The 226,356-nt window shown below is 63.8% G+C and carries 223 protein-coding genes, 3 tRNA genes and 6 pseudogenes (1 of these 232 only partly in view); 132 read left to right on the forward strand and 100 right to left on the reverse strand.

Features of this window, described 5'->3' with window-relative positions; genetic code table 11:
* A partial coding sequence (locus KIT86_RS00005) for an enoyl-CoA hydratase/isomerase family protein (protein ID WP_297393852.1) occupies window positions 1–363 on the reverse strand: 363 nt, incomplete at its 3' end.
* Window positions 360–1,526 (reverse strand): acyl-CoA dehydrogenase family protein, encoded by a 1,167-nt coding sequence (locus KIT86_RS00010; protein WP_056278202.1) that lies wholly within the window; start codon window positions 1,524–1,526, stop codon window positions 360–362. The genes KIT86_RS00010 and KIT86_RS00005, both read right to left, overlap by 4 nt.
* Window positions 1,527–1,682: 156 nt before the next feature.
* On the opposite strand from KIT86_RS00010, the gene KIT86_RS00015 reads away from it, so the two are divergent.
* The 23 genes from KIT86_RS00015 (at window position 1,683) to KIT86_RS00125 (ending at window position 27,604) form a co-directional block, all read left to right on the forward strand.
* The gene (locus KIT86_RS00015; RefSeq protein ID WP_069047284.1) at window positions 1,683–3,737 is read left to right on the forward strand and encodes an NADPH-dependent 2,4-dienoyl-CoA reductase; all 2,055 of its coding nucleotides are present in this window, start codon (window positions 1,683–1,685) and stop codon (window positions 3,735–3,737) included.
* 18 nt (window positions 3,738–3,755) lie between these two features.
* Window positions 3,756–4,922, forward strand: a complete 1,167-nt coding sequence (locus tag KIT86_RS00020; RefSeq protein WP_056278207.1) for an acyl-CoA dehydrogenase family protein — start codon at window positions 3,756–3,758, stop codon at window positions 4,920–4,922.
* Window positions 4,923–5,003: 81 nt separating this feature from the next.
* The gene (locus tag KIT86_RS00025) at window positions 5,004–6,170 is read left to right on the forward strand and encodes an acyl-CoA dehydrogenase family protein (RefSeq protein WP_056278211.1); all 1,167 of its coding nucleotides are present in this window, start codon (window positions 5,004–5,006) and stop codon (window positions 6,168–6,170) included.
* Window positions 6,167–7,342 carry an acyl-CoA dehydrogenase family protein gene (locus KIT86_RS00030; RefSeq protein ID WP_297393862.1) on the forward strand — a complete coding sequence of 392 codons (1,176 nt, stop codon included), beginning with the start codon at window positions 6,167–6,169 and terminating at the stop codon, window positions 7,340–7,342. Before KIT86_RS00025 ends, KIT86_RS00030 begins: the two co-directional genes overlap by 4 nt.
* Window positions 7,339–7,746: a Zn-ribbon domain-containing OB-fold protein gene (locus KIT86_RS00035; protein ID WP_056278216.1), complete on the forward strand. Its 408-nt coding sequence runs from the start codon at window positions 7,339–7,341 to the stop codon at window positions 7,744–7,746. The genes KIT86_RS00030 and KIT86_RS00035 overlap by 4 nt, the downstream gene beginning before the upstream one ends.
* Window positions 7,747–7,807: 61 nt before the next feature.
* Window positions 7,808–8,965, forward strand: coding sequence for a thiolase (locus KIT86_RS00040; RefSeq protein ID WP_297393866.1), 1,158 nt, complete (start codon window positions 7,808–7,810; stop codon window positions 8,963–8,965).
* A gap of 30 nt (window positions 8,966–8,995) precedes the next feature.
* Window positions 8,996–9,916: an SDR family oxidoreductase gene (locus KIT86_RS00045; RefSeq protein ID WP_297393868.1), complete on the forward strand. Its 921-nt coding sequence runs from the start codon at window positions 8,996–8,998 to the stop codon at window positions 9,914–9,916.
* Window positions 9,917–9,927: 11 nt separating this feature from the next.
* A complete protein-coding gene (locus tag KIT86_RS00050) occupies window positions 9,928–10,785 on the forward strand; it encodes a MaoC/PaaZ C-terminal domain-containing protein (protein WP_008905466.1) in 858 nt (285 codons plus the stop codon).
* 51 nt (window positions 10,786–10,836) lie between these two features.
* On the forward strand, window positions 10,837–11,640 hold the full coding sequence (locus KIT86_RS00055) for an enoyl-CoA hydratase/isomerase family protein (RefSeq protein ID WP_056278228.1): 804 nt from the start codon (window positions 10,837–10,839) through the stop codon (window positions 11,638–11,640).
* 66 nt (window positions 11,641–11,706) lie between these two features.
* A complete protein-coding gene (locus KIT86_RS00060) occupies window positions 11,707–12,873 on the forward strand; it encodes an acyl-CoA dehydrogenase family protein (protein ID WP_297393877.1) in 1,167 nt (388 codons plus the stop codon).
* Window positions 12,874–12,882: 9 nt separating this feature from the next.
* Window positions 12,883–14,100: a CaiB/BaiF CoA-transferase family protein gene (locus KIT86_RS00065; protein ID WP_297393880.1), complete on the forward strand. Its 1,218-nt coding sequence runs from the start codon at window positions 12,883–12,885 to the stop codon at window positions 14,098–14,100.
* A 188-nt stretch (window positions 14,101–14,288) separates the two neighbouring features.
* Complete coding sequence (locus KIT86_RS00070; RefSeq protein ID WP_008905462.1) at window positions 14,289–15,086, forward strand: ABC transporter ATP-binding protein; 798 nt, start codon at window positions 14,289–14,291, stop codon at window positions 15,084–15,086.
* A complete protein-coding gene (locus tag KIT86_RS00075; protein WP_086124709.1) occupies window positions 15,073–17,016 on the forward strand; it encodes a long-chain fatty acid--CoA ligase in 1,944 nt (647 codons plus the stop codon). Before KIT86_RS00070 ends, KIT86_RS00075 begins: the two co-directional genes overlap by 14 nt.
* Before the next feature lie 3 nt (window positions 17,017–17,019).
* Window positions 17,020–17,907 carry a branched-chain amino acid ABC transporter permease gene (locus KIT86_RS00080; RefSeq protein WP_056278238.1) on the forward strand — a complete coding sequence of 296 codons (888 nt, stop codon included), beginning with the start codon at window positions 17,020–17,022 and terminating at the stop codon, window positions 17,905–17,907.
* A 5-nt stretch (window positions 17,908–17,912) separates the two neighbouring features.
* Window positions 17,913–18,986 carry a branched-chain amino acid ABC transporter permease gene (locus KIT86_RS00085; protein WP_034694558.1) on the forward strand — a complete coding sequence of 358 codons (1,074 nt, stop codon included), beginning with the start codon at window positions 17,913–17,915 and terminating at the stop codon, window positions 18,984–18,986.
* Window positions 18,987–19,032: 46 nt separating this feature from the next.
* Complete coding sequence (locus tag KIT86_RS00090; protein WP_056278241.1) at window positions 19,033–19,848, forward strand: ABC transporter ATP-binding protein; 816 nt, start codon at window positions 19,033–19,035, stop codon at window positions 19,846–19,848.
* A 126-nt stretch (window positions 19,849–19,974) separates the two neighbouring features.
* The gene (locus KIT86_RS00095; protein WP_297393893.1) at window positions 19,975–21,231 is read left to right on the forward strand and encodes an ABC transporter substrate-binding protein; all 1,257 of its coding nucleotides are present in this window, start codon (window positions 19,975–19,977) and stop codon (window positions 21,229–21,231) included.
* A 93-nt stretch (window positions 21,232–21,324) separates the two neighbouring features.
* Window positions 21,325–22,581, forward strand: coding sequence for an ABC transporter substrate-binding protein (locus tag KIT86_RS00100; RefSeq protein WP_056278244.1), 1,257 nt, complete (start codon window positions 21,325–21,327; stop codon window positions 22,579–22,581).
* A gap of 248 nt (window positions 22,582–22,829) precedes the next feature.
* Window positions 22,830–23,627, forward strand: a complete 798-nt coding sequence (locus KIT86_RS00105; protein ID WP_008905455.1) for an SDR family NAD(P)-dependent oxidoreductase — start codon at window positions 22,830–22,832, stop codon at window positions 23,625–23,627.
* A 59-nt stretch (window positions 23,628–23,686) separates the two neighbouring features.
* On the forward strand, window positions 23,687–24,478 hold the full coding sequence (gene badI, locus KIT86_RS00110) for a 2-ketocyclohexanecarboxyl-CoA hydrolase (protein WP_056278247.1): 792 nt from the start codon (window positions 23,687–23,689) through the stop codon (window positions 24,476–24,478).
* Window positions 24,479–24,499: 21 nt separating this feature from the next.
* Window positions 24,500–25,204: a TetR/AcrR family transcriptional regulator gene (locus KIT86_RS00115; protein ID WP_297393896.1), complete on the forward strand. Its 705-nt coding sequence runs from the start codon at window positions 24,500–24,502 to the stop codon at window positions 25,202–25,204.
* Window positions 25,205–25,348: 144 nt separating this feature from the next.
* Window positions 25,349–25,858, forward strand: a complete 510-nt coding sequence (locus tag KIT86_RS00120; protein WP_056278252.1) for a MaoC family dehydratase — start codon at window positions 25,349–25,351, stop codon at window positions 25,856–25,858.
* A gap of 60 nt (window positions 25,859–25,918) precedes the next feature.
* Window positions 25,919–27,604, forward strand: coding sequence for an electron transfer flavoprotein-ubiquinone oxidoreductase (locus tag KIT86_RS00125; RefSeq protein WP_069047294.1), 1,686 nt, complete (start codon window positions 25,919–25,921; stop codon window positions 27,602–27,604).
* Between the two features lie 135 nt (window positions 27,605–27,739).
* On the opposite strand, the pseudogene KIT86_RS00130 reads toward KIT86_RS00125, so the two are convergent.
* Window positions 27,740–28,251: pseudogene (locus KIT86_RS00130) on the reverse strand (IS30 family transposase); the annotation flags it as partial.
* A gap of 566 nt (window positions 28,252–28,817) precedes the next feature.
* On the opposite strand from KIT86_RS00130, the gene KIT86_RS00135 reads away from it, so the two are divergent.
* From KIT86_RS00135 to KIT86_RS00195, 13 genes are read left to right on the forward strand one after another with little or no spacing between them, the layout of a single operon-like run.
* Complete coding sequence (locus tag KIT86_RS00135; protein WP_056278262.1) at window positions 28,818–29,609, forward strand: ABC transporter ATP-binding protein; 792 nt, start codon at window positions 28,818–28,820, stop codon at window positions 29,607–29,609.
* Between the two features lie 10 nt (window positions 29,610–29,619).
* A complete protein-coding gene (locus KIT86_RS00140) occupies window positions 29,620–30,402 on the forward strand; it encodes an ABC transporter ATP-binding protein (RefSeq protein WP_056278265.1) in 783 nt (260 codons plus the stop codon).
* Window positions 30,399–32,267, forward strand: coding sequence for a long-chain fatty acid--CoA ligase (locus KIT86_RS00145; protein WP_056278268.1), 1,869 nt, complete (start codon window positions 30,399–30,401; stop codon window positions 32,265–32,267). Before KIT86_RS00140 ends, KIT86_RS00145 begins: the two co-directional genes overlap by 4 nt.
* On the forward strand, window positions 32,267–33,139 hold the full coding sequence (locus KIT86_RS00150; protein ID WP_056278272.1) for a branched-chain amino acid ABC transporter permease: 873 nt from the start codon (window positions 32,267–32,269) through the stop codon (window positions 33,137–33,139). Before KIT86_RS00145 ends, KIT86_RS00150 begins: the two co-directional genes overlap by 1 nt.
* On the forward strand, window positions 33,139–34,185 hold the full coding sequence (locus KIT86_RS00155) for a branched-chain amino acid ABC transporter permease (protein WP_297393904.1): 1,047 nt from the start codon (window positions 33,139–33,141) through the stop codon (window positions 34,183–34,185). The genes KIT86_RS00150 and KIT86_RS00155 overlap by 1 nt, the downstream gene beginning before the upstream one ends.
* Window positions 34,186–34,226: 41 nt before the next feature.
* A complete protein-coding gene (locus tag KIT86_RS00160; protein ID WP_056278280.1) occupies window positions 34,227–35,429 on the forward strand; it encodes an ABC transporter substrate-binding protein in 1,203 nt (400 codons plus the stop codon).
* A gap of 55 nt (window positions 35,430–35,484) precedes the next feature.
* A complete protein-coding gene (locus tag KIT86_RS00165) occupies window positions 35,485–36,693 on the forward strand; it encodes an ABC transporter substrate-binding protein (protein ID WP_056278283.1) in 1,209 nt (402 codons plus the stop codon).
* Between the two features lie 43 nt (window positions 36,694–36,736).
* On the forward strand, window positions 36,737–38,206 hold the full coding sequence (locus KIT86_RS00170; protein ID WP_086124712.1) for a biotin carboxylase N-terminal domain-containing protein: 1,470 nt from the start codon (window positions 36,737–36,739) through the stop codon (window positions 38,204–38,206).
* A 2-nt stretch (window positions 38,207–38,208) separates the two neighbouring features.
* Window positions 38,209–38,709 carry a biotin/lipoyl-containing protein gene (locus KIT86_RS00175; protein ID WP_056278288.1) on the forward strand — a complete coding sequence of 167 codons (501 nt, stop codon included), beginning with the start codon at window positions 38,209–38,211 and terminating at the stop codon, window positions 38,707–38,709.
* 10 nt (window positions 38,710–38,719) lie between these two features.
* Complete coding sequence (locus KIT86_RS00180; protein ID WP_297393909.1) at window positions 38,720–40,318, forward strand: acyl-CoA carboxylase subunit beta; 1,599 nt, start codon at window positions 38,720–38,722, stop codon at window positions 40,316–40,318.
* Between the two features lie 9 nt (window positions 40,319–40,327).
* Window positions 40,328–41,191, forward strand: coding sequence for an SDR family oxidoreductase (locus KIT86_RS00185; protein WP_008905438.1), 864 nt, complete (start codon window positions 40,328–40,330; stop codon window positions 41,189–41,191).
* A complete protein-coding gene (locus KIT86_RS00190; protein ID WP_056278294.1) occupies window positions 41,188–42,066 on the forward strand; it encodes an SDR family oxidoreductase in 879 nt (292 codons plus the stop codon). Before KIT86_RS00185 ends, KIT86_RS00190 begins: the two co-directional genes overlap by 4 nt.
* A complete protein-coding gene (locus KIT86_RS00195) occupies window positions 42,063–42,506 on the forward strand; it encodes a PaaI family thioesterase (RefSeq protein WP_056278297.1) in 444 nt (147 codons plus the stop codon). Before KIT86_RS00190 ends, KIT86_RS00195 begins: the two co-directional genes overlap by 4 nt.
* A 164-nt stretch (window positions 42,507–42,670) precedes the next feature.
* Here KIT86_RS00195 and KIT86_RS00200 read toward each other — a convergent pair whose 3' ends face one another.
* The 12 genes from KIT86_RS00200 to KIT86_RS00255 all read right to left on the reverse strand — a co-directional run bounded on the left by KIT86_RS00200 (window position 42,671) and on the right by KIT86_RS00255 (window position 55,958).
* Window positions 42,671–43,771 carry a CaiB/BaiF CoA-transferase family protein gene (locus KIT86_RS00200; RefSeq protein ID WP_056278300.1) on the reverse strand — a complete coding sequence of 367 codons (1,101 nt, stop codon included), beginning with the start codon at window positions 43,769–43,771 and terminating at the stop codon, window positions 42,671–42,673.
* 47 nt (window positions 43,772–43,818) lie between these two features.
* A complete protein-coding gene (locus tag KIT86_RS00205) occupies window positions 43,819–44,679 on the reverse strand; it encodes an ABC transporter ATP-binding protein (protein WP_086124714.1) in 861 nt (286 codons plus the stop codon).
* Entirely contained in the window at window positions 44,673–45,902 is a 1,230-nt protein-coding gene (locus KIT86_RS00210; protein WP_056278303.1) for an ABC transporter substrate-binding protein, read from the reverse strand. Before KIT86_RS00210 ends, KIT86_RS00205 begins: the two co-directional genes overlap by 7 nt.
* Window positions 45,903–45,971: 69 nt before the next feature.
* Window positions 45,972–47,024: a branched-chain amino acid ABC transporter permease gene (locus KIT86_RS00215; protein WP_056278306.1), complete on the reverse strand. Its 1,053-nt coding sequence runs from the start codon at window positions 47,022–47,024 to the stop codon at window positions 45,972–45,974.
* 3 nt (window positions 47,025–47,027) lie between these two features.
* Window positions 47,028–47,915 carry a branched-chain amino acid ABC transporter permease gene (locus KIT86_RS00220; protein ID WP_172823112.1) on the reverse strand — a complete coding sequence of 296 codons (888 nt, stop codon included), beginning with the start codon at window positions 47,913–47,915 and terminating at the stop codon, window positions 47,028–47,030.
* On the reverse strand, window positions 47,912–49,864 hold the full coding sequence (locus tag KIT86_RS00225; protein WP_297393916.1) for a long-chain fatty acid--CoA ligase: 1,953 nt from the start codon (window positions 49,862–49,864) through the stop codon (window positions 47,912–47,914). The genes KIT86_RS00220 and KIT86_RS00225 overlap by 4 nt, the downstream gene beginning before the upstream one ends.
* Window positions 49,861–50,661 (reverse strand): ABC transporter ATP-binding protein, encoded by an 801-nt coding sequence (locus tag KIT86_RS00230; RefSeq protein WP_056278313.1) that lies wholly within the window; start codon window positions 50,659–50,661, stop codon window positions 49,861–49,863. Before KIT86_RS00230 ends, KIT86_RS00225 begins: the two co-directional genes overlap by 4 nt.
* Window positions 50,662–50,664: 3 nt before the next feature.
* Complete coding sequence (locus tag KIT86_RS00235) at window positions 50,665–51,825, reverse strand: acyl-CoA dehydrogenase family protein (RefSeq protein ID WP_056278316.1); 1,161 nt, start codon at window positions 51,823–51,825, stop codon at window positions 50,665–50,667.
* Between the two features lie 31 nt (window positions 51,826–51,856).
* A complete protein-coding gene (locus tag KIT86_RS00240) occupies window positions 51,857–52,630 on the reverse strand; it encodes an SDR family NAD(P)-dependent oxidoreductase (RefSeq protein WP_297393918.1) in 774 nt (257 codons plus the stop codon).
* Window positions 52,631–52,639: 9 nt separating this feature from the next.
* Complete coding sequence (locus KIT86_RS00245) at window positions 52,640–53,887, reverse strand: thiolase family protein (protein WP_056278322.1); 1,248 nt, start codon at window positions 53,885–53,887, stop codon at window positions 52,640–52,642.
* Between the two features lie 33 nt (window positions 53,888–53,920).
* Window positions 53,921–54,721, reverse strand: coding sequence for an enoyl-CoA hydratase/isomerase family protein (locus KIT86_RS00250; RefSeq protein WP_297393920.1), 801 nt, complete (start codon window positions 54,719–54,721; stop codon window positions 53,921–53,923).
* A gap of 58 nt (window positions 54,722–54,779) precedes the next feature.
* Window positions 54,780–55,958, reverse strand: a complete 1,179-nt coding sequence (locus tag KIT86_RS00255) for an acyl-CoA dehydrogenase family protein (RefSeq protein ID WP_056278324.1) — start codon at window positions 55,956–55,958, stop codon at window positions 54,780–54,782.
* 330 nt (window positions 55,959–56,288) lie between these two features.
* Here KIT86_RS00255 and KIT86_RS25185 point away from each other — a divergent pair.
* The 20 genes and pseudogenes from KIT86_RS25185 to KIT86_RS00350 form a co-directional block, all read left to right on the forward strand.
* Window positions 56,289–56,672, forward strand: a pseudogene (locus KIT86_RS25185) (hypothetical protein); the annotation flags it as partial.
* A 196-nt stretch (window positions 56,673–56,868) separates the two neighbouring features.
* Window positions 56,869–57,114 carry a hypothetical protein gene (locus KIT86_RS25190; RefSeq protein ID WP_056278329.1) on the forward strand — a complete coding sequence of 82 codons (246 nt, stop codon included), beginning with the start codon at window positions 56,869–56,871 and terminating at the stop codon, window positions 57,112–57,114.
* A gap of 57 nt (window positions 57,115–57,171) precedes the next feature.
* Window positions 57,172–58,356 carry a lipid-transfer protein gene (locus KIT86_RS00265; RefSeq protein WP_086124716.1) on the forward strand — a complete coding sequence of 395 codons (1,185 nt, stop codon included), beginning with the start codon at window positions 57,172–57,174 and terminating at the stop codon, window positions 58,354–58,356.
* A gap of 33 nt (window positions 58,357–58,389) precedes the next feature.
* Window positions 58,390–58,833 carry a MaoC family dehydratase N-terminal domain-containing protein gene (locus KIT86_RS00270; protein ID WP_056278333.1) on the forward strand — a complete coding sequence of 148 codons (444 nt, stop codon included), beginning with the start codon at window positions 58,390–58,392 and terminating at the stop codon, window positions 58,831–58,833.
* Window positions 58,834–58,864: 31 nt separating this feature from the next.
* Window positions 58,865–59,260: a MaoC family dehydratase gene (locus KIT86_RS00275; protein ID WP_235501457.1), complete on the forward strand. Its 396-nt coding sequence runs from the start codon at window positions 58,865–58,867 to the stop codon at window positions 59,258–59,260.
* 83 nt (window positions 59,261–59,343) lie between these two features.
* Window positions 59,344–60,171, forward strand: coding sequence for an SDR family oxidoreductase (locus KIT86_RS00280; RefSeq protein WP_056278339.1), 828 nt, complete (start codon window positions 59,344–59,346; stop codon window positions 60,169–60,171).
* A 29-nt stretch (window positions 60,172–60,200) separates the two neighbouring features.
* On the forward strand, window positions 60,201–61,382 hold the full coding sequence (locus tag KIT86_RS00285) for an acyl-CoA dehydrogenase family protein (RefSeq protein ID WP_297393927.1): 1,182 nt from the start codon (window positions 60,201–60,203) through the stop codon (window positions 61,380–61,382).
* An 8-nt stretch (window positions 61,383–61,390) separates the two neighbouring features.
* Window positions 61,391–62,533 carry an acyl-CoA dehydrogenase family protein gene (locus tag KIT86_RS00290; protein WP_056278343.1) on the forward strand — a complete coding sequence of 381 codons (1,143 nt, stop codon included), beginning with the start codon at window positions 61,391–61,393 and terminating at the stop codon, window positions 62,531–62,533.
* 46 nt (window positions 62,534–62,579) lie between these two features.
* Window positions 62,580–64,187: an acyl-CoA carboxylase subunit beta gene (locus KIT86_RS00295; RefSeq protein ID WP_056278346.1), complete on the forward strand. Its 1,608-nt coding sequence runs from the start codon at window positions 62,580–62,582 to the stop codon at window positions 64,185–64,187.
* 23 nt (window positions 64,188–64,210) lie between these two features.
* Window positions 64,211–65,404, forward strand: a complete 1,194-nt coding sequence (locus tag KIT86_RS00300) for a CaiB/BaiF CoA-transferase family protein (protein ID WP_056278349.1) — start codon at window positions 64,211–64,213, stop codon at window positions 65,402–65,404.
* A gap of 22 nt (window positions 65,405–65,426) precedes the next feature.
* Window positions 65,427–66,587: an acyl-CoA dehydrogenase family protein gene (locus KIT86_RS00305; RefSeq protein ID WP_056278592.1), complete on the forward strand. Its 1,161-nt coding sequence runs from the start codon at window positions 65,427–65,429 to the stop codon at window positions 66,585–66,587.
* A gap of 6 nt (window positions 66,588–66,593) precedes the next feature.
* Window positions 66,594–67,394, forward strand: a complete 801-nt coding sequence (locus KIT86_RS00310) for an enoyl-CoA hydratase-related protein (protein WP_056278352.1) — start codon at window positions 66,594–66,596, stop codon at window positions 67,392–67,394.
* 1 nt (window position 67,395) lies between these two features.
* Window positions 67,396–69,399 carry a biotin carboxylase N-terminal domain-containing protein gene (locus tag KIT86_RS00315; protein ID WP_056278355.1) on the forward strand — a complete coding sequence of 668 codons (2,004 nt, stop codon included), beginning with the start codon at window positions 67,396–67,398 and terminating at the stop codon, window positions 69,397–69,399.
* Window positions 69,400–69,481: 82 nt separating this feature from the next.
* A complete protein-coding gene (locus tag KIT86_RS00320; RefSeq protein ID WP_056278357.1) occupies window positions 69,482–70,402 on the forward strand; it encodes an MBL fold metallo-hydrolase in 921 nt (306 codons plus the stop codon).
* A gap of 93 nt (window positions 70,403–70,495) precedes the next feature.
* Entirely contained in the window at window positions 70,496–71,284 is a 789-nt protein-coding gene (locus tag KIT86_RS00325; protein WP_086124718.1) for an enoyl-CoA hydratase-related protein, read from the forward strand.
* Window positions 71,284–71,964: a carbonate dehydratase gene (gene can, locus KIT86_RS00330; protein WP_200959413.1), complete on the forward strand. Its 681-nt coding sequence runs from the start codon at window positions 71,284–71,286 to the stop codon at window positions 71,962–71,964. The genes KIT86_RS00325 and can overlap by 1 nt, the downstream gene beginning before the upstream one ends.
* Before the next feature lie 27 nt (window positions 71,965–71,991).
* Entirely contained in the window at window positions 71,992–73,416 is a 1,425-nt protein-coding gene (locus KIT86_RS00335) for an MmgE/PrpD family protein (RefSeq protein WP_056278367.1), read from the forward strand.
* Window positions 73,416–74,585, forward strand: coding sequence for an acyl-CoA dehydrogenase family protein (locus KIT86_RS00340; RefSeq protein WP_056278369.1), 1,170 nt, complete (start codon window positions 73,416–73,418; stop codon window positions 74,583–74,585). Before KIT86_RS00335 ends, KIT86_RS00340 begins: the two co-directional genes overlap by 1 nt.
* Before the next feature lie 60 nt (window positions 74,586–74,645).
* Window positions 74,646–75,803 carry an acyl-CoA dehydrogenase family protein gene (locus KIT86_RS00345; protein ID WP_056278372.1) on the forward strand — a complete coding sequence of 386 codons (1,158 nt, stop codon included), beginning with the start codon at window positions 74,646–74,648 and terminating at the stop codon, window positions 75,801–75,803.
* A 15-nt stretch (window positions 75,804–75,818) separates the two neighbouring features.
* Window positions 75,819–76,796 (forward strand): acyl-CoA dehydrogenase, encoded by a 978-nt coding sequence (locus tag KIT86_RS00350; RefSeq protein WP_056278375.1) that lies wholly within the window; start codon window positions 75,819–75,821, stop codon window positions 76,794–76,796.
* Between the two features lie 28 nt (window positions 76,797–76,824).
* Here the strand turns inward: KIT86_RS00350 and KIT86_RS00355 are convergent, their stop codons facing one another.
* Window positions 76,825–78,792, reverse strand: coding sequence for an AMP-binding protein (locus KIT86_RS00355; protein ID WP_297393932.1), 1,968 nt, complete (start codon window positions 78,790–78,792; stop codon window positions 76,825–76,827).
* Window positions 78,793–78,893: 101 nt separating this feature from the next.
* On the opposite strand from KIT86_RS00355, the gene KIT86_RS00360 reads away from it, so the two are divergent.
* The 5 genes from KIT86_RS00360 to KIT86_RS00380 all read left to right on the forward strand — a co-directional run bounded on the left by KIT86_RS00360 (window position 78,894) and on the right by KIT86_RS00380 (window position 83,748).
* Complete coding sequence (locus KIT86_RS00360; RefSeq protein ID WP_056278382.1) at window positions 78,894–79,577, forward strand: nitroreductase; 684 nt, start codon at window positions 78,894–78,896, stop codon at window positions 79,575–79,577.
* A gap of 63 nt (window positions 79,578–79,640) precedes the next feature.
* On the forward strand, window positions 79,641–81,278 hold the full coding sequence (locus KIT86_RS00365) for a class I adenylate-forming enzyme family protein (RefSeq protein ID WP_297393934.1): 1,638 nt from the start codon (window positions 79,641–79,643) through the stop codon (window positions 81,276–81,278).
* Between the two features lie 26 nt (window positions 81,279–81,304).
* Complete coding sequence (locus tag KIT86_RS00370) at window positions 81,305–82,507, forward strand: thiolase (protein WP_297393936.1); 1,203 nt, start codon at window positions 81,305–81,307, stop codon at window positions 82,505–82,507.
* Window positions 82,504–82,935, forward strand: coding sequence for an OB-fold domain-containing protein (locus KIT86_RS00375; protein ID WP_210830019.1), 432 nt, complete (start codon window positions 82,504–82,506; stop codon window positions 82,933–82,935). The genes KIT86_RS00370 and KIT86_RS00375 overlap by 4 nt, the downstream gene beginning before the upstream one ends.
* 144 nt (window positions 82,936–83,079) lie before the next feature.
* Window positions 83,080–83,748 carry a LysR family substrate-binding domain-containing protein gene (locus KIT86_RS00380; RefSeq protein ID WP_297393939.1) on the forward strand — a complete coding sequence of 223 codons (669 nt, stop codon included), beginning with the start codon at window positions 83,080–83,082 and terminating at the stop codon, window positions 83,746–83,748.
* 4 nt (window positions 83,749–83,752) lie between these two features.
* Here KIT86_RS00380 and KIT86_RS00385 read toward each other — a convergent pair.
* The 16 genes and pseudogenes from KIT86_RS00385 to KIT86_RS00460 all read right to left on the reverse strand — a co-directional run.
* Window positions 83,753–84,057 (reverse strand): annotated as a pseudogene (locus KIT86_RS00385) (aminotransferase class III-fold pyridoxal phosphate-dependent enzyme); the annotation flags it as partial.
* 71 nt (window positions 84,058–84,128) lie between these two features.
* Complete coding sequence (gene panD, locus KIT86_RS00390) at window positions 84,129–84,545, reverse strand: aspartate 1-decarboxylase (RefSeq protein ID WP_297393941.1); 417 nt, start codon at window positions 84,543–84,545, stop codon at window positions 84,129–84,131.
* 11 nt (window positions 84,546–84,556) lie between these two features.
* On the reverse strand, window positions 84,557–85,582 hold the full coding sequence (bioB, locus tag KIT86_RS00395; RefSeq protein ID WP_297393942.1) for a biotin synthase BioB: 1,026 nt from the start codon (window positions 85,580–85,582) through the stop codon (window positions 84,557–84,559).
* Window positions 85,583–85,667: 85 nt separating this feature from the next.
* Entirely contained in the window at window positions 85,668–86,456 is a 789-nt protein-coding gene (locus tag KIT86_RS00400; RefSeq protein ID WP_056278412.1) for a citryl-CoA lyase, read from the reverse strand.
* Between the two features lie 36 nt (window positions 86,457–86,492).
* Window positions 86,493–87,332 carry a CoA ester lyase gene (locus KIT86_RS00405; RefSeq protein WP_297393944.1) on the reverse strand — a complete coding sequence of 280 codons (840 nt, stop codon included), beginning with the start codon at window positions 87,330–87,332 and terminating at the stop codon, window positions 86,493–86,495.
* A 2-nt stretch (window positions 87,333–87,334) separates the two neighbouring features.
* On the reverse strand, window positions 87,335–88,699 hold the full coding sequence (locus KIT86_RS00410; protein ID WP_056278598.1) for an MmgE/PrpD family protein: 1,365 nt from the start codon (window positions 88,697–88,699) through the stop codon (window positions 87,335–87,337).
* 16 nt (window positions 88,700–88,715) lie between these two features.
* The gene (locus KIT86_RS00415) at window positions 88,716–89,894 is read right to left on the reverse strand and encodes a CaiB/BaiF CoA-transferase family protein (protein ID WP_056278417.1); all 1,179 of its coding nucleotides are present in this window, start codon (window positions 89,892–89,894) and stop codon (window positions 88,716–88,718) included.
* A gap of 11 nt (window positions 89,895–89,905) precedes the next feature.
* Complete coding sequence (locus tag KIT86_RS00420) at window positions 89,906–91,063, reverse strand: acyl-CoA dehydrogenase family protein (protein ID WP_056278421.1); 1,158 nt, start codon at window positions 91,061–91,063, stop codon at window positions 89,906–89,908.
* 51 nt (window positions 91,064–91,114) lie between these two features.
* Complete coding sequence (locus KIT86_RS00425) at window positions 91,115–91,897, reverse strand: enoyl-CoA hydratase-related protein (RefSeq protein ID WP_056278424.1); 783 nt, start codon at window positions 91,895–91,897, stop codon at window positions 91,115–91,117.
* A 31-nt stretch (window positions 91,898–91,928) separates the two neighbouring features.
* On the reverse strand, window positions 91,929–93,911 hold the full coding sequence (locus tag KIT86_RS00430) for an acetoacetate--CoA ligase (protein WP_056278426.1): 1,983 nt from the start codon (window positions 93,909–93,911) through the stop codon (window positions 91,929–91,931).
* Complete coding sequence (locus tag KIT86_RS00435; RefSeq protein ID WP_297393947.1) at window positions 93,908–95,131, reverse strand: CoA transferase; 1,224 nt, start codon at window positions 95,129–95,131, stop codon at window positions 93,908–93,910. The genes KIT86_RS00430 and KIT86_RS00435 overlap by 4 nt, the downstream gene beginning before the upstream one ends.
* Window positions 95,132–95,145: 14 nt before the next feature.
* Window positions 95,146–95,934: an enoyl-CoA hydratase-related protein gene (locus KIT86_RS00440; protein ID WP_056278432.1), complete on the reverse strand. Its 789-nt coding sequence runs from the start codon at window positions 95,932–95,934 to the stop codon at window positions 95,146–95,148.
* Between the two features lie 208 nt (window positions 95,935–96,142).
* Window positions 96,143–97,735 carry an AMP-binding protein gene (locus tag KIT86_RS00445; protein ID WP_291086736.1) on the reverse strand — a complete coding sequence of 531 codons (1,593 nt, stop codon included), beginning with the start codon at window positions 97,733–97,735 and terminating at the stop codon, window positions 96,143–96,145.
* Between the two features lie 99 nt (window positions 97,736–97,834).
* A complete protein-coding gene (locus KIT86_RS00450; RefSeq protein WP_297393950.1) occupies window positions 97,835–98,773 on the reverse strand; it encodes an FAD-binding protein in 939 nt (312 codons plus the stop codon).
* A complete protein-coding gene (locus tag KIT86_RS00455) occupies window positions 98,773–99,522 on the reverse strand; it encodes an electron transfer flavoprotein subunit beta/FixA family protein (RefSeq protein WP_291086739.1) in 750 nt (249 codons plus the stop codon). The genes KIT86_RS00450 and KIT86_RS00455 overlap by 1 nt, the downstream gene beginning before the upstream one ends.
* A gap of 64 nt (window positions 99,523–99,586) precedes the next feature.
* The gene (locus tag KIT86_RS00460; protein ID WP_291086741.1) at window positions 99,587–100,192 is read right to left on the reverse strand and encodes a TetR/AcrR family transcriptional regulator; all 606 of its coding nucleotides are present in this window, start codon (window positions 100,190–100,192) and stop codon (window positions 99,587–99,589) included.
* A 151-nt stretch (window positions 100,193–100,343) separates the two neighbouring features.
* Here KIT86_RS00460 and KIT86_RS00465 point away from each other — a divergent pair, with 151 nt between their 5' ends.
* The 14 genes from KIT86_RS00465 to KIT86_RS00530 all read left to right on the forward strand — a co-directional run bounded on the left by KIT86_RS00465 (window position 100,344) and on the right by KIT86_RS00530 (window position 119,564).
* The gene (locus KIT86_RS00465; protein ID WP_297393952.1) at window positions 100,344–101,480 is read left to right on the forward strand and encodes an acyl-CoA dehydrogenase family protein; all 1,137 of its coding nucleotides are present in this window, start codon (window positions 100,344–100,346) and stop codon (window positions 101,478–101,480) included.
* A 78-nt stretch (window positions 101,481–101,558) separates the two neighbouring features.
* Window positions 101,559–102,767, forward strand: coding sequence for an acetyl-CoA C-acetyltransferase (locus tag KIT86_RS00470; protein WP_056278449.1), 1,209 nt, complete (start codon window positions 101,559–101,561; stop codon window positions 102,765–102,767).
* 45 nt (window positions 102,768–102,812) lie between these two features.
* The gene (locus tag KIT86_RS00475) at window positions 102,813–104,945 is read left to right on the forward strand and encodes a 3-hydroxyacyl-CoA dehydrogenase NAD-binding domain-containing protein (protein ID WP_297393954.1); all 2,133 of its coding nucleotides are present in this window, start codon (window positions 102,813–102,815) and stop codon (window positions 104,943–104,945) included.
* A gap of 51 nt (window positions 104,946–104,996) precedes the next feature.
* A complete protein-coding gene (locus tag KIT86_RS00480) occupies window positions 104,997–106,616 on the forward strand; it encodes an acyl-CoA carboxylase subunit beta (protein ID WP_056278454.1) in 1,620 nt (539 codons plus the stop codon).
* An 8-nt stretch (window positions 106,617–106,624) separates the two neighbouring features.
* Window positions 106,625–108,586 (forward strand): acetyl/propionyl/methylcrotonyl-CoA carboxylase subunit alpha, encoded by a 1,962-nt coding sequence (locus KIT86_RS00485; protein WP_297393956.1) that lies wholly within the window; start codon window positions 106,625–106,627, stop codon window positions 108,584–108,586.
* Window positions 108,587–108,641: 55 nt separating this feature from the next.
* Window positions 108,642–109,817: an acyl-CoA dehydrogenase family protein gene (locus tag KIT86_RS00490; protein ID WP_056278460.1), complete on the forward strand. Its 1,176-nt coding sequence runs from the start codon at window positions 108,642–108,644 to the stop codon at window positions 109,815–109,817.
* 26 nt (window positions 109,818–109,843) lie between these two features.
* A complete protein-coding gene (locus tag KIT86_RS00495) occupies window positions 109,844–110,974 on the forward strand; it encodes an acyl-CoA dehydrogenase family protein (RefSeq protein WP_069047334.1) in 1,131 nt (376 codons plus the stop codon).
* Window positions 110,946–111,914: a MoxR family ATPase gene (locus KIT86_RS00500; protein ID WP_069047335.1), complete on the forward strand. Its 969-nt coding sequence runs from the start codon at window positions 110,946–110,948 to the stop codon at window positions 111,912–111,914. Before KIT86_RS00495 ends, KIT86_RS00500 begins: the two co-directional genes overlap by 29 nt.
* The gene (locus KIT86_RS00505) at window positions 111,898–113,352 is read left to right on the forward strand and encodes a VWA domain-containing protein (RefSeq protein ID WP_297393959.1); all 1,455 of its coding nucleotides are present in this window, start codon (window positions 111,898–111,900) and stop codon (window positions 113,350–113,352) included. Before KIT86_RS00500 ends, KIT86_RS00505 begins: the two co-directional genes overlap by 17 nt.
* A 37-nt stretch (window positions 113,353–113,389) precedes the next feature.
* The gene (locus KIT86_RS00510; protein WP_056278472.1) at window positions 113,390–115,030 is read left to right on the forward strand and encodes an MBL fold metallo-hydrolase; all 1,641 of its coding nucleotides are present in this window, start codon (window positions 113,390–113,392) and stop codon (window positions 115,028–115,030) included.
* 38 nt (window positions 115,031–115,068) lie between these two features.
* The gene (locus KIT86_RS00515; protein ID WP_082586013.1) at window positions 115,069–115,560 is read left to right on the forward strand and encodes a PaaI family thioesterase; all 492 of its coding nucleotides are present in this window, start codon (window positions 115,069–115,071) and stop codon (window positions 115,558–115,560) included.
* A gap of 31 nt (window positions 115,561–115,591) precedes the next feature.
* The gene (locus KIT86_RS00520; RefSeq protein ID WP_297393962.1) at window positions 115,592–117,373 is read left to right on the forward strand and encodes an acyclic terpene utilization AtuA family protein; all 1,782 of its coding nucleotides are present in this window, start codon (window positions 115,592–115,594) and stop codon (window positions 117,371–117,373) included.
* A 43-nt stretch (window positions 117,374–117,416) separates the two neighbouring features.
* On the forward strand, window positions 117,417–118,610 hold the full coding sequence (locus tag KIT86_RS00525; RefSeq protein WP_056278480.1) for an acyl-CoA dehydrogenase family protein: 1,194 nt from the start codon (window positions 117,417–117,419) through the stop codon (window positions 118,608–118,610).
* Between the two features lie 153 nt (window positions 118,611–118,763).
* On the forward strand, window positions 118,764–119,564 hold the full coding sequence (locus KIT86_RS00530; protein ID WP_297393965.1) for a copper-binding protein: 801 nt from the start codon (window positions 118,764–118,766) through the stop codon (window positions 119,562–119,564).
* Window positions 119,565–120,089: 525 nt separating this feature from the next.
* Here the strand turns inward: KIT86_RS00530 and KIT86_RS00535 are convergent.
* The 3 genes and pseudogenes from KIT86_RS00535 to KIT86_RS00545 all read right to left on the reverse strand — a co-directional run.
* A pseudogene (locus KIT86_RS00535) lies at window positions 120,090–120,284 on the reverse strand (transposase domain-containing protein); the annotation flags it as partial.
* A 123-nt stretch (window positions 120,285–120,407) separates the two neighbouring features.
* Window positions 120,408–121,410 (reverse strand): annotated as a pseudogene (locus KIT86_RS00540) (tyrosine-type recombinase/integrase).
* Window positions 121,407–122,102, reverse strand: a complete 696-nt coding sequence (locus tag KIT86_RS00545) for a tyrosine-type recombinase/integrase (protein WP_297393967.1) — start codon at window positions 122,100–122,102, stop codon at window positions 121,407–121,409. The pseudogene KIT86_RS00540 and the gene KIT86_RS00545 overlap by 4 nt, the downstream one beginning before the upstream one ends.
* A gap of 87 nt (window positions 122,103–122,189) precedes the next feature.
* On the opposite strand from KIT86_RS00545, the pseudogene KIT86_RS00550 reads away from it, so the two are divergent.
* Both KIT86_RS00550 and KIT86_RS00555 read left to right on the forward strand, forming a co-directional pair.
* Window positions 122,190–124,109 (forward strand): annotated as a pseudogene (locus KIT86_RS00550) (PHP domain-containing protein); the annotation flags it as partial.
* Window positions 124,110–124,243: 134 nt separating this feature from the next.
* The gene (locus KIT86_RS00555) at window positions 124,244–124,540 is read left to right on the forward strand and encodes a tyrosine-type recombinase/integrase (protein WP_297393969.1); all 297 of its coding nucleotides are present in this window, start codon (window positions 124,244–124,246) and stop codon (window positions 124,538–124,540) included.
* 104 nt (window positions 124,541–124,644) lie between these two features.
* Here the strand turns inward: KIT86_RS00555 and KIT86_RS00560 are convergent.
* Window positions 124,645–124,721, reverse strand: a tRNA-Arg gene (locus KIT86_RS00560).
* 286 nt (window positions 124,722–125,007) lie between these two features.
* Between KIT86_RS00560 and KIT86_RS00565 the strand changes: the two genes are divergently transcribed.
* From KIT86_RS00565 to KIT86_RS00590, 6 genes are all read left to right on the forward strand, one after another.
* The gene (locus KIT86_RS00565) at window positions 125,008–125,430 is read left to right on the forward strand and encodes a hypothetical protein (RefSeq protein ID WP_297393971.1); all 423 of its coding nucleotides are present in this window, start codon (window positions 125,008–125,010) and stop codon (window positions 125,428–125,430) included.
* A 172-nt stretch (window positions 125,431–125,602) separates the two neighbouring features.
* Window positions 125,603–126,103: a hypothetical protein gene (locus KIT86_RS00570; protein ID WP_297393973.1), complete on the forward strand. Its 501-nt coding sequence runs from the start codon at window positions 125,603–125,605 to the stop codon at window positions 126,101–126,103.
* An 80-nt stretch (window positions 126,104–126,183) separates the two neighbouring features.
* Complete coding sequence (locus KIT86_RS00575; protein ID WP_297393975.1) at window positions 126,184–126,549, forward strand: hypothetical protein; 366 nt, start codon at window positions 126,184–126,186, stop codon at window positions 126,547–126,549.
* A gap of 92 nt (window positions 126,550–126,641) precedes the next feature.
* Window positions 126,642–126,923 (forward strand): hypothetical protein, encoded by a 282-nt coding sequence (locus tag KIT86_RS00580; protein WP_297393977.1) that lies wholly within the window; start codon window positions 126,642–126,644, stop codon window positions 126,921–126,923.
* Between the two features lie 414 nt (window positions 126,924–127,337).
* Window positions 127,338–127,493: a hypothetical protein gene (locus KIT86_RS00585; RefSeq protein WP_297393979.1), complete on the forward strand. Its 156-nt coding sequence runs from the start codon at window positions 127,338–127,340 to the stop codon at window positions 127,491–127,493.
* A gap of 134 nt (window positions 127,494–127,627) precedes the next feature.
* Window positions 127,628–127,990: a hypothetical protein gene (locus KIT86_RS00590; RefSeq protein ID WP_297393981.1), complete on the forward strand. Its 363-nt coding sequence runs from the start codon at window positions 127,628–127,630 to the stop codon at window positions 127,988–127,990.
* Here KIT86_RS00590 and KIT86_RS00595 read toward each other — a convergent pair whose 3' ends face one another.
* Window positions 127,991–128,665, reverse strand: coding sequence for an SOS response-associated peptidase (locus KIT86_RS00595; RefSeq protein WP_297393983.1), 675 nt, complete (start codon window positions 128,663–128,665; stop codon window positions 127,991–127,993). It abuts the gene before it with no gap.
* A 604-nt stretch (window positions 128,666–129,269) separates the two neighbouring features.
* Between KIT86_RS00595 and KIT86_RS00600 the strand changes: the two genes are divergently transcribed.
* Window positions 129,270–130,349: a PAS domain-containing sensor histidine kinase gene (locus KIT86_RS00600; protein ID WP_297393985.1), complete on the forward strand. Its 1,080-nt coding sequence runs from the start codon at window positions 129,270–129,272 to the stop codon at window positions 130,347–130,349.
* 140 nt (window positions 130,350–130,489) lie between these two features.
* Here KIT86_RS00600 and KIT86_RS00605 read toward each other — a convergent pair whose 3' ends face one another.
* The 23 genes from KIT86_RS00605 to KIT86_RS00715 form a co-directional block, all read right to left on the reverse strand.
* Window positions 130,490–130,855: a hypothetical protein gene (locus tag KIT86_RS00605; RefSeq protein ID WP_297393987.1), complete on the reverse strand. Its 366-nt coding sequence runs from the start codon at window positions 130,853–130,855 to the stop codon at window positions 130,490–130,492.
* Window positions 130,852–131,397 (reverse strand): glycosyl hydrolase 108 family protein, encoded by a 546-nt coding sequence (locus tag KIT86_RS00610; RefSeq protein ID WP_297393989.1) that lies wholly within the window; start codon window positions 131,395–131,397, stop codon window positions 130,852–130,854. The genes KIT86_RS00605 and KIT86_RS00610 overlap by 4 nt, the downstream gene beginning before the upstream one ends.
* 2 nt (window positions 131,398–131,399) lie before the next feature.
* Window positions 131,400–131,657: a hypothetical protein gene (locus KIT86_RS00615; RefSeq protein ID WP_297393991.1), complete on the reverse strand. Its 258-nt coding sequence runs from the start codon at window positions 131,655–131,657 to the stop codon at window positions 131,400–131,402.
* Window positions 131,654–131,896 (reverse strand): hypothetical protein, encoded by a 243-nt coding sequence (locus KIT86_RS00620; RefSeq protein ID WP_297393993.1) that lies wholly within the window; start codon window positions 131,894–131,896, stop codon window positions 131,654–131,656. Before KIT86_RS00620 ends, KIT86_RS00615 begins: the two co-directional genes overlap by 4 nt.
* A complete protein-coding gene (locus tag KIT86_RS00625; protein WP_297393995.1) occupies window positions 131,893–132,096 on the reverse strand; it encodes a hypothetical protein in 204 nt (67 codons plus the stop codon). The genes KIT86_RS00620 and KIT86_RS00625 overlap by 4 nt, the downstream gene beginning before the upstream one ends.
* Window positions 132,096–132,728 carry a hypothetical protein gene (locus KIT86_RS00630; RefSeq protein ID WP_297393997.1) on the reverse strand — a complete coding sequence of 211 codons (633 nt, stop codon included), beginning with the start codon at window positions 132,726–132,728 and terminating at the stop codon, window positions 132,096–132,098. The genes KIT86_RS00625 and KIT86_RS00630 overlap by 1 nt, the downstream gene beginning before the upstream one ends.
* Window positions 132,729–132,964: 236 nt before the next feature.
* Window positions 132,965–134,875: a hypothetical protein gene (locus tag KIT86_RS00635; protein ID WP_297393999.1), complete on the reverse strand. Its 1,911-nt coding sequence runs from the start codon at window positions 134,873–134,875 to the stop codon at window positions 132,965–132,967.
* Between the two features lie 2 nt (window positions 134,876–134,877).
* Entirely contained in the window at window positions 134,878–136,176 is a 1,299-nt protein-coding gene (locus KIT86_RS00640; protein ID WP_297394001.1) for a hypothetical protein, read from the reverse strand.
* Window positions 136,177–136,459: 283 nt separating this feature from the next.
* Window positions 136,460–136,690 carry a hypothetical protein gene (locus KIT86_RS00645; RefSeq protein ID WP_297394003.1) on the reverse strand — a complete coding sequence of 77 codons (231 nt, stop codon included), beginning with the start codon at window positions 136,688–136,690 and terminating at the stop codon, window positions 136,460–136,462.
* A 78-nt stretch (window positions 136,691–136,768) separates the two neighbouring features.
* Window positions 136,769–137,449, reverse strand: a complete 681-nt coding sequence (locus KIT86_RS00650) for a hypothetical protein (RefSeq protein WP_297394005.1) — start codon at window positions 137,447–137,449, stop codon at window positions 136,769–136,771.
* A 1-nt stretch (window position 137,450) separates the two neighbouring features.
* Window positions 137,451–137,858, reverse strand: coding sequence for a hypothetical protein (locus KIT86_RS00655; protein WP_297394006.1), 408 nt, complete (start codon window positions 137,856–137,858; stop codon window positions 137,451–137,453).
* Complete coding sequence (locus KIT86_RS00660; RefSeq protein WP_297394008.1) at window positions 137,858–138,145, reverse strand: hypothetical protein; 288 nt, start codon at window positions 138,143–138,145, stop codon at window positions 137,858–137,860. Before KIT86_RS00660 ends, KIT86_RS00655 begins: the two co-directional genes overlap by 1 nt.
* Entirely contained in the window at window positions 138,142–139,587 is a 1,446-nt protein-coding gene (locus KIT86_RS00665) for a hypothetical protein (protein WP_297394010.1), read from the reverse strand. The genes KIT86_RS00660 and KIT86_RS00665 overlap by 4 nt, the downstream gene beginning before the upstream one ends.
* Entirely contained in the window at window positions 139,584–140,153 is a 570-nt protein-coding gene (locus KIT86_RS00670; RefSeq protein ID WP_297394012.1) for a hypothetical protein, read from the reverse strand. The genes KIT86_RS00665 and KIT86_RS00670 overlap by 4 nt, the downstream gene beginning before the upstream one ends.
* A complete protein-coding gene (locus tag KIT86_RS00675; RefSeq protein ID WP_297394014.1) occupies window positions 140,150–140,452 on the reverse strand; it encodes a hypothetical protein in 303 nt (100 codons plus the stop codon). The genes KIT86_RS00670 and KIT86_RS00675 overlap by 4 nt, the downstream gene beginning before the upstream one ends.
* A gap of 50 nt (window positions 140,453–140,502) precedes the next feature.
* Window positions 140,503–141,474, reverse strand: coding sequence for a DUF5309 family protein (locus KIT86_RS00680; RefSeq protein WP_297394015.1), 972 nt, complete (start codon window positions 141,472–141,474; stop codon window positions 140,503–140,505).
* A gap of 12 nt (window positions 141,475–141,486) precedes the next feature.
* Complete coding sequence (locus KIT86_RS00685) at window positions 141,487–142,383, reverse strand: hypothetical protein (protein ID WP_297394017.1); 897 nt, start codon at window positions 142,381–142,383, stop codon at window positions 141,487–141,489.
* A gap of 84 nt (window positions 142,384–142,467) precedes the next feature.
* Complete coding sequence (locus KIT86_RS00690; RefSeq protein ID WP_297394018.1) at window positions 142,468–142,755, reverse strand: hypothetical protein; 288 nt, start codon at window positions 142,753–142,755, stop codon at window positions 142,468–142,470.
* The gene (locus KIT86_RS00695) at window positions 142,756–145,887 is read right to left on the reverse strand and encodes a hypothetical protein (RefSeq protein ID WP_297394020.1); all 3,132 of its coding nucleotides are present in this window, start codon (window positions 145,885–145,887) and stop codon (window positions 142,756–142,758) included.
* Between the two features lie 19 nt (window positions 145,888–145,906).
* Window positions 145,907–146,287, reverse strand: a complete 381-nt coding sequence (locus KIT86_RS00700) for a hypothetical protein (protein ID WP_297394022.1) — start codon at window positions 146,285–146,287, stop codon at window positions 145,907–145,909.
* Window positions 146,288–146,296: 9 nt separating this feature from the next.
* Window positions 146,297–148,570: a hypothetical protein gene (locus KIT86_RS00705; protein WP_297394023.1), complete on the reverse strand. Its 2,274-nt coding sequence runs from the start codon at window positions 148,568–148,570 to the stop codon at window positions 146,297–146,299.
* Window positions 148,571–148,581: 11 nt separating this feature from the next.
* Window positions 148,582–149,892, reverse strand: a complete 1,311-nt coding sequence (locus KIT86_RS00710; protein ID WP_297394025.1) for a phage terminase large subunit — start codon at window positions 149,890–149,892, stop codon at window positions 148,582–148,584.
* Window positions 149,882–150,325 carry a terminase small subunit protein gene (locus KIT86_RS00715; RefSeq protein WP_297394027.1) on the reverse strand — a complete coding sequence of 148 codons (444 nt, stop codon included), beginning with the start codon at window positions 150,323–150,325 and terminating at the stop codon, window positions 149,882–149,884. Before KIT86_RS00715 ends, KIT86_RS00710 begins: the two co-directional genes overlap by 11 nt.
* A 245-nt stretch (window positions 150,326–150,570) precedes the next feature.
* Here KIT86_RS00715 and KIT86_RS25195 point away from each other — a divergent pair, with 245 nt between their 5' ends.
* On the forward strand, window positions 150,571–150,756 hold the full coding sequence (locus KIT86_RS25195; RefSeq protein ID WP_367185402.1) for a YegP family protein: 186 nt from the start codon (window positions 150,571–150,573) through the stop codon (window positions 150,754–150,756).
* Window positions 150,757–150,870: 114 nt separating this feature from the next.
* Entirely contained in the window at window positions 150,871–151,314 is a 444-nt protein-coding gene (locus KIT86_RS00720; protein WP_297394028.1) for a hypothetical protein, read from the forward strand.
* Between the two features lie 307 nt (window positions 151,315–151,621).
* Here the strand turns inward: KIT86_RS00720 and KIT86_RS00725 are convergent, their stop codons facing one another.
* The 8 genes from KIT86_RS00725 to KIT86_RS00760 all read right to left on the reverse strand — a co-directional run bounded on the left by KIT86_RS00725 (window position 151,622) and on the right by KIT86_RS00760 (window position 155,912).
* On the reverse strand, window positions 151,622–152,278 hold the full coding sequence (locus tag KIT86_RS00725; RefSeq protein ID WP_297394030.1) for a hypothetical protein: 657 nt from the start codon (window positions 152,276–152,278) through the stop codon (window positions 151,622–151,624).
* The gene (locus tag KIT86_RS00730; protein ID WP_297394031.1) at window positions 152,275–152,697 is read right to left on the reverse strand and encodes a hypothetical protein; all 423 of its coding nucleotides are present in this window, start codon (window positions 152,695–152,697) and stop codon (window positions 152,275–152,277) included. Before KIT86_RS00730 ends, KIT86_RS00725 begins: the two co-directional genes overlap by 4 nt.
* A gap of 21 nt (window positions 152,698–152,718) precedes the next feature.
* The gene (locus tag KIT86_RS00735; RefSeq protein WP_297394033.1) at window positions 152,719–152,931 is read right to left on the reverse strand and encodes a hypothetical protein; all 213 of its coding nucleotides are present in this window, start codon (window positions 152,929–152,931) and stop codon (window positions 152,719–152,721) included.
* A 9-nt stretch (window positions 152,932–152,940) separates the two neighbouring features.
* Complete coding sequence (locus KIT86_RS00740) at window positions 152,941–153,801, reverse strand: hypothetical protein (protein WP_297394035.1); 861 nt, start codon at window positions 153,799–153,801, stop codon at window positions 152,941–152,943.
* A complete protein-coding gene (locus tag KIT86_RS00745) occupies window positions 153,785–154,753 on the reverse strand; it encodes a helix-turn-helix domain-containing protein (RefSeq protein WP_297394037.1) in 969 nt (322 codons plus the stop codon). Before KIT86_RS00745 ends, KIT86_RS00740 begins: the two co-directional genes overlap by 17 nt.
* Window positions 154,750–154,944, reverse strand: a complete 195-nt coding sequence (locus tag KIT86_RS00750; protein ID WP_297394038.1) for a hypothetical protein — start codon at window positions 154,942–154,944, stop codon at window positions 154,750–154,752. The genes KIT86_RS00745 and KIT86_RS00750 overlap by 4 nt, the downstream gene beginning before the upstream one ends.
* Entirely contained in the window at window positions 154,941–155,354 is a 414-nt protein-coding gene (locus KIT86_RS00755) for a hypothetical protein (RefSeq protein WP_297394040.1), read from the reverse strand. Before KIT86_RS00755 ends, KIT86_RS00750 begins: the two co-directional genes overlap by 4 nt.
* A gap of 324 nt (window positions 155,355–155,678) precedes the next feature.
* A complete protein-coding gene (locus tag KIT86_RS00760) occupies window positions 155,679–155,912 on the reverse strand; it encodes a helix-turn-helix transcriptional regulator (RefSeq protein WP_297394042.1) in 234 nt (77 codons plus the stop codon).
* An 87-nt stretch (window positions 155,913–155,999) separates the two neighbouring features.
* Here KIT86_RS00760 and KIT86_RS00765 point away from each other — a divergent pair, with 87 nt between their 5' ends.
* The 6 genes from KIT86_RS00765 (at window position 156,000) to KIT86_RS00785 (ending at window position 159,381) form a co-directional block, all read left to right on the forward strand.
* The gene (locus tag KIT86_RS00765) at window positions 156,000–156,437 is read left to right on the forward strand and encodes a hypothetical protein (protein ID WP_297394044.1); all 438 of its coding nucleotides are present in this window, start codon (window positions 156,000–156,002) and stop codon (window positions 156,435–156,437) included.
* 158 nt (window positions 156,438–156,595) lie between these two features.
* Window positions 156,596–157,075, forward strand: coding sequence for a hypothetical protein (locus KIT86_RS00770; RefSeq protein WP_297394045.1), 480 nt, complete (start codon window positions 156,596–156,598; stop codon window positions 157,073–157,075).
* Between the two features lie 20 nt (window positions 157,076–157,095).
* Window positions 157,096–157,494 carry a thermonuclease family protein gene (locus tag KIT86_RS00775; RefSeq protein WP_297394047.1) on the forward strand — a complete coding sequence of 133 codons (399 nt, stop codon included), beginning with the start codon at window positions 157,096–157,098 and terminating at the stop codon, window positions 157,492–157,494.
* Window positions 157,495–157,534: 40 nt separating this feature from the next.
* On the forward strand, window positions 157,535–157,957 hold the full coding sequence (locus KIT86_RS25200) for a type II toxin-antitoxin system PemK/MazF family toxin (protein ID WP_367185400.1): 423 nt from the start codon (window positions 157,535–157,537) through the stop codon (window positions 157,955–157,957).
* A gap of 357 nt (window positions 157,958–158,314) precedes the next feature.
* Entirely contained in the window at window positions 158,315–158,710 is a 396-nt protein-coding gene (locus KIT86_RS00780) for a hypothetical protein (protein ID WP_297394049.1), read from the forward strand.
* On the forward strand, window positions 158,707–159,381 hold the full coding sequence (locus KIT86_RS00785) for a phage antirepressor KilAC domain-containing protein (protein ID WP_297394051.1): 675 nt from the start codon (window positions 158,707–158,709) through the stop codon (window positions 159,379–159,381). The genes KIT86_RS00780 and KIT86_RS00785 overlap by 4 nt, the downstream gene beginning before the upstream one ends.
* Window positions 159,382–159,386: 5 nt before the next feature.
* On the opposite strand, the gene KIT86_RS00790 is transcribed toward KIT86_RS00785, so the two are convergent.
* The gene (locus KIT86_RS00790) at window positions 159,387–159,932 is read right to left on the reverse strand and encodes an Arc family DNA-binding protein (RefSeq protein WP_297394053.1); all 546 of its coding nucleotides are present in this window, start codon (window positions 159,930–159,932) and stop codon (window positions 159,387–159,389) included.
* A 98-nt stretch (window positions 159,933–160,030) separates the two neighbouring features.
* Here KIT86_RS00790 and KIT86_RS00795 point away from each other — a divergent pair, with 98 nt between their 5' ends.
* The 6 genes from KIT86_RS00795 (at window position 160,031) to KIT86_RS00820 (ending at window position 163,381) form a co-directional block, all read left to right on the forward strand.
* Window positions 160,031–160,201: a hypothetical protein gene (locus tag KIT86_RS00795; RefSeq protein ID WP_297394054.1), complete on the forward strand. Its 171-nt coding sequence runs from the start codon at window positions 160,031–160,033 to the stop codon at window positions 160,199–160,201.
* Between the two features lie 81 nt (window positions 160,202–160,282).
* The gene (locus KIT86_RS00800) at window positions 160,283–160,819 is read left to right on the forward strand and encodes a hypothetical protein (protein WP_297394056.1); all 537 of its coding nucleotides are present in this window, start codon (window positions 160,283–160,285) and stop codon (window positions 160,817–160,819) included.
* Between the two features lie 12 nt (window positions 160,820–160,831).
* On the forward strand, window positions 160,832–161,713 hold the full coding sequence (locus KIT86_RS00805) for a hypothetical protein (protein ID WP_297394058.1): 882 nt from the start codon (window positions 160,832–160,834) through the stop codon (window positions 161,711–161,713).
* Complete coding sequence (locus KIT86_RS00810; protein WP_297394059.1) at window positions 161,710–162,132, forward strand: hypothetical protein; 423 nt, start codon at window positions 161,710–161,712, stop codon at window positions 162,130–162,132. The genes KIT86_RS00805 and KIT86_RS00810 overlap by 4 nt, the downstream gene beginning before the upstream one ends.
* The gene (locus KIT86_RS00815; RefSeq protein ID WP_297394061.1) at window positions 162,129–162,347 is read left to right on the forward strand and encodes a DUF4224 domain-containing protein; all 219 of its coding nucleotides are present in this window, start codon (window positions 162,129–162,131) and stop codon (window positions 162,345–162,347) included. The genes KIT86_RS00810 and KIT86_RS00815 overlap by 4 nt, the downstream gene beginning before the upstream one ends.
* Entirely contained in the window at window positions 162,347–163,381 is a 1,035-nt protein-coding gene (locus tag KIT86_RS00820; protein ID WP_297394063.1) for an integrase, read from the forward strand. Before KIT86_RS00815 ends, KIT86_RS00820 begins: the two co-directional genes overlap by 1 nt.
* 79 nt (window positions 163,382–163,460) lie before the next feature.
* Here KIT86_RS00820 and KIT86_RS00825 read toward each other — a convergent pair.
* Together KIT86_RS00825 and hrcA are read right to left on the reverse strand one after the other, a co-directional pair.
* Window positions 163,461–163,537 (reverse strand) — tRNA-Ile (locus tag KIT86_RS00825).
* 23 nt (window positions 163,538–163,560) lie between these two features.
* Window positions 163,561–164,580 carry a heat-inducible transcriptional repressor HrcA gene (hrcA, locus tag KIT86_RS00830; RefSeq protein WP_297394065.1) on the reverse strand — a complete coding sequence of 340 codons (1,020 nt, stop codon included), beginning with the start codon at window positions 164,578–164,580 and terminating at the stop codon, window positions 163,561–163,563.
* A gap of 100 nt (window positions 164,581–164,680) precedes the next feature.
* Between hrcA and KIT86_RS00835 the strand changes: the two genes are divergently transcribed.
* From KIT86_RS00835 to rapZ, 3 genes are read left to right on the forward strand one after another with little or no spacing between them, the layout of a single operon-like run.
* Window positions 164,681–165,592: an NAD kinase gene (locus KIT86_RS00835; RefSeq protein WP_297394066.1), complete on the forward strand. Its 912-nt coding sequence runs from the start codon at window positions 164,681–164,683 to the stop codon at window positions 165,590–165,592.
* A 56-nt stretch (window positions 165,593–165,648) separates the two neighbouring features.
* Window positions 165,649–167,292, forward strand: coding sequence for a DNA repair protein RecN (gene recN, locus KIT86_RS00840; protein WP_297394068.1), 1,644 nt, complete (start codon window positions 165,649–165,651; stop codon window positions 167,290–167,292).
* 17 nt (window positions 167,293–167,309) lie between these two features.
* Window positions 167,310–168,233 carry an RNase adapter RapZ gene (gene rapZ / locus KIT86_RS00845; RefSeq protein WP_297394070.1) on the forward strand — a complete coding sequence of 308 codons (924 nt, stop codon included), beginning with the start codon at window positions 167,310–167,312 and terminating at the stop codon, window positions 168,231–168,233.
* On the opposite strand, the gene mutY is transcribed toward rapZ, so the two are convergent.
* The 3 genes from mutY to mutM all read right to left on the reverse strand — a co-directional run bounded on the left by mutY (window position 168,230) and on the right by mutM (window position 172,196).
* On the reverse strand, window positions 168,230–169,324 hold the full coding sequence (gene mutY / locus KIT86_RS00850) for an A/G-specific adenine glycosylase (RefSeq protein WP_297394072.1): 1,095 nt from the start codon (window positions 169,322–169,324) through the stop codon (window positions 168,230–168,232). The two genes, rapZ and mutY, sit on opposite strands and share 4 nt — an antisense overlap.
* Window positions 169,321–171,267 (reverse strand): dynamin family protein, encoded by a 1,947-nt coding sequence (locus KIT86_RS00855; protein WP_297394073.1) that lies wholly within the window; start codon window positions 171,265–171,267, stop codon window positions 169,321–169,323. The genes mutY and KIT86_RS00855 overlap by 4 nt, the downstream gene beginning before the upstream one ends.
* A gap of 113 nt (window positions 171,268–171,380) precedes the next feature.
* Window positions 171,381–172,196, reverse strand: a complete 816-nt coding sequence (gene mutM / locus KIT86_RS00860; protein WP_297394075.1) for a bifunctional DNA-formamidopyrimidine glycosylase/DNA-(apurinic or apyrimidinic site) lyase — start codon at window positions 172,194–172,196, stop codon at window positions 171,381–171,383.
* A gap of 92 nt (window positions 172,197–172,288) precedes the next feature.
* Between mutM and KIT86_RS00865 the strand changes: the two genes are divergently transcribed.
* The 7 genes from KIT86_RS00865 (at window position 172,289) to pth (ending at window position 178,187) form a co-directional block, all read left to right on the forward strand.
* Entirely contained in the window at window positions 172,289–174,064 is a 1,776-nt protein-coding gene (locus tag KIT86_RS00865; RefSeq protein ID WP_297394077.1) for a tetratricopeptide repeat protein, read from the forward strand.
* Between the two features lie 38 nt (window positions 174,065–174,102).
* Window positions 174,103–174,567 carry a lipoprotein insertase outer membrane protein LolB gene (locus tag KIT86_RS00870; protein ID WP_297394079.1) on the forward strand — a complete coding sequence of 155 codons (465 nt, stop codon included), beginning with the start codon at window positions 174,103–174,105 and terminating at the stop codon, window positions 174,565–174,567.
* 14 nt (window positions 174,568–174,581) lie between these two features.
* Complete coding sequence (ispE, locus tag KIT86_RS00875; RefSeq protein ID WP_297394204.1) at window positions 174,582–175,460, forward strand: 4-(cytidine 5'-diphospho)-2-C-methyl-D-erythritol kinase; 879 nt, start codon at window positions 174,582–174,584, stop codon at window positions 175,458–175,460.
* 91 nt (window positions 175,461–175,551) lie between these two features.
* Window positions 175,552–175,628 (forward strand) — tRNA-Gln (locus tag KIT86_RS00880).
* Window positions 175,629–175,725: 97 nt separating this feature from the next.
* Complete coding sequence (locus tag KIT86_RS00885; protein ID WP_297394081.1) at window positions 175,726–176,700, forward strand: ribose-phosphate pyrophosphokinase; 975 nt, start codon at window positions 175,726–175,728, stop codon at window positions 176,698–176,700.
* A gap of 99 nt (window positions 176,701–176,799) precedes the next feature.
* Window positions 176,800–177,432 (forward strand): 50S ribosomal protein L25/general stress protein Ctc, encoded by a 633-nt coding sequence (locus KIT86_RS00890; protein ID WP_297394083.1) that lies wholly within the window; start codon window positions 176,800–176,802, stop codon window positions 177,430–177,432.
* Between the two features lie 89 nt (window positions 177,433–177,521).
* Window positions 177,522–178,187 (forward strand): aminoacyl-tRNA hydrolase, encoded by a 666-nt coding sequence (gene pth, locus KIT86_RS00895; RefSeq protein ID WP_297394085.1) that lies wholly within the window; start codon window positions 177,522–177,524, stop codon window positions 178,185–178,187.
* Here pth and KIT86_RS00900 read toward each other — a convergent pair.
* From KIT86_RS00900 to KIT86_RS00920, 5 genes are all read right to left on the reverse strand, one after another.
* The gene (locus KIT86_RS00900) at window positions 178,136–178,435 is read right to left on the reverse strand and encodes a YfhL family 4Fe-4S dicluster ferredoxin (RefSeq protein WP_297394087.1); all 300 of its coding nucleotides are present in this window, start codon (window positions 178,433–178,435) and stop codon (window positions 178,136–178,138) included. The two genes, pth and KIT86_RS00900, sit on opposite strands and share 52 nt — an antisense overlap.
* Before the next feature lie 88 nt (window positions 178,436–178,523).
* Entirely contained in the window at window positions 178,524–179,042 is a 519-nt protein-coding gene (gene coaD, locus KIT86_RS00905; RefSeq protein ID WP_297394089.1) for a pantetheine-phosphate adenylyltransferase, read from the reverse strand.
* 36 nt (window positions 179,043–179,078) lie between these two features.
* A complete protein-coding gene (gene rsmD, locus KIT86_RS00910; protein WP_297394091.1) occupies window positions 179,079–179,693 on the reverse strand; it encodes a 16S rRNA (guanine(966)-N(2))-methyltransferase RsmD in 615 nt (204 codons plus the stop codon).
* A 20-nt stretch (window positions 179,694–179,713) separates the two neighbouring features.
* Window positions 179,714–181,051, reverse strand: coding sequence for a pitrilysin family protein (locus tag KIT86_RS00915; protein WP_297394093.1), 1,338 nt, complete (start codon window positions 181,049–181,051; stop codon window positions 179,714–179,716).
* A gap of 16 nt (window positions 181,052–181,067) precedes the next feature.
* Window positions 181,068–182,543, reverse strand: a complete 1,476-nt coding sequence (locus KIT86_RS00920; protein ID WP_297394095.1) for a pitrilysin family protein — start codon at window positions 182,541–182,543, stop codon at window positions 181,068–181,070.
* 29 nt (window positions 182,544–182,572) lie between these two features.
* On the opposite strand from KIT86_RS00920, the gene ftsY reads away from it, so the two are divergent.
* From ftsY to KIT86_RS00945, 5 genes are read left to right on the forward strand one after another with little or no spacing between them, the layout of a single operon-like run.
* Window positions 182,573–183,598, forward strand: coding sequence for a signal recognition particle-docking protein FtsY (ftsY, locus tag KIT86_RS00925; RefSeq protein ID WP_297394097.1), 1,026 nt, complete (start codon window positions 182,573–182,575; stop codon window positions 183,596–183,598).
* Window positions 183,599–183,657: 59 nt separating this feature from the next.
* A complete protein-coding gene (locus KIT86_RS00930) occupies window positions 183,658–184,497 on the forward strand; it encodes an undecaprenyl-diphosphate phosphatase (RefSeq protein WP_297394099.1) in 840 nt (279 codons plus the stop codon).
* A gap of 14 nt (window positions 184,498–184,511) precedes the next feature.
* The gene (locus tag KIT86_RS00935) at window positions 184,512–184,814 is read left to right on the forward strand and encodes a hypothetical protein (protein WP_297394101.1); all 303 of its coding nucleotides are present in this window, start codon (window positions 184,512–184,514) and stop codon (window positions 184,812–184,814) included.
* A gap of 7 nt (window positions 184,815–184,821) precedes the next feature.
* The gene (locus KIT86_RS00940; RefSeq protein WP_297394102.1) at window positions 184,822–185,964 is read left to right on the forward strand and encodes an FAD-dependent oxidoreductase; all 1,143 of its coding nucleotides are present in this window, start codon (window positions 184,822–184,824) and stop codon (window positions 185,962–185,964) included.
* Between the two features lie 13 nt (window positions 185,965–185,977).
* A complete protein-coding gene (locus tag KIT86_RS00945; RefSeq protein ID WP_297394105.1) occupies window positions 185,978–186,778 on the forward strand; it encodes a DUF4399 domain-containing protein in 801 nt (266 codons plus the stop codon).
* Here KIT86_RS00945 and KIT86_RS00950 read toward each other — a convergent pair.
* The 9 genes from KIT86_RS00950 to KIT86_RS00990 all read right to left on the reverse strand — a co-directional run bounded on the left by KIT86_RS00950 (window position 186,775) and on the right by KIT86_RS00990 (window position 195,203).
* Complete coding sequence (locus KIT86_RS00950; RefSeq protein ID WP_297394206.1) at window positions 186,775–187,473, reverse strand: haloacid dehalogenase type II; 699 nt, start codon at window positions 187,471–187,473, stop codon at window positions 186,775–186,777. The two genes, KIT86_RS00945 and KIT86_RS00950, sit on opposite strands and share 4 nt — an antisense overlap.
* A gap of 14 nt (window positions 187,474–187,487) precedes the next feature.
* Window positions 187,488–187,871, reverse strand: a complete 384-nt coding sequence (locus KIT86_RS00955) for a RidA family protein (protein ID WP_297394107.1) — start codon at window positions 187,869–187,871, stop codon at window positions 187,488–187,490.
* A 17-nt stretch (window positions 187,872–187,888) separates the two neighbouring features.
* A complete protein-coding gene (gene selD, locus KIT86_RS00960; protein WP_297394109.1) occupies window positions 187,889–188,965 on the reverse strand; it encodes a selenide, water dikinase SelD in 1,077 nt (358 codons plus the stop codon).
* Between the two features lie 283 nt (window positions 188,966–189,248).
* Window positions 189,249–190,250 (reverse strand): L-histidine N(alpha)-methyltransferase, encoded by a 1,002-nt coding sequence (gene egtD, locus KIT86_RS00965; RefSeq protein ID WP_297394110.1) that lies wholly within the window; start codon window positions 190,248–190,250, stop codon window positions 189,249–189,251.
* Between the two features lie 10 nt (window positions 190,251–190,260).
* A complete protein-coding gene (egtB, locus tag KIT86_RS00970) occupies window positions 190,261–191,586 on the reverse strand; it encodes an ergothioneine biosynthesis protein EgtB (RefSeq protein ID WP_297394112.1) in 1,326 nt (441 codons plus the stop codon).
* A 4-nt stretch (window positions 191,587–191,590) separates the two neighbouring features.
* Window positions 191,591–192,724: a PQQ-dependent sugar dehydrogenase gene (locus KIT86_RS00975; protein ID WP_297394114.1), complete on the reverse strand. Its 1,134-nt coding sequence runs from the start codon at window positions 192,722–192,724 to the stop codon at window positions 191,591–191,593.
* A gap of 73 nt (window positions 192,725–192,797) precedes the next feature.
* Window positions 192,798–193,385, reverse strand: a complete 588-nt coding sequence (locus KIT86_RS00980; RefSeq protein ID WP_297394115.1) for an NnrU family protein — start codon at window positions 193,383–193,385, stop codon at window positions 192,798–192,800.
* 82 nt (window positions 193,386–193,467) lie between these two features.
* A complete protein-coding gene (locus tag KIT86_RS00985; protein WP_297394117.1) occupies window positions 193,468–194,436 on the reverse strand; it encodes a DMT family transporter in 969 nt (322 codons plus the stop codon).
* Window positions 194,433–195,203: a FadR/GntR family transcriptional regulator gene (locus KIT86_RS00990; RefSeq protein WP_297394119.1), complete on the reverse strand. Its 771-nt coding sequence runs from the start codon at window positions 195,201–195,203 to the stop codon at window positions 194,433–194,435. Before KIT86_RS00990 ends, KIT86_RS00985 begins: the two co-directional genes overlap by 4 nt.
* A gap of 141 nt (window positions 195,204–195,344) precedes the next feature.
* On the opposite strand from KIT86_RS00990, the gene KIT86_RS00995 reads away from it, so the two are divergent.
* From KIT86_RS00995 to KIT86_RS01030, 8 genes are all read left to right on the forward strand, one after another.
* Window positions 195,345–196,154, forward strand: coding sequence for an NAD(P)-dependent oxidoreductase (locus KIT86_RS00995; RefSeq protein ID WP_297394121.1), 810 nt, complete (start codon window positions 195,345–195,347; stop codon window positions 196,152–196,154).
* A gap of 14 nt (window positions 196,155–196,168) precedes the next feature.
* The gene (locus tag KIT86_RS01000) at window positions 196,169–197,074 is read left to right on the forward strand and encodes an SMP-30/gluconolactonase/LRE family protein (RefSeq protein WP_297394123.1); all 906 of its coding nucleotides are present in this window, start codon (window positions 196,169–196,171) and stop codon (window positions 197,072–197,074) included.
* A gap of 75 nt (window positions 197,075–197,149) precedes the next feature.
* Window positions 197,150–198,112, forward strand: coding sequence for a TRAP transporter substrate-binding protein (locus KIT86_RS01005; RefSeq protein ID WP_297394125.1), 963 nt, complete (start codon window positions 197,150–197,152; stop codon window positions 198,110–198,112).
* 75 nt (window positions 198,113–198,187) lie between these two features.
* Window positions 198,188–198,676, forward strand: coding sequence for a TRAP transporter small permease (locus tag KIT86_RS01010; protein ID WP_297394127.1), 489 nt, complete (start codon window positions 198,188–198,190; stop codon window positions 198,674–198,676).
* Complete coding sequence (locus tag KIT86_RS01015) at window positions 198,667–199,956, forward strand: TRAP transporter large permease (protein ID WP_297394129.1); 1,290 nt, start codon at window positions 198,667–198,669, stop codon at window positions 199,954–199,956. The genes KIT86_RS01010 and KIT86_RS01015 overlap by 10 nt, the downstream gene beginning before the upstream one ends.
* A 22-nt stretch (window positions 199,957–199,978) precedes the next feature.
* Window positions 199,979–200,947 carry a tripartite tricarboxylate transporter substrate binding protein gene (locus KIT86_RS01020; RefSeq protein WP_297394131.1) on the forward strand — a complete coding sequence of 323 codons (969 nt, stop codon included), beginning with the start codon at window positions 199,979–199,981 and terminating at the stop codon, window positions 200,945–200,947.
* An 8-nt stretch (window positions 200,948–200,955) separates the two neighbouring features.
* Window positions 200,956–201,867 carry a 5-dehydro-4-deoxyglucarate dehydratase gene (gene kdgD / locus KIT86_RS01025; RefSeq protein WP_297394132.1) on the forward strand — a complete coding sequence of 304 codons (912 nt, stop codon included), beginning with the start codon at window positions 200,956–200,958 and terminating at the stop codon, window positions 201,865–201,867.
* A gap of 5 nt (window positions 201,868–201,872) precedes the next feature.
* Window positions 201,873–202,937, forward strand: coding sequence for an aldose epimerase family protein (locus KIT86_RS01030; RefSeq protein ID WP_297394134.1), 1,065 nt, complete (start codon window positions 201,873–201,875; stop codon window positions 202,935–202,937).
* Here the strand turns inward: KIT86_RS01030 and KIT86_RS01035 are convergent.
* The 3 genes from KIT86_RS01035 to KIT86_RS01045 all read right to left on the reverse strand — a co-directional run bounded on the left by KIT86_RS01035 (window position 202,927) and on the right by KIT86_RS01045 (window position 205,119).
* Entirely contained in the window at window positions 202,927–203,415 is a 489-nt protein-coding gene (locus KIT86_RS01035) for a hypothetical protein (protein ID WP_297394136.1), read from the reverse strand. The genes KIT86_RS01030 and KIT86_RS01035 overlap by 11 nt on opposite strands.
* Window positions 203,416–203,479: 64 nt before the next feature.
* Window positions 203,480–204,358 (reverse strand): NUDIX hydrolase, encoded by an 879-nt coding sequence (locus KIT86_RS01040; RefSeq protein ID WP_297394138.1) that lies wholly within the window; start codon window positions 204,356–204,358, stop codon window positions 203,480–203,482.
* Window positions 204,359–204,447: 89 nt separating this feature from the next.
* Complete coding sequence (locus KIT86_RS01045) at window positions 204,448–205,119, reverse strand: GntR family transcriptional regulator (protein ID WP_297394140.1); 672 nt, start codon at window positions 205,117–205,119, stop codon at window positions 204,448–204,450.
* Between the two features lie 113 nt (window positions 205,120–205,232).
* Here KIT86_RS01045 and KIT86_RS01050 point away from each other — a divergent pair, with 113 nt between their 5' ends.
* The 10 genes from KIT86_RS01050 (at window position 205,233) to KIT86_RS01095 (ending at window position 214,981) form a co-directional block, all read left to right on the forward strand.
* On the forward strand, window positions 205,233–205,970 hold the full coding sequence (locus tag KIT86_RS01050) for an HAD family hydrolase (protein ID WP_297394142.1): 738 nt from the start codon (window positions 205,233–205,235) through the stop codon (window positions 205,968–205,970).
* A 51-nt stretch (window positions 205,971–206,021) separates the two neighbouring features.
* The gene (locus tag KIT86_RS01055) at window positions 206,022–206,912 is read left to right on the forward strand and encodes an amino acid ABC transporter substrate-binding protein (RefSeq protein ID WP_297394144.1); all 891 of its coding nucleotides are present in this window, start codon (window positions 206,022–206,024) and stop codon (window positions 206,910–206,912) included.
* A gap of 20 nt (window positions 206,913–206,932) precedes the next feature.
* Window positions 206,933–207,643 (forward strand): amino acid ABC transporter permease, encoded by a 711-nt coding sequence (locus KIT86_RS01060; protein WP_297394146.1) that lies wholly within the window; start codon window positions 206,933–206,935, stop codon window positions 207,641–207,643.
* Between the two features lie 5 nt (window positions 207,644–207,648).
* A complete protein-coding gene (locus tag KIT86_RS01065) occupies window positions 207,649–208,308 on the forward strand; it encodes an amino acid ABC transporter permease (protein ID WP_297394208.1) in 660 nt (219 codons plus the stop codon).
* Window positions 208,309–208,388: 80 nt separating this feature from the next.
* Window positions 208,389–209,117: an amino acid ABC transporter ATP-binding protein gene (locus KIT86_RS01070; protein ID WP_297394209.1), complete on the forward strand. Its 729-nt coding sequence runs from the start codon at window positions 208,389–208,391 to the stop codon at window positions 209,115–209,117.
* 14 nt (window positions 209,118–209,131) lie between these two features.
* On the forward strand, window positions 209,132–210,112 hold the full coding sequence (locus tag KIT86_RS01075) for a threonine/serine dehydratase (protein ID WP_297394147.1): 981 nt from the start codon (window positions 209,132–209,134) through the stop codon (window positions 210,110–210,112).
* The gene (locus KIT86_RS01080; RefSeq protein WP_297394149.1) at window positions 210,069–211,406 is read left to right on the forward strand and encodes a pyridoxal phosphate-dependent aminotransferase; all 1,338 of its coding nucleotides are present in this window, start codon (window positions 210,069–210,071) and stop codon (window positions 211,404–211,406) included. Before KIT86_RS01075 ends, KIT86_RS01080 begins: the two co-directional genes overlap by 44 nt.
* 14 nt (window positions 211,407–211,420) lie before the next feature.
* Window positions 211,421–211,930, forward strand: a complete 510-nt coding sequence (locus tag KIT86_RS01085) for a RidA family protein (RefSeq protein WP_297394150.1) — start codon at window positions 211,421–211,423, stop codon at window positions 211,928–211,930.
* A 206-nt stretch (window positions 211,931–212,136) separates the two neighbouring features.
* Complete coding sequence (rpoH, locus tag KIT86_RS01090) at window positions 212,137–213,084, forward strand: RNA polymerase sigma factor RpoH (protein WP_297394152.1); 948 nt, start codon at window positions 212,137–212,139, stop codon at window positions 213,082–213,084.
* 127 nt (window positions 213,085–213,211) lie between these two features.
* A complete protein-coding gene (locus tag KIT86_RS01095) occupies window positions 213,212–214,981 on the forward strand; it encodes a 7TM diverse intracellular signaling domain-containing protein (RefSeq protein ID WP_297394154.1) in 1,770 nt (589 codons plus the stop codon).
* Window positions 214,982–215,029: 48 nt separating this feature from the next.
* Here the strand turns inward: KIT86_RS01095 and lysS are convergent, their stop codons facing one another.
* The 9 genes from lysS to KIT86_RS01140 all read right to left on the reverse strand — a co-directional run bounded on the left by lysS (window position 215,030) and on the right by KIT86_RS01140 (window position 225,556).
* Window positions 215,030–216,595: a lysine--tRNA ligase gene (gene lysS / locus KIT86_RS01100; protein ID WP_297394156.1), complete on the reverse strand. Its 1,566-nt coding sequence runs from the start codon at window positions 216,593–216,595 to the stop codon at window positions 215,030–215,032.
* Window positions 216,596–216,672: 77 nt separating this feature from the next.
* Window positions 216,673–217,398 carry an ABC transporter ATP-binding protein gene (locus KIT86_RS01105; protein ID WP_291121137.1) on the reverse strand — a complete coding sequence of 242 codons (726 nt, stop codon included), beginning with the start codon at window positions 217,396–217,398 and terminating at the stop codon, window positions 216,673–216,675.
* Window positions 217,399–217,405: 7 nt separating this feature from the next.
* A complete protein-coding gene (locus tag KIT86_RS01110; protein ID WP_291121139.1) occupies window positions 217,406–218,176 on the reverse strand; it encodes an ABC transporter ATP-binding protein in 771 nt (256 codons plus the stop codon).
* A 13-nt stretch (window positions 218,177–218,189) separates the two neighbouring features.
* A complete protein-coding gene (locus KIT86_RS01115; RefSeq protein ID WP_297394158.1) occupies window positions 218,190–219,275 on the reverse strand; it encodes an ABC transporter ATP-binding protein in 1,086 nt (361 codons plus the stop codon).
* Between the two features lie 18 nt (window positions 219,276–219,293).
* Window positions 219,294–220,223 carry a branched-chain amino acid ABC transporter permease gene (locus KIT86_RS01120; protein WP_297394160.1) on the reverse strand — a complete coding sequence of 310 codons (930 nt, stop codon included), beginning with the start codon at window positions 220,221–220,223 and terminating at the stop codon, window positions 219,294–219,296.
* A gap of 233 nt (window positions 220,224–220,456) precedes the next feature.
* Entirely contained in the window at window positions 220,457–221,749 is a 1,293-nt protein-coding gene (locus KIT86_RS01125; RefSeq protein WP_297394162.1) for a replication-associated recombination protein A, read from the reverse strand.
* Between the two features lie 11 nt (window positions 221,750–221,760).
* Window positions 221,761–222,399 (reverse strand): outer membrane lipoprotein chaperone LolA, encoded by a 639-nt coding sequence (gene lolA / locus KIT86_RS01130; RefSeq protein WP_297394164.1) that lies wholly within the window; start codon window positions 222,397–222,399, stop codon window positions 221,761–221,763.
* 47 nt (window positions 222,400–222,446) lie between these two features.
* A complete protein-coding gene (locus tag KIT86_RS01135) occupies window positions 222,447–224,801 on the reverse strand; it encodes a DNA translocase FtsK (RefSeq protein ID WP_297394166.1) in 2,355 nt (784 codons plus the stop codon).
* Between the two features lie 80 nt (window positions 224,802–224,881).
* Window positions 224,882–225,556, reverse strand: coding sequence for a Crp/Fnr family transcriptional regulator (locus KIT86_RS01140; RefSeq protein WP_204734019.1), 675 nt, complete (start codon window positions 225,554–225,556; stop codon window positions 224,882–224,884).
* A gap of 155 nt (window positions 225,557–225,711) precedes the next feature.
* On the opposite strand from KIT86_RS01140, the gene trxB reads away from it, so the two are divergent.
* Window positions 225,712–226,356 carry the 5' portion of a thioredoxin-disulfide reductase gene (gene trxB / locus KIT86_RS01145; RefSeq protein ID WP_297394169.1) on the forward strand. It continues 303 nt past the right edge of the window, so only the first 645 of its 948 coding nucleotides appear in the window; the start codon lies at window positions 225,712–225,714; the stop codon falls past the right edge of the window.

Consider the following 226,356-nt stretch of genomic DNA (forward strand, 5'->3'; position numbering starts at 1 on the left):
GGCCAGCATCAGTTCGCTGCCACCGGCCAGGGTCAGACCCTGGCAGGCCGCCACCACCGGCAAATCGCTGCGTTCCAGGCGCTTGAGCACGCTGTGACCATAGCTGATGAAGTGCTTGAGCCTGGCTGGATCGCCACGCAGCGACTTCACCTCATCCAGATCGGCGCCGGTGCAGAAGTGCTTGCCTTGCGCCCGGATCAGAATGGCGCGCACACCGGAGTCGGATTTCTCGAATCCGTCGATGGCGGCCTCGATGGCCGCATGAACGGACATCGACAGGCAATTGAATTTTTCGGGGCGGGCTAACTCGATAATTCCAACGGCGCCGGCACGGCTGATCTCCACTGGGGATGTCTGAATCATTTCTTGCTCTCCTTGGCGTACTGCACGGCGGCGCGTCCCACGCGCTCGCGGGCAACGATCAGCTTCATGATTTGCGCCGTTCCGTCGCCGATTTCCAGGCCCATCACGTCGCGCAGGCGCTGCTGGTGAGGCAGGTCCATCGACCAGCCATAGTGCCCAAAGGTCAGCAGGCACTGGTGAATCGCGTCAAAAGCGGTCTTGGGGCCCATCCACTTGACCATGGCCGCTTCCGCGGTGTGCGGCTGACCGGCATCGCGCAGGGCCAGGCCGTGGTAGCAGAGCTGGCGGCAAGCGGCGATCAGGGTCTCGAACTCGACAAGGGGAAAGCTCACGCCCTGGTACTGCGCCAGCGGCGCGCCAAAGGTCTGGCGTTCCTTCACGTATTCCCAGGCTTCGTCGATCGAGGCCTGCGCGGCGGCCACGCACTGCAGCGCGATCAGGATGCGGCTGAAGTCAAAGCCCTGCATCACCTGCGTGAAGCCTTTGCCCTCCTCGCCCAGCCGGTTCTCGACCGGCACCCGCACATCGTCGAAAAACACCGAACCACGGCCGATGATCTTGCTACCAACATCGTTGAAGCGCGTGCGTTGCACGCCGGGCTGATTCAGATCGACCAGGAAGGCGCTGATGCCTCGTGCGACATCCTCGGGCTTTCCGGTGCGTGCGAACAACACCATGGCATCGGCCTGGTCGGCAAAAGTGATGGAGGTTTTCTCGCCGGAAAGCACGTACTCGTCGCCCACGCGACGCGCCTTGAGTTGCAGATTGGCGGCATCCGAGCCGCCCCGTGGTTCGGTCAGACCCAGCGCGACGATGGCCTCGCCCGCCACGATCCGGCTGTTCCAGGTGCGCGCCAGCTCGGGGGACGCATTGGCATGGATGATGGCGCCCATCAGCGAACTGAGCAGCTGCATGTAGCTGACGTTGAAGTCACCATAGGCAATTTCCTCGGTGATCATGCCGGCCGTGACGCCACTGAGGCCCAAGCCGCCATATTCCTCGGGCAGATCAACACCGATCAGACCGAGCGAACCCATTTCCTTGAACAAGGCCCGGTCGATGCCAGGTTGCGATTCGCGCTTCTGGTAATCGGGCCTGAGCTTCTCTCGTGCAAAGCGGCGCGCCACGTCACGCAGCGCAATCTGGTCATCGTCGAACATCATGGGTAAATCTCCTGACTGACTGTTGTCGAAATCGCCGCCTGCATCACACCGTCAATCCGGACGAAGAATTTGAGGTGCTCGCCAATTGCATGGCTGGTCGTTGTCGCATGATATCATCGAACAGGTGTTAGTTAGATTTTTAAAGAGGCGTTCCCCATGTCCACCGAAGCCACTGTTTTCTTTCCGACGCTACTCTCCGTCCTGAAGGTAGGCGCGCACACCCTTCGCAACCGAACGCTGATGGGATCGATGCACACACGTCTGGAGTCGCTGGACCGGTCGATCGACCGGCTGTCCCTGTTCTATGCCGAGCGCGCACGCGGCGGCGCGGGCCTGATTGTCACGGGCGGCTATGCCCCCTGCCAGGATGGCCTGCTGGATGAAACGGGTCCCCTGCTTATCACGACGGCACAAGCCGATGTGCTCAGACCGATCCCTCAGGCGGTGCACGCCGAGGGCGGCAAGATCATTCTGCAAATCCTGCACACAGGGCGCTACGCAAAAGTCGCCAGGCCAGTGGGCGCTTCTGACATCCCCTCCCCGATCAACTCCCGCGCGCCCCGCGCCTTGAGCACGGCCGAAGTCTGGCAAACGGTGGAAGACTATGTACGCTGTGCCGAACTGGCGCAACGCGCCGGCTTCGACGGCGTCGAGATCATGGGCTCGGAGGGCTACCTGCTCAACCAGTTCACCGTCACGCGCACGAACAACCGCAGCGACGAATTTGGCGGCAGCATGGAAAATCGTCATCGCCTGCCGGTGGAGATCGTGCGGCGCACGCGCGAACGCCTGGGGTCGCAGTTTCTGCTCATGTATCGGGTTTCGGCGCTCGATCTGGTCGAGGGCGGTGCCCCGGCTGACGACATCATCCAGCTCGCCCAGGCGGTGCAGGCCGCAGGCGCTGACATCCTCAATACAGGCATCGGCTGGCACGAAGCGCGCATCCCGACCATTGCCTACGTGGTGCCGCGCGCGGCGTGGCGCTTTGCAGCGGCCCGCATCAAACAAGCAGTGACGATTCCTGTCATCGTCTCCAACCGGATCAACACGCCCGATCTGGCCGAAGAAATCCTGGCCAGCGGTGACGCCGATATGGTGTCGATGGCGCGCCCCTTCCTGGCCGATGCCGACTTCGTACGCAAGGCGGCGCAGGGCCGCGCCGATGAGATCAACACCTGCATCGCCTGCAACCAAGCCTGTCTCGACTACATCTTCGCCGACCGCCCCGCCACCTGTCTGGTCAATCCACGCGCCGGGCGCGAGCTGGAGTTCTCGCTGATGCCGTCACGGGCCATGCAGCGCAAGGTGGCGGTGATCGGTGCCGGCGCGGCCGGACTGGCCTGCGCGCTGACTGCGGCGGAACGCGGTCATGCGGTCACCCTGTTCGAGGCTGGACCCGAGATTGGCGGCCAGTTAAACCTGGCCCGGGCCGTGCCGGGCAAGCAGGAGTTCAACGAACTGTTGCGCTATTTCAGGCAAGGCGTGGCTCGGCATGGCGTGACGCTCAGGCTCAACAGCCGGGCGGATGCCCCATCTCTAGCTGCCGGTCACTACGACCGCATCGTGATAGCCACCGGCGTGCGCCCGCGCCTGCCGCAGCTCCTGGGCATGGCTCACCCGAAAGTGATGAGCTATGCCGATCTGCTGTCGGGTCGGGTGCAGGCAGGCCGCCGGGTCGCGGTGATCGGCGCCGGTGGCATCGGTTTCGATGTAGCCACCTTCCTGCTGCATGACGAGCATGAGGGTAATGCTGCCAACGCGCCTCAGGCGCTTGAGCAGTTTTACGCTGAATGGGGCGTCGATACCTCGCCCGCAGCTGCGGGTGGCCTCAAACCGGCACAGCCAATCAGCGCGCCACGCGAAGTCACCCTGTTGCAGAGAAAACCTGAAAAGCCTGGACGCAGTCTGGGTATGTCCACTGGCTGGGCACTCAAGGCCGAGCTGGCGCGGCGCGGCCTGCGCACGCTGCCAGGATGCGTCTATGAACACATCGATGACGCCGGGCTGCACCTGCGCGTCAACGGTGTACCGCAGACGCTGAACGTGGACACCATCGTGATTTGCGCCGGCCAGGACAGCGAGAACGCGCTGGTCGCCGAATTGCGCGCGCTCGGCCTGGCGCCCGATGTCATCGGCGGCGCCGAGCTGGCCGCCGAACTCGACGCCTTGCGCGCCATTGACCAAGGCACACGCCTCGGTCTGGCGATTTGAGTCCACTGGAACACCACCATGGATTTCGCCCACAACCAGGAACATGAAGCGATACGCGAAGCAATCGGCAAAATCTGCGCTCGCTTTGACGACAGCTACTGGCTCGAACGGGACCGGCTGGGCGGCTTTCCGCATGAGCTGCACCGCGCTCTAGCCGACGGCGGCTGGCTCGGCGTTTGTCTGCCACAGGAATATGGCGGCGTCGGACTGGGCATCAGTGAAGCGACCGTGATGATGCAGACCATCTCACAGTCGGGTGCGGGGCTGTCTGGCGCATCGGCGGTGCACATGAACATTTTCGGCTTGCAGCCCGTGGCGGTGTTTGGCAACGAGGAGCAGAAACGCCGCATGCTGCCTCCGCTGATCCAGGGCAAGGAGAAGGCCTGCTTCGCCGTCACCGAGCCCAACACCGGCCTGAACACCACCCGTCTGAAAACCCGCGCCGAACGGGCAGGCGACCACTATGTGCTGTCTGGCCAGAAGGTCTGGATATCGACCGCCCAGGTGGCAGAGAAGATGCTCATTCTGGCGCGCACCACTCCGATCGAGGACTGCAAGAAACCGACCTTCGGCCTGAGCCTGTTCTACACCGACCTCGACCGCAGTTTTGTCGAGGTGCGCGAAATCGAAAAGATGGGACGCAAATCGGTCGACTCGAACGAACTCTTCATCGACGGCTTGCGCGTGCCGGTAGGAGACCGCATCGGCGAAGAAGGCCGCGGCTTTGAGTACATCCTGCATGGCATGAACCCGGAGCGGGTGCTGATCGCGGGCGAGGCCGTCGGCCTGGGTCGGGCGGCGCTGCAGGTAGCCGTCAAGTACGCCCGCGAGCGCGTGGTCTTTGACCGGCCCATCGGGCAGAACCAGTCTATCCAGCATCCGCTGGCGCAATCATGGATGGAGCTTGAGGCCGCTGAAATGATGGCGATGCGCGCGGCCTGGAAATACGACAACAGCCTGCCCTGCGGCGCCGACGCAAATGCTGCCAAGTACATGGCGGCCGAGGCTGGTTTCAACGCCTGCCAGCGCGCCATGGCCACGCTGGGCGGCTATGGCTATGCCAAGGAATACCACGTCGAGCGTTATCTGCGCGAAATGATGATTCCGCGCATCGCGCCGATCAGCCCGCAACTCATCCTGTGCTTCATCGCTGAGAAGGTGCTGGGCCTGCCTAAATCCTATTGACATTCACGAGCTCGCGACCGATTTTCTTCCCGCTGAGGCCAGCAATACCCAATTTTTACCCAGGCCAGCACCCACCCCATCATGACTACCACCCACGACAGCGAACGCGCTGAACAACTGACCATGCTGCGCGAAAGCGCGCTAAGTTTCGTCACCAAAGAATCACCACTCAACCGTGCCCGCGCCCTGCGCCAACAGGTGCCGGGCTACGACCGCCGCTTCTGGAGCGCCCTGGCCGAGCAGGGCTGGACCGGGCTGCTGGTGCCCGAACAATTGGGCGGCTACGCCCAGGGTTTCGCTGAGATGGCCGAGGTGGCGGCCGCCCTGGCTTCTCAGGTCGCGCCCGAACCGGTGGTGCCGGTGCTGGTGTTTGCCGGCCGGCTGCTGTCCCATGTGGGTGCCACCGAGCTATCGATGCGTCTCTTGACCGAACTCGCCGAGGGTCGCACGCTACCCGCCGTGGCCTGGCAGGAAGATGTAACCGGCGCGAAAGACCAGCCCGGTCTGGCCGCGACCCGGCTGGAGCGCCAGGGCGACTCCCTGCTGATACATGGCTACAAGCGCCATGTACGCCCCGGTGCCGGGGCCGACGGCTACATCGTCAGCGCCACCAACCCACAAGGTCTGGTCCTGGTGTGGGTGCCGGCAGATGCATCCGGCCTTACCCTGTCGAGCCAGCCGCTGGCCGACGGCAGCTATGCAGCACAGCTCAACTTGAACAGCGTTCGCCTGCCCGCCAGCCACCTGCTGGCCGAAGGGGCCGCCGCCGCGGCCGCGCTGACCCGCGCCTACGACGAAACCCTGGTACTGGCCAGCGTTGAACTGCTGGCCCTTGTGCGCAGCATGCTGACCATGACACAAGACTACCTGCGAACGCGGATCCAGTTCGGCAAGCCGATAGGCAGCTTCCAGTCACTGCAGCACCGCACTGTGGACCTGTTGATTCAGCAGGAACTGACTGCCAGCGTGGTGACGCAGGCTCTGGCCCTGCTAGATGACCCGGCCGCCGACGCCAGCGCGCGCTCTGCCCTGGCAAGCCGCGTCAAGTCGCGCGCGTCGGATGCGGGGCTGCAGGTGGCGCGGGAGGCGGTGCAACTGCACGGCGCCATCGGCGTCACCGACGAATACGACCTGGGCCTGTATCTGCAGCGTGCTCTGGTGTTGGCCGCCTGGCTGGGCAATGGCAACCAGCAGCGCCGCCGCTACGCCAACCTCACCCAAAACGCCACCGCGCAGGAGCACGCATGAACACCACCGCCTCCACTTCCACTTCCACTGACTGGAATGCGTTCGACAACGCCAGCTTTCGCGCCACACTGCGCGAATTCTTTGAAGAACATTTCCCCAGCGAATGGCGCTACCCGCAACGGCGCCTGCGCTGGTCCGAAATCGGCCCTTGGTACCTGAGGCTTTCAGAAAAAGGCTGGGTCGCGCCGAGTTGGCCCACGCAGTACGGCGGCATGGGACTCTCACCCGAGAAACTCATCATCTTCATTGAAGAGCAGGAGCGCTGGGGCGTGGCGCGCGCGCCCGACATGGGCATCACCATGGTCGGCCCGCTGCTGATCAACCATGGCAACGACGCCCAGCGCGCCTACTACCTGCCCAAGATCATTTCCGGTGAGCACATCTGGTGCCAGGGTTACTCGGAACCCAATTCGGGCTCCGACCTGGCCAGTCTGCGCACCGAGGCGGTGGTCGATGGCAACGATTTTATCGTCAACGGGCAAAAGACCTGGACCACGCTGGCACAGGACGCCACCCACTTTTTCCTGCTGGTGCGCACCGACAAATCGGCCAAGAAGCAGGAAGGCATCAGCTTTTTGCTGGTCGACATGAACACGCCGGGCATCACGGTGCGCCCCATCCGCAACATCGCGGGCAGCGAAGACTTCTGCGAGGTCTTCCTGGAAAACGTGCGCGTGCCGCGCACCAGCATCGTCGGCGAGCTTAACAAGGGCTGGACCATCGCCAAGGCGCTGCTCGGATTCGAGCGCATCTTCCTGGGCAGCCCCAAACAAAGCCAGTACGCGCTGGCGCGCGTGCAGGAAGCCGCGCAGCGCCTCGGCCTGTTCGAAGACACCGGCTTCGTGGACCGCTACACCAAGCTGGCGCTGGACGTGTCCGACCTGGGCGCGCTCTATGGCCGTTTCATCGATCAAGTCAAGCGCGGCGAAACCCTGGGACCCGATGTCTCGATGCTCAAGCTGTTCGCCACCGAAACCTATTCGCGGCTGGCCGACCTGCTGGTCGATGTCATGGGATCGAGTGGCGGCACGCCCGGCTCCACAGCCCTGCCCGGTGGCAAAACCGATGCGTTGACCACCTTCTACAATGCGCGCCCGGCCACCATCTACGGCGGCAGCAACGAAGTGCAACGCAACATCCTGGCTTCCAGCGTGCTGAAGTTGCCGTCATGAGCGCATCGGGCTATCCGGCATTTGACGGCTGCGGCCCGGACGCGCTGTTCGCGCAAGGGTTGGCGCAAGGTCGCTTTAAAATCCAATGTTGCAGCGCCTGCGGTCAGCATGTGTTTTATCCGCGCGCGCTGTGCACCCATTGCGGCTCGGCCCAGCTCGACTGGATTGAACCCAGCGGGGTCGGCTGCGTCTATTCCAGCACCACGGTGCGCCGCAAGCCGCAAGCCGGTGGCGACTACAACGTGGCGCTGGTGGACCTAGCCGAAGGGCCGCGGCTGATGTCGCGCATCGATGGCATTGCACCCGACCAGGTGCGCATCGGCATGCGGGTGCAGGCGCGCGTGATCGACGATCCTGCCAAGGGCAAGTTGCTGGTCTTCATCCCCGAGGGCGCCACACCATGAGCGCCGCGTCGGGCCGTTCCCAAGCAAGCTCGCACCGCAGTGCGCAGCACGAAGGTCCTCCATGAGCACCATCTCTCCCCTGCGCGGCGCGGCCGCCATCGTGGGTGCCAGCCTGGGCGGCGTGCCCATGGCCCCCGGTCGCAGCGCGCTCGAAATTCTGGGCGAAGCGGTGCACGGCGCGCTGGCCGATGCAGGCTTGAAGCTGTCCGATGTCGATGGCCTGTTCACCGGCTCGTCCTATCACTTCCTTGCAGGTTTATCGGTGGCCGAATATCTGGGTATCCATCCCAAGTTCTGCGAAGCCACGATGGTCGGCGGCTCGTCTTATGTGGGCCACCTGCTCACTGCGGCCATGGCGCTGCACACCGGCCAGTGCGACGCGGCGCTCATTTGCTACGGCAGCAACCAGGGCTCGGGCTTCGGCAAGCTCAAGTCGATGGCCGAAACGCCCTTGTACGAGGCGCCATACGAGCCACGCTACCCGATCTCCAGCTACGCCCTGGCCGCAGCGCGCCACATGCACCAATACGGCACCACGCGCGAGGACCTGGCGCACATCGCGGTGGCAGCGCGCCAGTGGGCACAACTCAATCCGCTGGCCCACACGCGAGATCCACTCAGCATCGGACAGGTGCTGGCTTCGCGGCTGGTGAGCGATCCGCTGTCGGTGCTCGATTGCTGCCTGGTCACCGACGGCGGCGGCGCCCTGGTGCTGGTGCGCAGCGAGCGGGCACGCGACTTTCCCAAACCGCCGGTCTATGTCCTAGGCACGGCTGCGGCCACCTGGCACCGCCAGATCGGCTCCATGCCCGACCTGACTGTCACCGCAGCCGCCGAGTCCGGGCCGCGCGCCTTTGCCATGGCCGGTCTGGCACCGAAGGACGTGGACGTGCTGGGGTTGTACGACGCCTTCACCATCAACACGCTGCTGTTCCTCGAAGACCTGGGCTTTTGCGCCAAGGGAGAAGGTGGCGCTTTCGTGCGCAACGGGCGCATCGCACCGGGGGGCGATTTGCCGGTCAATACCAATGGCGGCGGTCTGTCGTGCTGTCACCCTGGCATGTACGGCATGTTCCTGCTGATCGAGGCCGTGCAGCAACTGCGCGCCGAGGCCGGCGACCGCCAGGTACCGGGCGCAGAGATCGCCCTGTGTCACGGCAACGGCGGCGTTCTCTCCAGCCAGGTGACGGCCCTGCTGGGCACGGCCGCCACCGTCTGATTTTTCAAATCAACAACCAGGAGTCATTTCATGAGCAAGGGCAACATGCTGCAAGACAAAGTCGCCGTGGTCACCGGCGCGGGCCGGGGCATCGGCCGCGACATCGCACTGATGATGGCGGCGCAAGGCGCCAAGGTGGTGGTCAACGACATCGGCGCCTCGGTCGGCGGCGAAGGCAATGACGCCAGCCACGGCCAGCAGGTGGTCAACGAGATCAAGGCCGCTGGCGGCCAGGCCGTTCTCAGCACCGACAGCGTCTCGACCTGGCCCACGGCCAACCGCATCATCGAATGCGCGGCCGACACCTTCGGGCGCATCGACATCGTCGTCAACAACGCCGGCATCCTGCGCGACCGCCTGTTCTTCAACATGTCGCCCGAGGAGTGGAGCGCCGTCATCGACGTGCACCTCAACGGCAGCTTCTTCACTTCGCGCGCCGCCGCCCCGCACTTCAAGACGCAGAAGTCGGGTGCCTATGTGCACATGACTTCCACGTCCGGCCTGATCGGCAACCTGGGCCAGGCCAACTACGCCGCTGCCAAGCTGGGCATCGTGGCCATGTCGCGCCACATCGCCGGCGACATGCAACGCTACAACGTGCGTTCCAACTGCATCTCGCCGTTCGCCTGGAGCCGCATGATCGGCGCCATCCCCACCGACACACCCGAGCAGCAGGCACGCGTGGAAAAACTAAAAAAACTCGGTACCGAGCAGATTGCGCCCATGGCCACCTTCCTGGCCAGCGATGCCGCAGCCGACGTCACGGCCCAGATCTTCGCCGTGCGCGGCAACGAGATTTTCCTCATGAGCCAGTCGCGCCCGATCCGCGGCATGCACACCGCCGAGGGCTGGACACCCAAGACCATCGCCGAGCGCGTGTTGCCCGCCATGAAGCAGAACTTCTATCCGCTGGAGAGCTCGAACATCGTGTTCTCCTGGGATCCCGTCTGACGTCATCTGCCATGGCGATCAACTACGAGAAACTGATGGCATGGCCGTTCGAGGACGTTCGCCATCGCTACACCCAGCGCGACACCATGCTCTACGCACTGGGCGTGGGCCTGGGCACCGACCCGACCAACGAGACCGAGCTGCGCTTTGTCTATGAAAAGAACCTGCTGGCGCTGCCCACGCTGCCGGTGGTGCTGGGCTATCCCGGCATGTGGCTCAAGGACCCGGCCACCGGCGTTGACTGGGTGCGGCTGGTGCATGGCGAACAGGGCTTGCGCCTGCACCGGCCGGTGCCGCCCGAGGGTGAAGTGATCGGGCGCACGCGGGTGAGCCAGATCATCGACAAGGGGCCGGACAAGGGGGCTCTGATCTACACCGAGCGCACGGTGACGGACGCCACCAGCGGCGAACTGCTGGCCACGCTGACCTCGACCACCTTCTGCCGCGCCGACGGTGGCTTTGGCGGCCCGGCCGGGCCGGTCAAAACCGTGCATGAGCTGCCCACGCGCGCGCCTGATCACAGCGACGATTTCGCCACCCAGCCGCGTGCCGCGCTGATCTACCGCCTCTCGGGCGACTACAACCCGCTGCACGCCGAACCCGCGGTGGCAAGCGCCGCTGGTTTCAAGCAGCCCATCCTGCACGGCCTGGCCACCTACGGCATCGCCGGCTGGGCACTCACCCAGCGCGTCTGCGGCGGCGACCCGAGCGCCCTGCAGTCGCTGGATGTGCGTTTTTCGTCACCCGTTTACCCCGGCGAAACGATACGCACCGAGCTCTGGGTGGATGGCAAGGTCGTTTCCTTTCGCGCCCGCGCCGTCGAACGCGACATCGTCGTGCTGAACAACGGACGCGCCGAGCTGCGCTGACCGTCCTTTGCCTTTCATTTTCGTTTTCAATTTTTTTCAAGGAGCCTCAACATGAACTACGCTGACTTTCAATTCCTCAAGTTCGACCACAAGCCCAACGGCGTGCTGGTCATCACCATCAACCGCCCCGAGGTCATGAATGCCACCAATGGCCGGCTGCACTGGGAGCTGACCAAGATCTGGGGCGTGGTCACTGACGATGCCAAGACCAAGGTGGCGGTCATCACCGGCGCGGGCGACCAGGCCTTCTCGGCCGGCGGCGACCTGGAATGGGTGGCCGGCATGGTCGGCAACCCGAAGGAAATCGCCAACACCATGACCGAGGCTTCGGACGTGGTCTACAACATGATGGCCTGCGACAAGCCCATCATCTCGGCCATCAACGGCGTGGCCGTCGGTGCCGGTCTGGCAGTCGCCTTCCTGGCCGACATCAGCATCATGGCCGAGGAGGCCAAGATTACCGACGGCCATGTCAAGATCGGCGTCGCCGCCGGCGACCACGCAGCCATTCTGTGGCCGCTGCTGTGCGGCATGGCCAAGGCCAAGTACTACCTGATGACGGCCGAGTTCGTGAACGGCAAGGAAGCCGAGCGCATCGGTCTGGTCAGCCTGTGCGTGCCGCGCGCCGAGCTGATGGACAAGGCCATGGCCGTGGCCAACAAACTGGCCAATGGCAGCCAGCAGGCGATCCGCTTCACCAAGCGCTCGCTCAACGGCTGGATGAACGTGGCGCGCCCGATCTTCGAGAGCTCGCTGGCGATGGAAATGCTGTGCTTCCTGGGCGAAGACGCCAAGGAGGGCGTGGCCTCGGTGCGCGAGAAGCGCGCGCCCAAGTTCCCCTCGGCCCAGGTCTGATTGAGTTCGCTCCTTCTCCCGCTGGGGGAAGGAGCCAAAACGCCCCACCACACAGGAGAACACCCCATGGATTTCGCACTGACCCAAGAACAACGGATGATCTACGAGTACGGCGACCGTATCTCGAAGCAGTTCGACCACAATTACTGGCGCGGCTACGCCGACAAGAACGAGCGCCCCACCGAGCTGTACCAGCAGATCACCAACGACGGTTTTCTCGGCATCATGGTGCCCGAGGCCTATGGCGGTGCCGGCCAGGGCATGACCGAGATGCTGCTGTTCATGGAGGGACTGGCCAACAACGGCATTCCGCTGCTGAACCTGGTGGTCGGCCCGACCATGACCATGGGTCTGCTGGCCAAGCACGCCAGCGAGGACATGAAGCGCCGCTTTCTGCCGGGCGGCTGCTCCGGCGACATCAAGTTCTGCTTCGCCATCACCGAACCGAACGCCGGCTCCAACTCGATCGAGATCACCAGCATCGCCAAGCCCGATGGCCAGGGCGGCTTCAAGCTCAACGGCCAGAAGGTCTACATCACCGACGCCAACTGCGCCGACTACGCCATGGTCGTGACCCGCACCACAGCGCGCGCTGACGTGAAGAAAAAGACCGACGGCTTCACCATCTTCATGGTCGACATGAAGAAAAAAGGCATCAGCAAGACACTGATTCCGATTGCCTTCCCGGTGCCAGAAACGCAGTGGCAGCTGTTCTTTGACAACGTGGAGCTCACCGAGGCCGATGTGCTGGGCGAAGTCGGCAAAGGCTTCAACATCCTGTTCGACACGCTCAACCCCGAGCGCATCATCCTGTCGGGCTTGTGTACCGGCGTCGGACGCTTTGCCTTGAAGAAGGCCGTGGCCTATGCCAACGACCGCAAGGTGTTCAACAACACCCCCATCGGCGCCTACCAGGGCGTGCAGCACCCGCTGGCGATTGCCCGCTGCGAGATCGAGATGGCCTCACTGATGGCGCTAAAGGCCGCCTGGGCCTTCGACCAGGGCCTGCCTGCCGGGGAGTTTTCCAACATCGCCAAGTACGCGGGTGCCGAAGCCGGCATCCACGCCGTTGACGCGGCGATCCAGACCCATGGCGGCAACGGTTTCACCAAGGAATACGGCATTTACGACCTGTACGGTCTGGTGCGGTTGCTGCGCACGGCCCCGTTGAACCGCGAGCTGGTGTTGAACTACATCGCGGAGCATGTGATGGGCCTGCCGCGCTCCTATTGACAGGCCACCATGGGTAACAACGCTCCCCTGCCCGCCTTTGGTGCCCTGGCCGGCCTGAAGGTGATTGACCTCTCACGCGTGCTCGGTGGCCCGTACTGCGGACAGATTTTGGCCGACCACGGCGCGCAGGTCATCAAGGTCGAGCCGCCCGCTGGCGACGAGACCCGCGCCTGGGGCCCACCCTTTGCCGACGACGGCACGGCGGCCTACTACAACGGCCTGAACCGCAACAAGCGCGACATCGTGATCGACCTGTCCAAGCCCGAAGGGCGCGAGATTGTGCTCAAGATGCTGGCAGACGCTGACGTGCTGATCGAGAACTTCAAGATCGGCACGCTGGAGCGCTGGGGCATCGGCTATGAACAGACGCTGCGCGAGCGCTTCCCGCGCCTGATCCACTGCCGGGTCAGCGGCTTCGGCGCCGATGGGCCGCTCGGCGGCGCGCCTGGCTACGACGCGGTGGCACAGGCACTGGGCGGCCTGATGAGCGTCAACGGCACGCCGGACACCGGCCCGCTGCGGGTCGGTGTCCCGGTGGTCGACATCACCACCGGCCTGTCGGCCGTGATAGGGGTGCTACTGGCGGTGATCGAGCGGCAGCGCTCCGGGCGCGGGCAGTTCGTCGAGGCCACGCTGTACGACACCGCCGTGTCGCTGCTGCATCCGCAAAGTGCAAACTGGTTGCAGTCGGGCCAGACACCCAGGCTCAGCGGCAATGCGCACTCCAACATCGTGCCCTACGACAAGTTTCCGACCCGGACCTGCGAGGTCTTCCTGGGCATCGGCAACAACGGGCAGTGGAAAAAACTGTGCGAGTTCCTCGGCCATCCCGACATGGCCAGCGAGCCGCGCTTTGCCACCAACGCCGAGCGTTTTCGCCATCGCGACGAACTGCGCGCCTTGCTAGAGGCGCAGTTGCAAGAGGTGGATGGCGAACAGCTGTGCCGTGACCTACTGGCCGCCGGTATTCCGGCCGGCGCCGTCAGGGCCATTCCGCAGGTATTGACGGACCCCCACACCCTGCATCGGGACATGGTGGTGCAGGTCGAGGGTGTGCCTGGCATCGGCATCCCGGTCAAGCTGTCACGCACACCGGGGCGCGCCCACAGCGCGCCGCCGCGCTTCGGCCAACACACACGTGAGCTGCTGACGGAGCACGGCTACGGCGCCGCCACCATTGATGCCCTGATCGCACGGGGAAGCATCGTAGAACACGTTGCGACATGAACTCTGCCTGCCAGAGACAAGGGGAAACCCCATATACCTAACTAATGTTAGGTGAGAAAATGAAAGCCTTTATGCAGAACAGAAAATCGGATCGGCAAGCTGCGCACAGGCAGGTGGTCGACCGTGCTATGTCATAGGCACCCTCAGTGATAAACACCATCAGTACCAAAGAGCAGCGGCCAACTCCGATGAAAGCCAGCAACGCGGCGGCAGTGCCCGCCCTCGAATGCCGAGGGCTGGAGCGGCGATTCGGCGGCCTCGTCGCGTTGAAGGATGCCAATTTGCGCATTGAGCGTGGGGAGATCTTCGGCTTGGTCGGCCCCAACGGCAGCGGCAAGACGACCATGACCAACGCCATCACCGGCTTCTTTCCACCCCAGGTAGGCAGCATATGGCTCAATGGCCGCGACATCACCGGCATGGCGCCGCACAAGGTCGCAGCTCTGGGCGTCGCGCGCACGTTCCAGAACCTGGCGCTCTTCAACGGCATGAGCGTGCTTGACAACATCCTGCTGGGGCGTCACATCCACATGAAGCCCGGCGTGGCAAAAACCGCCCTCTACTGGTGGCTGGGTCGTAAGGATGAGATGGCGAGCCGGCTCAAGGTCGAAGAGATTATCGATTTCCTGCAGCTGCAGAGCGTGCGCGACGAGCTGGTGGACAGCATTCCGATCGGGCTGAAAAAGCGCGTCGAACTGGCACGCGCGTTGGTGGCCGAACCCAGCTTTCTGGTTCTTGACGAACCGATGGCTGGCATGAACCAGGAGGAAAAGGAATACATGGCCCGTTTTATCCTCGATGCGCGTGCCGAGCGCAATGTCACTGTGCTGCTGATCGAGCACCACATGGATGTGATCACCGGTATCTGCGACCGCATGATGGTGCTCAGCTATGGTGAAACCATCGGAACCGGTATTCCTGCCGACGTGATGAAGGATGAACGTGTGATCAAGGCCTACCTGGGGGGTGCGCATGCAAAGCACTGAAACCGATGCTGCCAAGGGCAGCAACACCACATGGGATATGGGCACCGACACCACCCTCATCCACATTCTGGCTCGCAACGCCGAGTTACTGGGCAATCGCGTGGCCATGCGCGAAAAGCACCTGGGAATATGGCAGGAGACCACCTGGTCGCAGATGCTGGACACCACGCTCGCCTACGCGGCCGGCATGGAAAGCCTGGGTTTTAGCGCAGAGGATGCCTTGCTGGTCCTGGGCGACAACCGACCCCGGCTCTACATGGGCATGCTCGCGGCCGGCGTGCTGGGCGGCTACGCGATGCCCGTCTACTCTACTGCAACACCCGACGAAATCCGTCACTTCATGCATGAGACGCATGTCCGCTTTGTCCTGGCCGAAGACCAGGAGCAAGTCGACAAGGTGCTTGATCTGGGCGATCAGGGTGCAACGATCAAGAACATCATTTACGACGAGCCACGCGGCTTGACCAACTATTCGAATCCCGGACTGATTTCGTGGGAAAAGTTGCAGGCCATCGGTGCAGATCGCTTGCGTGCCGAGCCGAAACTGCGAAATGCCTTGATCGAACGGGCGCTGCCCGACGGACCGGCGGTGTTCGTGCACTCGTCGGGGACCACGGGCAAGCCGAAGGGGGTGGTACTGAGCCACCGCAATTTCCTCGCGGGGGTGCGTAACGCCCATCGCGGGGGCGCCTTCACATTTGGCGAGACCATCCTCGCCTATCTGCCCATGGCCTGGGTGGGCGACTTTGCCATCACGGTCGGCGCCGGTGTTGCGCTGCACTTCACCATCAATATCCCCGAACGCCAGGAAACGGTGCTGCACGACCTGCGCGAGGTGGCTCCCACTTTCTATCTGGCCGCACCCCGCAGCTGGGACAACATGCTGACCACCATCCAGGTTCGCATGGAGGATTCGACGCCGCTCAAGAAATGGCTCTACGATGTTTTCATGAACTCGGCGCTGGCGTCCGAACGACGCAAGCTCGAGGGAAAACAGCCCAGCCTGACAGAGCGTCTGATGCGGCAACTGGGAGAGTGGTTGATCTTCGGACCGATCAAGGACCAGTTGGGCCTCACCCGCCTGCGAGGTGCTTTCACCGGCGGCGAGGCCATTGGCGAAGACACTTTTGTTTTTTACCGCGCACTGGGCGTGAAATTGCGACAGTTTTATGGTCAAACTGAAAGCAGCGCCTTCACTGCCTTGCAGGACACCGAAGAAGTACGCCTGCACACGGTCGGCAAACCGCTGCCCGGTGTGGAAGTCAAGATCGGCGACAACGGAGAGGTCTTGATTCGCTCCGGGAGCGTGTTTTCCGGTTACTACAAACTTGAAAATGCCACCCGTGAAGCACTTGAGGACGGCTGGCTGTACACGGGCGATGCAGGTTATATCGAGCCTGATGGACACATGGTGGTGCTCGGACGGTTGTCGGAGGTGGTGTATACCTCCAAAGGCGAACGCTACATTCCGAACTACATTGAGAACCGCCTCAAATTCAGTCCGTACATCAAGGATGTGGCCGTGCTCGGGAGCGGCCGCGACACGCTGGCGGCCATCATCTGCATCGACATGGAGCCGGTGGGCCATTGGGCTGAGGTACGGGGCATTTCCTACATGTCCTATGCCGACCTGTCGCAAAAACCCGAGGTGATCGAACTGGTCACGGCAGCGGTCAAGCGCGTCAACAGCATCCTGCCAGACGGGTTGAAACTGCATCACTTCGTGTCCTTACACAAGGAGTTCGACCCCGACGACGGAGAGGTCACGCGAACCCGCAAGCTGCGCCGCAACGTGGTCGAGGAGCGTTATGCGCCCATCATTGATGCGATCTACGGCGGCCAGCAGACGGTCACGATGAAGGCGCAGATCACGTATGAATCCGGTGAAGTCGGCACCATCGAGCGCCAACTCTCGGTGCAGGAGATTTAAATTATGGATTTTTCACTGTTTGCCGAATTGGCCATCAATGGCGCGCTGTCGGGGCTCATGTATTCACTGGTCGCCATGGGCATCGTGATCATCTACAAGTCATCCTCGGTGCCTAACCTGGCGCAAGGTGCGATGACCATGCTGGGTGCCTATGTCGTGCTGGCCATCGCCAATGGATTGGGCGTGTCGATGTGGGTCGCCATCCCGCTGGCCATGGGAACGATGTTCTTTGTCGGAATGGGCATCGAGCGGGTGGCGTTGCGCCGGCTGGCGGGCCGCCCCATCATCATGATCCTGATGATGACACTGGGGCTGGACATCTTTATACGCGCGACAACAATGGCCATCTGGGGCGGCTCTGGCCTTCCGCTGTCCATTGGCATCAGCGACGACCCGCTGTTTCTGGGGCCGGTGCTGCTCAGTCGGGCTTATGTGGTCGGCGCCGTGGTGGCCATCGCGCTGTTTTTGGTCTTGATGTTCTTCTTTCGCACGCGCAGGGGCATTGTTCTGCGCGCCATCTCCGACGATTACATCGCATCGTGGTCGATCGGTATTTCGGTTGAACGCGGGGTGGCGTTTTCCTGGGCCATGTCCTCTGTTCTGGCCACCACGGCCGGCGTGTTGTGGGGCTCGGTTCAAGGGGTCAGCCAGGCGCTGGCGCTGCTTTTGCTCAAGGGCTTGACCGTCGCCGTTTTGGGCGGTCTTGACAGCATCGGCGGCGCCATTCTGGCCGGCTTGCTGCTGGGCCTTCTTGAAGGCGTTGCATCTGGCTATCTCGACCCCTTGGTTGGCGGTGGTAGCCGCGACCTGGTGGTTGCCACAATACTGATTCTGACCATCCTGATTCGGCCGCATGGCCTGTTCGGGCGCCACGACATTGAAAGGATCTGAAGGTCATGCTATTTCGTCAATCAGGAATTTTCCATACCAATTACGCCAACGCGCGCTCGCTTTTTCCGCTCCCCGCGGATCGCTGGATGATCGGCTTGTTGCTGGCCTTTGCGTTAACTGCGCCATTCACCATGAGCACGCTCGTCCTCAGCACCCAGTTGTTACCGTGGCTGGTGTGGACTGCGGCCGTGCTCGGCTTGAACCTGATCCTGGGCTGGACCGGACAGTTCCACTTCGGCTATGCCGCCATCATGGGCATCGGCGCCTACACGGCGGTGCACGGCGTACGCAACGGCATTCCCTGGGAGATCGCGATGGTGCTCGGCGGCGTGATGGCCGCTGTGATCGGCATCGTTTTCGCTTTCGCGGCGCTGCGCGTGAAAGGCCTGTATCTGGCGCTCAGCACGCTGGCCCTGCAGTTCGTGATGGACTGGGTGATCTCCCACGTGCCGGCCATCAGCGGCGGCACCCAGGCCACACTGCAGGCACCTGACATCAGCCTGCTCGGCCAGGCCATCACCTCGGATACCGGACTCTATTACGTGGCGCTGGGCTGGTGCCTGATCGTCACCGTGTTCATGCTCAACTTGCGCCGCACCGGGCTTGGCCGCGCGCTCATTGCGGTGCGTGAAAAGGACTTCGCTGCGGCGGTCATTGGCGTGCACAGCCTGTATTACAAGCTGGTGGCGTTCGCCACCTCGTCCTTCATTGGCGGCATCAGCGGCGCCATCCTGATCTTCACCTTCTACCGAGCAGCCACACCGGAGCAATTTGCCGTCAATGTCTCCATCGAGTTGCTGGCCATGGTGATCGTCGGCGGACTGGGCAGCATCATCGGCAGCTATTTTGGGGCCGCCTTCATTCTGTTGATGCCCGGCCTGATGAACAGTCTGATCGGCTGGCTGGCGCAGCTCCTGGGCATCTCGCTCGGGATCGAAACGCTGGCCCACATTCCACATGCGGTTTATGGCGCGCTGATCATTATTTTCCTGCTGGTTGAGCCTATGGGGCTGGGCAAGATGTACACCAATCTGCGCAACTACCTGCTGGTCTGGCCCTTCGGCTACGCCCGAAAGTAAAAACGACATCATGGCGACTGACAACTTGACTTCCAACCCAACGCTGATGCAAAACCAGACTGCGGAACCTGCATTGATATTGTCACTGAACAATGTCGAGGTCATCTACGATCATGTATCGCTCGCCATCAAGGGCGTTTCGATCGATGTGCCGCAAGGCGCCATGGTGGCACTGCTGGGCGCCAACGGCGCTGGCAAAAGCACGACGCTGAAGTCGATCAGCGGCCTGCTGCGCCCTGAGCGCGGCCTGGTAACCCGCGGTGAGGTGCAATTCCTGGGTCAGAACATCGATGCACTGGCGCCGCAGGAGCGCGTCAAGCTCGGTATCGTGCATGTGCTGGAAGGGCGGCGTGTGTTCGAACACATGACGCCTGACGAAAACCTGGTGGCGGCCTCGGCGGTTCGTGGCACCCGCCAAGACATGCTGCGTAACAAGGATATGGTTTACAGCTATTTCCCGCGCTTGCATCAGCGGCGCACCGCGCAGTCCGGCTACCTGTCAGGCGGCGAGCAGCAGATGCTGGCCATTGGCCGTGCCTTGATGACGCAACCCAAGCTGCTGATGCTTGACGAGCCGAGTCTTGGTCTCGCGCCTTTTCTGGTGGCCGAGATTTTCGACATTGTTCGGCGCATCAACAAGGAAGAAGGCCTGTCCGTTCTGCTGGTGGAACAAAACGCAATTGCAGCTTTAGAGGTCGTCTCGCATGGCTATCTGATCGAGAACGGACGCGTGGTGATGCATGACAGCGCAGAAGCCATGAAGAAAAACCCGGACATCCAGGAGTTCTATCTAGGAGGCACCGAAGGGCGAAGCTTCCATGACATCAAACACTATAGTCGGCGCAAACGCTGGCTCACCTGAAACTAGTTTCTCGTAGCATGGACACCTCCACATCGCGTCGAGCTCTCGCATTAAGTCTTGGGCACGACCGGCATTCCTACTACAGACTGCATTTCACCCCGTGCTAGCTAAACAGGAGACATCACCATGAAAATCAAACTGCTTTCAATTCTTGCTGGCGTGGGGATGGCGATGTCCAACGTCCAGCCCGCGCTGGCCCAAGCCCAGACCGAACCGATTAAATTTGCGCTATGTTACGACCTGAGCAAGGTTTACGCCTTCGCCGTACCGCAAGTTGCCCAGGCCGCGCGCGACTATGCGCAGATACTCAACCAGAAAGGCGGCATCGAAGGCCATCAGGTCGAGATTCTGGTTCAAGACCATGGCAACGAACCGCAGCGGGGCATCGAGTGCTATGAAAAGATGAAGCGCGAGGGTGCGATCACCTTCGACTTCTTTTCCACGCCGGTCGGGCGCGCGCTGCTGCCGCGCGCAATGCAGGACAACAATGTGATGATTTCATCCTTTACTGGCCGCAGCGATGCAGTCGACGGCGATGTGTTCAAGTGGATATTCCCCATCGGGCCCACCTATTGGAGCCAAGCAGCCAATAACATCCAGTACATCAAGTCCAAGTCGAACAACAACCTCAAGGGGGTGAAGATCGCATTCTTTTACCTGGACACCGCGTTTGGGTTGGAACCCATCGGCGTGTTGAAGACACTCGCGGCCAAGGAAGGCTTCGACCTCCAATTGTTCCCGAACCCGCTGCCTGGTAACAATCAGTCAGGGGCGTGGTCCCAGATCCGCCGCTTCAACCCCGATTGGGTCATCAGCTGGAATCTGGGCAACATGCACGTCGTTGCCTCGCGCGAAATGAAACGCAACGCCATGCCGATGGACAAGTACATCGCCGTCAATTGGTTCAACGAAGTGGACATCGCGAACATTGGCGCCGACGCAGCCAAGGGCATCAAGCGCGGCACTAATGTGGTGGGCGGTCAGGAGCACCCGCTGATCCAGCAGATCCTGAAGGATCTGTATGACAAGGGAAAGGGCAACGGCGACCGCAAGCATACCAATGACATCTTCTACAACACTGGGCTGGCCACCTACGCTCCTGTTTTCGAAGGCGCGCGTCTGGCAATCAAGCAGTATGGCTGGCCTCTGACATCCGACAAGATGAAGCGCGGGCTGGAGAGCCTGCGCAACTTCGACGCTAACGGCCTCATCGCCCCTGTAACTGTGACGGCCAAGGACCATGGCGGCGGCGGCAAGACGCGCATCGACATGTGGGATGGCGCGAAGTGGGTGCCAGAGACTGGCTGGTTCTCCGCATACGACGATGTAGTCCAGGAAAGCGCCAAGAAGGAATCGGCGGAGTTCGCCAAGTCGAAGCAGTAGCGATACGCCTCGGTCAGGCCTCGGGCACGACTGTACGGCGTGCCTTCTACAGACTGCATTTCACCCCGTACTAACTAAACAGGAAACATCATCATGAAAATCAAACAGCTTTCCATTCTTGCTGGCCTGGGATTGGCGCTGGCCGGTCTGCAGTCCGCGCAGGCGCAGGCACCAGCCCAGCCCGTCAAATTCGCGCTTTGTTATGACCTGAGTAAATCCTACGGCTTTGTGACGCCACAAATTGCCCAGGCGGCGAATGACTATGCCAAGATATTGAATCAGAAAGGCGGCATTGAAGGCCACCCAATCGAGATACTGGTTCAAGACCATGGCAACGAGCCGCAGCGTGGCATTGAGTGCTACGAAAAGATGAAACGCGAAGGCGCCGTTGCCTTTGATTTCCTGTCCACGCCGGTTTCCCGCGCCGTTCTGCCGCGCGCCATGGCGGATGGCAATGTGATGGTGCAATCCTTTGTAGGTCGTGGCGATGCGGTCGATGGTGATGTGTTCAAGTGGATTTTCCCCATTGGGCCCACCTACTGGGGTCAAATGGCCAACAATATCCACTACATCAAAACCAAGTCCAACAACAACCTCAAGGGCGTGAAGATTTCGTTCATCTACCCCGACTATCCGTTCGGGCAGGAACCGATCGGCGTGTTGACGACACTTGCGGCCAAAGAGGGCTTTGACCTGCAGTTGGTTCCCAACCCGATGCCGGGCAATGACCAGGCCGCCGCTTGGTCCCAGATCCGCCGCAACAACCCCGACTGGGTGATCAGCTGGAACCTGGCCGGCATGCACGTCGTCGCCTCGCGCGAAATGAAGCGCAACGGCATCCCGATGGACAAGTACATTTCCGTCAATTGGCTCAACGAAGTTGACCTTGCCAACATTGGTCTGGAAAACGCAAAAGGCCTCAAGCGCGGCACCAACGTGACGGGTGGACAGAGCCACCCGCTGATTCAGCAGATCATCAAGGACCTGTATGAGAAAAACAAGGGCAGCGGTGACCGCAAGCATCTCAACGATGTTTACTACAACACCGGTCTGGCCATCTATGCCAGCGTTTTCGAAGGCGCTCGCCTAGCCATCAAACAAAGTGGCTGGCCCCTCAACCCTGACAAAATGAAGCGCGGACTGGAAAGCTTGAAAAACTTTGATGCCGAAGGCCTGATCGCCCCCGTGACGGTGACCGCCAAAGACCATGGCGGCGGCGGCAAAACCCGCATCGACATGTGGGACGGCGCCAAGTGGGTGCCCCAGACTGACTGGTTCTCGGCGTATGACGATGTGGTCCAGGACATCGTGAAGAAAGAATCTGGCGAGTTCGCCAAGAACAAACAGTAATTGCCTTCCCTTGGGATGGATCACGGTCAGACGCGTTGCGCACTGATAGTGAACCATCCCATCTTGTTTCTCGGATTTTCATCCCTCTCTTGAATCGCCAGGTGGCAGCCTATGCCACAGTGGATTGCAGTGGTAGCTGCCAGGCGCACCATCCAACACAGGAAATCTCGCCCGCTATCTAACTATCGTTAGATAGTCATAATTTCATCCTCACCAATGTGGCGCCTAAAGCGCAAGGAGCAATCAGTATGGATCTCGAACTAAAAGGAAAATCGGTCATCGTCACGGGTGGCGGCTCGAACATTGGCCGCGGCATCGTGCTCGGCTTCGCCGCGGAAGGCGCCAACATCACCATCGGCGACATCGACGAAAGTCAGGCGCAAAAGACGGCAGAACTCGCGCTGGCGAGCGGCGCGGCGTCGGCGCAGGTTGTCAAGACCGATGTCACCCAACTTGACCAGGTGCAAGCCATGTTCAAGGCAGCCTCGGACAAGTTCGGCGGCGTCGATGTCCTCGTCAACAACGTCGGCTGGGACCAGTTGATGTTCTTCACGCAGACGACCCCCGATCTGTGGCAAAAGATCATCAACATCAACTACCTCGGCGTTCTCAACTGCACCAAGACCGCGCTTGAAGTCATGGTTCCTCGCAACGCCGGCTCAATCGTCTCCATCAGCTCTGATGCCAGTCGGCAAGGTGAGCCACGTGAAGCGGTGTATGGCGGCGTCAAGGCTGCCATCAACAGCTTCATGAAAACGATCGCCAAGGAAAACGGGCGTTACGGCATCCGCTGCAACGTGGTATGCCCCGGCGTCACTATCCCCAGTACCACCGACGAAGTGGGCGGAAGCAGCATGTGGATTGATGCCGACAGTATGTTCACGCCGGAGCAACTGGAAAAAGTCGCCAAGGCGCTGCCGTTGCGCAAGGTGGGACGGCCGCAGGATATTGCCAATGCCGTCGTCTTCCTGTCTTCAGCGAAGGCTGCGGGCCATGTCACCGGGCAGGTTCTTTCAGTGTCTGGTGGTTACAGCATGATTGGGTAAACGCCCGGGCACGGTCGAAAGACATGCGGCATTGAAATAACAGACAAAAAGGAAAACCCATGGAATTCAAGGACATCCTCTACGAAGAACTCGACTCGGTGGCCTACATCGCGATCAACCGCCCCGAAGTGATGAATGCGTTTCGCGGCCAGACCGTCGAGGAACTGCTGCAGGCATTCATGAAAGCAGGCTGGGACAAGCGAATCGCCGCCATTGTGCTCACCGGGACGGGTGACCGTGCTTTCTGCACCGGCGGCGATCAGTCGGCTCATGCCGGCCAGTACGACGGCCGGGGCACCATCGGTATCCCGGTGGAAGAGTTTCACAGCGCCATTCGTGACGTGCCCAAGCCCGTGATCGCCCGCGTGCAGGGTTACGCCATTGGCGGCGGCAATGTCCTGGCCACCTTGTGCGACATGACCATTGCCTCGGAAAAGGCCGTGTTTGGCCAAGTCGGCCCGAAAGTAGGCTCGGTCGACCCTGGCTGGGGCACAGCTTACCTGAGCCATGTGGTTGGCGAAAAGAAAGCCCGCGAGATCTGGTACATGTGCCGCCGCTACAGTGCACAGGAGGCCTTGGCCATGGGTCTGTGCAACACCGTCGTGCCCCACGACCAGCTCGACGCCGAAGTCGCCCGCTGGTGCAAGGAAATTGTCGAAAAAAGTCCGACGGCTCTGGCGATCGCGAAACGTTCGTTCAATGCATCCACCGAGCACATTCGCGGGATCGGCAGCCTGGGACTTCAAGCGCTGAGCCTGTACTACGACACGGCAGAGTCCAAAGAAGGCGTGAGCGCTTTCCTGGAAAAACGCCGGCCTGATTTCAGGCAGTGGGCGAATGGTCGCAAGTGAGCAACCCCGCGCGACGAGACGTTGCTCAAGGCCGCCCCTTCGACCAAAGCTAGGTTTGATACGATTCGAAATTTGGATCTACCAAACGGTCAAATGATGTCAAATACAGACGCAAAACCCAGCAAAAATGAGGTGGATGGTCCCGCCACACGCGAACGCGTGCTGCTCGAAGCTGCAAGGCTATTCAGGCATCATGGTTATGCAGCAACTACTTTGCGCGAGATTGCGGATGCTGCCGGCGTCAAAGCCGGCAGTATCTACTATCACTTCGAATCGAAAGAGCAGATCCTGGGCGAGGTATTGGACAAAGGCATCACCATCGTCGCAGATGCCGTACGCACCCGTGTTGCGGCTCTTCCCGAAAGTGCACCCTGGCGAGATCGAATCGCCGCTGGCATCGAAGGCCATCTCTGGGGAATGCTGCATTATGGCGACTTCACGTCAGCCAACATCCGCATCTACGGCCAAATCCCGACCAGCGCAAAAAATCGCCACCGGGTCGTGCGGCGGGCTTACGCAGACTATTGGGATCATCTTCTCGAATCAGCGCTCGCCAGTGGCGAATTGCGCGACGACACCAGCACGGCCATGATTCGGCTTTTCGTGATTGGGGCATTGAACTGGACCGTCGAATGGTACAACCCCCAACGCGGCTCTTTTCGTGACTTCTCGCGTCAAATAACGGGGATCGTGTTCGATGGAATTCTCACGCATGACAAAGCATAGTCGCGATGCATTGCCGGCAACTTCAACAAGCCGGGCCGAGAAACTGACAGCAATAGTCCACATGTCGCCTACATTGCGCAGTGGCACGCTGACCGGCTGCGTCTGGGGACTCCCAAATTGGACAACCCGCCGCAGGAGCAGCAAATGACCATCAAAGAAGGCTGGCGCGGCCGATTCTATGAAGACTTCGAGGTCGGCGACGAGTATCGGCATGGCCTCGGTCGCACACTGACCCAGAACGACAACATCTGGTTCACGTTGCTGACGCAAAACACGGCTCCGCTGCACTTCGATGCCCACTACGCCGCGCAGACGGAGTTCGGCCGTCCGCTCATCAATTCCTGCCTCACGCTGGCCCTCGTGACGGGGCAGACGGTGAGCGATGTCTCGCAAAACGTCATGGCCAACCTGGGGTGGGACGAAGTTCGACTTCCGAATCCGGTGTTTGAAGGCGACACGCTCTATTCACGTTCCACGGTGCTGGACAGGCGCGAGTCGCGGTCGCGAACCAATGTCGGCGTCGTCACGGTGCGCACCGAAGGCTATAACCAGAGCGGCGTCATTGTCTGCACCTTCAAACGCACGGTGATGGTCTACAAACGTGACGGCGCACCGCGCACCGCACCGCCGCTGCCGGTCGACAACCGACCCTGACCCCCCCCTTTTTTTCGTCAACTTCGGCCCCAGGGTCGCCACCTTTTTGACCCTCTCCGCATGAAGCCCACCTCCCTGCTCGAACAATACGGTCCCCGCGAAGCGATGGAGTATGACGTGGTGGTGGTGGGCGCCGGCCCCGGAGGTTTGGCCACGGCCATCCACCTCAAGCAGCTCGCGGCTGAAAAGGGCGAGGACGTCTCGGTGGTGCTGCTGGAAAAAGGCTCCGCGCCCGGCGCTCACATTCTTTCCGGCGCGGTCATGGACCCAATCGCACTGAACGAACTATTCCCCAACTGGAAGGATCTGGGCGCACCGCTGAACCAACCCGTTACCGGCGACGACGTGCTTTTCCTGAGCGAAACCGGTGCCAGGCGCACACCCAACTTCCTGGTGCCCGACTGCTTCCACAACGAGGGCAACTACGTCATCAGCCTGGGCGCCCTGACCCAATGGCTGGGCGAGCAGGCTGAAGGCTTGGGCGTGGAAATCTTCCCGGGCTTCACAGCCACCGAGGTTCTGTACGACGACAACGATTCGGTCAAAGGAGTAGCTACCGGCAACCTTGGCATTGGCAAGGACGGCCTGCCGCACGACGGCTTCCAGCTCGGCATGGAGTTGCATGCCAAATACACCATCTTTGCCGAAGGCGCGCGCGGCCACCTGGGCAAGCAACTCATCGCTAAATACAAGCTTGACGAAGGCCGCGATCCGCAAAGCCATGCCATCGGCATCAAGGAACTTTGGGAGATCGACCCGACCCGCGCCCAACCCGGCCGTGTGGTACACACGGCCGGCTGGCCAATGGACACCCAGACCTACGGCGGCGGTTTTCTCTACCACTTGGAAGGAAACAAGGTCACGCTTGGCTTCGTCACCGGGCTCGACTACAAGAACCCATGGCTCAGCCCCTTTGAGGAAATGCAGCGCTGGAAGGCCCACCCCGCCATTCGCGCCCACATCGAAGGCGGCAAGCGCATCGGCTACGGCGCGCGCGCCATCACCGCCGGTGGCCTGCTCAGCCTGCCCAAGACCGTGTTCCCGGGCGGCGCGCTGATCGGCTGTGATGCCGGCTACCTGAACGCCGCACGCATCAAAGGCAGCCACGCCGCCATCAAGAGCGGCATGCTGGCCGCCGAAGCCGCGTTTGAAGCCCTGGCCGCCGGACGCAGCGGCGACGAACTCAGCGCCTACCCCGCTGCGTTCGAAAACAGCTGGCTGCACACCGAACTCGACCAGTCGCGCAACTTCAAACAGTGGTTCAAGAAGGGCAGCCTCGTCGGAGCCCTGATGACCGGCATTGAACAGTGGCTGCTGCCCAGGCTTGGCATCAAGCGTCCGCCCTGGACGATCCACCGCACCCAGGCCGACCACGCCAGCCTGCGCCCGGCCGCCGAGATGCCGCAGATCAGCTACCCCAAGCCCGACGGCAAGCTCACCTTCGACCGGCTCTCCAGCGTGTTCGTCAGCAACACCAACCACGAAGAAAACCAGCCCGCGCACCTGACGCTCAAGGACGCCAGCGTGCCGGTGCAGATCAATCTGGCGAAATACGCCGGCCCCGAGAGCCGTTACTGCCCGGCCGGCGTTTACGAATTCGTAAAGAACGACGACGGCTCGGACCGGCTGCAGATCAACGCGCAGAACTGCGTGCACTGCAAAACCTGCGACATCAAGGATCCGACGCAGAACATCGTCTGGGTGACGCCCGAAGGCGGCGGCGGGCCGAACTACGCGGGAATGTAGCCGAGAGTGATTCAAATCTAAAGTGCAATACCCTGGGTTTCAATGAACGAGGGTGGGTGTTGCGTGCTATTGAGCAGGAGGTCCCGATAGACTGCCAGAGGGGGATCGTGCGCCCTACCCCTTCCAGGGCGGGTTGTTGATCTGATCGGCAATCGCATCGAGCTGCTCCTGGCTGTACCCTGAGAGGTCCGAGCCCTTGGGCTGGTACTGGCGCACCAGCTCGTTGGAGTTCTCGTTAGAGCCTCGCTGCCAAGGGCTGGGGGGGTAACAGAAGTACACCGCAATGTCCGTGCGTCGGCTCAGTTCCCTGCGCATCGCCTTCTCCCGGCACTGGTCGTACGTCATGCTCTGGCACATAGGCTCAGCGAGCCTCAGCAGCTTGTCAGAAAAGGCCTGCAGGACATTGACCGCGCTGGCGGGCTTGAACCCGTGCAGCTTGATGAGCATGAGCAGCCCGACTGGTGCACTCCACCAGGGTGCCCAACGCGCTGGCGTTCGCAGCACCCTTGATCAGGTCACCCTCCCCGTGCCCGGGCAACTGCCGGTCTTCAATCTCGGGCGGACGCACATGGATGCTCACCATGTCCATCTATTGTTCCGGCCCTTTGAAGTCGCGAGTCGTGGACCGACTGCCACAGGCAAACGATCCACGAAAGTTCAAAATTCATGGGGCCGGAGCAATAGTATCTGAGCTCTTCGGCCTTTTCCTTTGTTGCGAGGTAGTCGTTTGCGCTTGGGTGGGCTGCTTTGCATCTGCGGACCGTACTCGGGGGCAGGTGTTGCACTTCAGTCTTGAATCCGCTGACGGTGAATCACCGGCATTCATGCTGAAGCGAACCTGGCCAGAAGTTCCCGCCCGCACTCGCACCCGGACTTGATGGCACCTGCATAGGGATTTCCCGAGTTGAAGCCAGACTAACTACCGTTAGATTAACGCCATGCAAACAAGGCATCGCGCCTACCGAACGGCAAGGCACATGGCAGGCACGCTGCCCAACACGGCCAACACGAGACAACCTTTGAGAAAATTAACTGCCCCCTCGAACGGCACCCTGGCAACCAGAGACCATGGTCGCGCCCATGCACCCGGCCCATCCGAGCCGAAGGTCTGCACGACTGCGGCTGCCATCCTGGCGCACCCCTCCACTACGCTCGACCGGCAAACCCGTTCAATGGTTAAGTCGCCGCAGCACAGCGCAAGTAGCGGCCTGTCATGCTGAATCTCACCAATGTCCAGATCGTTTACGACAACACCATCGAGGCGGTGCGAGAGGTCTCATTGGCCGTCGGCAAAGGTCGCATAGTCGCCCTGCTCGGTTCCAACGGGGCCGGGAAATCAACCACGCTCAAAGGCATTTCGGGCGTTCTGTATCCGGAAGACGGTGAGATCAAGGGTGGCCAGATCACGTTTGAAAACCGCCAGCTGACCGGCCTGGCGCCGGACGAAATCGTGCGCGCCGGCGTGGTCATGGTGCCCGAGGGGCGCCGCCTGTTCGACCAGTTGACGGTCGAGGAAAACCTCGTGATGGGCGGCTACACACGCAGTCTGACCGACGCCAGGCGCCAGATGGAGATGGTGTATGGGCTGTTCCCGCGTCTGGTGCAAAAACGCAGCACGGTGTCGGGCTACCTGTCGGGCGGCGAACAGCAGATGGTGGCCATCGGCCGCGCGCTGATGTCGTCCCCGAAACTGCTGATGCTCGACGAGCCCACGCTCGGTCTGGCGCCACAGATCAGCGAAGAGATTTTCGACATCATCACCCGCCTGTGCCGCCAGGAAGGCATGGGCATTCTCCTGGTGGAGCAGAACGCACAGATGGCGCTGGCCATTGCCGACTATGGCTACATCATGGAAAACGGCCGCGTGGTGCTCGACGGTGAGGCCGACAAGATGCTGCGCAACGACGACGTGCGCGAGTTCTACCTAGGCTTCGGCGAAGGTGGATCGCGCAAGAACATGCGCGAGGTGAAGCATTACAAGCGGCGCAAACGCTGGCTGTCCTGAGAAAAAAAACATGAACGACACATTGTTAAGGGTCGAAACCCTGTCCAAGCGCTTCGGCGGCGTCGAAGCCGTTGCCGGTGTCAGTTTTCACGTTCGGCGCGGTGAAATCTATTCCCTGATCGGCCCCAACGGGGCCGGCAAGACGACCACCTTCAACATGATCAGCGGCGTCGTCAAGCCCAGCAGCGGCACCGTGCATTTCGATGGCAGCGACATCACCGGCATGCCGGCACACCGCCTGGCCGCCATCGGCATCGGTCGGACCTTCCAGAATCTGGCGGTGTTCAAACATGCCAGCGTGGTGGACAACCTGCTGGTCGGCCGCCACTGCCACATGGCCACCAACGTGCTGGATGCCTCGTGGTTCTTCGGACGGGCGCGGCGCGAGGAGCTCGAACACCGTCGCAAGGTGGAAGAGATCATCGATTTTCTCGAAATCGAGGAAATTCGCGACATGCCGGTGGGCACCCTGTCCTATGGCCTGCAAAAGCGGGTCGAGTTGGGACGCGCACTGGCCACCGAGCCCAAGTTGCTGCTGCTGGACGAAATGGTGTCGGGCATGAACAGCGAGGAGACCGAAGACATTGCCCGCTTCGTGCTGGACATCCGCGACGAACTCGGCATTTCGGTCCTCATGGTCGAGCATGACATGGGCATCGTGATGGACATCTCCGACCGCGTCTGCGTGCTCAACTTCGGCCGCAAGATCGGCGAGGGCACGCCGGCCGAGATATCGGCCAACCCGGCCGTGATCGACGCCTACCTGGGCAGCAAAACCAAGGAGGCCGCGTGATCGACAACCTGGACGCGTTACTGCGCGACGGCAACACCACATTCCCCAAGCTGCTCCAGCACTGGGCACAGCGCTTTCCGGATGCGCTCGCGTTTCGCGAGAAAGATTACGGCATCTGGAACCGGATGACCTGGCAGCACTATTTCGAAACGGCGCGCCGCTTCGCCCTCGGTCTCAAGTCTCTGGGCTTCGACAAGGGCGACCGGCTGGCGATTGCCAGCGAGGACAGTCCGCAGTGGATGTTCACCGACCTGGCCACGCAAGCCATCGGCGGTGTCGTGGTGGGCATCTACCCCACCAACCCGTGGCCGGAACTGCAGTACATCGTGCACCACTCGAACAGCAAGTTCGTGGTCTGCGGCGATCAGGAACAGGTCGACAAGGTGCTCGACGCCATGGCCAAGCACGACACCGGCCTGCCCGACCTGGTGAAGATCATCTGCGTCGACATGAAGGGGATGCGCGGCTACAAACACGACAAGCTGATGTCGTTCGAGGACGTGCTTGAGCTAGGAGACCAAAACGCCGCGGCATCGCCCCAGCACGCGAGCGCCTTTGATCGTGCCATCGAGGACACCCAGCCCGATGACACCTGCATGCTGGTCTACACCTCGGGCACCACCGGGCCGCCCAAGGGCGCGATGCTGTCGCACCGCAACCTGATCGTCACCGTTGACAAGCTCAAAACCCATTTCAAGCTCGACCGGCACAACTACGAAGTGGTCTGCTACCTGCCGTTGTGCCACGTGGCCGAGCGTGCCTTCTCGACGGTCATGCACCTGCTCACCGGTGGCGTGGTCAATTACGCCGAATCGATCGACACGGTAGCCGTCAATCTGCGCGAGATCGCACCCACGGTGTTTTTGGGCGTGCCGCGCATCTGGGAGAAGCTGCAGCAAGGCATTTTGATCCGCATGCAGGACGCCTCGCGCTTTCAGCGCTGGGCTTTCCAGCGCTGCTTCGATGCCGGGCGCCGTCTGTTCGAAAAGGTCGAGGCGCAAGGGGGCCAGCGCAGTCTGTCGGATCGCCTGCACTTCTTCGTTCTGTGGTTGCTGATGTTTCGCAATCTGCAGAAATTCGTCGGCCTGGACCGCATGCAGTGCGGCTTCTGTGGCGGCGCCAGCGTCTCGCCCGAGGTACTGAAGTTCTTCCGCATCCTCGGCATTCCGGTGTACCAGGTCTACGGCATGACCGAGTCCGGCGGGGTGATCTTCTTCCAGCATGAAAAAGCGATCAAACTGGGCGCCACCGGCCTGCCCATCGACGGCCTGAACTGGAAGATCGCGGAGGACGGCGAGCTCGTCGTCAAGCACCCCGCCGTGTTCAAGGGCTACATCCACGACGAAGGCGCCACCGCCAAGACCGTGGTGGACGGCTGGCTGCACACGGGCGACATCGTGGCGCTGGCTGACAACGGCGAGCTGATGATCGTTGACCGCAAGAAGGCCATCATCATCACCAGCGGCGGCAAGAACATCGCGCCCTCGGAGATCGAAAACGCGCTCAAGGACAGCCTGTATGTGCGCGAGGCGATCATCCTGGGCGACGGACGCCACTATTTGGCGGCGCTGATCCAGGTCGACTACGAAACGGTCGGCAAGTGGGCACAAGAACGCAAACTGGCCTACACCACCTACAAGAGCCTGGCCGCGCTGCCCGAGGTGCGCGAACTGATCGACGAGGACGTCAAGCGTGTGAACAAGCTGTTTGCCCGGGTCGAGAACATCCGCAAGTTCCTGATCCTGGAAAAAGAACTCGACCACGACGACGGCGAACTCACCGCCACCCAGAAGGTGCGCCGCAACGTCATCGAAAAAACCTTCGCGAAAGAGATCGCGATCATCTACGGCGCAGGAGCGGGCTGATGGACTATTTTCTGCAACTGGTCATTTCCGGCATCGCCGTGGGCCTGCTCTACGGCTTCATCGGCATGGGCTTTGCGATGATTTACCGCGCCACCGGCGTGGTGAACTTCGCCCAGGGCGAGCTGATGATGCTGGTGTCCTACATCGCCTTCACCCTGGCCGGCACCTTCCAATTTGGCTTCTGGCTCATGCTGGCAGCAACTGTCGCGGCCTCGGTGCTGATTGGCCTTCTGATCGAGGTCTTGCTGATCCGTCCGATGCTTGGTCAGCCGGTGTTTTCCACGGTGATGGTGACCATTGGCCTGGCCGTGATCCTGCGCTCGGTGGTGGTGCTGATCTGGGGCGCAGACCCCATGCCGCTCAATGCCGGCCTGCCAACGGAGGTCATCAAGATCGGCCCGGCCGGCCTGTACCCGGCGCAGCTGTATTCCGTTGGGCTGATGGCGGCCGTACTGCTCGGCCTGTGGACCTTCTTTCGCTATTCGCGGGTCGGTATCGCCATGCGTGCCACCGCCAACGTGCAAACTGCAGCCCTGCTGATGGGCATCAATGTCAAGCGCATTTTCGCCTTGTCCTGGGCCCTGTCGGCGGGGCTCGCCGCCATTGCGGGCGTGTTGATCGGCGTGATCTACGACGTGAATCCCGGCATGTGGACGACAGGTCTGCGCAGCTTTCCCGCGGTCATCTTGGGCGGGCTGGACTCGGTGTTCGGCGCCGCACTCGGCGGCATCCTGATCGGGGTGGTCGAGAATCTGTCGGAAGGCTATATCGGCCGCGGCATGAAGGAGATCGCCGGTTTTGTTTTGATCCTCGTCGTCCTTATGGTCAGACCCTATGGCCTGTTCGGCAAACCTGAAATCGAGCGTGTCTGATGCGTAGCGGAAACTTCAAACAAAACTATCGTCAGCTGCTGGCACTGACCGACTCGGTTCCTGTCATCGTCTGGTCGTGTCTGCTGGTGGCGCTGCTGGCGGCCGCGCCACTGCTGCTGGCCAAGTACTATGTCTCCGTCATTCTGCTGCTGCTGATCACAGCGGTGGGGGTGTTGGGCCTGAACCTGCTGACCGGGACCACCGGGCTGATCTCGCTCGGGCACTCGGGGTTTCTGGCGGTCGGCGCCTACACGGCCGGCATCGTGGCCAGCAAACTTGGCTGGCCAATGCTGGCGTCCATCTTTGCCGGTGGCGTGAGCGCGGCCATCGCCGGGATCATCGTGGGCATACCCTCGCTGCGTCTCAAAGGGCTGTACCTGGCCATCACGACGATGGCATTTGCCGTGATCATCAACCACCTGATCCTCAACGGTGGCGACCTGACCGGAGGCTCGGAAGGCTTGACGGTGCCGCAACCCTCGCTGTTCGGTCAGGCGCTGGGGGCAGAACGTGGCTACTACTACGTGGTGCTGTGCTTTGTGGTGGTGTTCACCTTCATCACCCTGAACATCCTGCGCAGCCGCATTGGCCGGGCGTTCCAGGCGATTCGGGAGCACGACATCGCAGCCAAGGCCATGGGCGTCAACCTGGTGCGCTACAAGTTGCTGGCGTTCATGGTCAGCGCCTTCTACACCGGCATCGCCGGGGGCTTGCTGGCCTACTACACACGCTACCTGAATGTCGACAGCTTCAGCCTGCTGATATCGATCGAGGCGCTCTCCATGCTCATCGTCGGCGGCCTGGGTTCTGTAGCCGGCGCCTTGCTCGGAACGGCTTTCATCGTCCTGCTCAACGAAAGCCTGGGCTTCGTGTTCGGCATGATCGGCGCCAGCTTCGGCGGGTCGGGCTCCACTGCCGCCTTTGAGATCAAAGGCGTCATTTATGGACTCGCGATTGTGTTGTTCCTGCGTTTTGAGCCCGATGGCCTGATGGGGCGATGGCGCGACATCAAGCATTACTGGACCCATTGGCCCTTCCGATTCTGACCCCGCAGCACACGCGCTGCTTATTCCATAGGAGACCTGCGATGCGAACACTACCGAAGCTGACCCAGCGCTTTTGCCTCGGCGCCCTCGCCGCACTGACCTTCGGCAGCGCACTGGCGGCAGATCCCGGGGTCACGAACGAGAAACTCGTGCTTGGCGCGGTCATCCCGCTGAGCGGCCCGCCCAGCATCATTGGCAAGGCCATTGCCACGACCCTGAAAGTTTGGGAGCAGGACGTCAATTCGCGCGGCGGCATCGGCGGACGCAAAGTCGACATTCGCATTGAGGACGACGGCTATGTGCCGCAGCGCGCTGTCCAGGGTCTGAAAAAACTGATTGATGTCGAACAGATCTTTGCATTGATCGGCACCTCCGGCTCGTCGCAGTTGCTGGCCATGCTGCCCATCATCGACGAGCAGAAAATTCCCGCCATCAACCATATCGCCGTCAACAGCGCCCACTTCAACCCACCGCACAAGACGCTGTTCAATATCGGGGCAACTTACTGCCAGGAGGTCTCTGCCAGCATGAAGCATCTGGTCACATCCCAGAAGCTGCAGGGATCGAAGTTCGGCCTGATCTTCCAGGAAGACGATTACGGCACCGACGTCAAATGCGGCTACGAACAGGCCCTGAAAGAGCTCGGCTTGAAAAGCAGCATCGAAGTTGCCTACAAACGCGGGGCGAAGGATTTTTCCGCCGAGGTGTTGAGCGTGCAGCGCGCCGGCGCCACCTTCGTGCTGACCGGCGGCATCATCACCGAAACCGCCGCCATGCTCAAAGAGATCGCGAAGAACCAGATGCAAGCCGTGCGCCTGGCCGCTCACCCTTCGCATCTGCCTGCGGTACTGGCCCTGGCCGGCCCGGCAGCAGACGGCGTGTACGTCGCCGAGTATGTGCCTCCAGTGACCGACATACAAACACAGGGCATTGGCAAACTCACCGCACTGACCTACAAATATTTTTCAGCCAATGAGGTCAAGGACATGAACCGGTATTCATTGACCGCCTATGTAGGTGTCCAGTTGCTCGAATCAGCGCTCAACGCATGTGCCAAAAACCTCACACGTGCCTGCGTGGTCGAAAAGCTCGAGCAGACCAAAAATTTCACCAGCGACGGCATCATGGCCCCATTGACCTTCGGGCCCAATATTCGACAGTCGGGGACCCGCCCCATTTTGCTCAAGGCGAATGCCAGCGCCGGGAAATTCGAGCGAGCCTCTGAATTTCTGAGTTCCAAGTAATCAAGACGACGTGCCACCAGCCCCTCCCCCATTACTCAACCAGGAGTGCCTTTTCATGACACGCAAATACTTTCGATATGCCGCCACCAGTCTGCTCAGCATGGTTATCAGCCTGACGGCCACGACCGCCGCTGCTGCCGACCCCGGTGTGACCGACGCCAAAATCGTCCTCGGCTCGGTGACGCCCGTCAGCGGCCCCCCTAGCCTGCTGGGCAAGGCCCACATGCTTGCCTTGCGGGTATGGGAGCAGGATGTCAACGCCCGTGGTGGCATCAACGGCCGCAAGGTGGAAATTCGCCAGGAAGATGACGGCTATGTGCCTCAGCGTGCTGTGCAAGGCGTCAAGCGACTGGTCGACGTGGAAGGCATCTTCGGCCTCATCGGCACCTCGGGCTCAGCGATGCTGCAAGCCATGCTGCCCTACATCAACGAGCAAGGCTTGCCAACTATCAACGCGATGGCCGTGGCAGCAGCGCACTTCACTCCACCGAACAAAACGGTATTTGTGATCGGGCCAACCTATTGTCAGGAGTTGAGCTCCGCCATGAAAAACATGGTCGCTAGCAAGAAGTTGCAAAAGGAGAAGTTTGCGCTGGTCTATCAGGATGACGAGTTTGGCAGCGACGTGCGTTGCGGCTACCAGAAGGCGATCAAGGATCTGGGGCTTAACAGCGTGTCCGAGATCTCCTTCAAGCGTGGCACCAAGGACTTCTCGGCTGAGATGCTGAGTCTGAAGCAGGTGGGAGCGACCTTTCTCGCGTCGGGCGGCGTGGTAGCCGAGCATTCGATGCTGATGAAGGAATCCGCTAAAAACCAGATGTCGCTGACCTTCCTTGCCGTGCATTCGGCCCACCTGACCCCTGTTCAGGCGCTCGCCGGTGCCGCGGGCGACGGCTACTTCGTCGCAGACTATGTCCCGCCTCTGACCGACCTGTCGGTGCCAGGCATGGCCAAGTTCATGGGGTTGGCACAGAAATATCTGTCAGCCGACGAGTTGAAGTCGCTCAACCGCTATTCGATCACAGCCTACGTCGGTGCGCTGCTAATGGAAGACGCGATCCGCCGCTGTGGCAAGGCGCTGACCCGCGCCTGTGTCGTCGAGAAGCTGGAGACAACCAAGAACTTCAGCACCGATGGGCTGGCTTCTCCCATCAGTTTCGGCCCCAATGACCGGCACTCGCCGAGCAGCGTGCTCGTGTTGCGCTCGGACGCCAAAAACTCCCGCTTCGAGCGCGTGTCCGAACCCATCCCCGTGCTCGATTGACACCAGACGCCGTTCGTCACCCGCCGTACAACTGGTTCCGCCCGTGTTTCAAAAAGTTCTGATCGCCAACCGTGGCGAGATCGCGCTGCGGATCCTGCACACACTCAAGGGCATGGGGCTCGCCACCGTGGTGGCCCACCACGCGGTGGACGCCGATAGCCCGGCCGTGCTGGAGGCTGACGAGTCGGTCGAATTGCACGGCTTGACGCCCGTGGCGGCCTACCTCGATATCGCGCAGTTGGTTGAAGCGTGTCGGCGCATTGGGGCACAGGCGCTGCATCCCGGTTACGGCTTCCTGTCTGAAAACGCGGCGTTTGCGCGTGCGCTGGAAGCTGCTGGCATCGTCTTCATTGGCCCGCGTCCGGACAGCATCGAACTGATGGGCGACAAGGTGCGCGCGCGCAGCTTCGTCGCCCAACGCGGCTTTCCGGTGGCACCGAGCGCCATCGAGGACGATGACCCGGCCAGCTTCGTCGAGCGCGCCAGGGCGCTCGGCGCGCCGCTGCTGATCAAGCCTTCAGCCGGCGGTGGCGGCAAGGGCATGCGCATCGTGCGTGACCTCGCCGTGTTGGATCGCGAGATCGAGACCGCACGGCGCGAAGGTGAGCGCTATTTTGGCGACGGTCGGCTGTTTGTCGAGCGCTATGTGGAGCGCCCGCGGCACATCGAGGTGCAGGTGATGGGCGACGCGCATGGCCAGTTGGTGCATTTCTGGGAGCGTGAATGTTCAGTGCAGCGACGCTTCCAGAAAATCATTGAAGAAACCCCCTCCCCGGCCCTTTCACCGGTGCAGCGCCACGATATTTGCGAAGCCGCAGCCGGCATTGCCCGCGCCGCCAACTATCGCGGCGCCGGCACCGTGGAGTTCATCTACGGCGCCGGTGGCGAGTTTTACTTTCTTGAGATGAACACGCGTCTGCAGGTCGAACACCCGGTCACCGAAATGGTGACGGGCTTTGACCTCGTTCGCGAACAGGTACGCGTCGCCCAGGGTGAGCCGCTCGGCTACACCCAGGCGGACATCGTGCAGCTTGGTCACGCCATTGAATGCAGGCTTTACGCCGAAGACGCCGAGCATGATTTTCGCCCCTCCACCGGTGACATCCTGTGCTGGCGACCACCCTCTGGTTCCGGCGTGCGGGTTGATGCCGGCGTGCGCGAAGGACAGGCGGTAACTGCCGCATTTGACCCCATGATCGCCAAAATTATTTGCCATGGAAACACGCGTGCACAGGCTATCGAACGCTCCATCCTGGCGCTTGAGCAATCGGTGCTGTTGGGTCTGACCACCAACGCACGCTACCTCACGCGGGTACTGCGCCATGCCGAGTTCCGTGCTGGGCAGGCCGACACCGGCATGCTGGCACGCTGCGCCGACGAGCTGCGCGAGTCTCTCACCCCCGATGACATCGACCTGGTACTGGCATCGGCGGTGCTCGCCGACCGCGAACTGTTGCGCGCCGTTCACTCCATTCCCGCGATGCACGCCGCCATGGGACCCTGGAGGAATTGACGATGCGCCGCCGCTATGTCATCAATGGCAAGGTCCATGACCTCGTGGTAACACGTGGAGCGAATGGCGTGTTCCACGTCAGCCATGGCGAACGCAAATTCGAGATGCAGGGGAAGACGCTGCCTGATGGCCGTTGGCGGGTCACCGTGGATCAGCGCCCGCAAGCCGTCTGGATCGCCGCGCAAGGCGACAGTCGATTCGTGCACAGTGCGGCCACCGGTGCCCTTGAAGTCGAGGTGATCGATCTCAGCGCAGCCTCCGGCGGCGACCGGGCCGGTGCCGCTTCCGACTTGCTGCAGGCGCCAATGCCCGGCACGGTGATCGCGGTTCATGTGGCAGCCGGCGATGCCGTGCACACGGGCCAACCGCTCATCGTGATCGAAAGCATGAAGCTGGAAACCACGCTGACGGCACCGCGCGACGCCCGGGTCAAGACTGTGTACTTTGCCGTTGGCAACACCTTCGCTCTCAAGTCCACCCTCGTGACGCTGCAAGACCCCTGAGAACCGATTGATGAAACGCATCGACTCCCGCATCGACACCGCATCCGAAGCGTTCCGGCGAAACCATCAAGCCATGAGCGCCATCGTCGCGAATTTTCGCGAGCGCATGGAAATCACGCGCCACCAACGTCCGCCGCATGAGATCAAGCGCGTGCGCGCGCAGGGCAAATTACTGGTACGTGAACGGCTGGACCTGCTACTAGATCCCGGTACGCCCTTTCTTGAGTTCTCGGCGCTGGCTGCCTGCGAGGACTACAACGGCGAGGTCCCGGGTGCCAACGTGGTCACTGGCCTGGGCGTGGTCAGTGGCCGCGAGGTGCTGATCCACGCCGACGATTCCAGCGTCAAGGGCGGTGTCTGGTACACGCTCACGCCACGCAAGCTGGCACGACTGCTGGACATCGCGCTGGAGAACCAGTTGCCGGTCCTGCATTTGTGCGACAGCGGCGGCGCCTTCCTTGAAGAACTGTCAGGCGTGTACATCGAGGGTGGCCGGGTGTTCCGCAACCAATGCCTGCTGTCCAAGGCCGGCGTGCCGCAGGTCGCGATGGTGTTCGGCAACTGCACCGCCGGCGGTGCCTACATCCCGGCGCTGTGCGATTACAGCATCATCGTGCGTGGCACCGGCGGCGTGTTCCTCGGCGGGCCACCGCTCGTGAAGGCCGCCACCGGTGAGGAGCACACCGCCGACGAGATCGGAGGCTGTGATTTACACACCCAGGTATCCGGCACGGTCGACTACCCGGCTGACAATGAGGCCCACGCCATCGCGATTTGCCGCGAGATCGTTGCGCAGTTCAAGCCCGCGACGAAAAGCTACCTGCCAGAACGCGATGCCGAGCCACCCTACTACGACCCCGACGAAATGCTGGGCATCGTCTCGCCCGACCACCGGGTGCAGTTTGACCAGCGCGAACTCATTGCCCGCATCGTCGACGGCAGCCGCTTCCACGAATACCAACCCGCTTATGGCACCACGCTGATCTGCGGCTACGCCTACATCTGGGGGTACCGCGTGGGCATCCTCGCCAACAACGGCGTGTTGTTCAGCGACAGTTCCAAGAAAGCGGCGCACTTCATCTCGCTGTGCAATCAGAACCGTACACCGCTCGTGTTTCTTCAAAACACCACCGGCTACATGATCGGCCGCAACTACGAAATGGAAGGCATCACCAAGGACGGCGCCAAGATGTTGATGGCGCAGGCTGGCAGCGAGGTGCCCAAGTTCACCGTCATCACCAGCGCAGCTTTCGGTGCGGGCTATTACGGCATGTGCGGACGGGCGTGGGATCCACGGATGATCTGGGCCTGGCCGAACGTGCACATGGGGGTGATGGGCCCCGATCAGGCCGCCAACACCCTCGCCGACGTGAAAATCGCCCAGTTGCGCCGCAAGGGCCACACGCCCGATGAGGCCGAGATGGCGCAATTGCGCCAGCGCGTGTACGAAAAGGCCGAACGCGAATCCAACGCCTACTTTGCCACCTCGCGCTTGTGGGACGACGGTCTGCTGGCGCCCACTGACACCCGCAACGCACTGGGCATGGCACTCTCAGCCGCCGCACACGCCCCGATCGCCGACCCGCACTACGGAATTTTCCGATTCTGAAGGGACAACATGACAGAAGACACCACCTTCGGCTTCGACGATGAAGCCCTCGCAACCCGCCCCACCGTCTACCAGAGCGGACTCTTCGAAGGCCAGGTGGTGATGGTCAGCGGCGCCGGCAGCGGCATCGGCAAAGCCATCGCCTTCCTGTACGCGCGCCTGGGCGCCAAGCTGGTCATCTGCGGGCGCGACCCAGCCAAGCTAGAGAGCTGCGCCGAATGGCTGCGCCGGCTCGGCAGCCCTGATGTGCTGGTGCACCCCATGACGATCCGTGATCCCGAGCAGGTGGAACAGTTGATCGACGTGGCCTGGCTGCACTTCGGACGCATCGACGTGCTCGTCAACAACGCCGGCGGGCAATTCCCGCAGCGGGCGCTGGACTACAGCGTCAAGGGCTGGAAGGCGGTGATCGACACCAACCTGAACGGAACCTGGTACATGATGCATGCGATGGCGCGCCGCTGGCAGGGCACCGGCACGCGGGGCAACATCGTCAACATCGTCGCCACCTTCCAGCGGGGCATGCCGGGCGTGGCGCACACCTGCGCTGCGCGCGCCGCGGTGACTCACCTGTCTAAAACTGTTGCAGTGGAGTGGGCGCAGCATGGCATCCGCGTCAATTGCATAGCGCCTGGAGCGATCGCCAGCACCGGCTTTCGTCAGTACTCCCCCGAGGCGGTGAAGGCCTTCGCCGGAGCCAACCCGATGAAACATGTCGGTGACGTGCAGGACGTGGCCGAGGCCGCGGTCTACCTCAGCGCGCCCAGCGGCAAGTTCGTCACCGGCGAACTGCTCACGGTGGATGGCGGCGGCGTGCTCTGGGGCGAAGTCTGGACCATCGCCAAACCCGATTACTTCAAGGTGAACACATGAATTCGGCTGACTCGCAACACCCCAAGTTCGGCCCGGGCGACGAGGCCCTGGCCGCACTCCCGACGGTCTATCGCGACGACCTTTTCGCCGGCAAAGTGGTGCTGGTGTCGGGCGCCGGCAGTGGCATCGGCAAGGCGATTGCCTTCCTGTTCGCGCGGCTGGGTGCCACGCTCGCCATCTGCGGGCGCAAGGCCGACAAACTCGAGGACTGCGCCGAAAAACTGCGCGCGCTGTCGGGCCGTGAGGTAATCACCTACCCGATGACCATCCGCGACCCCGAGCAGGTGGACGCCATGCTCAGTGCCGTGTGGGAACGTTTGGGCGGCGTCGACGTGCTGGTCAACAACGCTGGCGGCCAGTTTGCCGCCCATGCGATGGACTTCAACGTCAAGGGCTGGAACGCGGTGATCGACACCAACCTCAATGGCAGCTGGTACATGATGCAGGGCGCGGCCAGGCGCTGGGTGGAGCAAGGCCGGCCCGGCAACATCGTCAACATCACCGCCGCCATCGACCGCGGCCTCACGGGCATGGCGCACACCACCGCCTCGCGCGCGGGCGTCATTGCGCTGTCCCGCACGCTGGCCATCGAGTGGGCAGAGCACGGCATCCGCCTGAACTGCATTGGCGCCGGCGCCATCGAGAGCAACGGTTTCAACAACTACCGCGAGGAAAACGTTTCCACTTTCTACTCGTGCAATCCGATGAAACGGGCCGGCGACGTGCAGGACATCGCGGAGGCGGTGGTCTACCTCGCCGCACCCTCGGGCAAGTTCATCACCGGCGAGGTGCTCAACGTCGAAGGCGGGATGCTGCTGTGGGGCGAGTTCTGGCCAGCCGGAAAGCCCGACTACTTCAAGGTCGATCAAGAGTGACCTCGCAGCCTCCTCTTCCGTCGGCAACGTACTCCCACGGGCCTTTTCAGCAGCTCGTCGGGTACGACATCCTGCACAACGAGCGCGGCCTGTATTTCCGGCTGCCGATCCGGCGCGACCACCTCAACCCCCACGGCGTGCTCCACGGCGGCGTGCCCCTGACCTTGCTCGATGCGGTCGGGGGCAGAACCCTGATCGACCGGCCGATCCCGGGCAGCGGCCAGCTCATCCAGTCGTCGGTAACGGTCACGCTCACTGTGGATTTCATGCGTGCGGTCGGCACAGGAATCCTGTTTGCATCGGCAACGCCTGACCACATCGGCAAGACGGTGGCCTATGTGTCGGTGAAGGTCACGCTCGACGCACTCGACGGAGACATCGTGTCGCGCGGCATCGGCACCTACCGCATCTACACCAAGTCACTGGTCAAAGCGGTCTGATCGGTGCTCGGCGGAGACCGCCCGGCAAAGCACTGCGGCTCAATGCAAATGATCATCGGGCGGCGGAAGGATTTTCAGCTCGCGGTTGATGCGTTCGATTTGGTCGGGCTGAAACTGCGTCGAATGCCTGTGGTCCATTTTCCCCAGCCCCCACCATTCTTCGACTACAAGAGTTCGTCGTCGTGTTCGCCAATGAACGGCGCGGGGCTTGGGCGATCAGTCACCGTCCGGCTGAACCTCGGTGCCGGTGAAGGTTGGAGCACGCCGTCTCGCTCAAAGAAAGTGCCGCGCGCACTGTTGTGTGGATGATGTGCAGCCTCTTCCAGAGTCAGCACCGGTGCAAAGCACACGTCGGTCCCTTCCAGCAACGCACACCAGTGCGCTCTCGGCTGGATGCGGAAGATGTCGGCGATCTGGCGTTTGAGCGTCGGCCAGACGGCCGGATCGCGTTGCCGTTGAAACTCGGGATCGTTGATGCCTAGCTTCTCCAGCAGCAACACATAGAATTGGGGTTCCAGTGATGCGATCGAGATCCATTTCCCGTCAGCGCACTCATAGGTGTCGTAGAAATGCGATCCGCCATCCAACAGATTGGCCTGCCGTTCATTCTTCCACATTCCCAGCGCTTTGAGGTCGCAGACGATGGAGGTCAGCAGCGCCGCGCCGTCGGTGATCGCAGCATCGACCACCTGACCACGGCCAGAGGTGCGCGCTTCAAGCAAAGCGCAAACGATGCCAAAGGCAAGCATCATGCCGCCGCCGCCCAGGTCGCCGACCATCGCCGGCGGCGCTACTGGCCCGCCGTCCGAGCGGCCAATCATGCTGAGCGCGCCCGACAGCGCGATGTAGTTGATGTCATGACCGGCGGCCTGCGCGAGCGGGCCGTCCTGGCCCCAGCCGGTCATGCGCCCGTAGACGAGTCGTGGGTGGCGTGCCAGCAGCACGTCTGGGCCCAAACCCAGCCGCTCCATCACGCCCGGGCGAAAACCTTCAATGATCGCGTCGGCCCCGTCGACAAGTGCCAGCACCCGCTGCACGTCTGCGGGCGACTTCAGGTCGACCGCCACCGAACGGCGACCGCGGTGCAACACGCTGCGCCGCCCACTGGCAAGGAAGGTGCCATCTCCGCGGTCTTTTCCCTTGTCGGCCTTGCGATCCAGGCGGATCACGTCGGCGCCCATGTCGGACAGCAACATTGCGCAGAACGGTCCGGGGCCAATGCCGCCGAACTCGATCACTTTCAAACCTTGCAAGGGACCACTCATTTGTTGTTGCTCCTCAAACCGAACTAAAACCACCAGCCAACCGACTGCTACCCCAACCAGCGCTTGCGTCGCTTGTAGTGCTTTACCTCGCGAAAGCTCTTGCGCACCCCCTCGCGGTCCAGGCCGAGATAAAACTCGCGCACATCCTCGTTGTCGCGGAGTTCCTGGGCCTGCCCCTCCAGCACGATGCGACCGCTCTCCATGACATAACCATAGTCGGCGATCTCCAGGGCGACGCGTGTGTTTTGCTCGACGATGAGCAGCGACAGCCCCTGCTCACGCAGGTGGCGCAGCACGCTGAAGACTTCCTCGACCATGCGCGGCGCCAGCCCGAGTGACGGCTCGTCGATCAGCATGAGTTTGGGCTCGGCCATGATTGCGCGCCCGATCACCAGCATCTGCTGCTCGCCGCCCGACAGATAGCCGGCCGTGCGTTTTCGCAGTTCGGCCAGGCGCGGAATCGCTTCGTACACGCTGTCCATCGCCTGGCGCATCGCCTGCGCCGATGGAAACATGTGGCCGCCGATGATGAGGTTTTGCTCGACCGTCATGTGCTGCAGCACGCGCCGCCCTTCCATCACATGAACCAGACCACCGCGCACCACGGTCGCCGGATCGTGCCCCTGAATCGGTCGGCCGTCGAAGGTGATCGACCCGCCCGAGACGCGGCCATCTTCCGAGTCAATGACGCCGGAGATGGCTTTCAGGGTGGTGCTCTTACCTGCGCCGTTGGCGCCCAGCAGCGCCACGCACCCGCCTTCGGGGACCTTCATCGACACGCCCTTGAGCGCCAGGATCACCTCGGCATACAACACCTCAACGTTGGATAGAGTCAGCACCGCCGGATCGGCAGCCGCATGGGGCGTGGTCCGTTGATCCGGTGCTGCAGCAATGGCTGAATTCACCATTTAGGCACCACTGGCACGTTCACATCGGCTGCAGCCCGAACGACCTTGCCGTCCTTCATGGTCGCGATGTTGACCTTGGCGGTGCCGGTGGGAAAGGGGGTGTCGTTGCTGAAGTCCACGCCTGGCAGTATGCCCATCAGGTCGTTGCTGGTGAACTGGCTGTTCATCAAGGTCTCGCGCACCGCTTCGCCAGTGACTTTGCCGGCACCCTTGGCCTTGATGGTGGCCTCAATCGCGCGCACTGCCACGACGCTTTGGCCCAGGCCCATGATGGTCATGGCATTCCAGCCCGATTTCAGGCCATGCTTTTCCTGCAACATGCTGTAGAACTTGCGTGCGGTCGTGTCGTCTTCGCTGGCATCGGCGATGGCGCCCACTTCGAAATCACCGGCAAAGCCATTCGGGTCGCCCAGTGCCTTAGATGATCCCACCACGCCGTTGTGCAGCGAGAGCATGATCGGGACGTTTTTGCCCAGCGCCTGCAGCGCACGTTTGGTGGCCACGGCCTGGGCGGTGTTGGTCTGGATCACGATCACATCGGTGCCAGCATTGACCAGGCGACGCACCGCCAGGGTCAGGTCGGCCGGTTGCACTTCGGTCCAGATCGCCTCGACGAAGGTGGCTTTGTCCGGGTTGGCCTTGGTGTAGCTTTGCAGGCCCTTGGCCATGTCGGCATAAGCGGGGGTGGCTTCGGAGGTGATGATCGCCACCTTGACAGGGCGCTTGCCATCGAGTTTGGTGGTGCGGAACCATTCCAGGAATCCGCCCGCCTCGTGGGCGTAGGTGGGGCGCAGGTTCAGGGCCCATTGGTTGGGTTTCCAGCCGAAGCCGTAGGTGGCGGTGGCCATGACCATGGGAATCTTGTCTTCCGGCAAGCGCTGCTGCAACGCGGCGGCATCCGGGCCACCGAGGCCGAGCAGGATCGCGGGTTTGACTTCGGCCTTGATGCCGGGCCACAGGCTGGCGGTTTGCGCCACGTCGTAGCGGGTGTCGAAGGTTTTGACGACGATCTGCACGTTGAGTTTGCTGCCGACTTCCTTGTTCCACCACTCGATCACTGCGAGTCGCCCGCCCTGCATCTGGGACATGACGTTGGCGTAGGGGCCGGCGAAGTCGGCAAAGGCGGCCACGTTGATCGTCGTCGATTGCGCATGGGCGGGCGCATTCAGCAGCAGACCAGAGGCCAGGGCGGCCGTGAGTTTGAGAAAGGTATTGCGTTGCATGCTTGTCTCCAATTGTGGTGGTGGTGAGGAAAAGGGGCGGGGGATTGCGACTCGCTGTGCCGGGCGGGCTCAGTGGTGAAACGGCCAGAGCCGGTAGTTGGTTTTCAGGATGTTCCAGCGGTGCATCAGGCCTTTCGGTTCAAGCAGCAGGAACAGCGTGATGATGAGGCCGAGAAACACATTCATGCTGGCGAAGATCAGGTCGCTGCTCAGGCTGGGGATGCGCTCGACCAGGTCGGGCCCGAGGCTGGTGATGGTTTCCTGCACACCACGGATGAGCACGGTGCCTATCAGTGCCCCGACGATCGAGCCGAGCCCGCCGACGATCATCATGGCAATGAACCAGATCGAGTTGAACAGCGTGAACTGATCGACCGAGACGAAGCGCACCTGGTAGGCCCACAGGGCACCACCGATGCCAGCGTAAAAAGCGCCGAGCACGAAGGCGCGCGACTTGGCGCCGGCCACGTCAACGCCCATCATGCCGGCGGCCACATCGTCGTCGCGCACGGCGACAAAGGCGCGCCCGTGGCGGCTGCGCAGGATACCGAAAGCGCCGATGACCATCACCATGGTGACGACAAGAAACAGGTAGTACAGCGAGCGGTCGGTGTTGAACAAAAATGTGCCCATCCGCGCCGGCTCCAGGCTGAAGCCATTCACGCCGCCGAGCCAGGCTGAAGGCAGATTCAGCACAATGAAGTGAAAGATGAACTGGGCCGCGATGGTGGTCAGCGCGAGGTAAAAGCCCTTGATGCGCGCCGCCGTCATGCCAAACAACCAGCCGGCCAGCGCCGCTACCAGGCCCGCCACCGGCACCGCCACCCAGAACGGCAGCCCGGCCTTGACCTCGACCACGCTGGCGGCGTAGGCGCCGACGCCCATGAAGGCGGCCTGGCCCAGGTTGATTTGCCCGGCGTAGCCGGTGGTGATCTGCAGCCCGACCACCACGATGGACGTGACCAGCATCAGGTTGGCTACGGCTACCAGACGCGCCGAGGCGAACCAGGGGAGGAACAGGAGAATTGCGATGAACAGTCCCAGGGTCACCCATTGGGCGCGCGTACGGATCAGCGCGCGGTCGCGCGCATAACTGGTGGAAAAAATGCCGGAGGGATCCATGGGTCAGACTCTTTCAATGCGTTTCCAGCCGAACATGCCGGTCGGACGAACCACCAGCACCACCAGCATGAAGATATAGGGGACGACGGCGGCGGCATTGCCGCCGATCAGCGGGTCGATGTAGGCGGCGGTCAGTCCCTGCACGACCCCGACGATAATGCCCGCCAGCAGCAGACCGCCGATGGACTCGAGCCCGGCCAGCAGGGCCACCGGCAGGGCGGCGAAGCCGATTTCAGAGGACAGGAAGGTCAGCGACTTGCCGCTCAGGTAGACCATCGAAGTGATGACCGACAGAACGCCGCCAAGCGCCCAAGCGAAGGCGATGGAGCGGCGCACGCTGATGCCCATGGCCAGAGCGATCTGGTGGTCTTCGGCCACCGCCGACATCGCCAGCCCGCTGCGACTGCGGTTGAAGAACCAGTGCAGCGCCACGGCCGCCAGCACCGCGATGAGGCCACCAATGGCGAGCGAGCGCGGGATGATCATCTCGCCCAAGATGATTGGCGTGAGGGGAAAGATGGCGGGGAACTGACGCTCCTGCGGACCCCAGATCGCCAGCACCAGTCCACGCATCAGGATCAGTAGCCCGATGGTGACCATGATCATAGAGAACACCGACTCGCCAATCAGGCGCCTGAACAGCAGGCGTTCAATCACTAGCCCGATCAGCACCGAAATGCACAGTGCAACAGCGATGCCCAGCACCGGATGCATGCCGCGCGACTGGATGGCCCACCACAGCAGAAAGGCGCCCAGCACGATCATCTCGCCAATTGCCATATTGAAGACCTTGCTGGCGCGGTAGATGACGACAAAGCCCATGGCCACCAGCGAATACAGCAGGCCAAGCAGCGCGCCGTTGATGGTGTAGTTGATGAATTCGATGATCATGGTGTGTGTGTCTGGTCGATGTCGGTGGCCACCACGGTTGCGCGCAACACGCCCTGGCGGCCGTCCTGGTAGGTCACGGCTATTTCGCAGGCAATGTCGGCGGCACCTGCATACAGTCCGTCAATCAGCGCCCCGTAGCGCACCTCGAGAAACTCTCGACGCAGCTTGCGCGTGCGCGTCAGTTCGCCTTCGTCGGGATCAAGCTCCTTCGGAAAATTGGCAAAACGCACCACCCGCGAGCCTTCGGGCAGCAGTTTGTTGATGCGGCGGATTTCGCCCTGCACCAGTTGCCGCACCTCGGGCCGCTGCGATAGGTCGGTGAAGGTGGAGAATGCGATGCGCCGCTCCTCGGCCCAGCGGCTGGTCACAGCCATGTCGATGTTGATCAGCGCGCCAACCCAGGGCCGGGTGGCGTCGCCCAGCACCATCACGTCCTTGATAAAGGGCGAAAAGCGCAACCGGGTCTCGATGAACTGCGGGGGATACGGGTGACCGCTGGCGAGTTTGACCAAGTGTTCCACCCGGTCGAGGTAGACAAGTTCTCCGCGCTCGGTCTTGCGCACTGCGTCACCGCTGACGTACCAGCCGTCGCGCTGGATGGTGGCGGTCTTCTCGGGCTTGCCCCAGTAGCCGAGAAAGCCGGTACCTCCGCGCAGCAACAGTTCGCCATTGTCCTCAATGCGCGATTCCAGCGGCGCGCCGAAGGCAGGGTCCACATCCAGTAGCGGGCCCACGGTTTCGAGGTCGCAGCGCTCGCCGCGGTGGCCAGCAATCAGACCAAACTCCGAGCAGCCATAAATATTGCGCAAGTGGACGCCCATGGCGTGAAATAAGCGAAACACGTCGGGTGCCATGGCGGTGCCGCCTGAAACCGCGACATCGCTGCGAATAAAGCCGAACTGATCGCGCACCGGGCGCAGGGCCAGCGCCTCGGCCACAGGCAGCAGCAGGCGCGACAGCCACGGTGCCGCTCGCCCTTCGAGTCGCGCCACATGCACGTCATGGCCGATGCGGATGCCCCAGCGGTAGATGCCGCGTGCCATCCAACTCGCGGCGAGCATGCGCGCCTCGATGGTGGCGGCGATGTTCTCCCATTGGCGCGGGCCAAACAGCACGATGTGCGGCGCAAGTTCGCGCACGTTGGGCAAGACCTGGTCGGGGCCTTCCGGGAAGTTGACCACCAGCGGCGTGATCAGCCCGAGGGTCACGCCCAGCAACTGCTCGGTGATCCAGGCCAGCGGCGTGTAAGACAAATATTCCATGCCGGCTTCCAGCGGCAACGCGCTCCTCATCCGAACCGCGTTGTCCATCAGCCAGCGGTGGCTGATCATCACGCCCTTGGGCTTGCTGGTGGTGCCGGAGGTGTAGGTCAGTAGTGCCAAATCGTCCGCTTGGCCGGCGTTGACTTCACGTTCGAAGCGCTGCGGGTGCCTCTCGTGCTGGCGCCGACCTTCAGCGGTCAGGTCATCAAAGGATTGCAGCAGCGTATGCCGGTACGACCACATGCCCGAGTTGTCCCAGTAGGCGACGCCCCGGATGTCGGGCAGCCGCTCCAGCAGCGCAAGCGCCTTGTCAACCTGCTCCTGATCCTGCGCGAAGATGAAGCGGGCCTTTGAATCCTCGCACAGGTAGTGCAACTCGTCGACGGTGGCGTCAGGGTAGACCGATACGATTTTGACGCCCAGTGACTGGGCCGCAAACAGCGCCCAGTAGTGCTCTGGTTCGTTCTCGCCGATCACAATCGCGGTTTCGCCACGCTGCAGGCCCTGCGCCGCCGCGCCAAGCGCAATGCTGCGCGTTCGATCAAACACGTCGGCCCATGTATGGCAGCGCCACATACCTTTGCGCTTGACGCGCTGCGCCAGCAACTGTGGATGTTCCCGGGCGTGGGCGAACAACTTCTGCGGCAGGGTCATGACGACTTCTGGGGCGGGGTCGGTCGCACTCATGCCGCTGCTCCCAAGTAGGCCTGGATCACGGCCGGGTCGGCCTGCACTTGTGCAGGCGTGCCGTCGGCGATCTTGCGGCCAAAGTCGAGCACCGCCACGCGGTCTGCCAGATCCATGACCACCCCCATGTCGTGCTCCACTAGCACAACCGGGATGCGCTTGGCCTCGCGCACGTCTATGATGAAACGGGCCAGATCTTCTTTTTCTTCGGTGTTCATGCCGGCCATGGGTTCATCCATTAACAGAACCTTGGGTTCCATCGCCAACGCACGGCCCAGGTCAACGCGCTTGCGAAGACCGTAGCCGAGCGCGCCTACCGGCTGGTGGCGGATATTCTCAATTTCAAGGAAGTCGATGATTTCCTCGACTGCTTCCCGGTGCAGCGTTTCTTCACGCTGGGTCCAGGGAAAGTAGAGAAATGCCTGCGCCAGATTTGATCGCATCTTGCTGTAGCGGCCGACCAGGATGTTGTCGATCACGCTCATGTTGGAGAACAAATGGGTGCCCTGAAAAGTGCGCACCACGCCTTCGCGCGCGATCTGGTGCACCGCGCGGCCTTTGATGTCTTGACCACGGTAGTGAACGCTGCCTTGTTGCGGCAGATAGAAGCCGCTGAGCACGTTCATCAAAGAGCTCTTGCCCGCGCCGTTGGGCCCAATGATGGCCAGCAGCTCGTTGTCACGCACATCGATGGCGACCTCGGCCAGCGCGGTGACACCGCCAAAGCGCAAGGTGATGTCCCGCGCCTGCAGCACCGAAGCCTCGCTGGATGGGCTAATCGAGGAGTTAGAGGTCATGGGTTAGGAGAAGGCGTTGATGCCGGTCAGGGCGCGGCCAATGATGAGTTTCTGGATTTCGGTGGTGCCGTCGGGAATCGGCATCATGCGTGCGTTTCTGAACAACAATTCAACGCCGAAGTCTTTGGTTATGCCGTTGCCGCCGTGAATCTGCACTGCTTTCGACGTGACATTGACCGCCATCTCGGTCGCGTACCATTTGGCCATGGCGCTTTGCACCTCGCTGCGCACGCCGTGGTCGATCAGGTTGAAGGCGCGGTAGACCAGCAGACGCGCGGCGTCGAGTTCGGTCGCGGCTTCGGCAAGCATGCCCTGGATCAATTGATGGCCGCCGATGGGCTTGCCATGCTGGCGGCGTTCCTTCGAATAGGCCACCGCCTTGTCGAGCGCCGCCTGTGCGATGCCCACCGAGGTAAGACCGACCATAGGACGCGCTTTCTCGAACAGCACCATGGTGTTCTTCAGGCCGGTGCCGGGGGCTATCATCATGTTGGCGGCCGGCACGCGCGCGCCATCGAAGAACAGCTGAGCGGTCGAGGTGCTGTTGAGCCCGAGCTTGTCGATGTTGCGGCTTTCGTAGCCGTGTTCGGCGCGGTCCACCAAGATCATCGAGATGGCGCCAGAACCTTCTTGTGAGGTACGCACGATGACCATGCAAAAGTCGGAGTAGTGGCCGTTGGATATCCAGGTTTTCTCCCCGGTGACAATGTAGTGGTCGCCATCGCGCTGGGCACGGCAGGTGACTTCAGCCACGTTGGAGCCGACCCCGGGCTCGCTGATGCCGCTGCAGGCAATGATTTCGGCGCGTACCATGCGTGGCAAATATTTCTCACGCATGGCCACGTTCGTGCAGACCTCCAGCGAATAGGCGCCGAGCTGCTGAATCAACAGCGAGATTGCCACGTCGCCGGAGATGCGAGCGAGTTGCTCATACATCAGTGCATAGGTGAGCCAGGGCATGCCCAGACCACCATGTTCCTCGGCAATGATGCCGTTGCCGCCCATGCCGTAGGGCAGCATCTTCTGGAAGATCTCCAGCATCACCTCTTTTTCAATTAGCTTGTCGGGCTGGTAGCGTTCGACAATCGGACGCAGTTCGGTCTCCAGGAAGCGAGTGAAGCCTTCCACGGCCATGCGCTGTTCTTCGGTGGGGAGGAAATTCATGGTGCTGGTCTCGGTGTGTTGTCGGTCTCGTTCAGCGAGTGCTCATGCGTGCACCGGCATCAATGTGCAAACAGGTCGCATTGATATAGGGGTTCTCGACGATGGAGCGCACCAGGTGGGCCAGCTCGCTGGCTTGACCCATGCGGCGCGGGAACAGAATCATGCGGTCAACGATGGCCAGTGCGACCTTCTTTGGCAGGCCCGCGACCATCGGCGTTTCGAACAAGCCCGGCGCAACCGCTACGCAGCGGATGCCCAGATCGGCCAGGTCCCGTGCCACCGGCAGCGTGAGGCCGATCACCCCGGCCTTGCTGGCGGCGTAGGCCGCCTGTCCCATCTGGCCGTCCTGTGCGGCACCGGACGACAGGTTGATGATGACGCCGCGCTCATCACCCTCAGGCTCAGGCTCATTGCGCGCCATCGCCACGGCTGCCAGGCGCAGCACGTTGAACGTGCCGGTCAGGTTGACGGCAATCACCTTGTCCCACAGTGCCAGGGGAAAGGGTTTTCCATCGGACAAGGTCTTGGCTGCGTCGGGCACGCCAGCGCAGTTGATGCAAATGTGAATGGCGCCAAAACGGGCCAGGGTTGCGTCGATGCCCGCCTGCACCTGTGACTCACTGGTGACATCCACCTGCTCGAACATGGCGGCAGAACCCAGTTCGTTGGCTGCCTGTACACCACGCTCGCTGTCGCGGTCGAACAATGACAACCGCGCGCCGCCTTCGGCGAGCGCATCAGCCACCGCGCGTCCCAGGCCTGAAGCACCACCTGTGATAATGGCCACCTTGTCGTGAACAATCATTTTTGCCCTTCAGCGACCGAGAATGGTGATGGCGGCCACGGCTTCTTCAATTCCGAACAGGCCCCCACCGTTTTCTGCAATGGCAAGGCGGGCCCCTTGCACCTGGCGGGCCCCCGCTTCGCCGCGCAACTGCACGACCAGTTCGTGCAACTGACCCAGCCCGGTGGCGCCGATCGGGTGCCCCTTGGACTCCAGTCCGCCCGAGGTGTTGATCGGGATGCGTCCGCCAATCGTGGTGTCGCCGCGCTCGGCGAGCGGCCCGCCTTCGCCGAACGCACAGAAGCCAAGGTTTTCACTCTGCACGATTTCGCCGATGGCGGTGGCATCGTGGACCTCGGCCAGCGAAATGTCTTGCGGGCCAACGCCTGCGAGTTCGTAGGCTTGTTTGGCAGCCTTGACGGTGATGTGTTGATCCAGGTCTTCAGGGCGGCGGGTGCTGCCGGTGGCAATGACCGATGCCAACACCTTGATGGCGCGCCCACGCTTTGCCAGGCGCGCCAGTGCTGCTTCGGAACACACGACGACTGCGGCAGCCCCGTCGCTGATGGGTGCGCACATCGGCAGCGTCAATGGGTAGGCGATGGGGGGCGCGGCCAGTACCTCGTCAATGGTGTATGCATTGCGGTATTGCGCCAGCGGGTTGTGCACCGAATGGCCATGATTCTTGGCCGACACGGCGGCAATTTGTCGCTGCGTGGTGCCGAACTCGCGCATGTGAAAGCGACCAAAGGCGGCGTAAATGTCCATGAACAGGCTGTAGGGCGCCTTGGACATGGACCCTTCCGGCGGCTCAATACCGTGCCCCATTTGCAGCAGCCTGCGTTTGTTCTCCTCGACCGTGGCCACGTCCCAGGCGCCGTCGAAGACGCTGAACATTTTGGCTTTGTCGGCGCAAAACATTTTCTCGGCACCAATGGCCAGCGCGATCTCGCCTGCCCCCGAGCGCACGTACTGCACCGCCAGGTTGAAAGCCGAGCTGGCACTGGCGCAGGCGTTCTCAATGTTGAAGATCGGGATGGACTCGAAGCCCATCGAACGCAACACAATCTGGCCACGGATCATGGTCTGGCCTTCGAGCGCGCCCTGGGTTGCGTTAGAAAAGTATGCCGACTGGATGTCGCTGATGGACAGTCCGGCATCGGCCAGCGCGGCATTCACAGCAGCGGCGGTCAGTTGCTTGATATCGCGGTCAATAAACTTGCCGGTCGGCGTCATGCCGACGCCGACTACGTAGACGGCGGCTTGCGGGCTGGTCATGGAAATGCGTCCATTCAGAACAAGTGGGTGAAATCAGTAGCCCTTGAAATCGGGCGTGCGCTTGTCGACGAAAGCCGCGAGGCCCTCTTGTATGTCGTGCGAATGGCGGTGCGCGTCGAGCACCAGTCGCTCCAGCCGCAGCGCCGAAGCCTGTGGCTGCTCCAGCCCGTCGGCCACGGCCTGTTTCATGCGGCGCAGCACCAGCGGGCTTTTACTGGCGATGCGCAAGGCGAATTTTTCGACCTCGGACACCAGCTCGGCATCCGGCACAACACGGTTCACCAGGCCCAGCGGAACCAGTTCGCGTGCGGGCATGGTGTCGCCGGTGAACAGCAGGTATTTGGCGGCGGTGGCGCCGATGCGCCGTGGCAGGATCGCCGCGCCGCCCGAGCCCGGAAACACGCCGAAGTTGGCATGTGCGTCGCCGATGCGGGCACTTTCGGCGGCGATGATGAGGTCGCAGGCCATGGCCAGCTCCAGTCCGCCAGCCATCGTCAGACCGTTCAGCGCGGCGATGGTGGGTTTGGGGCACATGCGCAGCCGATCCATCATGCCGCCGACGAGATCGAGAAACTCGCCCATCGGGTCGCTCGGGCCGGGGCCGCCAGCGCTGCTCTCGAACACGCCTTTGAGGTCGGCGCCGGCGCAGAAGGCACGGCCCGCACCGGTCAGCACGATGACGCGGATGGTCGGGTCACGCTCGCAATGCGCGGTCGCATCGCGCAATTCGGCGCACATTGCCTCCGACAGCGCATTCATCGCATCGGGCCGATTCAGCGTGATCCACGCCACGGCACCACGTTGCTCAAAGCGGATGGTCAACGAGGGTTGCATCTTCAAGGCCTGCTTGTTTGTGTGGTGGTCAGCTGCGCTTGCCATGCGGGTCTGGGAATCAACCGCGCAGCAGCTCTTCGGCGATGATCATCTTGCGCACCTCGGATGTGCCTGCACCGATCTCGAGGATCTTGATGCAACGGAACAGCCGGTTGATTTCGGACTCCCAGATGTAGCCGCTACCGCCATGCACTTGCACGGCCTTGTTGAGCACCCGGTTGCAGGCTTCGCCAGCGTAGAGGATGGACGCTGCGGTGAGCTTGTGCACATCGCCGCGGCCTCCGCCGCCCACCTCCAGATCATTGACCTCGGCCAGGGTGCGCCAGACCAGGGTTTTCATGGCTTCGATCTCGGTGTACATCTCGGCCAGCATGGCCTGCACCATCTGGAAGCTGCCGATGGGCTTGCCGAACTGCACGCGCGTCCTGGCGTACTCGACGCTCAATTCGAGTGCACGTTCGCAGATGCCCACGCATAAGCCAGCCACCAGCGCGCGCTCCAGATCGAGCCCGCTCATGACGATTTTGACGCCTTCGTTTTCCTTGCCCACCAGGTTGGCTGCCGGCACGCGGCAGTTGTCGAACACCAGCTCGCCAGTCTGGCTGCCGCGAAAACCCATCTTGATGAGTTTTTGAGCCACCTTGAAGCCGGGGAAATTCTTCTCGACGATGAAGGCTGAAATGCCCTTGGCACCTAACTCTGGCGCGGTCTTGGCGTAAACCAACAGCACATCGGCCACCGGGCCGTTGGTGATGTAGATCTTGGTGCCGTTGAGGATGTAATGATCGCCCTCGCGGCGCGCGCTGGTGCGCATGGCGCCCAGCGCATCCGAGCCGGCGCCGGGTTCGGTCAGGCCGAGCGCGCCGATTTTTGTGCCGTTGCACAGATCGGGCAGGTATTGGCGGCGCTGCGCCTCGTTGGCGTTGCGGAAGATGTTGTTAACGCACAGGTTGTCGTGCGCCGCCCAGGACAAGGCGATGGCGGGGTTCCAGCGTGCAAAGGCTTGGCAGATCAGGCCCGAGCTGAACAGGTCCATACCCGCGCCGCCATGCTCGGCAGGCACGGTGGCCCCCATGAAGCCAGCCGCGCCAATTTTCTGGAAGATATCCGACGGCCACCACTCCTCGTCGTCCATGCGGCGGGCGAGTGGTACGAATTCCTTGCGCGCGAACTTGTCGGCGGCTTCGAGTACGGCGCGGTCGTCGGCGGAGAGAGCAAAACTGCGAGTGGCGGCCATATAGGGATGCCTATCAATGCGTGGGTTGGGTCAACGGGCCGCGGCGCGCACCAAAGCTGCGCGGACAAGATCTCTTTGGACTTACCAAATTTAATTGGGCATTGCAAAACTGTCAAGCGTTAGGTAGGATTCATCGCTGACATTCATTTGTTGTGCCAGAACTGGAGGCGGCGTAAGCGGAGGACGGAATTGGTGCGTATTCATTGACGGTAGCCGTCCGTGACGCATTCACCCGTGAGACCTATCGGCTCGTGCCGCTCGCGGCGAGACCATTCATCAGCGTCAAACGAGCTTCAACCTAACGAGACAGCCTTGACCCATGTACTCGAGATGAACCTGCTGCGCCGCCAGAACGTGAGCGACAACCTTCGCCGCGCGGCGAAGGCCGCTGGCCCCAACTTCGGCGCGTCGGATCTTCGCTGCGCGACCAAGCTGGGCACTTGGGCCTCGACGATCCCCAAGTCAATCATCGATGGATGGAAGCAGGCGGCGCCGTCGTCGCGCTTCTTTTCGGTGCAGGGGTTCAGCGAATTGACAGCCTCTTTGTTGACCGGTGGCTGCGTGGACGGTTGGGAGCAGATGCCCGACCAGGACGGCCGCTGGGTGGGCTGCGTCGCCTCGGTGGCCGCCGACGTGCGTCTGGTCAACGATGAAGGCAAGGACGTAGCCGACGGTGAATCGGGCGAGCAGATCGTGCGCGGCCCGGTCATCATGAATGGCTACTACAAGAACGACGAGGCCAACCGCCGTGTGTGCCGCGACGGCTGGTTCCATACCGGCGACATCCTGTTCCGCGACGCGGCCGGCAACTACTTCTTCGCCGACCGCAAGAAGGACATGGATCAAGACCGGCAGAGAGAACGTTTATTGCCGGGAGGTCGAAAGCGTCCTGGGCGCCCACGCAGGCGCGATGCCGTGCGCCGAGTTCGGGCTGCCCAACGAGCACTGGGGCGAGGCCGTGACGGCCACCGTCATCGCCAGGCCAGGAACCATGGTGACCGAGGCCGAACTGATCGAGTTCTGTCGTGGCCGCCTGCCCGGCTTCAAGGCGCCCAAGCGGATCCACTTTCGCAGCTCGCTGCCGATCAGCGTGGCCAACAAGATCCTCAAGCGGGGTCTCAAGACCGAGTACGCCGATGAGGCCAAGGGCGGTTGAGGCCGATGGCCTCTCAGTGTCGGCGTCCGAAATATTTCAACCCAAGGAGTTAGTGCGATGAACCAGAAAGTCGTTGTTGCCGGTGTCGGGATGGTCCCGTTCACCAAACCGGGCGCCAGTGAACCCTATCACGTGATGGGAGAGAGGGCAGTGCGCCAGGCCCTTGCCGATGCGCGCGTTGAGTACGCCATGATCCAGCAAGCCTATGTCGGCTATGTGTATGGCGATTCCACCTGCGGCCAGCGGGCGCTCTACCCCGTGGGCATGAGCGGCATCCCCATCGTCAACGTCAACAACAACTGCTCCACCGGTTCGACGGCTCTGTTTCTGGCGCGCCAGGCAGTCGAAAGTGGTGCCGTCGAGTGTGTTCTGGCCCTGGGCTTCGAGCAGATGGCCGCAGGTGCCATCAAGGCCCAGTTCGAGGACAGGCCGACGCCGTTCGAGGAGTTTGACCGGGCCACCGCCGAACTCGTCGGGCGCCCGGAAATTCCGTTGGCTATCCGTTACTTCGGCGGTGCCGGCAAGGCGCACATGGACAAGTACGGCACCAAACTGGAGACCTTTGCCAGCATTCGCGCCAAGGCCAGCCGTCATGCTGCGAACAACCCTCTGGCGCTGTTGCGCAAGGAGATCTCGGTCGACGACGTGATGAACGCACCTGTGCTGTGGGAGGGCGTGATGACCCGCCTGATGGCTTGCCCACCGACCTGCGGCGCCGCTGCTGCGGTGATCTGCTCCGAAGCCTTCGCCAAGAAGCACGGGCTCGACACTCGCGTTTCCATTGTCGCCCAGGCGATGGCAACCGATCTTCCCAGTACCTTCGAGTCGCACGACATGATGCGCGTGGTCGGCTTCGATATGGCGCGCGATGCGGCGCAAAAGGTCTATCAGCAAGCCGGCATCGGCCCGCAGGACGTGAACGTGGTTGAGCTGCACGACTGCTTTGCACAGAACGAGTTGATCACCTATGAGGCGCTGGGCCTGTGCCCGCCCGGCGGTGCGGAAAAGTTTGTGCTGGACGGCGACAACACCTATGGCGGCAAGGTTGTGACCAACCCGTCGGGCGGCCTGTTGTCGAAAGGGCACCCTCTGGGCGCCACCGGCCTGGCGCAATGTTATGAGCTGACTCACCAACTGCGCGGCACGGCGGACAAACGCCAAGTTCAAGGCGCACGTGTGGCCTTGCAGCACAACCTCGGGCTGGGCGGCGCTTGTGTTGTCACGCTTTACCAGGCCGCCTGAGCACAGGCGCAGAAGACCAGGATCTGGAGTCCCATGATTGACAAGCAATTCATCGGCTACGAGGTGCCGCCCACGCTGTGGGATGTGGAGAAGGGCCGCATCCGCTTTTTCGCCCAGGTGATCGGTGCCACCGACCCGATCTACTTCGACACGACTGCCGCCAAGGCCGCTGGCTACCGCGACGTCGTGGCGCCACCGACTTTCATCTTTGGCGCCGAGAGCGATTCGGGGGTGTTGATGACGTTGCTCGACACGCTCAAGATCGATCTGCGGGAGGTCTTGCACGGTGAGCAGCGCTTCGACTACCACGCCCCGGTGTGCGCTGGCGACACGCTGCGTTTTCAGACCCGGGTCGCCGACATCTACGACAAGAAGGGCGGCGCGCTCGAGTTTGTCGTCAACGACACGAAGGTCACCAATCAACTTGGCGAGCATGTCTCCGACATGCACTCAGTGATCGTCGTGCGCCACGCCTGAAGGAATATTCATGAACGCTCAAGTAAAAATCATGGATGTCGGTGCCGACATGCCCGTGCTGGAATTGCCGCCGATCAGCCGCACCACCCTGGCACTGTTCGCCGGTGCGTCGGGCGACCACAACCCGATCCACATCGACATCGACTTCGCCCACGGTGCGGGGATGAAGGATGTGTTCGCGCACGGCATGCTGTCGATGGCCTACCTCGGGCGCGCGCTCACCGAATGGGTGCCGCAGCGCCAGATCCTCAGCTATGGCGTGCGCTTCGCGGCCCTGACCCATCTCGGCGACCGCGTGCGCTGCACCGGCAAGGTGCTTGAACAGATTGAGCATGCAGGCCGACCCTGCGTGCGCGTTCAAATCAGCGCTACGAAAGCGACAGGCGAAATCACGCTGTCCGGCGAGGCGCTGGTTGCCCTGAACTGAGAGGCTGAGACCGCCGTTTGGCAGCCCGGCTCCTTATTCTTTTCCCTTTCATTTCCTTTTCATCAAAAACAAGGACACACATCATGAAAAAACTCGAAGGCAAAGTGGCCATCGTTTCAGGTTCGGGCCGCGGCATCGGCCGTGCGATCGCCATGAAGTTGGCCATCGAAGGCGCCAAGATCGTGGTCAACGACCTCGACGCAGCTCCAGCAGAGCAGACCGTGGCCGACATCAAGAAGGCAGGCGGCATGGCCGTGGCCTGCGTGGGCAGCGTCACTGCCGGCGATTTTGCTGATCGCTTCGTCAAGACCGCGATTGACAGCTTCGGCGGCCTGGACATCATCATCAACAACGCCGGCTACACCTGGGACAACGTGGTTCAGAAGATGACGGACGAGCAATGGAACGCGATCATCGACGTGCATCTGACCGCGCCGTTCAAAATTTTGCGCGCTGCCGCTGAGTTCATTCGCGTCGCCTCGCGCAAGGAAGCCGAAGCCGGGCAGGAGGTGTTCCGCAAGGTGGTCAACATCTCGTCTATCGCCGGCACCGGCGGCAACGCCGGCCAGGCTAACTACTCAGCGGGCAAGGCCGGCATCATTGGCCTGACCAAGGCGCTCTCCAAGGAGTGGGGGCGTTACAAGGTGAACGTCAACGCCGTCGCTTTTGGCATGATCAAAACGCGGCTGACCGAAGCTTCGGCCAGCGGCGACGCATCCATTGACATCCAGGGCCAAAAGATCAAGGTCGGCGTCAACCCTGATCTGCTGGAAATGATGGAGCGCACCATTCCGCTGGGTCGCGGCGGCACGCCCGAGGAAGCGGCCGGATCGGTCTACCTGCTGTGTATTCCCGAGTCGAACTACGTAAGCGGCCAGACGCTGATCTGCGGCGGCGGCATCTCGATCTAAAGCGCAAGCCGAACGCATAAAGGCCCACGATGGACATCGATTTCAGCCCGGAAGACATGGCGTTCCAGCAAGAGGTTCGCACTTGGTTCAAAGGCCACATACCGTCCGATCTCAAGCGCAAGACCGTCACCGGGGAAATGCTGCAGAAGAACGACATCGTTCATTGGCAGCGCCGACTCGATGGCCAGGGCTGGCTGGTCACCGGCTGGCCCAAGGAGCATGGGGGGCCGGGCTGGACGCCGACGCAGCGCTATATTTTCGACCTTGAGCGCGCGGCGGCCAGTGCGCCGGTGGGGCTGTCGATGGGCGTCATCATGCTCGGGCCGGTGCTGATTGCCTTCGGCACGCCAGAGCAAAAGGCGCAGTACCTGCCGCGCATCCGTCGCTGCGAGGACTGGTGGTGCCAAGGCTATTCCGAGCCGGGTGCAGGCTCCGACTTGGCCAGCCTGAAGACCACGGCCGTGGCCGATGGCAGCGATTACATCATCAACGGCTCCAAGATCTGGACCACTTATGCGCATTGGGCCACGCACATGTTCTGCCTGGTGCGTACCGCCAACACCGGCAAGAAGCAGGAAGGCATCTCCTTCCTGCTGATCGAGATGGACCGCTCCGGCATCGATGTCAAACCCATTGTCTCGATCGACGGCGAACACCACCTGAACCAGGTGTTTCTCACCGACGTTCGGGTGCCCAGAAAAAACCTGGTCGGTCGCGAAGGCCAGGGTTGGGACATTGCCAAGTACCTGCTCACACACGAGCGCACCAGCATCGCCGGCGTGGCCGACTGCAAGGCGCATTTAGCCAACTTGTATGCCGCGGCAGGTGAGCGCCGCTCGGGTGGCCAACCGCTGATGGAGGACGCGGCGATGCGGCTCAAGCTGGCGCGCGCCGAGATCGAACTGATGGCGCTCGAACACACCAACTTTCGCGTGCTGGCCGCCACCGCCTCGGGCAAGGCGCCGGGGCCGGAATCCTCGCTGCTCAAGACCATGGGCACGGCGGTGCAACAGACCTTGGCCGAGCTGGGCGTCGAGATCGCCGCCGAGCAAGCCTGGCCCTGGCATGACGGCGGCGAGTTTGGAAGCGGACGCCATGCCCATGCGATGCCGCACTACTGTTTTTCGCGCGCCGCCACGATTTACGGCGGCAGCGACGAGGTGCAAAAGAATGTATTGGCCAAGATGCTGCTGGCCGGCGGCACGCGGTAAGGATCGTCATGAACTTTGATCTCTCCGAAGAACAAAAGATGCTGCGCGACGCGGCACAGAAATTTCTGCGCGCCGAATACCGCTTCGATGCGCGCAACCAGATCGTCGCGTCGGCGTCCGGCATGAGCCACAAGCACTGGCAGCGATTCGGGGAATTCGGCTGGCTTGGGCTCGGACTGCCCGAGGCCGATGGCGGTTTTGGCGGCGGCATGCTCGAGACGATCCAGGTCGCCGAGGCCCTGGGCGCCGCGCTGGTGGTCGAACCCTACCTCGTCAGCGCCGTGCTCGGCGCGCAGGCGGTGGCACGCGCGGGCACCGCGGCGCAGCGCGCGACCTGGCTGCCCGGGCTGGTCTCGGGCCAGCGCATTGTCAGCCTAGCGCACACCGAGGCCGATGCGCGCCACGACCTCGCCCATGTTCACACCAGCGCCATGGCCAAGGGCGGCCGGTGGGTGCTGTCGGGCCGCAAAAGCGGTGTGCTGGGCGCGCCCTGGGCCGACGGCTTTGTTGTGGCCGCCAGAACCTCGGGCGCCGTCAGTGAACGCCGGGGAATCAGCTTGTTTCTGGTCGAAGCCCACACGCCGGGGGTGCAGGTGGCGGGCTACAAGGTCTACGACGGCAGTCGGGCTGGTGATCTGCAGCTTGATGCTGTCGTGCTGGGCCCGGACGCATTGCTGGGCATGGAAGGCGAAAGCCTGGGACTGCTCGAGCACCTGGTTGATCTTGGCATTGTTGCCGCCTGTGCCGACGCCCTGGGTGCCATGGGCGCGCTGTTGAGGAAAACCGGCGAGTACGTCGGCACGCGCAAACAATTTGACGTGCCGATTGCCAGTTTCCAGGTCATCCAGCACCGGCTGGTCGACATGTTCGCCGCGGTCGAGGCCAGCCGCTCCCTGGTGTTGATGGCGGCCCTGCATGCCGAGCATCCCGACGCAGTCACCCGTTCGCGCGCCGTCTCGGCCGCCAAGGCCGCCATTGGTGAGCGAGCCCGCTTCGTGGCGCAGCAAGCGGTGCAGCTGCACGGCGGCGTGGGCATGACCGAGGAGCTTGACATCGGCCATTACTTTCGCCGCCTGACGCTCTTTTGCAACCTGTTGGGCAGCACCGACCACCACCTGCAGCGCTTTGCGACGCTGCGTGTGGTGGCCTGATTGCCTGATGACCGACCCATACCGAGTCACTGGAAGGGCTGCCTAAATGAGTTTGATGACATCCACCGCCACGCCGAACTCGCCCGAATTTCAGCGCAACCGCGAAGCCTATGAGCTGCGCATTGACGACTTGCATGAACGCCGCGAACGTGCCCTGATCGGCGGCCCCGAAAAGGCGCGCCTGCTGCACAAGAAGCGCAAGCAGTTGCTGCCGCGCGAGCGCCTGGCTGCCGTGCTCGACCCCGGATCGCCCTTCCTCGAGTTCGGGCAGCTTGCCGGCGACGGCCTGTACGAGGGCGTGCCGCCGGGCGGCAGCATCATCACCGGGGTGGGGCTGGTGTGCGGGCGCGCATGCATGCTGATGATCCACGATGCCACGGTCAAGGGCGGCACCTACTACGGCATCACCGCAAAAAAACATGTGCGGGCCCAGATGTTCGCCTGGCAGCACCGGCTGCCGTGCATCACCATGGTCCAGTCGGGCGGCGCCAACCTGCCGGAGCAGGCGCATATTTTCCCCGACGACGGCCAGTTCGGCTCCATTTTTTACAACCAGATCCGCATGTCGGCCGAGGGCATCACCCAGATCGCGACCGTGCATGGGCCCTCAACCGCTGGCGGCGCCTATCTCCCGGCGCTGTGCGACGAGGCGGTGATCGTGCGCAACCAGGGTGCGATGTTCCTCGCCGGGCCCGAACTGGTGTATGCCGCCACCAAGGAAGAGGTTGACATTGAAACCCTGGGCGGCGGCGAGATGCACAGCCGCATCAGCGGCGTCACTGACCATCTGGCCGAGAACGATGGCCATGCCATCTCCATCGTGCGCGGCATCGTGGCCAACCTAGGTACCGTGGCCAAGCAACGCTGGGACGTGGTTCCGCCGCTGCCGCCCCGCCATGACCCGCGCGAGATTTACGGCATCGTCAGCGCCGACAACCGGCATCCGACCGACAACCGCGAAGTGCTGCTGCGGCTGATCGACGACAGCGAACTACAGGAGTTCAAACCCCTGTACGGCGACACCATGATCTGCGGCTTCGCCCGCATCAAGGGTTTCCAGATCGGCATTCTGGCCAACAACGGCGTGATCTTCTCCGAGAGCGCGCTCAAGGGCGCGCACTTCATCGAGTTGTGCTGCCAACGCGACATTCCGCTGCTGTTCATGGCCGATGTGTCGGGCTTCATGGTCGGCAAAGCGGTGGAGCAGCAGGGCATTGCCAAGCACGGCGCCAAGTTCATGACGGCCATGGCCTCGGCCAACGTGCCGCGCTACACGCTGATCACCGGAGGCTCGTACGCAGCGGCCTACCTGGCGATGTGCGGGCGCCCGTTCAAGCCCAACGTGATGATGATGTGGCCTACCGGCCGCGCCGCGCTGATGGGCCCCGAGCAGGCCGCCACCACGCTGGGCCTGGTGCGCGAGAACATCCACCGGCGCGAGGGCACAAGCTGGAGCGACGAAGAACGCGAGCAATTCAAGCAACCGATACGCGAGCAGTTCGAGAGCTTTTCCAGTCCCTACAACTACGCCTCCAATCTGTGGTGCGACATGGTGATTGACCCGCTGGAAACGCGCGACACCATGGCTTTGCTGCTGGAGCTGGCGGGCCGTGTGCCGGCGCGCGACACGCACTTCGGCGTGTTCCGCATGTGATCTTTTAGTCCACAGTATTGAACATGCTCGAAGCCATTCTCTCCGGCTGCCGCGTGCTCGGCCTGACGCAGAACGTGGCCGGCCCGTTCTGCACCCATATCCTCGGCGACCTCGGCGCCGAGGTCATCAAGATCGAACGCCCGGGCAGCGGCGACGATGCGCGCCAGTGGAAGCCGCCCGAAGTGGCCGGCGTCTCGACCGGCTTCGCGGCGCTGAACCGCAGCAAGAAGAGCGTCTGCATTGACCTCGACAGCGCGATTGGTCAGCAGCTGGTCGCGCGCCTGGCGGCCGGTGCCGACGTGCTGGTGCATTCGCTCAAACCCGGCAGCGCCGAAGCGCGCGGCCTCGGCGACGGACACCTGCTGCCGACCAATCCGCGCCTCGTGTATTGCGCGATCAGCGCCTTCGGCGAGGTCGGCCCGATGCGCGCGCTGCCCGGCTACGACCCGCTGATGCAGGCCTTCGCCGGCATCATGAGCGTCAGCGGCCACGAAGGTGACGAGCCGGCGCGCGTCGGCGTGTCGCTGATCGACATGGGCACCGGCATGTGGGCCACGATGGCGATCCTGGCCGCGCTGCTGCGCCGCGCCACCACGGGCGAAGGCATGCGCGTGCACGCCAGCCTGCTCGAGACCGGGCTGTCGTGGATGATGGTGCCAGTCGCGAACTATCTGGCCACCCAGCGCCTACCGCGCAAGATGGGTTCGGCGATGGCGATGATGGCGCCCTACGAGCTCTTCGAAAGCGCCGACGGCAAGGTCTTCATCGCTGCGGCCAACGACCGGCTGTTTGGCCGCATCTGCAGCGCGCTGGCTTGTCCAGAGCTGGCGCAGGATCCGCGCTTCATCGACATGTCGGCGCGCATCGGCCACCGCAAGGCGCTGCACGCCGAGCTCGAGGCGCGCACCCGGCAGCGCAGCACCGCAGACTGCGCGGCGGCGCTGCGAGCGGCCGGTGCGCCCTGCAGCGAGATGCACGACGTGGCCCAGATGCTGGCGCACGAACAGGTGCAAGCGGTCGGCATGCTGGGCGCGCTGCCGCTGCCGGGCGCACCGCAACACCAGACGATGGGCCTGCCCATCAGTTCGCAGGGCCGTCGCGGGCGCAGCGGCCCGCCGCCGCCAGTGCTGGGCGGGAACACCGACGAGGTGTTGACGGCGCTGGGCCTGCATGCCGATGAACTGGCGGCGCTGCGACAGCAACGCGTCGTCGATTGACAGAGACAAGGCCGAGATCCCCATGAACTTCGACTACACCGAGACCCAGGGTCAGATCCGCGCCGCCGTCAAGGAGCTGTGCAAGGGCTTCGGCCCCGAGTACTGGCGCCAGTGCGCCCAGGACGGCGCCTATCCGGAAGCCTTCGTCGACGCGATGGCCAAGGCCGGCTGGCTGGCCGCGCTGATTCCGGAGGAATACGGCGGCGCCGGGCTGCCCCTGCTCGACGCCTGCCTGATCCTGCAGGAGATCAACCAGAACGGCGGTAGCGCGGTGCACTGCCATGCGCAGATGTACACGATGGCGTCGATCCTGCGCCATGGCAGCGAAGCGCAGAAGCGCGCGACGCTCCCGCGCATCGCCGACGGTAGCCTGCGGCTGCAGGCCTTCGGCGTGACCGAGCCCGACGCGGGCTCCAACACGCTGGCGATCAAGACATTCGCGCGCAAGGTGCCAAGTGGCTACGTCGTCAACGGCCAGAAGATCTGGACTTCGCGCTACAGCCACTCGCACATGTACCTTTTGATCGCGCGCACCACGCCGACCGACGCGGTGAAGAAGAAGACCGATGGCCTTAGCCTGTTCCTGATCGACATAGCGAAGGCCGGCGCGTCGCTGAAGGCCACGCCGATTCGCACGATGATCAATCACCACACCTTCCAGGTCTTCATCGACAACCTGGAGCTCACCGACGACGACCGCATCGGCGAGGAAGGCAAGGGCTTCCACTACCTGCTGGATTCGCTGCATTCCGAGCGTCTGCTGGTGGCCAGCGAGGCCATCGGCGACGGCCACTGGTTCGTCGGCAAGGCCGCGCGCTACGGCAGCGAGCGTGTCGTCTTCGACCGCCCGATCGGCGCCAACCAGGGCGTGCAGTTCCCGATCGCGCGCGCCCACATGAACATCGAGGCTGCCGAACTGATGCGCAACAAGGCAGCGACGCTGTTCGACGCCAGCCTGCCCTGCGGGCGCGAGGCGACGATGGTCAAGTACCTGGCCAGCGAGGCTGCTTGGGAAGCCGCCGAGGCGGCCATGACCACCTTCGGCGGCTACGGCGTGGCCTGCGAATACGACATCGAGCGCAAATGGAAGGAGAGCCGGCTGTTCCGCACCGCGCCGATCTCCAACAACCTGGTGCTGGCGCAGGTGGCCGAGCACCTGCTGGGCATGCCCCGCTCTTACTGAAGCACCATGGACTACACGACACTACGCGTTGAAGCCGCGCCTGGCACCGAGCTCGCTGATGGCATCCGCACCCTGGTGCTCAACCGCCCCGAGGTGATGAACGCGATGAACACGCAGATGTTCATCGACCTGCGCAACGCCCTGCACGAACTGGCCTTCGACGACGGCCTGCGTGTGCTGATCATCACCGGCGCCGGTGAGCGTGCATTCTCGGCCGGCGGAGACCTCAAGCAGCGCGACGGTATGACCGACGGTCAATGGCGGCGCCAACACCAGCTCGCCGAAGAGGTGTTGCTGGCTGTCAAGGATTTCCCGCAACCGGTGATCGCCGCCGTCGAAGGCCACGCGCATGGCGGCGGCTGCGAACTGGCGTTGATGTGTGACTACATCGTCGCTTCGCGCGCTGCGGTATTTTCGCTGCCCGAGCTGCGGCGCGGCATCATGCCCGGCGGCGGCGGTATCCAGAACCTCGTGCGCGCCGTCGGCGCGCGGCGCGCCAAGAAGCTGCTGTTCACCGCGCGCCGCTTCTCGGCCGAAGAAGCCACCGAATGGGGCATGGTCACAGACCTGGCCGAGCCGGGTACGGCGCTGGCCGCCGCAGTCGCCGACGCGCGCGACATCGTACTGGCCGCACCGATGGCCACCCACTACGCCAAACTCGCCGCATCGCGCGGCGGCGAGATTGACTTCCACAGCGGCTACATGCTCGACGTCGCCGCCTACAACGTGCTGGTGTCCTCGGCCGACAGGCTGGAGGGCGTGAAGGCCTTCAATGAAAAGCGCCCACCGCGCTGGAGCGGACTCTGACATGTTCAAAAAAATCCTGATCGCCAACCGCGGCGAAATCGCCTGCCGCATCGCACGCACCTGCCGGCGCCTCGGTATTGCGGTGGCCGGTGTGCATTCGAGTGCTGATCGCGATGCGCTGCACGTTGACCTGATCGGCGAGTCGATCGAAATCGGTGGGGCAGCGCCGGCCGAGAGCTACCTGCGCATCGATGCGGTCATTGATGCGGCCCGGCGGACCGGGTCGCAGGCCATTCATCCTGGTTTTGGCTTTCTGGCCGAAAACGCGGTCTTCGCGCGCGCGGTCGAGGCAGCCGGCCTCGTCTTCGTCGGCCCGACGCCCGAGGTCATTGAGCGCCTGGGCGACAAGGCGTCGGCCAAGCGCGAGGCCCGCGCCGCTGGCGTGGCCGTGCTCGGCGGCAGCGAGCTGCCGAGCCGCGATGCGGCCGAAGTGGCAGCCACCGTGCGCGGACTACCGCTACCGGTGATTCTGAAGGCGGCCGCCGGTGGCGGCGGCAAGGGCATGCGGGTGGTGCAGCAGTTGGACGGGTTGATGGAGACCATCGAGGCGGCCATGCGCGAGGCCGGGAGTTCCTTTGGCGACACTGCGTTGATCGTCGAAGCCTTTGTCGAGCGCGGGCGCCACATCGAGGTGCAGATCGTCGGCGACGGCCATGGCGAAGTGATTCACTTGTTCGAGCGCGAATGCACGCTGCAGCGGCGCCATCAGAAAGTCATCGAAGAGGCTCCAGCGGTGAACCTCGCCCCGGCGCTGCGCGAGGCGATGCTCGGTGACGCGGTGCGCTTGGGACAGCGGCTGCGCTATCGCGGTGTCGGCACGGTGGAATTCATCGTGCAGGGCGACAATCACCACTTTCTCGAAGTCAATCCACGGCTGCAAGTCGAGCATCCGGTGACCGAGGAGGTGACCGGGCTGGATGTGGTCGAGATCATGCTGCGCATTGCCGCCGGCGAGGGCTTGCCCTTGCGCCAGAGCGAAGTGCAGGTGCGCGGCCACGCGATTGAGGCGCGGGTCTGCGCTGAAGATTCAGCACAAAATTTCCTGCCCTCCACCGGTGAACTGATCGCTGTTCGGTTCCCAACTTCTGTCGTGCGGGTTGAATCGGGTGTGCGCGCCGGCATGGCGGTCACGCCGTACTACGACTCGATGCTGGCCAAGCTGATTGCGCATGCGCCCACGCGCGAGGCGGCGCTGGACCGTCTGAGTGGGGCGCTGGGCGAAACCCAGGTGCACGGCGTCGAAACCAACTGCGCCTTTCTGCAGCGCCTGCTGGCCCTGCCCGCCACGCGCGACGCCAGCTTCCACACCCGTCTGATTGACGAGGTGCTGGCCGAGGGGAGTCAGGGCGCGAGCAGTGCGCCGCTGGAGCGGCTGGCCGCTGCAGCGGCTTGGTGGTTGCTCGACGCGCGGTGCAACGGCAATCAATTCGGGGCCTGGTCGGCCCTGGACGTGACGGGTTGGCAGATGCACGCCGGCGACGATCGGCTCACGCCGGTTCCGGCGCTGTTGCTGCGCTCGGGCGGCACAACGCACGAGGCCCGGTTCGGCGCCGTCTCGCCCGAGTCCGAGGTGACGGTGCAAATCGGCACAGAACGAGTCCGCTTGGCACTGACCGCCATCGCCGGGGGCAATTGGCGTTTGCGCATGGGGGATCGACATGAGGTGCTGACCATCGTGCGCAGCGTCGATACCGTGTTTGTGCAGAGCAGCGGCACTGCCCACGCCATCGGCGTGACCCCTTACCTCAACCAGGCCATCACCGGACGCCAGACCAGTGGCCAGTTGCGCACGCCGATGATGGGGATGATCCTGAAGATCCATGTGGCGGTTGGCGAGCGCGTACGTTCCGGCGACGTGGTGGCAACGATGGAGTCGATGAAGATGGAGCTGCGCATCAATGCCGACCACGATGGGGTGGTGCGCTCGCTGTCGGTGCAGAACGGACAAATGGTCGAGCGCGGCCTGGTGGTGGCCGTGGTTGAGTCCGAGGGCACTGCGGAATAAGCGGCGGCAAACCCCGCATGCGCGCCCATCTTTACAAACCTGGTGTTATCCACGGTTAAAAATGACGTGTCCGAGACGGCCCATGACCAGCATCCAACTTCCGAACGGTATTCAGGTTTTTGAGCGCGGTTGGCTGTCCTCCAACAACATTCTGTTCCTTGGATCGGCATCCAGCGCACTCGTTGACAGTGGCTACAGCACACACGCGGAACTAACGGCCGGGCTGGTCAGCGCCGCTTTGCAGCAGCGGCCGCTGGACTTGCTGCTCAATACCCATCTGCACAGCGACCACTGCGGCGGCAATGCCGCCCTCCAGGGCAATTACCCAGAACTTCAAACCCTCATTCCGCCAGGCCATGCATCACTTGTCTCGCCGTGGGACCCCGTCGCCCTGAACTATGTGCCATCCGGGCAACACTGCCCCCGGTTCAAGTTCGATGGCCTTCTGTCGCCGGGCACGGACATCCAGCTGGCCGATACCGCGTGGCAAATCCATGCGGCACCGGGCCATGATCCCCATTCAGTCATTCTGTTTGAGCCGCAGTCCCGAACCCTGATTTCGGCCGATGCCTTGTGGGAAAAAGGCTTCGGCGTGGTGTTTCCGGAACTCGATGGTGAAACCGCGTTCGATGAAGTGGCCGCCACATTCGACCTGATCGAGCGGCTTGACCCGCGCTGGGTCATTCCCGGCCACGGCCCGGTATTCCGCTACCGTGCCGAGGTGCTGGCCTACGCGCGCGAGCGCCTCAACGCCTTTGTCAAGAACCCTGAGCGGCATGCGCATCACGCGGTCAAGGTGTTGCTGAAGTTCAGACTGCTGGAGCAGCAGCAACTGCCTTTTGCTGATTTTGTCGAGTGGGCCGCCAACACACGCTACTTGCGGCTCATTCACCAGAGGTTTGTTCCTTCGGTTCCCATCGACCAGTGGATGGAGCAGTTGACTCAGGAGCTGGTGCGTTCCACCGCTGCGCGCAGAGACGGCAACAGGGTCTACAACGCGTGAAATGGACCCCGTCGTGAGCCACTGAACCAGGGCCCTGACAAAAACCAGCGGCCGCATGCGAAAGCCAAGCCATCTTTTAACCTGGAGATAAACATGAGTGAAGCAGAAACCGTTTTGTATCACGTGCGCGATGGTATCGCCACCGTCAAGATCAACCGCCCCGAGATGCGTAACGCGCTGTCACCGGCCGCTGCCAATCGGCTGCACGATCTGTGGTGCGAAGTCGATGCCGATAAAAATGTGCACGTGGCCATCCTGACTTCTGCCGACTGCGGCACTTTCTGCGCCGGGCTCGACCTGCGCGAGGCTTCTCGTGTCAAGAAGGACGAGGGCGTGGACATCCTGACCAAGATGAGGGACCCGTTTCACGGTCGCCAGCGCCGTGTGGCCAAGCCCATCATCGCGGCCATGACCGGGCACCTGATTGCCGGCGGCATGATGCTGAGCCTGAACTCGGATTTGCGCGTAGGCCTCAAGGGCACGCAGGTCGGCATCACCGAAACCCGTATCGCCGGGCGCGGCAGCCCCTGGGCCATTCCCCTCCTGTGGATGCTGCCGCAGCCGCTGCTGATGGAGATGGTGCTGACCGGCGACCTGTATCCGATCGAAACCTTCCATGGGCTGGGATTCATCAATTACCTGGAAGACACGCCTGATGCGGTGCGCGCTCGGGCCACCGCGCTGGCCGAACGCATCCGCGACAACGCTCCGCTGTCGGTGATGGCGGGCAAGGAATCGATCATGACGGCGATGAGCGCCGGTTGTGAGGCCGGCATGGCGCTGGCGCACAACATTTATCGCACCGCCTACGCCAGCGAGGACGCGCAGGAGGGTCCGCGTGCCTTCGCCGAGAAGCGCAAGCCGGTTTGGAAGGGGTGCTGATGTCGCTGCGGGGAGATGCCATCTCCAGCCTGGCCCCTCTTTTGGAGAACAACCGTGCCTGGTCGGCGCGCTGCGCTGCGGAAGATCCGCAGTACTTCGAGCGACTGGCGCACCAGCAGATGCCGCGCTACCTGTGGATCGGCTGTTCCGACAGCCGGGTACCGGCCAACGAAATCCTGGGGCTGCGGCCTGGCGAGGTGTTCGTGCACCGCAACGTCGGCAACCTGGTAGTGCACTCCGACCTGAACTGCCTGACGGTGCTGCAGTATGCGGTCGAGGTGTTGAAAGTCGAGCATGTTCTCGTGGTGGGTCACTACGGCTGCGGCGGCGTGCAGGCGGTGATAGAACAGCGCCGCACCGGTCTGGCCGAGAACTGGCTGCGCCATCTGGAGGATGTGGCGCGGAAACACATTGATCGGCTCGACGGCATTTCCGGCGTTGACGAGCGCGCGGCGCGGCTTTGCGAGATGAACGTGATTGAGCAGGTCAGCAACGTGTGTCGCACCACCACCCTGCGCCGCGCCTGGGAGCGCGGGCAGCAAGTCGAGGTGCACGGGCTGGTTTACGGCCTGCGCGACGGCTTGCTGCGGCCAGTCGGGGGCAGCGTCAATGGGGTCAGCGAGTTGCAAGAGCAGTACACCCTTTCATTGGCCATGCTGGACGCCGGCCCGGCCGTTTGATCGCATCAAGAAAGAAGGAAAATCCCTGTGCCAACCGACACGACAGACCCCGCGACCGACAACATTGCCACCCAGTTGGCCGCCTTTGCACACGGTCTCAAGCCTGGCATGTTGCCCGCAGTCGTGGTGGAACAGGCCAAGCTGCTGATGCTCGACGCTCTGGGCATCGCCCTGGCCTCGTCTCAGCACGACTTCGCGCACTGCGCTTACCGCGGCTTGCGCGCCCTGGGTGGCGCGGGTGACAGCGCCGTCATGGGCGCCTTTGCACCCCTGCCGCTGCGCGATGCGGTGCTGATGAATGGCATCCTGGTCCACGGGCTGGACTTCGACGACACCCACCCCGGCGCGATCACACACCCCAGTGCCAGCGCCTTTCCGTTGGCGCTGGGTCTGGCAGCGCAACGGCATGCCACGGGGCCCGAGATGATCACGGCCTATGTGCTCGCGATTGAGGTTGCTGCCCGTCTGGGTGCGGCGGCCGGGGGCGGCTTCCACGACGTTGGCTTTCATCCGACCGGCCTGGTGGGAGCTTTTGGGTGCGCGCTGGCGGCCGGCAAGCTGATGGGGCTGGATCAGGTGGGCTTGGAGCATGCGCAAGGCGTGGTGCTGTCGATGGCATCCGGTAGCATGGAATTTCTGAGCGACGGCGCCTGGACCAAGCGCATGCACCCGGGCTGGGCCGGTGTCAGCGGGCTGACCGCCACGGCGCTGGCCGGTGCCGGTTTTCGGGGGCCTTCACAGCCTTATGAAGGGCGCTTTGGTCTGTACGCCAGTCACTTGGCCGCGCGCGGCTTGTTGGCCGATTTGTCGTTGTGCACGCGCGGCTTGGGCGAGCGCTGGGAGCTGCTCGAAGTGGCGGTAAAGCTGTACCCAACCTGCCACTTCACGCACGCCAGCATCGATGCCGCGCTGGCGCTGCGGGCGACGGGGCTGCGTGCCGAGGAGGTGGCATCGGTGCAGGTGCTGCTGCCGCCAGGGGTGCACCCGGTGGTGTGCGAGCCGGTGGCGGCCAAGCGACGACCGGCCAACGTCTATGAATCGCAGTTCAGCATTCACCACCTGGTCGCGCTGGCCCTGCTGCGCGGCGAGCTGGGGCTGGCCGAACTGGATGCCGCCAACCTGAGCGACCCGCAGGTGCAGGCGCTGGCTGACCGCATCGAACACGCGGCCGACCCCGATGCCGATTACCCCACCTTCTTTTCCGGCGAACTGCACGTGCGCACGAACGACGGGCGCGAGCTGCGCTGGCGCGAGTCAGCGCACCGCGGCGCACCGGGCCGGCCGATCACGGCCGCTGACATCGAGGCCAAATTCATGGGCAATGCACTACTGGCATTGCCGCGCGATCAGGCGCTGCGCCTGCGCGATGCGCTGCTGTCGGCCGATCGCGCCGAAGACGCCGCCACTCTGGCGCATACCCTGACCCATTCCAACACCTCCGGATCCCTTTAATGACTACCAGCCCGCCCATCGCCTTTGATGCGGAAAAAGAAACTCTGGTGCTCGACGCCGTCGAGCGCTTTGTCGACCGCGAGATCAAGCCGGTGGCGCAGCGGCTCGAGCACGCCGACGAATGGCCGGCCGACATTGTGGCCGGCATGCGCGAGATGGGCCTGTTCGGCTGCATCATCCGCGAGGAATATGGCGGCCTCGGCCTGTCGGCCAGTACCTATGCCAAGGTCGTGGAGCGCATCGCGCGGGTATGGATGTCGGTTTCGGGCATCATCAACTCGCACCTCATCATGGCCGCCTGCGTGCAGCGCAACGGCACCGAGGCGCAGCGCCAGCGTTTCCTGCCGCGCTTTGCCAGCGGCGAACTGCGCGGCGGGCTGGCGCTGACCGAGCCCGACTGCGGCACCGACTTGCAGGCGGTGCGCACGGTGGCGCGCCGTGACGGCGACCACTACGTCATCAACGGCACCAAGACCTGGATCTCCAACGGCGTCCATGGCCAGGCCTTTGCCGTGCTGGTCAAGACCGACCCCGCAGCGCAACCGCGCCATCGCGGCATGAGCCTGTTCATCTGCGAAAAAGGCCCCGGCTTCACGTCCACTCGCAAGCTCGAAAAGCTCGGTTACAAGGGCATCGACAGCGCCGAGCTGGTGTTCGACAACTTTCGCGTGTCGGCCGCCAACCTGGTCGGTGGCGTGGAAGGACAGGGTTTCAAGCACGTGATGGGCGGACTGGAACTTGGGCGCATCAATGTGGCTGCGCGCGGCGTGGGTGTGGCGCGCGCCTGCCTGGAGGAGTCGGTAGCCTATGCCCAACTGCGTCGCACCTTCGGCAAGCCGATCTGCGAACACCAGGCGATCCAGCTCAAGCTGGCCGACATGGCCACTCGGGCGGAGGCGGCGCGTCTGCTGGTTGAACAGGCCGCGCGGGCTTATGACGCTGGCCAGCGTTGCGACATGGAAGCCGGCATGGCCAAGCTGTTCGCCAGCGAAGCGGCGGTCGAGAACTCGATGGAGGCCTTGCGCATCCACGGGGCTTATGGCTACTCGAAGGAAATGAACGTCGAGCGCTACTACCGAGACGCGCCTCTGCTGTGCATTGGCGAAGGCACCAACGAATTGCAGCGCTTGATCATTTCCGCCCAGCTGGTGGAACGCAGCCCGATCTGATGTATCGCCTGGGGCGGCGCCTCAACTCGGCGGTGAATGAACCCCTCGGAGGAAAATTTCTTGAACAACCTGCTGTCCGCTTTCCGGTTCGCCGCCCTGCCCGCCGGGACGAATTCATTTCGCGCCGAGGTAAAGGCCTTTCTCCAATCCAGCTTTGAGCCAATGCCCGCCGACATCCGGGCCCGTTCATGGATGGGTTTCAATGCCGCTTTCAGCAAGAAGCTGGCCGCACGGGGCTGGGTCGGCGTGACCTTGCCAGCGCAATACGGTGGCGCCAGCCTGGACGCCTTCTCGCGCTTCGTGCTGGTGGAAGAACTGCTGGCCGCCGGTGCCCCGGTTTCCGCACACTGGATCGCCGACCGCCAGAGCGGGCCCCAGATCCTCAAGTTCGGAACCGAGGCGCAACGCCAGTTCTATCTGCCCAAAATTTGTGCCGCCGAGGCCTTCTTTTGTATCGGCATGAGCGAGCCCAATGCCGGCTCCGACCTCGCCAGCGTTGGCACACGGGCCAGCCGCTGCGAAGGTGGCTGGCGTTTGAACGGCCACAAGATATGGACCACCAATGCGCAGCACTGCCACTACATGATCGCGCTGGTGCGCTCGTCGGGCGAGTCGCAGGATCGGCAAAAGGGCCTGTCGCAGTTCATTGTCGACTTGGCATTGCCCGGCGTGACGGTGCGCCCGATCCGGGATCTAACGGGGGACGCGCATTTCTCAGAAGTGTTTTTCGACAACGTGCTACTGGCCGACGACGCGCTGATCGGCAATGAAGGCAGCGGCTGGGCGCAAGTCAATGCCGAACTGGCCTTCGAGCGCAGCGGCCCGGAGCGGGTGTACTCCAGCATCGTGCTGCTGGAGCACTGGATCACCTGCCTGCGCAGTACACCGGCGGTCTCGGCCCATGCCGCCACCATCGGGCGTTTCGCCACGCACCTGGCCACGCTGCGCAACATGTCGATCGCCGTCACGGCCAAGCTCGTCAACGGGGAAAGCCCGTTGGTCGAAGCGGCCTTGGTAAAGGATATAGGCACCGAATTCGAGCAGAGCATTCCCGCCGTGATCGGAGCCGCCATCGCTATGGACCCGGACGCCCTGGTCGATGCCGAGTTGTACCGCGCCGTGGCTTATGTAAGCCAGATTGCGCCCACCTATTCCCTGCGCGGCGGCACGCGCGAGATCCTGCGCGGCATGATCGCGCGCGGTCTGGGCCTGCGTTGAAAACGAGAGCATTCCATGTTTGCACAAGCGATTGAAGATATCCTCGAGGATCAGTGCACGCCCGCCGTGGTGCGCGCGATTGAGGCGGGCGGCTCGACCGCTGCGCTGTGGCAGGCGCTGCAAGGCGCCGGCTTCCTCGAACTGCTGGCGTCCGAGGACGCTGGCGGTGCCGGCCTCCCGCTGGCCGATCTGTTCCCGATACTGTGCAGCTTCGGCCGCTACACGGTGCCGGTGCCGGTGGCTCAGACGATTGTGGCGCGAGCGCTGCTGGGGTCGCAGTTTGCGATGCCCAACGGCATGATTACGCTGGGCGCTGCGTTGCGGCGCGAGGCCGATGGCGCCATCGTGTGCTCATTCACACCTTACGGCCGGGTGGCCGATTTCGTGCTGGCCCAAGATGGTGATGCCTTGTTGCTGCTGCCTTGCGCAGCGGCGCAGCGTGAAGCAAGCGGGGTGCATGGGAGCCTTGCCGCCAACCTGCGCTGGCCCGATGAGCGCATCGCGACGCACGTGCCCGGCGCTGGCCCACTGCTGCCGACATTCGCCGCGGCCTTGCACGCCGCCCTGCTCAGCGGGGCCATGACACGGGTCTTCGAAATGACACTCCAATTCTGCAATGACCGCATCCAGTTCGGCAAAACCCTGGGCAAGTTCCAGGCGGTGCAGCACCAGTTGAGCGTCATGGCCGAACATGTGGCTGCTGCCTCGATAGCCGCCGAAGCAGCGTTCCGTACCGACACGACCACGCCCTCCTTGCTCGCCGCTGCCATGGCCAAATCCCGCACCAGCGAGGCGGCGGTGCTGGTTGCCTCCATTGCCCACGCGCTGCACGGTGCCATTGGCATTGCCGAAGAATACGATCTGCAATTGCTGACCCGGCGTTTGCATGAATGGCGCATTGCCCATGGCTCGGAAGCGCACTGGAACGCATTGATCGGCAATAGCGTGCTGGCTTCAGACGCGTCTATTGCCGATTTTGTACGGTCGGTTTAGCGGGCGAGCGGCCTCGCCAGCCCAGCCACTACCCTGCCAGCTTGCCCTGCAGCTCGGTCACCGCCTCCGGGTTGACCAGCGAGGACAGGTCGCCCGGACCGTCGCCCCGGTACACGGCCCGCACGACGCGACGCATGATTTTCATGTTGCGTGTTTTGGGCAGGTCGCTGACCAGCAGCACCTGTCTGGGTCGGTAGGAGGCGCCCATGCCATGGACAACCGCTTGAGACAGTTCAGCTTGCAGCGCCGCGTCCGCCGCCACGCCGGGCATGGGCACGCAGACGCAGACGATGGCCGAGCCCTTGATCTCGTCGGGCACGCCGATCACCGCCGCCTCTGACACCTTGCCGGTGCCGGTGAGCAGGGTTTCAATCTCCGACGGGCCGGTGCGCTTGCCTGAGACCTTGATCGTGTCGTCGCTGCGGCCGAGGATGTAGAACAAGCCGTCCGCATCGTGCATCGCAAAGTCGCCATGCACCCAGACGCCGGGCAGCGTGCGCCAGTAGCTGTCGAGGTAGCGCTCGTCGTCGCGCCACAGGCTCTTGGTGAAGCCGATGTTGGGGTTGCGCAGCACCAACTCGCCGACCTGGCCCGCGCCGACCGGCTGACCGTTGTCGTTCACGATGTCGACCCCGGCGCCAAGCCCGCGCGCGCCGAACGAGCCTGGTCGCAAGGGGTGGTGCAGGGTGCCGGTGAAGTTGCAGCCGCCCACCTCGGTGCCGCCGACAATGTTGAGGAACGGCAGACGCTCTTTGCAGATGTGCTTGAAGAACCAGCGCCAGGGCGCCTCGGTCCATGCCTCGCCACCGGAGCAGGTGATGCGCAATGCAGACAAGTCGTAGCTTTCGACCTCTGTGTCGCCGTAGCGCATCAGGCTGCGGATCAGCGTGGGCGCGACACCCAGATAGGTGACTTTGTGATCCTGCACCAGACGCCAGAAGCGTCCTGTGTCGGGGTAGTCGGGCGTGCCTTCGGCCACCAGCAGGCTGCCGCCGAAATAGCTCGGGATGCAGGCGCACATGGCACCCACCATCCAGCCCATGTCGCTCATGAAGAAGAAGCGGTCGCTCTGCTTGAAATCGGCGCAGATGTGCATGTCGCGCGTGACCATCGAGCCCAGGAAACTCACGTGGGTCCAGATGCAGCCCTTGGGCTTGCCGGTGGTGCCCGAGGTGTAGAGCAATACGGCGGGTGCCTCGGCGGCCATCTCGGCGGTCGGCATGTCACGGGGTTGGGCGGCGATCAGGCTGGCCCAGTCGTGGTCGCGTTCCGGCGTCATCGGGCATGGGGACGCTTCACCCAGGTGGCGCAGCACCACCACGTGCTGCACGCTGGGTACCTCGCGCAGGGCTTCGTCCAGCACCGACTTCATGACGCCGGGGGTGCCGCGTCTCCAGGTGCCATCCACCGTCAGCACCGCCTTGGCTTGTCCGTCGTTCAAACGGGCGACAATGGGTTGCGGCCCGAAGCCCGAAAACAAGGGCATCAACACGGCGCCGATCTTCAGGACCGCAAAGAACGCGACAAAGGTCTCCGGCAGGTTGGGCATGTACAGGCCGACCCTGTCGCCCCGAGCAATGCCCAGCGACTGCAACGCTCCGGCCAGGCGGCAAACCTCGGCATCAAACTCGCGGTAACTCAAGGACTTGCGGTTTTTCGGGTCTTCGCCCTCCCACACCAGGAAAGGCTGGTCCCACACCGGCGTTCCGCGGTGCCGGTCCAGGCAGTTCAGCACGATGTTGGTGGTACCGCCGACACACCAGCGCGCCCACTCGATGCCGCGCGAGGTGTCAAGCATCTGCGTGTAAGGTTGATAGAAGCGCATGTCGCAAAACTCGAACACCTCTTGCATCAACCAGGCCGGATCGGCATCGGCGCGAGCGCTCAGGTTCTCGAAGCTCGATTCGCCCACTTTGTGCAAGAAGGCGGTCAGGTTGGACCGCGCCATCAGTTCAGGAGCGGGCTTCCATTCAAACGGTTGTTTGGTAGAATTCATGCTGCCATCCTATCCGAACGTCGTATGGGAGTCCAGCGGTGCAAGTCTCACCGCGTCGTTTCTTCTCCGTAGCTCTACGCAGTCAGAAAGGCAGTCCGTCCGTGCATGTTGATGAAGCGATTCGCAGTCGAAAATCGGTCAGGCGGTTTCTACCCACGTCCGTTCCTTCCTCGGTTGTGCAGCACATTTTGAACGTGGCGGCGCGAGCCCCGAGTGGCAACAACGTGCAGCCGTGGAAGGTGTATGCGGTGGCGGGCGAGTCCCGGCAGCGTCTGTGCGATGCCTTCATTGAGGCGGCCACGCACGAGCCAGACCGCCACCAGCCTGAATACGCCTACTACCCCACCACCTGGGTCGAGCCCTACCTGGATCGTCGGCGGCGCTGCGGTTTTGGCCTGTATGCCAGCCTGGGCATCGCCCGCGACGATGCGGCGGCGCGCGCGCATCAGATGCTGCGCAACTACCTGTTCTTCGACGCGCCGGTGGGCCTGCTCGTCACGCTCGATCGCCGCCTGAACACCGGCAGCTTCATGGATCTGGGCATGTTCATCCAGAACATTCTGGTGGCCGCCCGCGCACAGGGCCTGCACACCTGTGCGCAGGCGGCGCTTGCTTGGTACCACAAAGTGGCGCGTGCCCAACTGCCTATCAGCGACCACGAAATCCTCGCTTGCGGCATCGCCCTGGGACACGAGGACCTGTCGGCCCCGGAGAACGCCTTCATCACCGAACGAACCGATGTGGAGACGTTTTCCAGCTTCCATGGTTTCGACGCGGCTCGCTGAGATCACGCGCCAGCGATTGAACCTTTGATTCATTCCGACAAGCACACCCAAAGGAGCCGCGCGATGATTCTGCACACTGCTGAGACCTTGAAGCGTTACACCGAAAGCGGCCACTGGGGCCGGCGCACCCTGCTCGATTTGCTGCGCGAGACGGCGGCCAAGGCGCCGGAGCGGCCCGCCGTGGTCGACCCGGCTGATCGGCCTGATCTGACCGGAACAGCAGCACAGAACCTGAGCTATCGGGAGTTCGCCGCGGCCGTCGACGCCATCGCGACCGGGCTGCTGGACATGGGTTTGCGCAAGGATGAAATCGTAGTCGTGCAACTGCCCAACGTATGGGAACTGGTTGCCATGTTTCTTGCGGTCAGCCGCGCCGGCGGCGTGCTCTCGCCGATGCCGATTCAGTGGCGCGACAACGAGTTCCAGAATGTCAAGAAACTCACCGAGGCGCGCTTCTTCTTCGGGATGCGCGATTTCAAGGGTGCCGATCAACTCGCCATCGCCGAGAAGACCGGATTTGTCGCGCTGCCGATCGAGCGTATTGCCGAGATGGCGCGTGGTGCGGCCGACGTGGCCAGGCTCGACGCCATCGGTGTCGACGCCAACGACATTTTCAGCCTATGCTGGTCGTCCGGCACCGAAGCCCTTTCCAAGGGCTGCCCGATGTCTCACAACAACTGGCTCTTTCAGATGAACCTGATCCCGCTGACGGCCGGGCTGCACGAAGGGGACCGGGTGCTGGCGACCGCGCCGGTGGTCAACATGACCGGTGTGGCGACCTGGCTGGCTTCGCTGGCCATCGGGGGCACGACGCTCTTGCATCACCCGCTGAACATGCCGCTGCTTCTCAAGCAGTTGATGCATGACCAGGTGCATTTCACCCTGCTGGTGCCTGCCCTGCTGAACATGATCCTCAAGTTGCCCAACGTCGATCAGCTTGACTTCTCCAGCGTGCGCTGCATCGCCTCGGGTTCGGCGCAACCCTCGCGCTGGAGCATGGAGGAGTTCAAGCGGCGCTGGAACATCGAAATCCTGCACGCCTGGGGACAGACCGAAGGCACCGCGGTGTTTGCAGGGGCGCGAGACGTGCCCGATTTCGCCAAGCGGGCAGATCACTTTCCGTGGTGGGGTCGCCCGGGCGTCGAGTGGCCCTCGGACATCCAGGGTGTAGAGATGAAGCTGCTCGATGAGAGCGGTGCAGAATGCACGCAGCCCGGCCAGGTGGGCGAGCTGGTCTACCGCGGACCCAATGTGTTTGCTGGCTATTACCAGCGGCCGGACCTGGCGATAAGCACGTTCACCCCCGACGGCTTTTGCCGCACAGGTGACTTTTTCATCGTGCGGGACGTTCACCACATCGGTTTCTTTGACCGCAAGAAAGACATCATCATTCGCGGTGGCTTCAACGTTAGCGCAGCCGAGGTCGAGAACCTGGTTCTCACCCATCCCGGCGTGCAGGAGGTGGCGGCGGTGGCGGTGCCCGACGAGATCATGGGCGAGAAGACCTGTATCTTCGTCGTTCCGAAGGACAAGGCCCAGCCGCCGGCGCTGGAGGATATCGTCGGCCACCTGAAGCAGATCGGCGTGGCAGCTTACAAGCGGCCCGAGCGCATCGAGTACCTTGACGCCATCCCGCGCAACCCGGTAGGAAAAATCCTGAAGGCAGAACTGCGCAAGCACCTGCGCCCCGCGGCTGCCTGAGCCCACTCCGACCCACGAACCCAGTTATGGCAAACATCAAATCCGCACCCTCGTCGCATACGCTTCGCGGTAAAACCGCGATCATCGGTGCGGGCATTTCCGCCGTCGGCCGCGTGCCGGGCAAGAGCGCGCTCGCGCTGGCCGCCGACGCAGCGGGCAAGGCGCTGGCCGAGGCCGGCATCGGCAAGCACGAGGTCGATGGCGTGCTCTCAAGCTCCGCCTTTGCCTCGCCGTTCCACCGCTTCAGCGTGGCTTTCAGCGAATACCTGGGCATCCAGCCAACGTTTTCCAACACGCTGCAGGTCTCCGGCGCCACGGCGGCCACCATGTTCAACATCGCCGCCGCCGCCATTGCCGGCGGCCTGGCCGAGACGGTGCTGGTGGTGGGGGGCGACAGCCTGCTGACCGGTCTGTCCCCCGACCTTGCCCTGCGCTCGATGACCGAAAGCCGGGACCAGCAATACGAAATGCCCTTCGGCATTCCCGTGGCCAACACCTTCGCCATGACCGCGCATCGGCACATGAAAGAGTTCGGCACCACCTCCGAGCAGTTTGCCAAGGTGGCGGTGATCCACCGCGAACACGCACGCCGCACGCCGGGGGCGCAGATGACCGATCCGCTGAGCGTCGATGACGTGCTGAATTCCGGCTGGGTGACAACGCCTTACCACAAGCTCGACTGCTCTCTCATCTCCGACGGCGCAGCAGCCTTCATCGTCACGTCGGCCGAGCGCGCCAGGGCGCTGGGAATTGCCAAGCCCATTTACATCCTCGGCGGCGGCGAATGCTACACGCACGAGCACATCTTCCTGATGCCCTCGCTGACCACCACGGGCGCGGTGCAGTCGAGCGCCAGGGCCTACGCCATGGCGGGCTGCGGGCCGAAGGACATCGACGTGGCCGGGGTCTATGACTGCTTCACCGGCACGGTGATCATGATGCTGGAGGACCTCGGGTTCTGCCCCAAGGGCGAAGGTGGGCGCTTCGTCGAGGACGGGCAGATCACCTACGGCGGAGCCATCCCCTGCAACACCCATGGCGGCCTGCTGTCGTTTGCGCACTCGGGCATGCCGGGCTCGCTGTTTCATTTCTATGAGGTCGTCAACCAGCTGCGCGGAAGCTGCGGTGAACGCCAGGTCGCGGGTGCTGAACTTGGCATGGTGCACAGCCTGGGCGCCGGTTTTGCGACCAACGCCACCACCATCCTGGGAACGGAGGCCACGCTGTGATCAACCCAAAAGACGCCCACCTCAAGCCGCAGCCGATGCCGGATGCGGATTCTGAAATCTATTGGCGCGGCATTCAGGAAGGCGAGCTGCTGCTGCAGCACTGCCTTGCGTGCGGCCACGTGCAGCTCTACCAACAGGCGATCTGCCGTGAGTGCGGTAGCGAGCGCCTTGATCACCGCGCCGCCAGCGGTCGCGCCAAGGTGTATTCGTTCAGCGTGGTCCACCGGGCGCCCGGCCCGGCCTTCAAGCAGGACACGCCCTATGCCGTGCTGCTGGTAGAACTCGAAGAAGGTCCGCGGATGATCAGCGCCTTCGTCGGTCCAGATCCTTCGGTGGTCACCTTCGACATGGCTGTCGAGCTGGTTTGCGAGCCCGTCGGGGGCGGTGTGTCGCTGCCGCGATTCCGGGCGGCCGGACTTCAAGCGTGAAACAGCGTCTTCGCGTGCCATCTGAGGAAATGACCCATCCAAAAGCGACATTTCGCTGGCCCCATTTCGCTGCGTCGTCCTCCCAGGCGGTAGTCGAGGGGGCGCCCCCTGACCAGACGGCGGCCACGATTGCGCGGCGGGCGATTGCGCATTGGCTTTGTAGGCTCCGCCACCTATGCGATGCTGCCACGCGTACTGCCGCTTTTTCGCGAGCGCTACCCGAATGTGGTGCTCGACTTGCGCGAAGGCACGACCACACAGATACTTCGCGACCTGGAGGCTGGTGCGCTGGACCTAGGGCTCGTTCGATACCCCGTGGCAGAAGCCACACCGATCGAAATCAGACCGGTGGAATGGGACAGACTGGTGGTCGCCTTGCCGATGCACCATCCGCTGACCCGGCGCAAACGCGTGGCGCTATCGGACTTGGCCAATGAAGCTTTCATCATGTACTCAGCGTCGAGCGCGGTAAACCTTAGAGCACAGGTGATGCTGGTCTGCCAGACCGCTGGCTTTACTCCCCGGGTCACGCAGGAAGCCGTGCAGGTTCAGACGTTGGTCAGTCTTGTGGAAAGCGGCATCGGGGTGGCATTGGTCCCTGCAGCATGCAGCACAGGTTCCACCAGGCGAGTGGAGTTTCGCGATGTGTCGTCAGAAGCATCGCTCGCGGTAGCGCTCGGCGTGGCAATGCAGCCGAGCGCCGACGGTAGCGCTGCACAGCGTTTCCGGCAGATGTTGGAAGAGAACCCTCCTCAAAACGGTGACACTGTTCTTTTGCGTCGCCGAAAGCCAGTTCCGCGCGGATCACTTTGACGCTCTCGGTGGTGCTGGCGCCGTCGCTCCCGTTGAAGGCGTGGCCCAGGCCAGTGAGCGCAGCCAGGCGCTCGGACAGTTCAACCGCCGGCCCGTGGGTGAAACCAGCCAGCATCACGTGGTCGAGCGTGTGCAACAGATCGATCAGCGCGGTGCGGATGGCGGGGTGGTTGTGCCCGAACAGGTTGACCCACCAGGAGCTGATCGCATTCAGATGGCACCAGCCTCCGTGGTCGCGCAGCCACACGCCTGGGCCCGCGCCACGGGAATCAGCGGCAGCGCAGCACCCTCGGACGCGTGCAGCTTCATCTGGGTGCAGGGGTGCCAAACCCCAGCCGGGCTGCGCTAGCGCCAGGCGTCGTTGGCCGACACAGGTAGCATCAAAGCTCGGCGCCTAGGGGCCGGATGACCGGATCGCCGGACTGCGGACCGGCGGGCTCGCTGCGGGTCTCGACGATGCGGTTGGCGGCGTCGGGGAACACCAGCTTCGGCACGGCCTCGTCGAGCTTGTCCTCGTGAACCATGCCAAAGGCCGCGATGATCACCAGGTCGCCCACACTGGCGCGCCGGGCGGCCGAGCCGTTGAGCGAAATGATGCCGCTGCCGCGCGGCGACTTGATGGCGTAGGTGATGAAACGTTCGCCGTTGTTGACGTTCCAGATGTGCACCTGTTCGTTGGGGCGGATGTTGCTCGCCTCAAGCAGGTCTTCGTCGATGCCGCAGGACCCTTCGTAGTGCAGCTCGCAGTGGGTGACGGTGGCGCGGTGGATTTTGGATTTCAGCAGGGTGCGAAACATGGTCGTGGTCCTCAGGCGCCCATAGTGTGGCGCGCATGCAGGCCCAGGCGCTGCATCAGCGCCCGGTCGCGTTCGATGTCGGGGTTGCCGGTGGTCAGCAGCTTCTCGCCATAAAAGATGGAGTTGGCGCCGGCCGCAAAACACAGGGCCTGCACCGCATCGCTCATCTGCTGGCGCCCGGCCGACAGGCGCACCCGGGCTCGCGGCATGGTGATGCGGGCGACCGCGATCATGCGCACGAACTCCAGCGGGTCCAGTTCGGCCTGATCGGCCAGCGGCGTGCCTTCGACCTTGACCAGGTTGTTGATCGGCACCGATTCGGGGTAATCGGGCGCCAGGTTGGCCAGCTGGGCGATCAGCGCCGCACGCTGCACCCGCGTCTCGCCCATGCCCACGATCCCGCCACTGCAGACCCGGACGCCCGCCCCGCGCACGCGTTGCAGGGTGTCGAGCCGGTCCTGGTAATCGCGCGTGGTGACGATGTCGCCGTAAAAGTCGGGGGCGCTGTCCAGGTTGTGGTTGTAGTAGTCGAGCCCGGCGTCGCGCAGGGTTTCGGCGTGGCCCTCGTTGAGCATGCCCAGGGTGGCGCAGGCCTCCAGGCCCACGTCCTTGACCGCGCGCACCAGCTCGGCCACGGCTTGCACGTCGCGGTCCTTGGGCGCGCGCCAGGCCGCGCCCATGCAGAAGCGTGTGGCGCCGGCCGCCTTGGCGCGCACGGCCGCGTCGCGCACCTCTTCCACCGCCATGAGCTTACTGGCCGCTACGCCGGTGTCGTAGTGCACCGACTGCGGGCAGTAGCCACAGTCTTCCGGGCAGCCACCGGTCTTGATCGACAGCAGCGTGGCGAGCTCGACCTCGGTCGGGTCGAAGTGCTCGCGGTGAACGGTCTGCGCGCGAAACAGAAGCTCGGTAAACGGCTGATCGAACAGCGCCACTACGGCTTCGGTCGACCAGGCTCCCACGCTCGATGCCTCGGCAGTCTGCGAAGGTGATTGCACCCAGTGAATGGGTTCTTCTCTCAGGATCGTGTCATTCATCGCGCAATACTCCAGTGGTGTCCAGCAAAATTCAATCGATAGATCGACGCGGGCGCATCGTGCCTGCAAGGCCAGCCACAGCGCTTCAGGCGCCTTGCGGCCTGATGTGCTGGGTGGCCTCGTCTTCGACCCGCTGCCAGATCTCGACCGCCATCGGGTTCTTGCTCTCTTCCAGGATGTGCCCCACCAGCCCGATGGCACGCGCCAGGACGCCGATGCCGCGCACGATTTTCCATGGCAGCCCGAGTTCGCAGCTGATGGCGCCGATGGCGCCGGTCGCGTTGACGGGAAGCGACTTGCCAGCGGCGCGTTCGGCCTCGTCGCAGATCAGTTGTTCCAGGCGGATGTAGTCGCCGGAAAAGCCGTTGTCTTTGGCGATCTGGAACAGGCGCGGGGCACGCGGATCGACCGGCTTGTGCAGCGGATGGCCGAGCCCCGGAATGATCTGGCCACGCTCTCGGTAGGCCGCCACGGTTTCGCGCGCAATGCGCTCCAGATCGGCGTCGCGTGTGCCCGGCGGCAGCGCCTCGTACAGCATTTTGGCGGTGCCTTCGGTGCTGCCGACGAACACGCTGCCCAGGCCGCACAATCCGGCCGCCACCGCCGCCTGCAGCGATTCGGGCGCACCGGCGTAAGTCAGTCGCGCGACCAGCGCACTCGGCGTGATGCCGTGTTCGACCAGCGTCACCGCGATCGCGTTGAATACGTTGGACTCCTGCGGCGTCGGCATGCGCCCGACGATCTGCAGGAAGGCCATATCACCCAGGTTGAGATGGCCAAGAATTTCGTCGGGCAGGCTTTTGCCGTGCACCTCGATGCGGTCGGGGGTACTCCACGCAATGTCGGAGCGGATGGGTTTGTTCTTGCGGGTCATGAGAAATTCCAGTCGGTTTGGGGTGGGCTTAAAAAATCAGGCGCTCAGACCCGCGTCGCGCAGCACGGCTTGTGCACGCTGGTACACCGGCAGATCGACCATCTGGCTGTCAACCGCCACAGCGGAACCACCCGCCGTTTCAAATGCTTTGCAGACGCGGCGCGCCCAGTCAAGCCGTTCGGGGGGCGGCGTGAACACCGCCTGGACGATGGCAAGCTGCTTCGGGTGGATGCACAGCTTGGCACCAAAGCCGAGTCGACGTGAGCGTTCAGTGTCCGCCTGCAAGCGTTGCAGGTCCTCGATCGCGGTGCTGACACCATCAACTGGCGCGGCCAGCCCGGCCAGCCGCGAGGCCAGCACCACTTGTGAGCGGAAAGCCAGCAGCTCTGACTCCGCGCCATCGGGCGCACAGTCAATGCCCAGATCGAGCGCCAGATCGACGCTGCCAAAAGCCAGGCGGATCACGCCCGGCACGCTCGCAATGCTGTGGATTTCCCTAAGGCCGCGCGCCGACTCGATGATCGGCAACACGTCCTTATAGGTGATCTCGACCACGGTGCACACGGCATCGATACCCTCGGCCTTGGGCAGCATCACCGCCGCCACACCAGGATGGCGACACAGTTCGAGATCGTCTTCAAACCAGGGCGTGCCAGCGGCATTGATGCGCACAACCAGCGGTGCCGACGCATCAAGCGCCGTCGCCAGCGCGTCGCGTGCGCTCGCCTTCGCCTCGGGGGCAACCGCGTCTTCCAGATCAACAATCACCGCGTCGGCGCCGCTGGCGCGCGCCTTGGCAAAACGCTCAGGCCTGTCTGCGGGCACAAAAAGATAGGCACGCCGCAGGACATGGAGGCCGAGGGTGCTGGTCGCCATGCTCATGCCGCCAACCAGCGCTCGATGTGCGGCGCCTCGGCGACCGCCCAGACGCGCGCGATCAGTGCCTCCACCTCTGCAGGCGTGGCCCCCTTGCCGTAGGCCGCCAGGCGCTGCGCCTTGTCTTCCAGCTCGGCACGTGTCAGGGTGTTGCCAGGGTCGCCTTTGGGCTCATCGACCCGCGCGCCAAAGGTGTGGCCATCGCGCGTGCTCACCGTTACCTTGCCGATCCAGCGCTGCGGGTAGGCCTTATCGACCTCGGCGTCGAGCTGCATCGTCACGCGGTCGCGCAAGGCGGCCACGCGCGGCGCGAGGTAATGCGCTTCAAATTCATTCAGCCCGGCAAAGCCGTATTCGGCGGCCAGCGCCAGCACCGTGCCCATTGAGAATTTGGCCTGGTGCACGGTGGCGGGCACGGTGACGCGGCCCAGCACGTCGATGGCGCCCTGGTGCACATGGGTGGTCACCGCGGCAATATCGTCGGCCTTGAGCCCATGCGTCTGCATCAGCGCCAGCAGCGCGTCGGCGCTGGGGTGGGTGTGGCGGCACGAGGCGTGGTATTTGAACGAGGTTTCCGCCGTGGCCCAGCGCTGGCCCAGGCGGTCGGTCAGGCGCGCCGGATCGGCGTCGTTCGACATGCCCGCAGCCATGCCTTGCGCGCCTTCCAGAATCTGGCGCGCGCCGGTCAGCCCCTCGCGCGCCAAGTAGGCGCAGGCCAAGCCGCTGGACGCCGCATGCGCGGTGTGCAGTTGCTTGGAGTCAGCGGCGTCGCGCAAAAACTCCCACAGCCCGGCGGCTTGTGTGCCGGCGCTGCCGAAGGCATGCAGCATGGTGGTCGCATCGAGCTTGAGCAGCCGTCCGGCCGCCGCAGCGGCGGCCAGCGTGCCGGCGGTGGCCGTGGTGTGAAAGATGCGGTAGTGCGAGCGGCCCAGGAACTCGCCCACCCGAATGCCGACTTCATAGCCCGCCACTACGGCGGCCAGGAACTCGCGGCCGCTGGCACCGATGTCCTGCGCGATGGCCAGCGCCGCCGGGAACACGACGGCTGCGGGATGAAACACCGAGCCGTTGTGGACGTCATCCTGCTCGGCGAAATGCGAGGCGGCCGCGTTGACCATCGCAGCGAAATGGGGCGAGGTGGTGCGGCGCGAGATCAGCACCTCGGCGCGGCCGGAGGCCGGCCCCATGGTGCGGGCATAGGCTTCGATGGCCTCGACCGGCCGGGCGCCCTTGCCCGCCAACGCGGAGGCGTACCAGTCGAGGAACAGGTCTTCGGTTCGGCGCAGCACCGGCGCCGGAATGGTGTCGAATGACAGATCGGCGGCAAAGGCAGCCAGCGTCGCGCTCGGGTTTGTATCTGGGGTCATGGCATCGATCTCGCAGTCAGATGGCTTGGTCTGCACGCAGCCGGGCGATGTCAGTCTCGCCGTAGCCGAGCTCGGTCAGGATGGCTTCGGTGTGCTGACCCAGCGCAGGCACCGGCCCCATGGGCGGCGGCGGCTCGCTGCCCTGGACGTGGTGCGGCGGGTACAGCGCCGGCAGCGTGCCGCCTGGCGAATCGATCTCGGTCCAGCGCCCACGCGCCGCGAGTTGCGGGTGCTTCCACAGGTCGGCCATCTCGTTGAGCTGGCCGTTGGCGATTTGCGCCGCATCCAGCCGCGCCACCAGTTGCGCCGCGGTCAGGGTGGCGCAGACACCTTCGATGATGCCGCGCAGTTTCTCGCGCTGGGCCAGCCGGTTGGCGTTGCCCAGGTACTGTGCGGTCAGCTCGGGCAATTGCAACACCTGGTTGCAGAAGGTGGCCCATTCGCGGTCGTGCTGCACCGCCAGCACCACCTGCTTGCCGTCGCCGCAGGTAAAAGGGCCGTAGGGGTAAATGGCGGCGTGCGAGGCGCCAGCACGCAGCGGCGGCGGCTGGCCATCCAGCGTGTAGTAGAGCGGGAAGCCCATCCATTCGGACATGGCTTCGAGCATGGAGATTTCGAGCCGTTGGCCACGCCCCGTGCGCCCGCGCTCCAGCAAAGCGGCCAGCACGCTGCTGTAGGCGTACATGCCAGCGGCGATGTCGGCAATCGACAGTCCGGCCTTGGATGGCGTCTCCGGCGTTCCGGTCACCGACACAAAACCGGCTTCGCTCTGGATCAGCAGGTCATAGGCCTTTTTCGCGGTGTAGGGGCCGCCGTCGCCGTAGCCCGAGATGTCGCACACCACGATGCGCGGGTTGACCGGCGCCAGGCTGGCATGGTCCAGTCCCATGCGCGCGGCAGCACCGGGCGCCAGATTCTGCACCAGCACGTCGGCGCGCTCCACCAGCTTTTGCAGTACGGCGCGTGCGGCCGGGTGTTTGAGGTCGAGCGTCAGGCTTTCCTTGGAGCGGTTGCACCAGACGAAGTGGGAAGCCGAGCCGTGGGCCCGGCTGTCGTAGGCGCGGGCGAAGTCGCCCTCGCCCGGACGCTCGACCTTGATGACGCGCGCGCCGAGATCGGCCAACTGGCGGGTGCAGAACGGCGCGGCAATCGCGTGCTCCAGCGTGACAATCAGCATTCCTTCCAATGGACGCATGGCAATTTCTTTCAGAATGAGCGCGGCAACTCGAGCACATGCTCGGCCACGTAACTCAGAATCAGGTTGGTGGAGATCGGCGCCACTTGGTACAGCCGGGTTTCGCGGAACTTGCGCTCGATGTCGTATTCGCAGGCAAAGCCAAAGCCGCCATGGGTCTGAATGGCGGTGTTGGCCGCCTCCCAGGAGGCTTTGGCGGCCAGGTACTTGGCCATATTGGCCTCTGCGCCACACGGTTGGTGGGCGTCAAACAGCTCGCAGGCACGCCAGCGCATCAGGTCAGCGGCTTCGGTCTCGATGTGGGCCTCGGCCAAGGGAAACTGCACGCCCTGGTTCTGCCCAATCGGGCGGTCAAACACGCGGCGCTCGCGGGCATAGCGGGCGCTGCGCTCGACGAACCAGCGGGCGTCGCCAATGCACTCGGCGGCAATCAGCGTGCGCTCGGCGTTCAGGCCGTCCAGGATGTACTTGAAACCTTTGCCCTCCTCGCCGATCAGGTTCTCGGCCGGGATTTCGAGGTTGTCGAAGAACAGCTCATTGGTCTCGTGGTTGACCATGTTGCGGATCGGGTTCACAGTCATGCCCTGGCCAATGGCCTGGTGCAGGTCAACGATAAAGATCGACATGCCCTCTGACTTGCGCTTTACATCCTTGAGCGGGGTGGTGCGTGCCAGCAAAATCATCAGATCGGAGTGCTGAATCCGCGAGATCCAGACCTTCTGGCCATTGACCACATAGCGGTCGCCCTGCTTGACTGCGGTGGTCTTGATCTTGGTGGTGTCGGTGCCTGTGGTTGGCTCGGTCACGCCCATGGACTGCAGGCGCAGATCGCCGCTGGCGATTTTTGGCAGGTAGCGGCGCTTTTGCTCGTCCGAGCCATGGCGCAGCAAGGTGCCCATGTTGTACATCTGGCCGTGACAGGCGCCGGCATTGCCGCCGCAGCGGTTGACCTCTTCCATCACCACCGAGGCTTCGGCCAGACCCAAGCCAGCTCCGCCGTACTCCTGCGGAATCATCACCGCCAGCCAGCCGGCCCTGGTCAGCGCGTCCACACACGCCTCGGGGTAAGCACGGGCATCGTCAATCTTGCGAAAGTACTCGTCAGGGAAGCGTTTGAAAAGATCGCGCAGCGCGGCACGCAACTCGGGGTAACGTTCTTGGTTCATCATTTTCAGTCTCTAAAAGTTCCCCGCCGAGCCGCGCAGGATAAAGGTTACCGGTTAGCGGAATTTGCTGAAGTCGGGCTTGCGTTTCTCAAGAAAGGCGCTGGCCCCTTCCTGCTGCTCGCCGGTACTGAAATAGTTAGGTGCCACTTCCTGGATCAGGTCGTTCATGTCCTTGCCCATGATCGGGGCCATGTGGTGGTAGAACGAACGCTTGACAATCTTCAGGCAGGTCGGCGACAGCGACAGCAATTCGTCGCAGTACTTCTGCACCTCTTCGTCGAGTTGGGCCATGGGCACCACCGAGTTGGCCAGACCCCAGTCGAACGCCTGCTTCGCGCTGTAGCGGCGGCACAGCATCCACAGTTCGCGCGCCCGCTTGTGGCCAAGCACATTGGCCGCGTGCGAGACGATGTAGCCACCGGCCGGTGAGCCGACGCGTGGCCCGTTCTGACCAAAGATCGCATGCTCGGCGGCAATCGTGAAGTCACAAAAGTAGGCAATGTGGTGACCGGCACCAATGGCATAGCCGTTGACGCGCGCGATCACCGGCTTGGGACATTCGGCGATCTGGCGGTTGAAGTTGAATTCCAGGTCCTGCAGGCCGCTCTTGCCACCTTCGCCCTTTTCCCAGTTGACATCACCGCCGACACAAAAGGCGCGCTCGCCAGCACCGGTCAGCACGATCACGCCGACCTTCGGATCGTCGCCGGCCTGGGCCAGCAGTCGCTCCATGTCCTTGATGGTGTCACCAGTGAAAGCGTTGAGCGTCTTGGGCCGATTGATGGTGATGGTGGCAACGTAATTTTTGACGTCGTAAATGACTTCCTGATCGCTCATGGTGTTTCTTCGTGATATTGGTTGGGGGAAACTATCGGGTCTGCGTGGCACGCACGCGCGCAAACTCAAGAAACCAGTCAAGGCTGGCGGGGTTGGCCAGCGCATCGCGGTTGACCACTTTGTCGATGGGCTGGCCGAGCAGCAGCTTCTTGATCGGCAGTTCGAGCTTCTTGCCGGTGAGCGTGCGCGGCACCTCGGCCACGGGAAACACCTCGTCCGGCACATGGCGCGGCGACGCGGCCGCGCGGATGGCGCTCTTGATGCGCCCGATCAGCGGCGCGTCCAGCGCCACGCCCTGGCGCAGCACGACGAACATCGGCATATAGCTTTCGCGCCCCAGAAACTCAAGATCGACCACCAAACTGTCGAGCACTTCGGGCAGCGCCTCGACCACGCTGTAGATGTCGCTCGTGCCCATGCGCACGCCGTGGCGGTTGATGGTGGTGTCGCTGCGGCCGTAGATGATTGCGCCGCCGCGCGGTGTGATGCGAAGCCAGTCGCCATGCCGCCAGACGCCGGGGTACATGTCGAAATAACTGTCCAGATAGCGCCGGTTGCCGGGGTCGTTCCAGAAGTAGAGGGGCATGGACGGCATGGGCGCGGTGCAGACCAACTCACCCACCTCGTCCACGACCGGCTGGCCCTGCTCGTTGAAGGCCTCGACGCGCGCCCCGAGGCAGCGCCCCTGCATTTCTCCCACGACAACGGGCAGGGTCGGCACGCCGCCGACGAAGGCCCCTGCGAAGTCGGTGCCGCCGGAGATCGGGTTGATCCAGACATCGCGCCCGACATGCTTGGCAATCCACTGGTAGCTTTCCAGGGACAGTGGCGAGCCGGTCGAACCCACGGTGCGCAGCGGCCCCAGCGCGCCCACCTCGCGCGGCTCTACGCCTGTTTTCTGGCAGGCCGCATAAAACGCCGCACCGGCACCCAGAAACGTCACGCCGACTTCCCCCGCGAAGCGCCACAGCGTGGTGTAGTCGGGCCAGGCCGGGGCGCCGTCGTACAGGCAGACCGTCGCCCCCACCAGCAAGCCACCCACCTGGCAGTTCCACATGATCCAGCCCGTGGTGGAAAACCAGTGGAAGCGGTCTTCGGGACCGAGGTCGTTGTGCAGGCGCATCAGCTTGACCTGCTCCAGCACGATGCCGCCATGGCCGTGCACGATGGGTTTGGGCAAGCCGGTGGTGCCCGATGAATACACCACCCACAGCGGGTGGTCGAAAGGCATTGACTCAATGCGCAGTTCAGCTGGGCCGCTGACCACCTCGCTCCAGAGCACGCCACCGCGCAGCGCGCCCACGCTGGCGCTGCGCTCCAGGTAGGGCAGGAGCACGCAGCGCTCGACGCTGGGCAGCCCGTCGAGCAGCATGGCCACGGTGTCGCGCCGGTCGAAGCGCTTGCCACCCCAGCGGTAGCCATCGACCGCGATCAACACCTTCGGATCGATTTGCCGGAAACGGTCCAGCACCGTGGGCGCCCCCATGTCGGGCGAGCACACCGACCAGATCGCCCCCACGGAAACCGTGGCCAGAAAAGCCACGATGGATTGCGGAATATTGGGCAGGTAGGCCACCACGCGGTCGCCCGGCCCCACGCCCGCTGCGCGCAGCCACTGCGCCAGCGCCGCCACTTGGTCCTGCAGCGTGCGCCAAGACATGTCCGCCCGCTCGCCCGCTTCATTGCGAAAAACGATGGCCGGTCTGGCATCCGTAGCGTGCCGGAACACCTGCCGCGCATAGTTGGTGCGCGCGCCCACAAACCATTGCGCGCCCGGCATCTGCCGATCGCTCAGAACCGGGCCATTCCAGTCGTCGAGCGGAAGCTCAAAATAGCCGACGATGGCGCCCCAGAAACCCTCCAAGTCATCCACGGACCATTGCCACAAGGCCTCGTAGCCGGCAAAGCGCACGCCTTTTTCGCGTTCCAGCCATTGTTGGAAACAGGTCAACTCGGCACCCGCGATGCGATCCGCGCTGGGGATCCACAGAATGTCGGGCGAAGTTTTGCTCATGGTTTCCCTACTGCTGCGGTTGCCATGGCAGTTTCGTGCAGGCGCACGACCCCGTCGCGCACCAGTTGGGCAATCTCCGGCCCACCATAGCCCAGTTCGCCCAACACCGGCCCGGTATGCTGCCCCAGCGCGGGAGGTGCCAGCATGTCACCGATCTTGCGCATGCCCGCGGCAAGCTGCGCCGGAAAAGGGATTAGCGGCAGCCCCGGCATCTCAGGATGCTCCACGAAACGGGCGACCAGCACCGGGTCGGCCATGGCCTCGGACACCGTGTTCACCGGACCACAGGGAATATCGGCGGCCTCGAAGGCTGCCACCCAGGTAGCCGCCGAACGGGTGATGAAAATCGCCTCCAGTTCAGCCAGCAGCGCCGGCCGGTTGGCAATGCGCACCGCATTGCGCTGGTAACGCGGATCGGTGAGCCACTCCAGCCGCTCGATGACGGCGCAAAACCGCTTGAACGCACCCTCATTCACCACCGACACGCTGAACCAGGCACCGTCGGAGCCTCGAAAGTGACGGCTCGGCACAGCAATCGGCAGGTTCACCGCACGAACCGGCTCGCGCTGCTCAACCGCATATTCACCCACCTTGCTGGCAAGAAAATTGAACATGGTGTCCACCAGGGACAACTCCACGCGCTGCCCCTGGCCGGTCTGCTGCCAATACATCACCGCGGCCAGCACGCCCAACGCGCCGCACATGCCGGACGCCACATCGATGATCGGCAAGCCGATACGAACCGGTGGATTGCCCTCTTCCCCGCTGGCGTAGAAGGCCCCCGTCATGCCCTGCACCACGCTGTCGACCGAGGGCCTGAGCCGGTAGTCGCCCTGCTCACCGAAGGCGCTGACCATGTAGTACACCAGCGTCGGGTTGATGCGCCGCACCGCGTCGTAGGTCAGCGCATGTGTCTCGGCAAAGTCGGGGCGAAAGTTGTGCACCAGAACCTGGGCTTTTGAAATCAGCCGCTCCAGCACCGAGCGCCCGGCAGGGGTGCGTATGTCCAGCGCGATCGACTCCTTGCCCCGGTTGCAGGTCATGAAAGCGACGCTGGAGTCGCCATAAAACGGTGGGCCAAAATGCCGCCCCTCCTCGCCGGCGATCGCCTCGACCTTGATGACGCGCGCGCCCAGATCGGCCAGCACCATGGCCGCGTAAGGCCCGGCAATCAAGCGGGACAGATCGATGACGGTGATGCCACTCAGAATGCCTTGCACGGCGCCGCCCTTTTTTACTTGCTGGCGCGCGAGCGGGTGCGGAAAGCCGCAATGCCGGCGCGATGCTCGGGCGTGTCTTCGAGCACCGCCATGTGCGAGGACACCATGTCCAAGTGCGTGGCGAGCGCCATGGTCTGGCTTTGGTAGACGGCGCGGCGAAAAAAGCGCACCGCCTGCTGCGGCTTGGCGGCAATGGTGCGCGCCATATCGTAGGTGGCGGTCATCAGTTCGGCATCGGGCACCACGCGATTGACCATGCCAATGCGTTCGGCCTCTTCCGCCCCCACCACGCGACCGGTCCAGAACAACTCAAGCGCGCGCGCGGTGCCAATCAGGCGCGGCAAGTACCAGGCACCGGCATCACCAGCCATCAGTCCGATGTTGATATAACTCTCGGCAAGCGTGGCCGAGCTGGCCATCAAACGGATATCGCACATCAAAGCCATGTCGCAGCCAGCGCCTCGCGCAGCGCCGTTGACAGCGGCAATGACCGGTTTTTCCATCCGCTCCAGCGTGAGCGCAATGCGATGCACGTGGCGGTACAGAAAATCCTTGCGTCCCATGCTGTCCATTTCGCTGAATTTGGCCATCTCCTCGAAATCGCCGCCGGCACAAAAAGCACGACCGGCACCGGTGACGACGATGACCTTGACTCGCTCATCAGCTTCGGCCTGCTCAAGTGCTGCGCGCCAAGCATCCACCATCTCAAGATCGAAGGCATTGAGCTGATCGGGCCGGTTGAGGGTCAGGGTCGCAATGCCGTCGGCATCAACCGCAAGCAAGATGGCAGGAACGACGGACATGGAAAACCTTTCTGACGGTGGGATGAACAAGGATCAAGGATCAAGGGCGACTGTCCGCGCCTGCCGGAAACCGGCTGGTTTCGATAAAGGTCATGCGAACATATTGACAGAACGGTGGTTAGTTAGGACCTCAAGCCGAAGCACGCCTTGCAAGCAGCCTGGTCACAGGCGCGGGCGTGTGTTGCACACCCCATGACCTTCCCGACACCTATCGTTCAATGTCCTCGTACAGGGCGCGATAGCTGTCACGCAGCGGATGCTTTTGAATCTTGCCGGTGGAGGTCATCGGCAAGGCATCGACGATGCGGATCGCCTTGGGCACCTCAAAGCCACCGAGATGCTCCTTGCAGTGGTTGATCAACTCGGCCTCGTCGGCCTGCGCCCCTGGCTTGAGCACCACGAAGGCGGTGACCGCCTCGACCCAGCGCGGGTGCGGCAAACCTACCGCCGCCACATTGGCCACCGCCGGGTGGCGCAGCAACGTGGCCTCGACCTTGATGGACGGCACGTTTTCGCCGCCGGTCTTGATCATGTCCTTCTTGCGGTCCCTGAACATCATCTGGCCATCGACCCACATGCCGAGGTCACCGGTGTGGTGCCAGCCGAAAGCGCGTGCCTCGGCGGTGGCTTCGGGATTTTTGTAGTAGCCCTCCATCACGTTCGGACCGCGGTGCACGATCTCGCCGACCTCGCCGGGGCCGAGCAGCTGGCCCGCGTCGTCCATCACCGCCGTGTCGTTGATCAATGCACTGACGCCCCAGTAGGAACCAAAGCGTTTAAGCTGCTCTTCGGGCCGGAAGGCCATGGTGAGCGGGTACATCTCGGTCTGGCCGGTGGCCAATGAGTAATTCGGGCAGAACTCGGCGATCAGGCGGCGCAGCAGGGTCTCGGCCATGGGCGCCATGGCGTACACGCACATGCGCAGGCTCGACAGGTCGCGCCCCGGGCGCGAGGGATGATCGAGCATGGCCTGGTGCATCAGCGGCAAGCCCACCAGCAAGGTCACCCGTTCACGCTCGATGGCGTCGAGCATGGCGGCGGGTTCGAAAGCGCGCATCACAATCACCGTGCCGCCGCCCGCCAGCACGCCGCACATCAGCGTGTGCTGGGCGCAATGAAAGAGGGGCAGCACGGCAATGTTCACGGCATCGCGCCACACCCCCAACTCAAGCGCGTTGTTCATCGCTGCCATCACCACCGACAAATGGCTTTGCATCACCCCTTTAGGGCGGCCGGTGGTTCCGCTGGTGTACATGATCTGGGCTACGTCGCGGTCATGAATTTCGACCTCGGACTCAGTGGCAGACTGCGCAGCAATCGCTGCAGCGAAGCTGCAGAAAGCCCCAGCCCCCTCGCCTTCCAGCACCCATCCGCGACCGGGCTGCGCCTCGATGGCTGCACGCAACTCCGGGCGCACCAGCAGAGCGGCATCCACCAGCAGGAAGCGCGCCTCAGAGTGGTCGATGATGTAGCGAACGTCATCCAGCCCCAGGCCGGTGTTGATCGGCACCCAGATCAGGCCGGCGCGATGGATGCCGAACATGGCCACCAGGAACTCAAGCGAGTTATTGCATAGCGTGGTCACGCGGTCACCTCGCACCAAGCCAGCGGCCAGCAAGGCATTGGCGCAGCGGGTCACGCGCTCATCGAGCTCACCGTAGCTCATGCTCTGATCGCCGAGCACGAACGCCGTCTTGGCGCGGTCTCGCGCTGCCGAGCGGCGCAGGAAGTCGCCGATGGCCACGCGGGCAATTGCGCCAGGGGATGGCACATCAGCGATGACGGAGGTTGATGGGCTCATGATCGATGTCTCCTACTTTTTGAATTGTTTGGCCGGTGCCGCCGACCATACTGCCAGGAACAGGCCTGGCCTCTGCTTTACCTCGGCATCCGCTGCAACCTATAACGCAGTCACCAATTCGGGCACCGCTGTGAACAGATCCGCCACCAGCCCATAGTCGGCCACCTGGAAGATCGGCGCTTCGGCGTCCTTGTTGATCGCAACGATCACCTTGCTGTCCTTCATGCCGGCCAGGTGCTGGATGGCGCCCGAGATGCCAACCGCCACGTACAACTGGGGTGCCACGATCTTGCCGGTCTGGCCGACCTGGTAGTCGTTGGGCGCGTAGCCGGCGTCGACGGCGGCGCGCGAGGCGCCGATCGCCGCGCCAAGCTTGTCGGCCAGCGGCTCCAGCACGGCGTGAAACTTGTCGGCCGCGCCCAGTCCGCGTCCGCCCGATACGATGACCGATGCAGCGGCGAGTTCCGGGCGCTCCAGCTTCACCACCTCACGCCCGACCAGGGTGGTCAAGCCGAGATCGCCAGCCGCGTCCAGCGTCTCGACCGCTGCCGTGCCGCCCGCACCGACCGGGTCGAAGGCGGTGGTGCGAATGCTCAGCACCTTGATGGCATCCTTCGATTGCACGCGGGCCAGCGCGTTGCCGGCATAGAACGGGCGCAGGAAGGTGTCGGGCGACTCGATCGCGATCACGTCCGACACCTGGGAGGCGTCCAGCAAGGCCGCCACGCGCGGCAGCACGTTCTTGCCAAAGGAGGTGGCTGGCGCCAGCACATGGGTGTAGCCGACATCGGCGCGCACGCGTGAGCGCACCAGCTCGGCCAGGTTCTCGGCCAGGTGGGCCTCTAGGTGCGCCGCGTCAACGTGCAGCACCTTGCTCACGCCCGCAACCGCCGCCGCAGTCTGGGCCACGGCAGCGCAGTTGCGGCCCGCCACCAGCACATGAATGTCGCCGCCGATGCGCGTGGCGGCGGCAATCGTGTTCAGCGTGGCCGCTTTGAGTACGGCGTTGTCGTGTTCCGCAATGATCAGGGTTGTCATCAGATCACCTTCGCTTCTTCTTTGAGTCGTTTGACGAGTTCGGCCGGGTCGGCCACCTTGATGCCGGCCTTGCGGGTCGGCGGCTCGCTGACGTTCAGGGTCACGGTGCGTGGCGCAATGTCGATGCCGAGCTCGGCCGCCTTGATCACCTCCATCGGCTTTTTCTTGGCCTTCATGATGTTGGGCAGCGTGATGAAGCGCGGCTCGTTCAGGCGCAGGTCGGTCGTGATCACGGCCGGCAGCTTCATGGCCAGGGTTTCCAGGCCACCGTCGATCTCGCGAGTGATGGTGGCCGTGTCGCCGCTGATCTGCACCTTGGAGGCGAAGCTGGCCTGGGCCCAGCCCATCAGCGCACCAAACATCTGGCCAGTCTGGCCAGCGTCGTCATCAATCGCCTGCTTGCCGAAGATGGCGAACTGCACACCTTCTTTTTGGGCCACATGCTGCATCAGCTTGGCCACCGCGAGCGGTTCGAGCGCGGCGTCAGTTTCAACCAGCACGGCGCGATCAGCGCCGATGGCCATGGCGCTGCGCAGCGTTTCCTGGCAAGCCGCCGGGCCACAGGAAACAACGATCACTTCAGAAGCGACACCGGCCTCCCTGAGGCGCACCGCCTCTTCGCATGCGATCTCGTCGAAAGGGTTCATGGACAACTTCTGGTTCGCGAGATCGACTCCCGAACCGTCGGACTTGACGCGGGCCTTGACGTTGTAGTCCAGCACCCGCTTGACGGCGACCAATATCTTCACTTTATCTCCATGTGACTAAAATAAACAATTGAAAACGGTAAGATGGAAGCCGAATCCGGCCCGTTCAATCACTGCTCACTCCCGATGCGGCCACACGAGGAAACAGCATCGCGTACATGCGCTGCGCCAACGCATCGATGTCCAGACGCCCGCCAGGCCGGTACCACTGCGCCGTCCAGTTGAGGGCACCGAGAACTGTCTGGCGCACCAACACGACATCTGTATCGACCAGGCCCAGCGCCGCAGCCTCGCTGATCGGCGTCATCCACAAGGTCTCGTAGGCGTCGCGCGATGCCATCACCCGGGTCTGGGCGGCCGGCGAAAGGCTGCGCCACTCATAGAGCAGCACGGTCATGGCGTCGAGCCTCGTACCCAGCAAAGCCTTCAGGTGGCTGCGCACCATCGACAGCAGCCGCTCGGGCAAGCGAACTTCGCCAGCCAGCCCGTCGCGCACCGACCGCATGATGTCGCGAACACCCTCCTCCATGATCGCCACCAGCAGATCCTCCTTGGTCGCGAAATGGTAGAAGAGCGAGCCTGAAGTCATGCCCATGGCTTGGGCAATCTCGCGCACCGAAGTGCGCTCAAAACCCTGGCGCCGGAACCGGCTCGCCGCGGCCGCCAGGATCGCATCTCTGCGCGAGAGTGGGTTGTCTTGCTCCTTTGCCATGCCGTATACTATATCATCTAACAAGCGTTTGGTCGATTGGTTTGTCTATCGTGCGTTGGGTGCTTCCGGCGCTTTCCCACGTGGACGAGCAACTCTTCGCGACCGTCGGCCATGCCAGTGCCAATGCCAATCGAACTTCATGGACAGACCCATGCTCAACCGCACCCTCTTCGGTGAAGAACACGAACTCTTCCGGGACCAGGCACGTCGCTTTCTGGAAGAAGAAGTCATACCTCATCACGCCGGCTGGGAAAACGATGGCATCGTGCCGCGCGCCGTCTGGCGCAAGGCCGGCGCCGCCGGCCTGCTGTGCCCCGCCATACCCGAGCAATACGGCGGCGGTGGCGGTACGCGCCTGCATAGTGCTGTGCTCATTGAAGAAGTCTCGCGCGCCGGCACCAGCGGCATTGGCTTCGGCCTGCACTCCGACATCGTGGCACCCTACATCCTGGCCTACGGCACCGAGGCGCAAAAGCGCAACTGGCTGCCGAAGATGGCCACCGGCGAAGTGATTGGCGCCATCGCCATGACTGAGCCGGGCGCGGGCAGCGACCTGCAAAGCGTGCGCACCAGTGCGGTCCGTGACGGCGACGAACTTGTGATCAATGGTCAAAAGACCTTTATCACCAACGGCCAGAACGCCGACGTGGTGATCGTTGTCGCCAAGACCGACCCGACGCAAGGCGCCAAGGGAACCTCGCTGGTGCTGGTCGAGACCAATCGCCCCGGCTTCACGCGCGGGCGCAATCTCGAAAAAATCGGCATGAAGGCGCAGGACACCTCGGAACTCTTCTTCGAAGACGTGCGCGTGCCGGCCAGCAACATCCTCGGCGGCGATGGCAAGGGCTTTTTCCTGCTGATGCAGGAACTGGCCTGGGAGCGCATGCAGATCGCCATCGGCGCGGTGGCGGGCGCCGAGGCCGCGCTCGAATGGACCCTGGCCTACACCAAGGATCGCAAGGCCTTCGGCCAGCGCGTGATCGATTTCCAGCACAACCGCTTCAAGCTCGCCGAAATGAAAACCGAGGTGCAGATCGCACAGGTCTTTGTCGACCGTCTGCTCGGCCTGCTGATGGACGGTCAACTTGATGACGCCACCGCCGCGATGGCCAAGTACTGGACCACCGACCTGCACTGCAAGGTGATCGACCAATGCCTGCAGATGTTCGGCGGCTTCGGCTACATGTGGGAGTACCCGATTGCCCGCGCCTATGCGGATGCGCGCGTCGCGCGCATCTACGGTGGCGCCAACGAAATCATGAAGGAAATCATCAGCCGCACGCTGTAGCAACTGCTGCCAACCGCCTGCCGCTCTTCCGCCCTCTTGCCTATCGCATCCCCAGATTCAGAAAGAAGGAAACCCAACATGACCGAAGCATTCATTTTCGACGCCGTGCGCACGCCGCGCGGCAAGGGCCGCAGCTCGGGTGCGCTGCACGGCACCACGCCCATCAGTTTGGCCATTACCGCGCTGCAGGCACTACGCGACCGCAACACCCTGGACACCGCCTTCGTGGACGACATCATCCTCGGCTGCGTCGAACCCGCCGGTGAGCAAGGCGCCAACATCGCGCGCGTTGCGGCCATTGCCGCCGGGTACCACGAAAGCGCTGCCGGCGTGCAGGTCAATCGCTTTTGCGCCTCGGGCCTGGAGGCCTGCAACATGGCCGCCGCCAAGGTGATGTCGGGTCAGTCGCCACTGGTCATCGGCGGCGGCGTGGAGAGCATGAGCCGTGTGCCCATGGGCACCAGCGGCGGTGCCTGGGCGATTGACCCAGCGGTGGCGATTCCGACCTATTTCGTGCCGCAGGGCATTTCGGCCGATCTGATTGCCACGCTTTACGGCCACAGCCGCAGCGACGTCGACAGCTACGCGGTCGAAAGCCAGCGCCGCGCCGCACTCGCCTGGGCCGAGAGCCGCTTCGCCAATTCGATCGTTCCCGTGAAGGATGTGAACGGTTGCATCGTGCTTGAGCGCGACGAACACATGCGCGCCGAAACCACGCTGGAGTCGCTGGCCAAGCTGGAGCCTGCTTTCAAGGTGCAGGGCGAGAAATACGGCTTCGACGCGGTGGCCATTCAGCGTTATCCCGAGATCGAGCGCATGGTGCACGTGCACCATGCCGGCAACTCATCGGGCATTGTTGACGGCGCGGCTGCGGTGCTGGTCGGCAACGCCGAAGTCGGCAAACGGCTGGGCCTGAAAGCCCGTGCCCGCATCCGCTCGTTCGCCTCCATCGGCAGCGAGCCCACCATCATGCTGACCGGCCCCTCCTATTCGGCGGAAAAGGCGCTCAAGCTCGCTGGCATGAAGGCCAGCGACATCGACCTCTATGAACTGAACGAAGCCTTCGCCTCAGTCGTGCTGCGTTTCATGGAAGTGATGAAAGTCACGCACGACAAGATGAACGTCAACGGCGGGGCGATTGCGATGGGGCACCCCCTGGGCGCGACTGGCGCGATGATTCTGGGCACCCTGCTCGACGAACTCGAGCGGCGCAACCTGTCGACCGGCCTGGTCACGCTGTGCGTGGGCGCCGGCATGGGCACAGCCACCATCATCGAGCGCGTCTGAAGCCTCGGCACGACGTGAACCTCATCACAGACCTGGATCACCAACATGACGATTGACTACAAGCTTGATGCCGATGGCATCGCCACCATCACCTGGGCCATGCAGGACGTGCCCATGAACGTCCTCAACGAGCAATCCATTCCTGCCTTCTCCGACGCCGTGCGCAGGGCCGTCGCGGACGCTGCCGTCAAGGGCGTGATCGTCACCTCTTCCAAGCCCGAGTTCATCGCCGGTGCCGACCTCAACATGATGCTCGCCATCACGGACGTTGCCGAAATGATGGACTTCGTCACCCAGTTGCACGCCCTGATGCGCGGCATTGAGAAAAGCGGCAAGCCCTTCGTCGCGGCCCTCAACGGCACCACGCTGGGCGGCGGCTACGAGGTCGCGCTGGCCTGCCACCGACGCATCGCCGCCGACAACCCCAAGGCCCAGATCGGCCTGCCCGAGGTGGGCCTTGGCCTGCTGCCCGGCGGCGGCGGCACGCAGCGTCTGCCGCGCATGATCGGTGTGCGCAACGCGCTGCCCTTCCTGCTCGAAGGCAAAAAGCTCGCCCCGCAAAAAGCCCTGGATGCGGGTCTGGTCGATGAAGTCGTGCCGGCCGACCAACTGCTGGCCCGCGCCAGGCAGTGGCTGCTGACTGACGGTGCCGCTGCCGCTGTTCAGCCCTGGGACCGCAAGGGTTTCAAGCTGCCGGGCGGCGCCGTGCAAAGCCCCATGGGCTACGACACTTTGACCGCTGGCAACGCCATGCTGCGCGCCAAGACCTTTGGCAACTATCCCGCACCTGAGGCGATCTTGAACTGCGTCTACAACGGCTGCCAGATCGACATCGACACCGGCTGCAAGGTCGAGATGCGCGAGTTCGTCAAGCTGACGACCGGCAAAGAGGCCAAGAACATGATCCGCTCGCTGTTCTTTGGCATCCCCGCCGCCAGCAAGCTGGCCTCCCGGCCCAAGGGCGTGCCTCAGGCCAGCTACCGCAAGGTCGGCATTCTGGGGGCTGGCATGATGGGCGCGGGCATTGCCTTCGCCGCCGCCGAGGTCGGCATGGAAGTGGTGCTGCTCGACAGCAGCACCGACAGCGCGGCCAAGGGCAAGGCCTACAGCGAGAACCTGTGGAACAAGCGCGTGGCCGCCAAGCGCATGACCGAGGCCGAGTGCACTGCCAAGCTCACCCTGATCAAGCCGACCACCGACTTCGCCGACCTGACAGGCTGTGACATTGTGGTCGAAGCGGTGTTTGAAGACCGCGCCATCAAGGCCGACGTGACGCGCAAGGCCGAGGCGGTGATCGCCCCCGGCGCCCTCTTCGCCTCCAACACCAGCACCCTGCCCATCAGCGGGCTGGCCGAGGCGTCCGCACGTCCGGCCAACTTCATCGGCCTGCATTTTTTCTCGCCAGTCGACAAGATGCCGCTGGTGGAGATCATTCGCGGCCAGGCCACCAGTGACGAATGCCTGGCCCGTGCCATGGACTTCGTCAAGGCGATCCGCAAGACGCCCATCGTCGTCAATGACAGCCGCGGCTTCTACACCAGCCGGGTGTTCTCGACCTACGTCGGCGAAGGCCTGGCGCTGCTGGCCGAAGGCGTGAAGCCGGCGCTGATCGACAACGCCGGGCGCATGGCCGGCATGCCGGTGGGGCCGCTGGCGCTGGCCGACGAAGTCTCGCTCGAATTGATGGCGCGCATCCGGAAACAGACCGCCACCGACCTCGGCAAGGCCTACCAGCGCAGCGCCATCGACGACGTCTGCGACCGCATGGTGGACCAGCTGGGACGACTGGGTAAAAAAACCGGCAAAGGTTTCTACGACTACCCACAAGATGGCCAGAAACAACTGTGGGCAGGCCTGGCGCAGGCGTTCCCGCTGGCGGCCACGCAACCCACGGTCGAAGAGGTCAAGCAGCGCCTGATGTTCATCCAGTCCGTCGAAACAGCACGCTGCCTCGAAGAAAAAGTTCTGCTGGCACCAATCGATGCCGATGTCGGCGCGATCCTGGGCTGGGGCTTCCCAGCCTACCTGGGTGGCCCGATCGGCCAGATCCACAGCCAGGGGGTGTCCGCCTTTGTCAAAGTCTGCGAGAGCCTGGCAGAGCGGCACGGTGCGCGCTTCGCGCCGCCGCAGTTGCTGCGCCGCATGGCCGCCCAGGGTGAGCGTTTTTACGACCTGTAAGCAGGCCTGTGACCCCATTCGTTCACTGCGACCTTTCAGCGAGAACCGCCCATGCCCGCCATTCAAAGTCAAGTCGACCCGCAGTCAGAGAGCTTCCAGCGCGAGCGCGCACAGATGCTCGCGCTGATCGACAGTTTCCGCACGCTCGAAGACCGTGTGCGCAACACGTCGAACAGCCAAGAAGCCAAGTTCCGCGCCCGCAAACAGCTGCTGCCGCGTGAGCGCATCGCGCTGCTGCTCGACCGCGGCTCGTCGTGGCTGGAGTTTTCGACCCTGGCCGGCTTCAGGATGCACGACGACGACGGCGAGAAGAACGTGCTGGGGGGCGGGATCATCTGCGGCATCGGGGTGGTGTCGGGCATCCGTTGCGTGGTGATCGCATCCGACAGCGCGATCAAGGGCGGCACCATCACACCGATGGGCATGAAGAAGAGCCTTCGCGCCGAAGCCATCGCACTGGAGAACAAACTGCCAGTGGTGCGACTGGTCGAGTCCGGCGGCGCCAACCTGATGCATGTGGGCGAGGTGTTCATTGAAGGCGGCCGCGGCTTCGCCAACCAGGCGCGGCTATCGGCCAGGGGCATTCCACAGGTCTGCGTGATGCACGGCCACTCAACTGCCGGCGGCGCCTACCTTCCGGGCATGTCCGACTATGTGATCATGGTGCGCGGCCGTGCAAAGGCTTTCCTGGCCGGCCCACCCTTGCTAAAAGCCGCCACCGGCGAGATCGCCACCGACGAAGAGCTGGGCGGCGCCGAGATGCACTGTTCGATGTCGGGCGTGGCCGAGTACCTGGCCGAGGACGATGCGGACGGCATCCGCATCGCACGCGACATCTTGGCGCGGCTGCCGTGGAACGACCGCTTGCCGATGCGCGCGGTGAAGACCTGGAAAGAGCCGCGTTATCCGGTCGAGCAACTGGCGGGCGTGGTGCCGGTTGACTTTCGCCAGCCCTACGACATGCGCGAAGTGCTGGCGCGGGTGATCGACGACTCCGACTTCCTCGAATTCAAATCGTTGTACGGCTCCAGTACCGTGTGCGGCCATGGTGCCATCGAGGGATACCCTTGCGGCTTCATCGGCAACAACGGGCCCATTGATCCGCAAGGCGCCACCAAGGCGACCCAGTTCATCCAGTTGTGCTGCCAGTCGGGCACCCCGATCGTCTATCTGCAGAACACCACCGGCTTCATGGTCGGCAAGGATGTGGAGCAGGTCGGCATGATCAAGCATGGCGCCAAGATGATCCAGGCCGTGGCCAATGCCACCGTGCCGCAAATCACCGTGATGACAGGTGCCTCCTTCGGTGCCGGCAACTACGGCATGTGTGGCCGCGCCTACGATCCGCGCTTCGTGTTCGCCTGGCCCAACGCGCGGGTGGCTGTGATGGGCGGCGAGCAGGCCGCCACCGTGATGCGCATCGTCACCGAAGAAAAATTTGCCCGCACCGGCAAGGAGCCACCCGCCGAAACCATGGCCACCATGAAAAGCGAGATCCTGGCACGTTTTGACCTCGAATCGCATTCGCTGTTTGCCACCGCGCGCCTGTGGGACGACGGCATCATCGACCCGCGCGACACCCGCCGCGCGCTCGCCACCACCCTGGCGGTGTGTCGGGAAGCCGGGTTGCGGCCCTTGCTTTCGAACACCTTTGGCGTGGCACGGATGTGAGAACCCTGATGAACTTCACCAAAATCCTGATTGCCAACCGCGGCGAGATCGCCTGCCGGATCATCCGCACGGCCCAGGCGCTGGGCTACCGCACGGTGGCCGTTTACAGCGAAGCAGATGCCCAAGCTCTGCATGTTGCCCTGGCCGACGAGGCAGTGTGCATCGGCCCGGCGCCGGTACGGGAGAGCTACCTCAACGTTGCGGCGCTGCTGGCGGCGGCGCGCAGCACCGGTGCCGACGCGGTACACCCCGGCTACGGCTTCCTGTCCGAGAACGACGGCTTTGCGCAGGCTTGCCTGGACGCCGGGCTGGTGTTCATCGGCCCGGACCCGCAGGCCATCCTGAAAATGGGCAACAAGGCCGGCGCCAAACGCCTGATGCTGGCGGCGGGCGTGCCCTGCGTGCCGGGCTATCAGGGCACCGACCAGTCCGATGCCACGCTGCTCACGAAGGCTGCCGAGATCGGTTTCCCGATCATGGTCAAGGCGGCGGCGGGCGGTGGCGGGCGAGGCATGCGACTGGTCGAACACCCGCAAGACCTCGCGGTCGCCCTGGCCAGCGCCCGCTCGGAAGCAGGCAACGCCTTCGGCAGCGAAGAGCTCATCCTGGAGCGCGCGGTGATTGAGCCGCGCCATGTCGAAATCCAGGTCTTCGGCGACCAGCACGGCCACATCATCCACCTGGGCGAACGCGACTGCTCGATCCAGCGCCGGCACCAGAAGGTGTTCGAGGAAGCGCCCTCCCCGGCGGTCACGCCCCAGCTGCGCGAGCAAATGGGCGCGGCGGCGGTGGCGGCTGCGCGCACCGTGAACTACGTCGGCGCCGGCACGGTGGAGTTTCTGCTCGACAGCGAAGGGCGCTTCTACTTTCTGGAGATGAACACGCGGCTGCAGGTCGAACACCCGGTGACCGAGTGCATCACCGGGCTGGACCTGGTGGCCTGGCAGATCGCCGTGGCCCGTGGCGAGCACTTGCCGCTGACGCAGGAGCAAGTGCACTTGAACGGGCACGCCATCGAAGTGCGCCTGTACGCCGAAGATCCGTACAACGGCTTCCTGCCGCAAAGTGGCGATGTTGCGCTCTGGTGCCCGCCCACGGGCGAAGGCGTGCGCGTTGACCACGGCTTGGCATCAGGCCAGACCGTCAGCCCGCACTACGACCCCATGATCGCCAAAATCATTGTGCACGGCGCGACCCGCGACGAAGCCCGACGGCGCCTGATCGGTGCGCTGCAACGCACCCGCCTGCTCGGCCTGCCCCACAACCGTGCCTTCCTCGAAGCCGTGGCCAGCCACCCGGCCTTCGCCGCTGGCGAAACGACCACTGCCTTCATCGCCCAGCACTTCGGCGCTGCGGCGCTGGTGCGGCCCCAGCCCGACTCGCTGGCGCTGGCGCTGGCCGGCACGCTGTGGTTTGAAGCCAGCGCCACGCCGGTCGCAGCCGCGCCCTGGCGCTCCAGCGGACCGGCACGCTGGCCGATGCTGATCGGCGAGGGCGAACACCGCCATGCCGTGCACATCACGGTCACTGGCACCCACAGCTACACGCTCGAAGTGGGCGCGGCGCTGCACCACATTACCCTCAGCGGGCGCGAAGGCGAGTGCCTGCACCTGATCGCCGATGGCGTGCAGCAGCACGCGGCTGCGGTGTTTGCCGGCGGCGTGTTGCACTTGGAGCTGGGCGACCTGAGTGCCAGCTTTGAAGACCTGACCTATGACCCCCCGGCCGCGGCGGCAGGCAGTGCGGAGTCACGCGTGCTCGCACCCATGAATGGACGGGTGCTGGCCGTTGACGTCCAACATGGCGACACGGTCACCAAGGGGCAACGCCTGGCGGTGCTCGAAGCCATGAAGATGGAGCATCAACTGCTGGCCCGTCGCGATGGCGTGGTGGACCAGGTAGCTGTGCGCGCTGGCGACCAGGTTGCCACGCGCGCATTGTTGGTGTCACTGGTCGAGCAGCCTGATTGAGGCGCGCACCGCTCGGCACGCGCGACACACGCCACATCCACGGAGAGTAAAACGCATGCCTGCCGAAACCCTGCCTGCCAAGAGTCCCTTCTATACGCCCGAGCATCTGGCGTTCCGCGACGCGATGCGCCGCTTCGTCGCCAGAGAAATCAGTCCGCACGTGGATGCCTGGGACGAAGCCGAGTCCTTTCCTGTCGCGTTGTACCGCAAGGCGGCCGAAATCGGCCTGCTGGGCCTGGGTTTTCCTGAAGCCTTCGGCGGCAACGACGGCGACCTGTTCATGACCATCATCGCCGCGCAGGAACTGGCGCGTTGCGGTGCTGGTGGTGTCCTGGCGAGTCTGCTGTCGCACACCATCGGCTGCCCGCCCATCGTCAACGTGGGCAGCGAGGCGCTGAAGCAGCGCGTCTTGCCGCCGGTGCTGCGGGGCGAGAAGATCAGCGCACTCGGCATCACCGAACCCTCCGGCGGCTCGGACGTGGCCAACCTCAAGACCACGGCGCGCAGGGATGGTGATCACTATGTCGTCAACGGCTCGAAAACGTTCATCACCTCCGGCATGCGCGCCGACTTCTACACCGTGGCGGTGCGCACTGGCGGGCCGGGGCCAGGCGGCGTGTCGCTGCTGCTGATCGAGAAAGGCACGCCCGGCTTTACGCAAACGCCTTTGAGAAAAATGGGCTGGTGGTGCTCCGACACCGCCGCCCTGTATTTCGACCATTGCCGCGTGCCAGTGGAGAACCTGGTGGGGGTGGAAAACCAGGGCTTCAAGGCCATCATGAAGAATTTCAACCGCGAGCGCATCTTTCTCGCCGCCGGCGCCAACGGCTTTGCCCGCGTCTGCCTGGACGAGGCGCTGGCCTGGTCGCGTGAGCGCGAGATGTTCGGCGGCCGCCTGATCGACCAGCAGGTCACCCGCCACAAACTCGCCGACATGGCCATGCGCGTCGAGGCGACCCAGGCCATGCTGGAATTGCTCGCCTGGCGCGTCGAACAGGGCGATACGCCGGTGGGCGAAATCTGCCTGCTGAAGAACCAGGCCACCCAGACCATGGCCTATTGCGCCAGCGAGGCGGTGCAACTGCACGGCGGCGCCGGTTTCATGCGCGGCGTCAAGGTGGAGCGCATTTACCGCGAAGTCAAGGTCAACGCCATCGGTGGCGGCGCCGAAGAGGTGATGCGCGACCTGGCGGCGCGCCAGCTCGGGTTTTACGCCGGAAGCCCTGGATGAAGTCCGCCGCCTCACCCACACAGCACATGCCGCCTTCGGCGCTGCCCGAGGCCATGCGCCTGGCCTTGTCGGGCGCGCCAGCGCCTGACTGCGCGCACGGCTTCCCCCGTGCCTGGTGGCGTCATCTCGGCGCCAGCGGCCTGCTCGGTGTGGGCTTCGACAGCGACGGCGGGGCGCCCGTCACGGACGCCGTGCAGGTCAGCGCTGTGGCCGGCATCGTCGCCCGGGAATCCGCCAGCCTGGGTCTGGGCATGGCGTGGATGATGCAGCAGATGCTGGGACGCTTCGTGCTGGCGCCGAATCTGCGCAGCGACCGGCATCGTGCGCTGCTGCGATCCATGGCGCTTGGCGACACATTACTGGCACTCGCGATCTCCGAGCCCGGCACCGGCGCACACCCCAAACACCTGAGCTGCCGGGCGATTCAGGACGGCAGCGACTGGCTCCTTGACGGCCACAAGGCCTTTGTCAGCAACGGCCCGGCAGCCGATGCCGTCATCGTGCTGGCCGTGAGCGGCGAACACGAGGGGCGCAGGCGCTTCGATGCTTTCGTCGTTGAGGTCAACACACCGGGCCTGACCCGCCAACTGGACGACAAAGTGCGCGGACTGGCGCCGCTCGGCCATTGCGGCATGCAACTTGTCGGCTGCCGGGTGCCGGAAAGCCAGCGCCTTGGCGAGCCTGGACAGGCTTTCGACACCATCGCTCGGCCGCTGCGCGCGATCGAAGACGCCCTGCTGCTGGGCCCCATGCTCGGCGCCATGCAAGCCGAGCTGGATACATTGGCGCGCTGGTTCCAAAGCTCCGCCCGGACCCCTGCATTGACCCGGGACCTGGGTGGCTTGCAACTCGAACTCGATGCCCTCTCGCCCGTTGCACGTCATGCCGCCCAGCACCTGGACCAGCACGGACCCAACGAGGCGTTGGCGGCATTCAATCTGGGCGCGCGCCGCCTGCTTGATCGCTGGCAAGGCACCTGTGAATCCTTTGCCGCGGCCCTGGACGACCGTGAACCGACCCTGCTCAACCTGGCGCGCGATCTGCGCCTGGTGCAGGGCATAGCCCGCGGCATCGCCGAATCCCGACAACTTCAAACCGGCGAAAAAATGCTGCTCTCCAAGGAACCCCGTGAAAACACTACACCAACCCCACTTTGACTCCATCGATGGCCTGGCGCAGCGGCTGGCTGCGGTCGACTACATTGCCAGCCGCGAAATCGCCACCTCGGTCTATCTGGGCTTCAATCTGGAAAAGCCGATCCTTGTCGAAGGCCCGGCCGGCGTCGGCAAGACCGAACTGGCCAAGGGCATGGCCGAGATTCTCGACGTGCCCCTGATCCGCATGCAGTGTTACGAAGGCCTGGACGAATCCAAGGCCTTGTACGAGTGGAAATACGGCAAGCAATTGCTCTATACGCAACTCCTCAAGGACAAACTGGGGGAGATGATGCAAGGCGCGGTGGGACTCGCGGCTTCCATCGAGCGGCTGCATGCGCACGACGATCTGTTCTTTTCCGAGCACTTTCTTGAGCCGCGCCCGCTCTATCAGGCCTTGCACCAGGAGCGCGGCTGCGTGCTGTTGGTGGACGAGGTTGACAAGTCCGACCCCGAGTTCGAGGCTTTCCTGCTCGAAGTGCTGTCCGACTTTCAGGTCTCGGTGCCCGAACTCGGCACCATCAAGGCCAAGGTAAAGCCCATCGTTTTTCTCACCAGCAACAACACGCGCGAGATGAGCGACGCGCTCAAGCGCCGCTGCCTGCACTTGCACATTCCATTCCCCGAGGCGAAGCTGGAGCGGCGCATTCTGGAGCGCCGCGTGCCAGGCCTGTCGGAAACACTGAACCGCGAACTGGTCGCTTTCATTCAGGCGGTGCGGCAGATGGACCTGAAAAAGCAGCCCTCGGTCAGCGAGACCATCGACTGGGCCAAAACGCTGCTGCTGCTGCACGCCGAACACTTGAGCCTGGACATGGTGAAGGGCACGCTCAGTGTCTTCCTCAAGTTCGAGCAGGACATCGCCTCGGCCAGCGAGCAACTGCCGGCCCTGCTGCAACAAGCGCGCAAGGATGCGGAGATTCCCCGTGCAAGCCACGCTTGAGGATTTCTTCAAGGCGCTGCGCGGCAGCGACCTCGAGATCAGCCTCAACGCCCAGGTCGATGCGGCGCGCGCCGTGGCGCTGGTCGGCTGGAGCGACTGCACCCTCCTGAAAAGCGCACTGGGCACGACACTGGCGAAAACCACCCCGGATCGCGCCCTGTACGACGAGGCCTTTGACCGCTTCTTCCGTTTCAATTCCTTCGAAAACATGGCCGCGCAAGGCAGTCCGGCCAAGCCCTCCTTCAGGCCCGACACCGACCCCAACGCCAACCCCGCTTCAGACGCCATGGCCGCGCAAGACCTGCCGGACCCAGCCCAAAACAAACAGACCGCAACCGGTTCCGGTGGGCCGGGCGGCTGTCAGGGCAGCGGTGGCCAGGCCTTGTCGCAGTTGTTGCTGTCGGGTGACTCTGCGGCACTGGCAAAGCGCATGCAGGAAGCCGCGCGCGAGGTGGGCCTGACCGACATCTGGTTTTTCACCCAAAAGGGCTACTACACCCAAAAGATCCAGCAGGCCATGGGGCTGGAGCTGCTGGACCGCGAAATCTCTGACGCCAAACGCCAGACGCTGGCGCCCGAGCGTGCCAAAGACCTCGAACGGATGCGCAAGAAATTGTTCGAGGAGGTGCGCAATTTTGTCGAACGCAAACTCGCGCTCTACGGCACGGCACCGACGCGCCAGTTGCACGACGACTTCCTGCAATCGCAAAAGCTCTCCAACATCGAAAAGCGTGATTTCGCGCGCATGCACGTCATCGTCAGCAAAATCGCCAAGCGACTGGCCGATCGCCACTCGCGGCGCAAGAAGAAGCGGGTGCGCGGCCAGCTCGACTTTCGCAAGACCCTGCGCAAAAACGCTGCCTACGATGGCGTAATGTTCGAGACCTTCTGGCGCTCCAAAGTGGTGGACCGGCCACGCGTGGTGGCGATCTGCGACGTCAGCGGCTCGGTGCGCCAGTACGCGCGTTTTTTGTTGCTGTTCCTGCACAGTCTGGGTGAGCAGGTGAGCGACCTGCGCAGCTTCGCTTTCACCAACCACCTGGTCGAGGTGAGCGACACCTTTGAGTCGCTGCCGGTCGAACAGGCGGTCGACAAAGTGATGCAGGCGGTGGGCGGCAGTGGCACCGACTATGGGCAGACGCTGCTCGACATCGAGGCGCAGTTGCTCGAGGACATCGATCGCCGCACCACCGTGCTGATTCTCGGCGACGCGCGCAACAACCGCGGTCAAGCCCAGGCTCAAGTCATGCAACTGCTCTACCAGCGCGCGCGCCGGGTCATCTGGCTCAACCCCGAGCCGGTGTCGTTCTGGGGCCTGGGCGATTCGGAGATGAAGCGCTACGCCCCTTATTGCCACATCGCGCGCGAATGCAATTCCCTCGCACACCTGGAAAGCACGCTCGACGCCTTGCTGCGCACCCACTCTGCCAGCGCCTGAAGCCCAAACCCACATCCTCGCTCAACAGACACTGCCCATGGTCCGCCCCACATTGCAGCTCCACCCCCACAGAGAGCCGGTCACCGCGCACCCGGCCGCCACCCTGCTGCTGCTGCGTGATGGTGCGCTTGGCGTCGAAGTGTTGATGACCCGGCGCTCGCCAAAAGCCAGCTTCTTGCCTGGCGCCTATGTTTTCCCCGGCGGGCGAGTGGACGCTGACGACCACCAGGCGCATACACTGGCACGCGCCCCCAACGCGGGCGGACGCTACCGCACGGCAGCACTGGCTGCACTGAGGGAAACCTTCGAGGAATTGGGCATCCTGCTGGCGGTGCAGGCCGATGACAAGCCCATCACCCGCACCCACCTTCAAGCGCTGGACCGCAGTGAAGCGCTGTACCCGCAACTGCAAAGCCAGGGCTGGTCACTAACGCTCGATCGGGCGCGCATGCTGGCCTGCTGGACCACCGATCGCAGCGTGCCCAAGCGTTTCAACACCGCCTTCTTCGTTGCGCTGATGCCCGACCAGCAGGAGCCGGTGGCCGACGAAATGGAACAGTTCGAGCCCGTCTGGGTCAGGCCCGAGGATGCGCTGACGAAACACCAAGCCGGCAACTTTTTCATGATCTTTCCAACCATCCGCACCCTGCACTGGTTGGCGGATTTCGAGCAAGCCGAGCAGGCCCTGGCGGCCTGTACCGAAGACGTGCCACTGTGGAACTCCTGCCCTCGGGGTGGTCTGGTCAGCGGTCAACTTCAGCGTTTCATGGAGCATGAAGCGCCGTACGGCGAACTCGCGCTGGTCTGCCCGGACGGCCAGCTCGAGCACCCGCTGGACTGGCAACACGAGCGGCCGGTGCCCTTGTTGCGGCACCTGCATCGTCTCACCGCCCCCAACGCCAGCATCATGACCGGCCCCGGCACCAACAGCTACATCCTTGGAGACGCGTCCAGCGGCTACATCGTCATTGATCCGGGCCCCTTGCTGAACGACCATATCGAGCGCCTGCTCGCTTTCACGGCAGGCCAGATCACGGCCATCGTCTGCACCCACTCGCACCCGGACCACTCCCCCGCCGCGCAGCCGCTGGCCCAGGCCTGCGCCCGCCTGGCAGGCCATACTCCGCCGGTGCTGGGCCTGGCTTGCGCCGCCACTGCCCGCTCCACGGCTGTCTTCGCCCCCGACCGAGCTCTGGCCGACGGCGAGCGCCTGATGCTGCACGATGGCGAGCACAAAAGCACCCTGCGCGTGGTCCATACACCAGGGTACGCAGCCAACCACCTCTGCCTCATCCTCGAAGAAGACGGTCTGCTGTTTTCGGGCGACCACATCCTCAGCGGAAGTACCACCATCATCGACCCGCCCGATGGCGACATGAGCGCCTATCTCGATTCGCTGGACCGCCTGGCGCAGATCTGCGAGAAGGACGGTATCGAGTTCATCCTGCCGGCGCACGGTCACGTCATTGGCTGGGCGGCGCAGTCCATTGCGCAGCTAAAGGCGCACCGCCTGCGGCGCGAGGCCAGGGTGCTAGCGGCCATGCGCGCCGTCCCGCAAGGCGGCTTGGACGACTGGCTAACTCTGGCCTATGACGACACCCCCGCAGCGCTCTGGCCACTGGCGCGCCGTTCGTTGGCGGCCCATGTGCAACGCATCGAGCAACTCGCGATGCTTTGAACCCCATACGCTTTTTAGACAACCCACAGGAGCTCAATATGAATACCAACGCCCCCAACCTTGACCGCATCGCAGCTTGCAAGCAAGGCTGGAACGATAGCCCTTTTCTGAAGGCGCAAGGGCTTGAAGTTGAAGAAACAGCTGTAGGCCGAGCTGTTGTACGACTTCCTAAGGCCCTTCCCACCCAACGCGGCGGCGGCGGTTCGGACACCGTGCTCAATGGCGGCGTCATCTCCTATATGTTCGACGGTGCGCTTGGCTGGGCCATCATCTCCTCGCTGCTGGCCATGCCCGAGGCGTCCGACATTGATCCCTTCGAGCTTCGCCAGTTCACGATCAACCTCGACATCACCTTCCTCAATGCCGCCGTGGGCGATAGCTTCGAAGCACGCGGCAAGGTGGTGCGCATCAGCCGCACGACGGCATTTGCCGAAGGGGAGTTCCTGGATGCCAATGGCACAGTTTGCGCCACCGCCAAGGGTATCTGGCGCGTGTTCTGGCCGCGCAGTATTGCATCCACCCCGCGCTGACCCCGCTCCCCCGAATAACCCGGAGACATCCATGAAAAAAATAACCCTTCGTATTGGCAGCGCCTCGGGCTTCTGGGGCGACTCCGAGTTCGCCGCCGCCCAACTGGTGCAGCGCGGCAACATCGACGTCCTGGTGTTCGACTACTTGGCCGAAATCACCATGTCGCTGCTCAGCCGCGCCAAGGCCAAAGACCCGGCACAGGGCTATGCACCGGATTTCGTGACCACCCTCCAGCCCCTGATGAAGGAACTGAAGTCGCGCGGCATCAAGGTCATTGCCAACGCGGGCGGTGTCAACCCGTCTGCCTGTCGCGCTGCGCTGGTGGCTGCAGCCCAGGCCGAAGGTGTCGATCTGAACATCGCCGCCGTGCTGGGCGACGACCTGATGCCCCAGGTTGAGGCCCTGCGCTCGGCCAACATCCAAGAGATGTTCGCGGGCAGCCCCTTTCCACAAAAAGTCATGAGCGCCAACGCCTATCTGGGCGCCTTCCCGATCGCCGCGGCGCTCGATGCCGGCGCCGACGTCGTGGTCACTGGCCGCTGCGTCGACAGCGCGGTCACACTGGCGCCGCTTATCCATGCCTTTGGCTGGACCGCCGCCGACCACGATCTGCTCGCGCAGGGCAGCCTGGCTGGTCACCTGATCGAGTGCGGCACGCAGGCCACCGGCGGCAACTACACTGACTGGGATTCGGTGCCGGGCTGGGACGACATGGGCTTTCCCATCGCCGAGTGCCGCGCCGACGGCAGCTTCGTCATCACCAAGCCCGAAGGCACTGGCGGGCTGGTCTGCCACTCCACGGTGGGCGAGCAGATGCTCTATGAAATCGGCGACCCGCGCGCCTACATCCTGCCCGATGTGGTGTGCGACTTCACCAGCGTCACGCTGACGCAGATCGGCCCCGACCGCGTCGAGGTCAAGGGCGCGCGCGGCCTCCCGCCGACCGATCAGGCCAAAGTCAGCGTCACCTACGCCGACGGCTTTCGGGCCATGAGCTTGTTCATGATCGGCGGCATCAACGCCGGCGCCAAGGGGCAGCGCGTCGGCGCCGCAATGCTGGCGCGCATGCGGCGACACTATGCACAGCTCGGTTGGCCCGACTTCACCGAAACTTGTGTCGAGGCCATCGGCGCTGAAGACACCTACGGCCCCCACGCTCGGCCCGATGCGCGCGAAGTGATGCTCAAGGTCGGCGTGCGCCACCCGGTCAAGGACGCACTCGAACTGTTTTCGCGCGAAGTGGCGCCGATGGCCCTGATGTCGGCCCCGGCCATCACGGGCTTCACCGGTGGTCGACCCAAGGTGCAACCGGTGGTTCGGCTGTTTTCCTGCCTGATCCCCAAGACCCAGCTGGCCGCGAGCATCGACATGGGCGACAAGACCGTGGCGGCACCGCCATGGCACGGCCAGGCGTTTGATCCGGCGACCCTGCCCCAGGTCGGCGGCCCGCTGCCTGCCGCCGACGCCTATGCGCGCGGCACGCGCATAGTGCCGCTGGTGAAGCTGGCCTGGGGCCGCAGCGGCGACAAGGGCGACGCCGCCAACATCGGCGTCCTGGCGCGTCAACCCGGCTACCTGCCTTTCATCCGCGCCGCCCTGACCGAGCAGGCCGTGGCGGCCTGGTTCGCCCACCTCGTCAAGGGCAGCGTGCAGCGCTTTGACCTGCCCGGCACGCACGCGCTGAACTTTCTGATGCACGAAGCCCTGGGCGGCGGCGGCATCGCTTCGGTTCGCATGGACTCGCAGGGCAAAGCCTTTGCGCAGATGCTGCTCGATTTTCCAGTCCCGATCCCAGCCGACTTGGCACTTTGACAACTTTCGCCCCTGCCCCCAATCCAAGACAGAGAAATACACCATGAACACCTCGGCCACTACCGCGATAGCCAACACGGCTTCCACCGCCTTGAGCGCGCGTATCCGCGACGTGCAGGAAGCCACCCGCGGCGTCACCACCCTGTACCCGCGCAGCTACATCCTCCAGTGCATCAAGGAAGATCGCTTCCCCGACGAGCTGTGGCAAAAGCTCGGCGAGTTCGGCCTGCTCGGCCTGTCCGTCCCGGAAGAGTATGGCGGCTCCGGAGGCGGCGTACTGGAGATCACCGCGCTCAATGAAGCGCTGGCTTTGGCCGGCGTGCCCACGCTGTTCCTGGTCGTCACAGGGCTGGGCCGGGTACCGATCATGCGCCACGGCACACCCGAGCAGATCAGGAAATACGTCACGCCGACTTGCACCGGCGAGAAGAAGTTGTGTTTTGCCATCACCGAGCCCAATGCCGGCACCAACAGCTTTGCCATGACCACACTGGCCACACCGGACGGCGATGGCTGGGTGCTCAATGGCCAAAAGGTCTTCATTTCTGGCGCGCGCGATGCCGACTACATGCTGGTGATCGCACGCACCACCAAGGCAGGCGAGGTGAAGCATCGCACCGACGGCATCTCGCTGTTCGTGCTTGACATGAAAACGCCCGGAATCCAGCTGACGCAACTCAACATCCAGGTCGAAACCGCCGAGCGCCAGTACATGGTGTTCTTTGACAACGTCAAGCTGCCCGCCGACGCACTGATCGGCGAAGCCGGCAAGGGCGCCAAGCTGATGTTCGAAGGCCTGAACTCGGAGCGCCTGCTGGCCGCTGGAGCCGCAATCGGCTTGGGCGACTATGCGCTGGCCAAGGCGGTAGCCTATTCGAAGGAGCGTAAGCCCTTCGGCAAGCCAATTGGCTCCTACCAGGCACTGCAGCACCGTATGGCGCAGGCCAAGGCGCAGATCGAGGCAGCGCGGCTGATGACCTACAACGCCGCCGAGCGCTTCGACGCCGGCGAGGATGCTGGTGCCCACGCCAACATGGCCAAGCTGCTGGGCTCGCAAGCGGCGGTGGCCGCCGTAGAGGCCGCGCTGCAAACCCACGGCGGCTACGGATTCGACCGCGACTACGACATCATCACGTTGTGGCCCATGGTGCGCCTGCTGGAAATCGCGCCCATCAACAACGAGATGCTGCTCAACTACATCGGCGAACATGTATTGGGCTTGCCTAAGTCATACTGAGCCGATGGCCGTCATCCCCGGTACCGACCACCCAGACCGAGACCGATGTTCGCAATACGGTCGAGGCCTCCGTCCGCCGTTTTCGGGGTCGTCTGAGCTTTCGACCCGACATCATTGGCAGGCCTCGCTACTCGTTTTCGGATGATGTGTGCCGTGCGCTCCCTCCCCACTTTCGAAGCAGCCAAGCGGCCGCGAGGCCGCCCACGCAAGACGCCGCAGGCGCGAAATGAAGGCAATCGCCGCCAAGATGTCGTCAAGGCCGCGGCCAAACTGTTTCGACGCTACGGCTTCAACGGCACGAGCACGCGCGACATCGCCTGCGCCGTCGGCATGCATTCCGGATCACTGTTTTGTCACTTCAAAAGCAAGGATGCGCTATTGCATGAAGTGATTCAGGAAGGCATGCGCAGCGCGATGGCGCGCCAGATGATCGTGCTACTTGCCGAGCATGACGCTGTGACCACGCTGCGGCAATTGATCCGATCGCATTTCGAAACGATTCTGGGACCAAACAGCGACTTCATGCATGTGGTGCTCTACGAGTCGCGCTACCTCAATGCTATGCAGCACAAAGTCATCGCGAAGCTGCAAGGTGAATACGAAGCGACATGGACGTCCGTGCTCCAAGAGCTCTCGTTGACTGGCTGCTTGCAAGTCGAGGTTCCGGTTGCGCGCCATTTGCTCTTTGGTGTGCTGAACGGGTCAGCGCAGTGGTTCAAGTCTGAAATGGGAATCTCGATTGATGACCTGACCGACGCAGTGGTGGCCCTGTGCAAGATGACCAAGACAGTCACACCCGGCATGACCGAAGGCGAAATTCGTAAGATCGACAAGGAGAAAGTCAAGATCACGATCAAGCACGGCGAGATCAAACACATGAACATGCCCCCCATGGCCATGGTGTTCAATGTCAAGGACAAGGCCATGCTGGACAAGGTTCAGCCGGGTGAGTGAATTCAGTTCACCGTCATTCAAGACGGCGGCAAGTTGGTCGTCACCGACATCAAGCCAATGAAATGACTGGCTGGCTGAACCAATGGGTCGGTTGATGTGAAGGGATCGGTTGTTGAGGCCGATCCCTTTTTGCATGGCGCGCTTTGGTGTGCCCGCTCGGACACGGCCTCGCAATCAATGGGCATCTTCAGCTTGATTTCCGATCCTTCCCCTATCCACCAAACCCCATGTGCGCAACATGCTGAATAGATAACCAGCATACGCATACTTGGGCCGTGACCCTCCCGTGCTGACCAAGAGGTCATACGGCAAATTCCTTGGTTCGGACGGGCTAAGCCCGGAAGCAAGAGCGATGGCCGAAACGTTCATTCCAAAACCAACCGCTTGGAAAAACGTCTTTGCCTGCGGAAATTCGTCTACCAACGTCCGCATCCACGGAAAAACATCTACTCAGACGCGGGCGTCGATGTATTGTAAGCGGCCAGCCATCCCATCTTGACGGTGGAGGCAAGGGCAAGCCAGTGGTCAGGCGGACGGTCCCCAGCGATGCGGCAACAACTCGTCGACCCGATGGAACGGGTGCGCCAGCAGCCTCTCCAGAACGTCCTTGAGGTAGACCCACGGATCGTGTCCGTGCAGCTTGGCCGACTGCACCAGACTCATCACGACGGCGGCGCGCTGGCCTGCCAGTTCGCTGCCGCAGAAGAGCCACGCTTTGCGGTCATGCGAAGCTTCGCATGATAGAAATAAGGCGAACTCCACTTTTATGCGAAGTCGGCACGACGCTGTGGAATCGGCACCCTGGGCAGGATCGCCGCAGGGCACCGACACTGCTTCGCATAATCACAGCGCTTGCAAGAACGCCAACAAGGCCTTGGGCGCGCGGTACCGCGCTTGCTTGATCTCCGGTTGCTTCAGCCGCGCCAGCGCGCGCTCCTTCATGGCCAGGTCCGCCTCGACGTACATGTGAGTTGTCGAAGGGCTCTCGTGACCCAGCCAGAGCGCAATCTCGCAGGGATCTACCCCAGACTGCAGCAGGCTCATCGCAGTCGAGTGGCGCACGATATGAGGCGACACCGACATCGTCTTGAGTTGCACGTGTTTGACCGACGCCACCTCGACAGCCAGCTTCAGCCGCTGGGCGACGTTGGCTCGAGTCATCGTGCGCCCGTCTCGCGTGGGCAGCAGTGGAGACTCCTGGCGCAACTGCGGATTCAAGTGCAGCCAGTCGCGACGGCCCGAGCCGCACTCTTCCACAGTGGCAACGAGCGCTGCTTGCGCCCCTTGCCGTGCAGCCGGATGCTGTTGCTCGGCCCAAGCACGACGTCGGCCACGCGCACGCCGACGATCTCGGAGACGCGAGCGCCCGTGTTGAACAGGAGCGTCAGCATCAGTCGGTCTCGCTGCCCGATCCAGGTGTCGGTCGCCACATCGATCACCGCCAGCATCTGCTCGTGCGGCACGAAGCCGACCATGTTGCGCTCGAAGCGCTTCATCGGCACGGCCAACGCGTTCTCGATCACGCCCAGGTTCGCAGGATCACGCCTGGCGGCGAACTTCAGGAACGCTCGCACCGCAGCCAATCGAACATTGCGACTGCGCACGGAGTTGTGCCGCTGGGCCTCCAGGTGATCCAGGAAGTCGGACAGAAACCGAGCATTGAGGTTGGCCATCGTCATCTCGTGTGCCGGTAGGCGCAGCTTGTCTTCGGCGAAGCGCAGCAACAGCACGAGGTGTCCCGGTATGACGCCACCGTGCGCGGGCTCAAGGCTCGCTGCTGAACCATGTAGTCGGTGAAGAATTCCTGCACGAGGCCGGCGAACGTCGGTGTGGTCTGACGGCTCATGACGCGCCCCCTTGCCCGACGACGCCGACGAAGCGCTCGAACCGAGCACCAATGGTGTCCATCAACTCCGGGATACCGGACAAATACCAGTAGGTGTCGGAGATCTTGGCGTGGCCCAGATAGGTGCACAGCCAGAACATCGCGTGGTCGATGGACTGGCCAGACTCGCGCCAGCGCTGCAAGCGCCGCACCGCCATGGTGTGCCTCAGGTCGTGGATTCGGGGATAAGGGTGGTCGCCCCGGGCGCGCCAGCCAAGGCCTGGTTGCAGGCGCCGGAAGACGTTCTCGACCGTGCGCGTGGGCAGATGCCCACCATCGTGCGAGACGAAGAACGGGGCGCGGTCTTCGGTGCTCTGGCATCGGTCTCGCGCCTGCCGGTACAGCTCAAGTTCCCGCACCGTGCTCGGATGAATCGGCAAGCAGCGGGACTTGTGGAACTTGGTCTGGCGCACGGTGATTGCGGCGGCCCGCAGGTCGACGTCACCCAGTGTGAGCTTCAGCGCTTCGGACAGCCTAAGGCCGGCCGCTGCGATCAGCCCGAACAGGTTGCGGTAGGTCAGCGCTCGAAGAGGCCAGGTCAAGCTCAGTCGGTCGGCAGCGTCGAGCAACTGGATGATCTCCTGATGTGTGTAAATGTGGGGCGCCAGCCGCTCAATGTGCAGCGTGATTACTGGCTCGCGCTCAGTTCGCACGCGGGCGTGCTCTGGGTCTTTCAGCAGCGGCTCGCCGGCGACCAGACAGCATGGTTCTTGCACGGGCACTTTGCATGAGGTGTCATCGTGGTTGAACGATCGACATCGCTGCCCGACTACGCGGAACTGCGCTGCGTCTCCAACTTCACGTTCCTGCGAGGCGCGAGCAAACCGGAAGAGTTGGTCGAAAGAGCCAAGAAGCTGGGATACAAGGCGCTGACGATCGCAGATGAATGTTCCATGGCTGGCGTCGTTCGCGCGCACGTCGCCGCCAAAGCAGCGGAGTTGCCACTGGTGCTGGGGTCACAGTTCGTCGTCGAGCCGCGCAACGAAACGGAAGCGCCGGTCACTCTTGTTGTTCTCGCGCAGAACCTCAACGGCTACGGCAACCTGTGCGCCTTCATCACCAAACTGCGCCGCTCTTCCGAGAAAGGAACGTACCACCTCACGCTGGACAACGTCACAGGGGCTGAGCTCACGGACTGCCTGGTCCTGCTGTGCCCGAACCGCAAGGTCACGGAGTCCCAGTTGGAGGCTATGGGCCTGTGGACGCTCAGCAACTTTACTGGTCGTTGCTGGATTGGCGTGGACCAGGTTCGACGGCTGGACGATGAGCTCTGGTTGCACCGTATGCGCACCCTCTCAGAGAAGACCGCCCTGCCCCTTGTGGCGGTTGGGGATGTGCACATGCATGTGCGCTCCAGAAAGCCGGTGCAGGATGTCCTGACCGCCACTCGCATAGGCAAGCCGCTCACAGAGTGTGGCCATGAGCTGCAGCGCAGCGCTGAGCGCCATCTGCGCACCCGACTTCGGCTTTCACACGCCTTCCCGGCCGAATTGCTCGCCGAGACATTGAACGTCGTGTCCCGGTGCAACTTCAGCCTGGATGAACTTAAGTACCAGTACCCCGATGAGGTGGTGCCAGAAGGGCAGACGGCCGCCAGCTTCCTGCGTCAAGTGACCTATGAGGGTGCGGGTCGCCGATGGCCTGAAGGCATCTCCTCAAAAGTGCAGGGGCAAATCGAACACGAGCTTTCGTTGATCTGTGAACTGCACTACGAGCACTACTTCCTCACGGTCTACGACATCGTGGCCTTTGCACGCTCCAGGCACATCCTGTGCCAAGGACGCGGCTCAGCGGCGAACAGCGTGGTCTGCTACTGCCTCGGGGTCACCGAAGTGGAACCAGCGCGCATGTCGGTCTTGTTTGAACGCTTCATCTCGAAGGAGCGCAACGAGCCTCCAGACATTGACGTCGACTTCGAGCATCAGCGGCGCGAGGAGGTCATTCAATACCTCTACAACAAGTATGGCCGGGACCGGGCCGCACTCACCGCCGCGGTGATCACGTACCGCCCCAAGTCGGCCATCCGAGACGTGGGGAGAGCGTTGGGGTTCGACCTGGAAACGGTGGACGCCATCGCGAAAGGTCAGAAGTGGTTTGATGGCTCCGCGGTGCGCGAGGAACGGTTCGAGGAACTGGGGATTTCCGTCGACGACCTCGCTGTGCACCAGCTCATCACGATCACGAGCCAACTCATCGGGTTTCCTCGGCACCTGTCTCAGCACACCGGTGGATTCGTCCTGACGCGCGATTTGCTTTGCCGCATGGTTCCGGTAGAGAACGCTTCCATGCCGGACCGCACCGTCATTGAATGGGACAAGGACGACCTCGACGCCGCGGGCCCGCTCAAGGTGGATGTCCTGGCCTTGGGCATGCTCTCGGCCATCCGCCGCGCACTGGACATGATTGGCCAGCGGCGCGGATACGAATTCAGCATGCAGGACATCCCTGCGGAAGACGCCGAGACCTATGACATGGTCTGCAAGGCCGACACCGTCGGGGTGTTCCAGATTGAAAGCCGGGCTCAGATGAGCATGCTGCCTCGACTCCAGCCTCGATGCTTCTACGACCTCGTCATTGAGGTGGCCCTAGTTCGGCCGGGACCGATTCAGGGCGGCATGGTGCATCCGTACTTGAATCGTCGCCAAGGCAAGGAGCCGGTCAGGCGTTGCCCCAAGTGATGGGTGTAGCGCGGACCTTCTGGGAGAAGGCGACAGCGACACACGTCTACTGCGCCCACCCTACCCACGTTTTTGCGATGTCTTGGCGCCACCGTGCACTGGGACCAATTAAGGCCATGAACAACAGCGCGTGGCAAGCAGCGCGCTCAAGGGCTGGTCTGGGCGATCTGCATGTCCACGACCTTCGCCATACTGTGGGCATGCGACTGCGTGAGGCCGGCGTCAGTGAGTCGACCCGGCGGGACGTTCTGTGGCACAGCAATCGCTCCGTCACGGACCACTACTCAATGGCCCAGATTCGAGAGATCCATGAGGCCCTAGAGAAGATCACGCAGCCGACAAATGGCTGGAACAAGAGCCTCCAGGCACTGAAGGCAGAGCATGCGTTGCGAAAAGCCAGCAAGCAGGTGTAGGGCATCGGTTGCAGAGGGGGATTCCGAGTCCCGCAAAAGTCCCGCAGCAAAGAAAAACGGGTTAGCCCTTGTGGAGCTAACCCGTTGTTCTAGAACGTAAATTCTGGTGCGGCTGGCAGGAATTGAACCCACGACCCCTTGGTTCGTAGCCAAGTACTCTATCCAACTGAGCTACAGCCGCGAAGCCTCGAATTATAGCAGCATTTTTTTGGTAGGCCGTGTTGGACTTGAACCAACGACCAAAGGATTATGAGTGCGGTAGCGTTTTGAGCAGCGGCGCGGCTTGCGGCGGCGTTCTTTCCGCATCCATGCTCGCGCTACTCCGCACTTGCAGTCCTTCGTTGCGGAAACCCCTCGAAGCTTCGCTCCTAGGACTTTCCCTAGGTACAGCAAGATCGCCTCCAGCAACGAGACGCCGTCTGTGATTTGATCCCCTCCCCTAGTGACTATCAGCCTGGAGGGCGATCGTGAAACGGAAGGCAAAGAGGGAGATGCTATCGAGGCAGGGGCGCATCACCGAGTGGCGCGCCACCGTCTTCCCCCACACGTACAGCAGCGCCGAAACGGGCGTCCGACCAAGCACGCCCTACTTAGAGCTGATAGGTTCGTTTTCTGAATCAGTCAAGGACGTCACCAGGTTCCGGCTCAGTGTTGCCGTGGGACCGACCCTTGTCGAGAGGGGGGAGGTTCCCTCTGTCGGTTTCATTCACAAGGCCAAGCCAGAAATCGAAGGCATCCTCACCCTCTCAAGCGATGAATTCTCCGCTTTACTGACGCTCGCCACATCTGGCACACCGATCATGTTGGACTGCATGTTTCAGATGCCCCGTTATGGCTCAGCTTTTATCCAGAATGCGGAATTCACTGGAGTAGGTTCCGCTTCTACCTAGATCTACAGCGGAATAGGACGGGGCGGCGCATAGCCACATCACGAGCCTGGACAGAGCGTTATGCACTGAGTTTTCTTGCGAAACATCACATTCTGGCCCACGACTCTTCAGCCACAATCCACAAAAACAATAGCACCTGAAGCTTGCGCGTATCCATACAGGAGGTTGAGACATGCGGTCTGTTCTTATCGCAGCAGTGATTTTGAGTGGATGCGCAGCGCCGCAGCTCGCCACTGTCAACATCGAATCCCCTTTTGACGCGACCCAGGCGAAACTCCAGACGCAAGATGGGCTGAACTCCATCAAGGGCAGTGGGTTCCTCCGTCAGCGCGGCGGCGGCGTGGTTACATGCGCAGGGTCCGAAGTTGTCCTGATCCCGGCCACCTACTACGCTAGAGAGAGAATTGCGCACCTGTACGGTACAGGCGGGATCAACAGGCACCGGCTCAATCCAACTTTCGTCCCAGACCCTCCCGAGTACCGGACTTTCACCAAGAAAACCCGCTGCGACGCACAGGGCAACTTCATGTTCGAGCGAGTGGCTGACGGTGATTTCTTTGTGACAACTGGAGTGCATTGGCAGGTGGGTGGCACCAACCAGGGCGGGCCGATCATGAGCCGGGCACGCGTTGCCGGCGGGGAGACCATCAACATCGTGATCTCTGGCGACTGATCGCCCGCTGGGCAAGTAGTAGCTCTTCTTGTGAGATTTGAGGGACTGCTTCGGCAGATGGGTTGACAAAGGGAGACATCATGCGAATCGCATTTTTGGCCACTGTCGTGGCACTCACCGGATGCGCCGGATCTGCCATGCTTGTTCGAGACGGCAAGGCCTACTCTGCAGAGATCAGCAAAGCTACTCGAACGATGACGGCGACCATTGATGGTGAAGTGTACAAAGGAGACTTGGTGCTCAACCAAACCTTTGGATTCGGGACTGGCTTCAGCGCAGGCCGAGTTGGGTTCGGAAGCATGGTCGGGGTTGGAAACCAGGCCCGTGCGACCCTCATTTCTCCCTCAAACAAAATCCTGCGTTGCGACCTCACACTCCAGTCGTTTAGCGCTCAAGGGGTGTGTCAAGACCCGCAGGGTAATGTTTACGACGTAGTGGCGAAATGACGATGACCCCTAACGACATCACATCGAAGCAAGATCAGGCGACGGGGGATACTACGTTGGTATTCAAGAGCGCCACTGAAGGGGAGATCTCCATGACACTCAATCTTGAGCTTCAGTCCAGACTTCTTGCGGCGCTGCTTGCCAAAACTCCCGGCCCCCAACATACGCAGCAAGGCCAGTTTCATTCGCGGACATTAAGAACCATCGGTGTCCAGCCATTTCGCCTAGCGAGTGGGCATCCTGGCCTTCAGTTTTTGGTTGGGCCTGGCCAGGCCGTTGACGTGGCTTTTCCTCAAGACTCAGTACCAGTGATCCAAAAATGTCTTGCACAACTCGCCTCCGGAAAGCCCCTGGAAGCAGGGACCAAGCACTGACACTTTACTCTGGAACTACGTATCTGCATACGTAGCCCCCTGCCCGCCTACAGCTAACCTGAGGTGAGGGCCCGGTGATAATGCGGCCACGTCGCCGTTTGAGCTGACGACTGGAGAGGGATTCATGGGGAGGCCGCTTTTCGGGGAGAAGGAACCAAGCTTCGGCGAGGCAATCCTAAAGTTGATCGGACACGCCATTGGTGGTGCCGTATTGTTTGTGTCTCTAGCCGCGCTGGCGTGGGGCTTGGGCTGGGCAGTGGCTCAGCTGCATCGCATACACCCCTTTAGCGACTCAGTGTTGCGGCTTTTACATGGTGCGGAGGTGGGGATTCTCTACCTAGACATCGCGCTTAGTGCTATCGTCCTGCTCGTCGGGGCATACCGATTCGTCAGAGAAATTACAGGAGCATCGCAATGAACAAGCTTTGGAGGTCCTTCACCGAAGGCTTTGTGGGTTCGTTCGTCCTGGCAGGGGCCATCGTCATGTCGATCGTCTCTGTAGCCTCTGCTTTTGTGAATGGCTCGCTCGAACAAGAACGCCACAACCACGACGGTAAGACTCAGACCTGATCGGCCCTGCAGTCACAACCAAGCCCGCCCCGAGCGGGCTTTTTTACGCCATTGTTGTAAGCCTCCTCAACCTTGCGCGGCAGCCGCATGTCGACTCGCAAGAAAACAGAGCCTTGAGACTGTATATTTACACAGTGTTTTACGAACTGCAACGGACTCGCCTGGAAGGCAAATTGATCGCCCGCCATGAGATGGGCCAGGATCCGTTTGTCCGCGGAATCCTCACCGTTCGAGAAAGGCACGTGCGTGAGCTCGGGCGGCACTCAATCGTGGCCAGCTTCAGCGCGTCAGGTGTGCACGACCTCTATGACGTGACGATCCGGCATACCGATTCATGCGGCTATCTGGTGCTGACGGGGTTCGAGCACCGCACCGATCTGCCAGGCCGCCCCGTGGACTTCGCTCAAAGCTGGATCTTGCGCATCTGCAAAGACCAAAGCCAGCCGGCCAGCCTGGAGGCAATCATGTCGCGGGCGAAAGAAACCGCGGGAGCGTGATCAATCGCGCGGGCCTGCGTCGAACAGCTCAACCGGCGTCAGCCGCAGCAGTTCCTGGGCCTCCTGCACCGTCCCTGCGAGCCATTGGTCCACATCGGATTGCTCGATGGCGATGACGCTGCGCTTGTCCTGCTGGGCAAACGGCAGGGGCATCTTGGTTGCCGGGTCGACGTCAGGCTTGTGCATTCGCTTCATCAGCGGGTGGCTGTTGGCGTGCAGGGTCAGCATGGTGTAACTCTCGACCTCTTCACCGGTGGCGGGGTCTTTCCAGACGTTCCACAGGCCGGCTAAGCCCCAAGGGTCGCCATCGGCCCGCCGGAAGCGCCACCACTCGTTCTTGCCCGTCTCCCAGTTCGGCTCGTCGAACCAGTCTGCCGGGATGATGCAGCGCTGCCCGCGCGCCCAGGGGTGCTTGTAGCTGGCCTTCTCGGTCAGCTCCTCGCTGCGGGCGTTGTTCGTCGCGTACTTGATGTCTGCGGTCTTCGAGAACCATGGGATCAGGCCCCAGCGCCCGACCACCAGCTCGCGGTCGTACCCTGCCTCGTCGCGCGCGCGGCGAATGAACGGCCCGGGCTTGCGCGGCGCCACGATCCCACCATCCCAGGCGAGATCATTCCGCGGCCGCCAGTGTTTGCGGATACCGGCCTCTTTCGTCGATCCGTACAGGTTGCACATGGCGCCAGCATACCCCCGCCAGTACCATGAGGCCATGGAACCTGAGCACCCTACCCTGCTGCGCCGGCCGTCTTTTGGCCGAAGTCAGGCGCAGACAGAAGAATTCCTTCAGGGACGCCCACAGGACTATGAGGTTCGTAAGGCTGGCGACGTGTGGGTTGTTTTCGCAAAGGCCCAAGGAGTGGTGGTCTATGCAGGCCCCGGGCCGGTCAAGGTGCTCAGGTCGCCAGCGCCATTCTAGGAGAGCACTTTGACCCGAGACGACGAGGCCGACAGCGCCCGTCGTCATTCAAAGACAATGGTTGCTCACAGTGTCGATCTTGCTCCAGACCTCGCTGGCCCGCCGGCCCCATTGATCTGCGCCCATCCCCACTTCCTCGGGGCTGTAGACCGCGCAGATGTTGGCGTGGGCGTGAACTCCCAACTGCGCATATTTCATCGTGCGACTCACTTTTCGTGATAAATTGCACGTTCTCTTGCTATCAGTAGCTCACCCAGTTCAACGCTGGCGCTGCGCACCGCAGCACAACCGTGGGTCGAAATGTCTCCCTCTACCCTTGGCGAGGCAAACATGCCTCATTCGGGTCGCCCTATTCTTTCAAGCATGGATCGCTTCCAGCTTGTCGTCGAGGCAATCGAAGACTATGCGATCTATATGTTGGACCCTTATGGACTCATCGAATCGTGGAGTCCGGGTGCAGAGCGCCTAAAAGGCTATCGGGCCGACGAGGTGCTGGGCAAGTCCTACAGCATGTTCTTTCGCCCCCAGGACGTGGCGGAGGGCCTTCCGGAATGGCAGTTGTCGCGGGCACGCTTGCGCGGAAAAAGCGAGGAAGAAGGCTGGCGCGTGCGCAAAGACGGGTCAGTTTTCTGGGCAAACATCATCGTCAGTCGGATCCTGGACGAGGATGGCACCCTCCTCGGCTACGCCAAGATCACGAGAGACATCACAGAACGGCGGCGGCTTCGAGAGCTTGAGCGCTCACTCAAGCGGATGGACGAATTCATTGCCATGATCGGCCACGAGTTGCGCAACCCGCTCGGGCCGATCCGCTACGCGTCAACCTTCATTCAGGAGCGTGGGGGCTTCGACGCGAAGCAAAGGATCGCATGGGGCATCCATGATCGACAGTTGGCCCTACTGACCCGACTGCTAGATGAGCTGTTGGATGTCGGGCGAGTCACCAGCGGGAAGCTCCGCATTTCGCCCGCCCGCATCCCATTCAAGCAAGTCCTCGACCAGGCAATCGAAACCTTTTCTTCAGAAGCCGAACATCGTGAGCGAGACCTGCAGGTGCTGCTTCCCGAGGGAGAGATTTGGGTTAACGCTGACGAGCTTCGAATTACTCAGGTTCTGCAGAATCTTCTGTCGAACGCGTTGAAGTTCACCCTGCCCGGCGGCCACATCGAGGTGCGCGCTGAGGTGTGTGAGGAGCGTCTGCGCGTCGAGGTCAAAGATGACGGCCTCGGCATGGACCCGGTAACGGTGGATGACCTTTTCCTCCTCTTTGCCCAGGGCCAAGCGCAGCGAGAGACCCACCAACCCGGCCTTGGCATAGGGCTGGCTCTGTCGCGCATGATTGTTGAAATGCATGGCGGCGTCATCTCGGGGACGAGTCCTGGACGCGGTCAAGGAAGCGTTTTCCGTTTCGAGCTCCCAGGGGCGGAATTCAAGGCGTTCTAAGCAGAGCCCCGACCAAAAGGCCAGGGGATCAAAGGAGACGCGGTTACCTAACGTCAGCCAGCGCAGCGGCCCGGCACTCGCGGTACGTGCTGCCCACTTCGACCAACTTGTCGTTCAGCTCGCCCATGCTCACGGTCCCGTCAGGGGCGGCCTTCATTGGCGATAGCTCGGGACAGCTCGCCACCACCAGCGCGCTCGGCCCGCCCGGTGAGCGCTTCATTGGCGAGCTGCACCCCACCAGCAGGAACCCTGCAATCGCTGTACACAGTGTTCGTTTGAATTTCACGTTCCAGCTCCTGGCGAATCGTCACGTTCTTGGATTTGATCTTGGCGATCTCCGCAGCCGCGCCCTTCTGGCCGGCGTCATAGGCGATCCCTGCGATTCGCTCATCTCGGGCCTCCTGCGCTTCCGCTCCCTGCTTCCCGACGTGCACGCCGTAGAAGAACGTCCCGGCGAATGCGCCCACCGCCAGGGCGCCGGCAGCGATCAGTGCGTAGGCGTTCATGCCAGGGCGACCCGGTGCAACACCCAACCGTGCATGAAGTCCTCTTGCTTCGGGTTGGCCTCGGCGATCTCCATGTAGCGCACGCCCTGCTGACAGTTGAGCAGGCGCACCAGCACTAGATGGCCGTCCTTGCCTCGGTGGGCCAGGTAGGCGCGTAGCGCGGCGATGGACAGGCTCCCGAGGTCGCCGTCGGCGTCGATGTCGGGATAGGTCTTGCCCTGAAGGTTGAGCACGTTCAGCCCGCGCTGCAGCATCGTCGCGGCGCGCTTGGGGCCCATGTTCACACCGGTATCCAGCAGTTCCTCGGCGACGGCCGCGCTGTGCTCGTTCACCTTGTCAAACTTCGGTTCGAGCCAATACCGGTCGAGGTAGATGGCCTTTGCCATCGATCGCGGCAGGGTGCGCATGTCGCCGTGAAAGCCCCAGGCGCGCGCGACCTGCTCGGTGATTCCGTACATGGTCGGTCCACCCTTGTCGTTCGGGTGGTTCACGTAGCCGCCCTCGCGCTCGATCAGGGAATCAATGTATGCATCGACTTTCATGCTCATCCCCAGCGGGTGTTTTCGTCCACTTGGACGGGCTCGAATGGCTCAGGCGGTGGAGGTAGAGGTGCAAGCGGAAAGCCGACCTTAACCGGGCGGCGCTTGCGACCAGAGAGAACCGGGCGGTACAGCTTCGTCACCGACTCATGCACGAGGCGTGCTTTTGCGGCGATAGCGATGTTCGACCACGAGTTTTCAGCAAGTTGGAACAGCTCCAGAAAGCCGATCTCGACTTCTCGAATCTGGTCTTCGCGTGTCACTGTTCGTCTTTCGGGTGCAGCGCCGGCTGAGCCTTGATCCGGGCGGCCACCAGCGTGAGGAACATCACCGCTGCAGTAACCCCACCCAGCCATTCAGGCGGGATGCCGATCAGGGCCAGCATGTCGGTGCGCTGAGCCTCCGTGAGCAACGGCCACACGGTGATGACTGCGGCCCATACTGCTGCTACTTGGATGACCAGCATGCGCCACCACTGCTTTGCGTTGTCGATCAGCTTCATTTGATGAGCCCTTTCGATTGGAGATAGAAGAACAGCGCGACGGAGGCCACACCGACAAACCACATGAACTTCTGGACGACGTTCTTGCCTACGTCGCGATACACGCGATCCGTCAGCTTGGAGACCGCCTTGTCAGCAGCCTTCTCGGCAATCTTCTCGATCTGTGCGTCAGACAATGGGGTGAAGTCAGATTCGCTCATCAACCCAACTCCCACCATGACAAGATCGACGATGCAGTGTTGATCTGGATCTGCATGCCAGGCGGTATCACCACCGTAAACTGCGCGGGGAGATTGGACAAAACGTTGGTTGTCAAAACACTGTGGCCATTGAGAACCACGGTTGCGCCAGTCGTAGCAGCGGCGTTGACCGTGATGAAGGCAATGCGAACTCGTCCAGTGTTGTTGGTGTAAGGGGTGTTCGCCGCTCGACTGCCTGTCAGGTTCTGAGTGGTCTGCCCGAGACCCGGAACGACCGCTGCCAGGTTGGCAGGCGTCACTGCGCGAACTGCATCCGTCCCTGCTTGGGCTTCAGCATTGGTAGACAGCTCAACCTGGCCTTGTGCGGTGGCGCTCGCAGCTGGTAGGAGTGCTGAAATCTGCGCCCCTGTCAGTTCCTCGATGTCGCCCGTACCTGCGGTGACTCGGCCGAGAACGCGCGCCGTCGCGATGTCTTGGAGCTTCGCGAATGCGAACGATGCATCCGGCACGACAGGCGTCACGCTGAAAGTCTTTGCCCCGGTGATCGTCTGAGCACCAGCCAAGAGCACAGCAAGCGCAGCGTCCGGCTTTCCGTCACGAAGCTGGGCTATGAACGCGGCAAACGTCCGCATGTAGTCATCGAACGTCGCAGGGCTTTCAGAGCCTGCTGGGGAATTTGACCCTGGCGTCGTGCTCAGGTCGTTGATTGAACTCGGGACGGGCATTTGCTATGCTCCAAAAGGAAAGCCCGCACGTGGCGGGCTTTGATACGGGGAAATGGGCGTTTAGATGGACTTCACCGAATTCACTATCTGGAAGGCGCTCGCCCTCTTGGCGATTGCTGGGATCGTGAGTTTCTGGCGCGGCTTCACTGGGCGGACAGCACAGGGGCTGTTCGATAGCCCAGCTCCAGAAGTCCTCGACGCGCAGCCGCCGAGCCAGCGCCAGGAGCTAGAAGTCCTTGAGAGGCTGGACGAGACAGCAGGGAAGCCGCTTGTGAAGGGTTGAGCAAGGCATTTGCAAGCAGGTCGTTGATGCTCTGCGTGGCACCTGAGAGATTGGCAAGACCCTGGTAAGGGCTCAGAGCAACACGCCCCACGCCACTCTCGGAAACACTGGCCGGCAACCCCAACTGAGACGAAAGACGGTCAATCAGCGTTTGGCTCACGATGTTTTGCGCAGTCGGAGAGCCTGAAGCTTTACCGGCGCTTTCTGCCGTGCTCTTGCGAGCTAAGTCGCGGGCGATGTTGTTCAGCCGCTCGATGTCTTGTGCAGGCATGACTTGCGCCAACGGTCGATCGATCCCGGCAGACTTCTTGACGCTGGTTGTGGCCCCTTCGAGTGCTTTTGCGTACTCATTTGCCATCTCCTTCCCCGTTGCGCCAAACCGGTTCAAAGCCGGCTCGAAGCGCCTCTTCAAATCTCGCGCCACCTCCATGCTGTTCACCTGGCGAGACATGTGGGCGAAGTTGTCGTTCGCCTCCCTGTAACTCGGGGCAATCTGCTCGATGGTCGCCATCAAATCGGACTTGGTCTGCGTCAGCGCGCGCAGTTCTTCCTTGCCAATGGATGAGCCCGGTTGCGAGGCCTTGCTGATCTGGTTGTCCAGCGCCTTTTTGAGCCAGTCCATCCCCTCCAACGACCCGAAGTCGTCGATGGTCCGATCACTTTCGCGGGCGAGTCGCTGCGCCACGCTCTGCGCCTGCTTGATCGAAGGCCGACCCATGAGGCTTTCGATTTGAGGCTGAATCGCGGCGGCTGCATCAGGGTCGATACCACCTTTCAGAGCCTTGGCGTAGTCCTCATTGGCGAACACGCGGCGACCTTCCTTGATCGCGTCGAAATACTCATCGGTGCCGGCCACCTCGTTGAGGGCCGACATGCGCGCTGCGCGCTGATTGGCGTAACGCTGTTGCAGCGGTGCGGCCATTTCGGGATTGTTCAGAAGCGTGCGTTCGAGCTGGGCCAGGCCGGGATCGTTGGCGATCTGCGCGACGGTGGGCTCGCTGCCAGGAACAAGAGGCCTGGCGCTTTTCAACGACTTCGCCGCTTGAGTCGGGTTGGTTGCCGACTTCTGCAGGATCTCGGCGGCAATGTCATCCTGCCCTTTGAGGGTGAAGGGGCGAACAATGGCTTTCGGCGCCCCGAGTGCTACGCCTGCAGCACGCGACACCGCTTCCACGCCTCGCAATGCAGGCGGAAGAAGGCCGCCGACCAGCGCACCGGTTGAAGCCTCGCCTGGATTGACCAGTCCCGCCGCAGCACCGCCCGTGATGGCTCCGCCGGCCATGCGCGCCCCCATGTTTCCCGTTTGCATACCGCTGGATGCGATGTATGGGGCCAACTTGGACAGCACGGGAACGGCTCGCGCACCAACGGCCAGCGGCGTACCGATGCCGAGCGTACCGGCAACCTCGCCGCCCAGCTTGCCCGCTCCATAAGCGAAGGAGTCGGTTTCCGCCCCCAGCTCACCGAGTCCGCCGTCCATGGCTTCGCGCCTGTCCTTGCGACCGATGAAGCTGTTTTCGATGCCTACAGCACGCGCAGCAGCATCCACCGGGGACAGGATCGTTGCCCCAATTGACCCAGCGCCTCGCACACCACCAGCAATGACGTTGCCTACCTGCTGTTTGAGCTGGTCGCCAAACGACTTCTTAGGTTCTGACGGCGCATCGCCGCCCTGCTGAGAGCGGATGAAATCCGCAAGCTTCTTGGCAGACTCAGTGTCGCCTGCCGCGTCAGCCTTGCGCAGCGCTTCATAGAGACGTTCTTGGTCCATGTTCAATACTTGTTAAGGATCGCGGCGATTTCAGGCGTAACGCCTTTCAAATCCGAGCCCTTCTTTTTGACGGGGACTGCCTCGGGGATGCGCGACACGCCGCGTCCGGCAGGCGCTCCCATGTCCTGCTCGGCTTGAGCACGCATGCGAGCCTTCTGCGCGATCACATCGGGACCATCGCCGACTTGCGGGAAGAACGTCCGGTTGTTGAGCGTCACTTCGCCAGGGGTCGCTGCAGCTCCGGTCTTGGCACGCAGGAAAGCCTCCGACCATTGATCTTGAAGCTGGGAAACCTGCTGAGCGTTGGCCGGTGCTGCCCAGTTGGCCCAGTCCTTTTTCGCCATCGCCACCGAAGACGGCCATGCGTCTTTGCCCTCCGAGGTCAGCTTGTTCAGCTCGTTCGTGGCGGATCGCATCTGGCCCAGATACAGGGTGCCCTTGGCCTCGCCTTCAGTCAACTTCGTGGTTCCGCCACCAGGCGCACCATTGAGGGGGACAAACGCGCCTCCCGGGGCCTTGGGTACATAGCCGCCAAGGCTGTCATTGAAGGTGTAGCCATTCCGGTCCAGATTCAGCCGCTCCCGCGAAACCGCGTTGTTTGCCCAGCCGAGTGCATTGGAGGCTTTCGCATCAGGGCTCATAGACTTGGGCAACGTGGACACAGGCTTTTGGGTGTACGGGTCAAGGAACTGCACCGCGCCCCCAGTGTCGGCCTGGATCGGCGCACGGTACTGCGCCAAGCCCTCGCCAATGCGCTCTCCGTAGTCATCAACCTGAAACTCCATCTCTCGACCATCAGGCCCCATGCCTTTGACGGTGCGAGCTACCTTGGCCCTGCCGAGGTTCTGCGCTTCGGCCAATGCCTTGACCAGCTCGGGCGATACGCCGTTTGCCAAGAGCAACTGATAGTTGGGCTTGGGGGTTTGTCCGATGGCGGTAGCGGCTTCGGGCCGCGGGCCGGTGACGCCAGTTGCGGCATTCGCGCTCGTCCCTGCCACCGGAGCGAACTGAGATGCAACTAGCTCACGTTGACGCGCTTCTTCCGCAGCTTTGCGCTGCGCAGCCGAGAGGCTTTGTTTGTAGGTGTCAACCTGCAGGGTTCGGATCTCGTTCTGCTTGGCGTTCTCCGCCGCCTGCATCTCGCGATCCTGCGCATTCGCATACCCCGCCAAGCCAGCAAGACCACCACGACCGATCGAGTTCAGCGGCTGGCCGCGACGTGCACCAGCAAGCCCGCCAAACGCGGCAGACAGCAAGCCCTGCCCCTCGGGGGTCTTGGCGAATTCAAGAAGACTGTTCATGCCAGTAGTCCTCGACGTTGTTGACGGCGTGCCGCACGCTCATTTGCCGAAGCCTGGAGCGGTGCCATGTACGCCTGCTGATTCTGGTTTGCAAGGTCCTGCAGGCTCAATCCTGCGGTTGGCGGAGCCACGGGCGGAGGTGCCGCGCCTTGCTCTTGAGGCATGAGCGAATTGGCGGTCTGGATACCGCTGCTCGCTGCCTGCATCACCGGCTTGTATTCGCTCAGGCCAGCCAGCAACCCGCCGCCAGACTGCGCGCCCATGGCGGTTGTCGGGGCGGCAGTCAACCCAAGGCCAGAAGACGTAGCAGCCAGGCCCGTTCCTGCGCCTGTTCCGGCAGTAAGGCCCAAACCAGTACCACCAGCGGCGAGACCCGTGCCTGCCCCCGTCGCAGCGGTAAGCCCCGCGCCAGCACCGGCCCCGGCTGCAGCGCCTCCCAAGAGGCCACCAGCGCCAGCAGCACCAGCAGCCCCCGCTGCACCAGCCCCGGCCCCAGCTCCAGCCGCGCCAGCAAGTGCCGGAGCTGCTGCGCCGCCAGATGCGACCGTAGCCGCAGCAGCAGCGGCCAGAGCCGCCATTTGCCACCACTTGTTCATTTGCCGCCTCCAGTGCTAGAGGTCGTCGTGCTTTGACCAGGCGCACCCGAGAATGCTCCGCTCATTGCAGCCAACTGCTTATACGGAAGGTTCTGTTGCTCCTGGAACTGCTGATAGCCGAAGTCCTTCTGTTGCTGGGCTTGGTCTTGCTGGATCTGGCCGGCGTTGAGCAACTGCCCCGCGTCTTGATACGCCTGGTTGCCGAACTGCTGCGCCATGCCGATCGATTGCATCTGACGCTGCTTGTCTTGGTCGTAGGCTTGGCCGTACATCGAAGTCGCCACATCGCCAAGACCCTTCTGAAACTGCTCCTGCAGTCCAGAGTTGCCGAACGATCCAGAGTTGACCGCCCCGGTGTTGAACTGGCTGCGCACCGAGTCCTGGGCCTTGCCCACCATCTGATCGAGGTAGGGGTTGGTCTGCCCACCCTGGATGTTCTGATTCAGCGCGGCCTCGGCGTTGTTGATCGTCTGCGAGCCCTGCGTGGCACGTTGCGTGATCGCATCAATGCCCTGCATTTGGGTCGGGTTCAGCTCTGCGAACCTCTCGCCCGTGTAGGGCGTGAAGCCCTGGTTTGACATGTTGATCGCCTTGCTCGCATACGCCGATGCAAGAGGCTTCAACTCCTCGGGAATGTTCTGTACCGTGGTCGAATCACCACCACCGCCACCGCCCATATCAGACCTCCACTTTCAATGTTTCGTAGACGGGCTTGAACCCGCATTTCATGCGATAGAGACGCGCCTGAGCCGGCTTGGCCGAGCAGCGCACCTCCGAGCAACCGAGCGATGCCGCCATGGCTTTGATTTCCTCAAAGAACTGCTCAAAGTGCCCATGAGGTGCGACCAGATTTGTGATGTGCAGGGCACGCAGGTTGGGGAGCTGATCCACTTTGATCGCGCCCCAGCCGACCGTCTTCCCGTCGTTGTCCATACGGATCAAGGTGCGCTCGCCACGGCTGAGAATCATCTTGAGCTGAGAGCCAGTGATATCGCCACCAGATTCTTCGCAAGCGGCCTCCAGGCAGTCCGCGCCTTCTTTCCAAGCCTTATCAATGAAGAAGGTTCCGATTGGTTCTAGCTTCATCAGTTGCCTGTCAGAAAACGCATTTGCACGAACGTGAGCGGGCTGTCATCGAGACACATCCACCCATAGACGACGTACTTGTTTGGGGTCGAGCCAAGCTCGGCTGGCGCGCTGTTCCGCACAACGTCACCAACAGCGTAAACCCCCGTTGTAGGCACTGTGGGTTGAGCGTTGTACGAAGCAACAAGCCGGCCTTCACTCAGAGCATTGACCTGTTGCGCATGTGTCTTGAACTCACGCAGCACCGGCTGTTCAGCCTTGATCAAAGGGGTAATGTTGAGCTTCAACGCATCCCCTCTTTCGTGTACGTGGCCTTCATGTGCGTGACCGTCACCGGGCCCACGAAGTCAGCCGCCGCCCTGTGCCACCGAGCCGACAACAAGACATCAAACTTCCCGTCGTTCATTGCCCCGCTAGGCCCATCCATGTACGGAGTGCCGCTGTTCATGCTGGATTGCGTCTGGATAGTTGCCGAGGTGGGCGCTTTGGCAAAGCGAAGCCGGATGCCTTGGAGTAACAGAACCGCGTCGTCGTCTCCAACCTCACCAGTCACAAACCCGCTCGACACGGAGTCGCCGGTCAAGCTTTTCAATTGATGCGAGGTGTCGAAGACCGACAGTGATCGACCGCCAGACAGCCAGAACTGCGAATCAAAGCCAATGTCCGGCAGGCCATCCATGGTCGCGCTGTAGTCATCGAGCGTGTCGTAGGTCGCGCCCGGGGAGACGTATTCAATGGCCGATTCGATCTCGCGGTCTGCTCTGCCCCAACGCTTGGAAAGCACGTCGTAGACCAGCGCGCTATCAAGCTCCGACGAATCAGGAGACGGGTAGAAGATCCAGACAAGGTTTGTCGAGCGATCGAACGTGCAGATGATCTTGTACTTCGCCGATGGGTTCGAGTTCGCAAGAAACCACTTGCGCAAGGTTCCATCAGCGATCGGCGTAGGACGGGAGCCGTCGTACAGCCAGAAGTTATCCTCGCCCACGAAGAAGTGAACACCTCCAAGGTCGCACCATGCGCTTTTCCCGACGCATCCAGCATCACCGCCAGGCGCTTGCGTCCAGTCCCACACCACGGGAGCGCCGACGTACTGCCCGAGATAAATCGAGCGGCTTTTGTAGGCCACCGCATACTCACCGAGCCGCCCACCTGCAGTCAGAGGCCCAGGCGTTGAAACGAGCCGGCCAGAAGCCGATTGCGTGGTGACACTTTCCGTCCAATCGGTGTCATCGAAAGCTGCACAGCAGTGCCAACCATCGGGCTTTTCCGCGCCGTCGTTGACGTTGAGTGCCATCACAAAAGCACCGACCGAGAAGACGACCTCAGCCTTCGGCGCGCCGGAAATGTCAGCGAAAGCGCCCGACGTAGATCGTTGGATCGTGTCGGTGCGGTTGGCCATCAGCGTGGCATCACCGAACTGAGTGATCGACCACCGAGATTCAGCGCCGCCCGTGTAACCCCCGCCCATGGATTGATTGACCCAAGCCCCGGCCAGAAGCTCATAGATGGCCGTCTGAGTGCCTGAGAGAATTCGACGGGTGTTGTCCAGCCGAGAGACGACCGCAGCACCCTGAGATGCCGCAGCAAGTGCAGGAACACCGGCAGGAGCTACCTCACTAGGCCCACCCTTCATCCCCACCAATGCAGGGATCAGGTTCGTGCAATCCGACAACAGACCGGGCGTCGTCTGCTCAGCGTCCGGTGCAAACCCAATGATGGGGATCATCGAGCGCGGGCCACCAGCGGGCCGGTGTAGCGGTTGTCATTGGCCCCAAGCTCGGCGATTGCGTTCTGGTACGCCTCTTCGTAGGCTGTCTTGTCGGACCTGGTATAGATCGCGCACTGAATCAATGCACCATAGAGGTACACATCAGGCGCTTCAGAGGCGAGCCAATTGGTAGGCGCGGTATCGGTCAACCCGGGGATCTTGGTGTACAGAACACCTTGAACATCGCCGCCGCCATTGATGAACAGGTCTTGCTCACCACGGCGCGCGTATTGCGTAGGCGTGCCAGTCAATCCGCTGGCGAGCACGCTGTCGAGAGACTGGCGCTTGAGTGGCGTCCCCTCATATCCTGGCACCCAAAGGGCCTTCACGTCGGCGATGTCTGCGGACAGCGTGACCACGTTGTCCACGATGGGTGTTGCGGCGAGCACGGTTTCCATCTGCCGCACGCGCAGAAAGCGGTTCATCTTGGTCTCGGCCAAGAGAATGAATGTCGGGATAGACCCGTCCAGGTCAGTCCGATGAATGAGCCCGACGATTGCGGCGACCAGCTCGGTGTAGTTCATCGCAGGACCTTGTTGAAAGTGACGAAGGCCGGGTTCTTCTTCAAGAACTCAATGCAGCGCTTCTTGTCGATCGTTCCGTCCTGGCGCAACATCGTTGCCAGTTCGGCCATCGGAATGGTTCCGACGTGGCGCATCTCGCCCCACCGCTCGCCTTCAGTCGCAGCGCGGACCTCGGCGCACGCATCCACCAATGGCTGCGCGTCGTAGGTCTTCTGAATGACAACCCGATTTGCATCCTCCAAGTAGTGAACCTTGGTCGTGATGCCGGTTTGCGCGTCGTGGTCTTGGTATGCGGGCATGAAAAAGCCCCCGAGGTTTCCCCCGGAGGCTCCTTTGTGCTGACTGCTGATTAGGCGGTCAAGTTCTTCACAGCGCCTTGCGCCTTCTCCGAGGTCACAACGAGCGTGCCCTCGACCGACACCAGTTCCTTGGTGGTGTGACCCGTCTTCGCCAGAGGCTCGGACTTGTACCCGCCCAGGTAGGCGATGCCCATGTACTCAGGGTTGAGCACGAAGGCCGCGTTCTGGTTGGCCGTGCCCTGGATGTAGTTCGGCACGACGGTGAGTTCACCGAAGTCCGACATGTACACATCCGCGCCGCCGACAATCACGCCTTGCTTGCCCTTTTGCACGTTGTAGCGGTTCACGGCGATGCCGGCGAAGCCGGAGAACGTGACCTTGTGCGAAGGGGTCAGGCTGATCAGCGTAGCGAACTCACCCGAGTTGGTGAACACGCTTTGCAGCACGGTCTTCAGAAGCGTCTCGGTGAAGGTCCGGTTCGTGCCAGCGGTCTGAGCCGTGGTTGCCAGGCCCGAGGTGTGGGCCGGGGTTGCGCCAGAACCACCGTGCGAGATGTTGCTGTAGATCAGCGCGCCGAGACCTGCCGACTTGCGTGCGGTGGTCGAGTTGCCCTGAACTGCCACGTTGTCGGAAACCACCATGGCTTCCACGTCGCGCTTCAGCTCAACCATGGCCTTGCTGACCTGGTACTTCATTTCCGAGGAGCGACCTGCGGACTTGGTCTTTTCCTGCGTGGTGGACACCGTCACCGTCTTGTCGAACAGTTGCACGGTGTTCGCCACGCGGTCGGTTGCCGTCAGCGCGGAGCCGGTGCGATCGTCGCCTTCGATCACGGCGTTGTCCTTGTTGGGCGTGGCGAGGGCGTCACGTTGCCATTCATGGATGCGCTGGGTGGCCGAGAAGCGGCGGATCGAGGAGACGATGGGCGTCTTCTCGGGGGAAACCATGTAGATCTTGTCCTGCAAGTCTTCGCGGTTGCCGACAGCATCGTAGCTGTCGAAGGTGTTGGTAGGTTGGGTCATTTCAGATTCCAATCAAAGGAATGCGGCCAGATCCTCGACGCGCCCGTCCTTTTTCAGGCGGTCCAGTGCGGCCAGGTTGGTACGTTGTTTCGGTGGCGTGGCCGCTGGCTTGATCACCTTGGGCGCTTGCGTCACCTTCTGCATTGCTTGAGGCTTTGCGGCCTGCAATGCGCGCCACTTCATCGCGTCGTGGAGCACGTGCACGAATCGGGCATCAGGGTTGTCTTCAGAGATCGCCTTCAGCTCTGCCGGCGTGATGCCGTAGTGCTTCGTGGCGACGGACGCAATCTCCGCTGCGGTCTTCTCAGAAAAGTCCGGGATGTGCGTCTTCAGGTATTGCGTGCCATCTGCAAGCTTTTGCTGACGCTGGGCTTCCGTCAGTTGCTGCAGTTGGTTGCTTACCTGTTGCAACTCACCGTTCTTGTTCTGCGCTTCGCGCTGGAGCTGTTGGTAGGCAATGTGAAGCTGCGTTGCTTGGGTCGGGTCGTTCGCGGCCAGGCTCTGCCAGTCGATCTGCTCATACTGGGATAGCCGGTTCTTGATTTCCCGGAGTTCGACGGCTTTGTCGAACGTCTGCAACATCACGCGCTGGCGTTGCTCGACCACTTGGGTAAGCTGTTCGACCGCCTTGCGTTGCTCCGCTACCTCTTGCGTCTTCTGCGTGTAATCCGACTGTCGGAGCAGGGCCAACTTGATCTCTTTCGGGACCTTGTACGCCTTGCCCTCAAACTCCACCTCTTCAGATTCGTCTTCACCTTCGCCCTCAGCCTGCCCCTCGGTTTCATCGCCTTCTGCGACTTCCTCGGTTCCTGCTTCCTGCTCCAGTTCCTCGACGTTCTGCTCGGTGTTGTCATCCAGCAGATCAGCCACATCGGCAACTGACACTCCAGTTTCTTGGTTGGTGTCCATTCACGCTTCCTAAAATGAAAAAGCCCGCGAGAAGCGGGCATAAAAAAGGCCCACCGAAGTGGGCGCAGTTCACCTTTCGATGAATCAGGTTCCGAAGAGCTTGCGGATGCCGCGAGGCTCTTCAATTCGTTTCAGGTTGGCAGTCGCCAGCTTCCCGGTGTCCACATAGCCGATCAGGATCGCGCGGAACTTCTGCGCGGTCTTGGCGAGCTGCCAGAGGGTTTCCTTCCCCTCTTTGTCACGAGCCGGGCAGTCCATCCACTGATCGAAAACTTCCTTCTCGATCGCGTCCAGAGCCTCTTTCAGAAGCTCGTTCTCCAGCAGCGAGGCGGAGACTTGACCCCGGGTTTGTTGTGCGAGTAGATCGTCCATTTAGAGGCTCATGAGAAGAATCAACACATCGTCCTCATCCCGACTCATGGCCTGGATGCGGGCTATTTCGATCTGCGCCAGTTCGGCGGCTTGCTGTTCCTGCTGACGACGCCCCAGCTCGATCAGGATCGTGCGGTAGAGCGTCATCCAGTCGAAGCCAGGCATCTCTGCCACCAGCGGGCCGATCGCCTCGCGAACCTCGCGCTTGAGCTCCTTTGCAGGTGCTGGCTGCTGGGCTTCTACTTGGCGCAGTGCAATGCGCTCGACCACGCGCACGACCTGAGAAACCTTCTGCTCGGCTTCTTCTTCGTCCAGCGCCTTGGGTTTGCGCTTCCACCACAGCTTCGGCGCGGTGTCGGTGATGACGAAACCGTGTGGCGAGCCGGTCGCTGGCGAAATGCCGTCACCCAGAATCTCCGCCGTGTCCGAGCCGGACTCCACGGCATCCATGGTCCCGGTGCGGATCGATGCCGACCCTTCGGCATTGAATGTGTCAGAGCCGGTCTCTGTAACGACCAAGGAGCCCTGAACAACCACAACACCCGACAGCGCGGCGGTGTCAGATCCAGACTCCGCGGCAGCAAGCGACCCAGTGACAACTACGTCACCCGTCGATGCAAACGTGTCGCTTCCCGACTCCGAAGCGTTCAGACTCCCGTTGATTCCGCCTGAAAGCGAGCCAGAAGCCGCGAACGTGTCTGAGCCCGACTCAGTGACCGTCAGAGCACCCTGAACCAGCACAAGGCCCGAGATGGCCGCAGTATCCGATCCAGCTTCAGTGACCGAAAGCGTGCCTTGTACAAGGACGGCTCCAGAGATCGCAGCGGTGTCACTACCGACCTCCGAAACACTCAGCGCACCTTCGACAAGAACCGTGCCAGCCAGTGACGCGGTATCGCTACCGGTCTCCGTCGCGTCGAGATCACCCGTCGCAACCGCGCCACCCTGGATGACTGCGGTGTCGCTTCCTGATTCCGTCGCGGCTAGATCGCCTTCAACCAGAACAGTCCCAGCGAGGGCTGCTGTATCACTGCCGGTTTCGGTGGCAGTCAGCGCGCCTTCCACCAACACCGTGCCAGACGATGCAATGGTGTCCGAGCCGCTTTCTGTGACAGCGAGCGTCCCGGTAACACCAGCGTCTGCCGCTTTCCTGACCACATAGGCCAGGGAAGCCCAGGAATCTCCTGCAATGTTCCACGTTCCGGCAGCTGCCGACTCGCTGTTGGTCGTCTCAAAATCCCGGCTTGCCAGAAGCCCCGCTACCGCGCCGCGATCGACGTTCGAGTGGGTTGACCAATGCGCCGCGAAGCCGGTGAATGGGTCATCGTCTGCCGCCAGGAACGAGATCAGGCGTCCACCGCCATCCGTCGAGCCCAGCGAATAGGCCGGGGACAGGACTGCGGTTTCTGCGACTCCTGCGCTGGCTGCGGTGCTCGCCGCCCCGATCGGGGTAGATGCGTCAAACTCACCGGCCGGGATCTTCAGGACCGCCGCCGTCCACTGTTCCGATGCGGCCGGCGTGAAGGTCCGAGTGCTCGCGCTCCAGCTGCCAGTGGCGATGTACCGCCAGGCCTCAATGCGGATTTCCGTGCTGTTCGATGCCACAGGCCCGGCAATGACCGTAGCCGTCTCGCCGTTCGGGCCGCTGGGCGCAGTTACGGTGCTCACCGTCGTGCTGTCGTCCCAGGCCAGATGGAACAGCAGCATGTCCCCAGCGACTGCCGCCGGGTGGCTCACCGCCCAGCTCGTGCTGGCCGTGTTGTTGCCACTCTCGACAACGTTGGACTCCAATGGCAGCGGCGCGGTAGGTGCCGCCGTAGCCATTGCAGCACTCTGAAAGGCTATCGACACAATGGCCGATGCAAACGTGTCCTGCGTCGTGGCCGAAACTGGCCCGCTGTCTGCCGCGTACTGTCGCAATCGGCTGCACAGCCAGTAGCCAATAGCTCCTGTCGTCTCGTTCGTGCCGATGCTGGTCCAGCCCGACTCGTTTGTGGCATAGCCGCCGGAAGTGGTGCTCAGCCGAGCATCGAGCGCTACCACCATGGCCGGGGCAACCACCGATACCGATGTGGTGCCCGGAACCGTGCCGCCCGTCCCGGCATGCCCCGTATCCATGGCGCTGACCGGGCTGCTGCGGTCCACGTCCTGCATGAACGAGACCCAGCAATTCGCCCCAGCCAGCGAGCTACCAGCATCCAGGGCAATCGTCAGGCTGCGGCCCGTGCCGGTAATCTGCACCTCGGCATGGAACACCGCCACGCCCACCGAGGTGGTTAGGTTGTCCTCATTCTCCGTGGCGACGAACGTGCCGCAGAAGTTGCCCGAGATCGACGCCACGTTGAACGTAGCAACCGAGTTCGATGACCAGGCAACGTGAACGACAACACGGTCGGCCCATCTCGGGACCGTGACAGAAAGCGCGCCTGGCGTAGCGGTCTCACCCAGGCTGAAGAACTGCGGCGTGCCCAGCGGCGTGGCGCGCAGGTAGATCTCAGAGCCATCCCCGCAAGGCACAAGCGGGTTGTCAATCAGGTCGGGCTCACTGCCCACCGTGTCATTGAATCGGCCGCTGCCCGCCTCCATTGGCCAATCGTGCAGCAGGCCCCGAGTGCGCGCCGGGACCGTCGAGCGGAACTCACGCCGCCATTCGGCCTCGGTCAGAACGCCCGACCACATGCGCCAGCGCGCAATGGTGCAGTCGATGAACCCGCTTACTTCCCCGTAGCCGCCGATCTGGAACGACCGATCACCCGGCGTGCCAGCATCCGGGGCATACGCAAGGCTCAGGATCACAACCCCATCCAGCCGCGCCCGCAGCGTGCCAGCGTCGTGCTCAATACTCAGGTTGTACTCACCAGGCGGAAGCGCGTAGTTGCCGCTGGTGGTGGTCGTTCCACCCTGCCGGCCGCGCAGCTGCACATTGGTGCCGCTGGCGCTGGCGAACAGGCCCCAGTAGTTCGTTGCCGCCAGGTCGCCGAAAAATCCGCAGACGAGGGAGTCAAGGCCCTCGGTCGCCTCGATGCGCAGCCGGCCGCCGGCCGAAAGCGCCGTGTTCAGCGCGGGGACAGTGTGGCCATCAGGCTCGTAGACGTAGACCGCTTGAAGGTCTGTGTCGATCCGAATGGCCATCGCTCAGCCTATCCGGGTATCAGGCAGCGTGCGTGATGACAGCGGAAGAGATCGTGACCGTCTGGCCGGCCGTGATGCTGGTGCTGTCCAAGATCACGTCAGTGCCAGAAGTGCCCACCGTCAAGCCGGTGATGATGTCCGTACCGCCCGATGCCGTGCGAATGCGCGCAGCAGCAGCGGTTCCACTGTTGTCCGCAGAAGTGTCGCTTTTCGGGAAGCCCGAGAGGGTCAGCACACCCGCACCCGTTGCAGCACCTGCGATGGGGTTGTTGAGCGTGATCGTAGCCAGGATCGACGCCATGCCGGTGGTGCCGATTTCAAGCACAGCGGTGGTGCCGGCTTGGGAGACAACCGCTGCCATGCGGGCGATTTTGACGGCGTTGGTGTATGTGACTGACATGCTTTTTCCTTACTGAATGCCAATTGCACGGCCATCCTGGCCACGCGCGATGGGGCGGAATGCCCCGTTGATCTCCACACCCACGGTTTCACCCGTCTCCGGGTCTCGGACCAGGCTGCGGGGTGCGTTCATTGATTCCTGGATAGCTTGCAAGCCCTGGATCACTGCCATCAGAAGCTCGGTTTGCGACGGCTGAGACTCCATTTCCACGCCCTCTTCATCCATCGGCTCGGATGCCGCAGCCACATCGGCCTTCATGCCCTCCATCTGAAGCTTGAAGATGCGATCGCGCTCGGCTTGCTCGGCTTTGAATGCCAGCTCGGCGTTGAACTGCTCGCGTTCCTGCGCCATCTGCGCAGCCGACTTCTCGCGGTCCATCTGGAACTGAGCCACGTCCTTTTGCTGCTGCTGTTGAAGCTTTTCCTTCTCAAGCATGACCTTCGGATCAGGCGGGGGCGGGCCGGGTGGTGGTGTTTGCACCGTGTCGGGGTCGGTCCAGAACTCGCCCGGGTTCTTGAAGCCAGCGTTCTCGATCAGTCGAGCCTGCAGGTTGTAGATGTTCTTCGGCGTGATCAGCTTTCCAGCCAGAGGACTGGCGATCGCCGCAGCCTGGGCCTGTGCCACTTGCTGCAGGAAGGCGCTTTGCTGGATCGCATCCCCCGTGCCAATGCCGACGTTGATCGACATGTCGTATTGATCGCGCCACTCCTGCGGATCGTAGGAGACGAATTTCCCGTTCAGGCGATAGCTGATCTTCTCCATGCCGAAATCGGTCAGGGTCTTGAAGATGCCCCGGAACATCGGTGCCACAAGAGCCTCGGCCACGATGCGCGCCATGAGCTTCTGCCGCTTCTGGCTGGCATTCATGATCATGCCGATGCCGGTCGCGGTCTTGTTCAGGCTGTTGGAGTCCAGCCCTTGCGAGTAGCGCGTGTAACCCGTTCGGTTCTCTTTGGCGACATTGAGCTGTTCAAGCATCGGCATGGCTTCGATGCCCTGCCAGCGCTCTTGATACGGGCGAATGGCCCCTGCGGCCTTCTCGCGCAGGATGCCGCCAGGACGGCGATTCAGTAGGTCGTCAATGTTGGCCAGCGGCCCATTGTTGTTTTCAAGAACAACCGTTTCCTGGTTGTTTGCCAGCGCCAGGTTGTCGAGCTGCTGCCGCCAGATCTCGGTGTGGATGCGCTGGAAGTCTTCAACCAGATCAGCAACAGACAGGCCGTTGAACTGGTGGGTTAGGATGTAAGGCGTCCACGCAGCCATCGGCACGTGCGAGCATTCCTCGTTCTCCAGCACCAGATTGCCCAAGCGGACGATGTGCCGACGTTCAGCGATGCCGTCACCGTCGAAGTCAACGAGGACGTACTCATCGCGCAGGTAGCCACGAACCATCGATTCATCGAGTTCGTTGTCGTCCTGCCACCAGCCCCATTTCCCACCACGTTGGGTCTCGCGGTAGTCGCCGTCTGCCGTGTGCTCGTCGTTCTGAGCAGCTTTCAGCTCATCGACAGTGACTTTGTAGCCCATCTGGTTGATGTCGCTTAGCGTCTTCTCGACCACATGAGCCACATACGGGCATTCGTCCAGCAGGATCGAGTCATGCCGGCGAGAGATTTGCATCTCATCTGGCGGCACAGACACCACCTTGACGCTGCCTTTTTCCTCGATCGTCTTGATCTTGACGTTGTATCGAACAGGCACAGGAGGGGCGGCCATGCCCATCTCGGCATACTGCTGCTCGATAGCCTGGATCTGCTGCTGCTCTTCAGGCGTCGGCTCGACCTCTTCCTGCTCCAGAACCTCGGCCTTCGGGTTGGTCGTCAGAAAGACCGCGAGCTGCATCTCATCAACACCGCGATACCGCGTAAAGATCGGCGTGCGCTTCTTCTCGTAGTACCACTTGACCCCGCCCGTCTTGAGCATGAGCCCGTCTTTGATCGCGCTGTAGAGGATCAGGAAACCGTTATTCTGCTTGTAGAACACGTAATTGCAGGCGTTTGTCACCTGCTCTGCGCTTTCCTCATCCTCCGGGCCTACTGGCTCGAAGACCACCGCCTTGTCAGACCCGGTGAACACCTCGATCAGGTCAGGAAGAATGCCCTCCACAGCGTCGAACACGTCAGAAGCGACGACGGACGATCGGCCTTCCTCCTCGGTGCCGTAGGGCTCGCGCATGTAGCTGCGCATGGACTTCACGCGATCGGACGCAATTTCCCCTTCGGTGAAGTGAAAGGCTTGGGAAGCCTCCTCATCGAGGAATTGCAGCAGATCTTGTTCGGTCATCTTCATGTTGTTCAAGCCACTCGGCGATTCCTGTAAACGATGGGTTTTGGCCCGGTGGCCGATGGCAGCTCATAGGCCACGCACATCAAGCCGAACGCATCGGAGCTGTGCGAAGCCCAGTCGTGATCAGGTCCGAGGCCAATTCCTCGCGCCTCATCCCTCTTTTCGTGATACCAGCCCAAGGCATCTAGCCCTGGCTGAGTCGTGGCCTCGTTGAACCACATGGACGGGAACAACCTGCGGGCCGCTTCAACCCGCAACATCGCCGCTCCCTTGCCCTGGTTCGGCACGACCGTGACGGCGTATCCCGCCTGCTCGAATGCCGAGCGGTAGGAAACGTCATTCACCTTGTCTTGTTGATCGCCGTCATGCGGCAACCAGATTTGCGCCTTGTCTGGCGTGTAGCCCTGCGACCTCAACCAGTTCAGGTGAGCCGCGATTGGCTGGCCTTGCTGCTCGTAGTGGTTGACCACCCGAATTTCTCGGCCAATAAACTGCACCGCCCAGAACACGAAGTTGTCAGCCTTCGCGCCAGTCCCGCCAATGTCCGCAAACAGGCGGATGGTCATCAGAGGATCAGCAGCTACACGACCAATGCGGTTCTCGGCCTTGGCCTGGGTCAACGCTTGAGCGAAGTAAGCACCTTCGACCACAGACACATGGGCTCCTTCCCATACATGGTCATACTGGTCGGGTCGCTCGATCAGATCCCGCTGACGCTCTCGTTCAAGCTTCGCCGGGAACTTAGGGTTATCGCGCCAGTTGAGCGTGACGATCTTGATTCGTGGATCGCTTGATCCGCAGAACCTCTTTTCGACCGATGCGTTCTTGCGCTTCGGGTTCCAAGTTATCCACAGCTCAGCATTCCAGCCTTCTCCTTCTTCGCGAAGGGTCGGGACCACAACAGTCCACGCCTCATCGGTGACAGGCTCGGCCTCATCCACCCATAAGACCAGAACCCGGCCTTTTGACTTGATGCTGCCAACGTTGCGATCCAGGCCAACGAACGTGAACCAGATCCGGCCATCGCGGCTTTTGATGTACTTCTCGCCGACCTCGTAGTAAGCGGCCAGCGCGGGCTCATCCTCAATTGCCCGCTTGCACTCTTCAAGGCTGGAGTCTTCCAGCGAGTTCATGAACTGCCGGCCGCACACCAACTGCCCGGTGACACCAGCCAAGCCATAGCGCATGCCGAAAACGGCAATCATCTTGGCGAAGCTTCGGGTCTTGGCCGACCCACGCCCGCCCTTTGCACCTCTTACATCAGCCTCACCCTCGAAAACCGGGATCAGCTTCGGAGGTAGCGCGATGTCAACTTGCACCGGTTAGCGGCACCAGGCGAAAGCCATCCACCTGCACAGGGGGCAGATCATCAGCACCGCCAATCGCCAGTTTCTCGCCGTACTTCTTCGGCCGAAGCTTGCCGGCCATCCACTTCCGAGCATCTACACGCAGTTTTGATCGGGCGATCACGTCATGATCGGTGCGCTGGTTGCCATCGTCGTCCACGTAGGAATCGTTCCGACCATCGTCAGCGATGCTCAGGATCTCGTCGAACAGCACATCGGCCTGAGCCTCGCGCGCGCGGGCGTATTGCTCCGAGAAGGCCTCCTTCTCGCTCAGCCATTTGAAAATGGTCGAGGAAGCCGGCAGCGTCTCATCGTCTTTCAGGATGGTCCGCAGGCTCTCCCCCTGAGCGATGCGCTCACAGATCAGGTCTGCTACCTCTTGGCTATATTCGGACGGTCGTCCCATGATTGCATCTGATAGACGGGTATTAGTTCGCTTGCTCGACCTTTAACTCGGCCGTAGCATCACCATCGCAAAGAATTCGCGGCTCCTCTTTGCTGCCCATGAAAACTAGCATGTGCTCGCGTGCTTGTTCATGGCTTTCCGCTTGCATCTTCAGCACGCGGGTTAGACCGTTGTATCGATATAGAACGGAGAAATTTTTCATGGCTTCACAAGGCGGTTTATTGGGAGCAGTGATGCTTTCAACAATGAACTACGAGTTCGTAGTCCGACAATCAAAAGATGGCCAGTACTACTTTACGTATCGAAACTCGCGCGGAAACACTGAGCCGATCTGTTGGAGCGAGAACTACACGACCAAGCAGGCGTGTCTTGACGCGATAGATAAGGTCAAGTACGGCGCCGGGAAGGCTCCAATCACTGACCTCACATAGACACCCAGCCCACTTTGCAGAGTTGCTTTTTGACGGCGAAGCGGTCACCGTTTTGTGACCTAGTGGCTCGTTCAGCGAGCGGCCGAGCAATTCATCATTGAACGAAAGACATCAATGCAAAAGAATGACATTTATCAGCGCGTGAAAGGTCTCGACGAGCGGCAAAGAAAACTGGCTGATCTGTTTTCGCAGTTCCACTCCGTGTGCAGCAGCATTGCGCAGGATCGAACGCCCCATGCGTGGCTTCCAGGTCTTGAGGTCACCGCTCTTGCAAAAGAGACGAATTCTTTCCTCGCAACATACGCGGGATTAGAGATCCTTCTTGAGTATGTCTTCGCGCCCACCGTTGAGCAGCGCGGTAGGGCCGTGGTGACCTACTCGCTAGTTGATCGACTTCGTCTACAAAACGCCCCGGTCGTCCTGGGGAAGTTTGCATTTAAGAGCAATGGCGAGACAGACATCGAAGCAGAGGGTGACCACCTCTACATGGACGCAGGCAACGAGCCGATGCTGATCCTTTGTTACGTCATTGGCGAAGTTGCGTACGCAGAACGGTAGTGGTCACACGCCGCAGAAACGACGAAACCCGCCGAAGCGGGTCTCTGAATTTTGGTGTCCCGATACTTCTCACCCGTCAGGACCGGCGGGCGCAGCCGCAGTATAGGTCGTATTCATGACAATCCGGCGACATGCCCTAGATTGTGTGTAACGAGAAAAGCCGTTGCGCTGCGCCCCTACAGAGGCACCTTTCCCCAAAACTGCACCGGTCTGACCGGATAGAGCGTCACGGACGCTAGGGGCGGATTTCGCTGACGGCACTAAGCGGGTCAACGATAGTGCATTTGCTGCACCTATAACAGCAATTCTAAACTGCTCCTCGGCTTTGCGCAAGCGTCTGATCAGTGTGCGATTGCATCCACTCCTTCATTCTGCGAACGTAGCGCCTGTTTGATGCCAGTTCACGCGGGGCCGTATCCATCACGCGGCGGTCCATCTCGTAGAGGAGGCGTTGGCAGAACGCGCGCTGAACCTCATCATTGCCGAGCAACGTCCGAGACTTGCCCGACCCCGCGCAGCTCCGGCAAGTCGCTTGAATCCGGCCGTCATACCCGCCAATCTTTCCGGTGCCGCCGCACTTATGACAGTTCGGATCCAACCAGGCAGTGAGCACGCGACCGGTGAGGTCGAGCACTGCCCTATCGGTGAGCATGAATGCCTGCCTGGTCGCGAGCTGTAGAGCAAACGCACCAAGTGCCTCCTTGACGGTGTTCAAGGACTTCAGATGCATCAAGATCAGCACCATGCCCGTGAGGTTGTCCGTGCCGGTCCTTCGCACGTCAGCGGCGACCTGGTCGTATTCGTTCACCAGCCTCATCAGCATGACGCCAAGACTGTCAGACAGCCCTGCGGCGGCCAACATATCGGCGTCTCCCTCGATCCTGTCGCGCAACCTCAGATCCTTGGAGTTGATGGCGCGTTGGTAGCGTTCCGAAAGGCCGGGCCTCTTCGCTTCTTCGATCATGCTGCGGCTGCCTCGGTTGCGGGCCCTCCAAGTGGAGACATGGGCGTCGTCTCGCTCGGCTCAGAATCTGCTGGGCCTTCACCACGCCACATCTCATACGGCACCTGCGCAATGAGGTGGATGTCCGGACATGGGTCGCCCATTTCCACCACCGCGAGCAGGTGAGTGAGAACTGCGCCAAAGCCTTCGATGTGCTCCGGGCTCTTCAGCAACTCTCGAATGAAGTGCTCGCAGACATTGATCTGTCCATCCGGGTAGTCGTACCCGCAGTCCCCACTGCGTAGTTCAGCGCTTGCGGCCAATCCTGCTCCGTTGCCGCTCTCGTTGATGTGGCGGATGAGGCCAAACATTTCTGCCGCGTGATCGCGACCGGCCTCCCATGCTTCTTTGGAGCCAAGAGTCGTGGTTTCGGTGTTCATAGCGTTTCCTTGGGTGGTGGATCAATTCGGAGTACCGTGCGGGCGGCCGCCGAGGTACGTCTTGAGGCAGCTCACTGGATCGCCGACCAACTTCACCACGCGACCCTCAAGGACGACCTTGGTCACGATGCCGGCGGATGGGAACTCCATGGAGAGGACACTGATGTCGCGGAACTCGCGCCCTAACAGCATCTCGCGCTCGTCCGGGGTTGACTGCAATAGCGATACCTTCATGCGCGCTCCTTATGCGGCCTTCTGGCCTTGCAAGCGGCTGAACTCGCCTCGATAGCTCGGCCAGGTACAGGCCTTGGCGATCGAGCCCTCCCGCAGCCGGTCATACAGCCGGTCACCCAGCACGTGCTTGATCTCGCTGGCTTGCGAGTTGGACAGCAGCACGGTGGGCAGTTCGTTGCGGTATCGAAGATCGAGCACATCGAAGAGCTGCACCAGTTCGGCCTCGCTTCCGAAACCGACGCCGATCTCGTCGATCACCAACAGAGCGGCACCGCCCAAGCGCTCGATCACCATTTCCTCAGTGAGCGTCTGCGGCATCACGTAGCCACCTGCCTCTGTGGGATAGCCCCGCGTCTGTGGCGGGTTTTCCTTGCTCCATGTGGATCTCAGCAAGCGCACGATCTCGCGCACGCTGAGCATGTAGGCAGGCGTAGCCAGGGTGTCGATCAGGTGCAGCACCATGCTCGCGCCAAGATGCGATTTCCCGCATCCAGGGGGTCCCAGCAGCCATACGCCCCCCGAGGGGCAGGTAACAGCATTGCCCTCCCGCTGGAATTGGCCGACGTAGTCGCGGCAGAACTGCAGGATGTCCGCCTGGCCTTTGTGAGGCGTGGCGAAGTTGTCGAATGAGCTCTGCAGCTGCCGGCCAACAAGACCGGAATCGGCCCGCAGTCCGCGAATGCGGTCTTCACGTGCAGCATGCTTCTGCGCTTCCCGTGCAGCCTCTCGCGCCGCTTCCGCTGCGTCGCGTTCCTCATCGAGGCAAGCAGGGCAGCGGCTCCACACGGTACGCGCAAACCTGCGCGACTCAAATGCGCCGTGCTTTTCGCATTCGGCGGGCTGGGCTTGGATCTCAAGTGAGGTAGCCATTTTCGATTCCTTCGGAGTAGTCTTTGGTGTCCAGCCCGTTGTGCGACGTGGGCCGCCGGGCCGCGTGAGTGGTGGCACCGGAGCGCCGTGGTGGCTCGTAAAGGCCTTGCCAGGACATGGCGACGGCGTTCTCGATCACCTCCTGCGGGGTGAAGCCCTTCGCCCGAAGTGCATCGAGGGAGCGGATGGACAACTTCGCAGCGTCCGCAGTGAGCGACTTCTTGCGAGCCTCGCGGTCCCGGCACCACATGCACCACGGCTCGCGATCGAGCCAGTCCGGCAGGTTCATCCCGGCCGCGTCGAACTTCGGCTTTGCAGGCTTCTTCGGCTCCTTGCCTGGCTTGGCATCCGAATGCTGGTCGTCACGAAGTTGGAAAGAGTTACCACCGCCCTTTTGGGGGTTCATTGATGGTTCAATTGATGGTTCTTGATGGTTAGAGTGCGGCATCTGCACTGGTTGGTGCGGCATTTGCACTGGTGGGAGTGCGGCATCTGCACTGGTTGGTGCGGCATTTGCACTGGTCTCGATTTCCGACCCGTGCGGCATCTGCACCAGTACCGGTGCGGCATCTGCACTGGTAGGGGTTACAGACTGGTGCGGCATCTGCACTGGTTCGCCAGGCTCAACCCGTGCGGCATTTGCACTTGTATTTCGGCGAGCTGCGGTTCGCGCAGACACCAGCCCCGGCACCGAAACGAACCTTTCCGGATGCACGCTATAGACGGTGTGGCGCCCGTTCGATCTGTCTGCGGTGATGGTGCAGCACTGTTCCAACTGCTTGACCGCATCGACCACTGAGCGCCGCGACGCAGATGTGCAGTTGGCCAGCGTCTCTAGCGACGGCCAGCACTTTCCGTCGTCACTGGCATGGTCAGCCAGCGCGATCAGAACGGATTTGGCTGTCGGTGGAACCTGGATGGGCCAACACCGCTTCATGATCTTGTTGCTCACGCGGCCCCTTCACCCGCCTGGTCCATGGCTTCGCGCTTGGCAGCACGCAGAGCGCGAATCAGCCTGTCTACGTTCTCAGGAGCTATGTAGACAATCTCGGGCTCGCCAACCCCATCTTCCTGTCGAATGACAACCCAGCCGTCAGGATGGGAGCAGACCTCGATCTGATCTTGTTGGGCGACGGCGATCATGCTGCGAGCCTCCCGCTCAGTGCTTCCACAAGGGCCGCGCGCTTCTGCTCAGATCGGGCCAGTGCTTCCTCGGCCAGCCTCAACCGGCGTTCCATTTCAGTTTCGCGGTGGCGCAGCGACGACAGGTCGTATCCGCGCGAGTGCATCAGCCATAGCATGGGCACCTCGTTTCCGGCCTTGTCCATGAGCTTGTTCAGTTGGTCTTGGGGAAAGTTGTGCTGACCCGAGTTCATGATCCGGGACCACTGCGCAGCATCCTTGACCACCCCGCCCTCGCCGATGAACGACTTGTCGTCCAGACCGCTCAAGCTTTGACACATGGCCAGCGCGCGCGTCATGGACGGAATGCGCGCTATTACGGTTTCATCCACCGGCTGCATCGGCGGTCGCGCTGTCAGTTCGTACTGCATCGAATCAACGTCCTACAAAAGATTTGTTCGGTCTTGTCTCGTTCGCGAAGTCAAAAAAAACCAGACTTCGTTCCTATGAGCACACCAGCAACACCGGGCGCCCTGGCGATCCCCATTCATTCGAGCAACCGAACGAGAGTCGCAGTCAACGCCCTGCCCTGCGGCGGACGCGAGATCGTCACCAGCAACACCGCGCTGACCATGAAGTGGGTAAATGGGGTCGTGTGGATCGCCTTCGCCATGCGCTCGGAGCGAGTAGCGCTTCCGGATGAAAACGCGGGCCAACGTAGCTGGGCGACAAGGGAGGCAGTCATGCGGCGCGACTCAAGCAGGTGACGACTCGACCGGCCAGGGAAGCTCCCGCAACCCGTAGATGTGGTCATAGGTGAGGTCCACGCCGTTGGCAACCGCGAGTTCAATCAACTTCGCCGCAACTCGGGGAGGAATGCTCTGCCCGCGCTCGTAGAAACCAATATTCGGCTGAGTACAGCCGATTCCCTCAGCCATGGCTCTTTGCGACATCCCTAGGTGGGTTCGGATGGATTTAATGGTGTTCATAGAAGACCGCATAGTAGCGCCCCTGCTTTAATTGGTCAACAGCATTCCTACTTCTTTTTCTAGCGTTTTGAATTACCCTCGCCAACCATGAGCCCTGCTACCCGCAAGTCGAAAGTGACCCCCGAGACACAGGCAGAAGCCGCGCGCTTGTCTGAGCTATGGAAGAACCGTGCTGACCGGATGACCCAAGCAGAATTTGGCGTCAAGTACGAGGTCGGAAACCAGAGTGCTGTGGGCCAGTTCCTGCGGGGCGAGGTGCCGTTGAGTCTGAAGGCTGCGGCTGGCTTCGCCTCGTACCTCCAGTGTCAGATCGGCGACTTCAGTCCGAGACTGGCGAAGTTCGCCTCCTCGGTGGCACCGCACGTTGAGAACACCACTCCCCAACCGCACATGGACATGACGACCCTCAACAGGGTCGAACTGGAGGTGGTCATGCTGATGCGCTCGCTTTCATCGAGCGAACAAGCGGAGGTGGTGCAGTTGGCTCAGAGGCTCTATCGCTCACGGAAGCCGCCCGCTGCCTAGACCTGCGGGCGAGCGCCGCATAGCATTCTGACTTTGCGTCCAAGACAGTCAGTCGACCAGTAATTCCACTGCTTCGTGAAAGACGTCGCAGATCGGAATTGGCAGGTGGTTACAAAATCCAGAAACGATCAATTTCGTTTGGGGGGCTCATGCGTGCAATGAAATTCATACTCGCCACTATCGCTCTTGCTGGGGCGGGCATCGCCAATGCGCAGTGGGTTGCTGGAGACATCGACGGCAAAGAGGGGGTGTATGCCGTCACACAAAACGATGATGGTGAAATCTTCGGGCGCTACTGCTATTTTGAGGACAAGACCTGCGTGTGGTTGGTGACCAACCCACTGCGATGCGAACCTGGTGCGTCCTATCCAGCCTTGGCTACCTCTAAAGACTCAGCTCACGTTGAAGTTGTGTGCTGGGGAAAGTCACCAACGTCAAACGTCTATCGCTACTTCGTCAAACCCTATGACATTGTTGAGGGCTTGGTCAACGACGGCGGGATTCTGGGCATAGCCGTCGTCGCAAAGAACGGGAATTTTCGTGTAAGTCGATTTGATCTCAATGGGTCGCAGCGTGCCATCCGAGAATCCTCTACCAAGTTTGAAAGCCGCTCGAAGACGCGAGGCCAGGTTCTTTGACGGCTGTAGGTCTGATTTGCTTGATAGTCGCGATAAGCGATGGTGACACCCTCAAGGCCCGCTGCGGTGAGCCTGGTTTCTACGAGCACATGACCATTCGGATCAGCGCCATAGATGCGCCTGAGAAGGCCCAGGACTTCGGGACCGTGTCCCGGCAGCACCTGGCCGCGCTGTGCTTCCATCAGACTGCCACGATCACTCCAAAGGGCAAGGACAGGTACAGGCGGACCATCGCCGATGTCGAGTGCCAGGGGAAGGATGCTGGCCAGGCGCAGATCCGCGCTGGCCTGGCTTGGTACTACGTGAAGTACGGCAAGGGCTACGAGCACCTGGCCAAGATTGAGCGGGAGGCCCGGGACGCTGGGCGCGGAATGTGGTCTATGAAGGCGACGCCCCCTTGGGAGTGGAGGGGGCGGTGAGGCGTGCGCTTATCTCGTCGACACCGCATAAACTGGCTCTATGGCAATCGAATTTCACCCCCAGCCTGGGACCATCCTTATCTGCGACTTCGACGGGCTCAGAGATCCGGAGATGGTCAAGCGACGACCTGTCGTCACAGTCTCGCCCAGGCTGAGGAATCGTGGACGACTCGTCTCAGTCGTTCCCTTTAGCACGACCGACCCAAGACCTGTTTGCGACTATCACCACAGGCTTGTCGTTGACCCGCCCTTGCCGACGCCATACGACGCCCCTGCACACTGGATCAAGGCAGACATGATCTACACAGTAGGATTTCAACGGCTCTTCGTGCCTCAGCTCAAGAAGGCGGCGGATGGAACTCGACAGTACGATTTGCGTCTTATCAGTGAAGAAGATCTGCTTCAAATCAGGGCTTGTCTTCTTAGGGGAATAGGCCTAGGAGGTTTGACCGGCCACCTCTGATTTGAGATAATCAGACCGTTCCCGCAAGGGGCACCCGCTCTGCCTAGGCATCGGGCTTAAGTCCTTCGATAGAAGGCCTCTGCGCATAGAAGATTGCAATTCGGCGCAGCGACTACCAGGCCTCACCCTCACCGGTGGGGCCTTTGCTTTTGAGCCCGCCCGAGCGGGCTTTTTTACGCCCCTACCCCGGACACGTCCTCGCTGACGCGTCACTCTTTGCAATGAAGTGACGCCTGCAAGAAACACCGTCGCTACTTTTTAAACTGCAATAGCAGTAACACTGTTTCTTAATGTATAGTAGCGGCACTGCTTCATCGAAGCGATGGCCTGACTGGCCGAAATACATGGAGAGCATGCATGAGACAAGAGGATCGTTGGAAGCACGAGACCGTCGAGTCCGATCTGATGAAGCTGCGCCTACTCGCGCGTCATGAAGGCGGCGAGCTAACCCCTGATTTCATTCAGATTTGGCTTGAAGACAACCGGCATCTGACTGAGCAGGCTGTTCGGCAAGCGTTCGCAGAGGGCCTGGCGGAGCGATCGACAGGGATGCGCTGCCTCTGCCGGCAGTGCGAGCTAGACGTACAGCGCATTCAACGCCACGAGCAGTTGCGTGGTGAATACGGCCGGCGGCGATGGGACGAACTGCGCGCGGCCGGCATCGATGACTTGGAGATTCAGCGCCGTATCGACATCGAGATCGCCAACGGCGCCGCTCTGAACGGCACTACCCATCAGGAGGCTGGACGATGAACGACCTGACTTTCGCCGGTGCTACTACGTTGACCATGACCAGCCGTGAAATCGCTGATCTGACAGGCAAGCGGCATGACAACGTGCGTGCCGACATCGAAAAGATGGCGCTCGACCTTTCACTGAATATTCAGGAAAAGGCAGAACCGTCTGAAGGCGGGCGACCGCTGAAGATCTACCACCTCAACAAGAGAGAAACCTTGATTCTGGTTTCTGGGTACAGCGTTGTAACGCGCGCGCGCATAGTTGACCGCTGGCAGGAGCTGGAAGGGCAGTTGGCCCCAGCTCTCCCCAGGAGCTTTGCCGAAGCCCTGCGCCTGGCCGCCGATCAGGCTGAGCGGCTCGAAGCACAGCATCAGCAGCTCGAACACCAGCGTCCTGCCGTCGAATTCGTTGACCGCTACGTGGAAGCACGCAGCGACAAGGGCCTGCGCGAGGTCGCAAAGATCCTCGGGATCAAGGAGCGCGATTTCATCGCTGAGCTGGCGCGGACAGGAGTGATCTTCAAGCAGGGCGCCAACTGGCTTCCCTACGCAGAACACCAGCACGCCGGCCGCTTCACGGTGAAGACCGGCGAAGCGAATGGACACGCCTTCCACCAAATGCGATTCACGCCCGAGGGCGTTGCGTGGATTGCCCGGCGGTTCTCAAAACACAAGGAGCCGGCGTGACCGCCCTACTTGTCAGGATTTTCAAGCGTCACGCGTCGTCTGCGCGTTGCAGGAATGTGCGTAAAGGCGTCCAGGCGTTCCCTGGCTTCAAGGTGCTCAAGTCGAACCCGTTCCAAGTCCGACTCCATCTCCCGAAGCCATTTGCGCTCCTCTCTGACCTTGGCTTGCAATCGGCGCGCCGACTCCATCTCTCCTCGGTCTTCTGCGGCTTCGGCATCAGCCTCCATGCTCTCCAAACGAGCGCGCTCCCGCTCCACCCTGTCGCGCTGCAAAGCTTCTTGCGTGGCAAGTCCCTGTCGGACGTACTGCAGGCGGTGCAACGTCTCGTCCTTGTGGCGATCGGCCAATTGCTGCTCCAGGGCCGTCAGCATCGCCACGACAGTGGTTGGCGCACCCTGAGCAGGTGGATCAGCGCGCACAACAAAGCTCTGTTCCAGGCGGTCCACCACTTCAGCGGTCAGCGACCGCTTGTTTTTCGCAGCGGCGGTGTCCAGCGCTTCCTTGAGTTCTTCAGGAATGCGCATGTAAATGGTTGGGTCAGTTCTAGCCATCAGTCCCTGCGCGAAAAAAGCGCTTGCGTATCCTATGCACCGTGCATAGAATCAATCCCGTGCACAGAACGTGCATAGACCACTAGGAGTGTAGACCAATGAAAGCGAAAACCGGTGGCTCCAAGCCCATTCAGCTCCGTCTGGACGCTGAGACCCATCAAAAGCTGATGCAGGAAGCCGCTCGACAAGAGCGCTCCATGACGTGGCTGGTGAACCGCATCCTGGCCGAGGCCATCAAGTCGATGCCGGCCCAACAAGCTACCCCCTAGCCACAAAAGGCGAAGCCCCAACAGCTTGGACCCTGTTGAGGCTTCTTGATCAACACCAGTGCGAACCAATGAAAGATCATTATGAATTCTACGACTGAGCTTTACCCAGGTGAAGGCCTGCCCTTCATCACCGTTGCTACGGATGATTCAGGCCCAATCAACTTCCTCGACGTGAGAGCCGACACCTACTGCAAGGGCCTGGACGAAGGCATGCGCGCGGCTTATCGCCTGATGTGTGCTCGCGAGAAAGGCGTTCTCACCACCCATACCGGTGAGGTTGACGACGACCTCGATGGCACCTTGCGCTACGCCATCGAGTTTGCTGCGAAGGTGCTGGGACAGGCTGGCGGTAGGGCAGACAACGAAGTCCGTGGCGCGGCGGTCGGTTTCCTTTCAGCTGTAACGCGAATGCTTGGCGATCTGGCGATGAGCGGCGCCTGGCGGACGACGATGATGAAGGATGTTGCCGACACCAACAACTTCAACCGCATTGAGTTTGAAGGGCATCTCGCGAGCAACGCCCGACTCGTGGAAGACGTGACTGCATCGGCCAACAGCTACTCGACCCACAACGCCAAGCGTGCGGTACAAGTGCGCAAAGCTGCGATCGCAGCTTGAAGGGGCCAGGCGATGAACCTACCTACTTTTGCCCCGGCTGCGCAGTCGATCACACCAGACACGCCCATCATGTTCGCCGGGCAAGCTGGCGCCACCATTGCTATGGATGCGTCCGGCGAGATCGAATCCATCACGATCATGCTGCAGAAGCTATCGCAAGACCTCGAAGACGCAGATGCCGGCTGCGCGATCAAAGCTCTAGCTATGCGGATCGATTCCCTGAACTCTCTTGTGATGTCGTACATGAGTGGTGAAGGCGAAGAACTGACCCTAACGCACTACGGTGACGAAATGTGGGGCGGTTCGCTGGGAAGGGAATACGTTAACGCCACTATCGCAAGTGAAACTGAGCATGTGGTTCACGAAGAACACAAGAGGCCCAACGAGGCAACAGGCGGACATCTGATCGGCGAAAAGCGCGCCGCAGGGACTTATGTGATACCCGAATCGCAACAGCTCGCAGGAGGTGCCTGTCTCTCGCCACGAGCACTAGCCGACATAGAAGCATTCATTTCGACCGTCGAGAGTGTGTCCGACGTCTTCCTAAATGGCTGCGGTGAGCATGATGCATGTGTGGTCAACATCCTAGATGCAGGCCAGCGCGGGTTTGCGATTGCCAAGGATGTGCAAGATTTTGACGACGCATGGCATCGCTTGGTTGAAGCCAAATCGCTCTTGCATGGAGCGATTGCATTGGCCGAAAAAAGCGAAGGAACCGCGCTGGGCGCGATGGCCCTCCTGCACACTCTGAATGCTCATGCCGATACGCTCTCGGACAAGTTCGACGGAGGGGGGGTGCACTACAAGGAGCACCAACACACAGAATGCCAAGGCGGGTCAAGGTCGGCCGTGCAAGTTCGGAAAGCCACTTCACAGATGGCGGTGGCAGCATGAGCGCTCTACCAATGGTCAAGGTCGCGCCCGGCGTGGTGAGCAGCTTCGACGGCATGCGCACCGTCTATTACGGCACCGACGAGGCCCTAATCGCGGCCGGGGTGGTTGAGCCGCACCAATTCCCCTCTCCTGCTGGCCCCAGGAAGTGCGTCATCAACCCCGATGGCTGGATCGCCCAGGCCGGCACCGTAGCGAAGCGGCCCGGGCAGATGCAGGTAATCGCCAAGGTCTCGCCGAAGGGCACCCGGTACGAGGTGCGCGTGGTCCTCGCTGATTACGACCGACAGGCTATGACAGCAGGCACGACCGGGAAGCTGCGGTCGCGCAATGGCGCCGAATCGCATGTTGAAACTCGACCGATTCGCACCCATGCATGGCCGTTCCCGGTCAGCTATGGACGGCACCTGCCACTGACATGAGTACGGGTGGATTTCTGAACAAAGAGGATGTGCGTCGGCTGGCACTAGGCCGCGCGCGTGCAGATGCGCAGGAGGCCTGGCTTAAGCAAGAGGGCATTCCATTTAAACGCCAGGGCAAAGAAATACTCGTGCTCTGGACCCACGTGCACAACTGGATTGAGGGTCGCCCGTCGCCCTCGTTCGTCGAGCCAGACTTTACGAGTCTGGAGAACTGATGCCCAAGATCACGAAATACCCTCGCCTGCGGACGCTCGTGCGCAAGGGTGCCAATGGTCAGCGATGGGTGTACTACTACTACGACATGCGGCACGAGGGAAAGGCTGACATCTCCCTTGGCAAAGACCACGCTGCAGCCCTGGCCAAGTGGGACGAGATCCACAACAAGAGGCCGCTGACCAAAGGCACCATCGAAGAGGCCTTCAAGGACTGGGAAAGCAAGATTCTCCCAAGCTACGACAACCCGGACACCCGCAAGATGTACGCGAAGGGCCTCCGCTGGCTGCGCCCGGTATTCGGTAAGTCCACCTGGGCAGCGGTGAAGCTTCCACACCTGATTCGCTATCTCAAGGGTCGAAAGGGCAAGACTCAGGCGAATCGGGAGATGTCCACCTTTCAGGTCGTATGGAGCTATGCGCGCATGCACGGCTTCACCGAGCTTCCGTGGCCCGCCGCCGGAATGGAGCGCTCTGGCTGGAAGAACAAGGAGTCGGCCCGCAGAGTCACCGTGACGGACGAGATGTTCGATGCGGTGTACGCGCAGGCTGACCAGGTGTTGAAAGACGCCATGGACCTATCCAGCGCGACCAGCATGCGGATAACTGACGTGAGAACGGTTCCGCTACCCCATGGCGACATCCTGCACCTGGAAGCGAGCAAGACCGGGAAGGAAGCCGACTTCGACGTGAGCCTGTCCGACGTGCTGCCGGAACTGCTCCGCCGCCGCAGGGCGAACAAGAAGGCCGAGCATCTGATGCTTCTGGCTGGCCCGTTCCGCCGCCCTGTCAGCTACAAACAATTGAACAAGCGGTTTGCAGAAGCCCGGGCCGCCGCAGTGGCGAAGGCGACGGCTCAAGGCAATCACGTCCTCGCAGCAGCATTGGCCAACATGATCCAACGGGACTGCCGCAAGTACGCTGCAAACCTGGCTCCGGACCTCGGGGAGGCCATGAAGCTGCTGCAACACTCGGACGAAAACACCACTAGGCGGCACTACCGCAGCAAAGTAGAGACCATTCGGCCTGTGAGGTGATCCGAATTATTGCGGAAACGATTGCGGAAGTAGTTGCGTAAACGCTACATAAAACGTAGCGCCGTACCAGCAAGGAAACTGGTAGGCCGTGTTGGACTTGAACCAACGACCAAAGGATTATGAGTCCTCTGCTCTAACCAACTGAGCTAACGGCCCGCTGGACGTGGATTGTAGGGGGCTTACTTGTGGTGACTCAGCGCGTTGCCCACCAGCTTGGCCGTGACATCGACGATCTGGATCATGCGCTCGTACGACATGCGCTGCGGGCCGATCACGCCCAGTGTGCCCACCACCTGCCCGTCGACTTCATAGGGCGCCGTCACCACGGACAGATCTTCGTACGGCACCACCTGGCTCTCGCCACCGATGTAGATGCGCACGCCGTCGGCCTGCGCCGACACGTCGAGCAAGCGGATCAGCTGGGTCTTCTGCTCGAAAAGGTCGAACATGCGGCGAAGGTTGCCCATGTCACTGGAGAACTCGCTGACCGAGAGCAGGTTGCGCTCGCCCGACACCACCACCTCGTCCTGGGCCTCGCCGGCCTCGGCCCCGATGTCCACCGCCGCCTTCATGAGATCGGCGATTTCGCCCCGCAGGGCTTCCACCTCGGTCTTGAGGCGTTCGCGCACGGCTTCCATGGTGAGCCCCGAATAATGCGCGTTGAGGAAGTTGGCCGCCTCCAGCAGCTGCGGCTGGGTGAAACTGACCTGCGTGTGGATGATGCGGTTTTGCACGTCCCCCTCGGGCGAGACGATGATCACGAGCACGCGCCGTTCAGACAGGCTGAGGAATTCGATGTGGCGGAACACCGAGGCACGCCGAGGTGCCATGACCACGCCCACGAACTGGGAGAGGTTGGACAGCATCTGCGCGGCATTGCTGATGACGCGGTGCGGCTGCCCCGCCTCGATGCCCGCAGCCCCCATGTCGCTGACCGTGGGCAGGCTTTCACGGCGCACGGTCAGCATGGTGTCCACAAAAAGGCGGTAGCCACGGGCCGTCGGGATGCGCCCTGCCGAGGTGTGCGGACTGGCAATCAGCCCGAGCTCCTCGAGATCGCTCATGACGTTGCGGATGGTGGCTGGCGACAGCTCCATGCCGGCGGCCTTGGCGAGCGTGCGAGAACCCACGGGCTGGCCGTCGGCGATGTAACGCTCGACGAGGGCTTTGAGCAACAACTTGGCGCGGTCATCCAACATGGCTTCATTCTAAGGACGGATGCCCCCGGCAGTACCGCCCATGCACAGGGTTTTATGCCATTCCGCCACAGGGAAGCTGTGTTGTAATTTCCGAATGAGCATGTCAACCGACACCCGGTCCACGACCGCCCGATGGAACCGGCCCCTGCGTTTTGCGCATGTCGTCATTGTGGGCAAGTACCACGCACCCGGTGCACGCAACGCGGTGGACGAAATCGCGCATTTCCTGCACGACGAAGGATGTGACGTTTCGCTGGAAAAGGAGACCGCCGCCAACACGGGTCTGCTCCAATATCCGGCGCTCGATGTGCCTGCCATGGGCAAGGCCTGCGATCTTGCCCTGGTGGTGGGTGGCGACGGCACCATGCTCGGCATCGGCCGCCAGCTCGCGCGCTATGGCGTGCCTTTGGTGGGCATCAACCAGGGCCGGCTGGGCTTCATCACCGATATTCCGTTCGACAGCTACCAGGAAAAGCTGCGCCCCATGCTGCGCGGCGAGTTCGAGGAAGACGCGCGAGCGCTGATGGCCGCCACAGTCTGGCGCGATGGCCGCTGCGTGTTCGAGGCCACGGCGCTCAACGACGTGGTGGTCAACCGGGGTGGCGTGGCCAGCATGATCGAGTTGCGCGTGGAGGTGGACGGCCATTTCGTGGCCAACCAGCGCGCCGACGGCCTCATCATCGCCTCGCCGACCGGTTCCACCGCCTACGCGCTGTCGGCGGGGGGCCCCCTGCTCCACCCCGGGATCGGCGGCTGGGTGATGGTCCCGATCGCGCCGCACACGCTGTCCAACCGGCCGGTGGTGATCCCGTCGCACAGCGAGATCGCGGTGGAAATCGTCTCGGGCCGCGACGCCAGCGCCAACTTCGACATGCAGACGCTCACCAGCCTGCTGCATGGCGACCGCATCGTGGTGCGACGCTCCGAACACGCGCTGCGCCTGCTGCACCCCGTGGGGTGGACCTACTTCGACACCCTGCGCAAAAAGCTGCACTGGAACGAAGGGGCCTGAAAGCCCGGTCAAAATAGCGGCCTGCCCATTCCTTCAATGCCGCGCCCCGCACACCCATGAGCCTCAGACGCATCGTTTTGCGCGACTTCGTCATCGTGCAGTCCCTCGAACTGGAGCTGGGCTCCGGCTTTGGTGTGCTCACCGGCGAAACGGGAGCGGGCAAGTCCATCCTGATCGACGCTCTTCAGCTCGCGCTCGGCGCGCGCGCGGAAAGCGGCGTGGTGCGCGAGGGGGCCGCGCGTTGCGACATCGCGGCCGAATTCGACGCCCCGGATTCGCTCGCCCCCTGGCTGGAAGAACAAGGGTTTCCCGTGGAGGACGGCCTGCTGCTGCGCCGCACCGTGGACACCGAGGGCCGCAGCCGCGCCTGGATCAACGGCAGCGCGGCCACCGTCACCCAGCTCAAGGCCCTGGCCGATGGCCTGGTGGACATTCATGGCCAGCACGCCTGGCAAAGCCTCACGCGCGCCGATGCGGTGCGCGACCTGCTCGACGCCTACGCCGGGATCGACACCGCGCCGGCGGCCCGTGCCTGGGCGCAGTGGCGCCAACGCCGCAAGGCGCTCGATGCGGCCACGGAAAAGCAGGCCACCCTGCAGCAGGAGAGCGAACGCCTTGCCTGGCAGATTGCGGAACTCGACAAGCTCAGCCCTCAGGCCGGTGAATGGGAAGAGCTCAATGCGCAGCACAGCCGTCTGGCCAATGCGCAGGGTTTGCTGGATGCGGCGCAAGTCGCCGCCAGCGCGCTGGACGAAGACGACCTCAATGCCGCCGCCCTGATCCACCGCGCCCTCTCGGCCCTGCAGGCGCAGGCCCACATCGAGCCGCAGTTCGCCAGCGCCATCGAGGCGCTGGAGGCCGCGCTGGCGCAGGTGCAGGACACCGTCCACGGCCTGCACCAGTACAGCCGCCACACCGAGCAGGATCCCGCGAGCCTGGAAGCGCTGGATCAGCGCTTGTCGCTCTGGGTTTCCCTGGCGCGTCGCTACCGGCGCACGCCGCAAGAGCTGGCCGAGGTGCACGCGCAGTGGAAGGCCGAACTTGCCCAGGTGGATCAGGCGCTGGATCTGGAGGCGCTGCAACGCGCCGAGCGCGCCGACTGGAAAACCTTCGCCACCGCCTTGCAGGCCATCAGCAAGGAACGGCAGAAGGCCGCGCCCAAGCTGTCCAAGGCCGTCACCGCCACCATGCAGACCCTGGGCATGCAAGGCGGGGTGTTCGAAGTGGCCTTGCTGCCGCTGGAGGAGCCGCAGGCCCAGGGGGCGGAACAGGTCGAATTCCGCGTTGCCGGCCACGCGGGCGCAACACCCAAGCCGGTGGGCAAAGTGGCTTCGGGCGGTGAGCTGTCTCGCTTTGCCCTGGCCATCTCGGTCGTCACCAGCCGCCTGGGCCACGCGCCCACCTTGATCTTCGACGAAGTGGACTCGGGCATCGGCGGAGCCGTGGCGCACACCGTGGGTCAGTTGCTGCGCCAACTCGGCAAGGACCGCCAGGTCCTCGCCGTGACGCACCTGCCCCAGGTGGCCGCCTGCGCAGACCACCACCTGCTTGTGAGCAAGCAGGCTGTCGGCCGCCAGACCCAGAGCACCGTGGAGCCCATCGCCACCGACGCGCGCGTGCGCGAGCTCGCCCGCATGCTCGGCGGTGGCGAACAGTCCGAAATCTCGCTGGCGCACGCCCGCGAAATGCTGGCCGTCTAAAGAGACGCGCCGTTGCCATGAACCCGATTGACGACACCCCCATCCAGCTGGTCCTGATCACCGGCATGTCCGGCTCAGGCAAGTCGGTGGCGCTCACCGCGCTCGAAGACGTGGGTTTCTATTGCGTGGACAACCTTCCGCCCGAGCTGCTGGAGTCCTTCATCGAACTGGAGCAGAGCAACCAGGCACCCCGCGTGGCGATCGCCATGGACGTGCGCAGTGCGGCCTCGCTGCCGGGCCTGCCCAAACGCCTGGCTCAATTGCAAAGACGCGCCCATCGACCGGTGCACCTCACCACGGTGTTCCTCGACGCCACGACCGACACCCTGGTGCGCCGCTTCTCTGAAACGCGCCGCCTGCACCCGCTCTCGCTCAAGCAGGCGCACGACCAGCACCGTGCACTGACGGACGCCATCGAACACGAACGCGAGCTGTTGGCCGAGTTGCGCGAGCAGGCGCTCGTGCTCGACACCAGCCTCATCCGGCCCACCCGCCTGCGCAGCCAGATCAAGGACTTGCTCGGTGCCACGCAAGCGCCTTTGACGCTGGTGTTCGAGTCCTTCGCGTTCAAGCGGGGCATCCCGATGGACGCCGACTTCGTGTTCGACGTGCGCATGCTGCCCAACCCCCACTACGAACCCGAACTCAAGCCATTGAGCGGGCTCGACGCCCCGGTGGCCGCCTACCTCGCGGCACAGCCCGAGGTGGCGCAGATGGAGGAACAGATCAGTGCTTTCCTGCGCCACTGGCTGCCGCAGATGCTGCGCGACCACCGCAGCTATGTCACGGTGGCGATCGGCTGCACGGGCGGCCAGCATCGGTCGGTGTACCTGGTCGAGCGGCTGGCCGACACCTTCGCGCCCGACTGGTTCACTCGGGCGCGCCACCGCGAAGACGACAATTGGCCGGGGCCGGCCAGCCAGGCCGCCGAACTGCGCTAGCTCAAAGTGGCGAGCAGCTGGCGCACCGGCGTCGGCAGGCCGTGCCCGGTCAAGGCCTCAGCGGCGACCCACTGACCCTGCAAATCCCCTGGGGCCTGTTCACCCGGCACATCCAGCAGCAAGGGGTGCAAACGCAACTCGCGGTGGGTCAGGCTGTGCGACACCGGTTCGAGCGGATGCAGCCGCTGGGCGAACGCGGGCGACAGCGCCGACTGCAAGGCAGCTTCATCGGTGTACACAGGCGGGCAATACAACCCGGCCCAGATGCCGGGCGCCGGTCGGCGCTCCAGCCAGAAGCTGGGCCGCCCATCGGCAACGGTGGCACGCATGACCAGCAGCCACCAGTTCTCGAAGCGGCGCGCCACGCGGCGCGTCTTCACCGGGAAGCGGGCCGTCTGGGCTGTGCCGTGCGCGACACACACCGACTGCACGGGGCAGCGCCCGCACAGCGGCTTGGTGCGCTGGCACACCGTGGCGCCCAGGTCCATCAGACCTTGCGTGTAGGCCGTCATGTCCTCGGGAGCGGGGGCGTGCGGCAGCAGCGCCTGGGCCAGCGCCCAAAGCTCGCGCTGCGGCCCGGCCTGCGCCAGATCGCCCTCAAACGCGAGCACGCGCGACAACACCCGCCGTACATTGCCGTCCAGAATGGAAATGCGCTGCCCATGGCAGAACGCCGCAATGGCCGCGGCCGTGGAGGCCCCGATTCCCGGCAAGGTCTCCAGTTGCTCGGCCGAGTCGGGAAACACACCGCGGTGGTGCTCCACGACGGCCTGTGCGCAGCGGTGCAGGTTGCGCGCCCGGCTGTAGTAGCCCAGGCCGCTCCACAGGGCCATCACGTCATCGGGCGAGGCCGCCGCCAGGGCGCGCACGTCGGGAAAGCGCTCCAGAAAGCGGGGATAGTAGGACAGCACGGTGCTGACCTGGGTCTGCTGCAGCATGACTTCCGAGAGCCACACCCGGTAGGGATCGCGGGTGTTCTGCCAGGGCAGGCCGCTGCGCCCCGAGTGACGCTGCCATTCAATGAGCCGGGGCGCAAAGCCCATGGGCAGTGCCACCCGCCCGGGATCCACCGCGATCGCCTCGGCGCTCATGCCGCGAGCGCTTCGTCGGACGGTTCTTCTTCGGGGGCGGCCAGCAGGTGCTCGGTGAGCTCGGCCAGTTTGACGTCGAGCTGGTTGAGCTCGGCCTGGTGAGCCTGCAATTCCCGGATGCGCTCGTCGAGCCCGCCCGCCGCCTGCTGAATGCGCGAGACGGCCTCGATGCGCCGGCTGAAATTGCGGCGGCGCTCGCGCAACTGTGCATCCAACTGGGCAGCGGCGGACTTGTTCCACAGCTCCACCTCATTGACCGCGGTGTCGTACACCACGCGAAGCCGGCTCATGAGTGCGCGCGCGAGGCGCTCGGCAAACTCGGGCTGCGCCAGGCGCAGCGCGTTGCCCAGGCTGAGGTACTGCAGATGGCTCTTCTCGATCAGGTCGAGGTCCTTCACGTACTGCGCCAAGCGCGGCGGGGTGGGGGCCTGCAACGAGAAGCCGTATTCGGCGTTGAGGTTCTTGAAGCTGCCTTCCAGCATGGACTGGATGTCACCTGCCATGCGGTCGGCCTTGCCCATGTCGGCGCGCAGGCGGTCGAAGGTGTGGTCGTAGGCGCGGCGCACGCCCAGCTTGATGCCCGGCTGCTTCAAGGTCTTGCCCAGCGTGGACACCTCGGCCTTGAGATGGGACGAGCTGAGCATGGCGAACAAGTCCTTGAGCAGGCGCAAGTGCACCGAGCGCACGGCCTGGATCTTGGCGCCGCTCGCATCGAAGTCGGCCTGCTCCTGCTCGATGCGCAGGCGCATCTGCTTGATCACGCCGGTGTTCTTGCCACGCAAGCCTTCGAGTTCCTGGATCTGCTCGACCAGATCGCGTGCGCGGGTGTGCACCATGCGGCCGGTTTCGGTGCGCAGGGCCTGGATCCCGTTGGCCACGGCCGCGCCGAGGATTTTGCGCCGCTGGCCCAGGAGGTCCACGCCCAGGGCGGTCTCCAGTTCCATCAGGTTGCTGGCCGCCAGCAGTTTCTTGTCGCGGTGCACCTTGGCCAGCAGGCCCTTCTGCGCCGACACCGCCAGCACCTGGCGCGGCGACAGCCCGAGAATCTCGGCCGAATCGGTGCGCTGCGATGCGATCTGCAGCTGCACCTGCTCGGGCGAACTCAGCGCGTCCCACATGGTGTCGATCTTGTTGAGCACCACCAGCCGGGACTCGCGCCCCTCGCCCAGCACGGCCAGGTGCTGGCGCCAGATGGTCAGGTCCGATTTGGTTACACCGGTATCGGCCGCCAGGATGAACACCACCGCATGCGCCTGCGGCAACAGGCTCACCGTGAGCTCAGGCTCGGCCCCGATGGCGTTGAGACCCGGGGTGTCTAGGATCACCAGGCCTTGCTTGAGCAAGGGGTGCGCCATGTTGATCAGGGCATGCCGCCATTTCGGCACCTCGATCAAGCCGTCCGGGCCTGGCAAGGGGTTGTCTTCGGGCACCTCGTCGTGCCAGAACCCGAGCGCCGCAGCTTCGGCCTGCGTCACGCGGCGCACCTCGGCCACCTTCTGGATCGCGCGCGCCAGTTGCTTGGGGTCGTTCACGTCCAGGTCGACCCGTTCCCACTTTTCCAGCGCACTGCGCCAGTCCAACAGCGATTGCGGCTGCAGGCGGGTCTCGATCGGCAGCAGGCGCAGGCACGGGGGCACCTCCGCGTCATAGCCGAGCTCGGTGGGGCACATGGTGGTGCGACCCGCGCTGGCGGGCATGATGCGGCGGCCATACCCGGCGAAGAACACCGCGTTGATCAACTCGGATTTGCCGCGCGAGAACTCGGCCACGAAGGCCACCATGATCTTGTCGTTCTTGACCTGCGCATGCAACTGGTCGAGGCGCTCGCGCACGCCAGACTCCATGAGGTCGTGGTCGGTCAGCCATTCGGACAGCAACTTCAGGCGCAAGGCAAACTGCTTGCGCCACACACCGTGCTGATCGAATTCCTGATTGAAGCTCATGGGCCTTGTGTCTCTGTCAATGGATCAATATAGCATCGGCACACAGGAGAAAGCTGACCGGTCGCAAAGACCGACAGCCGGGCGCCCAGGCATCCCACCGCACCGCCGGCACGTCACTTTCTCTGGCACGCGGGACAGAAAAATGTCGACCGCTGGCCCTGTCGCATCGCCTTGACCGGCGCCCCGCAGACCCGGCAGGGCTGGCCCTCGCGGCCATACACCATGGCATCGAGCTGGAAGTAGCCACTCTGCCCTTCGGCACTGGAGAAATCGCGAAGGGTGCTGCCTCCGAGCGCCACCGCTCGCTGCAGCACCGACACGATGGCCGCGTGCAGCCGCGCAGCGCGGGGCTTGCTCAGGCGATCGGCGCGCAGTGCAGGGTGGATGCCCGACATGAACAGCGCCTCCGACGCATAGATGTTGCCAACGCCCACGACGATATCGCCCGCCAACAACACCTGCTTGATCGCAGAGCGCCGAAGCTTCAAAGCCCGGTGAAAGCTCAGGGCGTCGAAGCCGACTTCCAGGGGCTCCACGCCCAGACCGCCCAGCAGCTTCATCGCCCGCGCATCCTCCAGCGACGGGGCATAGACCACGGCACCGAAGCGGCGCGGGTCGTGCAGGCGCAGCACCCCCTGGCTGGTCGATAGCTCGAAGTGATCGTGCACGCCTCGGGGAGGAAGGCTGGAGGCAAACTGCAGGCTGCCCGACATGCCGAGGTGCAACAGCAGCACCCCCTCGTCCAGGTGCACCAGCAGGTACTTGCCACGCCGCGCCACCGAGCGCACCTGCCGCCCGGCCAGACTCGAAGGCTCGCAGCCCAGCGGCCAGCGCAGCGGCTTGCCCAGGGAGAGCGCACGCACCTGCGCACCCGCGATGCGGTCGGCAAAGCTGCGGCGGGTGACTTCGACTTCGGGCAATTCAGGCATGTCGGGTGGTTTTTCTTCAGGGAGCCGGAACGCCGGTGCGGTCTTGGGGTCACACCCCCGTGCCCCTGAACCCTTCCCATTATCATGACCCGATGAACACCTTGCACCGCACCGCAACCCTGGTTCTCTTGGGCTTGGCTTTTGGCGCGGCCGCGCAGCCTGCACCACCGGCCGCGCCGCCCGCGGCCGCCGTCCAGCCACCGGCCAGCGGACCGGCGGTGGTCAATTCGGCCCTCAATGCGCCCCTCTTCTACCAGCTGCTGCTGGGCGAGCTGAATGTCAGCGCGGGCGAACCGGGCACGGGCTACTCCCTCATTCTCGACGCGGCCAGGCGCCAGAAGGACCCGGAGCTGTACCGGCGCGCGGTCGATGTGGCTTTGCAGGCCCGTTCCGGTGAAGCCGCGCTGACGGCAGCGCGCGCCTGGGCCCAGGAAATCCCGAACAGCTCCGAAGCCAACCGTTTCGTGCTGCAGATCCTGCTGGCGCTCAACCGCGTGGGCGAAACCGGGCCGGTGCTGCAGGCCATCCTTCAAGCCAGCCCGGTGATCGAGCGCAACGACACCATCAACGCCATCCCGCAAACCTTCGGGCGCATTGCCGACAAGGCCCTGGCCGCGACCGTGGTGCGCGAGGCCCTGGCACCGTCGCTCAAGCAGCCCTTCCATGCCGCGGCGGCCTGGACCACCGTGGGCCGCATGGAGCTGGCGCAGGACCAGTTGCCCCAGGCCCTGGCGGCGGCGCGCGAAGGCCACGCGATCGACGCCGCCTCGCCCTACCCGGCATTGCTCGCGCTGGAATTGATGGAGCGCGGACAAAACGACGCCGAGGCCATCGTGCGGCAACAGCTGCAGGCCGGCCACGCCACCTCAGCGGGCGACACGGCCGTGGCACTCGCTTATGCCCGCATCCTGTTGGACCTGCAGCGCAACAGCGAAGCGCGCGCGCAACTCGAAGCCCTGACCTCGCGCCAACCCGATCAGGCCGAGCCCTGGCTGCTCCTGGCCTCGCTGCAGGCGCAAGACAACGCGTTGGCGCCCGCCACGGCGTCACTGCAAAAGTACATGGCGCTGGCGCGGCAGTCCGGCGATGAACGCACGATGCGAGGCCTGACGCAGGCCTACCTGCTGATGGCACAGATCGCGGAAAAGCAGAACGACTTTCCCGCCGCCAACGCCTGGCTGGACCGCATCGAGAACGCCGACGACATCATGGCCGCCCAGATGCGGCGCGCTTCGCTGCTGGCCCGGCAGGGGCAGCTGCCCCAGGCCCGCGCACTGTTGCGCGGGCAGCCCGAGCGCCGGCCCGAGGACGCGCGCCTCAAACTGGTCGCGGAAGCGCAGTTGCTCCGCGACTTCAAGGCCTATCAGCAGTCCTACGAGGTCTACAACGAGGCCGCCACCCGCTTCCCCGAGGACACCGACCTGATCTACGACCAGGCCATGATGGCCGAGAAGGCCGGGAAGCTGGCCGATATGGAGCGCCTGCTGCGCCAGCTCATCGCCCTCAAGCCGGACTACCACCACGCCTACAACGCCCTGGGCTACTCGCTGGCCGAGCGCAACATGCGCCTGCCGGAGGCCAAACAGCTGATCGAGAAAGCGGTCTCGCTCGCGCCGGGGGATGCCTACATACAGGACAGCCTGGGGTGGGTCGAGTTCCGCATGGGCAACAACGCGCGCGCGCTGGCGATCCTTCAGGCAGCCTACGGCAAGCGACCGGACCCTGAAATCGCGGCCCACCTGGGTGAAGTGCTGTGGGTGCAGGGCCAGCGCGAGCAAGCCTTGAAAATCTGGCGCGAAGGCCTGCTTCTCGCGGCCGACAACGAAACCCTGCAGGCCACCCTCAAACGCCTGCAAGTCAAACCATGACCATGCAGGCACTCCGGTGGCCCCGTTTGCAGGGGCGCATGGCTGTGTGGGCAGTGGCCGCCCTGCTCTCGGCTTGCGCCACACCACCGCGATCGGCACTGCCAGGCGAAGCGGTGTGGAGCGGCCGCCTGTCCCTCCAGGTCGACAGCGCGCCCCCGCAGTCGTTTTCCGCTGCGTTCGACCTGCGCGGAGCCCCGGCCGAAGGCGAGCTGCAACTCACTTCGCCGCTGGGCAACACCCTGGCAACCGTGGTGTGGACACCGCGCAGCGCCGAATTGCGTCAGGGAGGCCAGGTCACCCGGCGCGGCAACCTGGACGAGCTCACCACCGAACTCAGCGGCACGGCGGTGCCCGTCGCGGCGCTGTTCGGCTGGCTGCGCGGCGAGCAGGGCGATGTGCCGGGCTGGCAGGCCGATCTGTCCCGACAGGCCGAAGGCCGCATCACAGCACGCCGTGCCACCCCCTTGCCCACCGCCGAACTGCGCGTCGTCTTCCAGCCATGACCTTCCACGCCCCCGTGCAGCGATTGCTGGACGTGCCTGCGCCCGCCAAACTCAACCTCTTTCTGCACATCAACGGCCGGCGGGCCGACGGCTACCACCTGTTGCAGTCGATCTTCATGCTGGTGGACTGGTGCGACCGCCTGCATTTCGAGCGCCGGGCCGATGGCGCGATCAGCCGCGAAGACCTCACACCCGGGCACCTGCCGGCCGACGACCTGACGGTGCGGGCCGCCCGGGCCTTGCAACAGGCAACCGGCTGCCGTCAGGGTGTGCACATCGGCCTGGAAAAGCGGCTGCCCGCCGAGGCGGGCATGGGAGGGGGCTCATCGGACGCGGCCACCACGTTGCTGGCCCTGAACCGCCTCTGGGGCCTGGGACTGAATCGATCGCAACTGGCGGCGATCGGCCTGCAACTGGGTGCGGACGTGCCGTTCTTCATCGGCGGGCGCAACGCCTGGGTGGAGGGCGTGGGCGAGCAACTGACCCCGGTGGCGCTGCCGCCTGCTCGCTTCATCGTGGTCAAGCCCCCCTCGGGGGCCTCCACGCAACGCATTTTTGGCTCGCCCGATCTCAAACGCGACACAAAAACTGCTACAATCCAAGGCTTTGCTGCAAATGACTCGCGAGAAGTCGCGGTGATCGATCTCCAGAAGGTTCTGGCCGTCGGACACAACGATCTTCAACCCGTGGCACAGGCGCTCTGTCCCGATGTGGGGCATTGCATTCGATGGCTCGACAGCCATGGACTGCAAGGGCGAATGACCGGATCGGGAACCGCGGTGTTTGCAGAGCTGCCGCAGACAGTGAACCTGGCAGACGCCCCTGGCGACTGGATGGTTCGAGAATGCGGCAACATGGATGCACATCCATTGCTCGACTGGTGCACCGATTAGAATCGGCAGCGCACAGCCCAGGCAGTGGTTGCGCAACCTGCGACGTTTTTTGGTTGGTTGTCCGGCATCACGCCGAACCATCGACCTGCGTAGGGGAGTCGCCAAGTTGGTAAAGGCACTGGATTTTGATTCCAGCATGCGAGGGTTCGAGTCCTTCCTCCCCTGCCACCCTGTTTCAACACATCGAGCACCGGAACGGCCACCCCCGGGTGGCCTTTTTTGACGGCGGCCCCCAGGGTCCGTCGTTCAGACAGCTGGGAACACCATGCAAGTTCAACCCCCGGATTTCATGATCTTCACCGGCAACGCCAATCCGGTGTTGGCCTCCGAAATCGCCCAACACCTGGGCACCCAACTCGGCGCGGCCAATGTAGGCCGCTTCTCCGACGGTGAGGTCACGGTCGAGATCACGCAAAACGTGCGCGCGCGCCACGTGTTCGTGATCCAGTCCACCTGCTCGCCGACCAATGAAAACCTGATGGAGTTGCTCATCATGGTCGACGCGCTCAAGCGCGCTTCGGCCGAGCGCATCTCCGCCGTCATCCCCTACTTCGGCTACGCCCGCCAGGACCGCCGTCCGCGCTCGGCCCGTGTGCCGATCTCGGCCAAGGTCGTGGCCAACCTGCTGCAGACCGTGGGCGTGAGCCGCGTGCTCACCATGGATCTTCACGCCGACCAGATCCAGGGCTTCTTCGACATTCCGGTCGACAACATCTACGCGTCGCCCGTCCTGCTGGGCGACCTGCGCCAGAAGAACTACCCCGACGTGCTCATCGTCTCGCCCGACGTGGGCGGCGTGGTGCGAGCCCGTGCGCTGGCCAAGCAGCTCAACTGCGACATGGCCATCATCGACAAGCGCCGCCCCAAGGCCAACGTGTCGGAAGTGATGCACGTCATCGGCGACATCGAAGGCCGCAACTGCGTGATCATGGACGACATGATCGACACCGCCGGCACGCTGGTCAAAGCCGCCGAGGTGCTCAAGGAGCGCGGCGCCAAGAACGTGTATGCGTACTGCACGCACCCGATCTTCTCGGGCCCGGCCATCGAACGCATCGCCAAGGGCAATGCCCTGGACGAGGTGGTGGTGACGAACACCATTCCTCTCTCGCAGGCCGCGCAGGCCTGCTCCAAGATTCGCCAGCTCTCCGTGGCTCCGCTGATGGCCGAGACCATCGCGCGCATCGCCTCGGGTGAGTCGGTCATGAGTTTGTTTGCCGATCAGGACAACCTCTTTTGAGGGACTGAAGGCAGCAAGAAGCGGGTCGTCTCCATGGTGGGGGCGGCTCTTTTGAAACAGAGGCGTTCTGGTCGCGGAACCCCTCCACAGGAGTCAGTCATGCAATTTGTCGCTTTTGAGCGCGCCAAGCAGGGTACGGGTGCGAGCCGCCGTCTGCGCAACACCGGTCGCGCGCCCGGTATCGTTTTCGGCGGTGACACGCCCGCCGCCACGATCGAACTCGATCACAACGCCCTGTGGCACGCCCTGAAAAAGGAAGCGTTCCACTCGTCCATCCTCGACATGGAACTCGCCGGCAAGGTGCAGAAGGTTCTGCTGCGCGATGTGCAGTACCACCCGTACAAGCCGCAAGTGCTGCACGTGGACTTCCAGCGCGTGGACGACAAGACCCGCCTGCGCAAGAAGGTGCCGCTGCACTTCGTGAACGCCGAGAACTCGCCTGCGGTCAAGACCGACAAGTGCGTGATCAGCCACGTGCTCAACGACATCGAAATCGAGTGCCTGGCCACCCAGCTGCCCGAGTTCATTGAAGTGGACCTGGGTGAAGTCACCAAGGGTGCCACCGTGCACACCGGCGACATCAAGCTGGCCAAGGGCGTCAAGCTCGTCACGCACGGCCGCAAGAACATCACCGTGGCCACCGTGGTGGAACCGGTGGAAGAAGTGGTTGCCGCCCCAGTGGCCGCACCTGCCGACGACAAGAAGGCCGCCAAGGGCAAGGGCAAGAAGTAAGCCGTCCGCAGACGCTTTCCTGCCTGAAACGGCCCGCCTCGGCGGGCCGTTTTGTTTTGGGGCGCACCCAACTGTCGATAATCCCGCTCATGATCAAACTCATTGCCGGTCTGGGCAATCCCGGACCGGAGTACGAACACACACGCCACAATGCCGGCTTCTGGTGGGTGGACGAGGCCGCTCGCCTGCTCAAAGTGTCCCTGGCGATGGAGCGCGGGTATTTCGGCCTCGTGGCGCGCGCCAACGTCGGTGGCCACAGCCTCTGGCTGGTGGAGCCGCAGACCTTCATGAATCTCTCTGGCAAGTCGGTGGCCTCGGTGGCGCGATTCTTCAAGATCGCGCCCGAAGAGGTGTTGGTGGTGCACGACGAACTGGACCTGCCGCCTGGTGAGGCCAAGCTCAAGAAAGGCGGCGGACACGCAGGCCACAACGGCCTGCGCGACATCCACGCGCAACTCGGCAGCGCCGACTACTGGCGCCTGCGGGTGGGCATCGGACACCCGGGCAACAAGAACGAGGTGGCCAACTGGGTGCTGAAGAAGCCGTCACCCGACGACCGCATCGCGATCGCGCAGGCGCTGGACCGCTCCCTCAAAGCCTTGCCGCAATTGATCGCCGGCGAAATGGACAAGGCCACGGCCCTGATCCACACCAGCAAGCCGCCGCGGCCCAAGCCACCTCGGCCGGCCAGCACACCAGCCCCTCAGGCCGAGGCGGGTGGCGGGGTCGTGTCACCGGCGGCCGACAAGGGCTGACCGGCTTTTTGCAGGCGCTGGTACTTCTCCCAGAGCGTCTCGCGCGACTCGACGTGGTCCGGGTTGATCGGGATGCAATTCACCGGGCAGACCTGCACGCACTGCGGCTCGTCGAAATGCCCCACGCACTCGGTGCAGCGCGCCGGGTCGATTTCGTAGAAGTCTTCGCCCATGAAGATGGCCTGGTTCGGGCACTCGGGCTCGCACACATCGCAGTTGATGCATTCGTCGGTGATCAGCAGGGCCATGGTCAGGCTGCGGCGCAGGGCCGCTCCAGGCAAGAACGCCCCCCCGCAGGGAGCGGCGAAACGAAGTGAGAAACGTGGCGGCTCATGCCTATGCCTGCAGGGGCTTGGGCGCCAGCCGCGCGGCGACCGCGCCGCTCACCATTTGCGACACATCACCGCCCAGTTGGGAGATCTCGCGCACCAGCGTGCTCGAAATGCATTGCAACTCGGCCTGCGGCAGCAGAAACACCGTCTCCACCGCCGCGTTGAGCTTTCGGTTCATCGCCGCCATCTGGGCTTCGTAGTCGAAGTCGGTGAGGTTGCGGATGCCGCGCACCACGGCCGTCGCGCCATGCTGCCGGCAGAAGTCCATGATCAGGCCCTCGAACGGCAGCACCCGCACCCGCCCCGGCATGCGGGAGGCGACCTCGGCGGCCATGTCCAGCCGCTCCTGCAGCGTGAACCGGGTCTTCTTGTGGTGCGCGATGGCCACCGCAATGACCACCTCGTCGAACAGCAGTGCCGCACGGCGCGCCACGTCCTCATGGCCCAGGGTGATGGGATCGAAGGTACCGCTGTAGACCGCCACGCGGCCACCAGCGCCGGTTGGAGCAAGGGCTGAACTCATCGGGAAGATTATGCGCGAGGGGGGCCCGGCCCCACCTCACTGCACGGGCAATGGCCGCAACAGGTGAAAGGCCACCGCACCGGCCTTGCCCTGCCGATGCACCTGCAAGCCGATCTGGGCGAGTTCGTCCGCGCTCCAGACCCGAGGAGCCTCCAGGTAGATCACCCCGTCCCCCTGCACCGCCTGGCGCGCAGCGGCCAGCGCGGCGGCGTACAAGGCCTCGTTCTGGCCATCGCCGAACGGCGGGTCGAGAAACACGGCATCCAGCCCCTGCCCCGCGCGCTGACGCAGTGCGGCCACGCCGTCGCCCCGCTCCACGCGCACCCCCGTGGCCTTGAGCTGCGTGGTGATGCGGCTGAGGTTGGCGAGCAGCGCGCCGTCCTGCTCCACCAACACCACCTCCACCGCGCCGCGCGAAGCGGCTTCCAGCCCGAGCGCGCCAGTGCCGGCGAAGGCGTCGAGGCAGCGCCAGCCGCTCAAGTCCTGACCGAGCCAGTTGAAGAGGGTCTCGCGCACGCGCGAGGGCGTGGGCCGCAAGCCCGGGCGGTCGGCCACGGGCAGCTTGGTGCGTTTCCACTGGCCACCGATGATGCGCACCTCGTGAGGAGCGCTCGCGGCGGCGCTCGCGGCGCTGATGGATGGCTTTTTCATGGCAGCGAGCTTACGCGACCTCAGGGCCGCGCACCCACCACCACCGTGACCATGCGATCGGGCTGCAGCACGCGCGCGAAGGCGCGCTGGATGTCGGCCACGCTCAGGCGCTCGATTTCCTTGGTCCAGGTGTCCAGGTAATCCAGCGGCAGGTCGTTCCAGGCGATGTTGGCCACGTTGTCCAAGAGCTTGCGGTTGCTGTCGAGCCGCAAGGCTTCGCCATTGATGAGGTAGTCCTTGGCGGCCTGCAGTTCGGCTTGCGTAGGGCCTTTGGCGACGAATTCGCGCACCACCTCGCGCACCACGTCAACCGCCTGCGCCGCCTGGTCCGGCCGCGTGGTCAGGGCAATCTGGAACGCCCCCGCCTGGCGTGCCATCAGGAAATAACTGGACACGCCATACGTCAACCCGCGCTTTTCACGCACCTCGGTCATCAGGCGCGAGACGAAGCCGCCGCCACCGAGGACGTAGTTGCCCACGTAGAGCGCGAAGAAGTCGGGGTCGGTGCGGGCCACGCCGGGCTGGCCGATGAGCACCTGCGCCTGTGCGGCGGCAAAGGGCAGGCGTTCGTCCACGGCCTTGGCCAGCGGCTCCACCGGCGGCAGATCGGCCAGGGCCGGACAACCATGAGGTTGCACAGCGGCCATCAGACGGTCCACGATGCGGTCGGCCGTGGCGCGATCGACCGCGCCCACCATCGACACCTGCGCGCGGCAGCTGACCACATGGCGGCGGTAGAACTCGCGCATGTCGGCCACCCGGATCGCATGGAGGGTGTTCGCCTCGGTTCGCCATCCATAGGGGTGGTTGGCATACACCGCCCTGCCGAACACGCGGCTGGCCTGCGTGCCCGGGCGGTTCTCGGCCTCCTGGAGGGCCGCCAGCAGCCGCTCGCGGTCGCGCTGCCACACCCGCTGCGGCCAGGCGGGCGCGGCCAGCTGGCGAGCGGCCAGGGCCACCGCGCGCTCCAGCAAATCGGGTTCGGTCAGGGTGCGCAGCGAAACGCTGAAGCGGTCCATCGTGGCACTGGCACCGAACTGGGCGCCCAGGTCCGCCCAGGCCTCGCTGAGCTGGTTCTCGTCCAGCGCCGGCCGTCCTGGCTGCGCTGCCACACCGCCCGAGAGCAGCCCGGCGGTTGCGCTTGCCAGGCCGGCCTGCGCCGCGGGGTCGCGGCGCCGGCCGCCATCGAAATCGATCTGCACATCCAGCATGGGGATCGAGGGGCTGGCAATCAGGTGCACGCGCGCGCCACTGGCGTGCGTCCATTGTTCGATGGGAATGGTGGCCTGGGCCGTGCCCAAGGCAACCAGCAGTGGCAGGGCCAGGAGCGCGCGGCGCAAAGGGGTGAACAGGGTCATGGTGGGGCGGCTCGCTTCAGTGGCGCGTCAACGCTGGCCTCGCGCCTGCCGGTGCCGCAGGAGCCGCTTCGCGGCGCGACGGATCGGGCACGAGCACGCCGGTGGTGAGCAGTTCGTCGGAAAAGTAGCGCTGCGCCACGGATTGCACCTGCGCGGCCGTGACCGTGCGCAGGCGCGCCATGAGGCGGTCGCCCGCGTCCAGGCCCATGCCGTTGATCCAGTAGCTGCCCAGTTCGCGAGCCTGGTTGGCCACGGAGTCGAGCTTGTAGATCTCGCCGGCGGTCCACTGCGTCTTCACACGCTGGAGTTCCGCGTCCTGGATGCCCTCGCGGGCGATGCGTGCGACTTCGACCTTGAGGGCGGCTGCCGCCATCTCGGTTGTCACACCGGCCGACGGCACGGCCGTGAGCATGAAGACCTGCGGGCCCCGGCCCATGAGGCCGTAGGACGACCCCGCGCTGTCGGCAAGCCGCTTGCCGCCGGTGCCCACGCCTTGCACCAGCGCGCGATCCAGGCGCGCTCCGTCGTAACCGTCGAGCACGGCCGAGAGAACGGTCAGCGCGAGGGCATCGCGGTCGGACTCGTCGTCCACCTCGGCGCCCCGCCACTGCGGCACCTTGTAGGCCAATGCCACCAGGGCCTGGTCGGCCACCGCGCGGTACTCCAGCCGGCGTGGCCCGGCCTGAATGGGTTCTTCGCGTGGCTTGCGCGCGGGAACGGCCGCAGCGGGCAACGCGCCGAAATGCTTCTCGGCCAGTGCACGCACCTGCGCCACGTCCACGTCGCCCGCGATCACCAGGGCCGCGTTCGAAGGGACGTACCAGCGGCGGTAGAACGCACGCGCGTCGTCGGGCGTCATCGACTCGATATCGCTCATCCAGCCAATCACGGGGCGGCGGTAGGGATGCGCCTGGTAGACCATGGCGTTGAGTGCCTCGAACATGCGCGCGCGCGGCGATTCTTCCGTGCGCTGGCGCCGCTCTTCCTTGATCACCTCGATCTCGCGCCTGAACTCGTCGTCGTCCCACTGGTTGCGCGCAAAACGGTCGGCCTCCAGTTGCATGGCGGTCTCCAGGCGGCGCGCGGGGATCTGCAGGTGGTAGGCGGTGGCGTCGCGTGTGGTGAAAGCGTTGTCCATGCCCCCGAGGGCGGCCACGCGGCGCGAGAACTCGCCCGCCTTGATGTCCGGCGTGCCCTTGAACATCATGTGCTCCAGCGCGTGAGCCACGCCGGTGGTGCCATCGACCTCGTCCATGGCCCCCACGCGCACCCACAGCATCTGCACCACAGTGGGCGCACGGCGGTCAGGCCGCACGATCAGTGTCAGGCCATTGCCCAGGGTGAACTGCTGCGCCAGGGGGGCCTGGGCGGTGCTCGGTGCGGGAGAAACCGGACTGGAGGGCGACTGGGCCAGCGCGCTGCCGCCCACCATCGCCAGGACCATCAGGAGTGCAGAACAGCGCTGCGTGGTCAGCGGTATAAGGCGTTTCATAGAATGCAATGGATTCTAGAGTTGGAAAAATGTTCTCGTTCTTTCGCAAAAAAGCCCCCACGCCACCCACGCCCGCCCTGCCGGAGGTCGCTGCACCCCCATCTGCGGCGCCCGAACCTGTCGCTTTGGCGCCCACCCCGGCACCTGCGGCCGCGCCGCGCCAAGGCTGGCTCGACAAGCTCAAGGCCGGCCTGCGCAAGACCGGCTCGGGCATTGCCACGGTGTTCACCGGCACGCAGATCGACGACGCGCTCTACGAAGAGCTGGAGTCGGCCCTGCTGATGGCCGATGCCGGCGTCAAGGCCACCACCCACCTGCTTGGCGACCTCAAGCGCCGCGTGAAGGAAAGCAAAACCACCGATCCAGCCGCCGTCAAGGGCCTGCTGGCCGATGCCATCGCCGACCTGCTCGCGCCGCTGCAGAAGCCCCTCGTGATCGGCGAGCACAAACCCACCGTGATCATGGTCGCGGGCGTCAACGGTGCGGGCAAGACCACCTCGATCGGCAAGCTCACGCGCCACCTGGCCGACAGCGGCGCCTCGGTGCTGCTGGCGGCGGCCGATACCTTCCGCGCCGCGGCCCGCGAGCAACTGGCCGTCTGGGCCGATCGCAACACGGTGGAAATCATCACGCAACAGGGCGGCGACCCGGCCGCCGTGAGCTTTGACGCCGTGACCGCGGGCAAGGCGCGCGGGCGCGACGTGGTGCTGGTGGACACCGCCGGGCGCCTGCCCACCCAGCTGCACCTGATGGAAGAGCTGCGCAAGATCAAGCGCGTGGTGCAGAAGGCCGATGCCAGCGCGCCGCACGAGGTGCTGCTGGTGATCGATGGCAACACCGGCCAGAACGCGCTGATGCAGGTGAAGGCCTTCGACGAAGCGCTGCAGCTCACCGGCCTGGTGATCACCAAGCTCGATGGCACCGCCAAGGGCGGCGTGCTCTGCGCGATTGCGCGGGAAAAACCGGTGCCGGTCTACTTCATCGGCGTCGGCGAAAAGCTCGAAGACCTTGAAACCTTCGATGCGCGCGAATTCGCGCAGGCCCTGCTCTCCTGAAACCCCGGGGCCACGCATCCCTATACTTTGCGCACCATGCCGCCACGCCTGCCCCACTTATGAGCCCCACCACCGCCTGGCTCGAAGCCGCCTTCCTGGGTCTGATCCAGGGACTGACCGAATTCCTGCCCATCTCGTCGAGCGCGCACCTGCGCATCATCGGTCCGCTGCTGCCCTCGGGCGGCGACCCGGGCGCAGCGTTCACCGCCATCACGCAGATCGGCACCGAGGCCGCCGTGCTGCTGTACTTCCGTCACGACATCGTGCGGATCTTTCTCGCCTGGTGGGCCTCGCTCACGCAGCCCGCCCGGCGCCAGGACCCCGACGCCCGCATGGGGTGGCTGATCATCATCGGCTCGGTGCCCATCGTGGTGCTGGGCCTGTTGTTCAAGGACGCGATCGAAGGCTCTTTGCGCAACCTCTACATCACGGCCACCATGCTGATCGTGTTCGGCATCATTCTGGGCGCGGCCGACCACTATGGCCGGCGCGAGCGCCCGCTCAGCCAGCTCACCTGGGGCCACGGCCTGCTCTTCGGCCTGGCCCAGGCGATGGCACTGATCCCCGGTGTCTCTCGCTCGGGCGGCACCATCACCGCCGGCCTGCTCATGGGCTACACGCGCGAAGCCGCCGCGCGCTACTCGTTCCTGCTGGCGATCCCCGCCGTGATGGGCTCGGGCTTCTACCAGCTGCTGCGCAGCTGGCAACACGGTAGCCCGGTCGCGCCCGGCCCCACCGCCCTGGCCACGCTGATCGCCTTCGGCGTGGGCTATGGCGTGATCGTGGTCTTCCTCAAGCTGGTGTCCACGCGTGGCTACATGGCCTTCGTGTACTACCGCATCGCCCTGGGCCTGCTGGTCTTCGGCCTGCTCGGCGCCGGCATTCTGAGCGCGCATTGAACACCCTCCTGCCCATGACCGGCCCAGCACCCACGACGAACGGGTTCTGGGGCCGGCGTTGGCAGGGCCAGATCGCGTGGCGCGTGCTCTTCTGGCGCGACATGCTCGCCGTGGGCAGTGTGATCAACCTCTGCACGGGCTTCGCGGCGCTGATGTTGGTCTCGCAGGGCCAGCCGATCGCATGGGCACTGGCGGTGCACTTCGCGCCGCTGCCCTACAACAGCTTCCTGCTGGCCTCGCTGTGGCGCACGCCCGGGCGCCCCGCACCAGCAAAGCTTGCGGGCTGCGCCTGGTTTGCGGCCATGCTGGTGGTCTGAGGCGGCCATGCACCACGGCATCAAGAAGCTGCTGTTGCTCGGTGCCGGCCAGGCGCACCTGCAGGTGTTGGCGCGCCTGGCGCGGCACCACCCGGGCAACCTGGATGTGATCCTGCTCACGCCCTTCCCGCACCACACGGGCCAGGGCTGCCTGCCCGGCTTCATGACCGGCCAGCACACGGCGGACGAAGGGCGCGTTGCGCTCGAACCGCTGGTCCGCGCGGCCGGTGCGCGCTGGCTGCAGGGCCGATGCACCGGGCTCGACATGGCGTCGCGGCAGGTGCAGGCCGCGGCCACTGGCGGCGCCCAAGGCGTGCCGGCCACGCTGGGCTACGACCTGCTGTCGATCGACACCGGCACCGTGCCCGACCGTGCCTGGCTCGACGCCGAAATGCCAGGCGCCAACCACCACGCCCTGCACCTGAGCCCGATGGAGGCCTTCGTGGCGCTGTGGCCGCAGGTGATGGCGCTGGCGCAGCAACAGGCTGTGTCGGTGGCCGTCGTGGGCGCCGAGGCCGATGGCATCGAACTGGTGTTCGCCGCCGAACAAGGCATTCGCGAACACGGGCTGCCGGGGGCTCGCTTCACGCTCATCACCGGCGGTGGTGAGGTCGGCACCCACCTGCCACCCGGGGTTCGCCAGCGCGTGCTGCGCCAGCTCAGGCGCCGCGGCATCACGGTGTTGCGCGAGGCCTGCGTGGGCATGAGCGAAGGCCAGGTGCACCTGGGCAACGGCGCCCGCCTGGCTTGCGACGTGCCCCTGCTCGCCACGGCCGTGCGCCCACCGGCCTGGTTGCTCGCCAGCGGCCTGGCGCTCAACGAAAGCGGGCAGGTGTTGACCAACCCGACCCTGCAAAGCACCAGCCACCCGCACGTGTTCGCCACGGGGAGCGTGGCGGCCCGTGTCGACGGCGCCCCCAGCGACATGCAGACCGGCGCAGCGCTGGCCCACAACCTGCTGGCCGCGCACGAAGGCAAGGCGCTGCGCGCCCTGTCACCCTCGCGCCCGCGCGTGGCTTTGCTGGCCTGCGGCACGGAGCACGCCATCGCCAGCTGGGGGCCGCTCGCCTTGTCAGGCGCCTGGGTCTGGGGCTGGAAAGACCGCATCGATCGAGGCTTTCTGGAGCAGCATCGCGCGACAGCCCGATGACCGACCCGCCGCCATGCGCCCCTCCACCCGAATCGCCTTTTTCCTCCTCGCCGCAAGCGCTGTTCTGCCCGCCTCCGCGCAGACCCCTCCCGGCCGGACCCACCCCTGGCAAGCCCCGCCACCGCGCCTGACGGCCGAGGCCTACTTCACCAACCTCAAGGACGGCGACCGCATCGAGACGCCCTACCTGCTCAAGTTCGGTCTTTCGGGCGGTTGGGGTCTGGCTCCCATCGCTCAGCCGGGCCGCGCCAAGAGCGGGCACCACCACCTGCTGGTCAACCGAGACCTGCCGCTGAACTTCAAGGAAGCGCTGCCGTTCAACGATCAGTACATCCACTTTGGCAAGGGCCAGATGGAAAGCGTGCTCACCCTGGAGCCCGGTACCTACACCTTGCGCATGCTGCTGGCCGACCAGAACCACCTGCCCCATTTCGTCTACAGCAAACCCGCCACCATCACGGTGACGAAGAAGAACCCGACCGATCCCAAGGCGCTGTCGGTCAAGGGCCTGGCCCTGCAGCTGGAGGGACCGGTGGTCAAGCGGCCGTTTCGCGTGCAGTTCCATGCCTCGTCGCTCAACGTGGCCCATGAGTCGCAGCGCCTGCCCGAGACAGGGCACTTCCGCCTGACCGTCTCGCCCGCCTCCGGCACCCCGGCCGTGATGGATTTCGTCGAAGGGCAGACCGAGGTGTGGCTCTCGCCGCCCGTGGGCAGCTACAGCCTCAGGCTGGAGTTGCTGGACAACGTCACGCCCGGCGAGCCTCTGGTCGAGGCCGTCAGCGCCAGCGTGCGCGTCGTCGAACAGGCGCCTTAGCAGCCCAGCTGATCGGCCAGGTGCCCGAAATCACGGGCGTGCCAGCCGTTGGCCGGCACGGGCGACACGTCCTTGGGCCGGGCCGCACCCCATTCCAGCGGGCGCTCCACATAGGCCGTGGCCAGGCCACAACTTCGGGCGGCAGCGAGGTCGTCGTGGTGCGCGGCCACCAGCATCACCTGCTCGGGCCGCAGGCGAAACACCTCCACTGCCCCCAGGTAGGCTCGCGGGTCGGGCTTGTAGGCGCGGAACACCTCGGCCGACAATACACAGTCCCAAGGCAGGCCGGCGCGCTTGGCCATGTTTGTGAGCAGCCCCAGGTTGCCGTTGGACAGGGTGCAGATCGTGTGCCGTGTCTTGAGCCGGTGCAGCCCGGCCACGGCGTCGGGCCAGGGATCGAGCCGGTGCCACACGCGGTTGAGGTGCTCGCGCTCAGCCTCGCTCAGGCGCGTCAAACCGAAGCGAGGCAGGAGTTCCTCCAGCACCATGCGGTGCAGGTCGTCGATCAGCGTCCAGCCCAGCTCGCCCGAGCGCACGCGTTGCATGGCCGGTTGGTAACCCTCGCGCCAGGCGGTGGCGAAGGCATCGGCATCGACCTGCGGATACAGCGCCTGCACTTCCCGCACGATGCTGCCGTGCCAATCGACCACGGTGCCGAACACATCGAAAACGAGGACGGGGGTGGGGGTGGGCAAAGCAGACACGGTGTTCAGCGGGTCTTGAGGGCCGTGACCTCGACCTCGATCTTCATGCGCGGGTCCAGCAAGCCGGCCGACACCATCATGGCGGCGGGCCGTGCCCGGCCCAGGTGTTTGCGCAGCACCGGCCAGCAGGCTTCGAACAGCGAGGCGTCGGGCAGCACATAGTTCACGCGCACCACGTCGTCCAGGCTCGCACCCGCCTGCTGCAGCGCGGCCTGGATGTTCAGGAAGCATTGCTCGGCCTGTTGCACCACGTCGTCCGAGATGCTCATGGTGGCGTAGTCGAAGCCGGTGGTGCCCGAGACGAAGACCCAGTCGCCCGCGACCACCGCGCGCGAGTAGCCGATCTGGGCCTCGAAGGGGGAGCCGGAGCTGATGTGTTGTCGTTGCATGGTTTGCGTTCCTTGGTTCAATCCACCCGCAGGCGAACCCCGTCGGCGCTGGCCGCCCCGACTTCGCCGATCTCGGCCGCAGCGCCAAACCCATGGCGGTGAAACACGGCCAGCACATCGGCCACGGCCTCGGGCGCGCAAGCCACCAGCAGGCCACCGCTGGTCTGCGGGTCGCTCAGCAGCGCCTGATCGACCGGCGGCAGGCCGGCGCCCAGCCGCACCTCGTGGCCGTAGGCCGCCCAGTTGCGCCCGGATGCACCCGTGACCATGCCGGCCGACGCCAGGCTGCGCGCGCCCTCGATCAGCGGCACGCGGGCCATGTCCAGGCGCACCATGGTGTCCGAGCCGCGCGCCATCTCCAGCGCATGGCCAGCCAGGCCGAAGCCTGTCACATCGGTGAGGGCATGCACACCCGCCAGCGCAGCAAGGTCGGGGCCGGCGGTGTTGAGCTGGGTGGTGTGCTCGATCATCCGGGCATACCCCGCGGCCGGCAGCGCGTCCTTCTTGAGCGCGGCCGAGAGCACGCCCACGCCCAGCGGCTTGCCCAGCACGAGGCGGTCGCCCACCCGCGCGTCGGCGTTGCGCTTGACGCGCCTGGGATGCACCAGGCCGAGCGCGACCAGGCCGTAGATGGGTTCGACCGAATCGATGGTGTGGCCGCCCGCGATCGGGATGCCGGCGGCCTGACACACGCTCTGGCCGCCAGCGAGGATGCGGCCGATGGTCTCGGTGGAGAGCACGTTGATCGGCATGCCCACCAACGCCAGCGCCATGATGGGCGTGCCGCCCATGGCGTAGACGTCGCTGATGGCGTTGGTGGCGGCGATGCGCCCGAAGTCGAAGGGGTCGTCGACGATGGGCATGAAGAAATCGGTGGTGGCGATCAGCGCCTGCTCGTCGTTGAGCTGGTACACCGCCGCATCGTCGGCCGTTTCGATGCCGACCAGCAGCTCTTTGGGAATGGGCATGGCGCTGGTGCCCTTGAGGATGTCGCTGAGCACACCGGGTGCGATCTTGCAGCCGCAACCCCCGCCGTGCGAGAGGCTGGTGAGTCGCGGTTCGGCGCGCGGCGATGAGGGGATGGGAGTGGTCATGGGTTGGGGCAAGCGGGATCGGAAAAGGCTTCAATCGGCCGCCATTGTGCTTGCCGCATCCCGGCAAAAGGCATCAACCGGGTGATGCCATGGAAATTCACACGATCCAGTAAGAAAAACGCAAACATCCGACACCGCCCGGGGCGGGAATTCGCGCTGGGAAGGCGGCATGGAACAGGCCGGCACTTCTGCGAGGCAGGCATCGCCACGCCGAGGGGGCGGCTCGCGTCGGGGACGGCGATTCCAAGAGGGGTTTTTCAGCGAAGACGCGACGAGCCGGTGGCTAGGCCGGCGCCCAGAACACGCTGAACCAGCCGTTGGCGTCCGTCCAGTGCCGGGGTGCGCCAAAGCCGGCTTCGCCCAGCAGCGCCCCGAAGTCCTCCGGCGCCCATTTGTACGAGTTCTCGGTGTGCAGCCGCTCGCCATCGGCGAAGCGGCGCTCGCCGCCGGTCCAGCGCACGGTCTGATCGCCGATGGATTGCAGGTGCATCTCGATGCGCGATTCGTCGGCGTTGTACAGCCCCACGTGTTGCCAGGCGGCGGGCGCGAAGTCGGCATCGATCAATCGGTTGACGTGGCGCAACAGGTTGCGGTTGAAGGCAGCGGTCACGCCCAGCGCGTCGTCGTAGGCGGGCTCCAGCACGGCGCGAGGCTTGACGCGATCCACGCCGATCAGCAGGCCACCCCCCGCCCCTGCGGCTTCACACACCGCGTGCGCCTGGCACAGCAGGGCCAGGGCCTCGTCGGGCAGGAAGTTGCCAATGCTGGAGCCGGGGTAGAACACCACGCGCGGCTGCTGCGCCAGCGCGCGCTCGCTCAACCAGGTGGTGACGTCGGCTCCCAGGGCGAAGCGCGTGGAGAAGTCCATGCCCAGGCCGAGCATGGGCAGGTCGGCGTGGCGCTGCTGCAGGGCCGCGAGCGTGTCGCGCAGGTAGTCCACCGAGATGTCCACCGGCACGTAGGCAGATGGCTGCAGCACGGGGAACAGGCGCGCGGCCTTGGCGCAGCTGCCTGCGCCCAGGTCGACCAGCACCGCGCCCTGAGGCACGTGGCGCGCCATGTCGGCGCCATGTTCGGCGAACACGGCGGCTTCGGTGCGCGTGGGGTAGTACTCGGGCAATTCGGTGATGGCATCGAACAGGCGCGAGCCCAAGGCGTCGTAGAAGAACTTGGGCGCGATGCGCGCCGGCGTGGCCAACAGGCCGGCGATGAGCTCCGGATGCGTGGCGCCGGGGCGTGGGTGGTGCAGCTGGACGAACTGCGGCGCCTGGTCGATGTATCGCATGAGAAGGCTCCTAGAGGGTGCGCGCCAGCCGCAAACCGCTGAACTGCCAGCGCGCGTCGGTGGGAAAGAAGTTGCGGTAACTGGCGCGCAGGTGCGCCGCAGGCGTGGCGCACGAGCCGCCGCGCAGCACGTATTGGTTGATCATGAATTTGCCGTTGTACTCACCCACCGCGCCTTCGGCAGGCTGGTAGCCGGGGTAGGCGCTGTAGCTGCTGCCCGTCCACTCCCACACATCGCCATACATCTGGAGCAGGCCGTCGCCAGCGGCGCGCGCTGGCAGCGGGTGCAGGGCATTGCCTTCCTGCAGGTTGCCCTGCACGGGCAAGCCAGCGGCGGCGGCCTCCCACTCGGCTTCGGAGGGCAGTCGGGCGCCCGCCCAGTCGGCCTGCGTGGCCGCCGCCCAGCGCGCGAAAGCGTCGGCCTCGAAGTGGCTGATGTGGGTGACCGGGGTGTGCAGGTCCAGCGGCACTTCCCCGTGCAGCGTGAACACGGTGGGCAGCTCCGGGCCTTGCGACGGGAGGGTCCAATACAGCGGGGCGCGAAGGCCCTGGGCACGCACCCAGTCCCAGCCAGCGGCAAGCCACCAGCGCGGCTCGGTGTAACCGCCGTCCTGCACGAAGGCCCACCACTCGCCGTGGGTGACCAGCCGGTTCATGAGCGCATAGGGTTCGAGCCACTGGCGGTGGCGAGGCAGCTCGTTGTCGAACGCGAAACCCTGGCCGGTGTGTCCCACCTCCACCAGTCCACCGGGGTGGTCGACCCAGCGCGGCGCCACCGTGGTCACAGGCACCAGCGGCCAGTGGCGGCGGTAGGCGGGGCGCAGCGGGTTGATGGACAGCAGGTGCTTCACATCGGTGAGCAGCAGCTCCTGGTGCTGCTGCTCGTGGTGCAGACCGAGTTCGATGAGGCGCAGCGCATCGTCGCTGTCGGTGTGTTCGATCAGGCGCACGATGCGTGCGTCCACCTGCTCGCGCCACTGCCACACGGTGGCGAGGTCGGGCCTCGTGAGAAGGCCACGCTGTGGCCTCGAGAACGGCTCCCCGACACCCTGGTAGTAACTGTTGAAGAGCATTCGGAACGAAGGCTCGTAGGCCTTGAAGCCGGCCTCGAAACGCTCGAGCACAAAGGTCTCGAAGAACCAGGTGACGTGCGCGAGGTGCCACTTGGTCGGGCTGGCGTCGGGCATGGACTGCGCCTGGCAGTCCTCGGGCGAAAGCGGCGCGGCCAGCGCCCGGCTGCGCTCGCGCACGGCTGTGTAGTGGCGGACCAGGCCCGCGCGGTTGTACAGAGTGTCGGGCGCACGCTGGGGGGCAACCGGTCGGGGCGTGGGGTTCATGGTGTCAGCTTCCAGGCTTGAGCCGCAACAGCTGGCCGTCGCGGTCGTCGGTGAGGAGGTAGATGAAGCCGTCCGGTCCCTGGCGCACGTCGCGCACGCGCTGGGCCAGTTGGGGCAGCAGTTTTTCTTCGCGCACCACGCGATCGCCGTCCATCACGAGGCGCACGAGGTACTGGAACTTGAGCGAGCCCACCAGCAGGTTGCCCTGCCAGTCCTTGCCATAGGGGCCGCCTTTCACGAAGGCCATGCCCGAGGGCGCGATGGAGGGCTTCCAGTACAGCAGGGGCTGCTCCAGGCCTTCCTTGCTGGTCAGCCCCTCGCCGATCTGCCCACCGCCGTAGTTCTCGCCGTAGGTGATCACGGGCCAGCCGTAGTTCTTGCCGGCGTCGGTGCGGTTGAGTTCGTCGCCGCCCTGTGGGCCATGTTCGATGGTCCAGAGGCGCCCGTCGGGGCCGATCGCCGCGCCCTGCACGTTGCGGTGGCCCAGGCTCCAGATTTCAGGCAGGGCGCCTGCACGGCCAACGAAGGGGTTGTCGGGGTGGGCGCGGCCATCGGGGCGCACGCGAACCACCTTGCCGTGGTGGTTGTCCAGCGTCTGGGCATCGGCCATGCGCTGGAAACGGTCGCCCAGTGCGAGGAACAGGCTGCCGTCCTCTGACTGCGCGATGCGGCAGCCGAAATGCAGCCGGCTGCTGACCTTGGGCTTCTGGCTGAAGATGACTTTCACGTTCTCCAGCGAGCGGGCATCGGGCGCGAGGCGCGCCGAGGCCAGCGCGGTGGAGTTGCGCATGCCCATGGCGCCGGGCTCGGCGTAGCAGAAGTGCACCGTGCGGTTGCGCGCGAAGTCGCGGTCGGTCACGAGGTCGAGCAGGCCGCCCTGGCCCACGGCATCCACATCGGGCACGCCCTGGATCGGTTCACCCACGCGGCCATCGGCGCCGATCACCCGCATGCGGCCCGGCCGCTCCGTCACCAGCATGCGCCCCTCACCGATGAAGGCCACCGCCCAAGGGTTGTGCAAGCCGCGCGCAACGACTTCGGTGGTGACAGCGGGAGCTTGCGCATGCACGGCTGGGGCAAGCAGCGTGCCCACCAGGGCGAACAGCGACAGCACAGGGGCGGAGGGAGGACGGGTCATGTGGGTGTGGAAGGAATGGCGGAAAAAGAGACGGCAAGGCGGTTGGTGCGCGCCAACCGCCCAGGGTTCCCGATCAGCCGCCCAGGGGTTGCACACCGAACAGCCAGGCGTGGGCCCAGAACACGAAGACGAGGTAGATCGCGAGCCCGCCGACCAGGGCCACGGCATCGTTGGCCGCGCCCCCCGGCAATGCGGGCGGGCTGCGCAGCAGACCGGCTGCCGCGCGGCGCTTGACGGAGATGCGGTCGGCCACGGCCCAGGCCAGGAAGCCGCCAAACAGCAGCACATCGGCCGCTGTGCCATTGGCCAGCAGGTGGGCCAGGGCCCAGCATTTCACGGCCAGCAGCATGGGGTGTCTGGCCGAGCGCTGGATGCGCCCGGGCAGGTAGGCCGCGAGCAGCAGCACGAAAACCGGCAGCATGAGCAACAGCGCGAGGTGGCGCAAGCCGGTGGGCGGGCTGTAGAGCAGCACCGGCGCCTGCCGCGCGATGCCGTAGCCCCAGACGATCAGCGCCAGGCCGGCAAAGGAGAGCAGCGTGTACACGCCCTTGAATCCCCCCTCGCCCATGCGCTGCGCCAGCGCCTGGCGGCCTTGCGGCGAGACGATGGACACCGAATGCACACCCAGGAACAGCACCAGGCCGATGATCAACCACGTCATGACAACCCCTTTGGCTGGCGCGGCGCCAGACCATCCGGCGCCGCGCTGGCGAAAGGGCACTGTAGCGCCACCGCCGCCGCGGTCAACCCGCCGGGGTGGCGGCGCTGGGGGGTGGGCGCCGGTCGGTGGTGACCAGCCAGATGCCGCCGCACACCAGCAGCAGGGCCGCGGCGTTGCGCCAGGCCAGGATCTGCTCGCCCAGAAACAGCGCCGAGAGCAGCGCGCCGAACACCGGAATGAGGAAGTTGAACACCGAGACCATGCCCACGCGGTTGTATTTCAGCAGCGCGGCCCACAGCGCGAAGGCCACTGCCGAGAGCACGGCCATGTAGAGCAGCAGCACGGCCGGCGCGAGCGACATGCCGTGCAGCGCACCGCCAAAGGCATGGCCCGCCAGCAGCAGCGCCAGACCACCGATGGCCAGCTGGCAACCAGTCATGACCATGGGATCGATCCGCTGCGAGAGCCGCTTGCCGTAGATGCTCGCGGCCGAGAGCACGAAGGCCGCGATGACGATGAAGCCCTCGCCGAGCAACGTGAAGCCCGCGTCCAGCCCCTGAGCACCTGCGCGCAGATTCACCGCCATCACGCCCGCGAAACCCAGCAGGCAACCCAGCGCCTTGCGATGGTCGAGGCGGTCGTCGTGGAAGATGAAGTGGGCCAGCAGCACGCTGAAGAAGGTGCCTGTGGCGTTGAGGATGGACGCCTTGACGCCCGTGGTGTGGGCCAGGCCGACGTAGAAGAAAACGTATTGCAGCGAGGTCTGCGCCAACCCGAGCACGGCGATGCGGCCCAGGCTGGCGCGCGGCAGCGCGAACACGGGTCGGCCGATGGCGTGCGCAATGCCCAGCAGCAACACGCCTGCGAGCAGGAAGCGCCACCCCGCGAACACGAGTTGCGACGCGGTATCGTCCCGGCCGATCGACAGCAGCGCATAGCCGCTCTTGATGGCCGGGTAGGCGCTGCCCCAGAGCAGGCAGCACAGGGTGGCCAGCCACACCACATTGCGCGGCCGGCTGAAGAAGGCCGCGCCGCCGGTGCGGGGCGTCATGCGAGGCTGTCGGGTTGGGCCCGGCGCAGGCGTTCGCGGCTGTTGGACAGGTGCAGGCGCATGGCCTGGCGGGCGGCCTCGGGCTCGCGCAGGCGGATCGCGTCGTAGATGCTCTGGTGTTCGCCGTGCACGCGCCGCAGGTAGGCCAGACGCCCCTCGGGCGCGCTGCTGGCGGTGTTGAGTCGGGTGCGCGGAATGATCATCGTGCCGAGGTAGGTCATGAGATCGGCGAAGTGGCGGTTGCCGGTGGCCCGCGCCACTTCCATGTGGAACTGGAAGTCCGAGGGCACGGCGTCGGAGACGTCGTCGATCGAGGCCTCGAAGGCCGCGAGCGCCGCGGCCATGTTCTGCAGGTGGCTGTCGTCGCGTCGCTGCGCGGCCAGGCTCGCGGCTTCGCTCTCCAGGCTGATGCGCAGTTCCAGCAGCGAGATGACGTCGGCCACGGTGGCGAAGTCCTCGGGCGCGACGCGGAAGTTGCTCTGCTCGGGCGGGGCCATCACGAAGGTGCCGATGCCGTGGCGCGTCTCCACCTGGCCCGAGGCCTGCAGGCGCGAGATGGCCTCGCGCACCACCGTGCGGCTCACCGCGAAACGGGTCATCAGCTCGGACTCGGTGGGCAGCTTGTCACCGGTCTGCAGGCGGCCTTCGCGCACATCGGCCGTCAGCGTATCGACGATTTCGGGCACCAGGCCGCGCTGGCGGCGGGGGCGCAATGGCGGCGCGGCCAGGGGCATCGCGTCGTCTCCTAGGGTTTTCACGGGGAGCATTGTTTTTTCCTTGACACGCCATTGTGGCGTTCACACAATTCGCCCAAGTTGTCTGACAACCGACAACAGACAACATGATGGCCGGACTGTAGCAAACCCCTCGCGAAAGTCCAAGCCCGACGAGACAAGAGCGCACACACCATGGACGTCATCCTCAAGACCCATCACCGCCTGCTGCTCACCGGCGCCGCCGGCGGCCTGGGCACCGCCCTGCGCGAGCGTCTCAAGCGCAACTGCGAGGTGCTGCGCCTCTCGGACCGAGCGGACCTGGGCAGCGCCAAAGCCGGGGAAGAGATCGCGCTGGCCGACCTGGCCAACGCGGACGAGGTCGATGCCATGGTGCAGGGCTGCGACGCCATCGTGCACATGGGCGGCATTTCGGTGGAAGCGCCCTTCGCCGCGATCCTGCAGGCCAACATCCTCGGCGCCTACCACCTGTACGAGGCCGCGCGGCGGCATGGGGTCAGGCGCATCGTGTTCGCCAGCTCGAACCACGTGACCGGCTTCTACAAGCAAAGCGAGACCATTCACGCCGACCACCCGGCCCGCCCCGATGGCTTCTATGGCCTGAGCAAGGCCTTCGGCGAGGACCTGGCGCGCCTGTACTTCGACCGCCACGGCATCGAGACCGCCTGCGTGCGCATCGGCTCCTCGTTTCCAGAACCCAAGGACCGCCGCATGCTCGCCACCTGGCTAAGCTTTGACGACCTGCACCGCCTCATCAGCGCCTGCCTGAGCACCCCGGTGCTGGGCCACAGCATCGTGTTCGGCATGTCGGACAACGCCGTGACCTGGTGGGACAACAGCCGTGCGCACCACGTGGGCTATGTGCCCCGGGACACGTCGGACGTGTTCCGCGAGGCCGTCTTCGCGCGCACCAGCGCACCCGACCTGAACGACCCTGCCGCCATCTACCAGGGCGGCGGCTTCGTCAAGGCCGGCCCGTTCTGAATGGCACAGCCACCATGACCACTCAGGCCGAACTGGTGCTCGACGCGCGCAACGGCGTGGGTGAGAGCCCGGTGTGGGACGCGCATCGCCAGGCCCTCTTCTGGCTGGACATTCCCGGCCGCGCGCTCTGGCGCTGGGACGCGGCCACCGGCCAATCGCGCCAGTGGGCCACGCCCGAGATGGCGGGCTGCATGGCGCTGGCCGCCGGCAGCGAAGCGACGCAGCACGGCCGCTGGGTGGCCGCCATGGAAACCGGCGTGGCGGTGCTCACGCCGCAGAACGATGGCACGCTGACCCAGGACGTGCGCGCCCGGGTGCAGCACCCACAGGCCGGCATGCGGTTCAACGACGGCCGTTGCGACCGCCAGGGCCGCCTGCGCGCCGGCACCATGGTGATGGACATGTCGCTGGCCGCTCCCGCAGGCAGCCTGTACGGGTTCGACGGCAAGGCACTGCGCGCTTTGCAGAGCGGCTTCATCACTCCCAACGGCCTGGCCTTCAGCCCCGACGGCAAGACCATGTACCTGTCGGACTCGCACCCCCAGGTGCAGACCATCTGGGCCTGCGGATACGACATCGACAGCGGCACGCCGCACCATCCCCGCGCCTGGGTCGACATGAAGCCCCTGCCGGGCCGGCCCGATGGCGCGGCCGTGGACGAGGACGGTGGCTACTGGATATGCGGCAACGATGCCGGGCTGGTGCACCGCTTCACGCCCGACGGCCGCCTCGACCGCTCGCTCGCCGTGCCGGTGAAGAAGCCGGCCATGTGCGCCTTTGGCGGCAGCGGGTTCGACACCTTGTTCGTCACCTCGATCCGGCCCGGTGGCGACCTGTCCGACCAACCGCTGGCGGGCGGCGTGTTCGCGCTGCGCCCCGGCGTGCGCGGGCTGCCCGAGCCTGCCTGCACGTTTTTCTGAGCCCTGCATTTCCACAAGAGGCCCCAGGCCCAAGCCCCTGTTTTCAACCACCCTACCGAAAGCGCCGAGGACGACATGAACATCAAACCCCTCCTGACCCTTGTGGCCGCCTGTGCCGCCTTCGCGGCCCAGGCCACCGAGTTCCGCTCGGCCGATACCCACAACGCCGACGACTACCCCACCGTGGCGGCGGTGAAATACATGAGCGAGCTGCTGGAGAAGAAGAGCGGCGGCAAGCACAAGATCAAGGTCTTCAACAAGCAGGCACTGGGCAGCGAGAAGGAGACCATCGACCAGGTGAAGATCGGCGCGCTGGACTTCACGCGCGTGAACGTGGGCCCGATGAACGCCATCTGCCCGCTGACCCAGGTGCCGACCATGCCCTTCCTGTTCAGCTCCATCGCGCACATGCGCAAGTCGCTGGACGGCCCGGTGGGCGACGAGATCCTCAAGAGCTGCGAGTCGGCCGGCTTCATCGGCCTGGCCTTCTACGACAGCGGCGCGCGCTCCATCTACGCCAAGAAGCCGATCAAGACCGTGGCCGATGCCAAGGGCCTGAAGATCCGCGTGCAGCAGTCCGACCTGTGGGTCGCGCTGGTCAGCGCCATGGGGGCCAACGCCACGCCCATGCCCTACGGCGAGGTCTACACCGGACTCAAGACCGGCCTGATCGATGCCGCCGAGAACAACATCCCCTCGTTCGATACCGCCAAGCACGTCGAGGCGGTGAAGATCTATTCCAAGACCGAGCACTCGATGGCACCCGAGATCCTGGTCATGTCCAAGGTGGTCTACGACAAGCTGCCCAAGGCCGAGCAGGAGATGATCCGCGCTGCCGCCAAGGAGTCGGTTGCGTTCGAGCGCCAGAAGTGGGATGAACAGGAAGCCAAGTCGCTCGCCAACGTGAAGGCCGCCGGCGCCGAGATCGTCGAGGTCGACAAGAAATCCTTCCAGGCCGTGATGGGGCCTGTGTACGACAAGTTCATGACCACGCCGGACATGAAGCGCCTGGTCAAGACGATCCAGGATACCAAGTAAGCGGCCTCCCCTCCTCCCCCCACCCCTGTCCTCCAGCCCTCGTCCGCTCCGGCGGGCGGGGGAGCAAGGTTTCCCATGTTCACCAAACTGTGTGCCGGCTTGTCCAAGCTGTGCCTGATGCTGGCCGTGGCCGGGCTGATCGCGGTCGTCCTGTGCGTGCAATGGCAGGTGATCGGCCGCTACGTCTTCAACGACACGCCCACCTGGGCCGAGGCCCTGGCCATGCTGCTGGTGCTCTTTGTCACCGCCTTCGGCCTGGCCGTGGGGGTGCGCGACGCGGGCCACATCGGCCTGGAGTCGCTGGTGAGCCTGCTGCCCTTGCGCTGGCAGCGCCGCATCGAGTACGTGATCCACACGCTGGTGGCGATCTTTGGCGCGCTCATGGTGCAGAGCGGCTGGCTCTGGATGAGCGCCAAGTGGGGTGAGAAAAAGCCCATGCTGCCGGTGCCCGACGGCATCGACTACCTGCCCATCGTGATCGCCGGCGCGCTCATCGTGCTGTTCTCGATCGAACACATCGTCGCGCTGATCCGCGGCACCCTCGTGGAGCCAGCATGGAACTGACCGTCCTGGGGTTGAGCTTCACCCTGTTCCTGATCCTCGGCGTGCCGGTGGCCTTCGCCATCGGCCTGTCCTCGGTCGCCACCATCCTCGTGGCCGGCCTGCCGGTGGCGGTGGTGTTCCAGAAGATGGTCGGCGGCATGCAGGTGTTCAGCTTCCTGGCCATCCCCTTCTTTGTGTTCGCCGGCGAGCTGATGCTCTACGGCGGCATCGCCGACCGCATCGTGCGCTTCGCCAACAGCCTGGTGGGCCACGTGCGCGGCGGCCTGGGCATGAGCAACGTGGTGGGCTGCACGCTGTTTGGCGGCGTGGCCGGCTCGCCACTGGCCGACGTCTCGGCCATCGGCTCGGTGATGATCCCGCTGATGAAGAAGGAGGGCTACGACGCGGACTACGCGGTCAACGTCACCACCCACGCCTCGCTGGTCGGCGCCATCATGCCGACCTCGCACAACATGATCATCTTCACGCTGGCCACCTCGGGCATCGCCTCGGTGAGCGTGCTCAGCCTGATCCTGGCCGGCCTGATCCCGGCGCTGATCCTCACGATCTGCAACCTGGGCGCGGCCTACTACGTGGCCGTCAAGCGCGGGTATCCCACGCATGGCAAGTTCCCCGGCTGGGCCGAGGTGATGCGCGCCTTCGGCGCAGCGCTGCCGGGCCTGCTGGTGATCGTGATCATCCTCGCCGGCATTCTCTCGGGCGCGTTCACCGCCACCGAATCCGCCTCCATCGCCGTGGCATGGGCGCTGGCCATCACCGTGCTGGTGTACCGCTCGCTGTCGTGGCACAGCTTCCTGAAAGCCTGCGCCAAGGCCTGCAAGACCACCGGCGTGGTGCTCCTGCTGATCGGCATCTCGGCCGCCTTCGGCTATTTCATGGCGCTCTACGAAGTGCCGCAGCTCACTGGCGAGCTCATGAAGTCGGTCTCGGACAAGCCCTGGGTGATCTTCCTCATGATCAACCTGCTGCTGTTCGTGCTGGGCACGTTCCTGGACATGGCGGCCACCATCCTGATCTGCACGCCGATCTTCATGCCGATCGCGATGCAGTTCGGCATGGACCCGACGCAGTTCGGCATCGTCATGCTGATCAACTGCGCGCTCGGCCTCAACACCCCGCCAGTGGGTTCGGTGCAGTTCGTGGGCTGCGCCATCGGGGGCATCTCGGTCGGCCAGGTGATGCGCACCATCGCACCGTTCTACGGCGCGCTGGGCATCTGCCTGATGCTGGTCACCTACGTGCCCGCGTTCTCGCTCTGGCTGCCCAGCCTCGTCAAATAAATCCATTCAAGGAGAGATCACCATGCCCGTCAACCGCCGACAACTGCTCGCCTCGTCCGCCGCGCTCGCCATGACCGGCCTGCCAGCGCACGCACAGGGCTTTCCCAACAAACCGCTGAAGATCATCGTGCCCTACCCGCCGGGGGGCTCGTCGGACATCATCGCGCGCGCCATCAGCCAGCCGCTCTCCGACAGCCTGGGCCAGCCGGTGATCGTGGAGAACCGCCCCGGCGCCAACGGCAACCTGGGAGCCGATCTGGTGGCCAAGTCCGCGCCCGACGGCCACACCGTGCTGCTGTGCGACGTGGGGGCGCTGGCCATCAGCCCGGCGGTCTACACCAAGCTCGCCTTCGACCCGAGCAAGGACCTGCGTGGCGTGACCATGCTGGCGTACTCGCCGCACATGCTGGCGGTTCACCCCTCGGTCAAGGCCAGCAACCTCAAGGAACTGGTGGCCCTGTCCAAGACCACCGACCTGAACTTCGCGGTGACGGCCGTGGGCAGCGCACCGCACGTGGCGGGCGTGGCCGTGGAGCGCGCCACCGGCGCCAAGTGGACCTACGTGCCCTACAAGGGCGGCTCGCAGGCCGTGACCGACACGGTGGCCGGCCAGACCCAGGTCATCATGAACGGCATGCTGGCCACGCTGCCGCATGTGCAAAGCGGCCGGCTCAAGGTGCTGGGCATCTCCAAGAAGACGCGCATGCCGCTGGTGGGCGAGGTGCCGACGCTGGCCGAGCAAGGCGTCAAGGACTTCGAGTCCGGGACCTGGCAGGGCGTGCTGGTGGCCAACGGCACGCCGGCTGCGCTCATCGCACGGCTCAACGCCGAACTGATCAAGGCCATCCGCAGCCCGGACGTGCGCGCCCGCCTCACCGGCCAGGGTGCCGAGGTGGTCACCATGCAGTCGGCCGAGCAGGACCGCTTCTTCGACGCCGAACGCAAGCGCTGGGGTGCGGTCGTCGCCCAGGCCAACATCAAGCTGGACTGAGCCGCGTCGTGAGCCCCCAGGAACTCCAATCCATCGTCGGCAGCGGCCTGCTGTCGTTCCCCTTGACCGACTTCGACGCACAGGGCGACTTCAACGCCCGGGGCTATGCCGCGCGCCTGGAGTGGCTCGCGCCCTACGGCGCCAGCGCGCTGTTCGCCGCCGGCGGCACCGGGGAGTACTTCTCGCTCTCGGGGGCCGAGTACAGCGAGGTGGTGCGCACCGCTGTCACCACCTGCCGGGGCAAGGTGCCCATCATTGCCGGCGCGGGCGGGCCCACCCGCACCGCCATCGCGCACGCGCAGGAGGCCGAGCGACAGGGTGCGCACGGTGTGCTGCTGTTGCCCCACTACCTCACCGAAGCCAGCCAGGCCGGCCTGATCGCCCACGTGGAGCAGGTCTGCAAAAGCGTCGACTTCGGCGTGATCGTCTACAACCGCAACGTCTGCAAGCTCCTGCCGGAGTCGCTCGCCATCCTGGCCGAACGCTGCCCCAACCTGATCGGATTCAAGGACGGCATCGGGGACATCGAGCTCATGATGTCGATCTACCTGAAGATGGGCGACCGCTTTTCCTACCTGGGCGGCCTGCCCACGGCCGAGGTCTATGCCGCGGCCTACAAGGCGCTGGGCACACCGGTGTACTCGTCCGCGGTCTTCAACTTCATCCCGAAGACGGCCATGACCTTCTTCGAGGCGGTGCGTCGCGACGACCAGGCCACGCAACACCGCCTGCTGAAGTCCTTCTTCATGCCCTACCTCGACATCCGCAACAAAGGCGCGGGCTACGCGGTCAGCATCGTGAAGGCCGGGGCGCACCTGGTGGGTCGCAGCGCCGGCCCGGTGCGCGCGCCACTCACCGAGCTGCAGCCCAGCGAGCTCGAACGCCTGGGCGAGCTGATTCACGCGCTCGGCCCACAATAGGGCGGATGAACCCAGCCGCATTCCCCCTTCTGCTCGACCCGGCGCGCTTCCAAGGCGAAGTGGACGGCCGGCCCACCGCCCTCTTCTTCCTGCGCAATGCGCGCGGCATGGTGGTGGCCGTCACCAATCTCGGTGCCAAGGTGCTGCAGATCGTGGTGCCCGACCGCTCCGGCACGCTGGACGACGTGGCCCTCGGGTACGACCGGCTGGCCGACGTGATCACCGGATCGCCCTCCATGGGCGCCTTCGTGGGCCGCTACGCCGGCAGGATCGGTGGCGCGCGCTTCACGCTCGATGGGCACGAACACCGTCTCACACCCAACTCGGGTCCGCACTGCATTCACGGCGGGCCGCGCGGCTCGCGCCACCGCGTGTTCGATGCGCTCCAGCCCGACGCCCAGACCCTGCAGCTGCACCACCGCTTCCTCACCGCCGAAGACGGGTTCCCCGGCACGCTGGACCTGCAGCTGACCTACCGCCTCGACGACGACAACGCGCTCGTGCTGGACCACACGGCCAGCGCGCTCGACGCGCCGGGGCCCGCGAGCTTCACCAGCCACATCTACTTCAACCTGGATGGCGTCGGCCTGGGCCAGCGCATCGACGGCCACGTCCTTCAGGTGGCCGGCTCGCGCGAAGTGCTCGCCACCGGGGGCGACGGCATCGCCACGGGAGCCCGGGTGCCGCTCGATGGCCACCCGCAGGACCTGCGCACGGCCCGGGTGCTGGGGGAGCTGCCCGACATCGACCTGAGCTACGTGCTCGAGCCCCAGTCCATCGCGGCAGCGCGCCTGTGCGCGCAACTGCGCAGCGACGCCAGCGGCCGAACCCTGGACGTGTGGACCACCGAACCCCTGCTGCAGGTGTACACCGCCGGCCAATTGGGGGTGGCGCAGCGCCCCGACCTCGGCAAGTGGGGCGTGCCACACCGGCCCCGCTCGGCCGTGTGCCTGGAACCCCAGCATTTCCCCAACGCCCCCAACTGCCCGTCGCTGCCGCAGAACACGGTGGCCCCAGGGCAGCCCTACCGAGCCACCACGGTTTACCGCTTCGGCACGGTCAACGACTGAACACCGGCTCCCGGCGAACGCACTCCGGCGGCTCGCCATACCCTGCGGAGCGCACCACGTTGTCCAGGGCGATCTCCACCTGGAACCAGCGGCAGAACGGGTTTTCGAAGCGGTAGCTCCAGACCATGCCGCGTTCCCGACCCAGCCCCTGCACTTCACCCGGTCGGCCCAGCCGGGCGCGGACCTCATCCGCGCTCATGCCCGGGTTGATCTGGGTGAAACGGGCCTCCGTCAGCACCTGCTCCGTGCGGACCACGCGACCCGAGGCATCGAGGTCCACGAACCAGGTGTGCCGGCCATAGGGGCCGCGGGGAAACTCCAGGCGGGTTCCGCCGTCGATCTGGCGCGTGGTTTCCGGCGGGCCCATCCGCGCCACGACCTGATCGCGGTCCAGACCGGCCATGTCGGCTGTGGGCGCGTAGCCGCTGCAGGCGCTGAGCATCGCCGCGCCGATCCAACACCACAAAGGCAATCGCATGACGGCTCCTGTTCGGTGGCTCAAAGCTGTTCGACGGTTTCCTGGCGGGCGAGTTCCAGGCCATTCACCCCAGCAGCGCGGCCAGGCCGTTCTCGGGCTCGAAACGCTGGTTGCGGTGCAGCAGGCGCGTCGGGCCGGGCCAGACCCGGGTGGCGATGCTGTGCCTTGGGTCGCCGGGATAGCAGATCACGCGCCGGCCGTCCTCGTCGAACGGCTCGGGCTCGATCAGCGAAGGCGGGCGGCTGCGCGCGGTGGCCAGCACCTGCGCCACATCGGCCATGCGGCTGAGCTCGCTCAGGCTCATGATCTGCGGCGGCGCGAGATCGATCTCGCCGGCCCAGTAGCGCTCCAGGCCGGTGCGCGGCGAGAGCCACACGGCTTCCGTCGCCTCGTGGGCGCAATGCTCCACGGTCTGGTCTTCGGGCGCCACGGCCACGAAGAAACGCGTGTCGAAGCGCTTGTTGGTCACCGAAGGCACACGCGGCGTGACCCAGCGCGACCACGGCAGCACGCAGGCGGTCGGAATGGGCAGGCCCCTGGCCTGCAGCGCGGCGGCAAACGCCAGGCCGGCGGCCGTCTGCTCGCGCAAGGGCTGCACGTGCCTGGCGCCGTTGACCTGGCCCAGGAGCAGGCCGCATTCCTCGAAGGTCTCGCGCAGGGCCGCCACGTGCAGGCCAAGCGCCGTGTCCAGATCCAGGCCGGGTTCGCACAAGCCGCTGAGGCAGGCGGCGACGGGTCGGTCCAGCACGGCTGGATCGGCCTGCCGGTCGGCCGCGTCCAGCTTGCCGCCCGGGAAGACGTGCACGCCGCCCAGCACACCTGAATTGCCGTGCCGGCGCACGAGCAGAACCTCCAGGCCGGCAGGCCCGTCGCGCACCACCATCACGGTGGCTGCGGCCACGGGCGGGGTGAGCACTTCGTCGGAATTGATGGCAATGGGCATGCCCCGATTGTCGGCGCACACGCCCAGGCCTGCAGTCACCCCGGCGCAACCGCCTGACGGGAATGCCCCGCGCCTGAACAGCCTCTTGTTCAGCGCAGCTTCTGCAGGCTTTCGGTCAGTTTGGCGCCGGTGGCGGCGATGTGCTCGCGCAGCAACGAGCAGGCCTCCTCCACCGCGCCCTGCTGGCAAAGGTGCAACAGTTGCCGGTGCTCCTGCTGGGATCGGTCCAGGTGGTTGGTCGCTTCCCAGGTAAAGCGCAGGTACCGCTCGAAGCTCAGGCGCAGCGTCTCGACCATGGCCAGCGTCCGGGGGCGCGCAGCTGGTTCGTAAAGCGTGCGGTGAAAGCGCGCGTTGAGCTGGATCATCTGATTGACGCTGCGCGCCTTGTCCAGCTCCTTGAGCGTGCGTTCGGCGGCCTCGAGAACGGCGGGGGTCATGCGCGGGATCGCCCACGCCAGCGCCTGCGCCTCGATCTGGCAGCGCAATTGGGTGATCTCGTCGGATTCTTCCACCGTCATCGCGGCCACGCTCACCCCACGGCGTGGCTCTGACACCAGAAAGCCTTCCTGCACAAGGTCGCGAAACGCCTCCCGCGCCACCGTCTGGCTCACACGGAAGCGGGTGGCCACAGCGTCCTGCATGAGCCGCTCGCCGGGCTTCAATTGCCCGTGCAGGATTTGCTCACGCAGGGCGTCGAGCAAGATGGCCGAAGTGGAACGGGCTGCAAGCCCATCGGCCGGGGTTGGGTCACTCACAGTCATTTGCAATGGGCTCCTGGGCCGATCTTAGCGCAACTGCGCTCTTGACGATTATCGATAATCGATTATAGTTCTGCTGCGCGCACCCCTTTTTCAGCCCTTATCGAGACCTTGTTATGACCTTGAGACTTTCTGACTTCGACGCCATCACCTTCGACGTGTACGGCACCCTGATCGACTGGGAACCGTCGATTGCCGCCTTCCTGGGCGACTGGGCCGAGGACCACCGGATCGACGCGGACAGCGAAACGCTGCTGATGGCATTCGACCGGGCTCGCGCCGACATCCAGAAGGAGCGGCCTGCCCACCTCTACCCGGAGGTGCTCAACCGCTGTTTCGACCGCATCTGCGGCGAGTTCGGTGTGCCGGTGAACCCGGACCTGCGCCGCCAGTTCTGCGCGAGCCCTCACACCTGGCCGGCCTACCCGGACAGCCACGACGGCCTGCTGCGCTTGCAGCGATCGGCCAAGATCGGCGCGTTCAGCAACATCGACCAGGCCTCGCTCAACACCTCCTGCCGCCAGCTCGATTTCCGCTTCGATCTGATGGTGACGGCACAGCGTGTGGGGGCCTACAAGCCGGACTGGCCGCACTTCGACACCGGCATCGGCGAGCTCAACCGCATGGGCATTGCGCGCGAGCGCATCTTGCATGTCGGCCAAAGTCTGCGGGCCGACATCACGCCGGCCAACAAGCTCGGGGTGCGTTGCGCGTGGGTCAACCGCCCCGGCCGCCTGCTGGGTCTCTCGGGCGAAGGCGCGGCCGAAGCCAAACCCGACGTGACGGTATCGAGTCTGGCGGAGTTGGTGGCGGTGCTCACGAACGAGCAGACCGCCGCGCTCAAGACGCCGTGACCTCTGACTGAATCCCCACCTCATTTTCTGCACCTTTGATAGGAGCCCGTCATGAAGCGTTCTGCCTCTCTCTTCCAGCGCGCACTGCCCGCGCTCGCCGCTGTGCTCATGTTGTCTGCTGCCAGCGTGCCCGCGCTGGCGCAGAGTTCCGATGCCGTGTTCGATCGCATCAAGTCCAAGGGCGTCATCACATTGGGCTACCGGGAAACGTCCATCCCGTTTTCGTACCTCAACGAGGAGCGCAAGCCGATCGGTTACGCGATCGACCTGTGCCACCAAGTCGTGGAAGGGGTGCGTCAGCGCCTGCAGATGCCCGCCTTGAAGACCGAGTACGTCGCGGTCAATCCGCAAAACCGAATCGCACTGGTCGCCAATGGCACCGTCGACCTGGAGTGCGGATCGACTGTGAACACGCTGGGCCGCCAGACACAGGTGGACTTCAGCTCGCCGCATTTCATCTCGACGACGCGCTTGCTCGTCAAGCGCTCGGGCGGCATCAAGGAGGTGGAAGACCTGCGGGGAAAGGCAGTGGCTTTGCCCATCAACACCACGCCCGAGCGGCTGATCAAGGCCATCATCGAGTCTAAGAAGCTCAACGTGCGCGTGGTCCCGGTGCGGGACAACGCCGAGGGCTTTCTCGCGCTCTCCACCGGTCGAGTAGACGCGTTCTCCACCGATGACATCCTCCTGTTCGGCCTGCGCAAGAGCGCGCCCAACCCGTCGGAATACGAGGTGGTCGGGCGACAGCTGTCGTTCGACCCGTACGGCCTGATGCTGCAGAAAAACGCCACGGTTTTCCTCAGTCTGATCAACGCCACCATCGCACGCGGCGTGCGCTCAGGCGAGTTGCGCAAGTCTTACGAACAGTGGTTCGAGCCGCTGCAGGTGCCGATGTCAGCCGATTTGGCCGCCGCCTTCAAGCTGGCTGCGCTGCCCGACTGAGAACCGGAGGCTCCATCACCATGAACTACGCTTGGAACTGGTCCGTGCTCGTTCAGTCGCCGTACCTCGGCTGGCTGCTCGAGGGACTGCTCACCACGGTCTGGATCTCGCTGGCCGCATGGACCATCGCCCTGGTGGTCGGTGGCCTGCTGGGGGTGGTGGGGTCTTTGCCGGGACTCATCCAGTGGGTGACGCCGGTCTACGTCGCGGTGTTTCGCAATGTGCCGTTGCTGCTGCAACTGTTTCTCTGGTTCTTCGTGGTGCCGGAGCTGCTCCCGGAGGTCGCGGGGACCTGGGTGAAGCGCGGTTTGCCCAACCCCGAGTGGTGGACCGCCGTCGTGGGTATCGGGCTCTTCACCGCGGCACGCGTGGCGGTGCAGGTCAGAGCAGGCATCGAGGCCGTGGCCACGGGACAGCTAAAGGCCGCGCTGGCCTCCGGGCTCCGGCTGGGGCAGGCCTACCGCTTCGTGCTGCTGCCGCAGGCGGTGCGCGTGATGCTGCCGCCCCTGACCTCGGAATTCCTGACCGTGTTCAAGAACTCGTCGCTCGCGCTGACGATCGGCGTGTTCGAGATGACGGCCCAAAGCCGCCAGATCGAAAGCCACACCTTCAACGGGTTTGAAGCGTTCACAGCCGCCACGGGGGCCTACCTCACGATCGCACTGCTGGTCACGTTTGGCATGCGCTGGGTCGAGCATCGCCTGGCCATCCCCGGAACCAGGAGTGCATGACCATGATCGGGAACTTCGACTTCACCGTGGTGGAGCGCTCTTGGCCTTTTCTGCTCGAGGGGCTGCGCCTGAGCCTTGCGCTCACGTTGGTCGCCATGGCAGGTGGGCTGTTGCTGGGGTTGGGTCTGGCACTGGCGCGCCTGTCGGGTCCCCGATGGCTCGCCGCGGCCTCGGCGGCTTACGTCAACGGCTTTCGAGCCGTGCCGCTGGTGCTGGTGATCTTCTGGTTCTACTTCCTCGTTCCGCTGGTGCTGGGCCGGCCGGTGGGGGCGTTGCCCTCGGCGCTGATCGCGTTCACGCTTTTCGAGGCAGCGTACTACTCGGAAATCATCCGTGCCGGACTGCAGGCGGTGCCGCGCGGTCAATGGCAGGCGGCCGCGGCGGCCGGTCTGCGACCCGCACAGACGCTTCGCTTTGTGGTACTGCCCCAGGCGCTTCGACACATGTCGCCCCTGCTCATCACACAGGCCGTGGTGCTGTTCCAGGACACCTCGCTGGTCTATGTGATTTCGCTGCGGGACTTCATGACCTCTGCCGGCATTGTCGCGAACCGCGACAACCGGCTCGTGGAGGTCTACATGTTCGCCGCGCTCGTCTACTTCGTCATCTGTGTATCGGCTTCGTCCGCTGCGCACTTCCTCCACAAACGATGGAAAAAAGCATGAGTGCAACCCACGATGGCCTCCCCATCGCCTCTTCGCGCGCGGCGACGACGCCGTTGCCGACAACGCTCGAGACCCGTGCCATGGTCGAGATCCAGGGACTGCAGAAGTCCTACGGCACCACGGCCATTCTGAAAGGCTGCGACGTGACCATCCGCCGCGGTGAAGTCGCCGTGGTGTGCGGCCCCTCGGGATCGGGCAAGAGCACGCTGATCAAGTGCATGAATGGCCTGGAGCCGTTTCAAAAAGGCAGCGTGCGGGTGGATGGGGTGGAACTCGCCGACCGCAAGGCCGACCTCGTCGCCCTGCGAGCCCGGGTCGGAATGGTGTTCCAGCATTTCGAGCTCTATCCGCACCTCACGGTGCTGCAGAACCTGTGTCTCGCGCCGATGCGCGTGCTCGGCCGCTCTCGCGATGAAGCCCAAGCGCGTGCCAGGGCCCTGCTTGAACGCGTCGGACTGCCAGGCAAAGCCGGCGCCTTTCCCGCGCAGCTCTCCGGCGGTCAGCAGCAGCGCGTGGCCATTGCGCGAGCACTCGCAATGGACCCCGCCCTGATGCTGTTCGACGAGCCGACGTCGGCTCTGGATCCTGAAATGATCGGCGAGGTGCTCGGCGTGATGCAGGAGCTGGCCCAGGACGGCATGACCATGGTCGTCGTGACCCACGAAATGGGTTTTGCACGCCGGGCGGCAACCCACATGGTGTTCATGGACGACGGCCGCGTGGTGGAGGACGTATCGACCGCCGAGTTCTTCAACGCGCCCCGTTCCGAGAGAGCGCGCGACTTCCTGTCCCGACTGCTGTCGCACTGAACGGAGCTTTTCGCATGAATCTGCGCACACCATCAGCTCCCGAGGTCCTGGATGCCCAGCAGCGTCTGAACGGCATAGCCGTGCGCACGCCGTTGCTGCGCTCGGACGCTTTGGACGAACAGCTCGGCCTGCGGCTCCTTGTGAAAGCCGAATGCCTGCAACACACGGGCGCCTTCAAATTTCGCGGCGCCTACAACTGCCTTGCACAACTGTCGCCCGGGACCTATCCCGGTGGCGTCGTAGCTTATTCCACCGGCAACCACGGCCAGGCCATTGCCACGGTCGCCCGCATGCTGCGGCTGAGGGCGACCATCGTGATGCCTGCGGATGCCCCGCGTGTGAAGATGGCTGCCGCCGAACGCCAGGGCGCCACGGTGGTCACCTACGACCGCCAGTCCGAGCGCAGGGAGGCCATTGCCGGCGAGATCGCGCATCGGATCGGCGCCCTGGTCGTTCCGCCGGGTGATCATCCCGACATCATCACCGGCCAAGGAACCGCCTGCCTGGAAGCCTTGCAGGACCTGGCGCCGAGCACGACGGTCGATGCCGTGGTCGTGCCCTGCGGCGGTGGGGGTCTTGCCGCGGGGACCTGCCTGGCTGTCGCCGCGCATGGCGCGCAGAGCGCGGTATGGGCAGCAGAGCCGGAGGCATTCGACGACACCCGCCGCTCGCTCGCGGCCGGGGAGCGCCTCGTCAATGCCAGATTGAACGGGTCCATCTGCGACGCACTGCTGGCGCCGACACCAGCCGAATTGCCGTTCGCCATCAACCGTCGCCGCCTGGCCGGTGTCTTGACCGCGACAGATTCACAAGTGCGCGCTGCCATGCGGCTGCTGTTTCGCGAGCTTCGCCTCGTCGCGGAACCGGGCGGGGCCATGGCGCTGGCGGCCCTGCTGGCCCAGCCTGCGCAGTTCGCGGGCAAGACCGTCGTCGCCCTGGTCTCCGGCGGCAATGTCGACCCACATGTATTTGTCGAAGCGCTTCTCGCCGAATAGGCCAGCGTGGCTTTACATCGCCGCGTGCGCCGCGGCGGCATGCATTCACACTCCCAAGGAAACCGTCATGACACCCATTGAAGAAAAATTCCACGGCCTCGGCGTCGACAACGCGCCCGGACAAGAGATCCGGAAAGATCAGGACTCCGCCGCTGCGCTGGCCATCGGCGCGATGGTCGAGGGGCCTGCGGTCGACTTCTCGCACGGCGACGTGGATGAGGACGCCTTCGCACCAACGCCAGGCGCGCTGGATGCCTTCATCGAGGGCTACCAGCGTGGTGGCACCCAGGCCTACACCGAGTACCGCGGCAACGCCGAGATCCGTGCAATGGTGGCCGGGCGACTGGGCACCTTCACAGGCTGCCCCGTGGCGCCGGAGAATGAACTCATCATCACCCCCGGCACACAGAGCGCGTTGTTCCTTGCGGTGATGTCCCTGGTGACGGCCGGCGACCGGGTGGCCATCGTGCAACCTGACTACTTCGCCAACCGCAAGCTCGTGGCGTTCGCTGGCGCCGAAGCGGTGCCGATCACCATGGACCACCTGACCACCACCGAGGGCGCTGGATTGGATCTCACGGCACTGGAGGCCGCGTTCCGCTCCGGGGTCAAGACCTTCCTGTTTTCCAATCCCAACAACCCCGCCGGTGTGGTCTACGCACCTGCCGAGATCGCGGCCGTCGTTCGCCTGGCGAACACGCATGGCGTGACGGTGATCGTCGATCAGCTGTACTCGCGCCTGCTCTATGCGGGCCAGACCTACACCCATCTGCGCGCCAGCGGCATCGATCCCGGGCAAGTGGTGACCATCATGGGGCCGTCGAAGACGGAGTCACTCAGCGGCTTCAGACTGGGTGTGGCCTTTGGCGCCCCCCACCTGATCGCGCGGATGGAAAAACTGCAGGCCATCGTGTCGCTGCGCGCGCCGGGTTACTGTCAAGCCGTTTTGCGCACCTGGTTCGCGGAGGGCGAGGGCTGGATGGCCCACCGCATTGCCCAGCACCAGGCGATCCGCGACGACCTGCTCGACGTGTTCCACGCCATGGAAGGCGCCAGGGTGCGTGCACCCCAAGCCGGCAGCTATCTCTTTCCAAGGCTGCCTCCGCTGACGGTGCCGGCCTCGGCTTTTGTGCGGCTTCTGCGCGCTCAGGCCGGCGTGACCGTGACACCTGGAACCGAGTTCAGCCCGTGCGCTGCGGACAGCATCCGCCTCAACTTCTCCCAAAACCAGGAACGCGCCCGCCTGGGCGCTGCGCGGATCGCCTTGCTGGTTGAGCGCTATCGCCGCGCCTGAAGCGAGGACCCCACATGACACAAGATGCTTTGCGCGCGGTGGGTGGGCATGCCCAGGTGGAACAACGCCTTGCGGCGGCGGGTTGGCACCTTCCCCAAGTGAAGGCTCAGGGGGCTTATGCCGTGGCGGTCGCGCGCCATGGCGTGGTCTGGACCGCAGGTCAACTCAGTCGCACAGAGGATGGCGTCCTGACCGGCTGCGCCCATGGGGAGGCCGACGTGCCGGCCGTGCGCCGGGCCTGTGAGATCGCCGTGCTGAGGGCCATTGCCGCCGTGCGAACCGTGGTGGACCTTGACGCGGTGGACCAGGTGCTGTGCCTGCGCGGTTTCGTGGTTGCAACCCCCGCGTTCCAGTGCCATTCCCAAGCGCTGGACGCGGCCTCGGACATCCTGCTGCATGCGTTCGGACCGAGGGCGGGCGTTCATGTCCGCTCCGCACTCGGCGTCTCGTCGCTGCCCTCCGGCGGTCTTGTCGAGCTGGAATTGACGGTGGGCATCTCGACCAGCGCCCCTGGACCGTCCTGATGCGGTTGCTGAAGCGGGCCGGCGTCTTCGCGCCTCGCCTTAAAAGAAAAAACCCATTAAAATCAATGAACTATCGAACTCACTCATGCCATCCCGACGGGGCAATGGGCGCAAAACCGCACCCTGTGCAGGGCAAGGAACTTCTGTTTTAGCACTCACTCCTAGAGAGTGCTAATATTCTTCACAGACACCTGAGGAGGGTTCACATGTCCCACACGCTTGCCCCTGTTGCCACCGCCACCACCGGTTCGATCGCCGTGGCGAATCCGTGGGCGCTCGTGCCGCCCCTGGGCAATCTGGACGCCTACATTTCTGCGGTCAACCGCCTGCCGCTGCTCACGCTGGAGCAGGAACAACAGGCCGCCCGCCGCCTGCGCGACGACAACGACCTGGATGCCGCCGGCCAGCTGGTGATGTCGCACCTGCGTCTGGTGGTGTCGATCTCGCGCCAGTACCTGGGCTACGGCCTGCCCCATGGCGATCTGATTCAGGAAGGCAATGTCGGCCTGATGAAGGCCGTCAAACGCTTCGATCCCGACCAGGGCGTGCGCCTGGTCAGCTATGCCATGCACTGGATCAAGGCCGAGATTCACGAGTACATCCTCAAGAACTGGCGCATGGTCAAGCTGGCCACGACCAAGGCTCAGCGCAAGCTGTTCTTCAACCTGCGCTCGCGCAAGCAGGGCTTTCGGGCGGATGCGGCCGATGGAGATACCCACCGCGAGGTGCTGTCCGACAGCGAGGTGGGCGTGATGGCCCGCGAGCTCAATGTGAAGCCTGAAGAGGTGCGCGAAATGGAAACGCGCCTCTCCGGCGGCGACGTGGTGCTGGACCCCGCCCCGGGCGACGACGGCGAAGACAGTTTCGGCCCCATCGCCTACCTGGCGGATGCCACCCACGAACCCACGGCGGTGCTCGAATCGGCCCAGCGCGATGCGCTGGCCACCGAAGGTGTGGCGCGCGCCATGGGCGAGCTCGACGAGCGATCGCGCCGCATCGTCAGCGAACGCTGGCTCAAGGTGAATGACGACGGCTCGGGCGGCATGACGCTGCACGAACTGGCGGCCGAGTACGGCGTGAGCGCCGAACGTGTGCGCCAGATCGAAGTGGCGGCCATGAAGAAGATGCGCAAGGCATTGACCGCTTACGCCTGACCCCAGGCGCCATTGACCACCACGGCCCCGGCGGTTTTGCGACCGCCGGGGCTTCTTTTTTACGAACGGCGCCTGCTGCCGGACCTGCGTCGTGCCCAGCCTGTGTCACAGGCGACACAATCGAGGGATGTCTGACGTTTTCTGGAAGAGCGCGACGGCCGGAGCCCGTCGTGCCCGAAAGCTGGCCACCTGGCTGGCGCTGGCCTTTTTCTCCTTGTTTCCTTTCCTGGACGTGGCGGCCGCCGAGCCGTCGCCCGTGGTGCTTGACGGCACTCAGCCCAGCATTGCCCTGGCCCAGCGCAGCATGTACTGGGTGGACACCAGCGGCGCGCTGACCGTGCAGGAAGTGCAGGCCCGGCAACATGAGTTGCCGTTTGCGGTGCGCAGCGCCGAACACCGGCTGCGCCTGCCCGACGGTGCCGCGCTGTGGGTGCGTTTCGAGGCCCAGGCCCAGGATGACCACGCCCGCTGGGAACTGGAGCTGGCGCGCTCCGGCACCGACCGCATCACCGTCTACCACCAGTTGGCCAGTGGCGAATGGAAGGCGCAACACGCCGGTGACCGCCTTGCCGTCAGCCAATGGGCGTTCCCCGACCGCTACCCGGTGTTCTCGCTCGACCCGCGCACCGACGCCGTGGTGACCTACTGGGTGCGGATCGAGCACGCGCGCGTGCCCTTCTCGGGCACGCTGCAGATCCACAATCACAACACGCTGCGCGAACTGCGCATCCATCAGCAGTTCCTCCTGGGCGCGTACTTCGGCATGACGCTACTGCTCACCGCTACCGCGGTGGCCAACGCCCTGGTGTTCCGGGACACGAGCTTTGCTGCCTACGCCGTCTACATCACGGTGCTCGGGCTGGCCATGGCTTCCACGCTGGGCGTGGCCGGCCAGTTCCTGTGGCCAGACTCGGCGCGCTGGAACGGCCTGGCCGAGTTCGTGCTGATGCCACTCACGGCGGTCTGCGGCCTGCTGTTCGTGCGACAGGTGGTGCAACCGCGGCGCATTGGCCGCTGGCTGGACCGCTCAGCCTTGGTGTTGCCCGCCGTGCTGGTGGGCCTGGTGCTGTGGGACACGGCCTATCCCAGCCATGGATCGCTGCAGGCGGTCACGGCGGCCGCTGCGGCCACCCTGGTCCTGGTCTACACCATGCTCTGGGCGGCCTGGCGCACGGGCGACCGCTGGGTGCGCTGGATCGCACTGGGCATGCTGCCGGTGCTGCTCGCCGGCTCGCTGCCGGTGATGCGCAACTTCGGCCTGATTTCATCAGGCTTTCTGTCGCAGTACGGCATGGTGATCGCCGCCGCCCTCGAGGCGCCGCTGCTGATCTACGGCCTGCTGCAACGCTCCTCGCTGCAGCACGAGGCCCAGACCCGCGCCCGCGCGCTGGCGCTGACCGAGCCCCTCACCGGCCTCACGAACCGGCACAACTTCATGCTGCGCCTGCACGACAGCCTGGTGCGGGCCCAGCGATACGGGCACCAGAGCGCGCTGCTGCTGATCGGTCTGGACAACCACGGCTGGTTCGCGGAGCAGCACGGCCGCGAGGTGGCCGACCGCGCGCTGGTGATCACCGGCTCGCTGCTGCGCTCGGTGGCACGCGATGTGGACACGGCGAGCCGGGTCGACGACAGCACACTGGCGCTGCTGATGGAGGGGCCGGTGCGCGAAGCGCAGGCCCTGGCGGCCGCCACCAGCATCGTCGCTGGCGGCCTGCGCCCTTCGGTGCAGCTGCCGGTGGGCACCACGCTCAAGTTCAAGCTTGTCGTGGCGCTGCTGCCCGACCCTTCACCCGAATTGCAGCAGGACGCCCAGGCCCACCTGGACTGGCTGCGCCAGGCCCTGGACGCCTTGCGCAAAGACCCGCGCAAGGCGATCCTGAAGCTGAACTTCTGAAGCGGCGCCCCCGGAGGCTCCGGGCAGCGGCGCTGCCGGTGCGGCTCTTCAGCCCTCGCGGCGCAGCGCGGGGAAGAGGATCACGTCGCGAATGCTGGGGCTGTCGGTCAACAGCATCATGAGGCGATCAATGCCGATGCCGCACCCGCCTGCGGGTGGCATGCCGTACTCCAGCGCGCGGATGTAGTCCGCGTCGTAGAACATGGCCTCTTCGTCACCGCCATCCTTGGCCGAGGCCTGGGCCTGGAAGCGCGCGGCCTGGTCTTCGGCGTCGTTGAGTTCCGAGAAGGCGTTGCCGAACTCGCGCCCGGTGATGTAGAGCTCGAAGCGTTCGGTGACCGCAGGGTTCGCATCGTTGGCGCGCGCCAGCGGCGAGATCTCGGTGGGGTGGTCCATGATGAAGGTCGGGTTCCAGAGCTTGTCCTCGACCTTCTCCTCGAAGTAAAGCACCTGCAGGCCCGGCAGGCTGCGGCCGGAGAGCTGGTGCTTCTCTTCGCTCAGCCCCAGCTTCTTGAGCTGCGCGAGCAACCAGGCGGCGTCGTCCACGTTGTCGCCCGCCTCGGTGTACTTGACGATGGCCTGGCGGATCGTCAGGCGCTCAAAGGGCGAGAGGATGTCCACCGGCTGGCCCTGGTAGGTCAACGGCTCGTCGCCGCGCACCCGGCGCACCACATGACGGATGAGCTGCTCGTTGAAATCCATCAGATCCTGGTAGTTCCAGTACGCCGCGTAGAACTCCATCATGGTGAACTCGGGGTTGTGGCGGACGCTGATGCCTTCGTTGCGGAAGTTGCGGTTGATCTCGAACACCCGGTCGAAGCCGCCCACGAGCAGGCGCTTGAGGTAGAGCTCGGGCGCGATGCGCAGGAACATTTCCTGGTCGAGCGCGTTGTGGTGGGTCTTGAACGGCTTGGCATTGGCGCCCCCGGGGATCGGGTGCAGCATGGGCGTTTCCACTTCCAGGAAGCCGTGGCTCACCATGAAATCGCGGATGCTGGCCAGGGCCTGGCTGCGCGCGACAAAGCGCTTGCGGGCGGCTTCGTCGGTCATCAGGTCCACGTAGCGCTGGCGGTACTTGATTTCCTGATCGGCGATGCCGTGGAACTTGTCGGGCAGCGGTCGCAAGCTCTTGGTGATCAGGCGGATGCGCTCGGCCTGGATGGTGAGCTCGCCCGTGCGGGTGCGCATGAGCACGCCTTCCACCGCGATGATGTCACCGAGGTCCCAGTGCTTGAAGGCACTGTGCTGCGCCTCGCCCACGCCATCGTTGTTCAAGTAGATCTGGATGCGACCGCCCGAGGGGCCAAAGGATGCGTCCTGCAGCGTGGCGAAGCTGGCCTTGCCCATCACGCGCTTGAGCATCATCCGCCCGGCCACGCTGGCGCGCACCGGCTCGGCTTCCAGGGCTTCCTTGGTGGTCTCGCCGTACCGGGCGAACAGGTCGGCCGCCTTGTCGGCGGGTTTGAAGTCGTTGGGAAATGCCACCCCCTGGCCCTGTTTCTGCGCCTCGCGCAGCGCCTTGAGCTTCTCGCGGCGTTCGGCGATGAGCTGGTTGTCGTCGTGCGCCGCAGGCGCACCGGTCTCGGCGGTGGGGGGGGTTTGGGCTTGGGTCATGAATGAAAAATGGGTTGGGCACCGAGGTGCGCAACCCATGATTGTAGTTTTCGGCCCGCCCGGGGGCCGAATTCGCGTTATTCGCCCAAATAGGCCGCGCGCACCTTGGGATCGTCAAGCATGTCGCGGCCCACGCCGGTCATGATGATCTCGCCCGAATCCATCACGTAGCCACGGTCGGCGATCTGCAGCGCGCGGCGGGCGTTCTGCTCCACCAGCAGGATGGTCACACCCTGCGCGGAGACGTCGCGCACGACCTCGAAGATCTTGTCCACCATGATGGGCGACAGGCCCATGGAGGGCTCATCGAGCAGCAGCACCTTGGGCTGGCTCATGAGCGCGCGCGCCATCGCCAGCATCTGCTGCTCGCCACCGCTCATGGTGCCGGCCAGCTGGTCCTTGCGTTCACGCAGGCGCGGGAAGATGCCAAACATTTTCTCGATGTCCTGCGCGATGCCGGCTTTGTCCTTGCGGATGTAGGCGCCCATCTGCAGGTTTTCGGTGATGGTCATGCGGGTGAACACGCCACGTCCCTCCGGCACCATGGCCAGGCCTTGCTTGACAAGATCCCAGGCACCCTTGCCCTTGATGCTCTGGCCGAGGTATTCGATGTCGCCCGCTTCATAGGCGAGCGAGCCGGTGACGGCCTTCATGGTGGTGGTCTTGCCGGCGCCGTTGGAGCCGATCAGCGAGATCAACTCGCCTTCGCGCACTTCGAGATCGATGCCCTTGACGGCTTTGATGCCACCGTATGCGACCTTCAGACCGCTGACTTTGAGGAGTGTGTTTGCCATTTGCGTCAATCCTTGATCAGTGGCCGCCCGTGCCGAGGTAGGCCTCGATCACCTTGGGGTCCTTCTGCACGTCGGCCGGTGAGCCAGAAGCGAGTTGCTTGCCGTAGTCGAGCACGGTCACGCGGTCGCACAGGCCCATCACCAGCTTCACGTCGTGTTCGATCAGCAGGATGGTGCGGTTGTCCTTGCGGATGCGGTCGATCAGCTCGCGCAGCTGCACCTTTTCCGTGGCGTTCATGCCGGCGGCCGGTTCGTCCAGCGCGATCAGCTGAGGATCGGTCGCCAGGGCGCGCGCGATCTCCAGCCGGCGCTGGTCGCCGTAGCTCAGCGTGCGCGATTTGTAGTCGGCGAACTTCTCGATGCCCACATAGGCCAGCAGCTCACGCGCGCGCGCCGTGATCGCGGCCTCTTCGCGCTTGAAGCCCGGCGTGCGCAGCACGGCGCCGATCAGGCCCGAATGCGTGCGCACGTGGCGCCCGACCATGACGTTTTCCAACGCCGTCATCTCGGCAAACAGCCGGATGTTCTGGAAGGTGCGGGCGATGCCCGCCTTGGCCACCTCGTGCACCGCGCTGGGCGTGTAGGGCTTGCCCGCGAGCTCGAAGGAACCGCTGTCGGGCGTGTAAAGCCCGGTCAGCACGTTGAAGAAGGTCGTCTTGCCCGCGCCGTTGGGCCCGATCAGGCCGTAGACCTGGCCGCGCTTGATTTCGATGCCCACATCGCTCAGGGCCTGCAGGCCGCCAAAGCGCTTGGAGACATTCGCCACTTTGAGAATCGTGTCGCTCATGTGAATGCTCCGCTTACTTGGACAAGGACTTGCCGTGCTCGGGTGCGGGCCACAAGCCTTTGGGTCGCAGCAGCATGACGACGACCATGGCCAGCGCGATGAGGAGCTGGCGCAGGATCTCGGGGGCCAGACGGCCGTCGGTCATGGCGGTCAGCGGGTGCGCAACGTGGCGCAGCAACTCGGGCAGGCCCGCCAGCAGCAGGGCGCCCAGCACCACACCCGGGATGTGCCCGATGCCTCCCAGCACGACCATGGCCACCACCATCACCGACTCCATCAGCGAGAAGGACTCGGGCGAGACGAAGCGCTGGAAAGAGGCGAACAGCACGCCAGAGACACCCCCGAAGGATGCGCCCATGCCGAAGGCCAGGAGCTTGAGGTTGCGGGTGTTCAGGCCCATGGCCTTGGCGGCGATCTCGTCCTCGCGGATGGCCATCCAGGCCCGGCCGATGCGCGAATCCTGCAGGCGGTAGGAGATGACGATGGCCAGGATCACGAAGAACAGGAACAGGTAGTAGTACAGCGTGACCGGCTGGAAGGTGTAGTCACCAATGGTCAGGCGCTTGCCGAGGTCAAGGCCGAACACGGAGATGGTGTCGATCTGGCTGATGCCCTTGGGCCCGTTGGTGATGTTCAACGGGCGGTCCATGTTCAGCAGGAAGATGCGAATGATCTCGCCGAAGCCCAGGGTGATGATGGCCAGGTAGTCGCCGCGCAGCTTGAGCGTGGGCGCCCCGAGGATCATGCCGACCACGCCCGCGACCACCGCCGCGAGAATCATCACCAGCCAGATGTTGTAGTGCAGGCCGTTGGGGAACATGGCCTTGATGGCCGGAAAGGTGTCGGCAAGGTGGGGCGAGCCCAGCAAGGCGAACACATAAGCCCCCACCGCGAAGAACGCGATGTAGCCCAGGTCGAGCAGGCCGGCGTAGCCGACCACGATGTTCAGGCCGAGCGCCAGCAGCACGTACATGAGCGCGATGTCGACAATGCGCACCCAGGAGTTGCTGCCGGTGGACTGCAGGATGATGGGCAGCAGCAGCAAGGCCGCACCCGCGATCAGGAAAACGATCAACTTGCCGGTTTTGGTGTTCATCATGATGTTTCTCCCGGACGGTCAGGCACGGTCCGCCACACGTTCACCCAGCAGCCCGGAGGGACGCAGCGTGAGCACGATGGCCAGCACGATGAAGGCAAAGATGTCGGTGTACTGGCTGCCCAGCACGCCACCGGTGAGCTTGCCGAGGTAGCCAGCGCCCAGCGACTCGATCAGGCCCAGCGCAATGCCCCCGACCACGGCACCGGCGAGATTGCCGATACCCCCCATCACGGCGGCCACGAAAGCCTTGAGGCCGGGCATGAAGCCCATCGCGTGTTGCACCGTGCCGTAGTTGGAGGCCCACATCACGCCGGCAATGGCCGCGAGCATGGCGCCAATGATGAAGGTGGCGGAGATGACCACATCGGGCTTGATGCCCATGAGCGCAGCCACACGAGGGTTCTCGGCCGTGGCCCGCATGGCGCGGCCCAGATTGGTGCGGTTGACCAGCCACATGAGGAAGGCCAGCGTGACCGCCGTGGTGGCGAGGATGACGACCTGCGTCACCGAGATCACCGCGCCGCCGAACGCGATGGGCTCGCGCGACAGCATCGAAGGGTAGGACTTCGGATTGGGCGCCCAGATGATCATGGCGAAGGTCTGCAGGAGCAGCGACATGCCGATGGCCGTGATCAGGGGCGCGAGTCGATTGGAGTTTCGCAGCGGCCGATAGGCCAGTTTTTCGATCGTGAAATTGAGCGTGGCGCAGACCACCATCGCGATGGCGGTGGCCAGCAAGAGGACCACCCAGGTGGGCAGGCCGGTGGACGCGCTGGTCATCCAGCCGATGACCGTCCAGCTGGTGAGGGCCCCCACCATCAGCACGTCGCCGTGAGCAAAGTTGATCAGGCCGATGATGCCGTACACCATGGTGTATCCCAGTGCCACCAGCGCATACATACTGCCCAACACCAGACCGTTGATGATCTGCTGCAGCAAAACTTCCATGAATGTTTCTCCGTGTTTTGTGACAGGCCGGGAAGCGCTTGTGGCGCCGGCCCGCTTCAACCTAGCAAAAAACCCGCCAGACATGACCTTGAAACAGGACCGACTGCGGGTTGGTGGACGGATTGTAATGAGGGGCTTTTGCGGCCCGCATGCGTGTAAGCCCTTAGCAGACGCGGGTTTACCCTGGTTTTAGGTGCAGCTCCCCAGGCCACATCAGCGCGATTGGCAGTGCATTAGTCTTTTTGATTGTTGAGTTTGCGCAGCTCGCGCAGCTTATCGGCGATGCGCAATTCCAGGCCGCGTTCGACCGGGCGGTAGAAGCCCGGGTCTGCCATGCCCTCGGGCAAGTAGCGCTCACCGGCGGCGAAACCGCCCTCCTCATCGTGCGCGTAGCGGTACCCTTTGCCATAGTCCAGTGACTTCATGAGCTTGGTCGGCGCATTGCGCAGGTGCATCGGCACGGGACGCGTGCCGTCCTTTTTCACGAACGCCTTGGCTTCGTTGAAAGCCTTGTAGACCGCGTTGGACTTGGGCGCCACCGCCAGGTACACCACGCACTCGGCCAGCGCCAGCTCACCCTCGGGGCTGCCCAGGCGCTCGTACACCTCGGCCGCGTCCAGCGCCAGGCGCAAGGCGCGGGGATCGGCCAGACCGATGTCCTCGCTCGCCATCCGGATGAAGCGGCGCGCCATGTACCGAGGTTCGGCGCCCCCGTCGAGCATGCGCACGAACCAGTACAGCGCGGCATCGGGGTCTGAACCGCGCACGCTTTTGTGCAAGGCGCTGATGGTGTCGTAGAACTGTTCGCCGCCCTTGTCGTAGCGGCGCATGCGCTCGCCCAGCACCTTGAGCAGCCAGGCGTCGCTGACCTCGGCGAGCTTTTCCCGGCCGGCCGCCACCGCCAGGGTTTCCAGCGTGTTGAGCAGGCGGCGCGCATCGCCGTCGGCATAAGCGATGAGACGGTCCACCGCAGCGGCTTCGATCGCCGGAACCGCATCGATCGCCTGGGCCTTGGCCACGATCTGGCGCAGGTCGTCTTCCGACAGGGGCTGCAACACGTAGACGGCCGCCCGCGAGAGCAACGCCGAGTTGACCTCGAACGAAGGGTTCTCGGTGGTAGCGCCAATGAAGGTGAAGAGGCCGCTTTCAACGTGCGGCAGAAAAGCGTCTTGCTGGCTCTTGTTGAAGCGGTGCACCTCGTCCACGAACAGGATGGTGCGCTGGGGCGACAGGCCGCTGCGCGCCACCTCCGCCCGCTCCACTGCCTCGCGGATGTCCTTGACGCCGCCGAGCACCGCGCTGATGGTGAGGAACTGCGCGTCGAACGCATCGGCCATGAGGCGGGCAATCGTGGTCTTGCCCACGCCTGGGGGCCCCCAAAGGATGCAGCTGTGCGGTTGACCCGATTCAAAGGCCAGGCGCAACGCCATGCCCTCGCCCAGCATGTGCTGCTGGCCGATCACCTCCGCCAGCGTGCGCGGGCGCAGGCGCTCGGCCAGAGGCACGTGGGTACTGGCGGTCGACACGGCGGGGACGGTCAGGGTTTGACGACGGCGGCGCCAGGCGGTGGCTGGAACTTGAAGTCCCCCGCCTTCAGTGGCGCGTTGCCCTGCCAGTTGCTGAAGGTGAGCACCGAGCGCTGACCCAGGCTGTCCTCGATGTCGAGCACGGACAGCTGCCCCTGGCGAAAGCCCACGCGCACCACCTGCAACTGGCCATTGCGGTCCTTCGGGCGGGCTTCCAGCCACTCCAGGCCATCGCGGGCGGCGGCCGGCTTGAGCTCGAACGCGTCCGAAAGCCCCTTGAGGTCGGTTCCCGCCGCGATCAAGGCAGCAGGCGTGCTGCCCAGGGCTTCCTTCTGCGAGCGCGACGTCACCTGATTCAGGTCCACGTCGTAGAGCCACAGCGTCTGGCCGTCGGCCACGATGGTCTGCTCGAACGGCTTGGCGTACACGAAGCGGAAGCGGTTGGGCCGCAGGAACTCGAACGTGCCGCTGGAAGTCTTGCTGCGCGCGACGGTTTCGCTGGCGCGCTTGGGCGAGGTCACGACCTGGGTGAAGCCGGCCTTGCCGCTGTCCACTTCGCGCAGGAATTTCTCAAGGTCTTGAAGACCGTCGGCGTGAACGGCGAACGTGGCCAATGCCAGCGCGCAGGAGGTGAGAAGTGACTTGATCATGGGAGGTGTGATCCGGTTGCGCCGACTTGGTTGCAGGCCCGCAGGTTTCATTCCCCGCTGCGCGACGGCACCAGAATGTCGCGCTGGCCACTGGAGGTGAGCGCGCTGACCAGGCCGGCGTTCTCCATGTCCTCCAGCAGGCGGGCCGCACGGTTGTAACCAATCTTCAGCTTGCGTTGCACATAGGAGATGCTGGCCTTTCGGTCCTTGAGCACGATCTCGACGGCCTGGTCGTACAGCGCATCCTTTTCGCCCTGGCCCTCGCCCCCGCCTTCGCCGAAGAGGTCACCCCCTTCGCCGTCGCCGGTGCTGCCTTCAAGCACGCCGTCGATGTAGTTCGGCTCCCCGCCCTGCTCTTTCAGGTAGGCCACCACGCGGTGCACCTCGTCATCGCTGACAAAGGCGCCGTGCACGCGAATCGGGAAACCGGTGCCGGAGGGCATGTAGAGCATGTCGCCCATGCCGAGCAGGCTTTCAGCCCCCATCTGGTCCAGGATGGTGCGGCTGTCGATCTTGCTGCTGACCTGGAACGACAGGCGCGTGGGGATGTTGGCCTTGATCAGGCCGGTGATCACATCCACGCTGGGGCGCTGGGTGGCCAGGATCAGGTGGATGCCGGCCGCACGCGCCTTCTGCGCCAGGCGGGCGATCAGTTCTTCGATCTTCTTGCCCACGACCATCATCAGGTCGGCCAGTTCGTCGATCACGACCACGATGTAAGGCAGGCGCTCCAGGGGTTCAGGCTGCTCCGGCGTGAGGCTGAACGGGTTGCCGATGATCTCGCCACGCGCCGTCGCCTCGTCGATCTTGGTGTTGAAGCCTGCCAGATTGCGCACGCCCATCTTGCTCATGAGCTTGTAGCGCTTCTCCATCTCGGCCACACACCAGTTCAGGCCGTTGGCGGCGTGCTTCATGTCTGTCACGACCGGCGCGAGCAGATGAGGAATGCCTTCGTAGACGCTCATTTCCAGCATCTTGGGATCGATCAGCAGCAGACGAACGTCGCGCGCATCGGCCTTGTAGAGCAGCGACAGGATCATGGCGTTGATGCCCACCGACTTGCCCGAGCCGGTGGTACCGGCCACGAGGCAGTGCGGCATCTTCGCGAGATCGGCCACCACCGGCTGGCCCCCGATGTCCTTGCCCAGGCCCATGGTCAGCATGGACTTGGCGTCGTTGTAGACCTGCGAGCCCAGGATCTCGCTGAGCTTGATGGTCTGCCGCTTGGCATTGGGCAGCTCCAGCGCCATCAGGTTCTTGCCGGGAATGGTCTCGATCACGCGGATCGACACCAGCGACAGCGAGCGGGCAAGGTCGCGCCCGAGGTTGACGATCTGCGACCCTTTCACGCCGGTGGCCGGTTCGATCTCGTAGCGCGTGATCACCGGGCCCGGGGCGGCGGCCACCACGCGCACCTCCACGCCGAAGTCTTTGAGCTTTTTCTCGATCAGCCGGCTGGTCATCTCCAGCGTCTGGCTGTCCACTCCGGCCTGGTGCAGAGGCGCACTGTCCAGCAGATCGACCTGTGGCAGCTTGCTGTCGGGCAGCTCGGTGAACAAGGGCTTCTGGCGCTCCTTGGCCACGCGCTCGCTCTTGGGCACATCGACCAGCGTGGGTTCGATCACCACGGGCACCGGATGGTGCTCCTCGATCTCGACGCGCTCGACCTTCACCACCTCTTCGCGCTCGCGAGCAGCTTTTTCGCCGATGCGCTGGTCTTCCACCGCTTCGCGCTTCTCGCGCCGGGCCTCGAACCACCCATCCAGTGTCTGCCCGACTTCTTCGGCCCAATGGCTCCAGGAGAAACGGAAGACGGTCGGCAGACACACCAGCAACAGGGCCAACATGGCCAGCGCCGAACCGGTGAAGCCCAGCCAGCGCATGGCCACGGGCCCCAGTGCATGGCCCAACACCCCGCCCGCGTGGTCGGGCAACAGGGCTTCGAGCCGGTAGAGGCGGCTCCATTCCAGCACAGTGCTGGCCGCCATCAGGACGGCCAGGGCCAACCAGAAGAGCGCGCGACGCGCCCACGGCCGGTGCCAGAGGCGATCGCCGGCGACCACCTCATCGCCGGTGCCCTGCGCGCCGCGGATCCACCGCGCCAACGTGGACAGCCAAGCCCGCACGCCGGCGAGGAACAGCCACCAGACCGAGAAGCCGAGCAGGTAGTAACTCCAGTCCGACAACATGGCACCGAGGCGGCCACCCCAGTTGCCCACGTCGGTGGAAGTGCCGGTGGTGCTCCAGGCAGGGTCGGCCAGAGAGTGACTGAGCAGCGCCAGCAACCAGAACGCCAGCGCCGCAGCGCCCAGCACCAGGCCGATTTCCTGGGCAAACCGGGACACACCCGCCGGCGCCGCGGTACCGCGGTCGGCGTTGAGGGTGTTGAGTGAATAAGTCATAGGCCTCGCTGAAATCCAGCGACAAGCTTACCCCATGACAGCCGCAGGCCCGGCAACGCCCGCCGGGTGCAAAAGCGCCTTCAACCGAGCGAGTTGAGGCGCTCCTTGATGACGGTGCTGCCTTCTTCGGTCACCTCGATGAAACCCCGGTCTTCCAGGTCTTTCATGACGCGGCTGACCATCTCGCGGGATGCCCCGATCATCTTGGCCACGTCCTGCCGCGAGACCCGGTCCTTGATGGTCAGCACGCCGTCCTTGTCCGGCTGGGCGAACTCCAGCAAGGCGCGGGCAACGCGGCCGTACACGTCCATCAGCGCCAGCGACTCGATCTTGCGATCGGCGTGGCGCAGGCGCTGCACCAGGCCGCGCATCACCGCATAGGCCATGGACGTGTTTTCAGGCAGGCAGCGCGCAAACTCGGTGCGCCCCAGGATCAGCACGTCGGTCTGCACCTCGGCACGCACCGTGGCCGAATGCGGCTGGTTGTCGATCAGGCTCATCTCGCCCACATAGTCGCCCGGGTTCATGGTGGCCAGGATGACCTCCCGACCCCGGGTGTCGGTGGTCACCACGCGCGCCCGCCCGGTCAGGACGATGGCCAGACAATTGGATTTCTTGCCCTGCTCGACGATGCACTCCCCCCGCTTGAAGCGCCGCTTGACCACCGAATCGGCAACCGATTCGGCCTGTGCCTGGGTCAAGGTGGAAAACAAGGGAACCCGGCGGATCAGATCGAGATTGGACAGGAGGGACATGCGTGTATTCCTTGGTTGGGACGGCGCGCGCAGCGCTCTTTCATACAATGATTCGCACACATTGGGCGCCATGCGGCACTGGAATTGCCCCCGACCGCGCCCATATAACCACCGACTCTAAACCACTTGGCCCCAAATTCGATGGGGCGCTCAACATGAAACACGCGAAAGTCCTCATCCTGGGTTCAGGCCCTGCCGGCTACACCGCGGCCGTCTACGCCGCGCGCGCCAACCTCAACCCCGTGCTCATCACCGGCATCGCCCAAGGCGGCCAGCTCATGACCACGACCGATGTGGACAACTGGCCCGCCGATGCGGACGGCGTGCAGGGCCCCGACCTGATGCAGCGTTTCCTGGCCCATGCCGAGCGCTTCAAGACCGAGATCATCTTCGACCACATCAACGCGGTCGACTTCTCCAAGCGCCCCTTCGTGCTCAAGGGCGACAGCGGCGAATACAGCTGCGACGCGCTCATCATCGCCACGGGCGCCTCGGCCAAGTACCTCGGCCTGCCGTCCGAGGAGGCCTTCATGGGCAAAGGCGTGTCGGGCTGCGCCACCTGCGACGGCTTCTTCTACCGAGGCCAGGAAGTCAGCGTGGTTGGCGGCGGCAATACCGCCGTGGAAGAAGCGCTGTACCTGTCCAACATCGCCAGCAAGGTCACGCTCGTCCACCGCCGCGATACCTTCAAGGCCGAGGCCATCCTGATCGACAAGCTGATGGAAAAGGTGGCCGCCGGCAAGATCGAACTCAAGCTGCACAGCACGCTGGACGAGGTGCTGGGCGACCCCACTGGCGTG

This window comes from Hydrogenophaga sp. (genome assembly GCF_026125825.1).
In the GTDB taxonomy this organism is placed as follows: Bacteria; Pseudomonadota; Gammaproteobacteria; order Burkholderiales; family Burkholderiaceae_C; genus Hydrogenophaga.

Bases quoted from the DNA above. Each gene is read 5' to 3' on its own strand.
- KIT86_RS00010 (WP_056278202.1), bottom strand. From the start codon at position 1,526: ATGATGTTCGACGATGACCAGATTGCGCTGCGTGACGTGGCGCGCCGC.
- KIT86_RS00015 (WP_069047284.1), top strand. From the start codon at position 1,683: ATGTCCACCGAAGCCACTGTTTTCTTTCCGACGCTACTCTCCGTCCTG.
- KIT86_RS00020 (WP_056278207.1), top strand. From the start codon at position 3,756: ATGGATTTCGCCCACAACCAGGAACATGAAGCGATACGCGAAGCAATC.
- KIT86_RS00025 (WP_056278211.1), top strand. From the start codon at position 5,004: ATGACTACCACCCACGACAGCGAACGCGCTGAACAACTGACCATGCTG.
- KIT86_RS00030 (WP_297393862.1), top strand. From the start codon at position 6,167: ATGAACACCACCGCCTCCACTTCCACTTCCACTGACTGGAATGCGTTC.
- KIT86_RS00035 (WP_056278216.1), top strand. From the start codon at position 7,339: ATGAGCGCATCGGGCTATCCGGCATTTGACGGCTGCGGCCCGGACGCG.
- KIT86_RS00040 (WP_297393866.1), top strand. From the start codon at position 7,808: ATGAGCACCATCTCTCCCCTGCGCGGCGCGGCCGCCATCGTGGGTGCC.
- KIT86_RS00045 (WP_297393868.1), top strand. From the start codon at position 8,996: ATGAGCAAGGGCAACATGCTGCAAGACAAAGTCGCCGTGGTCACCGGC.
- KIT86_RS00050 (WP_008905466.1), top strand. From the start codon at position 9,928: ATGGCGATCAACTACGAGAAACTGATGGCATGGCCGTTCGAGGACGTT.
- KIT86_RS00055 (WP_056278228.1), top strand. From the start codon at position 10,837: ATGAACTACGCTGACTTTCAATTCCTCAAGTTCGACCACAAGCCCAAC.
- KIT86_RS00060 (WP_297393877.1), top strand. From the start codon at position 11,707: ATGGATTTCGCACTGACCCAAGAACAACGGATGATCTACGAGTACGGC.
- KIT86_RS00065 (WP_297393880.1), top strand. From the start codon at position 12,883: ATGGGTAACAACGCTCCCCTGCCCGCCTTTGGTGCCCTGGCCGGCCTG.
- KIT86_RS00070 (WP_008905462.1), top strand. From the start codon at position 14,289: ATGAAAGCCAGCAACGCGGCGGCAGTGCCCGCCCTCGAATGCCGAGGG.
- KIT86_RS00075 (WP_086124709.1), top strand. From the start codon at position 15,073: ATGCAAAGCACTGAAACCGATGCTGCCAAGGGCAGCAACACCACATGG.
- KIT86_RS00080 (WP_056278238.1), top strand. From the start codon at position 17,020: ATGGATTTTTCACTGTTTGCCGAATTGGCCATCAATGGCGCGCTGTCG.
- KIT86_RS00085 (WP_034694558.1), top strand. From the start codon at position 17,913: ATGCTATTTCGTCAATCAGGAATTTTCCATACCAATTACGCCAACGCG.
- KIT86_RS00090 (WP_056278241.1), top strand. From the start codon at position 19,033: ATGCAAAACCAGACTGCGGAACCTGCATTGATATTGTCACTGAACAAT.
- KIT86_RS00095 (WP_297393893.1), top strand. From the start codon at position 19,975: ATGAAAATCAAACTGCTTTCAATTCTTGCTGGCGTGGGGATGGCGATG.
- KIT86_RS00100 (WP_056278244.1), top strand. From the start codon at position 21,325: ATGAAAATCAAACAGCTTTCCATTCTTGCTGGCCTGGGATTGGCGCTG.
- KIT86_RS00105 (WP_008905455.1), top strand. From the start codon at position 22,830: ATGGATCTCGAACTAAAAGGAAAATCGGTCATCGTCACGGGTGGCGGC.
- badI (WP_056278247.1), top strand. From the start codon at position 23,687: ATGGAATTCAAGGACATCCTCTACGAAGAACTCGACTCGGTGGCCTAC.
- KIT86_RS00120 (WP_056278252.1), top strand. From the start codon at position 25,349: ATGACCATCAAAGAAGGCTGGCGCGGCCGATTCTATGAAGACTTCGAG.
- KIT86_RS00125 (WP_069047294.1), top strand. From the start codon at position 25,919: ATGAAGCCCACCTCCCTGCTCGAACAATACGGTCCCCGCGAAGCGATG.
- KIT86_RS00135 (WP_056278262.1), top strand. From the start codon at position 28,818: ATGCTGAATCTCACCAATGTCCAGATCGTTTACGACAACACCATCGAG.
- KIT86_RS00140 (WP_056278265.1), top strand. From the start codon at position 29,620: ATGAACGACACATTGTTAAGGGTCGAAACCCTGTCCAAGCGCTTCGGC.
- KIT86_RS00150 (WP_056278272.1), top strand. From the start codon at position 32,267: ATGGACTATTTTCTGCAACTGGTCATTTCCGGCATCGCCGTGGGCCTG.
- KIT86_RS00155 (WP_297393904.1), top strand. From the start codon at position 33,139: ATGCGTAGCGGAAACTTCAAACAAAACTATCGTCAGCTGCTGGCACTG.
- KIT86_RS00160 (WP_056278280.1), top strand. From the start codon at position 34,227: ATGCGAACACTACCGAAGCTGACCCAGCGCTTTTGCCTCGGCGCCCTC.
- KIT86_RS00165 (WP_056278283.1), top strand. From the start codon at position 35,485: ATGACACGCAAATACTTTCGATATGCCGCCACCAGTCTGCTCAGCATG.
- KIT86_RS00175 (WP_056278288.1), top strand. From the start codon at position 38,209: ATGCGCCGCCGCTATGTCATCAATGGCAAGGTCCATGACCTCGTGGTA.
- KIT86_RS00180 (WP_297393909.1), top strand. From the start codon at position 38,720: ATGAAACGCATCGACTCCCGCATCGACACCGCATCCGAAGCGTTCCGG.
- KIT86_RS00185 (WP_008905438.1), top strand. From the start codon at position 40,328: ATGACAGAAGACACCACCTTCGGCTTCGACGATGAAGCCCTCGCAACC.
- KIT86_RS00190 (WP_056278294.1), top strand. From the start codon at position 41,188: ATGAATTCGGCTGACTCGCAACACCCCAAGTTCGGCCCGGGCGACGAG.
- KIT86_RS00200 (WP_056278300.1), bottom strand. From the start codon at position 43,771: ATGAGTGGTCCCTTGCAAGGTTTGAAAGTGATCGAGTTCGGCGGCATT.
- KIT86_RS00205 (WP_086124714.1), bottom strand. From the start codon at position 44,679: ATGGTGAATTCAGCCATTGCTGCAGCACCGGATCAACGGACCACGCCC.
- KIT86_RS00210 (WP_056278303.1), bottom strand. From the start codon at position 45,902: ATGCAACGCAATACCTTTCTCAAACTCACGGCCGCCCTGGCCTCTGGT.
- KIT86_RS00215 (WP_056278306.1), bottom strand. From the start codon at position 47,024: ATGGATCCCTCCGGCATTTTTTCCACCAGTTATGCGCGCGACCGCGCG.
- KIT86_RS00220 (WP_172823112.1), bottom strand. From the start codon at position 47,915: ATGATCATCGAATTCATCAACTACACCATCAACGGCGCGCTGCTTGGC.
- KIT86_RS00225 (WP_297393916.1), bottom strand. From the start codon at position 49,864: ATGAGTGCGACCGACCCCGCCCCAGAAGTCGTCATGACCCTGCCGCAG.
- KIT86_RS00230 (WP_056278313.1), bottom strand. From the start codon at position 50,661: ATGACCTCTAACTCCTCGATTAGCCCATCCAGCGAGGCTTCGGTGCTG.
- KIT86_RS00235 (WP_056278316.1), bottom strand. From the start codon at position 51,825: ATGAATTTCCTCCCCACCGAAGAACAGCGCATGGCCGTGGAAGGCTTC.
- KIT86_RS00240 (WP_297393918.1), bottom strand. From the start codon at position 52,630: ATGATTGTTCACGACAAGGTGGCCATTATCACAGGTGGTGCTTCAGGC.
- KIT86_RS00245 (WP_056278322.1), bottom strand. From the start codon at position 53,887: ATGACCAGCCCGCAAGCCGCCGTCTACGTAGTCGGCGTCGGCATGACG.
- KIT86_RS00250 (WP_297393920.1), bottom strand. From the start codon at position 54,721: ATGCAACCCTCGTTGACCATCCGCTTTGAGCAACGTGGTGCCGTGGCG.
- KIT86_RS00255 (WP_056278324.1), bottom strand. From the start codon at position 55,958: ATGGCCGCCACTCGCAGTTTTGCTCTCTCCGCCGACGACCGCGCCGTA.
- KIT86_RS25190 (WP_056278329.1), top strand. From the start codon at position 56,869: ATGCCGTGCGCCGAGTTCGGGCTGCCCAACGAGCACTGGGGCGAGGCC.
- KIT86_RS00265 (WP_086124716.1), top strand. From the start codon at position 57,172: ATGAACCAGAAAGTCGTTGTTGCCGGTGTCGGGATGGTCCCGTTCACC.
- KIT86_RS00270 (WP_056278333.1), top strand. From the start codon at position 58,390: ATGATTGACAAGCAATTCATCGGCTACGAGGTGCCGCCCACGCTGTGG.
- KIT86_RS00275 (WP_235501457.1), top strand. From the start codon at position 58,865: ATGGATGTCGGTGCCGACATGCCCGTGCTGGAATTGCCGCCGATCAGC.
- KIT86_RS00280 (WP_056278339.1), top strand. From the start codon at position 59,344: ATGAAAAAACTCGAAGGCAAAGTGGCCATCGTTTCAGGTTCGGGCCGC.
- KIT86_RS00285 (WP_297393927.1), top strand. From the start codon at position 60,201: ATGGACATCGATTTCAGCCCGGAAGACATGGCGTTCCAGCAAGAGGTT.
- KIT86_RS00290 (WP_056278343.1), top strand. From the start codon at position 61,391: ATGAACTTTGATCTCTCCGAAGAACAAAAGATGCTGCGCGACGCGGCA.
- KIT86_RS00295 (WP_056278346.1), top strand. From the start codon at position 62,580: ATGAGTTTGATGACATCCACCGCCACGCCGAACTCGCCCGAATTTCAG.
- KIT86_RS00300 (WP_056278349.1), top strand. From the start codon at position 64,211: ATGCTCGAAGCCATTCTCTCCGGCTGCCGCGTGCTCGGCCTGACGCAG.
- KIT86_RS00305 (WP_056278592.1), top strand. From the start codon at position 65,427: ATGAACTTCGACTACACCGAGACCCAGGGTCAGATCCGCGCCGCCGTC.
- KIT86_RS00310 (WP_056278352.1), top strand. From the start codon at position 66,594: ATGGACTACACGACACTACGCGTTGAAGCCGCGCCTGGCACCGAGCTC.
- KIT86_RS00315 (WP_056278355.1), top strand. From the start codon at position 67,396: ATGTTCAAAAAAATCCTGATCGCCAACCGCGGCGAAATCGCCTGCCGC.
- KIT86_RS00320 (WP_056278357.1), top strand. From the start codon at position 69,482: ATGACCAGCATCCAACTTCCGAACGGTATTCAGGTTTTTGAGCGCGGT.
- KIT86_RS00325 (WP_086124718.1), top strand. From the start codon at position 70,496: ATGAGTGAAGCAGAAACCGTTTTGTATCACGTGCGCGATGGTATCGCC.
- can (WP_200959413.1), top strand. From the start codon at position 71,284: ATGTCGCTGCGGGGAGATGCCATCTCCAGCCTGGCCCCTCTTTTGGAG.
- KIT86_RS00340 (WP_056278369.1), top strand. From the start codon at position 73,416: ATGACTACCAGCCCGCCCATCGCCTTTGATGCGGAAAAAGAAACTCTG.
- KIT86_RS00350 (WP_056278375.1), top strand. From the start codon at position 75,819: ATGTTTGCACAAGCGATTGAAGATATCCTCGAGGATCAGTGCACGCCC.
- KIT86_RS00355 (WP_297393932.1), bottom strand. From the start codon at position 78,792: ATGAATTCTACCAAACAACCGTTTGAATGGAAGCCCGCTCCTGAACTG.
- KIT86_RS00365 (WP_297393934.1), top strand. From the start codon at position 79,641: ATGATTCTGCACACTGCTGAGACCTTGAAGCGTTACACCGAAAGCGGC.
- KIT86_RS00370 (WP_297393936.1), top strand. From the start codon at position 81,305: ATGGCAAACATCAAATCCGCACCCTCGTCGCATACGCTTCGCGGTAAA.
- panD (WP_297393941.1), bottom strand. From the start codon at position 84,545: ATGTTTCGCACCCTGCTGAAATCCAAAATCCACCGCGCCACCGTCACC.
- bioB (WP_297393942.1), bottom strand. From the start codon at position 85,582: ATGAATGACACGATCCTGAGAGAAGAACCCATTCACTGGGTGCAATCA.
- KIT86_RS00400 (WP_056278412.1), bottom strand. From the start codon at position 86,456: ATGACCCGCAAGAACAAACCCATCCGCTCCGACATTGCGTGGAGTACC.
- KIT86_RS00405 (WP_297393944.1), bottom strand. From the start codon at position 87,332: ATGGCGACCAGCACCCTCGGCCTCCATGTCCTGCGGCGTGCCTATCTT.
- KIT86_RS00410 (WP_056278598.1), bottom strand. From the start codon at position 88,699: ATGACCCCAGATACAAACCCGAGCGCGACGCTGGCTGCCTTTGCCGCC.
- KIT86_RS00415 (WP_056278417.1), bottom strand. From the start codon at position 89,894: ATGCGTCCATTGGAAGGAATGCTGATTGTCACGCTGGAGCACGCGATT.
- KIT86_RS00420 (WP_056278421.1), bottom strand. From the start codon at position 91,063: ATGATGAACCAAGAACGTTACCCCGAGTTGCGTGCCGCGCTGCGCGAT.
- KIT86_RS00425 (WP_056278424.1), bottom strand. From the start codon at position 91,897: ATGAGCGATCAGGAAGTCATTTACGACGTCAAAAATTACGTTGCCACC.
- KIT86_RS00430 (WP_056278426.1), bottom strand. From the start codon at position 93,911: ATGAGCAAAACTTCGCCCGACATTCTGTGGATCCCCAGCGCGGATCGC.
- KIT86_RS00440 (WP_056278432.1), bottom strand. From the start codon at position 95,934: ATGTCCGTCGTTCCTGCCATCTTGCTTGCGGTTGATGCCGACGGCATT.
- KIT86_RS00445 (WP_291086736.1), bottom strand. From the start codon at position 97,735: ATGAGCCCATCAACCTCCGTCATCGCTGATGTGCCATCCCCTGGCGCA.
- KIT86_RS00450 (WP_297393950.1), bottom strand. From the start codon at position 98,773: ATGACAACCCTGATCATTGCGGAACACGACAACGCCGTACTCAAAGCG.
- KIT86_RS00460 (WP_291086741.1), bottom strand. From the start codon at position 100,192: ATGGCAAAGGAGCAAGACAACCCACTCTCGCGCAGAGATGCGATCCTG.
- KIT86_RS00465 (WP_297393952.1), top strand. From the start codon at position 100,344: ATGCTCAACCGCACCCTCTTCGGTGAAGAACACGAACTCTTCCGGGAC.
- KIT86_RS00470 (WP_056278449.1), top strand. From the start codon at position 101,559: ATGACCGAAGCATTCATTTTCGACGCCGTGCGCACGCCGCGCGGCAAG.
- KIT86_RS00475 (WP_297393954.1), top strand. From the start codon at position 102,813: ATGACGATTGACTACAAGCTTGATGCCGATGGCATCGCCACCATCACC.
- KIT86_RS00480 (WP_056278454.1), top strand. From the start codon at position 104,997: ATGCCCGCCATTCAAAGTCAAGTCGACCCGCAGTCAGAGAGCTTCCAG.
- KIT86_RS00485 (WP_297393956.1), top strand. From the start codon at position 106,625: ATGAACTTCACCAAAATCCTGATTGCCAACCGCGGCGAGATCGCCTGC.
- KIT86_RS00490 (WP_056278460.1), top strand. From the start codon at position 108,642: ATGCCTGCCGAAACCCTGCCTGCCAAGAGTCCCTTCTATACGCCCGAG.
- KIT86_RS00495 (WP_069047334.1), top strand. From the start codon at position 109,844: ATGCCGCCTTCGGCGCTGCCCGAGGCCATGCGCCTGGCCTTGTCGGGC.
- KIT86_RS00510 (WP_056278472.1), top strand. From the start codon at position 113,390: ATGGTCCGCCCCACATTGCAGCTCCACCCCCACAGAGAGCCGGTCACC.
- KIT86_RS00515 (WP_082586013.1), top strand. From the start codon at position 115,069: ATGAATACCAACGCCCCCAACCTTGACCGCATCGCAGCTTGCAAGCAA.
- KIT86_RS00520 (WP_297393962.1), top strand. From the start codon at position 115,592: ATGAAAAAAATAACCCTTCGTATTGGCAGCGCCTCGGGCTTCTGGGGC.
- KIT86_RS00525 (WP_056278480.1), top strand. From the start codon at position 117,417: ATGAACACCTCGGCCACTACCGCGATAGCCAACACGGCTTCCACCGCC.
- KIT86_RS00555 (WP_297393969.1), top strand. From the start codon at position 124,244: ATGAACAACAGCGCGTGGCAAGCAGCGCGCTCAAGGGCTGGTCTGGGC.
- KIT86_RS00570 (WP_297393973.1), top strand. From the start codon at position 125,603: ATGCGGTCTGTTCTTATCGCAGCAGTGATTTTGAGTGGATGCGCAGCG.
- KIT86_RS00575 (WP_297393975.1), top strand. From the start codon at position 126,184: ATGCGAATCGCATTTTTGGCCACTGTCGTGGCACTCACCGGATGCGCC.
- KIT86_RS00580 (WP_297393977.1), top strand. From the start codon at position 126,642: ATGACACTCAATCTTGAGCTTCAGTCCAGACTTCTTGCGGCGCTGCTT.
- KIT86_RS00585 (WP_297393979.1), top strand. From the start codon at position 127,338: ATGAACAAGCTTTGGAGGTCCTTCACCGAAGGCTTTGTGGGTTCGTTC.
- KIT86_RS00595 (WP_297393983.1), bottom strand. From the start codon at position 128,665: ATGTGCAACCTGTACGGATCGACGAAAGAGGCCGGTATCCGCAAACAC.
- KIT86_RS00600 (WP_297393985.1), top strand. From the start codon at position 129,270: ATGGATCGCTTCCAGCTTGTCGTCGAGGCAATCGAAGACTATGCGATC.
- KIT86_RS00605 (WP_297393987.1), bottom strand. From the start codon at position 130,855: ATGAACGCCTACGCACTGATCGCTGCCGGCGCCCTGGCGGTGGGCGCA.
- KIT86_RS00610 (WP_297393989.1), bottom strand. From the start codon at position 131,397: ATGAAAGTCGATGCATACATTGATTCCCTGATCGAGCGCGAGGGCGGC.
- KIT86_RS00620 (WP_297393993.1), bottom strand. From the start codon at position 131,896: ATGAAGCTGATCGACAACGCAAAGCAGTGGTGGCGCATGCTGGTCATC.
- KIT86_RS00625 (WP_297393995.1), bottom strand. From the start codon at position 132,096: ATGAGCGAATCTGACTTCACCCCATTGTCTGACGCACAGATCGAGAAG.
- KIT86_RS00630 (WP_297393997.1), bottom strand. From the start codon at position 132,728: ATGCGGACGTTTGCCGCGTTCATAGCCCAGCTTCGTGACGGAAAGCCG.
- KIT86_RS00635 (WP_297393999.1), bottom strand. From the start codon at position 134,875: ATGGACCAAGAACGTCTCTATGAAGCGCTGCGCAAGGCTGACGCGGCA.
- KIT86_RS00640 (WP_297394001.1), bottom strand. From the start codon at position 136,176: ATGAACAGTCTTCTTGAATTCGCCAAGACCCCCGAGGGGCAGGGCTTG.
- KIT86_RS00650 (WP_297394005.1), bottom strand. From the start codon at position 137,449: ATGGGCGGTGGCGGTGGTGGTGATTCGACCACGGTACAGAACATTCCC.
- KIT86_RS00655 (WP_297394006.1), bottom strand. From the start codon at position 137,858: ATGAAGCTAGAACCAATCGGAACCTTCTTCATTGATAAGGCTTGGAAA.
- KIT86_RS00665 (WP_297394010.1), bottom strand. From the start codon at position 139,587: ATGATCCCCATCATTGGGTTTGCACCGGACGCTGAGCAGACGACGCCC.
- KIT86_RS00670 (WP_297394012.1), bottom strand. From the start codon at position 140,153: ATGAACTACACCGAGCTGGTCGCCGCAATCGTCGGGCTCATTCATCGG.
- KIT86_RS00675 (WP_297394014.1), bottom strand. From the start codon at position 140,452: ATGCCCGCATACCAAGACCACGACGCGCAAACCGGCATCACGACCAAG.
- KIT86_RS00680 (WP_297394015.1), bottom strand. From the start codon at position 141,474: ATGACCCAACCTACCAACACCTTCGACAGCTACGATGCTGTCGGCAAC.
- KIT86_RS00685 (WP_297394017.1), bottom strand. From the start codon at position 142,383: ATGGACACCAACCAAGAAACTGGAGTGTCAGTTGCCGATGTGGCTGAT.
- KIT86_RS00690 (WP_297394018.1), bottom strand. From the start codon at position 142,755: ATGGACGATCTACTCGCACAACAAACCCGGGGTCAAGTCTCCGCCTCG.
- KIT86_RS00695 (WP_297394020.1), bottom strand. From the start codon at position 145,887: ATGGCCATTCGGATCGACACAGACCTTCAAGCGGTCTACGTCTACGAG.
- KIT86_RS00700 (WP_297394022.1), bottom strand. From the start codon at position 146,287: ATGTCAGTCACATACACCAACGCCGTCAAAATCGCCCGCATGGCAGCG.
- KIT86_RS00705 (WP_297394023.1), bottom strand. From the start codon at position 148,570: ATGACCGAACAAGATCTGCTGCAATTCCTCGATGAGGAGGCTTCCCAA.
- KIT86_RS00715 (WP_297394027.1), bottom strand. From the start codon at position 150,325: ATGGGACGACCGTCCGAATATAGCCAAGAGGTAGCAGACCTGATCTGT.
- KIT86_RS25195 (WP_367185402.1), top strand. From the start codon at position 150,571: ATGAACTACGAGTTCGTAGTCCGACAATCAAAAGATGGCCAGTACTAC.
- KIT86_RS00720 (WP_297394028.1), top strand. From the start codon at position 150,871: ATGCAAAAGAATGACATTTATCAGCGCGTGAAAGGTCTCGACGAGCGG.
- KIT86_RS00725 (WP_297394030.1), bottom strand. From the start codon at position 152,278: ATGATCGAAGAAGCGAAGAGGCCCGGCCTTTCGGAACGCTACCAACGC.
- KIT86_RS00730 (WP_297394031.1), bottom strand. From the start codon at position 152,697: ATGAACACCGAAACCACGACTCTTGGCTCCAAAGAAGCATGGGAGGCC.
- KIT86_RS00735 (WP_297394033.1), bottom strand. From the start codon at position 152,931: ATGAAGGTATCGCTATTGCAGTCAACCCCGGACGAGCGCGAGATGCTG.
- KIT86_RS00740 (WP_297394035.1), bottom strand. From the start codon at position 153,801: ATGGCTACCTCACTTGAGATCCAAGCCCAGCCCGCCGAATGCGAAAAG.
- KIT86_RS00750 (WP_297394038.1), bottom strand. From the start codon at position 154,944: ATGATCGCCGTCGCCCAACAAGATCAGATCGAGGTCTGCTCCCATCCT.
- KIT86_RS00755 (WP_297394040.1), bottom strand. From the start codon at position 155,354: ATGCAGTACGAACTGACAGCGCGACCGCCGATGCAGCCGGTGGATGAA.
- KIT86_RS00760 (WP_297394042.1), bottom strand. From the start codon at position 155,912: ATGAACACCATTAAATCCATCCGAACCCACCTAGGGATGTCGCAAAGA.
- KIT86_RS00765 (WP_297394044.1), top strand. From the start codon at position 156,000: ATGAGCCCTGCTACCCGCAAGTCGAAAGTGACCCCCGAGACACAGGCA.
- KIT86_RS00770 (WP_297394045.1), top strand. From the start codon at position 156,596: ATGAAATTCATACTCGCCACTATCGCTCTTGCTGGGGCGGGCATCGCC.
- KIT86_RS25200 (WP_367185400.1), top strand. From the start codon at position 157,535: ATGGCAATCGAATTTCACCCCCAGCCTGGGACCATCCTTATCTGCGAC.
- KIT86_RS00780 (WP_297394049.1), top strand. From the start codon at position 158,315: ATGAGACAAGAGGATCGTTGGAAGCACGAGACCGTCGAGTCCGATCTG.
- KIT86_RS00785 (WP_297394051.1), top strand. From the start codon at position 158,707: ATGAACGACCTGACTTTCGCCGGTGCTACTACGTTGACCATGACCAGC.
- KIT86_RS00790 (WP_297394053.1), bottom strand. From the start codon at position 159,932: ATGGCTAGAACTGACCCAACCATTTACATGCGCATTCCTGAAGAACTC.
- KIT86_RS00795 (WP_297394054.1), top strand. From the start codon at position 160,031: ATGAAAGCGAAAACCGGTGGCTCCAAGCCCATTCAGCTCCGTCTGGAC.
- KIT86_RS00800 (WP_297394056.1), top strand. From the start codon at position 160,283: ATGAATTCTACGACTGAGCTTTACCCAGGTGAAGGCCTGCCCTTCATC.
- KIT86_RS00805 (WP_297394058.1), top strand. From the start codon at position 160,832: ATGAACCTACCTACTTTTGCCCCGGCTGCGCAGTCGATCACACCAGAC.
- KIT86_RS00810 (WP_297394059.1), top strand. From the start codon at position 161,710: ATGAGCGCTCTACCAATGGTCAAGGTCGCGCCCGGCGTGGTGAGCAGC.
- KIT86_RS00815 (WP_297394061.1), top strand. From the start codon at position 162,129: ATGAGTACGGGTGGATTTCTGAACAAAGAGGATGTGCGTCGGCTGGCA.
- KIT86_RS00820 (WP_297394063.1), top strand. From the start codon at position 162,347: ATGCCCAAGATCACGAAATACCCTCGCCTGCGGACGCTCGTGCGCAAG.
- hrcA (WP_297394065.1), bottom strand. From the start codon at position 164,580: ATGTTGGATGACCGCGCCAAGTTGTTGCTCAAAGCCCTCGTCGAGCGT.
- KIT86_RS00835 (WP_297394066.1), top strand. From the start codon at position 164,681: ATGTCAACCGACACCCGGTCCACGACCGCCCGATGGAACCGGCCCCTG.
- recN (WP_297394068.1), top strand. From the start codon at position 165,649: ATGAGCCTCAGACGCATCGTTTTGCGCGACTTCGTCATCGTGCAGTCC.
- rapZ (WP_297394070.1), top strand. From the start codon at position 167,310: ATGAACCCGATTGACGACACCCCCATCCAGCTGGTCCTGATCACCGGC.
- mutY (WP_297394072.1), bottom strand. From the start codon at position 169,324: ATGAGCGCCGAGGCGATCGCGGTGGATCCCGGGCGGGTGGCACTGCCC.
- KIT86_RS00855 (WP_297394073.1), bottom strand. From the start codon at position 171,267: ATGAGCTTCAATCAGGAATTCGATCAGCACGGTGTGTGGCGCAAGCAG.
- mutM (WP_297394075.1), bottom strand. From the start codon at position 172,196: ATGCCTGAATTGCCCGAAGTCGAAGTCACCCGCCGCAGCTTTGCCGAC.
- KIT86_RS00865 (WP_297394077.1), top strand. From the start codon at position 172,289: ATGAACACCTTGCACCGCACCGCAACCCTGGTTCTCTTGGGCTTGGCT.
- KIT86_RS00870 (WP_297394079.1), top strand. From the start codon at position 174,103: ATGGCTGTGTGGGCAGTGGCCGCCCTGCTCTCGGCTTGCGCCACACCA.
- KIT86_RS00885 (WP_297394081.1), top strand. From the start codon at position 175,726: ATGCAAGTTCAACCCCCGGATTTCATGATCTTCACCGGCAACGCCAAT.
- KIT86_RS00890 (WP_297394083.1), top strand. From the start codon at position 176,800: ATGCAATTTGTCGCTTTTGAGCGCGCCAAGCAGGGTACGGGTGCGAGC.
- pth (WP_297394085.1), top strand. From the start codon at position 177,522: ATGATCAAACTCATTGCCGGTCTGGGCAATCCCGGACCGGAGTACGAA.
- KIT86_RS00900 (WP_297394087.1), bottom strand. From the start codon at position 178,435: ATGGCCCTGCTGATCACCGACGAATGCATCAACTGCGATGTGTGCGAG.
- coaD (WP_297394089.1), bottom strand. From the start codon at position 179,042: ATGAGTTCAGCCCTTGCTCCAACCGGCGCTGGTGGCCGCGTGGCGGTC.
- rsmD (WP_297394091.1), bottom strand. From the start codon at position 179,693: ATGAAAAAGCCATCCATCAGCGCCGCGAGCGCCGCCGCGAGCGCTCCT.
- KIT86_RS00915 (WP_297394093.1), bottom strand. From the start codon at position 181,051: ATGACCCTGTTCACCCCTTTGCGCCGCGCGCTCCTGGCCCTGCCACTG.
- KIT86_RS00920 (WP_297394095.1), bottom strand. From the start codon at position 182,543: ATGAAACGCCTTATACCGCTGACCACGCAGCGCTGTTCTGCACTCCTG.
- ftsY (WP_297394097.1), top strand. From the start codon at position 182,573: ATGTTCTCGTTCTTTCGCAAAAAAGCCCCCACGCCACCCACGCCCGCC.
- KIT86_RS00930 (WP_297394099.1), top strand. From the start codon at position 183,658: ATGAGCCCCACCACCGCCTGGCTCGAAGCCGCCTTCCTGGGTCTGATC.
- KIT86_RS00935 (WP_297394101.1), top strand. From the start codon at position 184,512: ATGACCGGCCCAGCACCCACGACGAACGGGTTCTGGGGCCGGCGTTGG.
- KIT86_RS00940 (WP_297394102.1), top strand. From the start codon at position 184,822: ATGCACCACGGCATCAAGAAGCTGCTGTTGCTCGGTGCCGGCCAGGCG.
- KIT86_RS00945 (WP_297394105.1), top strand. From the start codon at position 185,978: ATGCGCCCCTCCACCCGAATCGCCTTTTTCCTCCTCGCCGCAAGCGCT.
- KIT86_RS00955 (WP_297394107.1), bottom strand. From the start codon at position 187,871: ATGCAACGACAACACATCAGCTCCGGCTCCCCCTTCGAGGCCCAGATC.
- selD (WP_297394109.1), bottom strand. From the start codon at position 188,965: ATGACCACTCCCATCCCCTCATCGCCGCGCGCCGAACCGCGACTCACC.
- egtD (WP_297394110.1), bottom strand. From the start codon at position 190,250: ATGCGATACATCGACCAGGCGCCGCAGTTCGTCCAGCTGCACCACCCA.
- egtB (WP_297394112.1), bottom strand. From the start codon at position 191,586: ATGAACCCCACGCCCCGACCGGTTGCCCCCCAGCGTGCGCCCGACACT.
- KIT86_RS00975 (WP_297394114.1), bottom strand. From the start codon at position 192,724: ATGACCCGTCCTCCCTCCGCCCCTGTGCTGTCGCTGTTCGCCCTGGTG.
- KIT86_RS00980 (WP_297394115.1), bottom strand. From the start codon at position 193,385: ATGACGTGGTTGATCATCGGCCTGGTGCTGTTCCTGGGTGTGCATTCG.
- KIT86_RS00985 (WP_297394117.1), bottom strand. From the start codon at position 194,436: ATGACGCCCCGCACCGGCGGCGCGGCCTTCTTCAGCCGGCCGCGCAAT.
- KIT86_RS00990 (WP_297394119.1), bottom strand. From the start codon at position 195,203: ATGCTCCCCGTGAAAACCCTAGGAGACGACGCGATGCCCCTGGCCGCG.
- KIT86_RS00995 (WP_297394121.1), top strand. From the start codon at position 195,345: ATGGACGTCATCCTCAAGACCCATCACCGCCTGCTGCTCACCGGCGCC.
- KIT86_RS01000 (WP_297394123.1), top strand. From the start codon at position 196,169: ATGACCACTCAGGCCGAACTGGTGCTCGACGCGCGCAACGGCGTGGGT.
- KIT86_RS01005 (WP_297394125.1), top strand. From the start codon at position 197,150: ATGAACATCAAACCCCTCCTGACCCTTGTGGCCGCCTGTGCCGCCTTC.
- KIT86_RS01010 (WP_297394127.1), top strand. From the start codon at position 198,188: ATGTTCACCAAACTGTGTGCCGGCTTGTCCAAGCTGTGCCTGATGCTG.
- KIT86_RS01015 (WP_297394129.1), top strand. From the start codon at position 198,667: ATGGAACTGACCGTCCTGGGGTTGAGCTTCACCCTGTTCCTGATCCTC.
- KIT86_RS01020 (WP_297394131.1), top strand. From the start codon at position 199,979: ATGCCCGTCAACCGCCGACAACTGCTCGCCTCGTCCGCCGCGCTCGCC.
- KIT86_RS01030 (WP_297394134.1), top strand. From the start codon at position 201,873: ATGAACCCAGCCGCATTCCCCCTTCTGCTCGACCCGGCGCGCTTCCAA.
- KIT86_RS01035 (WP_297394136.1), bottom strand. From the start codon at position 203,415: ATGCGATTGCCTTTGTGGTGTTGGATCGGCGCGGCGATGCTCAGCGCC.
- KIT86_RS01040 (WP_297394138.1), bottom strand. From the start codon at position 204,358: ATGCCCATTGCCATCAATTCCGACGAAGTGCTCACCCCGCCCGTGGCC.
- KIT86_RS01045 (WP_297394140.1), bottom strand. From the start codon at position 205,119: ATGACTGTGAGTGACCCAACCCCGGCCGATGGGCTTGCAGCCCGTTCC.
- KIT86_RS01050 (WP_297394142.1), top strand. From the start codon at position 205,233: ATGACCTTGAGACTTTCTGACTTCGACGCCATCACCTTCGACGTGTAC.
- KIT86_RS01055 (WP_297394144.1), top strand. From the start codon at position 206,022: ATGAAGCGTTCTGCCTCTCTCTTCCAGCGCGCACTGCCCGCGCTCGCC.
- KIT86_RS01060 (WP_297394146.1), top strand. From the start codon at position 206,933: ATGAACTACGCTTGGAACTGGTCCGTGCTCGTTCAGTCGCCGTACCTC.
- KIT86_RS01070 (WP_297394209.1), top strand. From the start codon at position 208,389: ATGGTCGAGATCCAGGGACTGCAGAAGTCCTACGGCACCACGGCCATT.
- KIT86_RS01075 (WP_297394147.1), top strand. From the start codon at position 209,132: ATGAATCTGCGCACACCATCAGCTCCCGAGGTCCTGGATGCCCAGCAG.
- KIT86_RS01080 (WP_297394149.1), top strand. From the start codon at position 210,069: ATGTCGACCCACATGTATTTGTCGAAGCGCTTCTCGCCGAATAGGCCA.
- KIT86_RS01085 (WP_297394150.1), top strand. From the start codon at position 211,421: ATGACACAAGATGCTTTGCGCGCGGTGGGTGGGCATGCCCAGGTGGAA.
- rpoH (WP_297394152.1), top strand. From the start codon at position 212,137: ATGTCCCACACGCTTGCCCCTGTTGCCACCGCCACCACCGGTTCGATC.
- KIT86_RS01095 (WP_297394154.1), top strand. From the start codon at position 213,212: ATGTCTGACGTTTTCTGGAAGAGCGCGACGGCCGGAGCCCGTCGTGCC.
- lysS (WP_297394156.1), bottom strand. From the start codon at position 216,595: ATGACCCAAGCCCAAACCCCCCCCACCGCCGAGACCGGTGCGCCTGCG.
- KIT86_RS01110 (WP_291121139.1), bottom strand. From the start codon at position 218,176: ATGAGCGACACGATTCTCAAAGTGGCGAATGTCTCCAAGCGCTTTGGC.
- KIT86_RS01115 (WP_297394158.1), bottom strand. From the start codon at position 219,275: ATGATGAACACCAAAACCGGCAAGTTGATCGTTTTCCTGATCGCGGGT.
- KIT86_RS01120 (WP_297394160.1), bottom strand. From the start codon at position 220,223: ATGGAAGTTTTGCTGCAGCAGATCATCAACGGTCTGGTGTTGGGCAGT.
- lolA (WP_297394164.1), bottom strand. From the start codon at position 222,399: ATGATCAAGTCACTTCTCACCTCCTGCGCGCTGGCATTGGCCACGTTC.
- KIT86_RS01135 (WP_297394166.1), bottom strand. From the start codon at position 224,801: ATGACTTATTCACTCAACACCCTCAACGCCGACCGCGGTACCGCGGCG.
- KIT86_RS01140 (WP_204734019.1), bottom strand. From the start codon at position 225,556: ATGTCCCTCCTGTCCAATCTCGATCTGATCCGCCGGGTTCCCTTGTTT.